Annotated in this window: 223 protein-coding genes, 6 tRNA genes and 1 pseudogene (2 of these 230 cut by a window edge); 116 read left to right on the forward strand and 114 right to left on the reverse strand. The window is 32.3% G+C overall.

Annotated elements, in window-relative coordinates:
- On the reverse strand, positions 1-3,366 hold the 5' portion of the coding sequence (gene mfd / locus Q0663_RS01050) for a transcription-repair coupling factor (protein WP_299004979.1). Its footprint begins 3 nt before the window's first position; the window shows 3,366 of its 3,369 coding nt (coding positions 1-3,366); it begins with the start codon at positions 3,364-3,366; its stop codon lies beyond the left edge, outside the window.
- Positions 3,367-3,688: 322 nt separating this feature from the next.
- Positions 3,689-4,006 carry a hypothetical protein gene (locus tag Q0663_RS01055; RefSeq protein WP_299004982.1) on the reverse strand — a complete coding sequence of 106 codons (318 nt, stop codon included), beginning with the start codon at positions 4,004-4,006 and terminating at the stop codon, positions 3,689-3,691.
- 351 nt (positions 4,007-4,357) lie between these two features.
- Between Q0663_RS01055 and Q0663_RS01060 the strand changes: the two genes are divergently transcribed.
- The gene (locus Q0663_RS01060; protein WP_299004984.1) at positions 4,358-4,792 is read left to right on the forward strand and encodes a TerB family tellurite resistance protein; all 435 of its coding nucleotides are present in this window, start codon (positions 4,358-4,360) and stop codon (positions 4,790-4,792) included.
- A gap of 57 nt (positions 4,793-4,849) precedes the next feature.
- Positions 4,850-5,440, forward strand: a complete 591-nt coding sequence (locus Q0663_RS01065) for a hypothetical protein (RefSeq protein ID WP_299004987.1) — start codon at positions 4,850-4,852, stop codon at positions 5,438-5,440.
- Positions 5,441-5,493: 53 nt separating this feature from the next.
- On the opposite strand, the gene gltX is transcribed toward Q0663_RS01065, so the two are convergent.
- Positions 5,494-7,011, reverse strand: a complete 1,518-nt coding sequence (gltX, locus tag Q0663_RS01070) for a glutamate--tRNA ligase (protein ID WP_299004990.1) — start codon at positions 7,009-7,011, stop codon at positions 5,494-5,496.
- A gap of 259 nt (positions 7,012-7,270) precedes the next feature.
- Between gltX and Q0663_RS01075 the strand changes: the two genes are divergently transcribed.
- The 4 genes from Q0663_RS01075 to Q0663_RS01090 all read left to right on the forward strand — a co-directional run bounded on the left by Q0663_RS01075 (position 7,271) and on the right by Q0663_RS01090 (position 13,933).
- Positions 7,271-10,564, forward strand: coding sequence for a DUF4175 family protein (locus Q0663_RS01075; protein ID WP_299004994.1), 3,294 nt, complete (start codon positions 7,271-7,273; stop codon positions 10,562-10,564).
- Positions 10,565-10,652: 88 nt separating this feature from the next.
- Positions 10,653-11,069 carry an rRNA maturation RNase YbeY gene (ybeY, locus tag Q0663_RS01080; protein WP_299004997.1) on the forward strand — a complete coding sequence of 139 codons (417 nt, stop codon included), beginning with the start codon at positions 10,653-10,655 and terminating at the stop codon, positions 11,067-11,069.
- 30 nt (positions 11,070-11,099) lie between these two features.
- Positions 11,100-12,977: a tRNA uridine-5-carboxymethylaminomethyl(34) synthesis enzyme MnmG gene (gene mnmG / locus Q0663_RS01085; RefSeq protein ID WP_299005000.1), complete on the forward strand. Its 1,878-nt coding sequence runs from the start codon at positions 11,100-11,102 to the stop codon at positions 12,975-12,977.
- A 62-nt stretch (positions 12,978-13,039) separates the two neighbouring features.
- The gene (locus tag Q0663_RS01090) at positions 13,040-13,933 is read left to right on the forward strand and encodes a class I SAM-dependent methyltransferase (protein ID WP_299005003.1); all 894 of its coding nucleotides are present in this window, start codon (positions 13,040-13,042) and stop codon (positions 13,931-13,933) included.
- Between the two features lie 148 nt (positions 13,934-14,081).
- Here the strand turns inward: Q0663_RS01090 and Q0663_RS01095 are convergent, their stop codons facing one another.
- Positions 14,082-14,669, reverse strand: a complete 588-nt coding sequence (locus tag Q0663_RS01095) for a porin family protein (protein ID WP_299005006.1) — start codon at positions 14,667-14,669, stop codon at positions 14,082-14,084.
- A gap of 76 nt (positions 14,670-14,745) precedes the next feature.
- Positions 14,746-15,141 carry a DoxX family membrane protein gene (locus Q0663_RS01100; RefSeq protein WP_299005009.1) on the reverse strand — a complete coding sequence of 132 codons (396 nt, stop codon included), beginning with the start codon at positions 15,139-15,141 and terminating at the stop codon, positions 14,746-14,748.
- 129 nt (positions 15,142-15,270) lie between these two features.
- On the opposite strand from Q0663_RS01100, the gene Q0663_RS01105 reads away from it, so the two are divergent.
- Positions 15,271-16,197 carry an SPFH domain-containing protein gene (locus tag Q0663_RS01105; RefSeq protein ID WP_299005012.1) on the forward strand — a complete coding sequence of 309 codons (927 nt, stop codon included), beginning with the start codon at positions 15,271-15,273 and terminating at the stop codon, positions 16,195-16,197.
- 2 nt (positions 16,198-16,199) lie between these two features.
- Positions 16,200-16,517: a heavy metal-binding domain-containing protein gene (locus Q0663_RS01110; RefSeq protein ID WP_299005014.1), complete on the forward strand. Its 318-nt coding sequence runs from the start codon at positions 16,200-16,202 to the stop codon at positions 16,515-16,517.
- Between the two features lie 55 nt (positions 16,518-16,572).
- Here the strand turns inward: Q0663_RS01110 and Q0663_RS01115 are convergent, their stop codons facing one another.
- The 3 genes from Q0663_RS01115 to rnr form a co-directional block, all read right to left on the reverse strand.
- A complete protein-coding gene (locus Q0663_RS01115) occupies positions 16,573-16,770 on the reverse strand; it encodes a twin-arginine translocase TatA/TatE family subunit (protein ID WP_299005017.1) in 198 nt (65 codons plus the stop codon).
- 33 nt (positions 16,771-16,803) lie between these two features.
- On the reverse strand, positions 16,804-17,481 hold the full coding sequence (locus tag Q0663_RS01120; protein WP_299005019.1) for a head GIN domain-containing protein: 678 nt from the start codon (positions 17,479-17,481) through the stop codon (positions 16,804-16,806).
- Positions 17,482-17,572: 91 nt separating this feature from the next.
- Positions 17,573-19,768: a ribonuclease R gene (gene rnr, locus Q0663_RS01125; RefSeq protein WP_299005022.1), complete on the reverse strand. Its 2,196-nt coding sequence runs from the start codon at positions 19,766-19,768 to the stop codon at positions 17,573-17,575.
- A gap of 393 nt (positions 19,769-20,161) precedes the next feature.
- On the opposite strand from rnr, the gene Q0663_RS01130 reads away from it, so the two are divergent.
- The 3 genes from Q0663_RS01130 to Q0663_RS01140 all read left to right on the forward strand — a co-directional run bounded on the left by Q0663_RS01130 (position 20,162) and on the right by Q0663_RS01140 (position 21,883).
- Entirely contained in the window at positions 20,162-20,326 is a 165-nt protein-coding gene (locus Q0663_RS01130) for a hypothetical protein (RefSeq protein ID WP_299005025.1), read from the forward strand.
- A gap of 685 nt (positions 20,327-21,011) precedes the next feature.
- Positions 21,012-21,443, forward strand: a complete 432-nt coding sequence (gene rpiB, locus Q0663_RS01135; RefSeq protein ID WP_299005028.1) for a ribose 5-phosphate isomerase B — start codon at positions 21,012-21,014, stop codon at positions 21,441-21,443.
- Entirely contained in the window at positions 21,443-21,883 is a 441-nt protein-coding gene (locus Q0663_RS01140; protein WP_299005030.1) for a GNAT family N-acetyltransferase, read from the forward strand. The genes rpiB and Q0663_RS01140 overlap by 1 nt, the downstream gene beginning before the upstream one ends.
- A gap of 164 nt (positions 21,884-22,047) precedes the next feature.
- Here Q0663_RS01140 and Q0663_RS01145 read toward each other — a convergent pair whose 3' ends face one another.
- Positions 22,048-22,623: a pseudouridine synthase gene (locus tag Q0663_RS01145; protein ID WP_299005033.1), complete on the reverse strand. Its 576-nt coding sequence runs from the start codon at positions 22,621-22,623 to the stop codon at positions 22,048-22,050.
- Between the two features lie 115 nt (positions 22,624-22,738).
- Between Q0663_RS01145 and recA the strand changes: the two genes are divergently transcribed.
- A complete protein-coding gene (recA, locus tag Q0663_RS01150; protein WP_299005035.1) occupies positions 22,739-23,746 on the forward strand; it encodes a recombinase RecA in 1,008 nt (335 codons plus the stop codon).
- Positions 23,747-23,844: 98 nt separating this feature from the next.
- Here recA and dut read toward each other — a convergent pair whose 3' ends face one another.
- The gene (gene dut / locus Q0663_RS01155) at positions 23,845-24,276 is read right to left on the reverse strand and encodes a dUTP diphosphatase (RefSeq protein ID WP_299005039.1); all 432 of its coding nucleotides are present in this window, start codon (positions 24,274-24,276) and stop codon (positions 23,845-23,847) included.
- 97 nt (positions 24,277-24,373) lie between these two features.
- On the opposite strand from dut, the gene Q0663_RS01160 reads away from it, so the two are divergent.
- From Q0663_RS01160 to Q0663_RS01170, 3 genes are all read left to right on the forward strand, one after another.
- Positions 24,374-25,369 (forward strand): NAD(P)H-dependent glycerol-3-phosphate dehydrogenase, encoded by a 996-nt coding sequence (locus Q0663_RS01160; protein WP_299005042.1) that lies wholly within the window; start codon positions 24,374-24,376, stop codon positions 25,367-25,369.
- A gap of 314 nt (positions 25,370-25,683) precedes the next feature.
- Complete coding sequence (locus Q0663_RS01165; RefSeq protein WP_299005044.1) at positions 25,684-26,343, forward strand: hypothetical protein; 660 nt, start codon at positions 25,684-25,686, stop codon at positions 26,341-26,343.
- Positions 26,344-26,346: 3 nt separating this feature from the next.
- Complete coding sequence (locus Q0663_RS01170) at positions 26,347-27,618, forward strand: MFS transporter (RefSeq protein WP_299005086.1); 1,272 nt, start codon at positions 26,347-26,349, stop codon at positions 27,616-27,618.
- Between the two features lie 77 nt (positions 27,619-27,695).
- Here Q0663_RS01170 and Q0663_RS01175 read toward each other — a convergent pair whose 3' ends face one another.
- The 3 genes from Q0663_RS01175 to Q0663_RS01185 form a co-directional block, all read right to left on the reverse strand.
- On the reverse strand, positions 27,696-28,187 hold the full coding sequence (locus tag Q0663_RS01175; RefSeq protein ID WP_299005089.1) for a hypothetical protein: 492 nt from the start codon (positions 28,185-28,187) through the stop codon (positions 27,696-27,698).
- Between the two features lie 89 nt (positions 28,188-28,276).
- Positions 28,277-29,923 carry a glycerol-3-phosphate dehydrogenase/oxidase gene (locus Q0663_RS01180; protein ID WP_299005092.1) on the reverse strand — a complete coding sequence of 549 codons (1,647 nt, stop codon included), beginning with the start codon at positions 29,921-29,923 and terminating at the stop codon, positions 28,277-28,279.
- Between the two features lie 129 nt (positions 29,924-30,052).
- Positions 30,053-31,027 carry an acyl transferase gene (locus Q0663_RS01185; protein ID WP_299005094.1) on the reverse strand — a complete coding sequence of 325 codons (975 nt, stop codon included), beginning with the start codon at positions 31,025-31,027 and terminating at the stop codon, positions 30,053-30,055.
- Positions 31,028-31,115: 88 nt separating this feature from the next.
- Between Q0663_RS01185 and Q0663_RS01190 the strand changes: the two genes are divergently transcribed.
- The 3 genes from Q0663_RS01190 to Q0663_RS01200 are packed head-to-tail and all read left to right on the forward strand — an operon-like array spanning position 31,116 to position 33,441.
- Positions 31,116-31,520 (forward strand): hypothetical protein, encoded by a 405-nt coding sequence (locus tag Q0663_RS01190; protein ID WP_299005096.1) that lies wholly within the window; start codon positions 31,116-31,118, stop codon positions 31,518-31,520.
- Positions 31,521-31,563: 43 nt separating this feature from the next.
- Positions 31,564-32,064 carry an RNA polymerase sigma factor gene (locus Q0663_RS01195; protein ID WP_367171427.1) on the forward strand — a complete coding sequence of 167 codons (501 nt, stop codon included), beginning with the start codon at positions 31,564-31,566 and terminating at the stop codon, positions 32,062-32,064.
- The gene (locus Q0663_RS01200) at positions 32,065-33,441 is read left to right on the forward strand and encodes an outer membrane beta-barrel protein (RefSeq protein WP_299005098.1); all 1,377 of its coding nucleotides are present in this window, start codon (positions 32,065-32,067) and stop codon (positions 33,439-33,441) included.
- Here the strand turns inward: Q0663_RS01200 and Q0663_RS01205 are convergent.
- A complete protein-coding gene (locus Q0663_RS01205; RefSeq protein ID WP_299005101.1) occupies positions 33,438-34,490 on the reverse strand; it encodes an isoaspartyl peptidase/L-asparaginase family protein in 1,053 nt (350 codons plus the stop codon). The two genes, Q0663_RS01200 and Q0663_RS01205, sit on opposite strands and share 4 nt — an antisense overlap.
- A gap of 111 nt (positions 34,491-34,601) precedes the next feature.
- Between Q0663_RS01205 and Q0663_RS01210 the strand changes: the two genes are divergently transcribed.
- Positions 34,602-36,143 carry an aldehyde dehydrogenase family protein gene (locus Q0663_RS01210; RefSeq protein WP_299005104.1) on the forward strand — a complete coding sequence of 514 codons (1,542 nt, stop codon included), beginning with the start codon at positions 34,602-34,604 and terminating at the stop codon, positions 36,141-36,143.
- Between the two features lie 76 nt (positions 36,144-36,219).
- On the opposite strand, the gene Q0663_RS01215 is transcribed toward Q0663_RS01210, so the two are convergent.
- A complete protein-coding gene (locus tag Q0663_RS01215) occupies positions 36,220-36,600 on the reverse strand; it encodes an ankyrin repeat domain-containing protein (protein WP_299005106.1) in 381 nt (126 codons plus the stop codon).
- 342 nt (positions 36,601-36,942) lie between these two features.
- Here Q0663_RS01215 and Q0663_RS01220 point away from each other — a divergent pair, with 342 nt between their 5' ends.
- From Q0663_RS01220 to Q0663_RS01230, 3 genes are all read left to right on the forward strand, one after another.
- Positions 36,943-37,455 (forward strand): hypothetical protein, encoded by a 513-nt coding sequence (locus Q0663_RS01220; RefSeq protein ID WP_299005108.1) that lies wholly within the window; start codon positions 36,943-36,945, stop codon positions 37,453-37,455.
- Positions 37,456-37,567: 112 nt separating this feature from the next.
- The gene (locus Q0663_RS01225) at positions 37,568-38,299 is read left to right on the forward strand and encodes a sulfite exporter TauE/SafE family protein (RefSeq protein WP_299005110.1); all 732 of its coding nucleotides are present in this window, start codon (positions 37,568-37,570) and stop codon (positions 38,297-38,299) included.
- Positions 38,300-38,338: 39 nt separating this feature from the next.
- On the forward strand, positions 38,339-39,049 hold the full coding sequence (locus Q0663_RS01230; RefSeq protein WP_274634109.1) for a PmeII family type II restriction endonuclease: 711 nt from the start codon (positions 38,339-38,341) through the stop codon (positions 39,047-39,049).
- Here Q0663_RS01230 and dcm read toward each other — a convergent pair.
- The 5 genes from dcm to Q0663_RS01255 all read right to left on the reverse strand — a co-directional run bounded on the left by dcm (position 38,995) and on the right by Q0663_RS01255 (position 44,050).
- A complete protein-coding gene (dcm, locus tag Q0663_RS01235) occupies positions 38,995-40,266 on the reverse strand; it encodes a DNA (cytosine-5-)-methyltransferase (RefSeq protein WP_299005113.1) in 1,272 nt (423 codons plus the stop codon). The genes Q0663_RS01230 and dcm overlap by 55 nt on opposite strands.
- Positions 40,267-40,348: 82 nt before the next feature.
- Entirely contained in the window at positions 40,349-41,488 is a 1,140-nt protein-coding gene (locus Q0663_RS01240) for an ATP-binding protein (RefSeq protein ID WP_299005116.1), read from the reverse strand.
- Positions 41,489-41,491: 3 nt separating this feature from the next.
- The gene (locus Q0663_RS01245) at positions 41,492-42,247 is read right to left on the reverse strand and encodes an SDR family NAD(P)-dependent oxidoreductase (protein WP_299005119.1); all 756 of its coding nucleotides are present in this window, start codon (positions 42,245-42,247) and stop codon (positions 41,492-41,494) included.
- 295 nt (positions 42,248-42,542) lie between these two features.
- Complete coding sequence (locus Q0663_RS01250) at positions 42,543-43,475, reverse strand: hypothetical protein (protein WP_299005122.1); 933 nt, start codon at positions 43,473-43,475, stop codon at positions 42,543-42,545.
- Between the two features lie 101 nt (positions 43,476-43,576).
- On the reverse strand, positions 43,577-44,050 hold the full coding sequence (locus tag Q0663_RS01255) for a hypothetical protein (RefSeq protein ID WP_299005124.1): 474 nt from the start codon (positions 44,048-44,050) through the stop codon (positions 43,577-43,579).
- Between the two features lie 169 nt (positions 44,051-44,219).
- Between Q0663_RS01255 and Q0663_RS01260 the strand changes: the two genes are divergently transcribed.
- Together Q0663_RS01260 and Q0663_RS01265 are read left to right on the forward strand one after the other, a co-directional pair.
- A complete protein-coding gene (locus Q0663_RS01260; RefSeq protein WP_299006307.1) occupies positions 44,220-45,329 on the forward strand; it encodes an FAD-binding oxidoreductase in 1,110 nt (369 codons plus the stop codon).
- Between the two features lie 25 nt (positions 45,330-45,354).
- Positions 45,355-45,804 (forward strand): 3-oxoacyl-ACP synthase, encoded by a 450-nt coding sequence (locus Q0663_RS01265; protein WP_299005127.1) that lies wholly within the window; start codon positions 45,355-45,357, stop codon positions 45,802-45,804.
- 188 nt (positions 45,805-45,992) lie between these two features.
- Here Q0663_RS01265 and Q0663_RS01270 read toward each other — a convergent pair whose 3' ends face one another.
- The 5 genes from Q0663_RS01270 to Q0663_RS01290 all read right to left on the reverse strand — a co-directional run bounded on the left by Q0663_RS01270 (position 45,993) and on the right by Q0663_RS01290 (position 52,871).
- On the reverse strand, positions 45,993-46,928 hold the full coding sequence (locus tag Q0663_RS01270) for an ABC transporter ATP-binding protein (protein ID WP_299005131.1): 936 nt from the start codon (positions 46,926-46,928) through the stop codon (positions 45,993-45,995).
- Between the two features lie 67 nt (positions 46,929-46,995).
- On the reverse strand, positions 46,996-47,868 hold the full coding sequence (rimK, locus tag Q0663_RS01275; RefSeq protein WP_299005134.1) for a 30S ribosomal protein S6--L-glutamate ligase: 873 nt from the start codon (positions 47,866-47,868) through the stop codon (positions 46,996-46,998).
- Positions 47,869-47,975: 107 nt separating this feature from the next.
- Entirely contained in the window at positions 47,976-48,389 is a 414-nt protein-coding gene (locus Q0663_RS01280) for a RimK/LysX family protein (protein ID WP_299005136.1), read from the reverse strand.
- Positions 48,390-48,520: 131 nt separating this feature from the next.
- Positions 48,521-50,599 (reverse strand): M13 family metallopeptidase, encoded by a 2,079-nt coding sequence (locus Q0663_RS01285; RefSeq protein ID WP_299005138.1) that lies wholly within the window; start codon positions 50,597-50,599, stop codon positions 48,521-48,523.
- A gap of 112 nt (positions 50,600-50,711) precedes the next feature.
- Complete coding sequence (locus tag Q0663_RS01290; protein ID WP_299005140.1) at positions 50,712-52,871, reverse strand: prolyl oligopeptidase family serine peptidase; 2,160 nt, start codon at positions 52,869-52,871, stop codon at positions 50,712-50,714.
- A 144-nt stretch (positions 52,872-53,015) separates the two neighbouring features.
- Here Q0663_RS01290 and trxA point away from each other — a divergent pair, with 144 nt between their 5' ends.
- The 4 genes from trxA (at position 53,016) to Q0663_RS01310 (ending at position 58,679) form a co-directional block, all read left to right on the forward strand.
- Positions 53,016-53,375 (forward strand): thioredoxin, encoded by a 360-nt coding sequence (gene trxA / locus Q0663_RS01295; RefSeq protein WP_299005142.1) that lies wholly within the window; start codon positions 53,016-53,018, stop codon positions 53,373-53,375.
- A 305-nt stretch (positions 53,376-53,680) separates the two neighbouring features.
- Positions 53,681-54,652: a ribonucleotide-diphosphate reductase subunit beta gene (locus tag Q0663_RS01300; RefSeq protein WP_299005144.1), complete on the forward strand. Its 972-nt coding sequence runs from the start codon at positions 53,681-53,683 to the stop codon at positions 54,650-54,652.
- 173 nt (positions 54,653-54,825) lie between these two features.
- Entirely contained in the window at positions 54,826-57,213 is a 2,388-nt protein-coding gene (locus Q0663_RS01305) for a ribonucleoside-diphosphate reductase subunit alpha (RefSeq protein ID WP_299006309.1), read from the forward strand.
- 128 nt (positions 57,214-57,341) lie between these two features.
- Positions 57,342-58,679, forward strand: coding sequence for a deoxyguanosinetriphosphate triphosphohydrolase (locus Q0663_RS01310; RefSeq protein ID WP_299006310.1), 1,338 nt, complete (start codon positions 57,342-57,344; stop codon positions 58,677-58,679).
- A gap of 55 nt (positions 58,680-58,734) precedes the next feature.
- Here Q0663_RS01310 and Q0663_RS01315 read toward each other — a convergent pair whose 3' ends face one another.
- Positions 58,735-59,307, reverse strand: a complete 573-nt coding sequence (locus Q0663_RS01315) for a DUF3109 family protein (protein ID WP_299005147.1) — start codon at positions 59,305-59,307, stop codon at positions 58,735-58,737.
- A 108-nt stretch (positions 59,308-59,415) separates the two neighbouring features.
- Between Q0663_RS01315 and Q0663_RS01320 the strand changes: the two genes are divergently transcribed.
- The 3 genes from Q0663_RS01320 to Q0663_RS01330 are packed head-to-tail and all read left to right on the forward strand — an operon-like array spanning position 59,416 to position 62,040.
- Positions 59,416-59,997, forward strand: a complete 582-nt coding sequence (locus Q0663_RS01320; RefSeq protein ID WP_299005151.1) for a MarC family protein — start codon at positions 59,416-59,418, stop codon at positions 59,995-59,997.
- Positions 59,998-60,615 carry an FAD-dependent oxidoreductase gene (locus Q0663_RS01325; protein ID WP_299005154.1) on the forward strand — a complete coding sequence of 206 codons (618 nt, stop codon included), beginning with the start codon at positions 59,998-60,000 and terminating at the stop codon, positions 60,613-60,615.
- A 12-nt stretch (positions 60,616-60,627) separates the two neighbouring features.
- On the forward strand, positions 60,628-62,040 hold the full coding sequence (locus Q0663_RS01330; RefSeq protein WP_299005156.1) for an endonuclease: 1,413 nt from the start codon (positions 60,628-60,630) through the stop codon (positions 62,038-62,040).
- A gap of 187 nt (positions 62,041-62,227) precedes the next feature.
- Here Q0663_RS01330 and Q0663_RS01335 read toward each other — a convergent pair whose 3' ends face one another.
- From Q0663_RS01335 to Q0663_RS01400, 14 genes are all read right to left on the reverse strand, one after another.
- Positions 62,228-62,983 carry a succinate dehydrogenase/fumarate reductase iron-sulfur subunit gene (locus Q0663_RS01335; RefSeq protein ID WP_047788102.1) on the reverse strand — a complete coding sequence of 252 codons (756 nt, stop codon included), beginning with the start codon at positions 62,981-62,983 and terminating at the stop codon, positions 62,228-62,230.
- An 11-nt stretch (positions 62,984-62,994) separates the two neighbouring features.
- The gene (locus Q0663_RS01340) at positions 62,995-65,010 is read right to left on the reverse strand and encodes a fumarate reductase/succinate dehydrogenase flavoprotein subunit (RefSeq protein ID WP_299005167.1); all 2,016 of its coding nucleotides are present in this window, start codon (positions 65,008-65,010) and stop codon (positions 62,995-62,997) included.
- Positions 65,011-65,025: 15 nt separating this feature from the next.
- Entirely contained in the window at positions 65,026-65,718 is a 693-nt protein-coding gene (locus Q0663_RS01345; protein WP_299005170.1) for a succinate dehydrogenase cytochrome b subunit, read from the reverse strand.
- 111 nt (positions 65,719-65,829) lie between these two features.
- Positions 65,830-66,711, reverse strand: a complete 882-nt coding sequence (locus tag Q0663_RS01350) for a restriction endonuclease (protein WP_299005173.1) — start codon at positions 66,709-66,711, stop codon at positions 65,830-65,832.
- A gap of 66 nt (positions 66,712-66,777) precedes the next feature.
- Positions 66,778-67,464 (reverse strand): alpha/beta hydrolase, encoded by a 687-nt coding sequence (locus tag Q0663_RS01355; RefSeq protein ID WP_299005175.1) that lies wholly within the window; start codon positions 67,462-67,464, stop codon positions 66,778-66,780.
- Positions 67,465-68,085 carry a hypothetical protein gene (locus tag Q0663_RS01360; protein WP_299005178.1) on the reverse strand — a complete coding sequence of 207 codons (621 nt, stop codon included), beginning with the start codon at positions 68,083-68,085 and terminating at the stop codon, positions 67,465-67,467.
- A gap of 234 nt (positions 68,086-68,319) precedes the next feature.
- On the reverse strand, positions 68,320-68,775 hold the full coding sequence (locus tag Q0663_RS01365; RefSeq protein WP_299005181.1) for a hypothetical protein: 456 nt from the start codon (positions 68,773-68,775) through the stop codon (positions 68,320-68,322).
- Positions 68,776-68,972: 197 nt separating this feature from the next.
- On the reverse strand, positions 68,973-69,188 hold the full coding sequence (locus Q0663_RS01370; RefSeq protein ID WP_299005184.1) for a PLD nuclease N-terminal domain-containing protein: 216 nt from the start codon (positions 69,186-69,188) through the stop codon (positions 68,973-68,975).
- A gap of 152 nt (positions 69,189-69,340) precedes the next feature.
- Positions 69,341-70,633: an aminopeptidase P family protein gene (locus Q0663_RS01375; protein ID WP_299005187.1), complete on the reverse strand. Its 1,293-nt coding sequence runs from the start codon at positions 70,631-70,633 to the stop codon at positions 69,341-69,343.
- Between the two features lie 73 nt (positions 70,634-70,706).
- Positions 70,707-71,291 carry a Crp/Fnr family transcriptional regulator gene (locus Q0663_RS01380; protein WP_299005190.1) on the reverse strand — a complete coding sequence of 195 codons (585 nt, stop codon included), beginning with the start codon at positions 71,289-71,291 and terminating at the stop codon, positions 70,707-70,709.
- 193 nt (positions 71,292-71,484) lie between these two features.
- On the reverse strand, positions 71,485-72,261 hold the full coding sequence (locus Q0663_RS01385) for a DUF4382 domain-containing protein (RefSeq protein WP_299005193.1): 777 nt from the start codon (positions 72,259-72,261) through the stop codon (positions 71,485-71,487).
- 109 nt (positions 72,262-72,370) lie between these two features.
- The gene (locus Q0663_RS01390) at positions 72,371-73,684 is read right to left on the reverse strand and encodes a DEAD/DEAH box helicase (RefSeq protein ID WP_299005196.1); all 1,314 of its coding nucleotides are present in this window, start codon (positions 73,682-73,684) and stop codon (positions 72,371-72,373) included.
- A gap of 466 nt (positions 73,685-74,150) precedes the next feature.
- Positions 74,151-75,116, reverse strand: coding sequence for a succinylglutamate desuccinylase/aspartoacylase family protein (locus tag Q0663_RS01395; protein ID WP_299005199.1), 966 nt, complete (start codon positions 75,114-75,116; stop codon positions 74,151-74,153).
- Positions 75,097-75,984, reverse strand: coding sequence for a RimK family alpha-L-glutamate ligase (locus Q0663_RS01400; protein ID WP_299005202.1), 888 nt, complete (start codon positions 75,982-75,984; stop codon positions 75,097-75,099). The genes Q0663_RS01395 and Q0663_RS01400 overlap by 20 nt, the downstream gene beginning before the upstream one ends.
- Before the next feature lie 142 nt (positions 75,985-76,126).
- Between Q0663_RS01400 and Q0663_RS01405 the strand changes: the two genes are divergently transcribed.
- The 28 genes from Q0663_RS01405 (at position 76,127) to atpG (ending at position 106,307) form a co-directional block, all read left to right on the forward strand.
- Positions 76,127-78,955 carry a glycosyl hydrolase gene (locus tag Q0663_RS01405; protein ID WP_299005205.1) on the forward strand — a complete coding sequence of 943 codons (2,829 nt, stop codon included), beginning with the start codon at positions 76,127-76,129 and terminating at the stop codon, positions 78,953-78,955.
- 101 nt (positions 78,956-79,056) lie between these two features.
- A complete protein-coding gene (gene folB / locus Q0663_RS01410) occupies positions 79,057-79,419 on the forward strand; it encodes a dihydroneopterin aldolase (RefSeq protein ID WP_299005207.1) in 363 nt (120 codons plus the stop codon).
- 55 nt (positions 79,420-79,474) lie between these two features.
- A tRNA-Cys gene (locus tag Q0663_RS01415) sits at positions 79,475-79,545 on the forward strand.
- A gap of 78 nt (positions 79,546-79,623) precedes the next feature.
- Positions 79,624-80,469 (forward strand): MBL fold metallo-hydrolase, encoded by an 846-nt coding sequence (locus Q0663_RS01420; RefSeq protein WP_299005209.1) that lies wholly within the window; start codon positions 79,624-79,626, stop codon positions 80,467-80,469.
- A gap of 10 nt (positions 80,470-80,479) precedes the next feature.
- Entirely contained in the window at positions 80,480-82,120 is a 1,641-nt protein-coding gene (locus Q0663_RS01425) for a S8 family serine peptidase (protein ID WP_299005211.1), read from the forward strand.
- 69 nt (positions 82,121-82,189) lie between these two features.
- The gene (locus tag Q0663_RS01430; protein WP_299005213.1) at positions 82,190-82,594 is read left to right on the forward strand and encodes a hypothetical protein; all 405 of its coding nucleotides are present in this window, start codon (positions 82,190-82,192) and stop codon (positions 82,592-82,594) included.
- A gap of 1 nt (position 82,595) precedes the next feature.
- Positions 82,596-84,446, forward strand: a complete 1,851-nt coding sequence (locus Q0663_RS01435; RefSeq protein ID WP_299005218.1) for a M1 family metallopeptidase — start codon at positions 82,596-82,598, stop codon at positions 84,444-84,446.
- Between the two features lie 212 nt (positions 84,447-84,658).
- The gene (locus Q0663_RS01440) at positions 84,659-86,350 is read left to right on the forward strand and encodes a glutamine--tRNA ligase/YqeY domain fusion protein (RefSeq protein WP_299005221.1); all 1,692 of its coding nucleotides are present in this window, start codon (positions 84,659-84,661) and stop codon (positions 86,348-86,350) included.
- A 230-nt stretch (positions 86,351-86,580) separates the two neighbouring features.
- The gene (gene ricT / locus Q0663_RS01445) at positions 86,581-88,017 is read left to right on the forward strand and encodes a regulatory iron-sulfur-containing complex subunit RicT (RefSeq protein WP_299005224.1); all 1,437 of its coding nucleotides are present in this window, start codon (positions 86,581-86,583) and stop codon (positions 88,015-88,017) included.
- A complete protein-coding gene (locus tag Q0663_RS01450) occupies positions 88,007-88,492 on the forward strand; it encodes a gliding motility lipoprotein GldH (RefSeq protein WP_299005226.1) in 486 nt (161 codons plus the stop codon). Before ricT ends, Q0663_RS01450 begins: the two co-directional genes overlap by 11 nt.
- The gene (locus tag Q0663_RS01455; protein ID WP_299005229.1) at positions 88,493-90,760 is read left to right on the forward strand and encodes a transglycosylase domain-containing protein; all 2,268 of its coding nucleotides are present in this window, start codon (positions 88,493-88,495) and stop codon (positions 90,758-90,760) included.
- 26 nt (positions 90,761-90,786) lie between these two features.
- The gene (locus Q0663_RS01460; protein ID WP_299005232.1) at positions 90,787-91,488 is read left to right on the forward strand and encodes a CoA transferase subunit A; all 702 of its coding nucleotides are present in this window, start codon (positions 90,787-90,789) and stop codon (positions 91,486-91,488) included.
- A 2-nt stretch (positions 91,489-91,490) separates the two neighbouring features.
- Positions 91,491-92,144 (forward strand): 3-oxoacid CoA-transferase subunit B, encoded by a 654-nt coding sequence (locus tag Q0663_RS01465; protein ID WP_125066419.1) that lies wholly within the window; start codon positions 91,491-91,493, stop codon positions 92,142-92,144.
- 66 nt (positions 92,145-92,210) lie between these two features.
- Positions 92,211-92,972 (forward strand): exodeoxyribonuclease III, encoded by a 762-nt coding sequence (locus Q0663_RS01470; RefSeq protein ID WP_047788142.1) that lies wholly within the window; start codon positions 92,211-92,213, stop codon positions 92,970-92,972.
- Between the two features lie 10 nt (positions 92,973-92,982).
- Complete coding sequence (locus Q0663_RS01475) at positions 92,983-94,488, forward strand: lytic transglycosylase domain-containing protein (RefSeq protein WP_299005251.1); 1,506 nt, start codon at positions 92,983-92,985, stop codon at positions 94,486-94,488.
- A 26-nt stretch (positions 94,489-94,514) separates the two neighbouring features.
- Positions 94,515-95,507 carry a DUF4837 family protein gene (locus Q0663_RS01480; protein ID WP_299005253.1) on the forward strand — a complete coding sequence of 331 codons (993 nt, stop codon included), beginning with the start codon at positions 94,515-94,517 and terminating at the stop codon, positions 95,505-95,507.
- 114 nt (positions 95,508-95,621) lie between these two features.
- Complete coding sequence (locus Q0663_RS01485) at positions 95,622-97,094, forward strand: DUF5687 family protein (RefSeq protein WP_299005255.1); 1,473 nt, start codon at positions 95,622-95,624, stop codon at positions 97,092-97,094.
- A 20-nt stretch (positions 97,095-97,114) separates the two neighbouring features.
- Complete coding sequence (locus tag Q0663_RS01490) at positions 97,115-97,810, forward strand: ABC transporter ATP-binding protein (RefSeq protein ID WP_299005258.1); 696 nt, start codon at positions 97,115-97,117, stop codon at positions 97,808-97,810.
- 94 nt (positions 97,811-97,904) lie between these two features.
- Positions 97,905-100,139, forward strand: a complete 2,235-nt coding sequence (locus tag Q0663_RS01495) for a tetratricopeptide repeat protein (RefSeq protein WP_299005261.1) — start codon at positions 97,905-97,907, stop codon at positions 100,137-100,139.
- A 20-nt stretch (positions 100,140-100,159) separates the two neighbouring features.
- Positions 100,160-100,567, forward strand: coding sequence for a polymer-forming cytoskeletal protein (locus tag Q0663_RS01500; protein ID WP_274634288.1), 408 nt, complete (start codon positions 100,160-100,162; stop codon positions 100,565-100,567).
- The gene (locus tag Q0663_RS01505; protein ID WP_299005263.1) at positions 100,536-100,766 is read left to right on the forward strand and encodes an AtpZ/AtpI family protein; all 231 of its coding nucleotides are present in this window, start codon (positions 100,536-100,538) and stop codon (positions 100,764-100,766) included. The genes Q0663_RS01500 and Q0663_RS01505 overlap by 32 nt, the downstream gene beginning before the upstream one ends.
- Positions 100,759-101,139, forward strand: a complete 381-nt coding sequence (locus Q0663_RS01510; RefSeq protein WP_299005267.1) for a DUF6168 family protein — start codon at positions 100,759-100,761, stop codon at positions 101,137-101,139. The genes Q0663_RS01505 and Q0663_RS01510 overlap by 8 nt, the downstream gene beginning before the upstream one ends.
- 124 nt (positions 101,140-101,263) lie before the next feature.
- On the forward strand, positions 101,264-102,385 hold the full coding sequence (gene atpB / locus Q0663_RS01515) for a F0F1 ATP synthase subunit A (protein WP_299006312.1): 1,122 nt from the start codon (positions 101,264-101,266) through the stop codon (positions 102,383-102,385).
- Between the two features lie 45 nt (positions 102,386-102,430).
- Positions 102,431-102,619 (forward strand): ATP synthase F0 subunit C, encoded by a 189-nt coding sequence (gene atpE, locus Q0663_RS01520; protein ID WP_028891526.1) that lies wholly within the window; start codon positions 102,431-102,433, stop codon positions 102,617-102,619.
- 88 nt (positions 102,620-102,707) lie between these two features.
- Positions 102,708-103,205, forward strand: a complete 498-nt coding sequence (locus Q0663_RS01525; protein WP_298997342.1) for a F0F1 ATP synthase subunit B — start codon at positions 102,708-102,710, stop codon at positions 103,203-103,205.
- Positions 103,206-103,212: 7 nt separating this feature from the next.
- On the forward strand, positions 103,213-103,770 hold the full coding sequence (gene atpH / locus Q0663_RS01530) for an ATP synthase F1 subunit delta (RefSeq protein WP_299005270.1): 558 nt from the start codon (positions 103,213-103,215) through the stop codon (positions 103,768-103,770).
- A 21-nt stretch (positions 103,771-103,791) separates the two neighbouring features.
- The gene (atpA, locus tag Q0663_RS01535; RefSeq protein ID WP_299005273.1) at positions 103,792-105,372 is read left to right on the forward strand and encodes a F0F1 ATP synthase subunit alpha; all 1,581 of its coding nucleotides are present in this window, start codon (positions 103,792-103,794) and stop codon (positions 105,370-105,372) included.
- A gap of 74 nt (positions 105,373-105,446) precedes the next feature.
- Positions 105,447-106,307, forward strand: a complete 861-nt coding sequence (gene atpG / locus Q0663_RS01540) for an ATP synthase F1 subunit gamma (protein WP_299005276.1) — start codon at positions 105,447-105,449, stop codon at positions 106,305-106,307.
- Between the two features lie 70 nt (positions 106,308-106,377).
- On the opposite strand, the gene dxs is transcribed toward atpG, so the two are convergent.
- Positions 106,378-108,147 (reverse strand): 1-deoxy-D-xylulose-5-phosphate synthase, encoded by a 1,770-nt coding sequence (gene dxs, locus Q0663_RS01545; RefSeq protein WP_299005277.1) that lies wholly within the window; start codon positions 108,145-108,147, stop codon positions 106,378-106,380.
- Between the two features lie 66 nt (positions 108,148-108,213).
- On the opposite strand from dxs, the gene rsmI reads away from it, so the two are divergent.
- On the forward strand, positions 108,214-108,885 hold the full coding sequence (gene rsmI / locus Q0663_RS01550) for a 16S rRNA (cytidine(1402)-2'-O)-methyltransferase (protein ID WP_274634282.1): 672 nt from the start codon (positions 108,214-108,216) through the stop codon (positions 108,883-108,885).
- Positions 108,886-108,926: 41 nt separating this feature from the next.
- On the opposite strand, the gene Q0663_RS01555 is transcribed toward rsmI, so the two are convergent.
- Genes Q0663_RS01555 through Q0663_RS01580 form a run of 6 tightly spaced genes read right to left on the reverse strand, consistent with a single transcriptional unit; the run spans position 108,927 to position 112,653 of the window.
- Positions 108,927-109,625 carry a hypothetical protein gene (locus tag Q0663_RS01555; RefSeq protein ID WP_299005280.1) on the reverse strand — a complete coding sequence of 233 codons (699 nt, stop codon included), beginning with the start codon at positions 109,623-109,625 and terminating at the stop codon, positions 108,927-108,929.
- Positions 109,626-109,629: 4 nt separating this feature from the next.
- Positions 109,630-110,325: a hypothetical protein gene (locus Q0663_RS01560; protein ID WP_299005283.1), complete on the reverse strand. Its 696-nt coding sequence runs from the start codon at positions 110,323-110,325 to the stop codon at positions 109,630-109,632.
- Positions 110,316-110,990 (reverse strand): hypothetical protein, encoded by a 675-nt coding sequence (locus Q0663_RS01565; RefSeq protein ID WP_299005286.1) that lies wholly within the window; start codon positions 110,988-110,990, stop codon positions 110,316-110,318. Before Q0663_RS01565 ends, Q0663_RS01560 begins: the two co-directional genes overlap by 10 nt.
- A 3-nt stretch (positions 110,991-110,993) precedes the next feature.
- Complete coding sequence (locus Q0663_RS01570; RefSeq protein ID WP_299005288.1) at positions 110,994-111,659, reverse strand: hypothetical protein; 666 nt, start codon at positions 111,657-111,659, stop codon at positions 110,994-110,996.
- Positions 111,650-112,303, reverse strand: coding sequence for a hypothetical protein (locus tag Q0663_RS01575; protein ID WP_299005291.1), 654 nt, complete (start codon positions 112,301-112,303; stop codon positions 111,650-111,652). Before Q0663_RS01575 ends, Q0663_RS01570 begins: the two co-directional genes overlap by 10 nt.
- A gap of 11 nt (positions 112,304-112,314) precedes the next feature.
- Positions 112,315-112,653 (reverse strand): PadR family transcriptional regulator, encoded by a 339-nt coding sequence (locus Q0663_RS01580; protein ID WP_299005294.1) that lies wholly within the window; start codon positions 112,651-112,653, stop codon positions 112,315-112,317.
- A gap of 164 nt (positions 112,654-112,817) precedes the next feature.
- Between Q0663_RS01580 and Q0663_RS01585 the strand changes: the two genes are divergently transcribed.
- Both Q0663_RS01585 and Q0663_RS01590 read left to right on the forward strand, forming a co-directional pair.
- Positions 112,818-113,861 carry a ferredoxin--NADP reductase gene (locus Q0663_RS01585; RefSeq protein WP_299005297.1) on the forward strand — a complete coding sequence of 348 codons (1,044 nt, stop codon included), beginning with the start codon at positions 112,818-112,820 and terminating at the stop codon, positions 113,859-113,861.
- A 22-nt stretch (positions 113,862-113,883) separates the two neighbouring features.
- Complete coding sequence (locus Q0663_RS01590; RefSeq protein ID WP_299005301.1) at positions 113,884-114,561, forward strand: LysE family transporter; 678 nt, start codon at positions 113,884-113,886, stop codon at positions 114,559-114,561.
- On the opposite strand, the gene mgtE is transcribed toward Q0663_RS01590, so the two are convergent.
- From mgtE to Q0663_RS01615, 5 genes are all read right to left on the reverse strand, one after another.
- Positions 114,558-115,907 carry a magnesium transporter gene (mgtE, locus tag Q0663_RS01595; RefSeq protein ID WP_299005304.1) on the reverse strand — a complete coding sequence of 450 codons (1,350 nt, stop codon included), beginning with the start codon at positions 115,905-115,907 and terminating at the stop codon, positions 114,558-114,560. The two genes, Q0663_RS01590 and mgtE, sit on opposite strands and share 4 nt — an antisense overlap.
- A gap of 87 nt (positions 115,908-115,994) precedes the next feature.
- Positions 115,995-116,798: a 16S rRNA (adenine(1518)-N(6)/adenine(1519)-N(6))-dimethyltransferase RsmA gene (gene rsmA, locus Q0663_RS01600; RefSeq protein WP_299005307.1), complete on the reverse strand. Its 804-nt coding sequence runs from the start codon at positions 116,796-116,798 to the stop codon at positions 115,995-115,997.
- Positions 116,799-116,810: 12 nt separating this feature from the next.
- The gene (locus tag Q0663_RS01605) at positions 116,811-116,999 is read right to left on the reverse strand and encodes a hypothetical protein (protein WP_299005310.1); all 189 of its coding nucleotides are present in this window, start codon (positions 116,997-116,999) and stop codon (positions 116,811-116,813) included.
- Between the two features lie 3 nt (positions 117,000-117,002).
- Entirely contained in the window at positions 117,003-117,332 is a 330-nt protein-coding gene (locus Q0663_RS01610; protein WP_299005313.1) for a DUF4286 family protein, read from the reverse strand.
- A gap of 92 nt (positions 117,333-117,424) precedes the next feature.
- Positions 117,425-119,203 carry a tetratricopeptide repeat protein gene (locus tag Q0663_RS01615; protein WP_299005316.1) on the reverse strand — a complete coding sequence of 593 codons (1,779 nt, stop codon included), beginning with the start codon at positions 119,201-119,203 and terminating at the stop codon, positions 117,425-117,427.
- A 121-nt stretch (positions 119,204-119,324) separates the two neighbouring features.
- On the opposite strand from Q0663_RS01615, the gene Q0663_RS01620 reads away from it, so the two are divergent.
- Complete coding sequence (locus tag Q0663_RS01620; protein ID WP_166627718.1) at positions 119,325-119,468, forward strand: hypothetical protein; 144 nt, start codon at positions 119,325-119,327, stop codon at positions 119,466-119,468.
- A gap of 92 nt (positions 119,469-119,560) precedes the next feature.
- Here Q0663_RS01620 and serS read toward each other — a convergent pair whose 3' ends face one another.
- Both serS and Q0663_RS01630 read right to left on the reverse strand, forming a co-directional pair.
- Positions 119,561-120,835, reverse strand: a complete 1,275-nt coding sequence (gene serS, locus Q0663_RS01625; RefSeq protein WP_299005319.1) for a serine--tRNA ligase — start codon at positions 120,833-120,835, stop codon at positions 119,561-119,563.
- A gap of 54 nt (positions 120,836-120,889) precedes the next feature.
- A complete protein-coding gene (locus Q0663_RS01630; protein ID WP_299006314.1) occupies positions 120,890-121,825 on the reverse strand; it encodes a bifunctional riboflavin kinase/FAD synthetase in 936 nt (311 codons plus the stop codon).
- Positions 121,826-122,017: 192 nt separating this feature from the next.
- On the opposite strand from Q0663_RS01630, the gene Q0663_RS01635 reads away from it, so the two are divergent.
- Both Q0663_RS01635 and Q0663_RS01640 read left to right on the forward strand, forming a co-directional pair.
- On the forward strand, positions 122,018-124,726 hold the full coding sequence (locus Q0663_RS01635; protein ID WP_299005322.1) for a TonB-dependent receptor: 2,709 nt from the start codon (positions 122,018-122,020) through the stop codon (positions 124,724-124,726).
- 10 nt (positions 124,727-124,736) lie between these two features.
- Positions 124,737-126,386 carry a G-D-S-L family lipolytic protein gene (locus tag Q0663_RS01640; protein WP_299005325.1) on the forward strand — a complete coding sequence of 550 codons (1,650 nt, stop codon included), beginning with the start codon at positions 124,737-124,739 and terminating at the stop codon, positions 126,384-126,386.
- 31 nt (positions 126,387-126,417) lie between these two features.
- Here the strand turns inward: Q0663_RS01640 and Q0663_RS01645 are convergent, their stop codons facing one another.
- The 5 genes from Q0663_RS01645 to Q0663_RS01665 all read right to left on the reverse strand — a co-directional run bounded on the left by Q0663_RS01645 (position 126,418) and on the right by Q0663_RS01665 (position 131,036).
- Positions 126,418-126,645, reverse strand: coding sequence for a hypothetical protein (locus tag Q0663_RS01645; protein WP_299005328.1), 228 nt, complete (start codon positions 126,643-126,645; stop codon positions 126,418-126,420).
- A gap of 146 nt (positions 126,646-126,791) precedes the next feature.
- Positions 126,792-128,339 carry a glycine--tRNA ligase gene (locus Q0663_RS01650; RefSeq protein ID WP_299005331.1) on the reverse strand — a complete coding sequence of 516 codons (1,548 nt, stop codon included), beginning with the start codon at positions 128,337-128,339 and terminating at the stop codon, positions 126,792-126,794.
- Between the two features lie 107 nt (positions 128,340-128,446).
- Entirely contained in the window at positions 128,447-129,325 is an 879-nt protein-coding gene (locus tag Q0663_RS01655; protein ID WP_299005334.1) for a hypothetical protein, read from the reverse strand.
- Between the two features lie 52 nt (positions 129,326-129,377).
- Positions 129,378-130,205 (reverse strand): hypothetical protein, encoded by an 828-nt coding sequence (locus tag Q0663_RS01660; protein WP_299005337.1) that lies wholly within the window; start codon positions 130,203-130,205, stop codon positions 129,378-129,380.
- A 120-nt stretch (positions 130,206-130,325) separates the two neighbouring features.
- On the reverse strand, positions 130,326-131,036 hold the full coding sequence (locus tag Q0663_RS01665; protein ID WP_299005340.1) for an rRNA adenine N-6-methyltransferase family protein: 711 nt from the start codon (positions 131,034-131,036) through the stop codon (positions 130,326-130,328).
- 56 nt (positions 131,037-131,092) lie between these two features.
- On the opposite strand from Q0663_RS01665, the gene Q0663_RS01670 reads away from it, so the two are divergent.
- Both Q0663_RS01670 and Q0663_RS01675 read left to right on the forward strand, forming a co-directional pair.
- Positions 131,093-131,632 carry a ComF family protein gene (locus Q0663_RS01670; protein ID WP_299005343.1) on the forward strand — a complete coding sequence of 180 codons (540 nt, stop codon included), beginning with the start codon at positions 131,093-131,095 and terminating at the stop codon, positions 131,630-131,632.
- A 55-nt stretch (positions 131,633-131,687) separates the two neighbouring features.
- Positions 131,688-133,283 (forward strand): Ig-like domain-containing protein, encoded by a 1,596-nt coding sequence (locus Q0663_RS01675; RefSeq protein ID WP_299005346.1) that lies wholly within the window; start codon positions 131,688-131,690, stop codon positions 133,281-133,283.
- A gap of 97 nt (positions 133,284-133,380) precedes the next feature.
- Here Q0663_RS01675 and polA read toward each other — a convergent pair whose 3' ends face one another.
- Complete coding sequence (gene polA, locus Q0663_RS01680) at positions 133,381-136,203, reverse strand: DNA polymerase I (protein ID WP_299005349.1); 2,823 nt, start codon at positions 136,201-136,203, stop codon at positions 133,381-133,383.
- 172 nt (positions 136,204-136,375) lie between these two features.
- Here polA and Q0663_RS01685 point away from each other — a divergent pair, with 172 nt between their 5' ends.
- The gene (locus Q0663_RS01685; RefSeq protein ID WP_299005352.1) at positions 136,376-137,599 is read left to right on the forward strand and encodes a metallophosphoesterase; all 1,224 of its coding nucleotides are present in this window, start codon (positions 136,376-136,378) and stop codon (positions 137,597-137,599) included.
- A gap of 88 nt (positions 137,600-137,687) precedes the next feature.
- Entirely contained in the window at positions 137,688-137,981 is a 294-nt protein-coding gene (locus Q0663_RS01690; RefSeq protein WP_299006316.1) for a co-chaperone YbbN, read from the forward strand.
- Here Q0663_RS01690 and Q0663_RS01695 read toward each other — a convergent pair.
- Entirely contained in the window at positions 137,978-138,607 is a 630-nt protein-coding gene (locus Q0663_RS01695) for a polysaccharide deacetylase family protein (protein WP_299005355.1), read from the reverse strand. The genes Q0663_RS01690 and Q0663_RS01695 overlap by 4 nt on opposite strands.
- A gap of 4 nt (positions 138,608-138,611) precedes the next feature.
- Positions 138,612-141,725: a DUF2723 domain-containing protein gene (locus Q0663_RS01700; RefSeq protein WP_299005358.1), complete on the reverse strand. Its 3,114-nt coding sequence runs from the start codon at positions 141,723-141,725 to the stop codon at positions 138,612-138,614.
- Between the two features lie 217 nt (positions 141,726-141,942).
- Between Q0663_RS01700 and Q0663_RS01705 the strand changes: the two genes are divergently transcribed.
- From Q0663_RS01705 to Q0663_RS01715, 3 genes are all read left to right on the forward strand, one after another.
- Positions 141,943-142,013: transfer RNA gene (locus Q0663_RS01705), tRNA-Gln, on the forward strand.
- Between the two features lie 95 nt (positions 142,014-142,108).
- Positions 142,109-142,179, forward strand: a tRNA-Gln gene (locus Q0663_RS01710).
- 255 nt (positions 142,180-142,434) lie between these two features.
- Positions 142,435-142,917: a DUF4252 domain-containing protein gene (locus tag Q0663_RS01715; protein ID WP_299005361.1), complete on the forward strand. Its 483-nt coding sequence runs from the start codon at positions 142,435-142,437 to the stop codon at positions 142,915-142,917.
- A gap of 94 nt (positions 142,918-143,011) precedes the next feature.
- On the opposite strand, the gene Q0663_RS01720 is transcribed toward Q0663_RS01715, so the two are convergent.
- Positions 143,012-143,359: an arsenate reductase family protein gene (locus Q0663_RS01720; RefSeq protein WP_159488909.1), complete on the reverse strand. Its 348-nt coding sequence runs from the start codon at positions 143,357-143,359 to the stop codon at positions 143,012-143,014.
- A gap of 118 nt (positions 143,360-143,477) precedes the next feature.
- Between Q0663_RS01720 and Q0663_RS01725 the strand changes: the two genes are divergently transcribed.
- Complete coding sequence (locus Q0663_RS01725) at positions 143,478-143,933, forward strand: DinB family protein (RefSeq protein WP_299005375.1); 456 nt, start codon at positions 143,478-143,480, stop codon at positions 143,931-143,933.
- A gap of 45 nt (positions 143,934-143,978) precedes the next feature.
- Positions 143,979-145,127, forward strand: coding sequence for a cystathionine gamma-synthase (locus Q0663_RS01730; RefSeq protein ID WP_299005377.1), 1,149 nt, complete (start codon positions 143,979-143,981; stop codon positions 145,125-145,127).
- Between the two features lie 52 nt (positions 145,128-145,179).
- On the opposite strand, the gene Q0663_RS01735 is transcribed toward Q0663_RS01730, so the two are convergent.
- Together Q0663_RS01735 and fbp are read right to left on the reverse strand one after the other, a co-directional pair.
- Entirely contained in the window at positions 145,180-145,788 is a 609-nt protein-coding gene (locus Q0663_RS01735; protein ID WP_299005380.1) for a superoxide dismutase, read from the reverse strand.
- A 311-nt stretch (positions 145,789-146,099) separates the two neighbouring features.
- A complete protein-coding gene (gene fbp, locus Q0663_RS01740; RefSeq protein ID WP_253055493.1) occupies positions 146,100-147,134 on the reverse strand; it encodes a class 1 fructose-bisphosphatase in 1,035 nt (344 codons plus the stop codon).
- Between the two features lie 146 nt (positions 147,135-147,280).
- Here fbp and Q0663_RS01745 point away from each other — a divergent pair, with 146 nt between their 5' ends.
- From Q0663_RS01745 to Q0663_RS01755, 3 genes are read left to right on the forward strand one after another with little or no spacing between them, the layout of a single operon-like run.
- On the forward strand, positions 147,281-147,763 hold the full coding sequence (locus tag Q0663_RS01745) for a GNAT family N-acetyltransferase (RefSeq protein ID WP_073182454.1): 483 nt from the start codon (positions 147,281-147,283) through the stop codon (positions 147,761-147,763).
- Complete coding sequence (locus tag Q0663_RS01750) at positions 147,750-149,003, forward strand: aspartate kinase (RefSeq protein WP_299005394.1); 1,254 nt, start codon at positions 147,750-147,752, stop codon at positions 149,001-149,003. The genes Q0663_RS01745 and Q0663_RS01750 overlap by 14 nt, the downstream gene beginning before the upstream one ends.
- A 51-nt stretch (positions 149,004-149,054) precedes the next feature.
- Positions 149,055-150,863 carry a lysophospholipid acyltransferase family protein gene (locus Q0663_RS01755; protein WP_299005398.1) on the forward strand — a complete coding sequence of 603 codons (1,809 nt, stop codon included), beginning with the start codon at positions 149,055-149,057 and terminating at the stop codon, positions 150,861-150,863.
- Between the two features lie 76 nt (positions 150,864-150,939).
- Here Q0663_RS01755 and rseP read toward each other — a convergent pair whose 3' ends face one another.
- On the reverse strand, positions 150,940-152,286 hold the full coding sequence (gene rseP / locus Q0663_RS01760) for an RIP metalloprotease RseP (RefSeq protein WP_299006318.1): 1,347 nt from the start codon (positions 152,284-152,286) through the stop codon (positions 150,940-150,942).
- Positions 152,287-152,445: 159 nt separating this feature from the next.
- On the opposite strand from rseP, the gene Q0663_RS01765 reads away from it, so the two are divergent.
- On the forward strand, positions 152,446-153,120 hold the full coding sequence (locus Q0663_RS01765; protein ID WP_299005401.1) for an SCO family protein: 675 nt from the start codon (positions 152,446-152,448) through the stop codon (positions 153,118-153,120).
- Between the two features lie 81 nt (positions 153,121-153,201).
- Here the strand turns inward: Q0663_RS01765 and Q0663_RS01770 are convergent, their stop codons facing one another.
- Both Q0663_RS01770 and Q0663_RS01775 read right to left on the reverse strand, forming a co-directional pair.
- Positions 153,202-153,543: an SdpI family protein gene (locus Q0663_RS01770; RefSeq protein ID WP_299005404.1), complete on the reverse strand. Its 342-nt coding sequence runs from the start codon at positions 153,541-153,543 to the stop codon at positions 153,202-153,204.
- Between the two features lie 3 nt (positions 153,544-153,546).
- Positions 153,547-154,872 carry a serine hydrolase gene (locus tag Q0663_RS01775; RefSeq protein WP_299005407.1) on the reverse strand — a complete coding sequence of 442 codons (1,326 nt, stop codon included), beginning with the start codon at positions 154,870-154,872 and terminating at the stop codon, positions 153,547-153,549.
- A gap of 92 nt (positions 154,873-154,964) precedes the next feature.
- Between Q0663_RS01775 and Q0663_RS01780 the strand changes: the two genes are divergently transcribed.
- Positions 154,965-156,176, forward strand: a complete 1,212-nt coding sequence (locus Q0663_RS01780; RefSeq protein ID WP_299005410.1) for an aminotransferase class V-fold PLP-dependent enzyme — start codon at positions 154,965-154,967, stop codon at positions 156,174-156,176.
- A 64-nt stretch (positions 156,177-156,240) separates the two neighbouring features.
- On the opposite strand, the gene Q0663_RS01785 is transcribed toward Q0663_RS01780, so the two are convergent.
- The gene (locus Q0663_RS01785; protein ID WP_299005413.1) at positions 156,241-156,942 is read right to left on the reverse strand and encodes a Bax inhibitor-1 family protein; all 702 of its coding nucleotides are present in this window, start codon (positions 156,940-156,942) and stop codon (positions 156,241-156,243) included.
- Between the two features lie 407 nt (positions 156,943-157,349).
- Between Q0663_RS01785 and Q0663_RS01790 the strand changes: the two genes are divergently transcribed.
- The 3 genes from Q0663_RS01790 (at position 157,350) to glpQ (ending at position 160,972) form a co-directional block, all read left to right on the forward strand.
- On the forward strand, positions 157,350-158,378 hold the full coding sequence (locus Q0663_RS01790) for a zinc metalloprotease (RefSeq protein ID WP_299005416.1): 1,029 nt from the start codon (positions 157,350-157,352) through the stop codon (positions 158,376-158,378).
- 119 nt (positions 158,379-158,497) lie between these two features.
- Positions 158,498-159,991, forward strand: coding sequence for a YfcC family protein (locus Q0663_RS01795; RefSeq protein ID WP_299005419.1), 1,494 nt, complete (start codon positions 158,498-158,500; stop codon positions 159,989-159,991).
- A gap of 3 nt (positions 159,992-159,994) precedes the next feature.
- On the forward strand, positions 159,995-160,972 hold the full coding sequence (gene glpQ / locus Q0663_RS01800; RefSeq protein WP_299005421.1) for a glycerophosphodiester phosphodiesterase: 978 nt from the start codon (positions 159,995-159,997) through the stop codon (positions 160,970-160,972).
- Here the strand turns inward: glpQ and Q0663_RS01805 are convergent.
- Together Q0663_RS01805 and aspS are read right to left on the reverse strand one after the other, a co-directional pair.
- A complete protein-coding gene (locus tag Q0663_RS01805) occupies positions 160,962-162,734 on the reverse strand; it encodes a chloride channel protein (RefSeq protein WP_299005424.1) in 1,773 nt (590 codons plus the stop codon). The genes glpQ and Q0663_RS01805 overlap by 11 nt on opposite strands.
- Before the next feature lie 192 nt (positions 162,735-162,926).
- Positions 162,927-164,681, reverse strand: coding sequence for an aspartate--tRNA ligase (gene aspS, locus Q0663_RS01810; RefSeq protein ID WP_299005426.1), 1,755 nt, complete (start codon positions 164,679-164,681; stop codon positions 162,927-162,929).
- A gap of 182 nt (positions 164,682-164,863) precedes the next feature.
- On the opposite strand from aspS, the gene Q0663_RS01815 reads away from it, so the two are divergent.
- Positions 164,864-165,208 (forward strand): HopJ type III effector protein, encoded by a 345-nt coding sequence (locus tag Q0663_RS01815; RefSeq protein WP_299005429.1) that lies wholly within the window; start codon positions 164,864-164,866, stop codon positions 165,206-165,208.
- On the opposite strand, the gene Q0663_RS01820 is transcribed toward Q0663_RS01815, so the two are convergent.
- From Q0663_RS01820 to pheS, 3 genes are all read right to left on the reverse strand, one after another.
- Entirely contained in the window at positions 165,198-166,559 is a 1,362-nt protein-coding gene (locus tag Q0663_RS01820) for a sodium:alanine symporter family protein (protein ID WP_299005432.1), read from the reverse strand. The genes Q0663_RS01815 and Q0663_RS01820 overlap by 11 nt on opposite strands.
- A 106-nt stretch (positions 166,560-166,665) precedes the next feature.
- Positions 166,666-167,061 (reverse strand): hypothetical protein, encoded by a 396-nt coding sequence (locus Q0663_RS01825; protein WP_299005435.1) that lies wholly within the window; start codon positions 167,059-167,061, stop codon positions 166,666-166,668.
- Positions 167,062-167,261: 200 nt separating this feature from the next.
- On the reverse strand, positions 167,262-168,281 hold the full coding sequence (gene pheS, locus Q0663_RS01830; RefSeq protein ID WP_299005438.1) for a phenylalanine--tRNA ligase subunit alpha: 1,020 nt from the start codon (positions 168,279-168,281) through the stop codon (positions 167,262-167,264).
- A gap of 172 nt (positions 168,282-168,453) precedes the next feature.
- Between pheS and gdhA the strand changes: the two genes are divergently transcribed.
- On the forward strand, positions 168,454-169,797 hold the full coding sequence (gene gdhA / locus Q0663_RS01835; protein ID WP_299005441.1) for an NADP-specific glutamate dehydrogenase: 1,344 nt from the start codon (positions 168,454-168,456) through the stop codon (positions 169,795-169,797).
- A gap of 87 nt (positions 169,798-169,884) precedes the next feature.
- On the opposite strand, the gene Q0663_RS01840 is transcribed toward gdhA, so the two are convergent.
- From Q0663_RS01840 to Q0663_RS01855, 4 genes are all read right to left on the reverse strand, one after another.
- On the reverse strand, positions 169,885-170,211 hold the full coding sequence (locus Q0663_RS01840; protein WP_299005444.1) for a hypothetical protein: 327 nt from the start codon (positions 170,209-170,211) through the stop codon (positions 169,885-169,887).
- A gap of 413 nt (positions 170,212-170,624) precedes the next feature.
- Positions 170,625-172,481, reverse strand: a complete 1,857-nt coding sequence (gene glmS, locus Q0663_RS01845) for a glutamine--fructose-6-phosphate transaminase (isomerizing) (RefSeq protein ID WP_299005447.1) — start codon at positions 172,479-172,481, stop codon at positions 170,625-170,627.
- Positions 172,482-172,490: 9 nt separating this feature from the next.
- Complete coding sequence (locus Q0663_RS01850; RefSeq protein WP_299005450.1) at positions 172,491-174,173, reverse strand: DUF4270 family protein; 1,683 nt, start codon at positions 174,171-174,173, stop codon at positions 172,491-172,493.
- Positions 174,173-174,988, reverse strand: a complete 816-nt coding sequence (locus Q0663_RS01855; protein WP_299005453.1) for a glycogen/starch synthase — start codon at positions 174,986-174,988, stop codon at positions 174,173-174,175. Before Q0663_RS01855 ends, Q0663_RS01850 begins: the two co-directional genes overlap by 1 nt.
- A 96-nt stretch (positions 174,989-175,084) precedes the next feature.
- Between Q0663_RS01855 and panC the strand changes: the two genes are divergently transcribed.
- The 4 genes from panC to radA all read left to right on the forward strand — a co-directional run bounded on the left by panC (position 175,085) and on the right by radA (position 178,721).
- Positions 175,085-175,933 carry a pantoate--beta-alanine ligase gene (panC, locus tag Q0663_RS01860; RefSeq protein ID WP_299005456.1) on the forward strand — a complete coding sequence of 283 codons (849 nt, stop codon included), beginning with the start codon at positions 175,085-175,087 and terminating at the stop codon, positions 175,931-175,933.
- Between the two features lie 88 nt (positions 175,934-176,021).
- Positions 176,022-176,372: an aspartate 1-decarboxylase gene (gene panD, locus Q0663_RS01865; RefSeq protein ID WP_028891458.1), complete on the forward strand. Its 351-nt coding sequence runs from the start codon at positions 176,022-176,024 to the stop codon at positions 176,370-176,372.
- 1 nt (position 176,373) lies between these two features.
- On the forward strand, positions 176,374-177,324 hold the full coding sequence (locus Q0663_RS01870) for a lysylphosphatidylglycerol synthase transmembrane domain-containing protein (RefSeq protein WP_299005462.1): 951 nt from the start codon (positions 176,374-176,376) through the stop codon (positions 177,322-177,324).
- Between the two features lie 35 nt (positions 177,325-177,359).
- On the forward strand, positions 177,360-178,721 hold the full coding sequence (gene radA, locus Q0663_RS01875; RefSeq protein ID WP_299005464.1) for a DNA repair protein RadA: 1,362 nt from the start codon (positions 177,360-177,362) through the stop codon (positions 178,719-178,721).
- Between the two features lie 146 nt (positions 178,722-178,867).
- Here radA and Q0663_RS01880 read toward each other — a convergent pair whose 3' ends face one another.
- The 10 genes from Q0663_RS01880 to Q0663_RS01925 form a co-directional block, all read right to left on the reverse strand.
- Positions 178,868-181,057 (reverse strand): transglycosylase domain-containing protein, encoded by a 2,190-nt coding sequence (locus tag Q0663_RS01880; protein ID WP_299005467.1) that lies wholly within the window; start codon positions 181,055-181,057, stop codon positions 178,868-178,870.
- Between the two features lie 88 nt (positions 181,058-181,145).
- Complete coding sequence (locus Q0663_RS01885) at positions 181,146-181,781, reverse strand: hypothetical protein (RefSeq protein ID WP_299005471.1); 636 nt, start codon at positions 181,779-181,781, stop codon at positions 181,146-181,148.
- 144 nt (positions 181,782-181,925) lie between these two features.
- Positions 181,926-182,894 (reverse strand): arsenosugar biosynthesis arsenite methyltransferase ArsM, encoded by a 969-nt coding sequence (arsM, locus tag Q0663_RS01890; RefSeq protein ID WP_299005473.1) that lies wholly within the window; start codon positions 182,892-182,894, stop codon positions 181,926-181,928.
- A gap of 91 nt (positions 182,895-182,985) precedes the next feature.
- The gene (locus tag Q0663_RS01895) at positions 182,986-183,831 is read right to left on the reverse strand and encodes a purine-nucleoside phosphorylase (RefSeq protein ID WP_299005476.1); all 846 of its coding nucleotides are present in this window, start codon (positions 183,829-183,831) and stop codon (positions 182,986-182,988) included.
- 128 nt (positions 183,832-183,959) lie between these two features.
- Positions 183,960-184,577 carry a TIGR04282 family arsenosugar biosynthesis glycosyltransferase gene (locus Q0663_RS01900; protein WP_299005480.1) on the reverse strand — a complete coding sequence of 206 codons (618 nt, stop codon included), beginning with the start codon at positions 184,575-184,577 and terminating at the stop codon, positions 183,960-183,962.
- A gap of 32 nt (positions 184,578-184,609) precedes the next feature.
- On the reverse strand, positions 184,610-185,662 hold the full coding sequence (arsS, locus tag Q0663_RS01905) for an arsenosugar biosynthesis radical SAM (seleno)protein ArsS (RefSeq protein ID WP_299005483.1): 1,053 nt from the start codon (positions 185,660-185,662) through the stop codon (positions 184,610-184,612).
- A 2-nt stretch (positions 185,663-185,664) separates the two neighbouring features.
- Entirely contained in the window at positions 185,665-186,000 is a 336-nt protein-coding gene (locus tag Q0663_RS01910; RefSeq protein ID WP_299005486.1) for an arsenosugar biosynthesis-associated peroxidase-like protein, read from the reverse strand.
- 106 nt (positions 186,001-186,106) lie between these two features.
- Positions 186,107-186,192: transfer RNA gene (locus tag Q0663_RS01915), tRNA-Leu, on the reverse strand.
- Between the two features lie 61 nt (positions 186,193-186,253).
- Positions 186,254-186,342 (reverse strand) — tRNA-Leu (locus tag Q0663_RS01920).
- A gap of 22 nt (positions 186,343-186,364) precedes the next feature.
- Positions 186,365-186,436: transfer RNA gene (locus tag Q0663_RS01925), tRNA-Gly, on the reverse strand.
- Between the two features lie 172 nt (positions 186,437-186,608).
- On the opposite strand from Q0663_RS01925, the gene cyoE reads away from it, so the two are divergent.
- The 10 genes from cyoE to tsaB all read left to right on the forward strand — a co-directional run bounded on the left by cyoE (position 186,609) and on the right by tsaB (position 193,928).
- Positions 186,609-187,511 (forward strand): heme o synthase, encoded by a 903-nt coding sequence (gene cyoE / locus Q0663_RS01930; protein WP_299006320.1) that lies wholly within the window; start codon positions 186,609-186,611, stop codon positions 187,509-187,511.
- On the forward strand, positions 187,511-188,095 hold the full coding sequence (locus Q0663_RS01935; protein WP_299005488.1) for a cytochrome c oxidase subunit 3: 585 nt from the start codon (positions 187,511-187,513) through the stop codon (positions 188,093-188,095). Before cyoE ends, Q0663_RS01935 begins: the two co-directional genes overlap by 1 nt.
- Before the next feature lie 56 nt (positions 188,096-188,151).
- Entirely contained in the window at positions 188,152-189,135 is a 984-nt protein-coding gene (locus tag Q0663_RS01940; RefSeq protein ID WP_299005491.1) for a cytochrome c oxidase subunit 3, read from the forward strand.
- A gap of 19 nt (positions 189,136-189,154) precedes the next feature.
- A complete protein-coding gene (locus Q0663_RS01945; RefSeq protein WP_299005494.1) occupies positions 189,155-189,493 on the forward strand; it encodes a cytochrome C oxidase subunit IV family protein in 339 nt (112 codons plus the stop codon).
- A gap of 63 nt (positions 189,494-189,556) precedes the next feature.
- Positions 189,557-190,204, forward strand: a complete 648-nt coding sequence (locus tag Q0663_RS01950; protein ID WP_299005497.1) for a hypothetical protein — start codon at positions 189,557-189,559, stop codon at positions 190,202-190,204.
- 13 nt (positions 190,205-190,217) lie between these two features.
- Entirely contained in the window at positions 190,218-190,865 is a 648-nt protein-coding gene (locus Q0663_RS01955) for an SCO family protein (protein ID WP_299005500.1), read from the forward strand.
- A gap of 1 nt (position 190,866) precedes the next feature.
- Positions 190,867-191,391: a DUF420 domain-containing protein gene (locus Q0663_RS01960; protein WP_299005503.1), complete on the forward strand. Its 525-nt coding sequence runs from the start codon at positions 190,867-190,869 to the stop codon at positions 191,389-191,391.
- Positions 191,392-191,434: 43 nt separating this feature from the next.
- Positions 191,435-191,599, forward strand: coding sequence for a hypothetical protein (locus tag Q0663_RS01965; RefSeq protein WP_367171423.1), 165 nt, complete (start codon positions 191,435-191,437; stop codon positions 191,597-191,599).
- Positions 191,600-191,788: 189 nt separating this feature from the next.
- Positions 191,789-193,156, forward strand: coding sequence for a TolC family protein (locus tag Q0663_RS01970; RefSeq protein ID WP_299005507.1), 1,368 nt, complete (start codon positions 191,789-191,791; stop codon positions 193,154-193,156).
- Positions 193,157-193,253: 97 nt separating this feature from the next.
- The gene (gene tsaB / locus Q0663_RS01975) at positions 193,254-193,928 is read left to right on the forward strand and encodes a tRNA (adenosine(37)-N6)-threonylcarbamoyltransferase complex dimerization subunit type 1 TsaB (RefSeq protein WP_299005510.1); all 675 of its coding nucleotides are present in this window, start codon (positions 193,254-193,256) and stop codon (positions 193,926-193,928) included.
- On the opposite strand, the gene Q0663_RS01980 is transcribed toward tsaB, so the two are convergent.
- From Q0663_RS01980 to Q0663_RS01985, 4 genes and pseudogenes are all read right to left on the reverse strand, one after another.
- The gene (locus Q0663_RS01980; RefSeq protein WP_299005512.1) at positions 193,925-194,731 is read right to left on the reverse strand and encodes a mechanosensitive ion channel domain-containing protein; all 807 of its coding nucleotides are present in this window, start codon (positions 194,729-194,731) and stop codon (positions 193,925-193,927) included. The two genes, tsaB and Q0663_RS01980, sit on opposite strands and share 4 nt — an antisense overlap.
- Positions 194,732-194,789: 58 nt before the next feature.
- A complete protein-coding gene (locus Q0663_RS12645) occupies positions 194,790-194,918 on the reverse strand; it encodes a DUF1304 family protein (protein ID WP_367171424.1) in 129 nt (42 codons plus the stop codon).
- Positions 194,872-195,074, reverse strand: a pseudogene (locus Q0663_RS12650) (DUF1304 domain-containing protein); the annotation flags it as partial. The gene Q0663_RS12645 and the pseudogene Q0663_RS12650, both read right to left, overlap by 47 nt.
- Positions 195,075-195,223: 149 nt before the next feature.
- A complete protein-coding gene (locus tag Q0663_RS01985; protein ID WP_274634773.1) occupies positions 195,224-195,424 on the reverse strand; it encodes a dodecin family protein in 201 nt (66 codons plus the stop codon).
- A gap of 172 nt (positions 195,425-195,596) precedes the next feature.
- Between Q0663_RS01985 and Q0663_RS01990 the strand changes: the two genes are divergently transcribed.
- Positions 195,597-195,944, forward strand: coding sequence for a nicotinic acid mononucleotide adenyltransferase (locus Q0663_RS01990; protein WP_299005515.1), 348 nt, complete (start codon positions 195,597-195,599; stop codon positions 195,942-195,944).
- 54 nt (positions 195,945-195,998) lie between these two features.
- Here the strand turns inward: Q0663_RS01990 and Q0663_RS01995 are convergent, their stop codons facing one another.
- Both Q0663_RS01995 and Q0663_RS02000 read right to left on the reverse strand, forming a co-directional pair.
- A complete protein-coding gene (locus Q0663_RS01995) occupies positions 195,999-196,637 on the reverse strand; it encodes a ribonuclease H family protein (RefSeq protein ID WP_274634775.1) in 639 nt (212 codons plus the stop codon).
- Entirely contained in the window at positions 196,630-197,199 is a 570-nt protein-coding gene (locus Q0663_RS02000) for a phosphoribosylglycinamide formyltransferase (protein ID WP_299005518.1), read from the reverse strand. Before Q0663_RS02000 ends, Q0663_RS01995 begins: the two co-directional genes overlap by 8 nt.
- 180 nt (positions 197,200-197,379) lie before the next feature.
- On the opposite strand from Q0663_RS02000, the gene Q0663_RS02005 reads away from it, so the two are divergent.
- The 11 genes from Q0663_RS02005 to Q0663_RS02055 all read left to right on the forward strand — a co-directional run bounded on the left by Q0663_RS02005 (position 197,380) and on the right by Q0663_RS02055 (position 205,280).
- On the forward strand, positions 197,380-197,616 hold the full coding sequence (locus Q0663_RS02005; RefSeq protein ID WP_028891431.1) for an acyl carrier protein: 237 nt from the start codon (positions 197,380-197,382) through the stop codon (positions 197,614-197,616).
- A gap of 6 nt (positions 197,617-197,622) precedes the next feature.
- Complete coding sequence (gene fabF, locus Q0663_RS02010; RefSeq protein WP_299005521.1) at positions 197,623-198,873, forward strand: beta-ketoacyl-ACP synthase II; 1,251 nt, start codon at positions 197,623-197,625, stop codon at positions 198,871-198,873.
- A gap of 6 nt (positions 198,874-198,879) precedes the next feature.
- Complete coding sequence (rnc, locus tag Q0663_RS02015; protein ID WP_299005526.1) at positions 198,880-199,617, forward strand: ribonuclease III; 738 nt, start codon at positions 198,880-198,882, stop codon at positions 199,615-199,617.
- An 84-nt stretch (positions 199,618-199,701) separates the two neighbouring features.
- Positions 199,702-200,172: an IPExxxVDY family protein gene (locus tag Q0663_RS02020; RefSeq protein WP_299005529.1), complete on the forward strand. Its 471-nt coding sequence runs from the start codon at positions 199,702-199,704 to the stop codon at positions 200,170-200,172.
- A 4-nt stretch (positions 200,173-200,176) separates the two neighbouring features.
- A complete protein-coding gene (gene pyk, locus Q0663_RS02025; protein ID WP_299005532.1) occupies positions 200,177-201,604 on the forward strand; it encodes a pyruvate kinase in 1,428 nt (475 codons plus the stop codon).
- Positions 201,605-201,921: 317 nt separating this feature from the next.
- Positions 201,922-203,532 (forward strand): hypothetical protein, encoded by a 1,611-nt coding sequence (locus Q0663_RS02030; RefSeq protein ID WP_299005535.1) that lies wholly within the window; start codon positions 201,922-201,924, stop codon positions 203,530-203,532.
- Positions 203,486-203,917 (forward strand): hypothetical protein, encoded by a 432-nt coding sequence (locus tag Q0663_RS02035; RefSeq protein ID WP_299005538.1) that lies wholly within the window; start codon positions 203,486-203,488, stop codon positions 203,915-203,917. Before Q0663_RS02030 ends, Q0663_RS02035 begins: the two co-directional genes overlap by 47 nt.
- A gap of 78 nt (positions 203,918-203,995) precedes the next feature.
- Positions 203,996-204,139, forward strand: a complete 144-nt coding sequence (locus Q0663_RS02040) for a hypothetical protein (RefSeq protein WP_299005541.1) — start codon at positions 203,996-203,998, stop codon at positions 204,137-204,139.
- A complete protein-coding gene (locus Q0663_RS02045) occupies positions 204,130-204,495 on the forward strand; it encodes a hypothetical protein (protein WP_299005544.1) in 366 nt (121 codons plus the stop codon). Before Q0663_RS02040 ends, Q0663_RS02045 begins: the two co-directional genes overlap by 10 nt.
- A gap of 161 nt (positions 204,496-204,656) precedes the next feature.
- Positions 204,657-205,061, forward strand: a complete 405-nt coding sequence (locus Q0663_RS02050) for a hypothetical protein (protein ID WP_299005547.1) — start codon at positions 204,657-204,659, stop codon at positions 205,059-205,061.
- Between the two features lie 75 nt (positions 205,062-205,136).
- A complete protein-coding gene (locus Q0663_RS02055) occupies positions 205,137-205,280 on the forward strand; it encodes a hypothetical protein (protein ID WP_299005549.1) in 144 nt (47 codons plus the stop codon).
- Positions 205,281-205,464: 184 nt separating this feature from the next.
- Here the strand turns inward: Q0663_RS02055 and Q0663_RS02060 are convergent, their stop codons facing one another.
- Positions 205,465-207,765 (reverse strand): M20/M25/M40 family metallo-hydrolase, encoded by a 2,301-nt coding sequence (locus Q0663_RS02060; RefSeq protein WP_299005552.1) that lies wholly within the window; start codon positions 207,763-207,765, stop codon positions 205,465-205,467.
- A gap of 105 nt (positions 207,766-207,870) precedes the next feature.
- Between Q0663_RS02060 and Q0663_RS02065 the strand changes: the two genes are divergently transcribed.
- A complete protein-coding gene (locus tag Q0663_RS02065; RefSeq protein WP_299005554.1) occupies positions 207,871-208,335 on the forward strand; it encodes a CBS domain-containing protein in 465 nt (154 codons plus the stop codon).
- On the opposite strand, the gene Q0663_RS02070 is transcribed toward Q0663_RS02065, so the two are convergent.
- Positions 208,336-208,686: a hypothetical protein gene (locus tag Q0663_RS02070; RefSeq protein ID WP_299005557.1), complete on the reverse strand. Its 351-nt coding sequence runs from the start codon at positions 208,684-208,686 to the stop codon at positions 208,336-208,338.
- On the reverse strand, positions 208,676-209,218 hold the full coding sequence (locus tag Q0663_RS02075; protein WP_299005560.1) for a GNAT family N-acetyltransferase: 543 nt from the start codon (positions 209,216-209,218) through the stop codon (positions 208,676-208,678). The genes Q0663_RS02070 and Q0663_RS02075 overlap by 11 nt, the downstream gene beginning before the upstream one ends.
- Positions 209,219-209,389: 171 nt before the next feature.
- On the opposite strand from Q0663_RS02075, the gene Q0663_RS02080 reads away from it, so the two are divergent.
- Complete coding sequence (locus Q0663_RS02080) at positions 209,390-209,725, forward strand: single-stranded DNA-binding protein (RefSeq protein ID WP_299005563.1); 336 nt, start codon at positions 209,390-209,392, stop codon at positions 209,723-209,725.
- Positions 209,726-209,787: 62 nt separating this feature from the next.
- Here the strand turns inward: Q0663_RS02080 and Q0663_RS02085 are convergent, their stop codons facing one another.
- On the reverse strand, positions 209,788-211,911 hold the full coding sequence (locus Q0663_RS02085) for a Tex family protein (protein WP_299005566.1): 2,124 nt from the start codon (positions 211,909-211,911) through the stop codon (positions 209,788-209,790).
- Between the two features lie 72 nt (positions 211,912-211,983).
- Positions 211,984-214,038 carry a methionine--tRNA ligase gene (gene metG, locus Q0663_RS02090; protein WP_299005569.1) on the reverse strand — a complete coding sequence of 685 codons (2,055 nt, stop codon included), beginning with the start codon at positions 214,036-214,038 and terminating at the stop codon, positions 211,984-211,986.
- A gap of 115 nt (positions 214,039-214,153) precedes the next feature.
- On the opposite strand from metG, the gene Q0663_RS02095 reads away from it, so the two are divergent.
- Positions 214,154-215,137, forward strand: coding sequence for an LD-carboxypeptidase (locus tag Q0663_RS02095; protein ID WP_299005572.1), 984 nt, complete (start codon positions 214,154-214,156; stop codon positions 215,135-215,137).
- 1 nt (position 215,138) lies between these two features.
- Here the strand turns inward: Q0663_RS02095 and Q0663_RS02100 are convergent, their stop codons facing one another.
- On the reverse strand, positions 215,139-215,345 hold the full coding sequence (locus tag Q0663_RS02100; protein WP_299005574.1) for a DUF2892 domain-containing protein: 207 nt from the start codon (positions 215,343-215,345) through the stop codon (positions 215,139-215,141).
- A 39-nt stretch (positions 215,346-215,384) separates the two neighbouring features.
- On the opposite strand from Q0663_RS02100, the gene Q0663_RS02105 reads away from it, so the two are divergent.
- A complete protein-coding gene (locus Q0663_RS02105; RefSeq protein WP_299005576.1) occupies positions 215,385-215,744 on the forward strand; it encodes a YraN family protein in 360 nt (119 codons plus the stop codon).
- Positions 215,745-215,806: 62 nt separating this feature from the next.
- Here the strand turns inward: Q0663_RS02105 and Q0663_RS02110 are convergent, their stop codons facing one another.
- Entirely contained in the window at positions 215,807-217,192 is a 1,386-nt protein-coding gene (locus Q0663_RS02110; protein WP_299005579.1) for a TlpA disulfide reductase family protein, read from the reverse strand.
- Positions 217,193-217,318: 126 nt separating this feature from the next.
- On the opposite strand from Q0663_RS02110, the gene Q0663_RS02115 reads away from it, so the two are divergent.
- Positions 217,319-218,113: an SDR family oxidoreductase gene (locus tag Q0663_RS02115; RefSeq protein WP_299005582.1), complete on the forward strand. Its 795-nt coding sequence runs from the start codon at positions 217,319-217,321 to the stop codon at positions 218,111-218,113.
- On the opposite strand, the gene Q0663_RS02120 is transcribed toward Q0663_RS02115, so the two are convergent.
- On the reverse strand, positions 218,110-218,466 hold the full coding sequence (locus Q0663_RS02120; RefSeq protein ID WP_274634457.1) for a hypothetical protein: 357 nt from the start codon (positions 218,464-218,466) through the stop codon (positions 218,110-218,112). The two genes, Q0663_RS02115 and Q0663_RS02120, sit on opposite strands and share 4 nt — an antisense overlap.
- 72 nt (positions 218,467-218,538) lie before the next feature.
- Between Q0663_RS02120 and Q0663_RS02125 the strand changes: the two genes are divergently transcribed.
- A complete protein-coding gene (locus tag Q0663_RS02125) occupies positions 218,539-219,072 on the forward strand; it encodes a CvpA family protein (RefSeq protein ID WP_299005584.1) in 534 nt (177 codons plus the stop codon).
- Between the two features lie 39 nt (positions 219,073-219,111).
- On the opposite strand, the gene Q0663_RS02130 is transcribed toward Q0663_RS02125, so the two are convergent.
- The 12 genes from Q0663_RS02130 to Q0663_RS02185 form a co-directional block, all read right to left on the reverse strand.
- Positions 219,112-219,738, reverse strand: a complete 627-nt coding sequence (locus Q0663_RS02130) for a carbonic anhydrase (protein ID WP_274634459.1) — start codon at positions 219,736-219,738, stop codon at positions 219,112-219,114.
- Positions 219,739-219,878: 140 nt separating this feature from the next.
- Positions 219,879-220,508, reverse strand: coding sequence for a carbonic anhydrase family protein (locus Q0663_RS02135; RefSeq protein WP_299005586.1), 630 nt, complete (start codon positions 220,506-220,508; stop codon positions 219,879-219,881).
- Between the two features lie 111 nt (positions 220,509-220,619).
- Positions 220,620-222,200, reverse strand: coding sequence for a SulP family inorganic anion transporter (locus tag Q0663_RS02140; RefSeq protein ID WP_299005588.1), 1,581 nt, complete (start codon positions 222,198-222,200; stop codon positions 220,620-220,622).
- Positions 222,201-222,386: 186 nt separating this feature from the next.
- The gene (locus Q0663_RS02145) at positions 222,387-222,686 is read right to left on the reverse strand and encodes a hypothetical protein (RefSeq protein WP_299005592.1); all 300 of its coding nucleotides are present in this window, start codon (positions 222,684-222,686) and stop codon (positions 222,387-222,389) included.
- A 56-nt stretch (positions 222,687-222,742) separates the two neighbouring features.
- A complete protein-coding gene (locus Q0663_RS02150; RefSeq protein WP_299005597.1) occupies positions 222,743-223,495 on the reverse strand; it encodes a tetratricopeptide repeat protein in 753 nt (250 codons plus the stop codon).
- Positions 223,495-225,249, reverse strand: a complete 1,755-nt coding sequence (locus Q0663_RS02155; RefSeq protein ID WP_299005600.1) for a BatD family protein — start codon at positions 225,247-225,249, stop codon at positions 223,495-223,497. Before Q0663_RS02155 ends, Q0663_RS02150 begins: the two co-directional genes overlap by 1 nt.
- 9 nt (positions 225,250-225,258) lie before the next feature.
- Positions 225,259-226,092 carry a BatD family protein gene (locus Q0663_RS02160; RefSeq protein WP_299005603.1) on the reverse strand — a complete coding sequence of 278 codons (834 nt, stop codon included), beginning with the start codon at positions 226,090-226,092 and terminating at the stop codon, positions 225,259-225,261.
- 52 nt (positions 226,093-226,144) lie between these two features.
- Complete coding sequence (locus Q0663_RS02165) at positions 226,145-226,969, reverse strand: tetratricopeptide repeat protein (protein ID WP_299005606.1); 825 nt, start codon at positions 226,967-226,969, stop codon at positions 226,145-226,147.
- Between the two features lie 8 nt (positions 226,970-226,977).
- The gene (locus Q0663_RS02170; protein WP_299005609.1) at positions 226,978-228,015 is read right to left on the reverse strand and encodes a VWA domain-containing protein; all 1,038 of its coding nucleotides are present in this window, start codon (positions 228,013-228,015) and stop codon (positions 226,978-226,980) included.
- A 5-nt stretch (positions 228,016-228,020) separates the two neighbouring features.
- A complete protein-coding gene (locus tag Q0663_RS02175; protein WP_299006322.1) occupies positions 228,021-229,028 on the reverse strand; it encodes a VWA domain-containing protein in 1,008 nt (335 codons plus the stop codon).
- On the reverse strand, positions 229,015-229,932 hold the full coding sequence (locus Q0663_RS02180; protein ID WP_299005612.1) for a hypothetical protein: 918 nt from the start codon (positions 229,930-229,932) through the stop codon (positions 229,015-229,017). The genes Q0663_RS02175 and Q0663_RS02180 overlap by 14 nt, the downstream gene beginning before the upstream one ends.
- Positions 229,933-229,941: 9 nt before the next feature.
- Positions 229,942-230,686, reverse strand: partial view of a DUF58 domain-containing protein gene (locus tag Q0663_RS02185; RefSeq protein WP_299005614.1) — the 3' portion only. It continues 122 nt past the right edge of the window; the window shows 745 of its 867 coding nt (coding positions 123-867); its start codon lies beyond the right edge, outside the window — the gene reads right to left on this strand; the stop codon is at positions 229,942-229,944.

Raw genomic sequence — 230,686 nt, forward strand, 5'->3', positions numbered from 1 at the left:
AACTTTCTGTAAAGTCTCTAACGCCTTGTGTACACTATCAATTTTAATAAAAGTGATGAGTAAACGCAATCCGTTTTTGGTTTTCTTTTCTTTCATTACACAACTCTTCGGATTTTGCTGTACATACCTCAACATTTTGGTAAACGCTTCGGTTTGATAAAAAGCACTTTGCTGATCGGCTACAAAATATCCAATTAATCGTTTTTGCTTTAAAATCACCTTTTCTAAACCTAACTCTTTTGCTAACCATTTAATACGAACGCTGTCTAATAAATCGGCTACTTGGGTTGGATATTCTCCAAAACGGTCGATAATTTCAGTCTCAAAGGTTTGTAATTCTTCTTCCGTAGTTAAGGTTCCTAATTTGTTGTATAAACTCAAACGCTCCGTTACTGAGTTGACATAATCATCTGGGAACAAAATTTCAAAATCGGTATCAATTTGCACCTCTTTCACATACTCTTTCGGTGCATTTTCATCCGTAGGATATAAATCTTTAAACTCATTTTCCTTGAGTTCTTCAATGGCTTCATGTAAGATTTTCTGATAGGTATCAAAACCAATATCGTTGATAAATCCGCTTTGTTCACCTCCTAACAAATCTCCAGCACCACGAATCTCTAAGTCTTTCATGGCAATGTTCAATCCGCTTCCTAAATCAGAAAACAACTCTAATGCCTGAATTCGTTTACGTGCATCATCGGTCATATGGTGATACGGTGGCGTAATGAAATAACAGAAGGCTTTTTTGTTCGAACGCCCTACGCGACCACGCATTTGGTGTAAATCCGACAATCCGAAATTATTCGCATTGTTGATGAAAATCGTATTCGCATTCGGTACATCCAATCCACTTTCAATAATTGTGGTAGAAACTAGTACATCAAACTCGTTGTTCATAAAACCAAGCATGAGTTCTTCTAACTTTTTTCCTTCCATTTGTCCGTGACCAATGGCAATTTTAGCACTTGGCACCAAACGTTGTAACAATCCTGCTACTTCTTTGATATTTTCAATACGGTTATGTATAAAAAATACCTGTCCACCACGAGAAATCTCGTACGAAATCGCATCGCGAATGGTTTCTTCACTAAAGCGAATCACGTTGGTTTCTATGGGGTGACGGTTGGGTGGTGGTGTTTTTATCACCGATAAATCTCGTGCCGCCATCAAACTAAACTGTAAAGTACGAGGAATTGGGGTTGCTGTTAAGGTCAATGTATCTACATTTTCCTTAATCGTTTTTAGCTTATCTTTTGCTGCTACTCCAAATTTTTGTTCCTCATCAATAACCAATAATCCCAAATCTTTAAACTGAACTGCTTTATTGGTTAACTGGTGCGTTCCTATTACAATATCTACACTTCCATCAGCAACCCCTTCTAACACACCTTTTCGCTGTTTTGTGGTTCTAAAACGGTTTAGGTAGTCAATCGTAACCGGAAAGTCTTTTAATCGCTTAGAAAAGGTTTTAAAGTGCTGAAATGCCAAAACCGTAGTTGGTACGAGCACCGCAACCTGTTTTCCGTTATCTACTGCTTTAAATGCCGCTCTAATGGCAATTTCTGTTTTTCCAAAACCAACATCACCACACACCAAACGATCCATGGGTTGTTCTTTTTCCATATCGGCTTTTACCTCTTGGGTAGAAGAGAACTGATCGGGTGTGTCTTCGTATAAGAAACTCGCTTCCAACTCGTGCTGCATGTGCGTATCGGGTCCGAAAGCAAATCCTTTTTGTAGTTTTCGTTTTGCGTATAACTGAATTAAGTTAAACGCGATTTCTTTAACGCGGGTTTTGGTTTTCTGCTTGACTTTCTTCCAAGCATTCGACCCTAGTTTATATACTTTTGGTGGTTTTCCGTCTTTTCCGTTGAATTTGGAAATTTTGTGTAGCGAGTGAATACTTACGTATAAAATATCGCGGTCGCCATAAATTAACTTGATGGCTTCTTGCTTTTTGCCTTCTACATCAATTTTTTGAAGTCCACCAAACTTTCCAATACCGTGGTCAATATGGGTTACATAATCACCTACGTCTAATTTAGTAAGTTCTTGTAGGGTGATGGATTGCTTTTTTGCGTATCCGTTTTTGAGTCGGAATTTGTAATAACGCTCAAATATTTGATGATCGGTATAACAAACAATTTTATTCTCAATATCCACAAACCCTTGATACAACGGAAACACAATGGTTTCATAAGAAACCTCTTCTTCGTGGTCATCAAAAATATCGTGGAAACGTTGTGCTTGCTGTTCGTTAGAACATAAGATATAATTGGTAAATCCTTTAGACGAAAACTCGTTGAAATTCTGAATTAACAGGTCGAATTTTTTGTTGAAAGACGGCTGTGGATGCGTATTAAAACTTATTTCAGTGAGATTTAGCTCCGCTGAACCTTGCGGTTTCTCTCTCTGTTCGGAATGACGGTTTTTACCGATGTCAACCGTTGTAAAATCTTGTAATTGATTACGAATCAGCTCTCCGTTGCAAAACAGTTCTTCGGGTTTTGCGTGGTTGATTTCGGTTGATAATTCGTTAAACGATAGTTCTGCTTTTCGGTAGAATTTATCCAGTGAATCACTTAACAAATCTACATTCTTCACAAAAACCGCGGTTTTTGCTGATATGTATTTTAAAAAGCTTTCTCGCGACTCCTGCAATGTTTTGTTTTCTACATTCGGCATAATGCTCACTTTCTTCAGTTTTTCTTTAGAAAGTTGCGTTTCTACATCAAACGTTCGGATGCTGTCTACCTCATCACCAAAAAACTCAATACGATACGGTTCGTCGTGCGAAAACGAAAACACATCGATAATTCCACCACGTACCGAAAACTCTCCTGGTTCGGTTACAAAATCGACACGTTTAAAATGGTATTCGAACAGTACTTCGTTAACAAAATCGAGCGATACTTGCTCGCCCACCACCACTTTTAGTGTGTTTTTTTCCAACTCTTTTTTGGTGACCACTTTTTCAAACAACGCAGTAGGGTAGGTAACAATAATCGCAGGTTTTTTACGAGAATTGATACGGTTTAATACCTCTGAACGCAGTAATACATTGGCATTGTCGGTTTCTTCAATCTGGTAAGGTCTGCGATACGAACCTGGATAAAACAACACGTTTTTATCGCCTAATAACTGCTCTAAATCGTTTAGATAATAAGCAGCTTCTTCCTTGTCGTTAAAAATTAACAAGTAGGGTTTATCGGCTTGTTTAAAAGTTTCGGAAATAACAAAAGACAACGAAGAACCGACCAAATTCGTTAGTTGAAAATGATGTGGATCTTGTTGAAGCTGATGAACAATCTGTTTTACATTCTCAGATTGTTGATAGTGATTTACAATTGCTTGCTTGCTCAACGTACAAAAATTTTACGCAAATGTACGAGGATTATTTTTTATTGAAAGGGTTGTTTTTTAACTGCTTCTATAAGGTTAATTGTGTTGTTTAAACAATGATGTCAACGAATTAGTTAACCTTTACAGAAATGACAACTCTTTTACTTTAAACAATTTCCTGTTTCAAAATCTTGTTTGGTAATTAATTTTTCGTTGATAGTATTGGTATCCCAATCTTGTGCAATCAACCTTTTATTGTTTATTTTTTTCAACACCACGTGGAACCTTCCATAAGAAATAGTCGGTTTTTTATCTTTTTCTGTAGAAATAATTCGGTAATAACCTACTTCATAACCTGTATCTTCCTTATAAATTCTTTGATCGAAACAAAAATCAATCTGTCGTTTCCTGTTAATTGGTTTCTGATAAGAGTCTTCAATAGATTTTTATATTCTGTTCCTATTCGAATACCGTGTTTGTTTGCTCTTAAAACATCATTAGTATGTAAACTGTTAAACGTTTTCCAATCTCGAGCTTCGAAACAAGTTTTAAATGGTTTCCAAACTTGTGCATTAATTTCTTTTTCTATGTCTTGTTGATTTTGTGAAAAACCAAACAAAATTGAAAATAGAAAAAAACAAAGAGTAGCTGCTAATTTCATTTTTTACCACAATTAAAATTTGCTCGACAACGAGTTAGTTGTTTTTTTATACTTTTTTACAAAACGATAAGAAATGCCTATTCAATCTTTAAGCTTTGGTTTTACAAAGCTAAAAACCTCATAAAACGATTTTAAACAACGATGACAACACGATATAGGTATTTGTATTACTATTTTTTAAAAACGCCTTAAACCACCAATTAAATAATCGTATTTTATTACTCGTTTTTATGTGAAGTAAAATAACTATAAAAAAAAATAATACTTTGTTTTTAAGGAGAATTGTTAACTTTCGGCGAAAGTTGACGGGCTTTAAACTTACCTGTTGATAGTATTTATAAAAATAAAATTATGTCAATATCAGATTTATATTCAAGCGGAAAACACAAACAAGAAATAGGGCATTTTGCCAGCATCGTAAAAATTGCTAAAGTTGATGGAATCATTTCTGAAGGTGAACAAGAATTATTAGATAGAGCTTCTAAAAAATTAAACATTAGTGAAGAAGAGTATACACTAATTTTAAAAACTCCTGAAAAATTTCCTGTAAACTCACCAGTAAGTTACGATGAGCGTATTGAACGTTTATATCTTTTAACTAAAATGATTTTTGCTGATGAAGAAGTAGCAAAAGGAGAAGTAGGTTTACTACGTAAAATAGCATTGGCTTTAAATTTTACTTCTGAAAATGTTGAAAAAGTTTGTGATGAAGCCATCCATTTAGTTTTAAACGATAATGACTTAGATGACTTTACTACGGCCATTAAAAATGTTAATATCAATTAATTCAATTATACTAAAATCCTTTAAAACCAGTTATTACTCATAAACAAATCCTCCCAAATGAAACATAAAATATTATTCATAACTATCTTTACCTGTTTAACAACGGCTGTTTTTTCTCAAAACTTAAACGATTCTTGGCAAATAGGTATAGGAGCAGGAATAACAAAATTTAGTGAAAGCGATGCCGCTTTTATTGGCGATCAATACTTATTTCAAGTACCAACCTTAAGTTTAACTATGCCTATTGGCGATCGTTTTTCTTTAGATGGTGCTGTATCTTTTAATACTATTGATGACGTTGGTTTTATCAAAAACTCTGCAAAGTATTTTTCTATGGATGCTTCTTTTCGTTATAATTTTAATGCTGTGTTAGAAAAATTTGCTCCGTATGTTTTTGTTGGAGGAAGTTTAGTAGATTCTGATCGTAAAATGACTCCAACATTGAATATTGGTGGTGGTGGAATTTACTGGTTGAGTGATAAAGTAGGTATCAATCCTCAATTATATTACAAACATTCTTTGGAAGCATACCAAAGTATGCGTTCGCACATTCAAGGAACTTTAGGTGTTGTATTCAAATTAAACTGGAATAATGGTGGTGATAATAGTCGTAATGCTGCCAAACATTTAGGAGGTTGTATGTTTTAAACCTCTAAATTTAATATATAAAAAAAGCCGCTTAAATAGCGGCTTTTTTATTTTTATAATAGTTTGTTTATAGCGTTTTGTATTCTGGTAATAGTAGCTTCTTTACCTATCATTGTCATAATATCAAACAAATCTGGGCCCGCTAGCTTTCCTACCAAACTTAAACGAAGTGGTTGCATTACTTTACCAAATCCTATTTCTTTAGAAGTAATCCATCCTTTGATTTCTTTTTGAGTATTTTCAATTGAAAAATCTTCTATTTTAGAAATTACTTCTACTAATTCTTGCATTAATTCACTCGTAGTATCTTTCCATTGTTTTTTAACTGCTTTAGCATCGTATTCTGAAGGATTTTCAAAGAAAAAGCTAGATAACTCCCAAAAATCAGCTACAAACGTCGCACGCTCTTTTATTAAAGAAACTACTTTTTCTACCTGATATTTATCTGTACTTATACCTTTTTCTTCAAGAATAGGTAAGAATAATGCTGTAAGCTTTTCGTTGGACTTTTGCTGTAAATACTGCTGATTAAACCATTTGGTTTTATCTGGACTAAACTTAGCTCCTGATTTACTTACGCGCGCTAAATCGAACGCTTCTGTTAATTCTTCTAAGCTAAAAATTTCTTGTTCTGTTCCTGGATTCCATCCTAAGAATGCTAACATATTTATAAATGCATCAGCAAAATAACCGTCTTCTTTGTATCCACGTGAAACATCTCCTGTTTGCTCATTAGTATATTCTAATGGGAATACTGGGAAACCTAATTTATCACCATCACGCTTACTTAATTTTCCTTTTCCTACTGGTTTTAAAATTAATGGTAAGTGTGCAAATTTTGGTGCTTTCCAATCAAATGCACGATATAATAACTCATGGAGTGGGAGAGAAGGTAACCATTCTTCACCACGAATTACATGTGAAATTTCCATTAAATGGTCATCTACAATATTTGCTAGGTGGTAAGTTGGCATACCATCAGATTTAAACAATACTTTGTCATCTAAGGTGTTTGTTTCCACTTTAATCGTACCACGAATTTCATCTTGTAAAATCAACGTTTCATCTTGTGGTGTTTTAAAACGAATCACAAATTTTTCTCCTGCACTAATCTTAGCTGCAACTTCATCAGCAGAAAGTGCTAACGAATTGTTTAACTTTAATCGATTGTGCCAGTTATAAATAAAGGTTTTTCCTTTTTCTTCATGGTCTTTACGGTGTGCATCTAGTTCTTCAGCTGTATCAAAAGCATAATATGCCCAACCGGTTTCAATTAATTGATCTGCGTATTTCTTATACAAATCTTTACGTTCTGACTGACGATATGGTCCGAATTTTTCGTTTTTACCAGGGCCTTCATCAAAAGGAATATTACACCACTCTAACGAATCGATGATATATTGTTCTGCATTGGCTACATAACGGGTTTGATCTGTATCTTCAATACGTAAAACAAAAGTTCCATTATGTTTTTTAGCAAATAAATAATTGAATAAAGCAGTTCTTACACCACCTATGTGTAAAGGTCCTGTCGGACTCGGAGCAAAGCGTACTCTTACGTTCTCAGTCATTTTTTTATTGATTTGAAAGCGCAAAGATAGTTTTATGTTTAGAAATAGAAAAGAGAATCAAGATCGCTTCGCTGAAGGAATAAAGAAATATAACTAAAATAAAAAATAGTATTACTAAAAACTAATCATCTAATTCTATTAATTTATGACTTCGTCCAACCGATTTTTAACGCTTTTATGCGTTTTTACCCTAAAATGATATGTTTACACAAATCTTAACTTAAAATTCCTTATAAAACACTTATTTTTATAATTACTTATGGGAGAGTTTAGTAAAATACAGCAAAAGCTACAGCAATTCAGTAGAAAATACTACACCAATGAATTGATAAAAGGAAGCATTTTATTTGTTTCGTTAGGGTTGATATATCTATTTTTCACCTTATTTATTGAATATTTTTTATGGCTAAAACCAACTGCTAGAACTATTTTATTTTGGTTATTTATTGCAGTAGAAGTATTCTTATTTTTCCGTTTTATTTGTTTTCCTATTTTTAAAATAGTGGGTTTGCAAAAAGGAATTTCTTTTGAAGAGGCTTCTAAAATTATCGGAAATCATTTTCCCGAGGTAAAAGACAAATTATTAAACGTTTTACAATTACAACAAAACAATCAGCAATCTGATTTATTAGCTGCAAGCATTGAGCAAAAATCGAAAGAATTACAGCCTGTTTCTTTTAATAAGGCTATTGACTTTAGTAGAAACAAAAAATATGTAAAATATGCTTTAATTCCTTTCTTAATTTGGGGAATTTCTATGCTTACAGGAACTTCTAGTAAACTTTCACAAAGTTTTAATCGTGTAGTAAATCATACGGTAGCATATAATCCTCCAGCTCCTTTTTATTTTAATTTAACAGCAAAAGATTTACGTGTTATTAAAGGAAAAGATATAACCGTATACGTACAAACAGAAGGGGAGGTAATACCTCAGGAAACCAAAATTCATTTTAATAATCAACAATACTTTATGGAAAGTGAAGGAAATGGTTTGTTTTCATATACGTTTTCTGAAGTTCAAAATCCTATTTTATTTTATGCAAGTGCCAACGGAATTGAATCTAATGAGTATAGTATAACAATTATTAAAACCCCATCGATTCAAAATATTTCATTAAACCTAACCTATCCATCATACATAGGAAAAGCTTCTGAAACAATTAACAACACCGGAAACTTAAATGTTCCACAAGGAACAATTATAAAATGGGACATTAAAACTTCTGAAACCGATACAGTTACCTTTATAGAAAAAGAAAAAAGAACAATTTTTAAACAAAAAGAAAATAACGAATTTGAGTTTTCTAAACGTGTACTGAATAATACTAATTATCAAATTACAACATCTAACAAAAATCTAACAGATTACGAACAGCTACAGTTTTCTATTAATGTTACTGAAGATGAATATCCAACTATCAATGTAAATTCAAATATTGATAGTATTTCTCGTGGAGATGCTCAGTTTGTGGGTCAGATTGCTGATGATTATGGTTTTAAAAAACTAGAAATAGTCTATTATAATAAAAACAATATTCAGACTATTGAGAGTAAATCAATAACTATTAATAAAGAAAATATTCAAACCTTTTATTTTGAGTTTCCTGGAAATTTAGATTTAAAAGAGGGAATAGACTATGAAATGTACTTTCAAGTCTACGATAATGATGTTGTAAATGGTAGTAAAAAAACCATGAGTAGAAAATTTAGTTATCGACAAAAAACAGAAGGTGAAATAGAAGAAGAGCTATTACAGGAGCAAAAAAACTACATAGAAAACATAACTAACTCACTAGATCAACAACAAAAAAGTAAGAAAGATTTAGAGAAAATTCAGTTTGATTTACAGAACAAAAAGAATATTAACTGGAATGATCAAAAGAAAATTCAGAATTTAATAAAGCGTCAAGAGCAATACAAGCAAATGATGCAACGCCAAACACAAAAATTACAAGAGAATTTTTCTGAAAAGAAAGAAGAAAATGAAACTCTTGAGCAGAAAAAAGAAAACCTTAAAAAACGTATTGAAGAACTTAAAAAGTTAGAAAAGCAACAAAAATTATTAGAGGAATTACACAAGCTAGCAGATAAACTTAAAAAAGAAGATTTAATTAAAAAGACAAAAGAACTAGCTGAACAAAACAAACAACAAGAACGTAGTTTGGAACGTATTTTAGAAATGACTAAGCGCTTTTATGTAGAACAAAAGATGAATCAATTAGCAACTAAACTCGATGATTTATCAAAAAAACAAGAAGAGTTAAGTAACAAAGAATCTAGTAAAGAAGAACAGCAACAAATTAATGAAGAATTTCAAAAGGCAAAGAAAGAGTTAGATGACTTAAAGAAAGATAATGAAGCATTAAAACAACCCATGGAAATGCCTTCTATGGAAAATTTAGAAAAGCAAACTCAAGAAGAACTGAATAAAGCTGAAGAAAATTTAGATAAAAATAACGCTTCTGAAACAAAGAAAAATCAAAAAAAAGCTGCTAAAAAGATGCAGGAAATGAGTCAGAAGATGCAACAATCAATGCAATCGATGAGTGCAGAAATGGAAGAAGAAAACATGGAAGGTTTACGTCAAATATTAGAAAACCTTATTACTTTTTCATTTGATCAGGAAGCTTTAATGAATGAGTTTTCTTCCTCAAATTCATCACATCCTAACTTTGGTAAAAACCTTCAGAAACAACACCAACTTAAAACCTATTTTGAACATATTGATGATAGCTTATTTGTGCTTTCAATGCGAGTTCCTAGTATATCTTCAAAAATTCAAGATCACTTAGCACAAGCACATTATAACTTAGATCAATCTTTAGAAAATTTTGCAGATAATTATTTTCAAAACGGAATCTCTAATCAACAGTATGTAATGACTTCAGCAAATACATTAGCGGATATGTTGAGTAATACTTTAGATGTTATGCAAAATCCTAAACCTGGAAATGGAAAAGGGAAGGGGAAAGGTAAATCATTTAGCTTGCCAGACATCATTCAAAAGCAAAGTGAATTAATGGAAAAGTTGAAACAAGGCATGCAAAAGAAAAATCAAGGAAACCCAAAGGATGGAAAAGACGGTAAAAATAAAGGTGAAAAAGAAGGGCAAAACGGTGAACAAAGTGATGATTTAGATGGTGAATTATATCAAATTTACAAAGAACAATCACAACTTAGAGAACAGTTAAAAAATGCTATTAACGAAGGAAATGCAGGGAATAAAGAAGCTAAAAAAGCTTTAAAAAAGATGGAGGAGTTAGAAAATCAAATTTTGGAAAAAGGTTTTACACAAGAGAGTATTAATAGAATGCAGCAATTAAACTACGAGCTACTTAAATTAGACAAAGCTACATTCGAACAAAACAGAGATAAAAAACGTAAATCAAACACCAATTTACAAGAGTTTGATAACAATACAACTAAGGAATTGAAGTTTAAAAAGTTGTTTTATAACCAAACTGAGATATTAAACAGACAATCACTACCTTTGCGCCAAAATTACAAAAAGAAGGTGCAAGAGTACTTTAGCCTTCCAAAGGATAGAAAATAACGTATTAAAAAGCCTTTAGATTATAAAAAATACTATTGCTTTTTAATTATGTTTTTAAATAATAACAATAGTATTTGATATAAAAAAAATGATCGCATTTAATTACGAAACCGAGTTTCAATTAAACAATGAAGAAAATACTTCTAAATGGATACAAGAATGTATCGAAAGAGAAGGTTTTGAATTGGGAGAAATCAACTATATTTTTTGTGATGACGCTTATTTACATAAAATAAATATAGAGTTTTTACAACACGATACATTAACTGATATTATTAGTTTTGATTACACGTTAGGTAAGTTAGTTGGAGGTGATATTTTTATTTCAGTAGAAAGAGTAGAAGAGAATGCAAAGGATTTTAATACTTCTTTTGAAAATGAATTACACCGCGTAATAATTCATGGTATTTTACATTACATGAAATACAAAGATAAGACGGATGAAGAGAAGCAAATTATGCGCTCTAAAGAAAATGAATGTTTAGAAATTTTAGATAAAAAATAAAAGAGTTCCACGTGGAACTGATTATAAAAAATGGGTTTATTTAATACAACATACGATGTAATTGTAGTAGGAGGTGGACATGCTGGTAGCGAAGCAGCTGCGGCAAGTGCAAACATGGGAGCACACACTTTGTTAATTACAATGAACTTACAAAACATTGCTCAAATGAGTTGTAATCCTGCTATGGGTGGAATTGCAAAAGGGCAAATAGTGCGAGAGATTGATGCACTTGGTGGTTACAGTGCTATTGTAACTGATAAGACAGCTATTCAATTTAAGATGCTAAATAAATCTAAAGGGCCAGCTATGTGGAGTCCGAGAGCTCAATCGGACAGAATGCAATTCGCAGAGTGCTGGAGAACCATGTTAGAACAAACTGAAAACCTAGATTTTTATCAAGATTCTGTTAATGGATTATTATTTGATGGCGATAAAATTACAGGAGTAAAAACTGCCTTAGGTTTAGAAATAAAAGCCAAAACAGTAATTGTTACAGCAGGTACTTTTTTAAACGGATTGATTCATATTGGTGAAAAAACGTTTGGTGGTGGTAGAGCAGGAGAAGGAGCTTCAACAGGTATTACTGAAGATTTAGTTGTAAAAGGATTTGAAGCTGGTAGAATGAAAACAGGAACGCCTCCTCGTGTAGATGGACGCTCTTTAGATTATTCTAAAATGACTGAACAACCAGGAGATGAAAACCCAGAAAAATTCTCGTATTTACCGGTTACAAAACCATTAACTAAACAACGTTCTTGTTATTTAACCTATACCAATCCTGAAGTACACGATTTACTTCGTGAAGGATTCGATCGTTCACCTATGTTTAATGGTAGAATTAAATCTACAGGACCACGTTATTGTCCATCTGTAGAAGATAAAATCAATCGTTTTGCAGAGAAAGAACGTCATCAAATTTTTGTTGAACCAGAAGGGTGGAACACTGTTGAAATTTATGTAAATGGATTCTCGACATCACTTCCTGAAGACATTCAAGACAAAGCCATTCGTTCTATTCCTGGATTTGAAAACGTAAAATTCTTTAGATACGGTTATGCAATTGAGTACGATTATTTTCCACCAACACAATTAAAACACAACTTAGAAACTAAGTTAATTGATAACTTATTTTTTGCTGGTCAAATTAATGGTACAACAGGTTATGAAGAAGCAGCTGCTCAAGGTTTAATGGCTGGTGTAAATGCTGCTTTAAAAGTTCAAGAAAAAGAACCTTTTATTTTAAAAAGAAGCGAAGCGTATATAGGTGTTTTAATTGATGATTTAATCACAAAAGGAACCGAAGAGCCTTATCGTATGTTTACTTCTCGTGCAGAATATAGAACTCTTTTACGACAAGATAATGCAGATTTACGCTTAACAGAAAAATCGTATAAATTAGGATTAGCTTCTCAAGAAAGAATGGATAGAGTAGAAGAGAAGAAAAATAAGACTCAAAATTTAATTGATTATATTAAAGGATTGAGTGTAACAAAAGAGGATATCAACCCTATTCTAGAAGAGAAAAATTTAGCAACAATTAATCAATCTATGAAATTGTATAAAATTGCTGCTAGACCTCAATTAACGTTTTCTGATTTTAGATCTATTGATAAGCTTGAAAATTATATTCAGGAAAACGAAATTGATAATGAAATTATAGAGCAAGTTGAAATCCACTTAAAATACTCTGGTTATATCGAAAAAGAAAAGAATAATGCAGACAAACTAAATAGATTAGAAAACGTGCCTATTCCCGCTACTTTTGATTATAGTAAAGTGAAATCTTTATCATATGAAGCTAGAGAAAAGTTATCTAAAATACAACCTACTTCAATATCACAAGCAAGTAGAATAAGTGGAGTATCACCAAGTGACATTTCTGTATTACTTGTATATATGGGTAGATAAAAATAAAACGTTCCATGTGGAACGTTTTATTTTTTTATGTATAATTGTTCGATTAACAACTAATGTTCCACAAGGAACACTCAATACATCATATTAATTTGATTACAGAAAAAAAGTTATATAAAGACTTAAAACCTTTTTTAAATTGTATCGATCATACAGTATCTAAAGAAAGTTATGAGGTAATGAAAAATGAAGAATACGATATGTTAGTAACTTCGCCTGTACCTAATAATTTAGATAAATATTATGCTAGTGAAGATTATATTTCACATACAGATAGTAAAACATCTCTTTTTGATAAAACATATCAGTTTGTAAAAAACTATACTTTAAAAAAGAAACTAAAATTAATTAACTCTTTTAACACAGAAGATAAATTAATTTTAGATGTAGGAGCGGGTACTGGTGATTTTTTAAAAGTATGTGAAAATGGTGGTTGGAAAATTACTGGTGTTGAACCATCAGATAAAGCTCGAGAATTTGCTGAAAGTAAACATATAATTTTACACGAAAATTTAACTCAAGTTGAGAATAACCAATTTGATGTAATTACGCTTTGGCATGTTTTAGAACATATTCCTAATTTAGTTGAATATATTGAACAGTTAAAAAAATTGTTAAAGCCTAACGGAGTATTAATTATTGCTGTTCCTAATCATAAAAGCTTTGATGCAAAACATTATAAAGAGTTTTGGGCTGCTTATGATGTTCCAAGACATTTGTGGCATTTTTCAAAAACAGCTATTTCAAAACTATTTTCTATAGTTGATATGAATGTTGAAAAAATACTTCCAATGAAATTCGATTCGTATTATGTTTCACTTCTATCAGAAAAATACAAAACAAAAAAATCACAACCTATTAAGGCATTTTTTGTTGGTTTACAATCAAATTTAAAAGCAAAAAGTAACGGAGAGTATTCTTCTTTGATTTATATCCTAAAAAACAAGTAAAAAATTATTTACAGCTTTTTTAAGCCATTTTTATTGTAAAAATGTACCAACAGTAGTAAAAAAATAAAAAACCTCTTAAATCAAATAATCTAAGAGGTTTACTATTATTATAATTTATATTAAAAATAAATTATATAAAAATATTTTATTATAATCCAAATAATACAGATACAGCAAAAACACTGTTCTTAGGATTGTGATCTCTTTCTTGTGAAGTGTTAAAAACACCATTAAGTCCAAAACCATATCTTGCATTTAAAGCTACGTTTTCAGCTAACTTAAATCCTAAACCTAAGTCAAAAGAATAATCAACAGTATTAAAAAGATCTTCGTTGTTTGAAAAATTAAGCGATCCTACTTGAATTTCATCATTAATTAAGAAACCAATTTGAGGTCCTGCTTCAACAAAGAAAGATTCTCCTAAATAAACTTTAGCTAATACTGGTATATTAATATAATCTAACTGGACTTTACCTTCAATACCATTTGCTTTGTTTTTTACCCCTTGTGATGAATATAAAATTTCTGGTTGAATACTAAATGCATCAGTAATTTTAAATTCATTATATAAACCAATATGAAAAGAAGTTCTAATACTTTCTGATTCTACTTCTTCTTCAAAAGACTTTTCAAAATTTGTAAGGTTTGATAAATTTAAACCTCCTTTAATACCAAAATTTTGAGCTTGTGAAGTTGCTGCAAATACCAATGCTACTAATAATAGTTTAATTTTCATAATTTATTAATTTGTAATTTAAGGTATAACGAATATAAGGGCTATTTTATTACTTAGTGTTAAATCTTTACATTATTTATGTTAACATAAAACAACCAATAATAGTAATAATAAAATATACCGCTAAACTCATGGCACCTGCGTAATCTTTTGCTAAACGTTGTCCTATTAATAAAAAAATTAGCGTTAAAGCTGATAATTGAACACCAAGCAAAGCATAATCATTATTACCTGTTGTAGCCAAATGAAATATACCAATAAACATTAATGCACCAGCTAATAATTCCATCACTAAAATTACAGCAAGTAAAAAAGGTACCGAATTTTTTAAAGGAGAATCTTTAAAGTGTCCTCTAATAAAAGATAAATTTCCTTTCCAATCTGTTACCTTATCTATTCCCGATTGTAAGAAAGTAACAATTAAAAAAAGTAGAATTAAAATTTCTGTTATGCTTTGTTGTATAAGTTCCATATAATTGATTTTTTACAAATATAAATTTTAAATAAGAATTGTAACAATTCAAATAAAATTCGTCTAATAATTATCTACTATTAAATAGTATCTTTATTAAAAATTACTAACATTTAAAAATTAAAAACTATGTCAATTTATATGTATCCGGTTATTGTTATCGGGATTCTAGTATTTTTATCATTATTCTTTATTGTTAAGCAACAAACAGCAGCTATTATTGAACGATTTGGTCGTTTTCAAAGTATTCGACATTCAGGTTTACAATTAAAAATTCCTATTGTTGATAGAATTGCTGGTAAATTAAGTTTAAAAATTCAACAATTAGATGTTATTGTAGAAACCAAAACAAAAGATGATGTATTTGTAAAATTGAAAGTATCTGTTCAATACAAAGTAATAAAAGATAAGGTATATGATGCTTTTTATAAGCTAGATTATCCACACGAACAAATTACTTCGTATGTTTTTGATGTTGTTCGTGCAGAAGTTCCTAAAATGCGCTTAGATGACGTATTTGTAAAGAAAGATGATATTGCTATTGCAGTAAAATCTGAATTAAACGATGCAATGTCTGATTACGGATATGACATCATTAAAACCTTAGTTACCGATATTGATCCTGACGCACAAGTAAAGGCTGCTATGAACCGTATTAATGCAGCTGATAGAGAAAAAACAGCAGCGCAGTATGAAGGAGATGCACAACGTATTTTAATTGTTGAAAAAGCAAAAGCTGAAGCAGAAAGTAAGCGTTTACAAGGGCAAGGTATTGCGGATCAACGCCGTGAAATTGCTCGAGGTTTAGAAGAATCTGTAGAGGTTTTAAACCGTGTAGGTATTAATAGTCAAGAAGCCTCTGCTTTAATTGTAGTAACACAACATTATGATACTTTACAATCATTAGGGGAAGAAACAAATAGTAACTTAATTTTATTACCTAATTCACCACAAGTAGGAAGTAATATGTTAAATGATATGGTGGCTAGTTTTACCGCTAGTAATCAAATAGGTGAGGCAATGAAAAAAGCACAAGAAAATAAAGACAAAGAATAATTATGATACTATCAACTACACCTTCAATAGAAAATAAGCCAGCTAAGGAATATCTAGGCATTGTTACTGGTGAAACAATTATAGGTGCAAACATTTTTAAGGACTTCTTTGCCGGTATTAGAGATATAGTAGGAGGCAGGTCTGGTTCTTATGAAAAAGTTCTAAGAGAAGCTAAAGAAATAGCTTTAAAAGAGATGGAAGAGAGAGCTCTAAGATTGGGAGCTGATGCAGTTATAGGAATCGACTTAGATTATGAAACCGTTGGCGCCAATGGAGGTATGCTAATGGTTACAGCTTCTGGGACAGCGGTAAAATTTTAATTAAAAATAAAACCGAAACAATATGTTTCGGTTTTTTTATTGATAAAATATATATTTATTTCTTGTCTTCTCCTTTATCGGTAGTATTTTCATCTTCATTTTTAGTAGCATCTTTAAATTCTTTGATACCTGTTCCTAAACCTCTCATTAATTCAGGAATTTTTCTACCTCCGAATAATAATAATACTAATGCAACGACGATAGCTATTTGCCATGGTCCGATCATTCCTAAAAATATAGTAAGTAAATTCATTTTTATTAAATTTTGCGCTACAAAGATACAAAATTAACCTCTGTGTTCAATTACACCACCAATTACTTTTTTATCTCTAAAAACTTCTGGTTTTCCTTTATAAAAAATAGAACCTCCAAATGATACTTTTGCATCTAAAGTTTCACCAGCTTGTACTTCTACTTTGGATCCTGAACCCGCTTTAACGATAGTCATTTCTTCTACAGCTAGTTTATATCCGTGATACATACCACCTAAATCTGCGTCAACGTTTTGGTTCTTTGTAGTTCCTGATAGCTTAATAACAGCCCCTGAAGAGGTTTTTACTTTTAAATGCTTAACCTTAATTACAAGGTTAATAAAAGCGCCTTCTTGAGCTTTAATTTCAATTTTTTGTTGATTAATATCTTTACCAGTAATGGTCGCACCTTCATTTGCATCAATTACATCAATATCTTCTTTATAATACAAGGTAGCTTTCACCTTACCATCTGCTGTAGTTTCAGGAAATTTTAATAGTACTTTTAACGTATATCCTTCTACTTTAATCTTTACTTTATCAGTTTTTTCACCAGTAACTACAATTTTAGATTCGTTAGATCTAACTAATTCTAAATCGATACCATTGTACACTTTTACTTGATAAAAGCTACCTAATTCTTTTGTCATGGTTGTTTGAGCCGACGCTGTAATAGTCATCAAAAACAAACTCATAAATACTAAATTCTTCATAATAAATTCCATTAGTTAATTGAGTATAACCAATAATTATACCAATACTATAAAGGTAAATCTTAATTTTTATTGTTTAAAACTGTACAAATTAGTGTGAAATCAAATTGAAATCAAGGTGTTTACGCTCTAAATCGGTATGCTTTACTTTTACAACAACTTCATCTCCTAATTGAATGATGTTCTTAGTCGACTGACCAACCACAGCATATTGTTTTTCGTCAAAGATATAATAATCATCCTTAATGTCTTTAATACGTACCATACCTTCACATTTATTGGATTTAATTTCAACATAAATTCCCCATTCAGTAACACCTGAAATCACTCCTTCAAATTCTTGATCTTTATGATCTTGCATGTATTTAACCTGCATATATTTAATGGAATCTCTTTCAGCTTTTGAAGCTAATTCTTCCATTTTTGAAGAATGTTTACACTTTTCTTCATAAATTTCGGCTTTTGGTGAGTTTCCGCCATCTAAATAGTGTTGTAATAAACGATGTGTCATCACATCAGGATAACGACGAATTGGTGAAGTAAAGTGGCTGTAATAATCAAAAGCTAAACCGTAGTGACCTATATTTTGTGTAGTGTATTCAGCTTTACTCATTGAACGAATAGCTAAGGTTTCTACCATATTAGCTTCTCCTTTACCATGAACGTCTGATAATAATTTATTTAAACTATCCGATGTTTTTTGGCGTGTTTCTGTATTGATTTTATATCCAAATTTGCTAACAATGTTCTGTAATGATGCTAGTTTTTCTACATCTGGTTCATCGTGTACACGATATACAAATGTTTTCTTACTTGGTCTCCCTGCAGAAAGCCCTATAAATTCAGCTACTTTTTTGTTTGCTAATAACATAAATTCTTCAATTAGTTTATTAGCGTCTTTAGCTTCTTTAAAGAAAACTCCTGTAGGGTTAGCATTTTCATCTAAATGAAATTTAACTTCAACTCTATCAAAAGAAATAGCTCCTGATTTCATACGCTTTTTACGCATTTTTTTAGCTAGTTCATCGAGTTTTAATGTAGCTTCAACAATAGTTTCATCAACTTCATATGCTTCTCCAGTTAAAGAAACATCAGCAGGAATTGTATTATTTTTATTCTCAATGATAGCTTGTGCTTCTTCATAAGCAAAGCGTTTATCAGAATAAGTAACAGTTCTTCCAAACCATTGGTTAATAACTTGTGCTTTCTCATTCATTTCAAAAACTGCTGAAAAAGTTAATTTTTCTTCATTTGGTCGTAATGAACAAACTCCGTTACTTAACATTTCAGGTAGCATTGGTACCACTCTATCAACTAAATATACTGATGTAGCACGATCATAAGCTTCATCATCTAAAACAGTTTTTGGTTGTAAATAATGAGAAACATCAGCAATATGAATACCTATTTCATAATTACCATTTTCAAGTTTTGTAAATGATAAAGCATCGTCAAAATCTTTAGCATCTTTAGGATCTATGGTAAATGTTAAATCTCCTCGCATATCTCTACGCTTAGCTATTTCCTCCTTAGTAATTTCAATAGGTAATTCAGATGCTTCTTTCTCTACTTCAGTAGGAAATTCATACGGTAAACCATATTCTAATAAAATAGAATGGATTTCTGTATCGTGATCTCCTGGTCTTCCTAAAACTTGAGTAATTTTTCCAAACGGATTTTTAGAATTCTCTGGCCAATCAGTCATTGTAGCAACAACCTTATCACCATCTTTTGCTCCATTTAATTTACTTTGAGAAATAAAAATGTCTGCATACATTTTAGTGCTATCTGGTATAACAAATCCGAAATTTTTATTCATTTGTAATACACCAACAAATTCGGTTTTTGCTCTCTCAATAATTTCTACAACATCGGCTTCTAGTTTATTACTTCTACGTTTTTTATACACATAGGCTTTTACAGTATCGTTATGTAAGCCTTTACCTAAGTTTACTGAAGGTACAAAAATATCGTGTTCAAAATCATCACAAATAAAATAAGCATTGCCATTAGAAGTAGCATCTAAAGTACCAACATGGTATTTACGGTCTTCATTTATTTGATATTTACCTCTATCAACTTCTTTAATTTTCTTGTTAGCTGTTAGTTCTGCTAATTTTTTAATAATTTGATTTTTGCCATCAGTATCAGAAACCTTTAATTTAGAGGCAATCTGTTTGTAATTGTAATATTTATTACTGTCTTCGTTAAGTATTTTGAAAATGTTACGGGTAAGATCTTTGATAACTTTACCCTTTTTTTTGTAGATTTTTTTCTTTCTAGTCATTAATCTTTCGTCTTATTAAATTTTCAACCAAAGTACGAATAATATTAATGCTAGTAATTTAAATAACTGTTATAAATTGATTTCATTTTTTTCTATCTTAGTTTTATTAATGTAGATAATTTTTCTTTTTGTCAAATAAATTATACAATGGAAAAATTCTTCAGCATAAAAAAGTAAAATTCATTTGGCTAACTCATTGTTAATAACTCCTAAAAAAATAATTAACTTCCTTATATTCAAATAAATGGTGGGTTAATAGGTAGAGGTGAGGTTAAAGCTAGTATTCTAAAAAGTGCTAATCAAATAGTTATTCCTTAAAAAGTTAAAAAAAACATAATAAAATTGTAACGTTTCTTAAATTCATACGTCTTTATAGTAAGAAAGTCGTTATAAATGAAAAACTTACGAAAAATAATAGCGCTGTTTATTTTCATATTCATTACAGGAATTATCGTTACTGTAGTGAGTATAAATACGACTTTAAACAAAAAAACTCCTTCAGAAGTAGTAACTAAAGATACTATTTACCTTATCAAAGCTTCTAAGAGAGCCGTATAAGCCTTTTTAACTCACTTATTATCACTTTTCAACAAACGTAGTATTTACGTCTTATTTTTTGCAATTTGCCCTAAAACAAGACAAAGAGGTTACACTAGTTTTTTAAACTCAGTAAATGATTAGTAGAAGAATTTATAAAACTCAAAACTTCAAAAAAACTGTTATTAACATATTATATAATTAATAAAAGAGATTTTAAAAATTTAAAAAAAGAAATGATTGTTATTATAGTGTGTTAATATGTAGCATAAAAAGTGGATTTTATTTTTGGTGAAGTGACTTATTAAAATAAATAAACAAGTTATTAGTTAAATAAAACTTTAAAAATCAACTATAAAATAGAGTTATAAACAAAAGTTATAAACAGTAATTCACTAAAAATATTGAATAGTTAATTTTCTTTTGAATGTAAAAAAAGGGTTAATTTAATGTTGATAAATGTTCATTAAAATCTTAAAAAAAAAGTTGCATAATTAATTCTTGTTCTTGTATTGTAAAAAATATCTAGAAAATCAAATTTTCTTTTTAGAATATTTTATTAGTTCTTAACAATTAGATAATATAGTTTAACTCTTTAATTTTAAAGAGGTTATTAAGAATGCTAAAAAAAGCATTGTTAATTACTGTTGATAACCGTGAATAACTGTATTTTTGTAATTCACAACTGAATTAAAATCAACAAATTATGACAATCGCTGTAGGAAATGACCATGCAGGTACAGAATATAAGTTTGAAATTGTTAAACTTTTAGAAGAATTAGGACACAAAGTAATCAACTTTGGTACAAATGAAACCGATAGTATGGATTACCCAGATACAATTCATCCAGCTGCTGAAGCTGTGGAGACAGGACAAGCTGAAATGGGAATTATTTTATGTGGAAGTGGTAATGGAGCACAAATGACTGCTAACAAGCACCAGGGAGTTCGTGCCGCTTTATGTTGGAATAATGAATTGGTAGAATTAACACGTCAGCACAACGATGCAAACATTTTAACGATTCCAGCTCGTTTTGTATCGTTACAACAGGCTTTAGGTTTTGTAAAAATATTTTTATCTACTGAATTTGAAGGTGGACGTCACGCTAATAGAGTAGAGAAAATAGCTTGCTGTTAATGATTATCACAGTAAAAAAATTTCAAGAATTAACAACTTCAGAACTGTATGAGCTTTTGCAATTACGTTCTGAAGTTTTTGTTGTTGAACAAGATTGTGTCTATCAAGATATTGATGGTAAAGATCAAAACGCTTTACACGTTATAGGAGTTAAAGAAGGAAAAATAGTTGGATATACACGATTATTTAACAATGGTGAATATTTTGATACGCCTAGTATTGGTAGGGTAGTAGTTAAGGAAAATGAACGTAAATATGGTTATGGTCATGATTTAATGAAAGCTTCTATAAAAGCTATTGTTGATAACTACAATGAAACTACCATTACCATTTCTGCACAAACCTATTTACAAAAATTCTACGAATCTCACGGATTTAAACAAGTAGGTGAAGGTTATTTAGAAGATGGAATTCCGCATATAAGAATGGTGAGGAAGTAAATTTAGTTATCTTTCTCTTTCTTATTCATTTTATAAAGTAGATATCCAAAACCTACTAAAAAATGCAGTATAATAATTCCTGCTATGATGTATATAAATGTGTTTGAATTATTGTTCATAGTGATAAAATTACAACAATAATATTTTTTAAAAAGTAACTTAAGTTACAGTAACTCTCCAACCTCTTTAACCTCACCAACTTGCATATTTCCTAATAAAATATCACCTACGCGAACACGCACTAAACGAAGTGTAGGAAAACCAACAGCTGAGGTCATTTTACGTACTTGTCTAAATTTTCCTTCTGTTAAGGTAACTGATATCCAAGGAGTAGGACCATGACGAGCATCACGTATTTTTTTAGAACGTTCTGGTAAATCTGGTGTGTCAATCAACCTAACTTCACAAGGTTTGGTTTGGTATTTTTTTCCATCAAAACCAATTTCAACACCATTTTTTAACTGTTCAACAGCATCAGAAGTAATTGCTCCATCTACTTGAGCATAGTATTCCTTTTCAACTCCACCTCTGGTAGTAATAAAATCACTTACTTTTCCATCTGTTGTTAATAACAATAAACCTTCCGACTTTACATCTAATCTACCAACAGCCATTGTTTTTTCGGGAAAATTATACAATTCACCCAATAATTTATGTTTTCCTCCCTTTTTTTGATTAGTAATAAATTGTGATAAAAAACCATAAGGTTTGTAAATCATGAAGTGACGATGGTTTGACATCTTTTCTTTTTTTAAGAAGCACAATATTACAAAATGTAACATAAAAAGATAGGATATTAAAGCTAGTTTTTCATAACTTAGCCGTTCTTATTATTTAAAATAATTAGCACGATTTATGGCAGCAGATAAAGAAAAAGAAGCGAAATTAAAAGCGCTTCAACTTACACTAGATAAGTTAGATAAAACTTACGGTAAAGGAACCGTAATGAAGTTAGGAGATAGCCAAGTAGAAGATGTAGATGCAATATCGTCAGGTTCTTTAGGATTAGATTTAGCCTTAGGAGTAGGAGGATACCCTCGTGGAAGAATTATAGAAATTTACGGACCAGAATCATCAGGTAAAACAACTTTAACAATACATGCAATTGCAGAAGCTCAAAAAGCAGGAGGTATTGCTGCTTTTATTGATGCAGAACATGCTTTTGATCGTTTTTATGCTGAAAGTTTAGGTGTAGATGTTGATAACTTAATTATTTCTCAACCGGACCATGGTGAGCAAGCTTTAGAGATTGCTGATAACTTAATTCGTTCTGGAGCCATTGATATTGTAGTAATTGATTCGGTTGCAGCATTAACACCAAAATCTGAGATTGAAGGTGAAATGGGTGACTCTAAAATGGGACTTCATGCACGTTTAATGTCACAAGCCTTGCGTAAATTAACAGGTACTATTAGTAAAACAAACTGTACAGTTATATTTATTAACCAGTTACGTGAAAAGATTGGAGTTATGTTTGGTAACCCAGAAACTACAACAGGAGGTAATGCTTTAAAATTCTATGCATCTGTTCGTTTAGATATTCGTCGTAGAACACAAATTAAAGATGGTGATAAAGTAATTGGTAACAGTACTAAAGTTAAGATTGTAAAGAATAAAGTAGCTCCACCATTCCAACAAGCAGAATTTGATATTATGTATGGAGCAGGAATATCTAAAGTTGGTGAAGTTTTAGATATTGGTGTAGAATACGGAATTATAAAGAAAAGTGGTTCTTGGTTTAGTTACGGAGACACAAAATTAGGTCAGGGTAGAGATGCTGTTAAAGGTGTTATTAAAGACAATCCTGAATTAATGGAAGAGCTAGAAAATAAAATTAAAGATGCTATTGAAAATCAGGAATAAGTAATTTAAATTCAAAGTTCAAACTATTACTATTTAAAAAGCTGTTCTTGTTAAAGAACAGCTTTTTATTTCAAAAATTTTAAATAGCAAAAAATATTTTAAACTCCTGTACTACCAAAACCACCAGCACCACGTTCAGTTTCGTTTAAAACTTCTACTTCTTGCCAGTTTACACGTTCGTGTTTTGCAATAACTAATTGCGCAATTCGCTCACCATCGTTTACTACAAAATCTTCGTTAGATAAGTTTACTAAAATCACTCCAATTTCACCACGATAATCAGCATCAACTGTACCAGGAGAATTTAATACGGTAATCCCTTTTTTGGCTGCGAGTCCACTACGTGGACGAACTTGAGCTTCATACCCAACAGGAAGCGCAATAAATAAACCTGTTTTAATAATCGCTCTCTCTAAAGGTTTTAAAATAATAGCAGCATCTATATTTGCACGTAAATCCATTCCTGCAGATCCCTCGGTTTCATAAGCTGGTGTTTGATGTTTGGATTTGTTTATGATTTGTACGTTCATATGTTTCATATAGTTTTTAAAATTCAAATATATAACCTTTAAGTTTAGAGAGTCGATTATAGATTTCTTAATTTTGTACTACAAACAAATACTACTTATGAACAATCAAACTAAAATAGCCGTTTTAGGAGGTGGAAGTTGGGCAACAGCTATTGTTAAAATGTTATCTGAAAACTTAGAAACTATTGGTTGGTATATGCGCAGCATATATGCTATTGAACATATTAAACGTAACAAACATAATCCTAGTTATTTAAGTTCTGCAGAGTTACATCCTGAACAGTTAGATTTGTCTGAAAATATAAATTACATTGTAGAAAATTATGATGTGTTAATTTTTGCCGTTCCTTCTGCTTTTTTAAACGGAGAATTGGAAAAACTTACTGCTTCTTTAGAGAATAAAGTTATTTTTTCAGCCATTAAAGGAATTGTACCAGAATCAGGATTAATTGTTGGTGAACATTTTCATGAAAAATACAATATACCATATGAAAATATTGGGGTAATATCTGGACCATGTCATGCAGAAGAAGTAGCAATGGAACGCTTATCGTATTTAACACTTGCTTGTCAAGATGAAGAAAAAGCAAAAAAACTTAGTGAAGCTATTTCAGGACGTTATATTAAAACTAAAATTTCTGATGATATTATTGGTACTGAATATGCAGCGATGTTAAAAAATATTTATGCTATAGCTGCAGGAATTGCTCATGGTTTAGGCTATGGAGATAATTTTCAAGCGGTATTAATGAGTAATGGTATTAGAGAAATGAAACGCTTTATTAAAAAGATTCATAAAATGAAGCGTAATATTAATAATTCAGCATACCTAGGTGATTTATTAGTTACTGGATATTCTACATTTAGTAGAAATAGAATGTTTGGAAATATGATAGGTAAAGGCTATACGGTAAAATCTGCGATGTTAGAAATGAGTATGGTTGCAGAAGGATATTATGCCACTAAAAGTGCTTACGAAATTAATCAAAATAACGGTGCAAAAACTCCAATTATAAACGCTGTATATAATGTCTTGTATGACAAAAAAGAAGCGAAAGATGAGTTTTTAAAGTTAACAAATAGATTAGATTAGTTGTTTGCATTTGTACAAATAATCCTTCTTAAAATGAATTAAGAAGCCCCATCAATCACTTCTATAATTGAGTTGTTTGTAGGTTTTGTATAGAAAAATAATAACAAATTTAATTTAAAAATCTGATTAGTAAATATTTTTGTTAATTTTTTGATGAAAAATAAGTAATAGTATAAAATTACTGATTATTATATTTTATTACTTTTAGTTTAAAAACAAACAATTATGAAATGAGCTATAACAAATCTTAATAACCATTGAGATAGTTATTAGCGAATTACATCTGACCCTAAGGAATAATTAAAATTAAACAGATGAAAACAATTCAAGAAGCTGTTGAAATTACCATCAGAAAAACGCCTTTTATAGAAGAGGCTTTAAATGAAAAGTTAATTAACGTATCTTCATTGGCAAGAGAAATCTTACCTGAAGTATCAAAGCTTTTAAAAAAAGAAGTAAAAGTAGGTGCAGTTATGATGGCAATAAATAGGCTATCTCCAGCAAATGAATTGAGAATTCGTAAAAATATTAAACGACTAGCCTTAAATTTAGGTGATGTAATTGTTCGTTCTGATCTTTGCGATTTTACATTTAAAAATACTCCCTCATTATTGAAAGAAATTGCTAAAATTTTAAGTAAATCAGCAGATAGTAACGATTACTTTTTAACAGTTTCTCAAGGAATTTTTGAAACAAACATTGTTACCAGTAAAAATTTACAACCTTATGTTGAAGAAATTTTTAAGAAGGAAACATTAATTAACAATGTAAACGATTTAGCATCTATAACTATTAAATTACCAAAAAATAATTTAGATCAATCAGGAATTTATTACTTTATTTTAAAGCAATTTGCTTGGGCAAATATTGCTGTACAAGAGGTAATATCTACTACTCATGAAATGACCATCGTGGTAAAAGAACGCGATGTAAATGAAACATTTGCCATTTTAATGGATTTGAAATTGAATTAATCCATGCAGAAAAAAGATCCCTACGCCTCTCTTAGAATCAAGGAGTTTAATATTTTTCTTTTAGTCCGTTTTGCTTTAGTATTTGCTTGGTCTATGCAATTTATCATTATCGAGTGGCAAGTGTATAGTATCACAAAAAACCCGTTATCATTAGGTATTATTGGGCTAATGGAAGTAATTCCTGCTGTATCTATGGCTCTTTTTGCAGGGCATATTGTTGATCAAAAAGAGAAACGAAACTTACTTGCTTTATGTATCGGGTTGTTTTCTCTCATAAGTTTAGGCTTATTCTTTTTAACACTACCAAGTTTTATTGAAGGATGGGAGCAAAACACTATTCTTTATGCTATCTATGCGTTAGTGTTTTTTGGCGGATTGTTACGCTCGTTTTTCGGACCAACGATTTTTTCACTAATCGCCTTAATCGTTCCTAAAAAATTATACCCAAATGCAGCAACATGGAGTAGTTCTACGTGGCAAATAGCTTCGGTATTAGGTCCCGCTTTTGCAGGTTTAACCATTTCTTGGATTGGGGTACATTGGTCGTTATGCATTGTTTTCGGACTGGTTTCTGTATCATTTTTAACAGTGTTCTTTATCAAAAAGAAACCAATTTTAAACCCGAAGATTGGCGAACCTGTCATGAAAAGTTTAAAAGAAGGAGTGCGTTTTGTGTATAAAACAAAGGCGATTTTAGGAGCCATTACGTTAGATATGATTTCGGTATTATTTGGTGGAGCTGTAGCCTTGTTACCTGTATACGCACAAGATATTTTAAAAGTAGGTCCTGAAGGGTTTGGGCTTTTACGTGCTGCACCTGCTGTAGGAGCGTTTTTAACGATGTTAGTAACTGCTTATATACCTATCAGTAGAAACGCTGGAATGAAGCTCTTAGCAGCTATTTTTGGTTTTGGAGTTTGTATTATAGTTTTTGGATTATCTTCTATTTTCTGGATTTCAATCGTAGCACTGTTTTTTAGTGGAGTTACCGATGGAGTTTCAATGGTTATTCGTCAAACCATTTTACAATTAAAAACACCTGATCACATGCGTGGTAGAGTAGCCTCGGTAAACTCTATGTTTGTTGGGTCTTCTAACGAATTAGGTGCTTTTGAAAGTGGTGTAACAGCAAAGTTAATGGGAACGGTAACTGCGGTTGTTTTCGGTGGAACCATGACTTTAATTACGGTTGTAACAACGGGAATTTTAAATCCAACACTTCGAAAATTAGACCTGACTAAAGATTTGGAAGCGCATGAAAAAATAGAGGAGTAATCATATATAATTAAAAACCCCTGAAACTTAATTCCAGGGGTTTTTTAGTATGATTGTTTCAACTATCAATAAATTAATTAAGACATATCAAAATAGTTGATTTTTGTAATCTTTTTTGTTGTTTGATCAAAGTCGATGTTGATAAAAACATCACAACTATCACATTCGGCGTATAAAACACTTTTATCACCATTTCTACCAGTACTTAGGTCAACACTACCTAATTTACTAATAGGGTCTCCAACTGTTACTGTAACGCCTTTTATTGTAAAATTAGCTTCGTTACTTAAAACATCAAACGATTCTATGAAAGGTTTTCTTCCAGAAGTAGAAAAATCAATTTTTAACCCATTGAATTTATAGTAATAGTAAAACCCATTATCTTCATAAGAATTAGAAGCACCAAGTAGCGATTCTATCTTGGCTTGTTTTCCAAGGGTTTTTTTTAAATCACCTAAAGTGATATTATTGATTTTAATATTGTTAAAATCAGAACTAGAAATAACATTGGTTTGGCTTTTTACTATAAAACTGGTTAATAAAAAGAATACGACTACAACTTGTTTCATGCTATTTAAAATAATTGTACTAACCTTTTTTTGGTAGGGGTTATGGAGCGCCAAATATATAATTCTAAGATAATTTATAAGGCAAGAAACTAGTTAAATTTTACTGTTAAGTTTATCTTTTCTTCCAACTCTTTTTCGTACAATAAAGTTGTATCATTATCCCAATTAAAACGTTTGGCAAACTCTTGTACTACAAAGTTTTTATGGATATCAACACTAGGTTTATCAAAAAACAAGCGACCTGTTCTTCTCATAAAAAAGTCGGTAGGTGTACAAGTCATTTCGTGTTTTGTAGTAAACCAAATTTCAGCTTGTAATAAGCGTCTTTCAAGGTTTTTTTCCTCTAACTCATCAAATTTATCTAAAATAAGTTCGGTTTGTTTTCCGTAGTTATGCACTAAATAATTAGCATCTTTTTCAGTAAAACCAAACGGTTTTATACGTTTATAAATTTGATTGCTATATAATTTAACCGATTTGTAGTTTTGAAATGGTCCACCAGCTAATACAATTTCTTCAGTTTGAATAGGGTCGAAATCTACCTCAAAACGGCGTTTTATTTTTTTAGCAACGATATCTACAATACGTTCTGACATTTTTCGATATCCAGTTAATTTACCTCCTGCAATAGAGATTAACTTGGTGTCAGACACAAAAATTTCATCCTTACGAGATAATTCTGAAGCTGATTTTCCTTCTTCATGAATTAAGGGGCGTAATCCTGCCCATGAAGATTGAATATCATCTATTGTTAAATGAATATCAGGAAACATATTGTTAACCGCTTCAATTAAATACAAAGCATCTACCATTGAGGTTTCTACTGAATCTTTGTCTTGTTGATAATTGGTATCGGTAGTTCCGAAATAGGTTACTTTTCCACGAGGAATAGCAAACATCATACGACCATCAGGAATATCAAAATAAACGGATTGCTTTACAGGTAATTTTTCATGCGGAACCACCAAATGCACTCCTTTTGTTAAGTGTAAACGTTTTCCAATTTTGGAGTTATTTATTTGACGCAATTCATCTACCCAAGGTCCTGCAGCATTTACTACATATTTCGCCTTGATATCGTAGCTTTCTTTGGTAAAAACATCAGTTACTTTAGCGCCTACTACACGATTCTTTTCATAAATAAATTCATCTGCATGCGTATAATTTAATATTTGAGCATCGTATTGACTGGCTGTTTTTAACACTTCTATAGTTAAGCGCGCATCATCGGTACGATATTCAGCATAAAAACCTGCTCCGTTTAAAATACTTTCTGGCAACAAAGGCTCTTTTTCTAACGCTTCATTTTTGGTAAGCATTTTACGTTTATCATCGCCTTCAACAGAAGCCAACACATCGTAAACTTTTAATCCGATAGAGGTTAACCACGAACCGTAGGTTCCGCCTTCAATAAGTGGTAAAATCATCTTTTCAGGAATTACCAAATGAGGTGCCAATTTATGAACAATGGCACGCTCGGTACCTACTTCTTTTACCAACCAAAAATCGAATTGTTTAAGGTATCGCAATCCACCATGGATAAGTTTGGTTGATTTACTAGAAGTACCAGAAGCGAAATCATTTTTTTCAATAAGGGCAACTTTCATACCGCGTGAAGCTGCATCTAAAGCAATACCCGCTCCAGTTATTCCGCCACCAATTACTAAAATATCGAACTCAGTTGTTTGTAATTCTTGCTGAATATTAGCTCGGTTAAAAAAAGAAAAATTGTTCATAGATGTTTTTTTATCTACCAAAAGTAAGAATAAAATGAACTGAAAGAGAATAAAAAAAGGGTTGATTTTTTTAATTTTTGATATAAATTTTACTCATTTTAATCGTGAAATCAGTAGAATTGACAAAAATTATAAAACCATTAGATTACAACCTCTAATATCAGAATTATCAAAACGTCCGATAATTTCAAAACTATTGTCTTGGTATACTTTTCCTAAATCTTGTGTAGCAATAAAAGAACAAGAATTGTAGTTTGCTAAATCGATTACATTAATTCCGCCAGATTTTCCCTTTGGCAAAATAGTCAAAGCATCTTCAGTATCACGAGTTAAAATTTGCATCCAAGGCGGACAGTTAAAAATACCATTTCCTTTTGAATATCCTTGACTTAACAATTCTGTCATTCCATATTCAGAATGAATATTTTGTACTCCAAATCCGTTACTTAAAATTGTGTGTAACTCGCTGCGAATAAGCTCTTTTCTTCTTCCTTTCATACCACCAGTTTCCATAATAATAGTATTAGAAAGGTTGAATTCATATTGCTCAATTAAATCTAACAAAGCAAATGAAACACCAATTAAAAGTACTTTTTTTCCTTGAGTATCCAGAAACTTAAGCTTTTGAGCTAACTCATCAAGATTGTTGAGGTAGAATCCGCTTTCAGTATGTTGAGAACGCTTGATTAAATCATCAACCATATAAATTAAAGAAGAACCCTTTCGTTCTAAATAATTCGGCAACAAAGCTAGTACCACATAATCTTCGATATTTCCGTAAAAATGTTCAAAACCTTTTAGATAGCTGGTTTCGTACCATGATAAATCGGTAACTAAATGTTTACTAGTTGTACTTCCTGTTGTTCCCGAACTGGTAAAAGTTTCTTGAATTTCATCAGCAGATGAAAGTACTTCTCGAGTTTTAAAAAACTGAATAGGTAAAAACGGAATTTGCTCTACAGTATGTACATCAGAAGGATGAACATAGATTAAATCACAAAAAGAGCGATATACTTTGTTATTAGCAAATTGATGCTTAAAAACCTGTAGTGCTGTATTCGTGAAATCTTCAGTAGATTGTATGTTAAAAACGGTACTTTTCATAAACTTTCACAAAAATACAAGTATTCCACGCAACCTTTTTAATTTTTTTTCATCTAGTAGGTAAATCAATAAATTTAAAATATAGATAATGAAAAAAATTTTGATTCTTTTTTTGAGTGTGTTTACGTTTTATTCTTGTTTGGATGATGACGGACCGAATTTTAGATATGAGTTTTTAAAGGTTGATAGTGCAGAGACTCCAGAGAGTTTTACCTTCGGGGAGGTAGATACCATAAAAATTAAGTATACACTACCTAATAGTTGTTATGCTTTTAATGGATTGTATTATCAAAAAGTGGATACAACTAGAATTGTAGCTGGTACAGCAATAGTAGCTCTTGATGTTGCTTGTACTCAAGAAACAAGACAAGAAGAATATGCTTTTCCTGTTGAGGCAACACAAGAGGAAGATTATGTTTTTAAGTTTTGGAAAGGTAAAAATGAAGAAGGAGAAGATGTATATGAAGAAGTGGTAATTCCAGTAAATTTGTAACATCAATTTAGAGAAACTCATACAAGAATGCTGTCGTCAAAATATAACAGCTCAAGCTCAAGTTTATCAGTTATTTTCTGGTAAACTTTTTGCGCTTTGTTTAAAGTATTCTCGAAATTATCAAGATGCAGAAGATACACTGCAAGACAGTTTCTTAACCATTTTTAAAAAGATACCTCAATATAATAATGAAGGTTCTTTTGAAGGATGGATGAAGCGAATAACCATAAATACAGCTTTACAAAAGTATAGAGAGAAATCACCTTTACAATTAGTGTCGGAAGGAATTAATGAGGAATTAGAAGAAGAAGTTGTGTTAGAAGCAGAAAGTGTAAATGTTGATGTATTGTTAAGTTTAATTCAAAATTTACCAGATAGGTATCGTTTGGTTTTTAACTTGTATGTTTTAGACAATTATTCGCATAAAGAAATAGCGTCGTTACTGAATATTACAGAAGGAACGTCCAAATCTAATTTATCAAGAGCACGACAATTATTAAAAAAAGAGTTAGAAGTGTATCAAGCAACAGCGCAAAAGGCATAAATGATGGAAGATAAAAACATCGATAGACTTTTTCAAGAAGGACTTAAAGATTTGGAGGTAACTCCGAACGATAGTGTGTGGAACGGAATTGAAAGTAAGTTAAAAAAGAAGAAAAAGAATCGTTTGCTTCCTATTTGGTGGTTTTCTGGCGGAGTTGCAGCCATATTAGTTTTAGGACTTTTATTGTATCCTTATATTGATAAACAAGAGAATTTAGAAAAAATAAACCCAGTAATTGTTGAATCAGAATCATCAACACCTGAAGAAAATAAAAAAGAAGAACTAAAAGATATTTTATTAACTGAACCAATAAAAGAAAATTTAGAAGAAACACGTATAGTAAAAGAAGAAACGAAAAAGAAAAAAGTATTGAAAGAAAAACTTCATACGAATGAAGTTTTAGTCGCTAATCATGTTGTGAAGATTAGTAAAAATGAGCTACAAGAAAAAGATAGCAACATAGAGAATGGAGTTGTTGAAGGGTCTTTATTCTCTAAAAACCATGTTGTGAAAGAAGAAAATACTGGCAAGCTTGAAAATAGCTTGCCAGTTATTACTGAAAATGCTCAAGAAGAATCAAACAAAAAAAATGATAGTGTAAAACAAAAAATTCCTCCTAAAAAAGATTTTTTAGCCTTTGTTGATGAGAAATCAGCAGAAGAAACCAAAGAAAAGTCCAAAACGAAGTCTTGGTCTGTTTCACCTACAGTAGCAGTTTTAAACTCTAATTCATTTTCTGAATCATCTCCAATAGATGCAAGTTTATCAAATTCAACAAAAGGAAATACAAGCTATTCTTATGGGGTTCAAGTAGCATATCAATTAAATAAAAAATGGACACTTCAATCGGGAATTCATTTACAAGAAATGGGGTATTCTAACACCAATGTAGCTGTTAATCCTGTAACATCAAGTAGTGCAAATGTAGTTTTCAGCTCAGGTGAAAATTATGCGTTAAATGATGTATCTCAAGAAAGTTTTAGTTCTAATTCCATTTCCATAAGTAGAGGAAGCCTTGATGGAGAGTTAAATCAAAAATATGGATATGTTGAGGTTCCAATACAAATAAAATACAATTTCTTAGAAGGGAAAAAGCTTAAAACAGAATTAGTAGTTGGTTTTAGTTCATTGTTTTTAAATAAAAATGATGTAACTCTTAATACCACGAATTTTTCTACTTCTGGCGAGGCCAATAACTTAAACTCAATTAATTTTAGTGGAAACTTAGGAATTGATTTAAATTATCAACTAGGTAATAAATGGTCTTTAAATATTAATCCAATGTTAAAAACCCAATTAAATACATTTAAAAATGATTCAAATGGGTTTCAACCTTATTTTATAGGAGTTTATACAGGTTTAAGTTATCAGTTTTAATCTGCATAAATTTTAACAACCAAATCACCTTTATCATTCATTGAAGCTCTGTACATTCCAGCAGTGTTAAATTCAAAAGACATGTTTCCGTTTTTATCAAGAGCTACGACACCACCTGTACCACCAAGTTTGGTTAATTTATTTTGAATAACATCTTTGGTAGCCTCTTTCAATGTTTTTTGTTGATATTCCATTTGTGCAGAAATATCATAGGCTACTTGAGTACGTATAAAATATTCGCCCCAACCAGTTGAAGAAACACCACAAGTTTTATTATTTGCATAGGTACCCGAACCAATAATAGGAGAATCTCCAATTCGTCCCCAACGTTTATTAGTCATACCACCAGTAGAAGTTCCTGCAGTAATATTTCCATCTTTATCTAAAGCAACACAACCAACTGTACCATATTTACTGTTTTTAATATCAGCATCGTAAAAAGCAGCTTTTTTATCGTCATGGTCTAATTCCGTTTTTTGTTTGTCTTTAATTCGTTGTAAAGATTTGAAACGATTTTCGGTATAAAAATAACTTGGATCTACAATTTCTAATCCTTGTTCTTTCGCAAATTGAGAAGCACCAGCACCAGAAAGCATCACATGATCAGAGTTAGTTATTACAGTTCTTGCCGCTTCAATAGGGCTTTTTATATCTTTTACCCCTGCAACAGCACCAGCATTCAAGGTTTTTCCATCCATAAAAGAAGCATCTAATTCGTTAGTTTCTTCATGGGTAAAAACAGCTCCTTTTCCAGCATTAAATAAGGGAGATTCTTCCATTACCTGAATAGTTTTTACAACAGCATCTCCACTAGAGCCTCCATTTTTTAAAATTTCATACCCAGTTCTTACAGCTTCTTCTAGTTTGGCTTTATAAGCAGCTTCTTTTTCAGGAGTCATGTTTTTTTTCAGAATTGTACCAGCACCACCATGAATAATAATAGCAAACTCGTTTGTAGGAGTATCATTTTGTTTTTTGGAAGTTGTTCTAGTTTTATTACAAGAAAACAGTAGAAAGATTAAAGTAAGGCAGTAGAAAATATTTTTCATGATTTTGTTAATTTTTAAACAAACAGAGTTGTTTTTGTTTAATTTATTAATTGTAAAATTATTCGTAGTTTTGAGCTTTAAATTTAAAAAACTAAAATTACAATATAAAACATGGCAGATTTTGGTATTAAAGAAGCTTTAGTTCAATTAGGCTTAAAAGATATAAACAACGGAACTTCAACAGGTTCAGTAAACTTTTCAAACGGAGAAATTATTGAATCATATTCACCTGTGGATGGTAAGTTAATTGGTAAGGTAGTAGCAAGTACTCGTGAAGATTATGATAAGGTGATGGATGCTGCTACTTCAGCATTTAAAGAGTGGAGAGCAATGCCTGCACCTCAACGTGGAGAAATTGTTCGTCAATTTGGAAACAAATTAAGAGAATTAAAAGAACCGTTAGGTAAATTAGTTTCTTACGAAATGGGTAAATCTTACCAAGAAGGTTTAGGTGAGGTTCAAGAAATGATTGATATCTGTGATTTTGCTGTAGGTTTATCTCGTCAGTTAAACGGACAAGTAATTCCATCAGAAAGACCAGGACATGTAATGAGAGAGCAATGGCATCCATTAGGAGTAGTTGGTATTATCTCTGCATTTAACTTCCCAGTTGCTGTTTGGTCTTGGAACACAGCTTTAGCTTGGATTTGTGGTAACGTATGTGTATGGAAAGGTTCAGAAAAAGCTCCTTTATGTTCAGTAGCTTGCCAAAATATTATAGCTGAGGTTTTAAAAGCTAACGATTTACCAGAAGGAATTTCTTGTATTGTTAATGGAGATTATAAAGTTGGTGAATACATTACTGAAGATGCACGTATTCCTTTAGTATCTGCTACTGGTTCTACAAGAATGGGTCGTATTGTTGGTGCTAAAGTTGCTGAGCGTTTCGGTAAATCTTTATTAGAATTAGGAGGAAACAATGCTATTATCATTACTCCAACTGCTGATTTAAAAGTAGTAGTTCCTGGTGCTGTATTTGGTGCTGTAGGTACTTGTGGTCAACGTTGTACTTCAACACGTCGTTTAATCATCCACGAATCTGTATACGATAAAGTAAGAGATGCGATTGTTGGAGCTTACGGTCAAATTAAGATTGGAAATCCATTAGATGAAAATAATCATGTTGGACCATTAATTGATACTGATGCTGTAAATACGTATTTAGCTGCTATTGAAAAAGCAAAAGCTGAAGGAGGTAACGTATTAGTAGAAGGAGGCGTTTTAGAAGGAGAAGGTTACGAAAGTGGTTGTTACGTTAAACCAGCAATTATTGAAGCAGAAAACCATTATGAAATTGTTCAACACGAAACATTTGCTCCAATTTTATACTTAATGAAGTATTCAGGAGATGTTGAAAACGCTATTGAATTACAAAACGGAGTAGCGCAAGGATTATCTTCTTCAATTATGACAAGTGAAATGAAAGAAGCTGAGAAATTCTTATCATTCGCAGGGTCTGATTGTGGTATTGCGAATGTAAACATTGGTACTTCAGGTGCTGAAATTGGTGGAGCATTCGGTGGTGAAAAAGAAACAGGTGGTGGACGTGAGTCTGGATCTGATGCTTGGAAAGTGTACATGCGTCGTCAAACAAACACGGTAAACTATTCTGATGAATTGCCTTTAGCACAAGGAATTAAATTCGATTTATAAGAAAACACAGTTTTCAAAACATAAAAAAGTCTCATCAATTTGATGAGACTTTTTGCTTTATACTAAGTTGGTCATCTTATTTTTCTAAAGCAGCGGCAATAGCCTTATAAGCTTCGTGTGCTTTCGACATTTTTGCATACTCTAAAGCGGTATATCCTCTTTCAGATTTAGTTTTTAATTTAGCTCCGTTATCAATTAATAATTGAACAATATCTGCTTTGTTATATCTAGCAGCAAACATTAAAGGAGTTAATCCTACAGATTTTCTGTTAATATCAGTTCCATTATCAACCATTGCTTTTACAGCTTCAAAATTTCCAGCTCTAATTAATTTACAAAAAGTACTTACGTTAGGGTTTTCAATAATCGTTTTTACAGGAGCTTCATAAGAAGTTGAAGCAGTAATAGTTCCAAAAGATAAGGCGATTGCTAAAGCAGTTAATACAAATTTTTTCATGATGTTACGTTTTTATTTTAAGATTAGGTTACAGCTAAAAGACGCCTATTAAAACATAACGTTTCACCAAAAAGACACACTTAACAATAATTTAAGATAAGCTCTTAAAAATCTCTTTATAGATTTAAATTATTTTTAATAAATTAACAATCAATAAATTAAAGGGATTAATGAGTAAGCGGTCAACATATTTATTTGGTGTTTTTTAACTATTACAATAGGTACTTTGTTGTGTTGGTATTTATGTTGTAAGAAGCAGTACAATACAAATGGAAAGGTGCAAGAAGAAATATTTTATGAAAAAAAATAATAACTAACTAAAATAAACTTAAACCAGAAACTATGAATTTGTGTATATTAATTCCATTAATAGTAGGACTTATTACTGCTTTTTTAGGCTATTTAATTGGAAAGCTATCCAGCAAAAACATAAAAAACGACGAGATTGTTCTTTTGAAAAATAAGATTGCTAAACTAGAAGCTAGTTTACGAACTTGTAGAGAAAACAACTCAAATCTTGAAACAGATTTAAAACTAGCAAGAACAGGTATAGAAACTTCTTTTGACAGCGCACTAGTCAAGAAAATTTTTGGTAAAAAGATAAAAGAAAACGACTTGAAAATAGTTGAAGGTATTGGACCAAAAATAGAAAGTCTTTTTCACAATTTTGGAATTGACACTTGGAAAATATTAGGAGAAACCTCTGTAGAAAAATGCCAAGAGGTATTAAATAGTGGAGGAAATCGTTATAAAATTCATAAACCAGATTCATGGCCAAAACAAGCTCAGCTAGCTTCAGAAGGAAAATGGCAAGAGCTTAAAGATTGGCAAGAGACATTAAATGGAGGAAAGTAAAAAAACGCAATAAAATTCTAACCCTTGATAATTTCAAGGGTTATTTTTTACCTCAAAACATAGATTGATTCTTAATATAAAACCAAGTACCTTCGTTACTTAAAAGGTACAAATGAAAGATATTAACTTTATCTTTTTATTATTGGCTTTAGTAGCTGAAGTTATTGGAACAATAGGTGGTTTCGGATCATCTGTTTTCTTTGTTCCGTTAGGAAATTTTTATTTCGATTTTTATTCTGTGTTAGGTTTAACTGCTATTTTTCACTTATCGAGTAATGTGAGTAAAATCTTTTTATTCAAAAAAGGATTAGATAAGAAGCTTTTAATAAACATAGGAGTTCCTTCTGTGATTTTTGTAATCTTAGGAGGTGTATTATCAAAATATTTAAACAGTACGTATTTAGAAATATTTTTAGGTATTTTTTTAGTAGCGTTTAGTGCTTTTTTCCTGATTAGAAGTAAATTTTCTTTTTCTCCTAACAGAAAAAATGCCATTGTAGGTGGTACTCTTTCAGGATTTTCAGCAGGATTATTAGGTACAGGAGGAGCTATAAGAGGGTTAACTATGGCAGCTTTTAATTTAGAAAAGAGTGTGTTTATAGCAACTTCTGCTTTTATCGATTTTATGATCGATTTTTCAAGAACTTTTGTGTATTACCAAAACGGCTATATTCATGATCACGACTTAAAATATGTGCCTTTTTTATTTGTCATTGGTATAGTAGGTACATTCATCGGAAAGAAAATATTAGCCTATATACCACAGTCTAAATTTAGAACCTTGTCGTTGTCTTTTATTTTATTGATTGGCATAGTAACGATTGTGCAATTGGTGTTGAGGTAGTATGTTTTAAAACTCATAGAAATTAAAGTATATTTGAAAATGAATGAAAAAGAACTTTTAGAAGTTATTACAGCGTATTTTGAAGAGAAAATATTTGAAAATCATAAAATTAGCTCTTTAAAAACACACTCTAAACTTAAATCATACAAGATAAACCCTATTGTAGTTAAGTATTTATCAAAAATACTTGAGAATGATTTTACTGCAATAGGAATTGCTAAAGCATTGTACTATCCTAGAGTTTTGGGAACTTCTATTAATACCTCATTTGGAACAAGAATTCAAAACATGTTTGTTGAGTTAAATTTGGCAGAAGGTTCTTTAATCAAAGGAATGGATATTGAGTTTACAGATAAAGTTGATGGACGACGAAAATGGTGTCAGCTTAAATCAGGGCCAAACACAATTAATTCTGAAGATGTGAGTCCTTTGCTTAAAAAATTCACTACTGTAACTAATTTGGCAAGAACTAATTCAATGGATTTAAATAATTCAGATTTAATACTAGGTGTTCTTTATGGAGAAGAAGATCAATTAAGTCAACATTATCGAAAAATAGATGAATTGTTTCCTGTAATTATTGGTGAAGAGTTTTGGCATAGACTTACAGGCTTTCCAAACTTTTACAATAAGTTAGTTTCAAACTTAGATTTGATGACTTTAAATTTAGATACAGAAGGTTTTTTCAAACAAGGTTATATGGCGTTAGCTAAAGAAATTGAAGCATCTGATTTGTTCGATTTTGAATAGTATTTATTTAAAAACTTAATTATAGAATAGCCTATTTCTTTACCCAAATTGCAAGGTACAGCATTTCCAATTTGTTTGTATTGTTGAGAAACAGAACCTGCAAACTCCCAACTGTCAGGAAAAGTTTGTATACGAGCATATTCTCTAACTGTAAATGGACGCGTTTCTTCTGGGTGGCAACGTTCGGTTTGTTTTTGTGCGGGGCTACAAGTAAGGGTTAAGCAAGGTTCATCCCAACCAATTCTTCTTGCCATTCCGGTTTTTCCTCCTCCTAAATAAAAGCTTTTACCCATATATTCTTTTTGAATATCTATAGGTAAATCTCTCCAATAACCTTTTTGAGGAACTAAATCTAATACTTCTTTTTTATGTTCAGGATATTTTGAACCAGGAGACTTAGGTACGTCTTTATCATATAATCGTCCTTTTTTTAGGGCGTCTGATAAATTGTAAATGGTATTGTAGGGAGTAGGGTATTCGTAATTAATATTTATATCTTTTCTTACACCAACCAAAATTAATCGTTCTCTTTTTTGCGGAACGTTATAATTAATTGCTTTTAAAACTTGAACAGGCACTACATTATATCCAATTTCATCTAAGATAGAAATCATTCCTTGTAGTGTTTTTCCTTTATCATGAGAAAGTAATCCTTTTACATTTTCACCAATACAAATTAAAGGATTAACTTCTTGAACAACTCTTGCAAATTCGTAAAACAAAGTTCCTCTAGCATCTTCTAACCCTAATTTTTTTCCGGCATAGCTAAAAGCTTGACAAGGAAATCCTCCTGTAACAATTTCAACTTCATTTTTATAGTTTTCAAAATTGAAAGATTTAATATCACCTTCTAAAACATTCCAGTGAGGTCTATTTTTTCTTAAGGTTTCACAGGCCCATTTATCAATTTCATTAAGAGCTACACATTTTATTCCTGATTGTTCTAAACCGATTGCTAAACCACCAGCTCCAGCAAATAACTCTAGTACTTTATATTCTTTAAGAGGTTCTTCAGTATTATCAATACTTTCATCTATTTCAGTAATCAGCGGTTCTATAAGAGCGTTAATCTCTTCTTTTTTATAAACACGATAGTTACTCATAGGTTCTCGAACAGCATTTAATTTTCCTTCTCTATCCCATCTTCGTAAAGTTTCTTTACTTTTACCCAATACATCTGCTGCTTCTGAAATTGAATAATAACCCTTTATAACCATATTATATAACCTTATACATTGGTTACAAATTTAAGATAAATATCTACATAAAAAAAACAGTGAGAAATAATCTTTTACATTCTTAACTATACTTCACTTTCCTCAACACACGCATCGCTTCTTTATATTTGATATAGGTGGTTTTGTCGTCTAGATTTTTAATGTAGTTTTTAGCTTTTTTAAGTTGTAACGGAGCGTTTAAAAATCCGTTTAAATAGCAAATTAAGTAGGAGGTAGGAAGCCTGAATACATCTTCATGTTCAGTAACCGAAAGCGGTTTGTTTTTTATAATTTTTGCAACAATGCAGTTGTTATTATTGTAAATATGCTGTAAAATATTTTTATCGTATTGGGGAGCTTCAAATAAGAATTCAGTGACAATATCGTGCTTTCCGTTGTCTTTAAAATTGATGATGGTTTTTTCTAAAGGATAACGTTTTTCGGTTTTATCAATACCCAATACAATGTATTCGGTAATAATAAATGATTGCTCGTTATAACTGATTTGAACATCATCTAACGAAGAAAAAAATAAACGAACTTGTTCATTAACTAATTCAATATCTACTCGTGTAAAAAACTCTTCGTTGTTGATTAGTTTTCTTTTTCCTGCCCAACACAATACGAATTGCTCATTAAATACTTTATATCTCGGATTGTATTCTGGTTTATGCCTTTCAATAAAATCGAAAACACCATCAAGGGTAAGTTGAATATTGTTGCTTGCGTTTTTTTCAATAGCTTCAACAATTGCTTTATTGTTGTTTCTAAGTTCAAAACTACCTTCTACAGGTATTGAGTTACTTCCTCTACGGTAAAACACTGCTCCTTTACGATATTTCCAAGCATTTTTTGCTAAAGATGTAATAGAGTTGTTAGGATATATAGTTACTAACCCTATTACTTTATGACGCTGTAAACGAGGAAAAGGAACGTTTTCATATTCTATTTTTGGTGGATTATTCAGGTAAGCATTTACCAGATTTTGAATTTTACTATCATCGTAAAAATCTACACCAATAATGGTGTTTTCTTCATCTTCAATACCAATAACAATGTAAGAATTGTTGTTTGGATTGGAGTTTGAAAGGGCACAAATGTGTTTTATAAACTTAGCTTTTCCTTCTTTAGAGCCTAAGGATAACTTTTGTTTTTTATCATAAAAACTATTCTCATCATTATGAGATAGTAAGTTTTTAATTAAAAGACGTTTGTTAATCACAGCTTAAGTATTTTTATTCACAATAGTTGCGCTAGCTTGTGCTGTAGGGTATACGATTAAATCTTCAATATTAACGTGATATGGGCGTGTAACAACAAAATGAATAATATCTGCTATATCTTCAGGTTGTAGTGCTTTGTAACCTTGGTATACGGTTTTGGCTCTTTCAGTGTCTCCTTTAAAACGAACATCAGAAAATTCAGTTTCTACCAAACCTGGATGAATGGCACAGACACGAATGTTATGTTGGTTTAAATCGATGCGCATTCCTTTATTTAAAGCGTTTACAGCGAACTTTGAAGCACAATACACATTTCCGTTAGGATATACATCTTTTCCTGCAATAGAACCGATATTTAAGATAAATCCGTTGTTGCGTTCAACCATTTGGGGAATCACAGCTTTTGAAACATATAAAAGCCCTTTTACGTTTCCGTCAATCATAGCATCCCAATCATCTATATTTCCGTTTTGAAAGCTGTCTAGTCCGTGTGCATTACCGGCATTATTAATAAGAATGTCTATATGTTTAAATTCACTAGGTAAACTGTTGATTGCTTTTTGTACTTCATCGTTGTAGCGAACATCGAATTGAAGTATATGTATCTTGGTAAACTGTGATAGTTCTTGTTGAAGTTGTTGAAGCTTTTCAATACGTCGACCACAAATAATTAAATTGATGTTATTTTTAGCAAAAAGTTTAGCGGTTGCTTTACCAATACCTGAGGTTGCTCCTGTAATTAAAGCAGTTTGTTGCATGGTTTTTTGTTTTGTATAAAGGTAACCTTTTTTATGTTAAGCAACTATTAATACCACTTCTCCATTAAAATTATACGATAAAAAATTATTCTTTTCCGTTTATACTTCAAAATAAAATAAAACCGTAGCTAAGGCTATGCCTTGATTTTCTTTCCCGTCTAAACAAAAATACCTGCTTTTTATTTAGCGTAATTTCAATTAAGAACTGGTATAAAATGAAAAACCGCCCCATGCGGAGCGGTCCCTTTTAGTTGGCTATTACACCAACCAAAAATCAACTAACCAAACTTTATTTTTACTTCCTTTTCGGAACTGTTTCTCTTTCTATCTTAGTACGTTTTCTACCGCTATTCCTTACAGCTGGTTTAGTACTAGTGGTACTTTCACCTTTTTTGTATTGTATAAATCCTCTACCAGAAAAAACATAGGTTCTTTGAGAATTTACATGATACAGTTCTATCTCACCATCATTAATAACGGTTAAGTCAAATTCTTCAGTATCTCCGTTATCATAATTAAGTGTTAAATATTTTAAGTTCTGTTCGCCTTGAACATTACGGACGATATAACTTCCCTTAAAACTCCAATTAATATTAGCAACATTTGTGCCAAAAGGATCGTGAGATGAATAGAATGTCACATCATTTTCTGGAGTAAACTGTAAGTAATTTTCATAATCAAAAGGGTTATCATTTCCTCCATATTTATTAATCTTTTCCCAAGCTACATACTCTTGTAAAAAGTATTCAATATTATCATAGAACAACATGTCGTAATCAAAATTATTTATTTGGTAACCAACCAAATAGTAACTTACATTTTGCGATAAATCATCAATTCGAATTCTATTATCTGAAAGTTGTACTACCTCAAATTCAAAATATCCATCTATATCGTGTCGAGTTTCTAATACAGTTCCGTATGTTCCGTAGCTTCCAACTGCAATTCCTAAACCGTTTCCTGTACGACCAATATCAACAATATTATTATTTGCATACATGGTTCCGTTTAAAAAAGAAATAGTAAAAGCTCTTGATAAAAAAGGAACATCTCCTGTACCTGTTGTTTTGTGATAATCTACATACCATAAATCATAACTCGAAATATATTCACGTAATGAAAAACCATCATTTCCAAATCCATCATGTACAATTTCATTTCTTACAACACATGAAGTAAGTGTTACGCTACCAACAAGTAGTAATAAAAGTAATTTTATACGTTTCATAAGCTTTCGTTTTATGGTTATGCTTATGAGTTTTCAAATTACGTGCCAAAAATAAAAAACACCTCTTTTGGAGGTGTTTTTTATAGTTACGTTTAACAGATTTACTGCATAAAAATCTTTTTTTTCTTTTCGATATTTTCCACTTTTGCATAGTGAATTTTATCACCAATTGTATACGAAACCATAGCTTCATTTTCTTTCAATTCAAAAGGAAATTTTTCTGTAGGATTATTCGGTGTATTACCAAATTCCTCTTTAGGATCTGCATGTAAAATCAAGTCTTTTCTATCTTCATCTGATGAGGTTTTGTAACGTGCAGCAATATATTGTTTATCGTTATGTTGCTCTATTACTGCATTAGTTATTCTGTTTTGAAAGTACACATTTTTAAAATCAACAGGCTCTTTAGCAGTAAAATTGATAATTAAATTAGTAGAATTATAGCTGCCTTTTACACCTCCTGTAACGTGAGCATAACTTGCTGATTCTATTTTAAAAGGATGATTGTTTTCCATTTTTACACTTGCGCATTGTGTTAGACTAAAAGCTAAAATTAAGATTCCGATTAGTTTCATCTGTTTAAATTTTTTATTGTTTTTAATTGGTCAGATGTAATTCGCCATTAAACAGTTCTATTAGTAAAAAGAATTGCGATGGCTCATTTCATAGAGTTGTTTTTTAATGTTTAAATTTAGACATTCAAGGAATGTGCCAAGTCACAAATATAATCAGTTTTATATGATGTTGAATTTCAGTTATTGGGAGCTAAAAGAGTGGTTTACAACTGTAGATTTTACTGTAGTTGGTAGTGGAATTGTAGGGTTAAACTGTGCATTACAATTGCGAAAAATGCATCCGAAAGCAAAAATTATAATTCTTGAAAAAGGCATGTTACCACAAGGAGCAAGTACTAAAAATGCGGGTTTTGCTTGCTTCGGAAGTTTATCCGAACTCATAGATGATTTGAACACACATACTGAAGAAGAAGTTGTTAGTTTGGTAAAAAAACGTTGGGAAGGATTACAGTTGTTACGAACAACTTTAGGTGATAAAAACATCGATTTTCAGCAAAATAAAGGATACGAATTATTTTTAACCACAGAACTATACGAATCGTGTTTAGCACAGAAATCGAAGATAAATGAATTGTTGAAACCTTTATTTTCTTCGGAAGTTTTTACGGTTGATAACAATAAGTTTGGTTTTCAAAATATTCATCAACAGTACATAACTAATCAGTTTGAAGGACAGCTAGATACTGGAAAAATGGCAGCAAAATTGTTAGAAAAAGTAGTGTCTTCAGGAATTAAAATCGTAAACAATATTCAGGTTAAAAATTTTATTGAAAACAACGAACAAGTTGAGGTTGAAACCAACCAAATTACATTTAACACAAAAAAATTATTTGTTGCAACTAACGGATTTGCCAATCAACTGTTGAATGAAAACGTGCAACCCGCTAGAGCACAGGTACTAATTACAAAGCCGATTAAAAATTTACACATCAAAGGAACTTTTCATTTAGATAAAGGTTATTATTATTTTAGAAATATTGATGATAGAATTTTGTTTGGAGGTGGTAGAAATCTTGATTTTAAAGGTGAAGAAACTACTGATTTTGGACAAACCGAACTTATTCAAAACAAATTAGAAGAAATTTTAAAAACAACTATTTTACCAAATACAGAAGTTGAAATAGACCACAGATGGAGTGGAATAATGGGAGTTGGAAATCAGAAAAAAGCGATTGTAAAACAACTTTCTAACAATGTGTTTTGTGGTGTTCGTTTAGGAGGAATGGGAGTTGCTATAGGTAGTTTAGTAGGGAAGGAGCTTGCGGAACTTTTATATTAATATTTTTCCAACTGAAATAAAAAGAATGAGTATAAAAGAAGAATTATACAAACAATGTGAGTTGTATGTAAATAAGCGTTTACAAACGGTGGAAGAAACAATATCTTCTCATCAAAAAGCATTACAATCTGAAACAAAAAGTTCTGCTGGAGATAAACATGAAACAGGACGGGCAATGCTTCAGTTAGAAATGGAAAAAGCAAGTCAACAACTTAGTGGAATTGCTCAAATGAAAGAGGTTTTAACAAAATTGAAAATAGACTCCACTTCAGAAGCAGCTTGTTTGGGAAGCGTGGTGGAAACTTCTACTACAAATTATTTTATCAGTATAAGTGTAGGTTTACTAATTGTTGATAATAAAAAATACTTCGCTATCTCGCCTTCTTCACCTATTGGAAAGCTAATTTTAGGAAAAAAAGTAGGAGAAAGCTTCGATTTTAATGGAGCGAAAAACACGATTAAAAAAATTTTCTAAAAAAAGTAGGGTAAATTAAAACCTAATTGTTTTAGATGTAGGAAAGGTTGTTATAACCAAGAATAGAAAGAGAAAACTACAATACACTTTTATCTTTTGGTGTTTAATACGGTAAGAGTGTATTTTTTTTAAGAAACAAATTTATTTTAAGATAGTTGAGTAATAATTATGAGATAGTTATTATTGGTTTAAACAGCCTTTTTTAATTTAAAAAAGGCTGTTGTTTTTTCCTCAATATTTTCTTGATGATTTATAAAAATTGATTGGTTATCGTAAACTACTTCTATCAACCAATATCCTCCTTTAAAATAAGATTTTACCACAGTTCCTTTTAAATTTGAAGGCTCATCAACAATTTGTAGTTGATTTGGGTATAACAACATGGTTTGATTGTTAATTGAAATTTCATTTACATCATCAAATAACGAAGCCACATATTTTTTTTTAGGATGTTGGTATAAGTTAGAAGGACTGCCATATGCAAGTACTTGATGATTTCGGATTACCATCATGTTGTCGGCAAAAGATAAAGCATCGTTTCCGTCGTGGGTAGCTACTATACAAGCGATGTTTTTCTTTTTTAGGTAAGCGAATAATCGTCTACGTAACGAGTTTTTTTTGAAATTATCTATCTGACTAAAAGGTTCATCTAACAATAATAACTCAGGTTCTTTGGCTAATGCTCTAGCAATAGATACTCGTTGTTGCTGACCACCACTTAAATTTTTTACCTTTTCGTTGGCAAGCTCTGTCATTTCAATAACTTCTAAAAGTTCTTGAGTTCTTTCTTCTGCTTCTTTAGGATAAAATCGTGATAAGAATTTTTTAATATTCTCACTTACCGAGGTAAACGGCATTAAATCAAAATCTTGTGCTACGTACTTGAAAAATTCCATTCCAGGAACCAAGTGATGTTCTGGGCCTAAAATTTGAGTATCATTCCAAAATAAATCTCCCTTATCAAGATCCAATAAACCATAAATAATTTTTAAAAGAGTCGATTTTCCGCAACCACTTTCACCCATAACACACAAGTGTTCTCCTTTTTGTAAGGTAAACTGGATGTTTTCTAAGGTTTTTTCTTTTGAAGGGTAGGTAAATGAAATATTGTTTACTTGTAGCATAAATGCAAAAGTAACGGATTAGCAGGAAACAAAAAACCGATACAATAGAGTGAGTATCGGTTTTGTTTTAAGCGCTTCTTTCTACGTAACGTATAATGCTTTTTGCTATATCTTTTCCAGTAGCTTTTTCTATGCCTTCTAAACCAGGAGAAGAATTAACTTCTAAAATCAAAGGACCTCTATCAGACTGTAACATGTCTACACCAGCGATACCCAATTTCATTGCTTTTACAGCTTTTAAAGCAGCGTTTTCTTCTTCATCAGTTAATTCTATAATTTCTGAAGTTCCACCTCTGTGTAAGTTCGATCTAAACTCTCCCTCTTTACCCTGGCGTTTCATAGCTCCTACAACTACACCATCAACCACAAAAGCACGAATATCCGCGCCTTTAGCTTCTTTAATATACTCTTGAACAATTACACGAGCTTGTAAACCGTTAAAAGCTTCTATAACAGATTCAGCAGCTTTTTTTGTTTCTGCTAAAACAACACCTAAACCTTGTGTTCCTTCTAAAAGTTTAACTATTAAAGGGGCTCCACCTACTTTTTTTATAATTTCTGAAGTATCTTTTGAATAATTAGTAAAAACAGTTTTTGGAAGCCCTAAATTTGCTCTCGAAAGCACCTGTAAGCTACTCAGTTTATCTCTAGAACGTACTAAAGCTTGAGATTCTACAGCAGAAAATACTTTCATCATTTCGAACTGACGTACAACAGCAGTACCATAAAAAGTAACGGAAGCACCAATACGAGGTATAATGGCATCGACGTCTGTTACAAGCTCATGGTTGTATACTATTGCAGGCTTTCTTTTTTCAATAATAAGATCACATTTTGTATGATCTAATACCAGCATTTCATGACCTCTTTTTTCTCCTGCTTCTACTAAACGTTTTGTTGAATATAATTTTGAGTTTCTAGAAAGAACAACAATTTTCATGTGTTTGTTTTTACTGTTTTTTAATAATCATAATATAACCTTTGATAATCAAAATAAGCAAGCAAATATTATTATTTAATGATTATTTAAATTACAGAGGTTTTATTTTATTTTTCTTTTGATGCGATGTTTTTTTGAGAAACATCAACGATAAATTTTTTATTTAAAAATTTTCTACCAATTAAAACTGGATAGGTCATTTTACCTCTATCAGATAAAGATAGCTTTATTTTATATTTTTTATCGAAAAAAACAACAGATGTTGATACCACGTATCTTTTTTGTTTTTTACCGTTTGAGCTTCGTATACTTTTAACTTGATACTTGTTGGTTTGTAGCAATTTATTATTGTATTTCTCTGTTTTCGGACACAATAAAATAAACTCTAGCATACCATCTTTTTCTTTAATGTGCTTACAATGTATCGCAGAAGTATAGGCACCTGTATCTATTTTAGCAGGCAAATCTTCAATTTCCCAATTTAAAAAGGATATTTTTTCAGCTCTTCCTATTAGTTTCATTAAGATAAAAGTTAAGGAGGGCGAATTACTTACTATTTTTTGAAATACGCAATACCCAATTAGCTATTTATTAAAAATAAAAAAACCAGTGTTTAAACACTGGTTTAAAGGTACTTATTTTTTTGTTAAATTTACCAAATTCTAACGCGATCTTCTGGTTTTAAGTACATATTATCTCCTTCTTTAACATCAAATGCTTCATAGAAAGCATCAACATTTTTAAGAGGCATATATGCTCTGTACTTTCCTGGAGCGTGTGGATCTGTCATAATTTGATTTTTTAAAGCTTCATCGCGTACTTTAGTTCTCCAAATTGTTGCCCAAGAAAGGAAGAAACGTTGCTCAGGGGTATAACCGTCAATATTTTCAGGGCGACCATTCTTTTCTAAGAAAATTTGTAATCCTTCATAAGCGGCTTGTACACCACCTAAATCACCAATATTTTCACCTAACGTAAATTCACCGTTTAAGTTCATGCTATCAATAGCAACAATGTCACTAAATTGTTTGATTAATTTAGAACCAGCTTCTTTAAATTTTTCTGAATCTTCTTCTGTCCACCAGTTTTTTAAGTTTCCATCACCGTCGAAACGAGCACCAGAATCATCAAAACTGTGTGAAATTTCGTGACCAATAACTGCTCCAATTCCTCCGTAGTTTACAGCTTCATCAGCTTTGTAGTTATAGAAAGGAGGTTGTAAAATTGCTGCTGGGAAAACGATTTCATTGTTTACCGGGTTAAAGTAAGCATTTACTGTTTGAGGAGACATTCCCCATTCAGTTCTATCTACTTCTTTACCTAATTTAGCCATATCTTTTTCAAAGTTCCATTTACGAACGTTTACAGCGTTATCAAAGTATGTACCGCCATCTTCTAACCCTTTTACTTGTAAAGTAGTGTAATCTTTCCACTTATCAGGATAGGCAATTTTAACAGTTAATTTGTGTAATTTTTCTAAAGCTTTTTCTTTAGTTTCAGCACTCATCCAAGGTAATTGCGCGATACGTTTTTCAAAACCTAACATTACGTTATCAATCATTTCCTTAGCTTTTTGCTTTGCTTCTGGCGGGAATTTCTCGTCAACATATAATTTACCTAAAGCTTCACCTATTGCACCGTTTAAATTAGCTAAAGCACGCTCATTTCTTGGTTTTTGTTGTTTAGCTCCACGCATTTCTTTGCTATAAAACTCCCAATTAGCTTTTTCTAAATCGGTAGATAATAAACCTAATGAGTTGTTAATTGCATTCCAACGTAATACTAATTTAACATCTTCAATAGGAGCATTTTTTAATACTTCGTTCATAGCTTTGAAGTATTTAGGATCGGTAACGATAACTTTTTCAATGCTTTCAACACCAATTCCTTCTAAATGTGCTTGCCAATCAATTGCCGGAGCTAATTCAGATAACTCAGCAACGGTCATAGGGTTGTACATTTTACGAGTATCTCTACGCTCTTCTTTAGTCATCATTGGCTCAGCTAAACTTTTTTCAAAAGCGACAATAGTTGCTGCATTTTTCTTAGCTGTTGCTTCATCATCACCAAATTCTTGTAACATATTTGCTACAAATACTTCGTACTTTTCAAGTTTGTCTTTTACTTTTTCGTCTACATAGTAGTCTCTAGATAAACCAAGTCCACCAGCACCCATATAACCAGCATTCATACTACTGTTTTTAAGGTCGTTAAATACCCCAAAACCATAGAAACCAGCACCACCGTAAGGAGCCATGTTGGTAATATATGTTTGTACGTCGTTTAAGTTTTTAATTTCTTCAATTTTTTGAAGGAAAGGTTGTACAGGTGCTTTACCAGCTTTGTTTCTAGCTACGGTATCCATAATGGTTTCGTAGTAGTTTACCGCTTTTTCTTGGTCAGAATCTATTTCGTTTCCTTCGGCATCTTTTATTTTTTCGAAATTTCCTTCTTTAATTGCTTTGTTTAAGATAGTTAAGACATCTTTGGTAGTGGTTTTTCTTAATTGATTGAATCCTCCCCAAGAAGTTTCATCAGCTGGAATTTCAGTTTTATCAACCCAAGAACCGTTTACATATCTAAAGAAATCGTCCGTTGGTTGTACCGAAGTATCCATGTTTTCTAAAACAATTGCCTGTACTTTTTCTTCAGGCTTTTTGTCTGTTTTACAAGCCACAACTCCTAAAGAAGCAACAGCAGTTGTAAACAACATTTTGTGAATGGTTTTCATTTTTTGTGATTTTTGATTGAATCTTATATTTAACAAACTACCTCGAGGTTTTTGCCTCGAGGTAGTAAATTTACTCTAATAAGAGTGTGTTTTTATAAAAGTGTTACAGTTTTTAACTCTTTATTTCTGATTTTTGAGCATTTGGTAACGATTCAAACCCCATATTGAATAAAGTGAACCCGAAAATATCAGCATATTGCTCAATAGTTTTAGCTACTGGAGTTCCTGCTCCGTGACCCGCATTTGTTTCAATTCTGATTAATACAGGGTTACTTCCTTGTTGCTTGTCTTGTAATTCAGCAGCAAATTTAAAACTATGTGCAGGCACTACACGATCGTCATGATCACCAGTAGTTACCATTGTTGCAGGATATTGAACACCTTCTTTTACGTTGTGTACTGGTGAATATCCTTTTAAGTAGTTAAACATTTCTTCACTTTGTTCAGAAGTTCCGTAGTCGTAAGCCCAACCTGCTCCAGCTGTAAAGGTGTGGTAACGTAACATATCTAATACTCCAACTGCAGGTAACGCTACTTTCATTAAATCAGGACGTTGTGTCATCGTAGCTCCTACTAATAATCCTCCGTTTGAACCACCTCTAATTGCTAAATAATCAGAAGAAGTATAGTTTTCTTTAATTAGGTATTCAGCAGCAGCAATAAAATCATCAAATACATTTTGCTTTTTTAATTGCGTACCTGCATCGTGCCATTTTTTACCATACTCTCCACCACCACGTAAGTTAGGTACAGCGTATACACCACCTTGTTCCATCCAAACAGCGTTAGCAATACTAAAACTTGGAGTTAAAGAAACGTTGAATCCACCATAACCATATAAAATAGTTGGGTTTTTACCGTTTAACTCTAATCCTTTTTTATAGGTAATAATCATAGGAACTTTTGTTCCGTCTTTTGAAGTGTAGAATACTTGCTTGCTTTCATAGTCCTCTGCGTTGAAAGAAATAGCAGGTTTCCAGTATAATTCATACGTTCCGTCTTCTGGATTAAATTTGTAAGAAGAACTTGGTGTGTTGTAGTTTGTGAAAGAGAAATATAACTCTTTAGCCTCAGTTTTTCCACCGAAACCACCAGCAGTTCCTACCCCTGGTAACTTTACTTCACGGATTAATTTTCCGTCAAAATCGTATTGTACTACTTTAGAAACAGCATCTACCATATATTTAGCAAAGAAATATCCACCTCCAGTTGAAGGAGATAATACATTTTCTGTTTCAGGAATAAAGTCTACCCAGTTTTCAGGTGTTGGGTTTGCAGCATCAACAGTAACAATCTTTTTGTTAGGAGCGTTTAAGTTAGTAACTAAGTATAATTTACTTCCTCTACTGTCTATTACACCAGTATCGCTATCAAAATTATCAATGATAGGGGTTAACTTGCTATTTGGATCCGTTAAATCTTTGATGAATAACTTGTTTCCAGAAGTTGAAGTTGAAGCAGAAATTAATAAGTATTTATTGTCTTCAGTTAAGTAACCACCTACATAACGGTGCTTTTGTTCTGGAGTCGCTCCAAAAATAACTTCATCAGAACTTTGAGGAGTTCCTAATTTGTGATAGTATAATTTATGTTGATCAGTTTTTGCTGATAACTCACTTCCTTTTGGTTTATCGTAGCTAGAATAGTAGAAGCCTTCGTTTCCTTTCCAAGCAATTCCAGAGAATTTTACGTCAACTAAAGTATCTCCTTTAATTTCTTTAGTTTCAGCATCCATCACAATTACCTTTCTCCAGTCACTTCCTCCTTCAGAAATAGCGTAAGCTACTGTTTTTCCATCTTTAGTAAAACTGATAGACCCTAATGAAGTAGTTCCGTCTTCAGCAAAAGTATTAGGATCTAAGAAAACTTCTTCTTTCCCATTTTTATCTTTTCTGTAAAGAACGTATTGGTTTTGTAATCCGTCGTTTTTATAGAAATAAGTATAGTCTCCTTCTTTGAATGGTGTTCCTACTTTTTCGTAGTTCCATAATTCAGATAAACGTTCTTTTAATTGTTCGCGATATGGAATTTTACTTAAATAATCGAAGGTAACTTCATTTTCAGCTTTTACCCAAGCTTCAGTTTCAGCACTTCTATCATCTTCTAACCAACGGTAGTTGTCAGTTACTTTGGTACCAAAGTATTCATCTACCACAGGTTTTTTAGCTGTTTCAGGGTAATTCACACTAATATTGTTTTTAGATTGTTTTTCTTCTTTACAAGAAACTAAAATAGCTCCTGCGCAAATAATGGGAAGAAGGATTCTTTTCATGATTTAAAAATTGGTTAATTGGATCAAATTTAGAAGAAAAACGATCATAACAATTCATTTTAAGACGAATTTAACAAAAATACCACTGAAAGCTATTGAAATAAAAACGACTACCTTTACATAATTATAATACGATAGATAAACATGACAGAGAATTTGAATAAGGAAACATTCTTTAAGAAGGTTTTTAATTATGAAGAGAATAAAGAGTGGAAGTTTGAAGGAGAAATTCCAGCAATTATTGATTTTTATGCCGATTGGTGCGGGCCATGTAAAGCTTTGGCTCCTGTTTTAGAAGAGTTGAGTAATGAGTACGAAGGAAAAATCAATATTTATAAAATAGATACAGAAGCTGAACAAGAATTATCAGCTGCTTTTGGTATTAGAAGCATTCCATCAATGTTATTTTGTCCAGTAGGAGAAGACCCACAAATGGCTCACGGAGCGTTACCGAAAAAACAGATAGAACAAATTATTTCAGATGTTTTAAAGGTTACAAAATAACCTCAAAAAACAAAAAAATAAAGGTTTGAAAAGTGGCACATTTTGTGTCACTTTTTTTATGTGCAAACATCAAACAAGAAACTCAGTGAGTATCACTGTTTAAGCGATTTTTTGGTTTTTAAGTAGTTGTTTTTAAGTTTTTTATAAAAGGAGTTAGTTTTGTTGAAATCAGAGAAAAAATCCATTTTGTTAAAAACTTCAAGGGATTTGTGAATAAGTAAAGCTTTCAATTTTTAGCAATTTTTTCAATCTTTGTTTCTCCCACAGGCGGTAAAAAAATAACACACTAAAAGAGCTAAAAAAGCATGGCATCTATTGAACCAATTTTACAAGAAAATAAAGACAGATTTGTAATTTTTCCAATCCAACATAACGATTTATGGGAGTGGTATAAAAAACAACAAGCTTGTTTTTGGACTGCAGAAGAAATTGATTTACATTCAGACTTAAATGATTGGAATACCAAGTTAACAGATGATGAGCGTTACTTTATTAAGCACGTTTTAGCATTTTTTGCAGCATCTGACGGAATTGTAAATGAAAATTTAGCAGAAAACTTTGTAAACGAAGTTCAATATTCAGAAGCAAAATTCTTTTATGGTTTCCAAATCATGATGGAAAATATTCATTCAGAAACGTATTCATTATTAATTGATACATATATAAAGGATGAAGAAGAGAAAGATAGGTTATTCAAGGCAATTGAAGTTTTTCCAGCAATTAAAAAGAAAGCAGATTGGGCTTTAAAATGGATTGAATCTGATTCGTTTGCTGAGCGTTTAATCGCTTTTGCCGCAGTTGAAGGAATTTTCTTTTCAGGTTCTTTCTGTTCAATTTTCTGGTTAAAGAAACGTGGGTTATTACCTGGGTTAACCTTCTCTAACGAGTTAATCTCTCGTGATGAGGGTATGCATTGTGATTTTGCTGTACACTTACACAACAATCACTTAGTAAACAAAGTTCCAAAAGAAAGAATAAGAGATATTATTATCTCAGCTTTAGATATTGAAAGAGAATTTATAACGGAATCTTTACCTGTGAGTTTAATAGGTATGGATGCAACGTTAATGACTCAGTATTTAGAATATGTTACCGATAGACTACTTTTAGAATTCGGATGCGAAAAAGAGTACGAGTCTACTAACCCATTTGATTTCATGGAAATGATTTCATTAGAAGGAAAAACTAATTTCTTCGAAAAAAGAGTATCAGAGTACCAAAAAGCCGGAGTAAAATCTGGAGGTACAGGAAGCATCAGCTTTGATGCAGATTTTTAGGAACCAATAAGCTGCTATTCCCCTACATGCAGTATTACTCAGCTAAAGCACTGTAAACGTGCTTTAGCTTATATATCGTTTCAACAAGAAACAAATTAAAATTAACATTTTACAAGTTGCCTAACGAAGGATGTTTTGGCGACGCTATTAACCAACTAAAAACCAATATCAATATGTATGTAGTAAAAAGAGACGGCAGAAAAGAGCCTGTGATGTTCGACAAAATCACAGCAAGGGTTAGAAAAATGTGTTATGGATTAAACAATATAGTTGATCCAGTAAAAGTAGCAATGCGTGTTATTGAAGGACTGTATGATGGGGTAACTACTTCTGAATTAGATAACTTAGCAGCAGAAATTGCTGCAACAATGACAACAGCACATCCTGATTATGCGAAATTAGCAGCGAGAATTGCCGTATCTAACTTACATAAAAATACCAAGAAATCGTTTTCGGAAACAATGACCGATTTGTACGAATACATCAATCCACGTACTGGAAATAAAGCTCCTTTATTAGCAGATGATGTATATAAAATTATTATGGATAATGCTGATAAGTTAGATTCAACAATTATCTATAGCCGTGATTTTAACTACGATTATTTTGGTTTTAAAACATTAGAGCGTTCTTACTTATTAAAATTAAACGGAAACATTGTTGAGCGTCCGCAACAAATGTTAATGCGTGTTGCTATAGGTATCCATAAAGAAGATATTGACGAGGCAATTGCTACATACGAATTGATGAGTAAAAAATATTTTACACATGCAACACCAACGTTATTTAACTCAGGTACGCCAAAACCACAAATGTCATCTTGTTTCTTATTGCAAATGCAAGACGATAGTATTGATGGAATCTACGATACGTTAAAGCAAACTGCTAAGATTTCTCAATCTGCAGGAGGTATAGGTCTATCTATTCACAATATTCGTGCAACAGGATCATACATTGCAGGTACTAACGGAACATCAAATGGTATTGTACCAATGTTACGTGTTTTTAACGATACTGCTCGTTATGTAGATCAAGGAGGAGGAAAGCGTAAAGGGTCATTTGCAATGTATTTAGAACCATGGCATGCCGATATTTATGACTTTTTAGACTTGAAGAAAAACCATGGTAAAGAAGAAATGCGAGCGCGTGATTTATTCTATGCTATGTGGATTTCAGATTTATTCATGAAGCGTGTACAAGAAGATGCTGATTGGACCTTAATGTGTCCACATGAGTGTCCACATTTATATGATACGTATGGTGAAGAGTTTGAGCGTTTATATACAAGTTATGAAGCTGCTGGAAAAGGAAGAAAAACTATTAAAGCGCGTGATTTATGGGAGAAAATCTTAGAATCACAAATAGAAACAGGTACTCCGTACATGTTGTATAAAGATGCAGCAAACCGTAAGTCTAATCAAAAGAATTTAGGAACCATTCGTTCTTCAAATTTATGTACTGAGATTATGGAATATACTGCAGAAGATGAAGTTGCAGTATGTAACTTAGCGTCGATTGCAATTCCAATGTTTGTTGCCGAAGATGAAAATGGAAACAAGTTCTTCGATCACCAAAAATTATTTGAAGTAACTAAAAAAGTTACACGTAATTTAGATACAGTAATTGATCGTAACTACTACCCAGTAAAAGAAGCTGAAAACTCAAACTTCCGTCACCGTCCGGTAGGATTAGGAATTCAAGGGTTGGCAGATGCTTTTATCATGTTACGTTTACCATTTACTTCAGAAGAAGCTAAGAAATTAAACCAAGAAATTTTTGAAACCTTATATTTTGCAGCAGTTACTTCATCTATGGAAGTTGCCAAAGCAAAAGGAGCCTATTCAACATTTGAAGGATCACCAATATCACAAGGAGAGTTCCAACACAATATGTGGGGAATTAACGATGATGAATTAAGTGGTCGTTGGGATTGGGCAAAGTTGCGTAAAGAAGTGAAAAAACACGGAGTTCGTAACTCGTTATTAGTAGCACCAATGCCTACAGCATCTACTTCTCAAATTTTAGGAAACAACGAAGCATTCGAACCATATACTTCTAACATTTATACTCGTAGAGTATTATCAGGTGAGTTTATCGTAGTAAATAAGCATTTATTAGAAGATTTAGTAGAGTTAGATTTATGGGACAACAATATGAAAGAGGATATCATGCGTGCAAACGGATCTATCCAACATATTGATGAAATTCCTCAAGACTTAAAAGATTTATACAAAACAGTTTGGGAAATGAGTATGAAAGATATTATCGATATGGCACGTCATAGAGGATATTTTATCGATCAATCTCAATCGTTAAACTTATTTATGCAAGATCCTGATTATGCGAAGTTAACTTCTATGCACTTCTATGCTTGGAAATCTGGATTAAAAACAGGAATGTACTACCTACGTACCAAGTCTGCTGTAAATGCGAAGCAGTTTACGTTAAATGTAGAAAAGAAAGAAGAAGACAAGCCAATGAGTACAGATGAATTTAAAGCGATGGTAGAAGCTTCTAAAAATGCAGAAGGACCAGACGATTGTTTAATGTGTGGATCTTAAAAAATATCATTGAAAACAAAATAAGTTAGTTTTGTCAACAATGAAAATTACTAATTAAATTAAAAGTGATAAAGAGAGGTCGATAGGCTTCTCTTTTTTAGTATTTTCGAAAAAAAATTATTCTAATGATGAACTGGGAACAACTCCTATCTCTAAAACGTTTTGGTGATACTCAAAAACGTGAACGTGCAAAACAAGATGAAACTCGTTTAGGTTTTGAGGTAGATTTTGATAGAATTATATTTTCATCGGCTTTTCGTAGTTTACAAGATAAAACACAGGTAATTCCATTATCAAAAACCGATTTTGTCCATACACGTTTAACGCATAGTTTAGAAGTATCAGTTGTAGGGCGTACGTTGGGACGAAGAGTAGGTAAAGAATTACTAGAGCGCCACCCAAAATTAAAAGAACTAGGATACACTTTTAATGATTTTGGAGCGATTGTAGCCGCGGCATCAGTAATGCACGATATTGGGAATCCACCATTCGGTCATTCAGGAGAAAAAGCCATTGGAGAATATTTTAAAACGGGAAAAGGTCTTCAGTATAAAAATCAATTAACTGATTCGGAATATCAAGATTTAATAGATTTTGAAGGAAATGCCAACGGGTTTAAAATCCTAACAGAAAATAGAGAAGGAATTCAAGGAGGTTTACGTTTGTCATATGCAACACTAGGAGCTTTTTTAAAGTACCCTAAAGAGAGTTTGCCAAAGAAACCAACAAATCATATTGTAGATAAGAAATACGGCTTTTTTCAGTCAGAAAAAGATGCTTTTTTAGATGTAGCTGAAGATTTAGGGTTATTGAAAAAGGAATCCGAAAGAATTTCTTACTACCGACATCCATTAGCGTATTTGGTAGAAGCCGCTGATGATATTTGCTACACAATTATTGATTTTGAAGATGGAATTAATCTTGGTCTCATCGAAGAAGATTATGCCTTAGAGTATATGATTATGCTGGTAAAAGGTGCTATTGATAGTAAAAAATATCATTCATTACAACATCGAAAAGATCGTGTAAGTTATTTACGAGCTTTAGCCATAGGAGTATTAATTAATGAAGCAGTAACTATCTTTTTAGATAATGAGGAAGCTATTTTAAATGGAACTTTTGATAAAGGATTATTAGATAAGTGTAAATACGAAGCACAGATTAACGATATCATCAAAATAAGTGTTGATAAAATTTACCGAAGTAAAGAAGTGGTTGAAAAAGAAGTAGCTGGCTATAAAATCATTGCTGATTTACTAGATGTTTTTGTAACTGCACTTAATAATAAGTTTGAGAACAAACAGTCAAACTACGATAAGTTGGTGTTGAACTTACTTCCAGAGGAATATCAACAAGGGAGAGAAGGTTTATATGACAGAATTATGCAAGTGTGTAGTTACATTGCAGGCTTGTCTGACGGATATGCTATTCGATTGCATAGAAAATTAATGGGATATATTAGTTAATCTATAAAATACAGAATAAAAAAACGACGCTGAATAGCGTCGTTTTTTATTGAACTTATTTATTTAAATACTTTTCTGCAACTTTTTCAAGTTCATCATACCAGTTTTGTCCAAATTTTCTAATTAAGGCTTGTTTTACAAATTTGTATACAGGTACTTGCAGTTCTTTCCCTAAAGAGCAAGCATCATCACAAATTTCCCATTTGTGGTAGTTTACTGCAGCAAACTCACTATAATCTTTTACACGAACAGGGTATAGGTGACAAGAAACAGGTTTTTTCCAGTCTACAATTCCTTGGTTATAGGCTTCTTCAATAGCACACAAGGCAGTTCCTTTATCATCAAAAATAACATAAGCACAATCGGCATCATTGATTAAAGGAGTTTCTAATTCTCCAAAATCGCTAGTTATCCAAGTTCCTTGTTTTTCAATTGCCTCAATACCTTCTTTGCGTAAAAAAGGTTTAATCTTAGGATAGATTTCTTCTAATATTTTGGTTTCTTCTTTTTCTAATGGCGCACCTGCATCTCCATCAATACAACAAGCACCTTTACAAGCAGACAAATTGCATACAAACTCTTTTTCTATAAGGTCTTCTGAAATGATGGTTTTTCCTAATTGAAACATAAAATAATTTTAAAATTGGAAGTTTAAAAGAACTTCTTGTAAATTTAAACGCAAAAATACTAGATTGTAACATTACTTATATAATTTTGCACACGAAAAACATCAACTATGGACTTTAACTTTAAAGAAATTTTTACAGCCTTTATGGTATTGTTTGCGGTAATTGATATTGTTGGAAATATTCCTATCATTATCGATTTACGTAAAAAAGTAGGACACATTCAGTCGGAAAAAGCAGCAGTTATTGCTGGTTTTATTATGATTTTGTTCTTATTTGTTGGACAACGACTATTAAACTTAATTGGTATCGATGTACATTCTTTTGCTGTCGCAGGGTCATTTATTCTATTTTTTCTTGCTTTAGAAATGATTCTAGGTATTACCCTGTATAAAGACGATGAAGAAGAGGCAATTAGTGCAACTGTTTTTCCTTTGGCATTTCCACTAATAGCGGGCCCTGGAAGTTTAACAACACTTCTTTCATTAAGGGCAGAGTTTAAATTAGAAAATATAATTGTAGCTGTTTTACTAAATGTAGTTGTAATTTATTTTGTATTAAAAACATCAACTAAAATTGAAAAAGTCATCGGGCCTAACGGGATTCAAATTATTAGAAAAATATTTGGTGTTGTCCTGTTAGCAATTGCAGTTAAGCTATTTGCAACTAATATTAAAATGCTACTATCATAAATGGTTTTTGATGTACTTATTGTTGGAGGCGGAGTTTCAGGTATGCAATGTGCTTTGGTTTTAGGCTCTGCATTAACCAAAGAATACGCAAAAGGAAAAAAGGTAGGAGTTATCATGCATCAACGAGCGTCTCATTTGCAAGACGCTTTATTTAATAACGTTTTAGGCATGGCTCCTGGAACTTTAGGAGAAGATATTTTAGAGAAGGGAAAAAAGCAGTTAGCAGAAATATACCCTGAAGTTATTCAGATAGAAAATGAAAAAGTAGTTGCTGTTTTAGATGAAGGAGAAGGGTATAAAATAATCACTAACAAAGATGAATATATTAGTAAAATGGTAGTGATTGCATTAAATTATTCAAAACCTTTTGATATTGCTGGTTTAGAGCAGTATGTAGAGCGTCATATTCGCGCAAACGCTATGAAAGATAGAATTCAACTACGTAACTTTAATCACTTAATTAAAGAAGGATTATACGTTTGTGGAACTTTAGCAGGTTGGAGAAGTCAATTTGCTATTGCTGCGGGAAGTGGAGCAAGTGTAGCCACAGATATTTTAACAATATGGAATGAGAATGTACCAACTAAAGTACATGATAAGAAAAAAAAGAATAATTAATAGTACTATATTATGAGAAAAATAATTGGGCTAACAGCGATGTTAGCATTATTTATAAACTGCGGAGGCAGTGAAAGTGAAGTTATCACACCAAAAGAAGATAAGGTCATTGCTGTAGATGATTCTTTTCAAGTAACTGAAGATACAGTTTTTGAGTTAAACTTCTTATCAAATGACACCTATACACAAGGAAGCCTAGAAGTTAATTTACCAACGACTTCTGATGCCGATGGTATTTTAACTCAAAGCAATAACAAATTCAGCTATACACCAATTAAAGGATTTGTAGGAGTAGATTCTTTTACATACACCATTTGTAGTACTAAAGAAGAGGATAAGTGCTCAACAGCAACAGTAAGTTTAACTGTTGTAGATCAAGGGAGTCCTGATGCAAAAAATGACGCTTATACTACACAAAAGAATATAGAAATTACTATTAGTGATTTCTTAGAAAATGATAATTTAATTGACGATGCAGAATTTGAATCTATTGATAATTCTAGCACAAATGGATCGGTTACCTTAAATAGCAATGGAACAATAACATATGTGCCACAAGCTGATTTTGTAGGTAATGACACATTTACATATACAATTTGTGATGATGATACTACAAAAAGTTGTTCTACAGCCACTATAACTATTAAGGTAGAAGAGCCTTCTAATAATGTAGGGAGTTTTAATATACCTTCTGAATTAGCTGAATATTATAAAAATACCGATTTTAATTTGACGGGTAATGACCTAAAAGAAGAATTAGCTACAACGATAATAGGTACACATACTACCAACTTATCATATACTCCTGGTGTATGGGATGTATTAAAACAATCTGATTTAGATCGTACAGATAATAGCAAAGTAGTCTTAATTTACGGGTATGATGATAATGACGGAAATTATGTAACAGATAGAACTCGTAGTAAAGATGCAAATGGAGGCGCACAAGGAACTGATTGGAATAGAGAACATGTATACCCTAAGTCTTTAGGAAACCCGAATTTAGGAACATCTGGACCTGGTGCAGATGCGCATCACTTAAGACCTTCTGATGTTACATTTAATTCTCAACGAGGTAATAAATTATTTGCAGCTGGTTCAGGTAATGCTGGTGATGTATCAGGAAATTGGTACCCTGGTGATGAATGGAAAGGCGATGTTGCTCGTATGATGATGTATATGTATTTACGATATGGGGACAGATGTTTGCCTAAAAATGTAACCGTAGGTTCTACAGTAGCTTCTGACAGTAATATGGTTGCTTTGTTGTTAGAATGGAATGCTGATGACCCTGTGTCTGATTTAGAAATACAACGTAATAATGTTGTAGCTAATAATCAAGGAAATAGAAATCCATTTATTGATAATCCGTATTTAGCTACTCTAATATGGGATGGTAGTGAAGCGGATAACACCTGGAAGTAACGATTTATTTTTACTATAATTGAAAAGCCTGAGCATCTGCTCAGGCTTTTTTGATTTTGTAATAGATAGTCCCCCACAGATTATCATACTGTAATGAATTGAAGAATAAGTGAAATTCGATATAATTGAGCATAAAAAAACCGAAGCATTTAGCTTCGGTTTTTTTATATATAAGTAAGGTTGTATGTTACCCTTTAAAACTAGCTTTTAAGAACTCAGAGTTCATACGAGCAATATTTTCTAAAGAAATTCCTTTAGGACACTCAATTTCACAAGCTCCGGTGTTTGTACAGTTACCAAAACCTTCTAAATCCATTTGAGCAACCATGTTTTTAACACGCTCAGTAGCCTCTACTTGACCTTGAGGTAGTAAAGCATACTGAGATACTTTAGCTCCCACAAATAGCATTGCAGATGAGTTTTTACAAGTAGCTACACAAGCACCACAACCGATACAAGTTGCAGCATCCATTGCTTTATCAGCATTTTCTTTAGGAACTAAGATAGCATTTGCATCTGTGGTGTTTCCTGATGTGTTTACAGAAATGTAACCACCTGCTTGTTGAATTCTTTCAAAAGAACCTCTATCAACTACTAAATCTTTAATTACTGGGAAAGCAGCAGCTCTAAATGGCTCAATTGTAATAGTGTCGCCATCGTTAAACATACGCATGTGTAACTGACAAGTAGTTACTCCACGATCTGGTCCGTGTGCTTCACCATTGATATACATTGAACACATACCGCAAATTCCTTCACGACAGTCGTGGTCAAATGCTACAGGCTCTTCACCAGCATTAACTAATTGTTCGTTTAATACGTCCATCATTTCTAAGAAAGACATATGCTCAGAAATATCGGTCACCTTATATTCGACCATTTTCCCTTTATCGTTCGCTCCTTTTTGTCTCCAAATTTTTAGCGTAAGATTCATGTTACTCATATCTCTGTTTCTTATTTATATGAACGTTGTTTTAGTTCAATATCGTTAAACTCTAATTCTTCTTTGTGTAAAACAGCATCCGCTGGTTCACCTTTGTATTCCCAAGCAGCAACGTAAGCAAAGTTAGCATCATCACGTTTAGCTTCTCCTTTTTGAGGTCCGTCTAATTCAACAGACTCTTCTCTAAAGTGTCCTCCACAAGACTCAGTTCTGTTTAAGGCATCTTTAGCAAATAACTCTCCTAACTCTAAGAAATCAGCAACTCTTCCTGCTTTTTCTAACTCAGGGTTCATTTCATTTGCACCTCCGGGAACTGTTACATTCTTCCAGAAATCTTCACGTAACGCTTTAATTTCAGCCATTGCTTCTTTTAAACCTTGCTCGTTACGTGCCATTCCACATTTTTCCCACATGATTTTTCCTAATTTCTTGTGGTAGTAATCTACAGAATGCTCTCCTTTATTGTTAATGAAGAAATCAATACGATCTTTAACCGCTTTTTCAGCTTCTTCAAATTCTTTAGTTTCGGTTGAAATTTTACCTGTACGGATATCGTTAGATAAATAATCACCAATTGTGTAAGGTAACACAAAGTATCCGTCAGCCAAACCTTGCATTAATGCAGAAGCTCCTAAACGATTAGCACCGTGATCAGAGAAGTTTGCTTCACCAATAGCATAACAACCATCAATGGTAGTCATTAAGTTATAATCTACCCAAATTCCACCCATGGTGTAGTGAGTTGCAGGATAAATCATCATTGGTGTTTTGTATGGATTGTCATCAACAATCTTCTCATACATTTGGAATAAGTTTCCGTATTTAGCTTCTACTACTTTTTCACCTTCCTCAATAATTTTTTCTTGAGTAGGATTTTTAACTCCGTGTAATTTACACTGCTCTTTACCGTAACGCTCAATAGCTGATTTAAAATCTAAGTAAACAGCTTCACCTGTAGCATTTACACCATAACCAGCATCACAACGCTCTTTTGCAGCACGAGAAGCCACATCACGAGGTACTAAGTTACCAAAAGCAGGATATCTTCTTTCTAAGTAGTAATCTCTATCTTCTTCAGCAATTTGAGTTGGTTTTAACTTTCCTTCTCTAATAGCTAATACATCTTCCATTTTCTTAGGAACCCAAATACGACCATCGTTACGTAATGATTCAGACATTAGGGTTAGTTTAGACTGATAGTCTCCCGAACGAGGAATACATGTTGGGTGAATTTGCGTGTAACAAGGGTTTGCAAAGAAAGCTCCTTTTTTGTGAACTTTCCAAGCAGCTGTAGCGTTAGATCCCATTGCGTTAGTTGATAAGAAATATACATTTCCGTATCCACCAGAAGCAATTACTACTGCATGTGCAGAGTGACGCTCAATTTCACCAGTAACTAAGTTACGAGCAATAATACCACGAGCTTTTCCATCAACAATAACTAAGTCTAACATTTCATGGCGATTGAACATTTCAATCTTACCACGAGCAATTTGACGGTTCATTGCTGAATAAGCTCCTAATAATAACTGCTGACCAGTTTGACCTTTCGCATAGAACGTACGAGATACTAATACCCCACCAAACGAACGGTTATCTAATTGTCCACCATAATCACGAGCAAAAGGAACTCCTTGCGCCACACATTGATCGATGATGTTTGCAGAAACCTCAGCTAAACGAAAAACGTTAGCCTCACGAGAACGGTAATCTCCACCTTTTACAGTATCGTAAAATAAACGGTAAAAAGAATCACCATCTCCTTGATAGTTTTTTGCTGCGTTAATACCTCCTTGTGCTGCAATAGAGTGTGCACGACGAGGAGAATCTTGGTAAGCAAAAGCTTTAACGTTGTATCCTAATTCTGCTAAAGTTGCAGAAGCAGAACCACCCGCTAAACCAGTACCTACTACAATAACGTCAATTAAACGCTTGTTAGCAGGGTTTACCAAGTCGATTTTATCTTTATAAGTTGTCCACTTATCTTTTAATGGACCTTTTGGTATTTTTGAATCTAAAATTGCCATATTTAAGTGGTTTTATTAATGATTGAAAAAGTGGAATAACGCAATGATGATAAATCCTGCTGGAATACCAATAGCATATATTTTACCAAATGTTTTCAACCCTCTGGTATATTTGTTATTTGCTCCAACTGATTGGAATGCAGAGCTAAATCCGTGTAATAAGTGTAATGCTAAGAAAATAAAAGCAATTACATAAGCACCTACTCTAAGTGGATTTACAAATTTGTGTTGTAATTCTTCAAAATATCTTAACCCACTTTCTGCGTTGTTTGGGTCTATTAAACCAGACATATCACCTTGAATAAATTTGGTGTTGATTTCTGGAAACCAAAAATCGATAAAGTGTAAAACAATAAACGCTAAAATAGCGGCTCCACTATAAATCATGTTTCTACTCATCCAAGTAGAGTTCGCAGCTCCGTTATTTTTAGCATAACTTACTTTACGTGCACTGTTGTTTTTCATTTCTAAGATGAATCCCATTACAAAGTGAAAAACAACACCAAAAATTAAGATTGGTTGCATTACATACTGTACCAAACCGTTAGTTCCCATAAAGTGCGACAATTTGTTAAATGTTGCTCCATTATCTGGAAAAATTGAGGTGATGTTAATTGCAAAATGTTGTAATAAGAAAAACATCAGGAAGAATGCCGAAAGTGCCATGGCAAACTTTCTTCCGATAGAAGATTTTAGTAATCCGCTCATTATTTTGTTGATTGATTAAATAATAAGACAAATTTAAGCGGAACGCATTACTTGAACAAACTTTACGAATTGTTTTCTTAAATATTTAGAATGGGTTTAAATAGAGGGTTGTTACTCGTTTTCAAAAAAGTCAATATCAAGTTCTTTTACCTCGTAAACAGACTTAATTTGTATACCAACATTGTATTCATGCATTAAATCAGAAAGTTTATTTCCATCTATAAGCACTATTGTATGGTGTGCATCGCTTGCTTTTTTTACCGCTTTATCATCAAATGTTGATGTTGTTACAAAAACGCCTTTCTGAGTGTCTCCACTCATAGCACCAATAAAGTTGCGAATATCTTTTTCTCTTACTTTGTTATCACCATATCTTTTTGCTTGTATATAAATTTTATCAAGTCCTAATTTATCCTCGTTAATTATTCCGTCAATTCCACCATCACCAGTTTTAGAAGTTTCAATAAAATCACCATATCCCATTTTTTTCAGAAGAATTAATATAATTTTTTCAAAATAAAAAGGGTCTATAGACTTTAGTTTATCTAAAAGTTCTTCTTTAACCTCTGTTTCAATTTGTAAAAAACCTTCGTCAATTAAGTCTTGAGGAGAAGCATTTTCAATTTTGTGAGGAGTAGTTTCTTTGGAAGGTTTTTCTTCAGTATAAAAATCTAAAAAACTCGAAGAATTCTCAACATCTTTTAGGGTAAGTGATTTATTTACAGAGTTTATTCCTTTTTGAGTAATTTTAACCATACCTCTTTTAGGGAATTCAATAAATCCACCTTTTTTCAGATAAGATTTTCCCCATGCAATCCTATTAAGAATTAATGTATCTCCACTTTTAGTTTTCTTTTCTAATTGTTCTTTGGTTAAATCAGAATAAAATTGATTAATAATTTTTTTACTCATTTCACGATGATGAATCGTTTCACCATTTGAAAGAATTTTTAGGATAGGTATAAAGGTTTCGTGAAACTTAGGAATCTCCATAACTTTAAATATAAAATTGCAATTTCAGCTAAAGTAATACTTATAAATTTATATTTTTTTAAAAGTTTAATTAACAGTCAGGTTTAGTATAGAAGCTAACTCCACAGGTTTTTCTAACGGAATCATGTGTCCGCAATTTTTAATAGTAATATTTTTTCCGTTTTTAGTTGTTTGTGCAAACTCTTTTACCTTTTTTGGATTGATAAGTGCATCATTTTCCGCAGTAATAAAAAGTAAGGGAATGTTTAATTTTAAAACTTTTTGTGAAATATTTATTCTAGATGAAGTAGCTTTTAACTGACGCAATAATACTTCTTTTCCTAAATCTACATCCATTTTTTTGATGATGGAAACAATCTTGGAATTACTGTGATTATCAGGTTGTAAAAATTGTTGAATTCTTGCTTGTGAGATTCCTTTATAGTTGTGTTTTTCTAAAAAATCAATGGTGCTTTTTCGCAGTTGAATTTCTGAATCACTCAATCCGTCTGTGTTGGCGGCAACTATAATTAGTTTTTTTACCTTTTCAGGATGATGAATTGCAAAGTTCATAGCAGAAAATCCACCTAAAGAAAATCCTACAATTGTAGCTGGAACTTCAATATGATTTGTAATAATTGTATTGATTTCTTCAAAAGAGTTTGCAGGAGTAATATCAATATGGATAGGTAATATGTTTTCTAACTTCGGAAACACAAATTGCCATAAATCTACCGTACACATCGTACCTGAAATAAAGTATACCTTTTGCATTTATTGTTTGTAATTAGAATTGACTAAGCATTTATTGTTTTTCCATTTTCCTTTGAGAGATTCATCAGAAATAATTTTATCATCACAAGTTAAAAAATTTCCTTTTGGGTCTTTTTTGATGATTTTTAGCTTTCCTTGATGAATGGCATTAATAACTCTGTAAATTAATCCATTTTTAGGGAGTTTTCCATTTTCTTCAGAAAGAGACAATCCGATTTCGTTATTAAATAAATCCATTTCCGAAGAAATTTCATCAGGAACAACACCGTCTTCTAATTGTTGTTTTTTAAAAGTTTGATAGTTTTCTTTTTCGTGAGCCCTTCCAAGAGATCGAGCCGCATTTTTTCCAATTTCTTGTTGTAACAAAGCCATCCAAAAAGCATGACGAAACGCATCTACTTTTCCACCAGAATAATCACCATCTAACAAGGGAGAAACTCTTATAGAGTCACTTACTCTTAATGCTTCACGTGAAACAATTAAGGCTAGTTTAGCCTTGAAAGGGTGGAGTAGTACCCACTTTTTTTTAGGGGAAGATAATTTTTTAAATTCTTGCCAGTTGGATTGAGAAAACAAAGAAATATTTAAAAAAAGAAAAGTTGTGAGTAGTATTTTTTGCATTAACAATATTTTAGAGCAAAGATATAGGGTTTTGTTTGTTCTTGTTTTGTGTAAGAAAATAATGAACAAAAAAAACCACGCAACGCGTGGTCAACTACACAACTAATACGTTTGTTACACTAATACAAACAACCTTTTTTGACATGGTAAAACTACAGCTAACAAGATGAATAGATATTATTTAAGTTTTAACAAAAGGTCAAATTAATGTGCTCTTTATGTTTTTAATGTTATCTAAAAACAACAGATATTATTGTTTTTAAAATAGCGAAAAGAGGGGTTGTGGTCTCCCCAAGAAATTCCTTTTCCAGTTTTAAAAGCCTCTTCAACTTTTGGTTCGTCATGGTATACTGAAGAAACTGCATAAAAACCTCCTGTCATAAAAACAGGACTTTTATTATTACCGAAAACCGCAGTTTGCTCAGGAGTCATATAAAAATTATTATTATTAGTAGCATCGTACTCTACATATCCAGAAGCAGCTTGTGCAGCTAACCATTCTCTTACATATCTTTCTGAAGTATTTGTTTTATCTGCCAATTCACTAGAAGATAAAGCATCAGGTTCTGAAAGAGATTTGTACAATCCTAGTTTGTCACCAATAGTAACAAGAGGTCCATTAGCAGCAGCCCCCATTTTGGTAACCACTTTTCCTAATAACTCGTGTAGTTTTGTTTCGTTTAGTTCCATAATTAAATAGTTTAGTTGTTAGTAGAAAAACTAATGAGAAACAACTCGTTAATTATGCACTAGATAAAGTAGAAAGCTTGCAAACTCATTAGTAACATGAGGAGCGAGCCGAATTTAAAAATAAAATAGATAGATAACAAAGTAAATCCCTGCTAATTAGTAGGGATTTTTTACTGTTTTTTATGATAAACTTTTGTTTACTCTTTTATTTTTTGTTCTCTTCCAATTAAGAAATATAAGACAGCACCAAAAAAGTTGGCAAATAAAACTACTAAAACCCAAACAATTTTATTGTTTCCTTTAAACTCACTTTTTAAAATATCAACGAGAGCAACAATGGTTGGTATAATTCCAAGTAAAACAATTAAGATTAAAAGAATTTGCCAAGGGCCAATCATTCCTAAATAAGTCATAATGATAACAATTTTTGAAGCTAAAATAATAAAAATAAACAGTAATTAAGTAAAGGGGTTTTCTTCCTTGCTTTAGCTTAGAATAAAAAAGAAAAACGTCATTACTTTTCTACAGAAAATGTAATGACGTTTTAAATGTATGTAAAATGATACTATTTATTCATAATATCTTCTATCTCGTCTGCTTCAATAGGTATGTTGCGCATTAAGTTAAAAGGCTCTCCAGTTTCTTGGATTACAACATCATCTTCTAAACGAATACCAAAACCTTCCTCAGGAATATAAATACCAGGTTCTACCGTAAATACTTGATTTGCTTGCATTGGCTCATGTAATAATCCGTAGTCATGCGTGTCTAAGCCCATGTGGTGAGAAGTACCGTGCATAAAGTATTTTTTGTATGCTGGCCAGTTTGGATCTTCGTTTTGAACATCTGCTTTGTCTAATAAGCCTAAACCTAATAATTCCGAAGTCATTAATTTACCAACCTCTACATGGTAATCAGCCCAAAGAGTTCCTGGAACTAACATTTTTGTAGCATCATTTTTTACACGATTTACAGCATTGTATACTGCTTTTTGTCTGTCAGTAAAACGACCAGAAACAGGAATGGTACGAGTCATATCCGAAGAATAATTTGCGTATTCAGCTCCTACATCCATCAATAATAAATCTCCTGCTTTACATTGTTGGTTGTTTTCAATATAATGTAATACGTTTGCGTTGTTACCTGATGCAATAATTGGTGTATATGCAAACTTCTTAGAACGATTTCTGATGAATTCATGAATAAACTCAGCTTCTACTTCATATTCCCAAACACCAGGTTTTACGAAATCTAATACGCGTCTGAATCCTTTTTCAGTAATATCACAAGCCTTTTGAATTAAATCGATTTCGATTTGATCTTTTAGTGAACGTAAACGTTGTAAAATAGGGTTACTTTTTGCTACTGAATGTGCAGGGTATTTGTTTAATAACCACTTAGTAAAACGAGCTTCACGAGTTTCAGTCTCAACAGTAGCACGATAGTGCTCGTTGGTGTTAATATAAACGGTATCGGCTAAAGCCATCATTTCAGCTAATACTTTTTCTAAGTCTTGTAACCAGTGTACGTTTTTAATTCCGCTAGTTTCTAAGGCTTTTTCTTTGGTTAGTTTTTCACCTTCCCAAACAGCAATATGTTCATTGGTTTCACGTAAAAATAATACCTCACGTAAGTTTTCTTTCGGACAATCTGGAAATAAAACCAATACACTTTCTTCTTGATCTACACCACTTAAAAAGAAAATATCTCGGTGTTGTTCAAAAGGTAAAGTGCTATCTGCACTTACAGGATATATATCGTTTGAGTTAAAAACAGCTAAACTATTTGGCTTCATTTGCGCCATAAAGTTTTTACGATTTTTTATAAATAATTGACTGTTTATTGCGTCGTATTTCATAATGATTCAATTAAATTTGATAAAGTCCTTCAAAAATACGGAAAGAAACTGTGCAAATATTAGCCATTTGGCGCTAATTTATGTTTTTTCGAATCCTACTCATGTGTCGGGTAGAAATTCCTAAAAAGGAAGCTAAATAGTGTAGCGGAACTTCTTGAAGCAATTTAGGTTCGTTTACGAGTAGTTTTTTGTAACGCTCTTCAGGTGTTAGTGTTAATAAATCAATACGGTAATCGTCAATTAAAAAAATTTGATGTTCAACTAAATTGTAATAAAACTGATGAAAAGCCTTGTTGTGTTTCATTAAATATTTAAAATCATTTATCGTAATAACCCAAAGTTTGCAAGTACTTAATGCTTTGATGTTTTTAGGGGAAGGAGTTTGTTGTAAAAAACTTTTTAATGATGAGGTAAAACTATTTTTTAAACCTAAATAAGTGGTTTTTTCCTCTCCAGCAACAGCAACAGCATGCTGTAAAATACCACTTTCTATAAAACAGAAATAAGAGCAAATTTCTCCTTTTTCAACAAAATATTGGTTTTTTAACAAAGAAAACTCTTTAAAATACTCGACAATCTCAGGAATGAGATTGTTTAAAGCGTCGTCATTTATAATTTCTTGAAGGTGTTGTGCTACTATTTTTTTTGAAGCTTCCATTTATGGAAATAAATTTTAGCTTAAAAATATAAAAAAAGAAGCTATTTCAAAACATTTAATACCATGTCATTTTGAATGAATTTGAGAATTCTATTACAAAAAATATCCCTTAACTTGTAATAGTTAAAATTTCTCTACACGCGAAAATGACGTTTTGAAATAACCTCTTTTTGAGAGTTTATGTTTATAAGAATTATTCTAGCTCAACAGTTCCCATATCGGTGTTTTCACCTAGAACAGAATTAACTCCTTCAACAGTTTTTGGTGTTAAACCAGAAGCTTCATCTGGAGTAAAGGTTACGCTATAGGTACCAGCTGGAACTCCGTATAACATAAATTTACCTTCTTCATTTGTTAAAGTGGTAATTGTTTCTTCTCCAACAACAGTGCTAACTTCTACTTGATAGTCAAAAGGATTAACCATTCCAGAAATAGCACCTGAAGCAGCTTCAGTAATTACTCTAATGGTTGGTTTTAAACTATAAGCTCCGTTACCTTCAACTACGATTGATTTATCAACCATAAAATCTAAAATAAACGTGTACTTTACACCACCTACTAAATCTTGGTGTACGTTTAATTTTAATCCTGATTGTTGAGCGCTAGGGGTTGCTAAAGGATGTGTTTGTCCATCTACCACAATCGAGTTGTTTTCACCTAAAACCAAACGGATTTGGCTAATTTTTCCAGCTGGAATTTCGGTATCAACTAATAAAGCCTCAACTCCTCCGGTTAACTCCAATAAGTCATATACTTGCGGGGTTACGTTTCCTAAGCTCTTCCAGCCGTTTTCTCCATCGCTAGCATTAATCATCACGTCTTGTACGTCGATGTTTACTGCATCATAATCTCCAGGAGCATCAACTAAGCGAACCTCTACTTGAGATGTTTTTGGATCATCGTTAGAACAGCTAATAAAAGCGGTAAAAAAAGTTGCTAAAGCAACTAGTAAAAAAACATGTTTTTTCATAATTATATTGGTTTTGTAATACAAAATATATAACTAGATTTCTACCAAAATATTGCTTTATGTAAAGATTAAAATATCAAAACCCCAGATACCTAATGAGCTAATTTTGTTATTGAGAAGCTTTATTATTATTTCTTCTATTATGGTTGTTTCGTTTTCTTGGGGTGTGTTTTTTAGTACCTTCAGAAGTAGTTGTAGGCTTCTTTTTTTTAGATTTTAAAGGTTTCTTAGAAGTCTTTTTTTCAGTACGCTTTGGTTTTGAACGTTCCGTAGTTACTTCATTTTTTATAGTGGATAAATCAAAACCGTCTAATTCAGAAATAATAATTTTTTGACCTAATAATTTTTCGATACTTTTTAAGTAAGTTTCCTCTTCTTGAGACACTAAAGAAATAGCTTCTCCACTAGCGCCTGCTCTTCCTGTTCTACCAATTCGGTGTACATAATCTTCAGGAACATTAGGGAGTTCAAAATTAATAACGTGTGGTAATAATGGAATATCCAATCCACGAGCTGCAATATCAGTAGCTACCAATACTCTAATAGAATTGTCTTTAAAACCTTTTAAAGCTTTGGTTCTTGCTCCTTGACTTTTATTACCGTGAATAGCTGCGGCAGAAATTCCTCTTTTAATTAGTTTTTCAGTCAATCTATTAGCACCGTGTTTAGTTCGAGTAAAAATTAAAACTTGACTCCAATTTCCTTTTGAGATCAATTGACCAACTAATTCGGTTTTCTTGCTTTTCGGAACTTTATATAGTTTTTGATTTACTTTTTCAGCAGTTGTGTTTTCAGGAGCTGCTTCAACCAATACAGGATTGTGTAAAATACCTTGCGCTAATTTTTTTATTTCTTTTGAAAAAGTTGCCGAAAACAATAAATTTTGACGTTTTTGAGGTAAAAAAGAGATGATTTTTTTAATATCTCGTAAAAACCCCATGTCGAGCATTCTGTCGGCTTCATCTAAAACCAAAACGTCAACACGTTTTAAAGAAAGTTGATTTTGTTCGTGTAAATCTATTAATCTACCAGGAGTAGCCACCAAAACATCAATTCCGTTTTTAAGTGTTGCTATTTGAGCGCTTGGTTTTACGCCACCAAAAATAGCGGTAGATTTAATATTTAAATGGGTGCTGTATTCGCGAACATTATCATAAACCTGAGCAGCTAATTCTCTTGTAGGAGTTAGCACTAATGCTTTGATTGGACGATATTTTGGATTCTTTTTTTCTGATATGTTTTGTAAAATAGGCAAGGTGAACCCTGCTGTTTTTCCTGTTCCGGTTTGTGCAGAAGCTAATACGTCTTTGCCTTCTAAAATAACTGGAATTGCTTTTTCTTGAATAGGAGAGGGGGTTTCATACCCTTTTTCGGTTACAGCTTTCACTAAAGCTTTTGATAAACCTAACGATGTAAATGTCATATATAATTCTTCAGCAGTATCTAAAGAAAATACTACTATGAGCCAACAAAGGTACTGCTATTTTTATTGGGCTTCGGCTATAAATAAAAAAGACGCCTTATTTAGGGCGTCTTTTCTTTAGCTTTAATATGTGTTTAACTTTTAGCCATGGTACCTTTAATAATACCAACAATAACCAGTAAAACAGCTCCACCAACACCACTGGCTGCAATGTTACCGATAATACCAGAAATATCAATATTTAACATTCCTAATAATTGAGCTCCTAGACCCCCACCTAAAATCCCTACAACAGAGTTCCAAAGGGTGCCTAAAGAAAACTTTTTTTACAATGCACCAGCAAGATTACCACCTACTGCTCCACTTAATAAGCTAATAAGAAATTCCATAATTTATAATTTTTTGATTAGTTAATTGGAATTAAAGTAAGTGAAAATTAACAGATAAAACAAATAAAAACAGAATGTTATGTTTTTCCCAAATGAAATAAAGCATCGCCCATATTAATAATAGGGAAGTTGTTTTTAGCAATAATATAACCGTCATAAGGAGACTTTACTGAAAAATTTGTTTCTCCATAGGTATCCATAATATGCCCTAAAATTTGTCCTTTTTTTATTTTTTCACCATTATGAACGGTCGGATTAAACAAACCAGCAACTTTTGCGCGAATCCAACTGCGTTTGTTAATGTGAATAGAAGAAGGGTTTTCAGGAACTTGAACTCTTTCGTGTATCATTTTAAAATGCTTTAAAACACGAAGTGTTCCATTAATACCTTGTTGAATTGCTTTTTCTTCTAAACGCAATGATTCTCCTCCTTCATAAACAATTACAGGAATATTGTTTTTATAACATTGATTTCTAAAGGACTTAGGAATAAGGCTAGAACCGAACATAAACGGAGCGCTAAAAATACTGGCTAGTTTACGTCCTATTTCATCTTGAGGTGTATATCGTATTTGTGGAAAGTTGTTACGTTGTTCACCACCTGTATGGAAATCAATAGCGAAATCTACATTATTTGTAATTTCTTTCATTAAATAATATGCCATTCTGCTAGCTAAAGAACCAGTTTTTGAACCTGGAAAACTTCTATTTACATCTTTGCCATGCATATCGCGAGACATGTTTAAAAAACCAAAAATGTTTAATAATGGAACTACAATAACACAACCACGATGAATTTTATACGATTTATCAATTAACATTCTACGTACTAATTCAACACTATTTACTTCGTCACCATGTAAACCTCCTTGTAGTAGAATAGTTGGTCCTAATTGGTCACCGTTAAAAATATACACAGGAATTTCTATGAGGGTTCCTGTAGGTAATCGATCAATTGGGATTCTGATGAGTTTAGATTCACCCAGTCCTATTTTTTGCCCTCTTATTTCTATGGTTTCGTTTTTAAAGTTTTGGTTGAACATTTTCTTCTAAAAATTTAATAATAGTTTTAGCGATATTGTCTTTTGTGTATGTTTCAATTCCTTGCAAGCCAGGAGTTGAGTTAACTTCAATTAATAAGGGACCTCTTTTTGATCGAATCATATCAACGCCAGCAATAGGAAGTTCTAAGTGTTGAGCTGCTTTAATAGCTATTTCTTCCTCTTCTGGAGTTAAAGTAACCTTATGTCCACTACCACCTTTATGAATGTTAGAACGAAAATCACCCTCTAGTCCTTTACGTTTCATAGAAGATACCACCTTGCCATTTACAATAAAAGCACGAATATCTTCACTGTTACTTTCCTGAATAAATTCTTGTAGTAAAATACTGGTATTTGTTCCGTGCATAGTATCAATAATAGACATAGCTGACTTTTTGCTTTCAGCTAAAATTACTCCAGAGCCGTGTGTTCCTTCTTGTAATTTAATAATTACAGGAGAGCCACCCAATAAATCTATTTGCTCACCAATATTTTCAGCGTCAACAGAAAAAACAGTCTGCGGAATAGGAAGTCCATTTCTACTCATTATTTGTAAAGTACGAGCTTTGTTCTGTGCATCAACAATACCTAAATAACTAGCAGTACTATATACTCCGTTCGTTTCAAACTCTTTTACAACTGTTGTTCCATGTTTCATGGCTGAAACACCTATTCGAGGAATAATAACATCAGGAATATCAATAATATTTTTACCGTTGTATAGAATAGCAGGTTTACCATCGCCAAGTTTTATAGAACATTTTAAATGATTTATAATTTCAACTTTATGTCCACGACGAAGAGCTTCTTTGTATATTCTTTGTGTTGAATAAATATGTTCGTTAACAGAAAGAATAAAAATGGTCATAACCTAAAAATTTTGAGGTTAAACAAAGCTACTAATTTTTTTGTTTGACAAGAACTTCAAAAAGAAGTCTCTCAATATTCTGTTAATTTTTTTGAAATAGTTTTTGCTTACAGTATTTTCACTTCTTCTAAACCAAATTATAATGAGAACCTTAGCCAAAGCTTTAATAGCTTTATTTCCGTTTACAGTAGCTGCACAGCAACCTACATCTGCAGAGAAAATACAACAAGCTTTACAACAAAAAGAAGCATTAACTTTAACTTCTACAGTAAAAAATATTCCCTTTAAAAATATAGGACCTACAGTGATGAGTGGGCGTGTAGTGGATATTGATGTAAATCCAGTAAATACTACAGAGTTTTATGTAGGTTATGCTTCAGGAGGAGTATGGCATACTGATAATAACGGAACAACTTTTACTCCAATTCTAGACAACTCTCCTACACAAAACGTAGGCGATATTGCTGTAGATTGGAAAAATGGAACAATTTGGGTTGGTACAGGAGAAAACAATTCTTCTCGTTCGTCGTATGCAGGAATCGGAATTTTAAAATCTACCGATAAAGGTAAAACTTGGGCAAACGTTGGGTTACTCGATTCACATCATATTGGTCGTATATTAATCAATCCGAAAAACCCAGATGAGGTAATCGTTGGTTCTATAGGTCATTTATACTCATCAAACAATGAAAGAGGGGTTTTTAAAACTTCTGATGGAGGTAAAACATGGACAAAAACCTTGTTTATTGATGAAAATACAGGAATTATCGACATTCAACCAGTACCGAGCAACTTCAATATTTTATATGCTGCTGCTTGGGAACGCGAGCGTAAAGCATGGAATTTTGATGGAGACGGAAAAAATTCTGCAATTTATAAATCAACAGATGCTGGGAGTACATGGACTAAAATTTCTGATAATAATGGTTTCCCTAATGGAGATGGAGTAGGAAGAATTGGTTTAGCAGTATATGATGAAAACACGGTATATGCTTTTCACGATAGTCAATTCCGAAGAAAAAAAGATGCTGCTAAGAAAGAGAAAGGAGCAGGAGCCTTAACAAAAGAGGAGCTTGCATCAATTTCGGCAGATGAACTTTTGAATATGAAAGACAAAAAATTGAATTCATATATCAAAATGAATGGTCTTCAAGAGAAGTATCGTGCAAAAAATATTAAACAAATCATTCGCTCAAGTCCGGGAGAAATGAAACCAAGTGATTTAATTGGTTATTTAAAAGATGCAAATGCAGCTTTGTTTGATACTCCAGTGATAGGAGCGGAGGTTTTTAAAACTATTAACGGAGGAAAAACGTGGAAGAAAACACACGAAGGATATTTAGATGATTTGTACTATTCTTATGGGTATTATTTTGGAGAAATTCGTGTAGATCCGCAAAATGAAAATGGAATTTATGTATTAGGAGTTCCAATTTTAAAATCGAAAGATGGTGGAAAAACATTTACTTCTATTAGTAAAGAAAATGTACATGCCGATCATCAAGCATTATGGGTGAACCCTAAAAAACAAGGGCACTTAATTGATGGAAACGATGGTGGATTAAATATTTCATACGATGATGGTGAAAGCTGGATTAAATTAAATCAACCAGCAGTTGGGCAGTTTTATACCGTGTATGCGGATAATCAAGAAGTGTACAAGGTATATGGAGGATTACAAGACAACGGAGTTTGGGTAGGAAACCACAATGCAAAAATTGACAAAAGCTGGCATCAAACAGGACAAAATCCTTACGAAAGTTTAATGGGAGGTGACGGTATGCAAGTTGCAGTTGATGACAGAAATCCGAATATTGTGTATACAGGGTATCAATTTGGAAACTATTATCGAATTGATAGAGCTTCAGGAAAACAAACTTATATTCAACCGAAACCTAAAAAAGATAAACCAGCATATCGATTCAATTGGCAAACTCCTATTCAGCTATCAAAACACAATCAAGATATTTTATATTTAGGAGGAAATAAGTTACACCGTTCTTTAAACAAAGGTGATGATTGGGAAGAAATCTCAGGAGATTTAACCAAAGGAGAAAAGGAAGGAAATGTAGCTTACGGAACATTAACTACTATTTCTGAAAGCCCATTCCAATTTGGTTTAATCTACGTAGGTTCTGATGATGGATTGGTACAAGTGACTAAAAACGGAGGAGGAAGTTGGGAGAAAATTTCCAATTCTTTACCACAAAATTTATGGGTAAGTCGTGTAATAGCTTCAAAATACAAGAAAGAGCGTGTATATGTTACGTTAAACGGATACCGTTTTGATGATTTTACACCTTATGTATACATGTCTGATGACTACGGAAAAACATGGAAAAACATCAGTAGTAACATACCAACTTCCGCAGTAAATGTGATTAAGGAAGATCCAGAAAAGGAAAACATTTTATACCTAGGAACTGACAACGGATTGTATGTTTCTTTCAATCAAGGTTCAACATGGGAAGCTTTTAGCAATGGATTGCCAAATGTAGCTGTACACGATTTAGTAATTCAACCAAAAGCAAAACATTTATTAGTAGGAACACATGGACGTAGTTTGTACAAAGCAGATATTACTTCGTTACAAGAGTTTAACAGTAAAGAAGCTATTTTTAGTATCAAGAATATTAAAAAAAGAAATTCTTGGGGAAGCTCTTGGAGTAAGTGGTTAGAGCCTTATACGCCAAGTGTTAACATTCCATTTTATATAAATTCTGATAAAGAAGTTGTGTTAGAAGTATATTCTTCAGATGATATTTTGGTAAATACGTTAACAACGAAAGCTTCAAAAGGATTTAACGAGGCTGTGTATGATGTTTCTTTTTCAGAAAAAGGAAGAAAGAAATACCTGAAAAAGCACAAAGATGCTGAAATTAAAGAAGCAAAGAATGGTGACTATTATTTGCCTAAAGGAAAATATAAAGTAACCATAGGCGAATTAAGTCAAACATTTGAAATTCTTTAAAAAGAATAATTTATAAAAGAGAAAAGCAAGATTGTTGTTTTTCTCTTTTTTTGAAATAAAATTTACACGACTTAATAAAGAAACATTACTATTTTTGCGGCATGGGAATTATACGTGTAAACGACATCCGATTATTTACGAATCATGGATGTTTAGATGAAGAAGCAAGAATCGGTTCGGAATATAGAGTTGATATTGAAGTAAAAGCTGATTTACAAACATCTGCAAAAACAGATAATTTGGTTGATACGGTAGATTATGTGCATTTAAATAAAATTGTAAAAGAAGAGATGGCAATTCGTTCTAAATTACTAGAGCATGTTGCCCAACGAATTTTAGATAGAATTTTTAAAGAGATACAATTAGTTGATGAAGCGGAAGTTAGCGTAGCTAAAATTAATCCACCAATTGGCGGAAATGTTGCCGAGGTAGCAATTGTTTTATCGGAAGTGCGTAAAAAGTAAAAAAAGCTTGCAAAAAAAGATAAAAGCTGTAAATTTGCAGTCCTTATCAATATTAGGTGTCGTGGCCGAGTGGCTAGGCAGTGGTCTGCAACACCATCTACAGCGGTTCGAATCCGCTCGACACCTCAAAAAGCACATCTAAACGATGTGCTTTTTTGTTTTTATTAACAAATTAATTCGCTAAAATTCTGCATCTTTGTCGTTATGCGAATTTATCCGATAGAAACAGGTAACTTTAAATTAGACGGAGGCGCTATGTTTGGCGTGGTTCCAAAATCGATTTGGCAGAAGACAAATCCAGCCGATAAAAACAATATGATCTCAATGGGCATGCGTTGTATGTTGATTGAAGATGGAGATCGATTAACCTTAATCGATACAGGAATTGGAAACAAACAGTCCGATAAATTTTTTGGTTATTATTATTTATACGGAGATTTTTCGTTGGATACTTCCTTAGCAAAATATGGTTTTCATAGAGATGATATTACCGATGTGTTTTTAACACACTTACATTTTGATCACTGTGGAGGAGCAATTCAATGGAATAAAGAAAGAACAGGATACGAACCAGCCTTTAAAAATGCACGTTTTTGGAGTAACCAACGTCATTGGGATTGGGCTGTTCACCCGAATGCACGTGAAAAAGCTTCCTTCTTAAAAGAAAACATTTTACCTATTGAAGAAAGTGGACAATTAAACTTTTTGCATTTAAATGCAAGGGATTATGTTGGTTTTGATGTCTTATTCAAAGATGGACATACAGAAAAGCAAATGTTACCAAAAATAGAATATCAAGGAAAAACCTTAGTATTCATGGCAGACTTATTACCAACGGCAGGTCATGTTCCGTTACCGTATGTAATGGGTTATGATACACGTCCGTTGCTTACCTTAAAAGAAAAAGAGGCTTTCTTAAAAGAAGCTGCCGATAAAGAGTTTTACCTGTTTTTAGAGCACGATGCTTACAATGAGGTAATAACTGTTAAGCACACTGAAAAAGGAGTTCGTTTAAAGGATACATTTAAATTTACAGATATTTTTAATTAAGATAGAGATTATGAGAGTTTTAAAGCCCGTATTTTACTCGGCAATTGCAGTAGCTACTTTAGCTAGTTGTAACACAGTAAGCAAAATCCCTGTGCCAGCAGGAAGCAATACAGTAGTTAACCTTCCAGCAAAAAAAGCGGAGTTAACAGATTACGAACAAGAAAATTGGCAGCACTTAGATTTAGCAACTGATACAATTCCTGGAATGAGCGTTAACAAAGCGTATGAATTCTTGAAAGGAAGGAAAAATGTTGAGGTTGTTGTTGGTGTAGTTGATTCGGGTACCGATTTAAAACATGAAGATTTAGTTGACGTAGCTTGGGTAAATACCAAAGAAGTTGCAGGAGACGGAATTGATAACGATAAAAACGGTTATGTTGATGATATCAACGGGTGGAACTTCTTAGGAGATTCATACAAAGAGCACTTAGAGTACGAGCGTATTTTAATGAAACCAGAAGTTGCAGATGCAGAAACCTTAGCAGAAGTTAAAGCTTATCAAGCTAAAAAAGTGGAAGAAGCTAAAAAAACAGTTAGCCGTTATGAGAACTTAAAGACTGGTGCGATAGAATCTGACAAGGTGTTCACTAAATACTTCGGGAAATCAACTTATACAAAAGAAGAAGTAGCAGCTATCAATACAAATGATCCTGCGTTAGGTAATGCAAAAGATTTTGCAACTCGAATGTTTGGTTTTTTTGATACGTTAACTGAAGCAAAAGAATACTTTGAAAAAGGTATTAAAAACGCTGAAAAGACAATAAATGGAGATAACTTAAAAACAGATTACCGTACTGTTGTTGGTGATAATGCGTATGATATTAACGATAAACCAGGGTACGGAAATGGTAATACAGGACACTCTGAAAAAGGAGAAGCTCATGGTTCTCACGTGTCAGGAATTGTTGGTGCAACTCGTGAAAATGGTAAAGGTATGGACGGTGTTGCTAATAATGTGAAAATTATGGCAGTACGTTCAGTTTCTGACGGAGATGAGTACGATAAAGATGTTGCTTTAGGTATTCGTTATGCAGTTGATAACGGAGCAAAAGTAATCAACACAAGTTTTGGTAAAGCTTTTTCACCAAACAAAGAATGGGTTTACGATGCAATTAAGTATGCAGCTTCTAAAGATGTATTAATTGTAAATGCAGCAGGAAACGATGGTAAAAACATCGATGTTGAAAAAACATTCCCTAACGATGCTCCAGATTTATTAAACGAAGTTGCAGATAACTTCTTAACAATTGGTGCAATGAGTGCTAATTATGATGAGAACTTACCAGCAACATTCTCTAACTACGGTAAAAAGAATGTAGATGTATTTGCTCCAGGAGTACAAGTATATTCAACTACTCCTGATAATGAGTACAAGAAATTCAACGGAACTTCTATGGCTTCTCCAGCAGCAGCAGGGGTTGCAGCATTAGTACGTTCTTACTATCCTGAATTAACAGCAAGTCAAGTAAAACACATCTTAATGAATTCAGGAACTAAAATTGATTTTAAAGTTATAAAACCAGGTACAGGAGCCAGATATGGTAACGAGCCAGTAAAAGTTCCTTTCTCAGAATTATCGGTTTCAGGACGTGTTGTAAACGCTTACAATGCAGTTAGAATGGCTGATAGAATGGTTAACGGAAGAAAATAAGACTACTATAAATTAGCTAAAAAAGAGCATTGTTTTTGATGCTCTTTTTTTTGTTATAATGAAAATGCTATGCAATTAGAGTTCAATAAAAAAACAGAAGAACTAACTATAAAAGATGAAGTTCCTAAGCATTCTTGGTTAATTATAATTTTAATGTTTGTTAACGGAGTTAATATGGGAGTTCAACTATATTTAATGAGTTATAAAAACAATGAAACTCTTTTCGTTTTTATGTTTTTATTAGCTTTAGTTTCGGTAGCTGTGATATTGTATTACGTTGTAAAAAGATCATGGAAGTCTAAATATTCACTAAATGAAATAGCAGGACTGGAAACAAAAGTAGCTTACGGAAGAGAACGGCTTTTTCTAAAATTACGTAATGGAAAAAGACGTAGTTTTCCAGTATTAAAAAATGAAAAAGAACTAAGTGATTTTAAGAGAACACTAACCTCAATGGGGATTAAATCAGTTTAATATGAAGAAAATAATTTTAAGCCTTTTATTGTTACCGGTTATTTCTTGTGCTACTGTAAATAGTGCAAAAAATAAAACTGTAACAAAAACAAAAGTACACAAGCAATCTAACCAAGGGTATTGGCAACAACATGTTGATTATACTATGGATATTGATATGGATGTTAAAACATATCAATATAAAGGAACACAAAAATTGGTGTACACAAACAATTCGCCTGATGCATTAAATAAAGTATTCTATCATTTATATTTCAATGCATTTCAACCAAACTCACAAATGGATGTTCGTTCAAGAAATATTCAAGATCCAGATAGAAGAGTAGGAGATCGTATTAGTAAATTATCACCTTCAGAAATAGGATACATTAAAGTAAATTCTTTAAAACAAAACGGTTCGGTAGTAAAACACGAAACTGTTGGAACTATTTTAGAAGTTACATTAAACAAACCAATTCAACCAGGGGAAAGTGTAACGTTCGATATGATTTTTGATGCGCAAGTACCAAAACAAATCCGTCGTTCGGGTCGTAATAGTGCTGAAGGAGTTGCTTTGTCAATGACACAATGGTATCCTAAAATGGCTGAATATGATTTTGAAGGTTGGCATACACCACCATACTTAGGAAGAGAATTTCACGGAGTTTGGGGTAATTTTGATGTTACACTTCATATTGATAAAAATTATGTAGTTGGAGGAACAGGATATGTACAAAACCCACAAGAAGTAGGTCATGGTTATGAAGACAAAACAAAACCATTAAATATACCTTCAGGAGATAAATTAACATGGAAATTCACTGCGCCAAACGTACATGATTTTACTTGGGGAGCAGATCCTGAGTTTATTCATGATACCTATAAAATGGATAATGGAATCGACTTGCATTTCCTTTACAAGAAAACATTAGATGCTGAATATTTAGAAAACTGGAAAAAATTACAACCTAAAACAGCTGAACTAATGAAATATTTTAGTGAGCACATAGGTCAGTATCCATATAAGCAATACTCAGTTATTCAAGGGGGAGATGGAGGTATGGAGTATGCAATGTGTACCTTAATTACAGGACAACGTAAATGGGGAAGCTTATTTGGAGTAACAGCACACGAATTAGCACATACTTGGTTCCAATTCTTGTTAGCAACGAATGAAAGTAAACACCCTTGGATGGATGAAGGATTTACTACCTATATTTCAAACAAAGCAGAAAATGAAATTTTAGGAGAAGGAAAAGAAAATCCACATGCAGGATCTTACAGAGGATATAATTACGTGGTAAAAAATAATATTGAAGAACCTTTAACAACACATGCTGATAGGTATCATACAAATACAGCGTATGGAGTAGCGAGTTATTCAAAAGGAAATATTTTCTTATCACAATTAGAATATATTATTGGAGAAGAAAACGTAGCAAAAACACTAAAGAAGTATTTTGAAGATTTTGCGTTTAAACACCCAACACCAAATGATATTAAGCGTACAGCAGAAAAAGTTTCTGGTATTCAGTTAGACTGGTATTTAAATGAATGGACGCAGACAACACATACTATTGATTACGGAATCAAATCTGTTAACGGTAAAGAAATTACCTTAGAGCGTATTGGTCAAATGCCAATGCCTATTGATGTTGAAGTAACGTATACAGACGGTTCAAAAGAATCATTTAATATTCCGTTACGTATGATGCGTGGAGAGAAACCAACCAATGCTACAGTTATTGCCGATTGGACTTTTGCACATCCAACATACACTTTTACAACAAAAAAAGAAGTGAAATCAGTTGAAATTGATCCGTCTAAACTAATGGCAGACGTAAATCAAGAAAACAACTCGTTCGGAAAGTAAGTTCAAACCAAATAAAATTATTAAAACGGAAAATCTATACAGGTTTTCCGTTTTTTTTATTAAAAAAAATAATCCATAATTTTCTTTGTGTAATTATCTCATAGATTCTATGTAATTTTGTTGCTTAAACCTTTTAAGTAGCTCTTAATTAATTATGTTTTAAAATAGAATTACATAAGGTTATAAATAGAACACGTACATAATTTATAAAGATGTCAGAAGAAAAGAAATCATTGAATTTTTTAGAGCAAATTGTTGAAGAAGATTTGGCAAATGGAATGCCAAAAGAAAATTTGCGTTTTCGTTTTCCGCCAGAACCAAACGGATACCTACATATAGGACATACAAAAGCTATTGGTATTAGTTTTGGTTTAGGAGAAAAATACAATGCTCCAGTAAACCTTCGTTTTGATGATACAAACCCAGCAAAAGAAGAGCAAGAATATGTAGACGCTATTAAGCGAGATGTAGCTTGGTTAGGATATCAATGGGAAAAAGAATGCTATTCTTCTGATTATTTTCAACAACTATATGATTGGGCAGTTCAATTGATTAAAGACGGAAAAGCATATGTAGACAACCAATCTTCTGAAGCAATGGCTGAACAAAAAGGAACGCCAACGCAACCAGGAGTAGCAGGTCCGAATAGAGATAAAAGTGTTGAAGAAAATTTAGATTTATTCACACGTATGAAAAATGGTGAATTTGAAGAAGGTTCTCATGTGTTGCGTGCTAAAATAGATATGGCTTCACCAAATATGTTAATGCGTGATCCTATCATGTATCGTATTTTAAAGAAAGAACATCACCGTACAGGAAGTGACTGGGTAATTTATCCGATGTACGACTGGACACATGGAGAAAGCGATTATATAGAACAAGTCTCTCATTCACTATGTTCATTAGAGTTTAAACCTCACCGTGAACTATACAATTGGTTTAGAGATAATGTGTATGAATATAGTCAATCAGAATACCCATTACCACCAAAACAAAGAGAATTCTCACGTTTGAACTTAAGTTATACGGTAATGAGTAAGCGTAAGTTGATGAAATTGGTAGAAGAAGGAATCGTTTCGGGATGGGATGATCCACGTATGCCAACCATTTCAGGATTACGACGTCGTGGTTATACACCTGCTTCTATTCGTAGTTTTGTAGAAACAGTAGGAGTTTCTAAACGTGAAAACGTAATTGATGTAGCATTACTAGAGTTTAAAATTAGAGAAGATTTAAACAAAACAGCTAATCGTGTGATGGGAGTTTTAGACCCAGTAAAAGTGGTAATAGATAATTATCCAGAAGATCAAGAAGAGATTTTAATTGCTGAAAACAATCCAGAAGATGAAAACTCAGGAACAAGAGAAGTTCCATTTTCAAGAGAAATTTATATAGAACGTGAAGACTTTAGAGAAGAAGCAAATAAAAAATTCTTCCGTTTAAAATTAGGAAAAGAAGTCCGTTTAAAGAATGCATACTTTATCACGGCTAATAGCGTAGAAAAAGATGAAAATGGAAACATTACGGTAATTCATTGCACATACGATCCATTAACGAAATCAGGAAGTGGAACGGAAGAAAGCAAGCGCAAGGTAAAAGGAACCTTACACTGGGTATCTATAAAACACGCAGTAAAGGCTGAGGTAAGAGCGTATGATAGATTGTTTTCAGATGAAGCACCAGATAGTCATAAAGACAAAGATTTTATGGAATTTCTAAACCCGAATTCGTTAGAAAAAATTACGGCTTACGTTGAACCAAGCTTACAAACAGCAAAAATTGGTGACCGTTTTCAGTTCCAACGTTTAGGATATTTTAATGTAGATGATGATTCAACACCTGAAAATTTAGTATTTAACAAAACAGTTGGATTACGAGATAATTGGGCAAAAAAGAACAAATAGTCCCTAAAGACATAAAAACAAATAAAAAATGCTGCTTTTTAACTTAAAAGCAGCATTTTTTTTAACAAAAAAATCAATTTTCACTTTTAATCAGAATATGTATCTTTACAGATTAAGGATAGTTGTTGTAAAGTAAATTTTATACGACTGAAAATCAAATAATAAAAATATTTTTTGATACTGTAAATACCACAGGTTTAAAAAATATTTCAAAAAAAATATACTATTGTATGAGTTGTAGCAGTTGCTCAACTAACAAAAGCGGTGTGCCAAATGGCTGTAAAAGTAACGGAAATTGTGCTACGGGCACATGTGGAAGTGGAAATAAACTCGCTGTTTTTGATTGGTTATCAAACATGACTTTACCTACGGGTGAAGCTCCATTTAATATTTTTGAAGTCCGTTTTAAAAACGGTCGAAAACACTTTTTTAGCAATCCTGAAAACCTTACCATTTCCATGGGAGATGTGGTTGCAGTAGAAGGATCTTCAGGTCATGATGTAGGTATTGTATCGTTAGCAGGAGAACTGGTAAAAGTTCAAATGAAAAAGCGAAAAATTACTGCAGATAGTGATGATGTAAAGAAAATTTACAGAAAAGCCTCTCAAAAAGATATTGATGTTTGGCAAGAAGCCAGAGGAAGAGAGTTAGAAACACAACGAAAAGGAAGAGAAATTATTAGCCGTTTAGGGTTAAAAATGAAACTCTCTGATGTTGAATATCAAGGAGACGGAACCAAAGCTACTTTTTATTACACAGCAGATGAACGTGTAGATTTTCGTCAGTTAATTCGCGACTTGGCAAGCACTTTTTCTATTAGGGTAGAAATGCGTCAGGTAGGTATGCGTCAAGAAGCTGCTCGTTTAGGAGGAATCGGTTCTTGTGGTAGAGAACTATGTTGCTCTACTTGGTTAACCGATTTTAGAAAGGTAAATACCGCAGCAGCTCGTTATCAGCAACTATCATTAAATCCATTAAAATTAGCAGGACAATGTGGTAAGCTAAAGTGTTGTTTAAACTATGAATTAGATACGTATTTAGATGCACTACAAAGCTTTCCTAAACAAGATAAAGTACTAAAAACAGAAAAAGGAGATGCTGTTTTCGTTAAAATGGACATCTTCAAAAAATTACTTTGGTACACCTACAAGGAGGAAAGTTTTAAATGGTATAAACTATCGTTAGATCAAGTTCAAGAGATTATAGAATTAAACAAAAATAATGAACTTGCTTTACCGTTAGAAGAATATGAGTTGGAGATAACTGAAGAGGTTTCTGTTGATTTTGAGAATGTTGTAGGTCAAGATAGTTTAACACGTTTTGATGCACCTAAAAAAAGTCGTAAAACCAGTAGACATAGAAAAAGAAAACCAGCAAGTAAAGTAGAAGTAGATAAAAAACCGCAAATAAATAAAAGGCAAAAGAAAAAACCACAAGGAAAATCAGCAAAAACTGAAGGAGGGCAAAAAGCAGAAAAGAAGAGGGTTGATAATAGGAAACCAAGACCTAAAAATAATCCAAAAGCAAGAAAACCTAAACCAGAAAGTAGTACAACTGATAAACCACAAGGACAACAAAAAAAGCCTAGAAACCCTAGAAGAAAAAATAACAATCAACGTAGAAAAAACAATAGCGATAATAAAAACAACACCAATAATGAAAAGTAAAATTGGCATCTTTTTTTTAGTAGCTATGCTATTAGCTTCATGCGACTCAAATGGGGAGTTTGATAATTATGTGGCACTTCCAAAAAGCTCATGGAATAAAAAAAATGCAATACAGTTTACATTTCCTATTAACGATTCTATCGGTAAAAAAAATCTTTTTATAAACCTTAGAAATAATAAAGATTATGCGTACAGTAATCTTTTCTTAATAACGCAAATGAACTTTCCGGATGGACAAATAATCATAGATACATTGGAGTATGATATGACAGATGTTACAGGGAAGTTTTTAGGGCAAGGTTTTACAGATATTAAAGAAAATAAACTTTTTTATAAAGAAAATATAATATTTCCAAATACAGGAGATTATACCTTTAAAGTTCGTCAAGCTATGCGAAAAAATGGAGAAATACAAGGCATAGAAGAATTAAAAGGAATAACTCATGTAGGATTCAGAATTGAAAAAACACAATAAATGACAAAGAAAAAAACAGCAAATTTTAGTAAGTATATTAAATGGTTTTGGGGTGTTATTATAGGGGGCTTTCTTGCATTAGGTCTTCTTTTTTTGTTGGCCTCTTGGGGCGTATTTGGTGCGTTACCTACCTTTGAAGAGTTAGAAAACCCAGAAAATAACTTAGCGACCGAAATTATTTCATTAGACGGTGAAACATTAGGTAAGTATGCTGCAGAAAACAGAACACCTATAAAATACAAAGACATTCCTGAAAACATGGTAAAAGCATTAGTAGCAACAGAAGATGAACGCTTTTATGAACATTCAGGAATTGACTTTAGAGGAACAGCAAGAGCTATTTTAAAGCCTGGAAGTGGAGGTGCGAGTACGATAACCCAACAGTTAGCAAAAATGCTATTTACAAAAAAAGCTTCCAGAAATATTTTTAAAAGGATACTTCAAAAGGTAAAAGAGTGGGTCGTAGCTGTTAAGTTAGAACGCCAATACACCAAAGAAGAAATTATAACAATGTATTTAAACAAATATGATTTCATAAATCAAGCAGTAGGTGTGCGTTCAGCAGCTCGAATTTATTTTGGAAAAGAACCAAAAGAACTAGATGTAGAAGAATCTGCTATGCTAGTAGGGATGCTTAAGAATGCTTCTCTTTTTAATCCTTTAAGGAGAAAAGAGATGGTAAAGCAACGAAGAAATGTTGTTTTAAAACAAATGAATAGAAATGAGTTTATCACTCAGCAACAAAAAGACTCATTACAAAAGTTAGGTCTAGGGCTTAATATAAATAGAGAGGGGCATAGTGATGGTTTAGCAACATACTTTAGGGAACATTTGAGAAGTATCTTGAAAGAATGGGTTAAAGAAAATCCAAAACCAAATGGAGAAGAGTATAATATTTATAGGGATGGATTAAAAATTTATACAACGATAGACTCTCGTATGCAAAAATATGCTGAAGAAGCTGTGTATGAACACATGGCGAATCTTCAAACATATTTTGATAAAGAACAAAAAAGAAATAAAAACGCTCCTTTTTATGATATAGGGAAAAAGGACATAGAAAAAATAATAAGAAGAGCAAAGCAAAATTCAGACCGTTATAAGCGAATGAAAGCTGCTGGTAAGTCTGAAAAAGAAATAGATAAGGTATTTAATACAGCTACTGATATGCGTATTTTCACATGGAAAGGCGAGCGTGATACAGTTATGACACCTTACGATTCAATACGATACTATAAATACTTTTTACGTTCAGGTTTGGTTTCAATAGAGCCGCAAACTGGTCATATTAAAGCTTGGGTTGGTGGAATAAACCATAAATATTTTAAGTATGATGCAGTAGAGCAACAAAAACGTCAAGTAGGTTCAACATTTAAACCTTTTGTATACGCTACGGCAATTAACCAGTTAAAAATGTCACCTTGTGATAAGTTGCCTAATACTCCTTATACTATTCCAAAGGAAAAATATGGAATGCCAAAGGACTGGACACCTAAGAATGCAGGAGGTAAGTATGGAGAGGAGCTTACACTAAAAGATGCGTTAGCAAAATCAGTAAATGTGATTACTGCACAATTAATAGACAAAGTCTCACCAATAAATGTTGTTCGATTAGCAGAGTCCTCAGGAATAAAATCTAAATTAGAGGCGAATCCGTCTATTGCGTTAGGAGCAATCGATTTATCTTTATTAGAAATGGTTAGTGCATATTCAACTTTTGCGAACAAAGGGTTACGTGTTAGTCCACTAATGGTTACTCGAATTGAAGATAAAAACGGAACAGTTTTAGAAGAGTTTGTTCCAGAAACAAAAGAGGTGTTAAGTGAAGAGTCAGCTTATGTGATTTTAGATTTAATGAAAGGAGTAACTCAAGTAGGTTCCGGAGCTCGTTTAAGATCACCATGGACATCAGGAGGAGATGCAGTAACAGGTTTTCCTTATAAGTTTACCAATCCAATAGCGGGTAAAACAGGAACTACTCAAAATCAATCAGATGGTTGGTTTATGGGAATGGTGCCAAATTTAGTAACAGGAGTTTGGACTGGAGGAGAAGATAGAGCTACGCATTTTGCAGGATTAAGATATGGTCAAGGAGCAACTATGGCATTACCAACTTGGGGAATATTCATGAGAAAGTGTTACGCTGATGAAACATTAGAGGTTAGTAAAGGGAGTTTTGAAAAACCTAAGAAAATAAGTATAAATCTAGATTGTTCAAAAACTGAGTCTTCTGAAGAAGAAGAAAACCTTGACGATACAGATTTTTAGTAACGAAGCTTTAAAACAACAACTATATGATAAATAAAAAAGTAAATAACGTACAAGAAGCATTACAAGGTGTAAAAGACGGAATGACTTTTATGTTGGGAGGATTTGGTTTATGCGGTATTCCTGAAAATGCTATTGAAGAGTTAGTTAAAATAGGAGTAAAAGATGTTACTTGTATTTCTAACAATGCAGGAGTTGATGATTTTGGCTTAGGGTTATTATTACAAAATCGTCAAATAAAGAAAATGATTTCTTCTTACGTAGGAGAAAATGATGAATTTGAGCGTCAAATGTTGTCTGGAGAATTAGAAGTAGAACTAACACCTCAAGGAACTTTAGCCGAAAAATGTAGAGCAGCACAAGCAGGATTTCCAGCATTTTATACTCCAGCAGGTTATGGAACAGAAGTAGCAGAAGGAAAAGAAACTCGTGAGTTTGATGGAAAAATGTATGTACTGGAACCAGCATTTAAAGCAGACTTTGCTTTTGTAAAAGCATGGAAAGGAGACGCTGCTGGAAACTTAATTTTTAAAGGAACTTCAAGGAATTTTAACCCAAATATGTGTGGAGCAGCTACAATTACAGTTGCTGAGGTTGAAGAGTTAGTTCCAGTAGGAGAATTAGATCCAAATCAAATTCATATTCCAGGAATTTTTGTACAACGCATTTTCCAAGGAGAAAAATATGAGAAGAGAATTGAACAAAGAACAGTAAGACAAAGAAGCTAGTTATGTTAGATAAAAACGGAATAGCGAAGAGAATCGCAAAAGAAGTAAAAAACGGATATTATGTAAATCTTGGTATCGGAATTCCAACATTAGTAGCCAACTTTGTTCGTGATGATATTGAGGTAGAATTTCAATCAGAAAATGGCGTATTAGGTATGGGACCTTTTCCTTTTGAAGGAGAAGAAGATGCTGATATCATCAATGCAGGAAAACAAACCATTACTACTATGCCAGGAGCTAGTTTTTTTGATTCTGCTACTAGCTTTTCTATGATTCGTGGAAAACATGTTCACTTAACTATTTTAGGAGCTATGGAAGTAGCTGAAAATGGAGATATAGCAAACTGGAAAATACCAGGAAAAATGGTGAAAGGTATGGGAGGAGCAATGGATTTAGTTGCTTCTGCCGACAACATTATTGTAGCAATGATGCATACTAATAAAAGAGGAGAATCGAAGTTACTTAAAAAATGTTCCTTACCATTAACAGGTGTAGGTTGTGTAACAAAAATTGTGACAAACCTAGCAGTATTGGAAATTAAAGATAATAAATTTCACTTATTAGAAAGAGCACCAGGAGTATCTGTAGAAGAAATTCAAGCAGCTACAGAAGGTACTTTAGTAGTCGAAGGTGATATTCCAGAAATGGATATTTAACAAAATTATAGGATTAAAAAAAGACGTAAAGCACTGTGCTTTACGTTTTTGTATTTTAAAAAGTAGATGAAAATAATCTCATACAACGTAAACGGAATACGTGCGGCATTAAAAAAAGGATTTATCGATTGGTTACAAGCAGCAAATCCTGATGTAATTTGTATTCAAGAAACAAAAGCTCATAAAGAACAATTAGATGTAACCGAGTTTGAAAATGCAGGATATCCATATCATTATTGGTTTTCAGCAGAGAAAAAAGGGTATTCATCAGTAGCAATTTTTTGTAAAGAAGAACCAAATCATGTAGAGTACGGAACTGGAATCGAATCAATGGATTTTGAAGGAAGAAACCTTCGTGTAGATTTTGATGAGGTCTCTGTAATGAGTATGTATTTACCTTCAGGAACTAACAGTGCTCGACTAGACTATAAATTCAACTACATGGATGAAATCTTAACCTACGCTACTGAGTTAAGAAAAGAAATTCCTAACTTAGTTATTTGTGGAGATTACAATATCTGTCATGAAGAAATAGATATTCACAACCCAAAAATGAAAGGAGTATCTGGTTTTTTACCAGAAGAACGTGAGTGGCTAGGTAAGTTTATTAATAGCGGGTTTATTGATAGTTTCCGCCATTTACATCCAGAAAAACAAGAATACTCTTGGTGGAGCTACCGAGCAAATGCAAGAGCAAATAACAAAGGTTGGCGTATTGATTACAACATGGTAACCGAACCATTAAAAGATAAAATTTCAAGAGCGTATATTTTACCAGAAGCAAAACATTCAGACCATTGCCCTATTGCTGTTGAATTAGATTTATAAAAAAACCAATATGAAAAAATTACTATTAATACTACTTATTACAACTTCAGTAATTGCACAGCAACCAAACGATAGCCTTTTGGTAGCTAAAGACAGTATTGATGTTGAACTTATAGTGAAAGATTCAGTAAATTATCAAGAACTACTCTCTACAAAGGATTTAAAAATGATAGATAGCTTATTGATAGAAGAAAAGTTTAACTCATCGCTGTTTGATAGTCTTCAATACGTAATTAATGATAAAGATATTTTAGGTAACACAACCACAATTCTTACAACTGATTTATTAAAGAAAAGATTACACGACTTAAATGTAAGAACTCCTTTTCATTTGGAATATAACCCTGCGTTAGAAAAAGTAATTAATAGTTATTTAAAATATCGAAAAAGATACTATCCAGCATTAATGGCGCGTGCTCAGTATTACTTTCCAATGTTTGAGCAATACTTAGATCAGTACGACATTCCGTTAGAAATGAAGTATTTGGCAATTGTTGAATCTGCGCTTCGTCCAGATGCCCGTTCTTGGGTAGGAGCTACCGGTTTATGGCAGTTTATGTACGGTACTGGAGTTCAGTTTGATTTAAAAGTAAATTCGTATGTAGATGAACGCCAAGACCCTGTAAAATCTACCATTGCAGCATGTCAATACTTAAGTCAATTATATAAAATTTTTGGAGATTGGGATTTAGCCTTAGCAGCATATAACTCAGGACCAGGAAATGTGTCAAAGGCAATAAAACGCTCAGGAGGATATAAAAATTACTGGAATATTCGTCCATTTTTACCTCGTGAAACAGCAGGGTATGTACCAGCATTTTATGCAACGATGTACATTTTTGAATATGCAGAAAAACACCACATTTATCCTGAAGCACCAAAAATATTCAATTTTGAAACAGACACGATTCGTATAAAAAGAACCATTAGTTTTGATCAAATTTCTGAGAAAACTGGTATTAACTCAGACTTGTTAGCATTCTTAAATCCGTCTTATAAATTAGATATTATTCCGTATGTAAAAGAAAAAAACTATGCAGTTCGATTACCCAGAAGGGATATGATTGAGTTTTTAGAAAAGGAAGAAGAAATTTATGCGTTGGCTAACGAAGATGATGCAAAAAGAGAAAAGCCTTTGCCAAAGTACTTCGAAATGGATAAACGTATTCGCTACAGAGTTCGAAGTGGAGACTATTTAGGGAAAATAGCTAATAAATTTGGTGTAAGAGTTAGCGATATTAAAAGATGGAATGGCTTACGAACACATCATTTAAAAATAGGACAACGATTAAGTATTTACCCTAAGAGAATGGCTGTTCCAAAAAAGATTTCAAAAAAGAAAATAGAAACACCAAAAGGAAAGCATGAAGTATATGTTGTTAAAGCTGGAGACTCTTTATGGACTATATCTAAAAAATATCCTGCAGTTTCTATTGAAGAAATAAAAAAATGGAACAATATTTGGAGTGCTAAAAGTTTAAAGCCAGGAATGAAGCTTAAAATTTTTAAAAGTTAAACTCAATTATTTAAATGCTACTAACTATGAATAAACTATTAACCTTTTTTATATTGATTTTTATATTGGTATCCTGTAAAACAGAAGGAGGAAAAGACAATTATGTTTTACCTACATCAACAGGTAACACCAATAAAATTTTGGTGGTCATAAAAGGAGCTGATTGGGAAGGAAAAATTGGAGATGAAATCCGTACTGTTTTTGGAGAACACCAAGTTGGTTTACCCCAACCAGAAACATTACTATCGGTTAGCCAAATAGACCCTGTAGGTTATAAAGGTTTTATAAGGAATGCAAAGGCTGTTTTAATAGTTAGGGAAGGAGAAAAAGAAAAAATATCAGTTGAAAGAAATAAATATGCTCAACCTCAAATATTAATTTATGCCACTGCTAAAGGTAAAGAAGGTATTGTGAATTTAATTCGCAATAGAGGAGACGAAATTATAGAGTTATTTAAAGATGAAGATGTTAAATTTATTCAGAGAATCTTTAAAAAAGAAAAACTAGATGAAAGTAAATTTAAAACAATCAAAGATTTAGGAGTTACAATTACTATTCCTGAAAGGTATAATTTAGTTGAAGATACAGGTGAATTTTTATGGTTACGTCAACATTTAAAAAGTGGAATTGCTAGAGGAGACGGATCGAATAATATATTAGTATACAGTTATCCGCTGGAAGACGAAGCTAAAGTTGCAGATAATATCACCAATATGAGAGACGTTATTGGTGAAAAATATATACCAGGAAGTAAAGAAGGAATGTATATGATTACCGAACAAGCATATACACCGTTTACGTACGATGCAGAAATAGATGGGAAAAAAGCCTATGAAACTAGAGGTAAGTGGGAAGTGAAAAATGATTTTATGGCAGGGCCTTTTATTAACTACACCATAGTAGATAAAGAACACAATCGAGTAGTTGTTTTTGAAGGATTTACTTACGCGCCTTCTGTAAATAAAAGAGACTTTATTTTTGAACTAGAAGCAATCGGAAAGTCGTTAAAAATAAAATAATTTTTTACGGTATAACAAATAAAAAAAAGCATCAATTTTAAATTGATGCTTTTTTTATGTAACAAAATTAAGTAGAGATAGACTTATAAAACAATCAACCAAATTAGTAACCAAATGATTACACATTTTTTAAAACTTGAGTGGAAACAATTTTTTCGCTCCTCTTATTTTGGGAAAAGTATTGCACTAAAAATTATCATGGGTTTTTTTGCCTTGTACATGTTAGCGTCTTTTTTAATGATAGGCTTGGGAGGTTATTTCTTTATTAAAAAAGAATACCCAAATACAGATCCTTTGTTTTTTGTAAATGGAATTATCATTTTCTTGTTAGTTGCCGATTTAATTTTTCGCTATTTAATGCAAAAACTTCCTGTGTTGAATATTAAACCATTTCTTGGGTTACCCATAAGAAAGGAAAAGTTAGTACATTTTGTATTAGGCAAATCAGCCTTTTCGTTTTTCAACTTCATGCCGTTGTTTTTCTATGTTCCTTTTTCAATAGTATTAATAGGGCAAGGATATGACCCTATAGGAGTTTTAGGATGGTTGTTTTTAATGATTTCACTAGTATTAAGCGCTAACTACCTTAATTTTTTAATTAACAAAAATAACTATGCACTAGGAATAATGGTTGCTGTTTTAGCACTATTGTTTTTGGTAAACAAATATGAAATATTCAACATTACTGAGTTTTTTGCACCAGTTTTTCAATCAGTATATAATAATCCAATAGTTGCTCTTTTAGGAATGCTTTTGCTTGCAGGATTGTATTATTTGAATTTTAAATTCTTACGAAGTAAAGTATATTTAGATGACGCGATTAAAAGTAAAGAAGAAGTAGCTAGTACTACAGACCTATCTTTTATTGATAGGTTAGGAGATGTAGCGCCATTTATAAAAAACGACATCCGACAAATCTGGAGAAACAAACGTACTAAAACAGTATTTTTTATGTCTTTTTTGTTTCTTTTTTACGGAACTATTTTCTTTGGACAAGACGCCTATCGAGAAAAAATGCCTGCTTTTTTAGTCTTTGCAGCAATATTTATTACCGGAGGTTTTACACTTAATTATGGTCAATTTATTCCTGCTTGGGATAGTGAATACTATAAGATGCTTATGAGTCAAAATATTCGTTATCGAAAGTTTTTAGAAAGTAAATGGTACTTAATGGTTGTAGTATCGGCAGGGTTATATCTTTTAAGCATTCCATATTTATATTTTTATGGATTAGACATCTTTTTAATGATTACTGCTGGAGCTATTTTTAATATTGGATTTAACTCATTGTTTTTACTATTTGCAGGCGCGTTCAATAAAAAACGAATCGACTTAAATAAAAGTGGATTTTCAAACTACCAAGGAACTAGTGCAACACAGTTTTTAATTATCATTCCTATTATGGGGGTTCCAATGTTCTTATTTTGGATTTTTAACAAGTTTGTAGGATTCAATTCTGGTGTTTTAGCAATTGCTATAACAGGAGCAATTGCCTTAGTGTTTAAAAATTACTTTATGAATAGGATAGAAAAGAGATACATTAAAAATAAATATGCTGCAATACACGCATTTAGCCAAAAATCATAACCAACCTTAAAAGAACTAAAATGATTTCAATACAAAATATTTCAAAAACCTACGGAACAGCACAAGTTTTAAACCTTGAAAATATAGAAATTCCTAGCGGACAATCTTTCGGATTGGTAGGAAATAACGGAGCAGGAAAAACTACGTTGTTTAACTTGTTGTTAGATTTGATTCGACCTACGACTGGAGAAATTGTAAATAATCAAGTAGTCGTGAATAAAAGTGAAGATTGGAAAACCTTTACAGGATCATTTATTGATGAATCTTTTTTAATAGGTTATTTAACTCCTGAAGAATATTTTGATTTTGTAGGAAATTTACGCGGAATGAACAAAGCCGATATACAAGATTTCTTAACTCAGTTTGAAGAATTTTTTAATGGTGAAATCTTAGGGAAGAAAAAATACTTACGAAGCTTAAGCAAAGGAAACCAGAAAAAAGTAGGGATTGTTGCTGCAATGATGGGGAATCCTCAAGTGGTAATTTTAGATGAACCTTTTGCAAATTTAGATCCAACCACTCAAATCAGGTTAAAAAAGCTAATTAAAAAGTTAACTGAAAACAACGAAGTAACCGTGTTAATTTCTAGCCACGATTTAAGTCATGTTACCGAAGTTTGCGAGCGTATAGTAGTTTTAGATAAAGGAAACTTAGTAAAAGACATTCACACATCACAAGAAACATTACAAGAGTTAGAAAGCTATTTTTCTATTTAAAATAGGGTTAAAATCACCTTATAATTATTATTTTTACCTTTTTACGTACAAAAAAGACAATTATAACGTTGTTGTACAGTAAAAGCTTTATTTTATGAAAAAAGGGGGCAAGATAATAGTATTCAATGTTTTAGTAGCTATCGTGTATTCGTGTAGTGTTAAAAAGGATGCTTTTTTAAATAGAAGTTACCATGCTGTTACCACCAAATACAATGTGCTTTTTAATGGAGAACAAGCGTATTTAAAAGGTCTTGAAGAAATTCAAGAAAAACATGAAGATAACTTTTGGAAACGTTTACAAATTGAACCTATTACGTTTGATGAGAGTACAATAGATGCTAAAGTACTAACTCCAGGTACAGGCTTTAATACTGGACAAGAAGACGAAGAGAATAAAAACCTTACTCCTTTTGAAAAAGCAGAAGAAAAAGCTGTAAAAGCAATTCAAACCCATTCGATGAATATTAATGGGTACGAAAAAAATAGTCAAATAGATGATGCTTATCTTCTTTTAGGAAAGTCAAGATACTACACACAACGATTTATTCCAGCGTTAGAGGCGTTTAACTACGTTATAGTTAACTACCCTAAAGCAAACTTAAACTACGAAACCAGAATTTGGAGAGCTAAGGCAAACATTCGTTTAGGTAATGAAAAAAGAGCGATACAAACATTACGATTATTATTAGATGTTTTAGATGAAACGGAAAAGATAGGTAAATCGACTAAAGAGCAAGCCTATACAGCTATGGCAATGGCGTATGAGCAAACAGATACGATTCAAAAAGTAGTAGATTATTTAAAATTAGCCACTGCTACAAATTACAACAAAGAGCAAACAGCTCGAAATATGTTTGTTTTAGGTCAAGTGTATAGTGAATTAGATAGAAAAGATTCCGCTCGAATGGTGTTTAAAAAACTAGCAGAAAGTAGAAAAGCACCAGATAGGTTTCGTATTAGAGCAGAAATAGAATATGCTAAAAACACTCCAAACGATTCAGCTTCTATTGTAGTGTTGGCAAGAATGAAAAAACTCATAAAGAATACAGATAATCGTAAGTTTTTAAACGCTCTGTATTATCAAGCAGGAGTTTTAGAAGAAGGAAGAAATAACTCTGAAAAAGCAGTTGAGTACTATAAAAAATCACTACAAGCAAAGCATAATAATAACTATCAAAAAACCTATGCCTACGAACGTTTGGCAGATATGGCTTTTGAAAAAGAAGATTATCTACTAGCAGGTTCGTATTACGATAGTGTAATGCAGGTGGTTTCTAAAGAATTTGATCAAGAAAAAAGGATTCGAAAAATCCGAAGAAAAAATAAAGGACTTACTACTTTAAGAAAGTACGAAGAGACAGTGAAGAACAACGATAGTATTCTTCAATTAGTAGCTATGACTTCTGATGAAAGAACTTCTTTTTTTGAAAGCTATATTGAAAAAATTAAAAAAGAAGACGAAGAAAAACAACAACAGTTGCTAAATGCACAAAACTTCGGAAATAGTTTTGGAGGTGGGGCTTCAATAAATAGTGCAACAAATAAAGGAAAATGGTATTTTTATAACACACAAGCTCTTAACTTTGGAAGAGCAGAGTTTCAAAAAGTATGGGGAACACGTCCTTTGGAAGATGACTGGAGATTGTCAGATAAGTCAATAAATACTGTCGAGAACACATCAGCAAATGCAGAAGGAACAAAAGTTAATCCAAGATATGAGCTTTCAACCTATCTAGATGCGATTCCAACCGACGAACAAGTAATTACAAATTTAGTTTTGGAGCGTAATGATGCATTGTATCAATTAGGGTTGATTTACAAAGAGCAGTTTATAAACCATACGCTGGCTATTAAGAATTTAGAACGATTAAGAGAAGTAAGTACAGATGATAAGTTAGAATTACCAATAAGCTATCATTTATTTCAAGTTTATAAAGAAAAAGGAGATATAGCAAAATCTAATGAGTATAAAAATGTCATTTTACAAAAGTATCCTGAAACAACGTTTGCTCAAATAATTAAAAACCCTGACGTAAAGTTAGTAGCGGAGAAAAAAGAAGATGAAATTTTAAACAAGTATAAAGAAGTTTACTATTTGTATAAAGAAAATAAATTTGAAGAAGCTGTTAATGAGATAGATAATTTTTCTCCTTCACTACAAAATTCAAATTTAATTCCTAAATTCGCACTCTTAAAAGCCCTAGCGATAGGTAAATATCAAGATAAAGAAACCTATAAAAAAGAGTTAGAGTTTGTTGCGGTTAGTTATGCAACTACCGAAGAAGGTAAAAAAGCAAAAGAAATCATAGAACAATTAAATAAAACATAAATCCCTTAAATTCCCCTAATATGTTTGGTAAAGAGAATAAAAAATCCGGAGAAAACAAAGTTGCAGAAAGAAATATCATAGGACAAAACACTAAAATTACTGGAGAAATCATTTCAGAAGGAGATTTTAGAATTGACGGTACTTTAGAAGGAACCATAGTTACCAATGGTAGAGTAATTATTGGAGGTTCAGGTCTTATTAAAGGAAAAGTAGAATGTACTGATGCTGATATTGAAGGAAAATTTTCAGGTGAATTATTAGTTTCAAACGTGCTTACCGTAAAATCAACAGCAAACATTAATGGAGATGTTGTTATAGGAAAGCTTTCTGTAGAGCCAGGAGCAGAGTTTAACGCAACATGTGCCATGAAAGGAGCGGTAAAAGAATTGAACAAAAATGAGCAAGGACTCAAAGAAAAATCCGCTTAATAAATACATACGATTTACAGGAATCGCGATTCAAATGGGCTTAACCATTTACTTAGGAAGTTTGCTGGGTGAATGGTTAGACCAAAAATATCCGAACGATAGTGAACTTTACACGAAAATTTGTACACTTGCAGCGGTTTTTGGTGCCATATATTCTGTAATACGCCAAGTAATTAAGATAACCGGTAATAATGGGTAAACGAATTTTAGTATTTTCTTCTATCATACTAACTTTAGGGATAGGAGGCTTTTTTTTAAACAGCTTTTTACTTTCTAATGCAGGGGTAACACTTTCTTTTTCGGTGTTACAAGTGTATTGTTTTAATGTAATAGCAACCATTTTAATTTATGCTTTAATAGAATGGGTGTTAGGATATTTACCCAATGAAACAGGTTATTTGTATCTAGGGATGCTAATGGTAAAATTCGGAGTCTTTATTCTTTTATTTCAAAAAAGTATTTTTTCAGAGGTAGGGTTAACAAACCCAGAAAAAGCAACCTTATTAGTTCCTATTATGGTATTTTTAGCTATTGAAACAGCAGCGCTTTCAAAAATACTTAACGCTAAATAACTGAGCTGTTTAAGGTACGACGTAGGCTTCTTTAAAACTAAGCAAAAAAAGGGTTTGTAGTTTTAATTAAATGTGTACCTTTGCAGCGAAATTTACAGACCCAAAATCTATATTTAGTAAAGGTATGATGGTAGCAAACAAAACTATCAAGTTTTTAACACTTTTGACACTTGTGTTTTCATCGTTAACTGCATTTGCAGGAGGAGGCGATACAACTTCTAATGATGATGGAAGAATTAACACTAAAGAATCAATAGATGCTTACATTAAGCATCACTTAGCAGACTCTCACGATTTTAGCTTGTTTTCATATACTAATGATGCAGGAGAGCGTAAACACATTGGGTTTCCGTTACCAGTAATTGTTTGGACAACCGAAGGATTAAGAGTTTTTATGTCTTCAGAATTTCATCACAATGATGACGGTGCTGTTATCGTAGAAAAAGATGGAGTTAAGTTAACGAAAATTCACAGTAAAATATATGAGTTAAATGCAGGTGAAGAAGCAGTTGCTTTTGATGAAGAACATCACGCTACAAATGCACAAAAAGTGTTAGATTTATCTATTACTAAAAGTGTTTTTGGTATGTTATTCGCAGGGTTGTTAATGTTCTTCGGATTTAGAAGTTTAGCTTCAGGGTACAAGAAAGGACCAATCCCAACAGGTGCAGCACGTATATTAGAGCCTTTAGTATTATATGTAAGAGACGAAATTGCACGTCCAAATATCGGAGAGAAACATTACCGTAGATTTATGGGGTTCTTATTAACCGTATTCTTCTTTATTTGGTTCTTAAACTTATTAGGATTAACTCCGTTAGGGTTTAACGTAACAGGTCAAATAGCAGTAACAGTTTGTTTAGCTTTATTCACATTCTTTATTGTACAATTTAGCGGAAATAAAGATTATTGGAAACATATTTTCTGGATGCCAGGTGTGCCAGTATTAATGAAAATAGTATTAGCGCCAATCGAGGTGTTAGGTATGTTAACTAAACCATTCTCTTTATTTGTGCGTTTATTTGCGAACATCACCGCAGGTCACTCTGTAGTAATGGGTATCGCAGCATTGATGATTTTATTAAAAGCAAAGTTTGGAACAGCAGGAGCTACAGGAATCTCTTTCTTCCTAACTTTATTCTTAACTATTATAGAATTATTAGTAGCCTTTTTACAAGCTTATATCTTTACTATGTTATCATCGTTATTCATTGGTATGGCTGTAGAAGAGCATGATCATCATTAAGAACTAGAATCAAAAATTTGTTTAATTATATATAAATCAATTATTATGACACTTAATTTAGTTGGAGCAGGATTAATCGTAATCGGAGCAGGATTAGGATTAGGAAAAATCGGTAGTAGTGCAATGGAAGCTATTGCTCGTCAACCAGAAGCAGCTGGTAAAATCCAAACTGCAATGATTATTATTGGAGCATTATTAGAAGGTTTAGCATTCGGTGCTTTACTTTTAGGATAAGCAACAAAACAAAAAAACAAATTCCTGTAACGGTTGGTTGCAGGAATTGTTTACACAATTAAACAAAAACACGAAAAAATAAATAATAATGGGAATATTTAATGACTTTTCAATAGGGTTGTTTCTTATGCAACTTGTAATCTTATGTTTGTTAATCTTTATAATGGCAAAGTTTGCATGGAAGCCTATTTTGAATGCGTTAAATGAGCGTGAAGAAGGAATTCAAGGAGCTTTAGATGCTGCAGAAAACGCTCGTAAGGAAATGCAAAATTTACAAGCTGATAATGAGCGTTTATTAAAAGAAGCAAGAGCAGAGAGAGATGCAATGATGAAAGAAGCTCGTGAGATTAAAGATAAAATTATAGCAGATGCTAAACAAGAAGCAGAAGAGCAAACTACTGCAATGATTGATAATGCAAAAGCTACAATAAAACAAGAACAACAAGCAGCTATTGCTGAGTTAAAGAAAACAGTAGGTAACTTATCTATTGAAATCGCTCAAAAAGTAGTAAGAAAAGAATTAGCTTCACAAGACGATCAGTTAAAGCTTGTTGAAGGAATGTTAGAAGAGGTTACTTTAAACTAATCAGTAGATGAAAGAATCAAGAGCAGCATTACGTTACGCAAAAGCAATTTTAAACTTAGCTAAAGAATCAGGAAATGAAACTTTAGTAAACGGTAACATGAAGTTAATCGTTGATACAATTGCTGAAAGCGCTGATTTAGATGTTATGCTTAAAAGTCCTGTAATCAAAGCTGCAGATAAAAGTAAAGTTTTAAATGCACTTTTTGGTGATAAAGTAGATAACATCGTAAAAGGGTTATTTAACTTATTAGAGGAAAATAAGCGTATGGTGATGTTAGAACCTATTGCTAAGCAATATGGCGTTATATATGATCACTACAAAAACATGAAAGTTGCTAGAGTTACTACAGCAGTAGCTTTAACAAAAGAGTTAGAAGATAAAATACAAGCTAAAATTGTAGCCCTTACAGGAAACAATGCAAGTATTGAGAATATAGTAAATCCTGATATTTTAGGAGGATTTATCTTAAGAGTTGGAGATGTGCAGTACGATGCAAGCATCTCTAGCCAATTCAATGAGTTAAGGAGAGAGTTTGACAACGGTCATTACATTCCAAAAATTTAATTATACATCAAAAGAAATAAGATGGCAGCAATTAAACCAGCTGAAGTATCAGCAATTTTAAAGGAACAATTAACAAATTTTGAGTCTAAGGCTTCATTAAACGAAGTAGGGACAGTATTACAAGTAGGTGATGGTATTGCACGTGTTTATGGATTATCTAACGTACAATACGGAGAATTAGTAGAATTCGATAACGGATTAGAAGGTATCGTATTAAACTTAGAAGAAGATAATGCAGGTGTTGTATTATTAGGAGCTTCTACTTCAGTAAGAGAAGGATCTACTGTAAAACGTACAGAAAGAATTGCTTCTTTAAAAGCTGGAGAAGGAATTGTAGGACGTGTTGTTAACACTTTAGGGCAACCAATCGATGGTAAAGGACCAATCGAAGGTGAAACTTTCGAAATGCCTTTAGAGCGTAAAGCACCAGGGGTTATTTTCCGTGAGCCTGTAACTGAGCCAATGCAAACAGGTATCAAATCTATCGATGCAATGATTCCAGTAGGTCGTGGTCAACGTGAGTTAATCATTGGAGACCGTCAAACAGGTAAATCAACTGTTGCTATTGACACTATCTTAAATCAAAAAGAATTTTATGATGCAGGACAACCAGTGTACTGTATCTACGTAGCTATCGGTCAAAAAGCTTCAACAGTAGCAGCTATTGCTAACATGTTAGAAGAAAAAGGAGCGTTAGCATATACAACTATCGTTGCTGCAAATGCATCTGATCCTGCACCAATGCAGGTATATGCACCATTCGCAGGAGCTGCAATTGGAGAATATTTCCGTGATACTGGTAGACCAGCTTTAATTGTTTATGATGATTTATCTAAACAAGCAGTAGCTTACCGTGAGGTATCTTTATTATTAAGAAGACCACCAGGACGTGAGGCTTACCCAGGGGATGTATTCTACTTACACTCAAGATTATTAGAGCGTGCTGCAAAAGTTATTAATGACGATGCTATTGCTGCTGAAATGAACGACTTACCAGAATCATTAAAAGGTAAAGTAAAAGGTGGAGGATCTTTAACAGCATTACCAATTATTGAAACTCAAGCTGGAGACGTTTCTGCATATATTCCTACAAACGTAATTTCGATTACTGATGGTCAGATATTCTTAGAGTCTGATTTATTCAACTCAGGGGTTCGTCCAGCAATTAACGTAGGTATCTCTGTATCACGTGTAGGAGGTTCTGCTCAGATCAAATCAATGAAAAAGGTATCTGGTACATTAAAGTTAGATCAAGCTCAGTACCGTGAATTAGAAGCATTCGCTAAGTTTGGTTCTGATTTAGATGCAGCAACTTTAAATGTAATTGAAAAGGGTAAGCGTAACGTAGAGATCTTAAAGCAAGCTCAAAACGATCCTTATACTGTAGAAGATCAGGTAGCTATTATTTATGCAGGTTCTAAGAACTTGTTAAAAGATGTGCCTGTAAACAAGGTAAAAGAATTTGAAAAAGATTATTTAGAGTACTTAAATGCGAAGCATAGAGATACTTTAGATACTTTAAAAGCAGGGAAATTAACTGATGAAGTAATTGATACTTTAAGAGACGCTGCAAAAGAAATTTCAGCTAAATTTTCAGCTTAATAAAAAGACTTTAGTATTGAGTATTGAGATGAAACTTCTCAATACTCAGTGCTCAATACTAAATACTACAAAGTATGGCAAACTTAAAAGAAATACGTAACAGAATTACTTCGATTAAATCAACAATGCAGATTACCTCTGCCATGAAAATGGTATCGGCTGCAAAGTTGAAAAAGGCTCAAGATGCAATTACAGCAATGCGTCCGTATTCATCTAAGCTTACCGAATTATTACAAAGCTTAAGCGCTACATTAGATAGCAATGCAGGTGGAGTATATTCAACAGAAAGAGAAGTAAATAAGGTATTGTTAGTTACTGTAACTTCTAACAGAGGTTTATGTGGTGGTTTTAACTCATCTATAATCAAAGAAACAGTTAAAACAATCAACGAAAAATATAATAATGCTGCTGTTGATTTATTAACTATTGGTAAAAAAGGAAATGATATTTTATCAAAAGAGTATACAGTTATTGAAAATAGAAATGATATTTTTGATGAATTAACTTTTGATAATGTTGCTGAAGTTGCTGAACAGTTAATGAATTTATTTGTAGATGGTTCTTATGATAAAATAGAGATTATTTACAACAGATTTAAAAACGCAGCGACTCAAATACCACAGGTAGAGCAATTCTTACCAATTCAACCTGTAGAAGGAGAATCAAATGCTAATTCAGACTACATTTTTGAACCTTCAAAAGAAGAAATTATTTTAGAGTTAATTCCTAAGTCATTAAAAACGCAATTATACAAAGCAATTCGTGATTCATTTGCTGCCGAACACGGTGCTCGTATGACTGCAATGCACAAAGCAACTGATAATGCTACGGAATTACGTGATGAGTTATTATTAACATACAACAAAGCACGTCAAGCTGCAATTACAAACGAGATCTTAGAGATTGTTGGTGGAGCAGAAGCTTTAAATAACTAAGAAAAGAGAATTCCTCAAAATATTTTGAGAGTTATCATAAAAAAGCGAACCAATTTGGTTCGCTTTTCTTTTATATTAGATTTTGAATTGTTTTTTTGATGGATTCTGGATCTATCTCACAAATTTCTTGTAATTGCTGAACAGTACCGTGATGGATAAACGCATCAGGAACTCCTAGCAGTTTAATATTTCCTTGATAATTTACTTCCGAAGCATAATCTAATACAGTACTTCCAAATCCGCCTTTAACGGTGCCATCTTCAATAGTAATAATCGTATCAAATTTATTGAAAACTTCATCTAAAAGTTCGATGTCTAATGGTTTCACAAAACGAAGGTCGTAATGTGCAATAGCTTCTTTGTTTTCGAGCTGATTTATCGCTTCTGAGACATTATCAGCTATTGTTCCAATAGACAACACCGCTATTTGATTTCCTTCTTTTAAACAAACTCCTTTTCCAATTTCAATATTTTCAAAAGGAAGTTGCCATTGTTCTAATTTTCCTTTTCCTCTCGGGTAACGAATTGCAATCGGATGTTTCAATCCTTGTTGAGCGGTAAACATCATATTACGTAACTCAATTTCGTTTCGAGGAGCAAAAACAATCAAATTCGGAATGCAACGTAAGTAGGCTAAATCAAAAACTCCGTGATGTGTTGCTCCATCTTCACCAACCAATCCAGCTCTGTCCAAGCAGAAAATTACAGGTAAGTTTTGTAAAGCTACATCATGAATTACTTGGTCGTAAGCACGTTGTAAAAAAGTAGAATAAATGTTACAAAAAGGAATTAACCCTTGAGTAGCCATACCAGCAGCTAAGGTTACTGCATGTTGTTCAGCAATACCAACATCAAAAGTTCGGTCAGGAAAAGCTTCTAACATAAATTTTAAGGAGCTTCCTGTTAACATAGCAGGAGTAATTCCTACAATTTTTTCGTTTTGCTGTGCTAATTCAACAATGGTTTTACCAAAAACATCTTGAAACTTGGTGTATTTACTTGCTTCTTTAGGTAAAACGTCTCCAGAAATTTTATCAAACTTTCCAGGAGCATGGTATTTTACTTGATCTTGTTCTGCTTGTCGTAATCCTTTTCCTTTAGTAGTAATTACATGCAAAAACTTCGGACCTTGAATATTTTTTAGACGTTCTAATTCAGAGAGTAATTCTTCAAAATTATGTCCGTCAATAGGACCTGAATAGTCAAAATTTAAGGCTTCAAAAATATTGTGTTGCTCAACTTCTAATCGAGGTGATTTAATCTTAGTTAAATAATCCTTTAATGCACCGACAGATGGATCAATACCAATAGCGTTATCATTCAGAATAACTAACAAATTAGCATTGGTGTCTCCTGCATGATTCAACGCTTCAAAAGCCATTCCGCTTGCGATAGAAGCATCACCAATTACCGCAATGTGATGTTTGTGAATCCCTTGCAGTTTTGAAGCAATTGCCATTCCTAAAGCTGCTGAAATAGCGGTAGAAGAGTGCCCAACACCAAAGGTGTCGTATTCACTTTCAGAACGTTTTGGGAAACCAGAAATTCCATCAAGCTGACGATTGGTATGAAAAACGTCTTTTCTTCCTGTTAAAATTTTATGTCCGTAAGCCTGATGCCCAACATCCCAAACCAATAAATCGTTAGGAGTATCAAACAAATAATGAAGCGCAATGGTTAACTCTACCACACCTAAACTTGCACCTAAATGTCCTTCTTTAGTAGCGATTACATCAATAATAAACTCGCGCAATTCTTTGGCAAGTTGTGGTAATTCGTCTGATGTTAGCTTACGTAAATCAGCAGGAATTTGAATGTTTTTCAAAAGGTCGTTCGACATATAGCAAAAGTACAAAAAGGTATAGATTCCTAACTTTTTAGACTAAAAACTTTGTAGTTTTGTTGTATGAGCAAATTGTACTTGGTGCCTACACCGATTGGGAATTTAGAAGATATTACGCTGAGAGCGTTAAAAGTCTTAAAAGAAGTAGATTATATTTTAGCAGAAGATACGCGTACGAGTGGAAAACTGTTAAAGCATTTTGATATTGCTACGCCCATGCAATCGCACCACATGCACAATGAACATAAAACGGTTGAAACCATTGTAAAACGTTTGCAAAGTGGTGAAACTTTTGCTTTGATTTCAGATGCAGGAACTCCTGCAATTTCTGATCCTGGTTTTTTACTGACTAGAGCTTGTGTACAAAACAATATAGAGGTGGAATGTTTACCTGGAGCGACTGCTTTTGTGCCTGCGTTAGTAAATTCTGGTTTACCAAATGATAAATTTGTTTTTGAAGGTTTTTTGCCTGTAAAAAAAGGACGTCAAACACGTTTACAGTTCTTAGCTGAAGAAACACGTACCATGATTTTTTATGAGAGTCCGCATAAATTATTAAAAACCTTAGCAAATTTTGCTGAGTATTTTGGTGAAGACAGACAGTTATCTGTTTCTAGAGAATTGACAAAATTGTTTGAAGAAACCAAGCGAGGAAGTGTAAAAGAAGTGTTAGCATATTATACTGAAAAACCTGCCAAAGGCGAGATTGTTATTGTGGTTGAAGGGAAAAAGTAGTTTAGATTGTTGGACTATTAGATAATTGGATTTTTAGAGTTTTAATTGTTCGCAAATTTATATTCAGGATACTGTGCTTCGAGAAGTTCTTCAGCTTTTTTTGGGATGATTATTAAACTTATGTAGCCAATAATAATTGTTAGTGTAGCAGCAAACGCTATAATTACAGAAGTAAATATACTTAGATTTTCATATGAACTAGGAGTTAGAAATTGGAAAAGATAAAATAATAGAAACACAACATTTCCATGACTTTGAGTTTCTATAATATCCTCTAACATCCATTTTTTTCCAGTTTTCTTGAACTTTCTATCTAACTTTTCCCTTTTTTTGAAAAGTACAAAAAACTCAATTATAATAACTGTAAAGAAAAATCCGTTAAATAAATTTTGAGCAAAAGAAAATTGTAATAAAAAGTAAAAACAGTAAAATAAAGCAAAAGTTAATATTATTTTAGGAATAGAAAACCACTGTTTTACAAAACCTAAAATAATCATAAAGTACTTTTTATTCATTTGCTTTTGTTTTTCTTCAACAACATTCATAAATCCAAAAACACCAAATTTTTTGAACGATTTATCGCGAGCTTGCTCAAATGTGAGCGTTGGATTTTCTTCCCAAATTTGTTCAATATCGTTAGCTAGATGATCTACTAACTCTGTTTGCACATCATAATGCTCAACAAAATGTTGACGTGTAAACTTGTACAATTGTTCTATATGTTGGTCGGTTAGTTGCATAGTATTAGCTTGCTAATTTATATTCTGGGTAATATTCTTCGAGTAATTCTTCGGACTTTTTAGGGATAACAACAATTGTTACATACGAGTAAATTATTGTAATAGTTATAACAGCAGCTATAAATACAGCTAAAAGAGCCGAAGGTATTTCACGAACGGTGTTGGTTAAGAAATTAGGAATATTTGAAGTTACGATTATTCCACCAAAGCTAGCCACATTGTAGATAAAATCTTCTAACAACCACTTTTTCCCATTTTCTTTTAAGCGTTTATTAAACTCTTTTTTAAGTCTTGTAATTTTATATAAATCTACAATTGCTAAACATATTACAGAGGCTCCTAATAGGTAGATTCCGAGTTTAAACTGTAAGCAGTAGTAATAAAACAAGAAAATACTAACAGTAAGTATAATCTTGGGAAGTCTGAACCATTCTTTTACATATTTCCACAAAACCTTTCGGTATTTTTTACCAAGTTGTTTTTGTTTTTCTTCAACGACATTCATAAATCCAAAAACACCAAATTTTTTGAACGATTTATCGCGAGCTTGCTCAAATGTGAGTGTTGGATTTTCTTCCCAAATTTGTTCGATATCATTGGCTAGGTGATCTACTAACTCAGTTTGCACATCATAATGCTCAACAAAATGTTGACGTGTAAACTTGTACAATTGTTCTATATGTTGGTCGGTTAGTTGCATGAAGAAATTAACTTTTGATAGGTAGTATTTATTTTTTGGTATTCTTTTATAAAGAATTTTAAACCTAAAAGAGATATTGGGATAATTAAAAATAAGACTAAGAATAAATATTCTGACCCAAAAACATCATATTTAAATAGTACTTTAGGGAAAAAGATTATAAAATTAAATATAGAAATAGAAAAAGTACTTAATTGTAAAACAAAGTTTAGTTGTACAGATCTCAACATTTGATATTTATAAAAATAAAATAGAATGAGAATTAAATTTGAAGCTATAAATGTGAATAAAGTGTATTTTAACACTATTTCATTTTCTTTGAATATAAATAGAAATAAAAATAGTAACACAAATAACAAGATACTCTTAGGTTTCATCATTGTTTTTTTTAAATCGTCCCAAAAAATGTTTCTGTACTTTTTAGCTATATCTTTAGTTCTTTGTTGAATAATACCTTCAAAATTACTTCCATTAAAATTTTCTTTCCAGCCTAATTTTACCATAGCATTTTGTACTGATTCTTTAAAAGGAGTATCGTTATTTAATGTGTTTTCTACATCAGAAATAATATGGTCTAACATTTCAATACGGATATCCCAGTATTTTACACCGTCTTTAATTAATCGGTTTTCGATGTGTTGTATTTGTTCTTTTGTTAATTCCATTAGCTATTGAATTAAATATTGATATTTTTTTTCAATAAAATCTCTTTTCTCTAGAAAACTTTGACAGAGTAAGTAATTAAAAACAAAAGCAGTTAGATAAATGTAGATAGCATTTTTTTGATAATTACCATTATAAAAAATATCTAAAAAATTAGGAAAGTTTAAAGCAATAATAATAACAAATGAGCTTACAAAAGAGTAAGTTTTTACAATTTTAAGAAGCTTATGTTTCTTTGTAAAATTATAGGAAACATATGAAGTATATACAAGATTTAACATTAATGAACTAAAAATGAAAATAGAAGTTTCTTTAACATATTTAGGACCAAAAAAGAAGCATATAAAAGAAAAGAAAAGTATAACGAGTACATTTTTAGGATATATGACTTTTTTTAAAATGTCTTTTAAGATAGCTTTAGTATAGTGCCAATGTAATTTTTTTGTCTGTTTTTCATATCGGTTTTTTAGAGCTTGTTTTCTACTCAACATATACTTTATAAAAGGTACTTGAAAACCTTTACCTTCAAAAAAAGCATTTGTATCTTCAACTGTATTTTCAATTTCAGTAGCAATATGATCTACCATTTCAAAACGGATATCGATATATTCAATTCCTATTCCTTCTAAAAAAAGGTCTATTTTTTTAATTTGTTCTTTTGTTAGTTCCATTTGCAAGCATATTTTTTTATTGCTAAAAAGTGGTTTTTATAAAGCTTGATACCAAGTTGTATAATAAAAGCAACGAATACTAGCATTGTCATTTTAACGAGGTCTAAGTTACCTTCTTTAGTAAGAAAATCACCAAAAAGCATTATTGGAAAAAGTACATAAGGCAGTACTTGTGTTTTATACAAGAAACGATAAGATGTTTTTTGTTTAGATTGCCATATTAAAATGTAGCCTAAACCAATAATAAAAGATACAGTATAGATAAAAAACTTTGCGAAAAAGTTTATAGTTTGTGCATATGAAGTAGTTACTTCTAGCTTTAAACTGATTAACAATATCATTAAAAGAAAGGCGAATAATAGTTTAATAATATTCGGTTTCCCGTACTTTTTCATTTTATCAATTACAATTTTTGGTTTTACAAAGGCATAACCTATATAAACACTAGAAGAGTCTTTTAAAATAGTATTCCACTTTTTGGTAGTGTTCTTAAATGCTTCTTCAAAAGATGTATTTTCACATATATTGTTTTCTAATTCTGAAACAATATGATCTAATACTTCAACTCTAACATCTATATAGTATACCTTTTTTACATCAAGGTATTTTTCTACTCTTTGTATTTGTTCTTTTGTTAATTCCATAGCTAAAAAAATTACTCCAAACTAAACTTAGGGTTTACCAATTGTTGCATGGTACTTAAAAACTCCTGCATTTCTGAAAGGCGATTAGCGGTTTCTTTCGTACCACTTTCGGTGAGTTTATAATATTTACGTAAGCGATTACCAACTTTTGCAACTTCAACATCTAACAAGCCTTCTGCTTCAAGTTTGTGTAGGGCAGGATACAAAGCACCTTCAGTAATTTTTAGTTCACCTTTGGTAAGTTCTTTTACTTTTTGCGTGATTTCATACCCGTACATTTTATCATTTTGAGCTAATAACTTCAAAATAATAGTTTGTAAAGAACCTTTATATAATTTCTGATTTCCCATTGTGTCAATATTGAATGGTTTGTTTTTAGTTGCTTTTTGTGTTTGCGACTCGCAACAAATATACATAATTTTCTTATGTATAAAATTCTTAGGTATACATTTTACAAAAACCCTAACTTTTGTTCGTGTTGAGTTTGTTATTTTTGCTGTTCAAATTAGACTACATGAGTACTTTTTATAAATTAACAATAGAAGAAATAATAAAAGAAACAAAAGATGCTGTTTCAATACTTTTTAATGTTCCTGCAGATTTAAAAAGCAAGTTTCAATTTATAGCAGGACAATACATTACTTTAAAAACAATAATTAAAGGAGAAGAAGTTCGTAGAGCTTATTCTATATGTGCTGCACCGAAAAGTAATCAACTAAAAGTAGCAGTAAAAGCTGTTGAAAACGGGAAATTTTCAACATTTGCAACTACTCAATTAAAAAAAGGAGATGAATTAGAAGTAGCAGTTCCTGAAGGAAAATTTATATTAACTCCTGAAAACAATAAAAATTATATTGCTTTTGCAGCAGGTAGTGGTATTACCCCTGTATTATCGATGATTAAAAGCGTTTTAGAAGATTCATCATCAACCTTTACGCTAGTTTATGGTAACAAAAGTATTAATGATACTATTTTTTATAATGATTTAAATTTATTACAACAAGAGTATCCTGATCGATTTAATTTACATTACGTGTATAGTAGAGAGCGTAAAGAGAACACATTGTTTGGAAGAATTGACAAAGGACACATAAACTACTTTGTAAAGAATCTTTATAAAGAAGTAGTATTTGATGAAGCTTTTTTATGTGGACCAGAAGAAATGATTAAGATAGCTTCTGAAACACTTAAAGAAAATGGTTTATCAAAAAGCGCCATTCACTTTGAATTATTTACAGCTTCTACAGCTGAGGAAAATACAGATTTAATAAAAGAAGGAGAAACAGAAATTAAAGTAGTGTTAGATGATGAAGAAACTAGCTTTACAATGAAGCAAAAAGATACTATTTTAGCTGCAAGTTTACGAAATAAATTAGATGCTCCTTATTCTTGCCAAGGAGGTGTTTGTAGTAGTTGTATTGCAAAAGTTACAGAAGGTAAAGCTGTTATGACCAAAAACTCTATTTTAACTGATGATGAGTTAGAAGAAGGTTTAATACTTACTTGTCAAGCGCATCCTACGACGCAGAAAGTTGTAGTAGACTTTGATGATGTATAAGTAAAACCGTAACTTTATAACTATGGATTTCTACGACTTTAAAAACGCCTTCTTTGTTGGTGTTTTCATGGCTTTTATGATAGGGCCGGTATTTTTTATGCTCATTAAAACAAGCATTTTAAAAGGTGCTCGTGCAGCAATAGCCTTTGATATAGGTGTAATTTTTGGGGATATTTCTTTTATGTTAATAGCTTATTTTGGAAGTAGAAGTCTGTTGGAAAAAATAAAAGATGATCCACGCTTGTTTCTTATTGGAGGATTGGTGCTTATTATTTATGGGTTAATTACTTATTTAGATAAAAATAATAAGAAAGAAGCAGAAGCTCCTGATGTTGTTTTACCAGAAAGCAATAATTATTTAAAGCTTCTTTTTAAAGGTTTTTTCCTAAATTTTATAAATATAGGTGTATTAGCCTTTTGGCTTGGTTTAATCGTGGTTATAGGACCAACATACGATATGAATCCTAAGTACTTAGTTTGGTATTTTGGTACTGTAATAGCAGGCTACGCAATTACAGATTTAGGAAAAATATTACTTGCTAAACAATTAAAAAGTAGGCTAACTCCATTAGTTATTTATCGAATAAAACGAGGAATGGGAGTATTGTTAATTGTTTTTGGTGCTGTATTAATGCTAAAAGGATTTATTCCTGAAAGTAAGATTGATAACCTGATAGAAAAAGTAGAATCAATAGATTAAAAACCAATAATTATTTTGGCTATTGAAAAGTAGATTAAGATTCCAAAAATATCATTACTTGTTGTAATAAAAGGTCCTGTAGCAATAGCTGGATCTATGCCTCTTTTATCTAAAAATAAAGGAATAAAAGTACCCACTAAACCAGCTACAATAATTACTGCAAATAAAGAAGATGAAATAGCAGAGGCAATTGTTATATCTCCTTTCCAAACCCAAATAAAGAAAAACAAAATAATAGCTAAAACAAGTCCGTTTACAGCAGCTAAAGACATTTCTTTTAATAACCTATTAGTAACACTTCCTTTTACATCATCATTAGCTAAGCCTTGAACAATAATGGCAGAAGATTGTACGCCTACATTACCAGCCATAGCAGCAATAAGAGGTGTAAACATAAAGAGAACAGCATTATCTTCTAAAGCACCTTCAAAAAAACCCATAATTCTTGCTGCTCCAATACCTCCAATTAAACCTAAGAATAACCATGGTAATCGAGCTCGCGTTAATTGTAAAATGCTATCTTCGGAGTCAACATCTTGAGTAATACCTGCGGCTAATTGATAATCTTTTTCAGCTTCTTCTTTAATTACATCAACAATATCATCAATAGTAATTCTACCTACCAAAACACCTAATTCATCCACAACAGGAATAGCTTCTAGGTCATATTTACGCATAATATTAGCTACCTCTTCTGCTTTGTCATGAACATGAACAAAATCTACTTTTGGAATGTAGACATCTGAAATTTTAGAACGAGTAGACGCCATTAACAAGTCTTTCAAAGACAAACGTCCTTTTAGCTTACCTTCATCATCAACTACATAAATAGAATGAACTCTAGTAACCTCTTCTGCCTGCAGTCGCATTTTTTTAACACAAGTAAGCACATTCCAATTCTCATTAACTTTTACAAGCTCTTTTGCCATTAAACCTCCAGCAGAGTCTTCATCATAACGAAGTAGCTCTACAATTTCTTTAGCGTGCTCTCTGTCTTCAATTTTTTGAATAACAGCTTGTTTTCGCTCTTCAGGAAGTTCGGCAATAACATCGGCAGCATCATCGGTATCAAGTTCATTAACCTCTTCGGCAATTTCTTTGGCAGAAAGTTGTTCAAAAACTTTTTCACGAACCTCTTCATCAACTTCCATTAATACATCTGAAGTTGTTTCGCTATCTAATAAACGTATAATGTAAACTGCTTCTTCAAAAGTGAGTTCATCTAAAACTTCAGCAATATCAGCATAGTGAATATCTGAAAAAACTTCAGAAAGAGCTGTGTCTTTTTGTTGCTGAATCAGTTCTTTTACGTTTTCTAATAAGTCTTTTGTGATTTCTAGTGCCATTACTTGCAATTTTGCTCGATTATCGAGGTTTTGAATATGTTGAAATCTAATTCAAAAAGAAGACTTGTTCTTGTCTAAAAAGGACTCTTAACTATTATTTTGAGCTATTTTTTGTGTCAACTCAATGAATTTTTGTACCGATAATTGTTCGGGACGCATCGCAAATATAGGGTCTTCTTTTAAGCTATCCGAAAGATTGAAAGATTTTAAGCTTGAACGTAACATTTTTCTTCGTTGATTGAAAGCAGTTTTTACGACTCTAAAGAATAATTTTTCATCTACAGGAAGTGTGTAATTTTCTTTTCTGATAAGACGAATAACTCCAGAATCTACTTTTGGAGGAGGATTAAAAACAGAAGGAGGTACGGTAAATAAGTATTCAGCATTGTAAAAAGCTTGTGTTAATACCGAGAGTATTCCGTAGGTTTTGCTTCCTTCTTTTTCTGCAATTCGTTGAGCAACTTCCTTTTGAAACATTCCTGAAAACTCAGGAACAAATTCGCGGTTTTCAATCGCTTTAAAAACGATTTGAGAAGAAATGTTATAAGGAAAGTTACCAATAATGGCTACTTGTTGCTTATCAAATATTTTGGTAAAGTCTTTTTTTAAAAAATCACCTTCAATAATGGTAAACTTCTCTTTTGAAGTGTCTAACTTAATATGTTCAACAGGAAAGGTGTCTTGTAAATAGGCTACCGATTCTGAATCTAGTTCCATTACGGTAACCTTAGTTTTTTTTTCTAATAAATACTTTGTTAAAACCCCCATTCCAGGACCAATTTCTAATACATTATCGTATCCGTTTTCGGTTAAAGTATCAGCTATTTTTTTTGCAATGTTTTCATCGTTTAAAAAATGCTGTCCTAAATGTTTTTTAGCTCTTACGGTCATTCTTTATTGTATCTATTTGGTTGGTGGTTTTATTGTTAAGGCTATAAAAGTTAGTCCAAAACCTATCCCGCTAATTACTCCACTAATGGTTTCCCAAGGGTTATTATCATAAGTGTAATATCCCATAACACCACCTAAAGTTGCTATGAGTATTCCTACGATTATGAGTAGTTTTTTCTTTTGATAGATTTTTTCTTTCATCTTTTAGTTGCTATTCACTGTAGGATAAAACTCATTAACCACTTTCAGTTCTGTACGGAATGCTAGCATTTTATCTGCAAACTTTTTTAATCCATCGTTACGTAATTTCTCTGCACTGTGTTTGTAGTAGTTGTCCAAATCTTCACGAGTTCTTGCTGTATATTGAATAGAATAGGTAATTCCTCCCATTTCTTCTTCTACTAGGACTTGCGTCATTTTTGCGCTGATAAAATGTCCTGTTGCTAACACTTCAGGAATATGGCTTTCTATCCAAGTTAACCATTCAGCATGGATACTTTCGTCTATATTTACGGTCACGTTGTATATGTACATCTTTTTTAATAATTTAAATGAGTAGATAAATTAATGTATTAAATAAGGCTTTGGTTAAGTATACTTAATTGATAAACAATAAAATATTTACGTTAATTAATATCGTCTCCTCTTAGTTTTCTAAACTTTTTACGAGCTTCTACTAAATAGATGCTCGAAGGGTGGTCAAAAATAATCTTTTGATAGTATTCTTTCGCCTTTTCAAGGTTATTTAATTCGTTGTTGTATAATTCTGCCATGTAGTAATATACATCATCAACATAAATTCCTTTTTTATCTAAGGCTATGATTTTAGCATAATTTAAAATAGCTTCATCAAATAGCTTCTTTTTAATAAATAACTGAGCTTGTTTAAATAAGGCTTCGTCTTCAATAGCTTGTCCTCTATAAGTTGTAATAATTTCACTTAAAACAACAATAGCTTCGTCGTTTTTATTCTGAAAAGCTAACAAATCGGCTTTAGCATATTCTTTCAATCCAGAAGATATACTGTCTTTAGGTTCGTTGTCTGAAATAGTTAAAAACAGGTTTGCTGCATCGTTGGCAATAAGTTGAGATGCTGACCCTTTTAAAACTTTTAGTTGTGCTTTAGCCCATTTAAAGTCGTTTTTAAAGTAAGATGCTTGGGCTACCTTAAAACGAGCTTCTTGCCCAATATTATGATTTTTAAATAATGTTTGTACTTGTGAATAATAAATGAGAGCTTTATTGAATTTACCCATGTACACTAAAACATCTCCCAACTTTAATTTTATAGAAGCTTTTATAAACCTTGAGTTAGAAAAATCTAAAGATTTTTGTAGAATAACTTCAGCTTCTTCAGGGGTGTTTTTGGTAAAGGTTAAATAATCGGCATAAGCTATTTGAGTGAATAATGTTTTTGAATTTATACCGTATTCTTTAAAAATAGCATCAAAACGTTGTTCTATGTCTGGTTGATTTGTGTCTATAGCTATTCTCAGATTGTTGTTTATTGCAGTAAATTTATCTCTTGGATAATTGGTGTTTTCTATGATAAGATCAAAACATTCTTTCGCGGTTTCGTAGTCTTTATTTTCCAAAGCTAATTTACCAACTTCATTAATTTTATTTAAATTATCAGGATCTCTAGCAAATAATGCTTTGCTTTGAATAAGTGCTTTGCTGTATTGTTTTTGTCTAATAAATAACCAAGAAAGTAAATCGTTCCATATGTCTTTGGGGTTGCTTATAGATCTTTTTAATAAAGCTTTTTTGAACAGAATGTTATTTTCATCCTCGCTATCATCAGTTAAGTATTTGCCAGCATAACGTTTAACATTGTTGAGGTAGCCTTCGTTCTTATCAACCAAATCGATGTATGATTCGAACATTTGTTTAAAATCGCCTTTCTCACCATAAATTTGAGCCATTTGAAAACCATAATTAGCTTTCGGATTTATATCCATTATTTTTTGAAAGGTTTCAATAGCCAAATCTAGTTTGCTATAATTTTTAAACATACCTGCAATTAAAGCCCCGTAATTAGCCTTGTTATTAATGGACTGTATTGCTAGTTGATAGTGTTTGTTTGCAGTGTCTATTTTTTCTTGACGTTCAAAATTATGACCAAGAACAACATGCAAATAAGCTAAATTTGGTTTTTCTTTTAACTTTTGAAAAAGAAGATCTTCAGCTACTGTAAATTGTTCAGTTTCTTGGTAGCAAGTAATTAATCTTTCTAAATAAGTAGTATTATAAGGACTTTGGTTGTATAACTCTTTATATAACTGAATTGCTTTTTCATATTCATTATTTCTAAAATAATTTTCAGCAATGATAAATTCGTTTTGCTGTGCGTGACAAAACAAACTAAATATCAGTAAATTAAATAGAATAACGGCTCTTTTCATTTATCAAAAATACTGAACATAATTGTTAAAATACTATTAAAAGAGGTGCTTTTTTGAAAAGGATTGTAACATTTTGGCACGAACTTTGTCTTATTGGTAAAACAACTAAACAATGTAAATTATGAAAAACTTTACTACACAATACGAGATAGCAAAGCAGAATGCAAATGAGTTTATGAGAAAAGGTCAAATAACTCAATATTTTGAAGCATTGCTTGAAATGAACAAATACAAGAGATTAATGGTAGCGGTAGTTGCCAACTAAACATATTTTTTTTCAATGGGGATTGATTAATTAAAAATCCCAAGCATCGTAATTGAGGCTTGGGATTTTTTCATTTTTATAGCGAAGATTGACTAATCAATCATATCAAAACCACAGTAAGGAACTAATACTTCAGGAATTTTAATTCCGTTTTCAGTTTGGTAATTCTCTAAAATACCAGCCAACACACGAGGTAAGGCTAAAGAGCTTCCGTTTAAAGTGTGTACTAATTGACTCTTTCCTTCTTTATTTTTGAAACGTAACTTTAAACGATTTGCTTGAAAAGTCTCAAAATTTGAAGCAGAACTAATTTCTAACCAACGTTCTTGAGCAGTTGAGTATAATTCAAAATCAAAAGTTAAGGCAGAAGTAAATCCTGTATCACCACCACATAAACGTAAAATACGATACGGTAATTTTAATTCACGTAAAATTTCCTTGATATGTTCTACCATTCCGTTTAAGGCATTGTAAGAATTATCAGGGTGCTCAACACGAACAATTTCTACTTTATCAAATTGATGTAAACGATTTAATCCACGAACATGTGCTCCGTAGCTTCCCGCTTCACGACGAAAACAAGGGGTGTAACCAGTTACAGTAATTGGTAAATCATTTTCTTGTACGATTTCATCTCTAAACATATTGGTTACTGGAACTTCAGCTGTAGGAATTAAGTATAAGTTATCTCCAGTTACATGATACATTTGTCCTTCTTTGTCAGGTAACTGACCCGTACCAAAACCAGAAGCTTCATTTACCAAATGAGGAACTTGTACTTCATTATAACCAGCCGCTGTATTCTTGTCTAAGAAATAGTTGATTAAAGCACGTTGTAAACGAGCTCCTTTTCCTTTATATACAGGAAAACCAGCACCTGTAATTTTTACACCTAATTCAAAATCGATGATATCGTATTTCTTAGCTAATTCCCAGTGAGGTAACGCATTTTCTCCTAAATCAGGAATAATTCCTTCTTTAAAAACTTCTTCATTATCTTCTTCATTCTTTCCTGCTTTTACAGAAGCATGCGGAATGTTAGGAATTTGATATAATAACTCGTTTAATTTATCAGCAGCAGCGTTTAACTCTTCAGTTAATTGTTTAGATTCCTCTTTTAATTCACCTGTTTTTGCTTTTAGTTGATTCGCTTCTTCAACTTTACCAGATTTAAAAAGACCACCAATTTCCTTGGATATTTTGTTAGATTCAGCCAATATATTGTCTAACGAAACTTGTGTAGCTCTACGTGTTTCATCAGTAGTTAATACTTCTTCAATAATTGCTTTGGCATCAGCAAAATTACGTTTTGCTAATCCGTCTAAAACAGTTTGTTTGTTTTCTCTAATAAACTGAACCTGTAACATCTTTTTAATTTTTAAGAAAAGCAAAGATAAAAGAAGCAACAGACTTAAGCAATGCTAGAGGCTAATTGTTTTGAGGTAGTTTAAAGAAGTTTCTTTGTCTTTTTTAAGTTGTGATATTAAATCGGGAACAGAATCGAACTTTTGTTCATCTCTTAAAAAGTATAACAGTTCAATGGTTAACTCTTTATCATATAGGTTTTGGTTGAAATCAAAAAAGTGGACTTCAATGGTTTGGTATTCGCCATCAACAGTAGGACGATTTCCAATATTCATCATTCCGTAAACAGAAGCATTGTGTATAGTTGATTTGACAACGTAAACTCCAGTTTTAGGAATCAATTTATACTCTTCAAAAACATCAATATTAGCAGTAGGAAATCCTATTTTGCCGCCTAATTGTTTGCCGTTTACAACTTTTCCTGTGAGAGAAAAGTTATATCCTAAATAGTTGTTAGCGGTTTTTAACTGACCGTTAGCAAGTGCTTTTCTAATTTTGGTAGAGCTTACAGAAACTTCATCAATATCTTGAGCAGGAATTTCTTCCACCGTAAAATCGTATAAATGAGAATATTCGGTTAGTTGTTCAATGTTTCCTTCTCTATTTTTTCCGAAGTGATGATCGTATCCAATGATTAATTTAGAAATGTTTAGTCGATTCACTAGAACATCTCGAACAAAGTCTAAAGCAGTAAGTCTTGAAAACTCTTTACTAAACGGATGAATGATTAAATAATCTAATCCCAATTTTTCAAGATGTTGTGCACGTTCATCAATTGTATTAATCAATTTGATAGAAACGTCTTTTTGTAACACCATTCTAGGATGTGGAAAAAAGGTAAGTAATACTGATTTTTTTTCGCTAGATTTTGCTTCATGCACCAGTTTCTCAATAATTTTTTGATGCCCAATGTGCACGCCATCGAAAGTACCAATGGTAACTATTGTTTTTTGAGTAGGGGTGAAGTCAAAAATAGAATGTGTAATTTCCAAGGTTACAATAAATTTAAGCAAAAATACAATTTGTATAAGAGGATAAATAATATTTCAAGAATAAAATCTAAAATTCAGATTTAGTAAAAAAAATATCTAATTAATTAATAAAATAGTAAAAAAGAACACAGTATATTTCGTAAATGAAAAAAAATTGTATTTTGCAAAGCAGTTAACAAATTATTTTACATTATGATGAAAAAACTATTACTTGTTGCATTTGTGCTTTTTGGCACAGCAATAATGGTTGCTCAAACTACTATTACAGGTACAGTTAAAGATGTTTCTTTAGGTGAGCCTGTTCCAGGAGCAAACATTAAGGTTTCAAGAAAAGCAGTAGGTACTTCTACTGATTTTGACGGTAAGTTTACAATGACAGTAACAGATAACCCGCCGTTTACTATTGAAATTTCTTCCTTAGGGTATCAAACACAAACAGTTGAAATAACTAAAAACAACCAAGTTGTTGAGGTTAGTTTAACCGAAAATGCTACTTCGTTAGATGAAGTTGTTATCTCAGCTTCTAGAACTCCAGAACGTGTTATGGAATCACCTGTAACAATTGAACGTTTTGATTCAAGAGCGATTAAAAATACCGCTTCTGCATCGTATTATGATGGATTAGAAAATTTAAAAGGAGTAGATATTAACTCAGGAGGTTTAACATTTAAAACAGTTAACACTCGTGGTTTTGCTACTTTTGGGAATGAGCGTTTTGTTCAGTTGGTTGATGGAATGGATAATGCATCTCCAGCATTAAACTTTGCTATTGGAAACTTATTAGGAATTTCTGAAGTAGATGTGAAAAGTGTTGAAATTTTACCGGGAGCAGCTTCGGCTTTGTATGGAGCTAATGCATTTAATGGTATTATGTTAATGCGTAGTGAAAATCCATTTAATGAGCAAGGTATTAGTGTTGGTTTAAAAACAGGCTTAACAAGTCAAGAAGCAGCAGGAGACAATGGTTATTATGATGCTACTATCAAAATGGCACATGCTTTTGATGATTATTTTGCAGTTAAAGCTAGTTTCTCTTATTTGAAAGGAGAAGAATGGCATGCTACTGATTATAGAAACACAACAGGTATCGGTGGTACATATATTCCAGGTATGAGTCATAATGATGATCCAAATTATGATGGGGCAAATGTATATGGAGATGAAGTTTCTGTTGATTTAGGAGGAGCTATTGGAAAAGTTAGTAGAACAGGATATAGAGAGGTAGATTTAATGTCTAACGAAGCAAAAAGTGTAAAGTTCAATGGAGCCATTCACTATCGTCCATTAGGAAATGATCGAGTAGAAATAATATGGAACTCTAAATATGGTACAGGTAATACTATTTACCAAGGGCAAAACCGTTACAACTTAGCCAACTTCTTTATGGAGCAACACAAATTAGAAGTAAGAGGTAAAAACTTCTTCATAAGAGGATATTATGCAGGTGAAGATGCGGGAGATTCTTATGATACTCGTTTTGCTGCAATTAACATTAATAGCAAATGGAAATCTAATACAGACTGGTTTGGAGATTATGCAAAAGCTTATTTAGGTGCAGTTTCTGATGTTGAAGCTTCAAATCATGCAGCAGCGAGAATTTATGCTGATAAGGGTCGTGCTGTACCAGGTACGCCTGAATTTACAAGACTGTTTAATGAAGTAACCGCAGATCCAGACTTATTGACTGGTTCAAAGTTTAGAGATAATACAAGCTATTATCATGCAGATGCAAACTTAAACTTACGTGATTATATTGATTGGGCAGAAGTACAAGTTGGAGGTTCTTACAGACAATATAGGTTAAATTCTTTTGGAACTATTTATACCGATAGTGACGGGCCAATTAAATATGGAGAATATGGTGTATATACACAAATCCAAAAGAAAATGATGGATGATCGTTTAAAGTTTACAGCTTCTGCACGTTATGATAAGTCAGACAACTTTGATGGTAACTTCACTCCAAGAGTTTCATTAGCTTATGCGGCTGGAGAAAATAAGAATCACAACTTTAGAGCTTCTTTTCAAACAGGTTTCCGTAACCCAACAACACAAGACCAATATATTGGTTTAGCAACAGGAGCAGGATTTATTTTAGGAACAGCTCCAGATAATATTGGGCGTTTTTCTGCAACAGCAAATACAACAACAGGAAGTTTTATTTTAACAGGACAAGACGTGTTTAATAGAGGTTATTCAGCTAACTCTATAGCAAACGGAAATCCTACTCTGGCAACTACAGACTTAGTAGAGCCAGAAAAAGTAAAATCTTTTGAAGTTGGTTATCGTGCGGCAGTTCCTTTAGGAGAAAATAAACTGTCTGTTGATTTTAGTACATATTATAATATGTATTCTGACTTTATTTCTAATAAAGATGTAGTTGTATTAGTAGACCCAAATACACCAGTTACTGTGAATAATTTAACTAATAGAGATTTAGTAAGAACATTTAGTGTAAAAACTAACTCAACAGTTGATGTAGATTCTTATGGAGTAGGTTTAGGATTAAACACGAAGGTATTTAACGGGTTTGATGTTGGATTAAACTATACATGGTCTAAGTTTGATTTTGATCAAGCTGCTGACCCTGATTTTGAAGCTGGGTTTAATACACCAGAGCACAAAGTGAAAATGCAATTTGGACACACAAATTTATTTGAAAACTTTGGATTTAACATAAGTGCTCGTTGGCAAGATGAGTTCTACTGGCAGTCTACCTTCTTAGAAGGAACTGTAGAAGAAAGAACAGTTCTTGATGCTCAAATTAACTATTCTGTTCCTTCAATTAAATCAGTGTTTAAAGTAGGAGGGTCTAATTTAACAGGAGAAGAGTACTTAAGTGCACCAGGAGTAGGAGCTGTTGGTTCTCAATACTACATTTCTTGGACTATCAATAACTAAAAAAGAAACAATGAAAAATACAATTAAATATACTTTTTTATCTGCGTTATTTTTAGGGTTAGCCGCCTGTGACGTAGACAATACATTACCTGAGATTAAAGGAGAAGCGGAAAACAATGTAACACTAGAAGCTGGTAGTGTAGATTTTTCTAAATATGTAGCAGTAGGAGCCTCTTTTACAGCAGGATTTTCAGATGGGGCTTTATTTAAATCTTCTCAAGAAAACTCTTTTCCAAATATCTTAGCTAGTAAATTTGCTATGGTTGGCGGAGGCGATTTTACACAACCTTTAATGAATGATAACATAGGTGGTTTTTTAATATCCGGGGTAGAAAAAGCTGAACCAAGGTTTTATTTTAATGGAACTGGACCTACAAGGTTATCAGCAACTCCAACTACTGAAATAGGAAATATACAGGCAGGACCTTATAGTAATATGGGTGTGCCAGGATTAAAAAGTTTTCATCTAGGAGTAGAAGGTTATGGAGCATTAGCAGCGTTACCAAATGCGAACCCTTATTATGTAAGAATGGCATCTAACCCTATGGCTAGTGTTATACAAGATGTGTTAATGCAACAACCAACATTTTTTACACTATCTGAAATAGGAGGAAATGATGTTTTAGGCTACTCTATTGCCGGTGGTGTAGGTGAAGATCATAATGAAACAGGAAATTTAGATCCAACAACTTATGGGATGAATGATATTACAAACTCTAATGTCTTTGCTTCAGTTTTTTCAAGTACTGTTGACGCTTTAGCTGCAGGAGATAGAAAAGGAGTTGTGGCTAATTTACCGTATATAACATCGTTACCTTACTTTACAACAGTTCCTTATGCGCCATTAGATCCTAGTAACCCTGATTTTGGAGCACAAATTCCGACATTAAATAATGTTTTTGGAGCTATTAATGGAGTTTTTGAAGCAATTGGTGTTCCAGAAAGGTCAATTGTTTTTACCACAGATGCTGCTAGTGCAGTTGTAATTAAAGATGAGTCTTTAGAAGATAAAACAGCTCAAATCGTTGGTGCTTTATTAGCAAGTACTACTTTCCCTTCTTTTGTAGCAAATTTTGGATTACCAACTGATGCAGCTACATTACAAAAAGTAGCAGGCTTATTAGGTACTTATTACGGTCAAGCAAGACAAGCAACAGAAGAAGACTTATTAGTATTACCAAGTAGTGCCATCATAGGTGAAATTAATACTGATTCAGTTGGGTTTCTAATGTCACAAGGTTTACCACAACAGTTAGCAGGAATGTTTTCTGTAGAAGGAGTTTCTTTACCTTTGGAAGATAAATGGGTGTTAACTCAAGACGAGATAAGCAGAGTTAAGAGTGCTACGGATTCTTATAATGCAACTATTAAAGCGGTAGCTGATGCTAAAGGTTTAGCTTTTGTAGATTTTAAGGCTATTTTACAAGAAGCCTCTACTACTGGATTAGAGTTTGGAAATTATAATATGAATACTAGTTTAGTAACTGGTGGTTTAGTTGGTTTAGATGGAATTCATTTAACAGCTAGAGGATATGCGTTAATGGCTAATAAAATGTTAGCTGCTATTGATGCTACATACGGGTCTAACTTTACCGTAGGTAAAGACGGTTTAGCTAAACCAGATGATTACCCAACAAATTATTCACCTACTTTACAGTAGTGATTTTTATACAAATTAAAAAAGCTGAAGATTAATCTTCAGCTTTTTTTTTGTCTTTGTCAGAATTCATAACATACTTTTTATACTTACCGTCTTTATATCTATGGTATATAAATAAAGGCATTAATACAAAAGACATATATAAAACACCTAGACCCATCACTACTTGTGCTTTAGGGTGAGCTGTGTTTAAAAGATAAGCTCCTGCTATCATCCAAAGTAAAAAGATGATGAATAATATTTTAAGTACAGTTTTCATCTGTTTTCTATTTTATTGGTTTGTAATCTAATATTAAAACCCTTACTTGATATTAAGATTTGTATGTAAAGTTATTTACTATTGCAAAAATAAAAATCCTAAACAGTTACGTTTAGGATTCTTGTTTTATTTTGTTGTTTTAAGATTTATACTTCCATTTTTTGTAGCCAAGAACGTACATTTACCTCTTGATTAATAATGTTGCTTAAATCTTCTATTTTAACACGTTTTTGTTCCATAGTGTCTCTATGACGAATGGTAACAGTATTGTCTTCTAAAGTATCATGGTCTACTGTAATACAGAAAGGTGTACCAACAGCGTCTTGACGACGATACCTTCTTCCAACGGCATCTTTTTCATCATATACAACATTGAAATCCCATTTTAAATCATCAACAATTTTACGAGCGATTTCTGGTAAACCGTCTTTTTTAACCAATGGTAAAATAGCTGCTTTGGTAGGTGCTAAAACTGCAGGTAGTTTTAAAACTGTTCTTGTTGAACCATTTTCTAGCTCTTCTTCTTGTAAAGAGTTAGAGAAAACAGCTAAGAACATTCTGTCTAAACCAATAGAAGTTTCAATTACGTATGGTACGTAACTAGTATTGTCTTCATGATCGAAATACTGTAGTTTTTTACCAGAGAATTTTTCATGCTGACTTAAGTCAAAATCAGTACGAGAATGAATTCCTTCTAATTCTTTAAATCCAAAAGGAAACTTAAATTCAATATCAGCAGCTGCATCAGCATAATGAGCTAACTTATCATGGTCGTGGAAACGATAATTTTCCTCCCCCATTCCTAACGACATATGCCACTTTAAACGAGTCTCTTTCCACTCTTCATACCACTCTTTTTGAGTTCCTGGTTTTACAAAAAATTGCATTTCCATTTGCTCAAACTCTCGTTGTCTAAAAATAAACTGACGGGCAACTATTTCGTTACGAAAAGCTTTACCAGTTTGTGCAATTCCAAAAGGAATTTTCATACGTCCAGTTTTTTGTACGTTTAAGAAGTTCACAAAAATACCTTGTGCTGTTTCAGGACGTAAATATACTTCTGTTGAACTATCCGCTGAAGCTCCCAGTTGCGTCCCAAACATTAGGTTAAACTGCTTAACTTCTGTCCAGTTTTTAGAACCAGAAACAGGACATGTTATACCTAAGTCTATAATTAAATTTCTAAACCCTTCTAAATCGTTTTCTTCTTGAACTCTGGTTAGTTCAACTGTTATTTCGTCAATTTGTTTCTGACGTCTTAAAACGTTAGGATTTGTACTTCTAAATTCATCTTCATTAAAAGCTTCACCAAAACGTTTTTTTGCTTTGGTTATATCTTTTTGAATTTTTTCGTTGATTTTTTCTCTAAAATCTTCAACTAAAACATCAGCTCTATAACGTTTTTTAGAGTCTTTGTTATCAATTAAAGGATCGTTGAAAGCATCAACGTGGCCTGAGGCTTTCCAAGTAGTTGGGTGCATTAGTATTGCTGCATCAATACCTACAATGTTTTCGTGCATTTGCACCATTGCTTTCCACCAATAATCACGAATATTCTTCTTTAATTCTACTCCGTTTTGAGCATAATCATACACCGCACTTAAACCATCGTAAATTTCAGATGATTGGAATACATAACCGTATTCTTTAGCGTGCGATAAAACTTTTTTAAATTGATCTTCTTGTTTTGCCATACTGCAAAAATAAAATAAGGATTTAAACTTAGGGTATTGAAAAAGAAAAAAGTGAAGAATTTAGTAAACTCTTCACTTTTGTTAAAATATTTTGGATGATTACTGTTTTACCTGAGCTTAATTTTAGTGTTCCCAGAGTATATACCATCAATAAAAGTACTGATGGTATAAGTGCCTTTTTTAATGTCGTCACGATTAACAAGTACTAAAGAAACTAAGCTTAATCGATTGTTATCGTAATTTACTTCTAACGAATCTGTATATTGAATTTTAACACCAGATTTTAGGTTGAGTTTTCCTTTAGGGGCAATTACATTTTTGTTTTCATCAGTAATTTGAATGTATACTCTTTTTTCACCAGAAGAAGTGATTGGGTTTTCTAATAAATCAAAATTTATTCGAAATGCATCAGTTCTGTTAGATCTAGAGGTTGTAGTAAGTTTTCCGCTACTACGCTCTTTCATTGCAATTGCTTTAACAGGACTTGTTTTAATAATACCTCCAATAGCTACTTTAGCTTCTAACTCTTTGTTTTTTTCTACTAAATTTTCGTTTACACTGTCTTTTTGTTGTAAAATTTCGTTAGCAATAACATTTTCTTGCGTTAAGGCTTCGTTAGCACTGTTTAAAGAATCTATTTGAATAAACAACTTTTTGTTTTCACGCTCTAGAGTAGCAATTCTTCTTCGATATTTTCTAATTAAATTGAAATTATCAGACTTTAAATCTTTAATAGAGTCTCTTAAACTCTTCATTTTTGTTAGCTCTATTTCAAGTCTATCAGCCAAACGTTTTTTACCAACAACAACATTGGTATAATCTTTAATCATTTCGTCAAGATCTTGTTGTAAGTCAGCTTTCTCTTCTAAAAAAATATTATTAAGTATTTTATTCTCATTTGATTTTTTTTGAGAATAGAAAATTAGAAAAAGGGTTAAAATAGCTAATATGATAATTAGCGTATTCTTCATTTTTTGTTGATTCATGATTTTAGGGGAATTGAATTTATATTATGTCTTTTCTATCTATTAAGGAGGTTTATTTTAAATCTAATGAATTTTTGCCGACGTTAATACCATTTACAAAGGTACTAATGTGATAAACACCTGCAGTTATTTTATTATTAATATTTACGACTGAAACCATAGACAATTGTCTGTTGTTATAATCGGCGATTAAAACATCACTACATGGTATCTTTTTTTTATTATGAGTACAATCATCTTTTATAGGCGCCACAACATTGTTGTTGTTATCGGTTATTTGAATGTGTACTTCTTTAGGCCCTGGTGCAGCTACTTTATTTTCTAATAAATCAAACTCTATTTTAAAAGCATTTACCTTTTCTGATCTCATTGTAGAAGTATATTTTCCGTTCTTCCTTTTTTTAAGCGCTTCAGCTTTAATTGTTGATATTTCAATAACTTCTGCAATGGCAACTTTTTCTTTTAAAACTTGACGCTCTTTACTTAACTGGTTGTTTATGCTAGATAATTTTGTGTTTTGATGTTCTTTAAAGAGCAGCGCCTGATTAACACTGTCGTTTTTTGAAACAAGCTCGTTATTAATAGAATTAAGCTGATTTATTTTTTCAAAAAGCTTTTTGTTTTCTACACTAAGAATTTTAGTTCGTTTTCTATAATAACTGATAAAACGATAGTCAGCTTCTTTTAAGTTTTTAACAGAATCTCTTAGTTGAACAACCTTTTCGAGTTCATCTTTTAATTGTAAAGAATACTCATTTTTCTTATTGCTAACCTCATTATAGTCTTTAATGATGGTAGTGAGTTCTTGTTCTAACTCATCTTTGTCTAACTTTAACACAGCTTTTAATTCAGAGTAGTCTCTTGCGTTTTCGTAAGACAAAAAACCTATGATAAGGATTAACAGAATTAGAAAGGCTACAAAGCCATTATTTTTTATTTTTGAAGGGATCATCATTTTAGGGGGTATGATGCATTATTGTGTTTTGGGCTAATATACTATTTATTTTTTAACACATTTGTAAATAAATGCGGGAGGAAGATTCAAAGGTTCAAAACTTAAGTCAATATTATTACCGAAAACATCTTTTAGTTTCTTGTAATAAGTTAAACTATATTGGTATTGAATAAAAGCTCCATTTGTAGCAAGAAAATTATAGTTTTTAACTAAAATTTCATGTGTAATTTCTTTAGGGATAATTGTTAAAGGCAAGCTAGATATAATATAATTTGCTTCAGTGTAGCCTAATTTTTCAAGCTCAGTTTTAATTTTTTCAGCAGATGCTTTTAGAACAATTAACTGTGGATGTTTTATCTTTTGTAATTCTTGGTAAAAAACATCATTAATTTCAAAACAAATCAGTACAGAATTCGGTTTGATTTTGTTGAGAATATGATGTGTAATTGCTCCATTACCAGGACCTAGTTCTACAATTACTTCCGCCGTAGTAAAATCAATTTCATTTAGCATTTTATTAGCCAAATACCTTGAACTAGGAATAATTGTTCCTGATGTTTTATAGTTTTTTACTGCTTCTTTAAAAAAGTTAAATTTAGTGCTCAAAATATCGTTTTCTGTTACTTTTTGTATCTTTCTGTTAAAAAAGGCTTGTAAAGATGCAATTTTTAAAAGATATATTTTATGTATTCTACCCCAATTTATGTATAAATTGTGAAACAACATTACTTCAAAATGAAAAATTTCTGTGTACATTTTGCAAAAATGATCTTCCAATTATAGACGATAATGAGCATATAAATGTTACATTAATGTCAACTTTTTATGGTAGAGTTCCTGTAGAAAAAGTACGTTCGTTTTTGTATTATCAAAAAGATGGAATTACTCAAAAACTCATTCATCAATTAAAATATAAAAACCAACCAGAAATAGGAGTTTTTATTGGCGAGTGGTTTGGAAGTAATTTAGTAGATATGAATGTTTTTGAGGACATAGATTATGTTGTTCCCGTTCCATTACATCCAAAAAAACAAAGAAAAAGAGGTTATAATCAAGTAACGTTATTTGGAGAAACATTAAGTAAGATACTCGATGTTGAATATAAACCAAACGTACTTATTAGGTCTTCAACAACTAAAACGCAAACATTAAAGCAGCGATTCGAACGTTTTTCTGATAGTAACACCAAATTCAAATTAGCAAATACCACAATTTTTGAAAACAAACATGTTTTACTAATTGATGATGTGATTACAACTGGAGCAACGATAGAAGCTTGTGCAAACGAACTTTTAAAAACCAAAAATATAACCATTAGTGTTGCTACTATGGCGTACACGCAAAAAGCATAGTAACTTTCCATCTTAATTTACTACTTTTGAAATTGGATTTAAAAACCATCATTTTGTGAAAAATAAACATCTTACTTTAATAACACTTTTTGCTTTTATCATTGCTAGTTGTGCACGTAAAGGAAGACCAGAAGGAGGACCAAAAGATGAAACAGCACCCATTATGGTTACTGCAAATCCACCATACGAAACCATTCATTTTAAAGAAGATAATATTCGTATTTATTTCGATGAGTATATTGTTTTAAAAGATTTACAAAAGCAATTAGTGGTTTCACCTCCAATGAAAAACCCACCACTAATTACTCCGCAAGGAATTCCAAGTAAGTATATCAATATAAAAATATTAGACACCCTACAATCGAATACAACGTATACATTTAACTTCGGAAATGCGGTTCAAGACAACAATGAAAACAATAAATTAGAGAGTTTCAAGTACGTGTTTTCTACAGGGAGTTATATCGATTCGTTAACAATAAAGGGTTCTGTTTCTGATGCTTTTGATAAAAAGGAAGTAAAAGAAGTAAGTGTGTTGTTGTATAAGTTAGATAGTGTTTATAACGACTCAATTATATACAAACAAAAACCTAATTACGTAACTAGTACGTTAGATTCTACAAACTTTGAGTTTAGTAATTTACGAGAAGGAAAATATTTAATGCTAGCTTTAAAAGAGCAAGCAAACGACTACATTTTTAGTAGTAGAAATGATAAAATAGGTTTTGTAGCTGATACGATTACATTGCCAGCTGATAGTATTATAAGTAACCCGATTCGTTTTTTCAAAGAAATTCAACCGTATGAATTTAAAAGAGGGAAAGAAGTAACTAAAGGAAAAATTCAGTTTGGGTTTGAAGGAAAACAAGAAGATATAAATATTGAAATACTGTCGGAAGTTCCGCAAGATTTCAAATCATTTACACAGTTAGAAAAAGACAAGGACACATTAAACTATTGGCATACTCCGATTGAAAGAGACTCGTTAAACTTTATTGTAAACAACCTAAATTTTAAAGATACGGTTACCGTCTTTTTAAGAAAAAAACAGATTGATTCTTTATCAGTGTCATCAAATGTGGGAGGTGTTTTACATTTAAAAGATACGATGTTTATTCAAACGAACAACCCGATTGTTTCTATTGATAAATCTAAGTTTTCTTTAATAGATAAAGATACTGTTGAGGTAGCTTTTGAATTGAAAAAACAATCGATTAACAAACTAACCGTCTTATTTGAGAAGAAACCTAAGTTTGGCTATATTTTTAAAGGATTACCACAGGGAATTACGGATGTTTACGAAACCACCAATGATACTTTAAATTACAAGTTTACAACTCGTGCAGTAGATGATTACGGAAGTATAGTGTTGGATGTTAAAAAAGAAACACCACATCCAGTAATTATTCAATTATTGGTTAAAGATGAGGTGAAAGAAACAGTGTATCTTTCAGAGTCTAAAAAAACAGAGTTTACTTTGTTAGAACCCAAAGAATACAATGTAAGAGCTATTATTGATGAAAATAATAACCGTGTGTGGGATACGGGTAATTTCTTAGAGCGTAAACAACCAGAGCAAATTATTTACTTAGAAACAGAGTTTAAATTAAGAGCTAACTGGGTACAAAATGAAACGTTTGTGATTAAGTAATACAAATGTCATTTCGAAGGAGTCTGTGACCGAGAAATATCACTCTAGAGACCTAATACTTCAAAATGACACTTGTAAAAAAGCTTAGAAGTATATATTAATGCGCCTCTAACCAGTTTGCTCCTGTATCAATTTCAACATCTAACGGAACACTCATTTTAAAGGCGTTTTCCATTTCCTGTTTAATAATCGGTTTAATAATATCTAATTCATCTTTATGTGCATCAAATACCAATTCATCATGTACTTGTAGTAACATTTTCGACTTGAAGTTTTCTTGTTCAAATCGCTTGTAAATATTAATCATAGCAAGTTTAATGATGTCGGCAGCAGAACCTTGAATAGGAGCGTTCACAGCATTTCTTTCTGCAGCACCACGAACAATAGCATTACGAGAATTGATGTCTTTTAAATAACGACGACGATGTAAAACGGTTTCAACGTATCCGTGTTCACGAGCAAAATCTACCTGCTTAGAAATATAATTTCGTAGTTTCGGATAGGTTGCATAATAGGTGTCAATCAACTCTTTTGCCTCTTTACGAGATAAATCGGTTTGATTGCTCAATCCGAAGGCAGAAACTCCATAAATAATTCCGAAGTTTACAGTTTTAGCATTGCTACGTTGCTCGCGGGTTACTTCCTCAATAGGAACATTAAATACTTTTGCAGCAGTAGAAGCGTGAATATCTTCACCATCTTTAAATGCCTTAATCATGGTTTCTTCCTCACTTAAAGCAGCGATAATTCGTAATTCAATTTGACTGTAATCAGCCGCTAGCAATACATAGTCTTCATTTCTCGGAATAAAAGCTTTACGTACTTCTTGCCCACGTTTTGTACGGATAGGAATATTCTGTAAGTTTGGATTGTTAGAACTTAAGCGTCCTGTAGCTGCTACAGCCTGAGCGTATACAGTGTGTACTCTCCCAGTTTTAGGGTTAATTTCATTAGGAAGTGCATCAACATAGGTGCTTTGTAGTTTTTTATACTGACGATATTCTAAAATATCAGCAACTATTTGATGATCTTTCGCTAAATAAGAAAGTACATCTTCTGCTGTAGAATACTGCCCTGTTTTAGTTTTTTTAGGTTTATCAACTAGTTTTAACTTGTCAAATAAGATAGGACCTAATTGTTTAGGTGATGCAATGTTAAATTCTTCACCGGCTTGTTCGTATATGTTTTGCTCAAGTTGTGAGATGTCTTTAGATAAGGCTTTCGAAAGTGTTTTTAAGAAATTAGTATCTAAATTAATACCTTCAATTTCCATAGCTGTTAGTACAGAAACTAATGGTGTTTCTACTTCGTTGAATAACTTGGTAACATTACCACTTTCCAACTCTTTAGAAAAGTGCTCTTTTAATTGATAGGTGATGTCTGCATCTTCAACTGCATATTCGGTTTGTTTTGGTAACTCAACTTGTCGCATTGAAAGTTGATTTTTACCTTTCTTACCAATCAATTCTGTAATAGAAAAAGGTTGGTAATTTAAGTAGGTTTCTGCAAGCACATCCATGTTATGACGCATATCAGGATTGATAAGGTAATGCGCAATCATGGTGTCAAACAACTTCCCTTGTACAGGCATGTTGTAATTTGATAATACTTTGATATCGTATTTTAAATTATGGCCAATTTTTTCAATGGTTTCGGCTTCAAAAAATGTGCGAAATTCTTCTAGAGTAGTTTTTGTTTCTTCTTGGTTTTCAGGGAAAGGAACATAATAGCCTTTACCAGCTTCCCATGAAAAAGCAATTCCAACCAACTCAACTTCTAAGGCTTTTAATCCAGTTGTTTCAGTATCAAAACACACAGAATTTTGTTGCATTAATTTCTCTAACAATAATTTTCTTGAAAGAGGTGTATTTATTAATTGATAGAAATGATTCGTGTTTTCAATGGTTTTAAAGCCATTAATATTTGTGTCTTTAGTAGCGCTTCCACCACCAGGAGCTGCAAATAAATCGAATTGACCTGCGGCACTAGTCTTTGTTGTTTTAGGTTTTTCAGTCGTGGTAGTAGTTTCTTCAGAAGGAGCAAATGTTTTTAAGAAATTTTCGGTTAAACGACGAAATTCTAATTCAGTAAAAATTTCTTTGGTAGCTTCAACATTGGGTTGCTCAAAAACCAATTTATCCAATTCTAACTCAACAGGAACATCTAGCATAATGGTTGCTAGTTTTTTAGAAAGCAAGCCTAATTCTTGATTAGCTTCTACTTTTTCTCTCATTTTTCCTTTTAACTCATGGATGTTTTCAAACAAACCTTCCATACTACCATAAGCAGCAATGAATTTTTTAGCTGTTTTTTCACCAACACCAGGTAATCCAGGGATATTATCAACAGAATCACCCATCATTCCTAAAAAGTCAATTACTTGTAACGGGTTTTCCACACCAAACTTAGTTTTCACTTCTTCAACACCCCACTTTTCATATCCATTTCCCATACGAGGTGGGCGGTACATAAAAATATTATCAGAAACTAGTTGAGCAAAATCTTTATCAGGCGTTACCATGTAGGTGTGTAGCCCTTGTTTCTCAGCTTTTTTAGCCAGCGTACCAATAATATCATCGGCTTCGTACCCTTCTTTTACAATGGCAGGTATGTTCATGGCTCCTAATATTTTTTCAATGTAAGGAACGGCTAAACGAATGGCTTCAGGTGTTTCTTGTCGGTTTGCTTTATAATCTTCAAAAGCTTCAACGCGGTCAGTACTTCCTCCTTTGTCGAAACAAACGGCTAAATAATCTGGCTTTTCACGCTTTATTACATCTAGTAAAGAGTTGGTAAACCCCATAATAGCTGAGGTGTCTAATCCTTTAGAGTTGATACGTGGGTTTTTAATAAAGGCATAATATCCTCTAAAAATTAAAGCATACGCGTCGAGTAAAAAAAGTCGTTTTTGATTTGCCATGTTAAGTCTTAAGCCTATTGAAATAAAATGTTGATATCGATTTGTTTACAGAAAAAGTAGAAAAACTATCGTTTCTATGAACTTTGGAGGTAAAGCTACAAAACTTTAACAAGATGTTAAAAATCAATTTTAAGAATCGCAGTATCTTTGTTTCTCCTTAAAAATGAAATAGATGTCACGTTGGTTAGTAACAGTTATTATAATATCCGCAATAATTATTGTATTTGAAGCATATGCTTTTCAAGCAATAAAAACACTTACAAGAAGTAAAATTATTCGTTATGGATGGTTGTTAATAGGGGTATTAGCTTACATACACTTTTTTTATGTAATTTTTGGTTACGATAGAAGTTCTGGGCAAACAAGAGAGTTTCAATGGGCAATGGGAATGCTTTTACTTGTTTTAGTTCCTAAGGTGGTGATTTTTTTATTAATGTTTGGAGAAGATGTGGTTAGATGGTCTCAAAAAGGAATCTCATTTTTGTTTAAAGAAGAAACCAAAAACTTGGTTGGTAGAAGAGCTTTCATATCAAAACTAGCTTTAGGACTGGCAGCACTACCGTTTGCAAGTATGTTGTATGGTGTTTTTAAAGGAAAATACAATTACAAAGTGCTTAAATACCAGTTAAGTTTTAAAGATTTACCAGAAGCTTTTGATGGTTTTACCATATCTCACATTACCGATATTCACTCAGGAAGTTTTGATAATAAAGAAAAAATTAAATATGGAGTAGATTTAATTAACGAGCAAAAATCTGACATGATTTTATTTACGGGAGATATTGTAAATAATTTTGCACACGAAATGGATGATTGGATTTCTGTTTTTTCAAAGTTAGAGGCACCTGTTGGAAAATACTCAGTATTAGGTAATCATGATTATGGAGATTATTCTGATTGGAAAACTCCAGAAGATAAAAAAGCAAATTTTAAAGCAGTAAAAGATATTCATCCAAAAATAGGATTTGAATTATTATTAAATGAGCATAAATACATTGAAAAAGACGGACAAAAAATAGCATTGATTGGAGTAGAGAACTGGGGAAAGGGCTTTAATAAAGCAGGAGATCTTAAAAAAGCATCAGAAGGGGTAAGTAAAAATGATTTTAAAATTTTACTGTCCCACGACCCAAGTCATTGGGAATATAAAATAAAACAAGACGATTTTAATTATCATTTAACTTTAAGCGGACATACGCATGGTTTACAATTTGGGATTGAAATTCCAGGTTGGATAAAATGGAGCCCATCAAAATATGTTTATAAACAATGGGCAGGGTTATATAAAGAGTTTAATAGGTACATTAATGTGAATAGAGGGTTTGGTTACCATGCCTTTCCTGGTAGAGTGGGGATTTGGCCTGAAATTACCGTAATTGAGCTAAAAAAAGCTTGATTTTTCAGTATTTTTAAGATTATCATAATAATTACCTAACAAAAAATTACTAATTTTAGGCACTTTACTGATAAAACTTATGCAAAAGATGACAAAGTTTGGTGAAATTATAAGCATTAACAAACCTGTGTTAATCGATTTTTATGCAGATTGGAGTGAACTAGAACCTAGTTTAGATACACTTCGTGATGTAGCTGCTGCATTAGGAGACAAAGCCAAGGTGATTAAAATAGATATTAACAAGAATGAAATTCTTGCAGAAGCCTTACGTGTTAAAGGAAATCCAACTTTTATGATTTATAAAAATGGAGAGATGAAATGGCGTCAAACTGGAGAGCAAGACGCTAATACGTTAATAGGCTTAGTTCAGCAGTTTGTTTAAGAAATTGCCTTAAACTTATAACCTTGTAACGAAAATTCCTCTAGAACTTTTGGAAGCGCATAATATAACTTGTCGTTAGCTTTTATACTATCGTGAAAAACGATAATACTTCCATTTTCTACATTTCTGAGTACATTTTGTAAACATTTTTCTTTAGTAATAGTCGGGTCAAAATCTGCTGACAATACATCCCACATAATAATTTTATAACCATTAGCAAGAAGTTGTTTGGCTTGTTTTCTTTTTATTTTTCCGTAAGGAGGGCGAAATAGTTTTGTTTTTTGATGCGATAATAAGTTTTCGCATTTGTTTATGTTGTTAATATAAGTTGTATTGCTGTTTTTCCAGCCGTTTAAATGATTAAAAGTGTGGTTTCCTACCGAATGTCCTTCATTAATAATTCTTGAAAAAACAGTGGGGTGTTTTCGGATATTATCACCAATACAAAAAAAAGTAGCTTTTGCATTGAATTGTTGAAGTTGGTCAAGTACAAATTCTGTTACTTCTGAAATAGGTCCATCATCAAAGGTTAGAAAGATTTCTTTTTGAGTAGAAAAAAAAGACCACGTATATTTAGCGAATAAACGTTTAAGTATACGTGGTGTCTTTATAAAATAGAACCTCATTAAATTAAGGTTTAATAGTATCGAGTTCTTGCGGAAGTTCAGGCTCTTCTTCAGGCATTAAATGACTAAATAGACGAGCATGTGTTATATAATCTTCAAAAAACTTTTTACCATAATCTTCATCTTTGTCATATCGAGTAATTTGCTGAACTAAGTTTTGATACATATACAGAGTTGTTTCTAAATTATCGATGATTAAATCAATGTCCTGAGTATTAAATGTGCTATAATACTTTAACTTCTGTTGGAAAATATCAGCTAAGGTTTCAGCAGTTTCTCTAGCTTTATTAATATCACCAATACGATAATACAATTCTGGATAGCCTAAAGAGAAGTTGTAATGACCAAAGTCTTTAATAGGCATTTTGTGTAACGATAAATCTAACACGTCTTTTGCATTTACTGAATCTCCTTTCTGTAAAAATTCTTCTGATAAACGAATTAAGTTATTACGTAATGAAATTGCGTTACGCTTACTTTGCTCATCTAGGTAAATTTCTCCGTTATTGATTGTTTTCCAATCCCATTTTTTAACATTGTTATACATTTTTTCAGGATCTATGCGTCCCATATCAAAAATTGTTCGTCCTTTATTAGATGTTTTTATAGGTACTAATTTGTACGCCATTCCATCTAATTGTAAGTAGTCTTTAAGCCAAATGTATTCTTCATCAGCATTTGCACCACCAGTAAAGTAAATAGGTCGCTTCCAGTCGAAATTATTTAAAATGTCTAGCATTAAAAGTCTTGCTTTAGATAAACCTCTATCATCAACAGTAATGTCAATATAATTTACCATTTTATCAGCATCTTTTTGTGCTACTAATCCAGTTTTTAAAGCATTTTCTTTGTTAACAGGAATACGAATTCTGTTGGTTGGATAAAATTTTTCCTTAGCGCCATCTCCTGCGTCTAAATAAGTAGCATCATTATCACTAGCTATCCAACGCATAAAATCTTTTATATTAAGTAAAGAATCTTTTAACTGTGGAAGTGGGTAGTAGTATGCCATATCTAAGGTTCCATACTTGTACTGATCGTGTGTTAACTGTGACGGAATAGGATCTGCCGTATATGTTTTCTTTTTCATTTGATCGATATACCAATCTGTTTGAAAAAGGCTAGTGTTTACAACTTTAATATCTCTACGTACTCCTTCAACTTGTTGCATATACCATAGTGGGAATGTATCATTATCACCTATGGTAAAAATAATCGCATTCGGGTCACAACTTTCTAAATAGGTTTGCGCATTTAATTGAGCCAAATAGCGGTCTGATCTATCATGGTCATCCCAGTTTTGGAAGCCCATTAATGCAGGAACAGCAACTAATGAAACTGCAGAAGTGGCAATGGCAACCACACGTTTGTTGGCGTACTTTTTAAAATAATCATATAAAGCAAGTACCCCGAAACCAATCCAAATAGCAAATACATAAAACGAACCAACTACAGCATAATCACGTTCACGTGGTTCAAATGGTTTAGGGTTGGTGTAAAATATAATAGCTAGCCCTGTAAATAAGAAGAACAAGGTTAGTACATAAAAATTCTTTTTATCTCTGTTAAGTTGATATAACAGTCCGAAAATTCCTAAAAGGAAAGGCAAAAAGAAGTAGGTGTTACGTCCTTTGTTATTTTTTACATCATCTGGTAAATTTTGTTGAGAGCCTAAGCGAGCTTCATCAATAAAATTAATACCGCTTAACCAGTTTCCATTTTCAATGTCTAAATGTCCTTGAATATCGTTTTGACGACCTACAAAGTTCCACATAAAATAACGCCCGTACATATATCCAAATTGAAAATCAACCATGAATTTTATGTTTTCTAAAAACGTTGGACGTCTTTTACTTCGAGCAGGAATTCCAGCAATGCTTTTGTATTGTTGCTCAGAAGCAGGATTAACCATACGTGGAATAAATCCTTTGTGTTTGCTAGAATAATTAGGAAGTACGTTTTTATACCTGTTTACAATAACATACTTTCCATCTATTTTTTCATATTTAGGTTTGTCGTCTTTATATGGATTTTCGGCATCTTGTTCTCTATCATAAGCTACAGAATAGTAATTATCATAAAAAACATTTGCATCACCATATTGTTCACGATTGTAGTATGCTAGTAGTTCACGCGCACTTGATGGGTTGTTCTCGTTAATAATGGTATCAGCATTCGCACGTATTGGTAACATTAACCAAGACGAGAAACCAATCATTATGAATAATACTGAAAGTACTAAAGTGTTTGCAGTAACCATATTCTTTTTACGCGTGTATTTTAATCCGTAAAAGAATAAAGCTATTAAAACAATTCCTGCTATAATAGTTCCTGAGTTATAAGGTAGTCCTACTTGGTTGATAAAGAATAATTCAGCAGCACTAAAGAACTTTAAAGTAAAAGGGAATAAAAACTTAAACACAAACGCTAAAACTAATATTGCAACTAGCGTAGCAATTGCCGTTGTTTTTATGTTGATGTCTTTATATGTTTTGAAAAAGTATACTAAAACAATTGATGGAATTACTAATAAGGATAGTATATGAACTCCAAAAGATAGTCCAACTACAAAGCTAATTAATACCAACCATTTATTTCCTCTAGGAGTATTTAATTCACTTTCCCATCGTAACCCTAACCAAAATAGTAGCGCCATTAAGAAAGAAGACATGGCATATACCTCTCCTTCTACAGCACTAAACCAAAAGCTATCTGAAAAAGTATACGCTAAAGCACCTACTAATCCGCTTCCTAATACAGCAATAGCTTCATTATTACCTAACCTTCCATTTTTTATAGCCATTCTTTTAGCTAAATTGGTAATTGTCCAAAACATGAAAAGGATAGTAAAAGCACTTGCTAACCCAGACATAAAGTTGACCATTTTAGCCAACTGACTAGGATCACTAGTAAACATAGCGAAAAAAGCACCTAACATTTGAAATAAAGGAGCACCAGGAGGGTGTCCAACCTCTAAATTTACAGCAGTTGCGATGTATTCTCCACAATCCCATGAACTCACTGTGGGCTCAAGAGTTAAGGTATAAGTGATTAACGCTACTGCAAACGAAACCCATCCTAAAATGATGTTCCACTTTTTATAGTTAAACTCAGTCATAGTTTTTTATCTAGATATAAAGTACGAATGTATTAATTACTAATGGTTTTTTTCGTTGAAAACAAAAATATAATTTTAACAGTTTCCCTAAAATAGTCACTCATATAAAGTTCTGTTAAATGAAATTTTAGAGGTTAAAAAAGAAGTAAACGAAAAAAAGTGTAAAAAATTTGCTGAAACATAATTTTGTTTTATATTTGCATCCGCAATAAGCAATTGGCCTATGGTGTAATGGTAACACACCGGTTTTTGGTACCGATATTCAAGGTTCGAGTCCTTGTAGGCCAACAAAATCCTTACGAATTTCGTGAGGATTTTTTTATAAAAAGTGTTTAATGATTTCTAAATATAAAACTTTGTTTTTATATTTGCACTGTAAACATTGGCCCATGGTGTAATGGTAACACACCGGTTTTTGGTACCGATATTCAAGGTTCGAGTCCTTGTGGGCCAACTAAAAAGTCTTAACTGTATAAGTTAAGGCTTTTTTGTTTGTAGTTAGTAACGAGTATTAGTAAGCTATAGTTATACATTAAAGTATTTGGTAAAGCTACCTTACAATAATAATAACAAACGTCATAGCGAGGAGTGATAACGACGTGGCTATCTGTTAATAGATAATAGATTACTTCACTGCGTTCGCAATGACGATAGTTTTTATTTGTAACAAATTCATAAAGCTATCGTCTTCAATTAAAACACTCTTATTATGAAACGAATTGCAACCATCTTTTGCTGCCTTTTTGTGTTAAGTTCTTTTGCGCAAAAAGAAAACTTTAAAACATTTTACCAATCTAATAAAGATAGAGCAGAGGTATCTTTAAATATTCCTAGTTTTTTTGCCAATATATTCATCTCTGATGAAGATACTGATAAGTTTGGGGTCTTCTTAAAGAAATCTAAAAACTATAAAATTATGGTGTTCAATAACAACATGGCTTCAGTACAAAAAGATTTTAAAAAATATACTCGAAGAAATAATTTAAAAACTTTAGTAAGAGTAAAGGATGGTAAGGAAAGGGTAACGTTGTATTTTAGAGAAACAAAAGATCGTATTAAAGAAATTATCGTCAATGTTCATGATAAAAGTGATGAAATGGTATTATTAGGAATTAAAACCAACCTTACCATGGATGAGTTATCAGCTATGGTAGAAGCATCTACAAAAAACAAAAGTATAGCTTCAAATTAAAAGACATTTATGTTCCCAAAGCGAAGTCGAAGGGAAGTATATAAAGTAGCATTATAGAAAACTCCGACTTTTTACAGTCGGAGTTTTTTGTTATTTAACCCACAAGTTCTTTCAAACTTTCTACTACCTTCTTACTGTTTCCAATAAAAATTTGGTTGTCAACAATAAAAACTGGGCGTTTTAAAAATGTATATTCATCTAAAATATACTGTTTGTAATCAGCTTCCGTTAAATTTTGATTCTTTAAATCCATTTCTCGATACAGTTTAGCACGTTTATTAAATAAACTTTCGTAGCTGTCTGTTAACTCGCGCATTGATTCCAGCTGAGCAACTGTAATTGGGTTGGTTTTTATTTCTTGCTTTTCAAATCCGTCAATATTTACTTCTTTTAAAATTCTTCGACAAGTATCACAAGTTTGTAAAAAATAAACTTTTTTCATCTGTTTACGTTTTTATTGTATTAGCTATAGTTTGGTTTTAACCATTAAATAACAAACACTCATTGCAGGTTTTCATGGCTAAATAGGTATCTTTGAAATAGCTAAAATAAGTAGAAAAATGAACAAACAGTTTGAAGTTTTAAAAAGATCAAGAGACTTAGTTTTAAAAAGAATAGAAGGTTTATCATTAGAACAATTACATATAATTCCAGAAGGATTTAATAACAACATTGCTTGGAATGTAGCACACTTGGTGGTTACACAGCAACTACTACACTATAAACTATCAGGATTGGATTGCTTAGCACCTGATGAGTTAATTGAAGGATACAGAAAAGGAACATTTCCAACCAAAGATTTTACTGAAGAAGAATTTGATGAAGTAAAAGAATTGCTAATAGGGTTACCAGATACTTTACAAGAAGATTTTGAAGCAGAAATTTTTAAAACGTATGAAGAATACGAAACCAGTACAGGTTTTGTGATAGATTCTTTTGAAAGCGCTATGGCTTTTAATAATTTACACGAAGGTATGCATTTAGGTATTATTATGAATTTGACCAAATTGGTGTAAACCTCATGAATCTGGTATGCATTCAGGTGAAAAAAATGTCAACGGATGAAATTCAATACGAAAACAATACATGGAGGTCAAAAACCTGAAAAAGCTACAGGTGCAGTAATGCCTCCTATATTTCAAACATCAACCTACGCACAGTCGAGTCCAGGTGTGAACAAAGGGTATGCGTATTCACGTTCAGCAAATCCAACCCGAACTGCTTTAGAAAATGCATTTGCTGCTCTTGAAAATGGAACACACGGATTTGCTTTTTCTTCCGGTTTATCAGCGATAGATTGTGTGTTGAGAACTTTAAATCCGGGTGATGAGGTAATTGCAGGAGATGATATTTACGGTGGAACATATCGAATGTTTACCAATATGTTTGAAAAATACGGATTGCAATTTCGGTATGTTGATATGAATGAAGTAGCGAATGTAACCAATGCTATTTCTGAAAAAACAAAACTCATTTGGATTGAAACACCAACCAATCCGCTAATGAAAATTGCGGATATTGAGGAAATCACTAAAGCAGTAAAAGCAAAGAATAAAGATATTCTAGTAGCTGTTGATAACACGTTTGCAACCCCTTATTTACAGCGTCCGTTAGATTTGGGAGTTGATATAGTGATGCATTCAGCAACAAAATATTTAGGAGGGCATTCTGATTTGGTGATGGGAGCTTTAATGGTAAAGGATGCTAAACTTGCAGAACAATTACATTTTATTCAGTTTGCAGCAGGAGCTATTGCAGGACCTATGGATTCGTTTTTAGCACTACGTGGAGTAAAAACCTTACACTTACGTATGCAGCGTCACTGTGAAAATGGAAAAGCAGTAGCACAATATTTATCTGAACACCCAAAAGTAAGCGAAGTATTTTATCCAGGGTTAGAGAATCATTCAAATCATGAAATAGCAAAAAAACAAATGGATGATTTTGGAGGCATGGTTTCTTTCCGTTTGAAAGATGAGAGTAAACAAGCAGCCTTATCTTTCTTAGAAAATACTAAAATTTTCACCTTGGCAGAATCACTAGGAGGAGTAGAGAGCTTGGTAAGTCACCCAGTAACGATGACGCATGCATCAATTCCTGAAGCTGATCGTTTAAAAATAGGAATTACCGATTCTTTAATACGATTGAGTGTTGGAGTAGAAGATATAGACGATTTATTGACCGATTTAGAGCAGGCACTTTCTAAATAAAAAAAACCGAAATACATTGTACTTCGGTTTTTCTATACTGCAAGAGCTAAAATTATTTAGCTTCTGCATATCTTCTTTCTACTTCGTTCCAGTTGATTACTTTAAAGAAAGCTTCAATGTAATCAGGACGACGGTTTTGGTAGTTTAAGTAATAAGCGTGTTCCCAAACGTCTAATCCTAAGATAGGAGTTCCACCACAAGTAACACCAGGCATTAATGGGTTGTCTTGGTTAGGAGTAGAGCAAACTTCTACTTTACCTCCTTTGTGTACACATAACCAAGCCCATCCTGAACCAAATTGTGTAGCAGCTGCTTTAGAAAAAGCATCGATAAACGCTTCTTTTGAACCAAACTCAGCTTCGATAGCATCTTTTAATTCTCCAGATAAATAACCTCTATCTTCTGGGTTCATTACTGTCCAGAATAAAGAGTGATTGTAAAAACCACCACCATTGTTACGAACACCAGCGTTGTTCATGTCTAAGTTAGTTAAAATATCTTCGATAGATTTTCCTTCTAAATCAGTACCTTCAATAGCAGCATTTAATTTAGTAGTATATCCGTTGTGGTGCTTGCTATGGTGAATTTCCATAGTTCTAGCATCTATATGTGGTTCTAAAGTGTCGTAAGCGTATCCTAATTCTGGTAAGTTAAAAGCCATAATTATTTGTTTTTTAATAGATTAATTTTTTCGTTTTTCCGAATGTAAATTTAACCCAAAAAAATAAGGCAAACAACTGTTTGCCTTATGGATAATTTATTTGAGTATAAATAATAACTATTATTTAATTTTTGACTTGATGAATAGTAGTAAGGTAATAACTCCTATTATTTTTGAAATAATAATAGCTAAATGCCAATAACTCATAACAAAATACGTGTCATGTATGTTAATAGCTAGGTTTTTATCTTTTAAAAAAGAACCTATTGCTAATATTAAACAGATTAATATTACAAGCCATTTTACCACGATTAATAGTTTGGTTTATCATCAGATGAAAATTTAGTCATAAACTCTTCCGCTTTTTCAACCATTTGTATACTACCACAATAAAAAGGTACGCGTTGGTGTAACTCGGTAGGTTTAATATCTAAAATACGAGTAAAACCATCAGAAGCTTTACCACCTGCTTGCTCACAAATAAACGCCATAGGATTACATTCGTATAATAAACGTAACTTTCCTTTTGGTGTTATAGCAGTAGCAGGATAAATATATACACCACCTTTTATCATATTTCTATGAAAATCTGAAACTAACGAGCCAATATAACGCGCTGTGTACGGACGGTTATCTGCTTCGTTTAATTCTTTACAGTGAATTAAGAAACGTTTCATTCCTTCTTGGAAATGTGTGAAATACCCTTCACTTACTGAGTAAATTCTACCAATTTCAGGATAACTCATGTTTGGGTGCGATAAGTAAAAAGTACCAATGGCAGGATTTAAGGTAAATCCATTCACTCCATTACCAGTAGTAAACACTAACATGGTTGAGGTACCGTAAGCTACATACCCAGCAGCTACTTGTTCACTACCTTTTTGTAAAAAGTCTTCTTTAGTTACAGGAGTTCCAACAGGAGAAATTCTTCTGTAAATAGAAAAAATAGTTCCTACAGAAACATTTACATCAATGTTAGATGATCCGTCTAAAGGATCCATTAACAACACATATTTATTTTCGTTGGCTTTGTTTTGACCTTCAACCACAACAAAGTCGTCTTCTTCTTCACTAGCAATGCCACAAACAATTTCACGATTAATCAATGTTTGTTTAAATAAATCGTTGGCTAAAACATCTAGTTTTTGTTGTGCTTCACCTTGTACATTAATATCACCCGCAGCTCCAGTAATATCAACCAATCCAGCTTTTCTAATTTCGTGGTTTACAACTTTAGCAGCTAAACGGATAGAATTTATTAAGCGAGATAATTCACCAGAAGAATATTTAAAGTCTTTTTGTTTGCTGATGATAAACTCACCCAGCGTCATATGCTTGTTACTCATGTCAAATTTTTGTGTTGTGCGTACAAAGATGCCAACTTTTATTTAGTATTTTAAAATTTTCAACAAAAAAATATGATGTGTTTTAATTTTTCATTTGTTTTATCAGAAAGTTTTAAGAGAAGTATCTTTACCAAAAAAAGTAAGAAATGAGTTTTATTATCAGACCTGGAGAGCAAAAAGATGCTCAAGCTATATTAGATTTAATCGTCGAATTAGCTGTTTTTGAGAAGGAACCCAACGCGGTTAAAATTACGGTAGAAGATATTATTAAAGATGGTTTTTCTGAAAAACCGAAGTTTAAAACCTTTGTAGCTGAAGAAGATAATAAGATTATAGGTATGGCGTTGTTTTATGAACGCTATTCTACATGGAAAGGAAAAGCAATTCATTTAGAAGATCTCATGGTAACGCAATCTAAAAGAGGTATTGGGGCAGGAAAAGCATTGTATAGTGCTGTTATGAATTATGCACATAAAAACAATTGCAAAAGAGTGGCGTGGGAAGTATTAGATTGGAATACAGGGGCTGTTGATTTTTATAAAAGTACAGGAGCAACGGTATATGATGAGTGGAGAGTATGCCATATGAATGAACAAAGCTTAGAACAATTTTGTAATGAGAATATTTAAGTTTGGAGGAGCATCGGTAAAAGATGCGAATGGAGTAAAAAATGTTGCAAAAGTATTGCAACATGAAGGTACAGAAAATACGTTGGTTGTAATTTCTGCCATGGGAAAAATGACCAATGCTTTTGAGCAAGTGGTTAATGATTATTTCTATAAAAAAGAAAGTCTTAAAGATTCTTTGAAGTTTGTAGAAAACTTTCATCAAAATATGTTGAACGATTTGTTCAGTCCAAATCATGAAGTATACAATAAAGTAAATCATTTATTTGGTGAATTAAGCGGGTTTATGGCTCGAAACACTTCTAAAGATTATAACTACGTGTACGATCAAATGGTTGGTTTTGGAGAGTTTTTATCTACTACTATTGTAAGTGCTTATTTGTCTGAAATAGGAGTAGAGAACCAATGGTTAGATGTAAGAGAGTACATAAAAACAGATGGAACTTACCGTGATGCTAAAATTGATTGGGAGCAAACCGAGCAACAAATCAAAGAAAAAGTTGATGTATCTAAACTAAATATTACACAAGGATTTTTAGGAGGATTTGGTGCAGAAACAACAACGTTAGGAAGAGAAGGTTCCGATTATACCGCAGGTATTTTTGCGTATTGTTTGGATGCTGATAGTGTTACTATTTGGAAAGATGTTCAAGGAGTATTAAATGCTGATCCTAGAGTGTTTTCAGAAACAGCTTTATTACAAGAAATTTCGTATACAGAAGCTATTGAAATGGCATTTTACGGAGCCTCAGTAATTCACCCAAAAACAATTCAGCCATTAGAACAAAAAAATATTCCGTTATATGTACGTTCGTTTGAAGATGTTACAAAATTAGGTACATGTGTTGGAAGAGGTAAAAAAATAACACCAGAAGTTCCGTGTTTTATCGTAAAGAAAAATCAAATTTTAGTAGCAATTTCAGCAAAAGATTTTTCTTTTATGGTAGAAGATAATATTAGTGATGTCTTTAAAAAGCTACACGACTATAATTTAAAAGTAAACCTAATTCAGAATTCAGCGATTAGTTTTTCTGTTTGTATAGAAGATAAGTACAATAATTTTGAGAATTTTTACAATGATTTAAAAGGCGCTTACAAAATTAGAGCTTATAAAGACACTACTTTATACACAATTCGTCACTTTAATGATGAAGCGATAAAAACAATAAGAAAACGAGGAAAATCAATCATTCGTCAAATAAATACTGAAACTGCACAGTTAGTGATTCAAGAAAACATGTAAAGCTTGTAAAAAATCGATTATATTTGCAGTTATGTCAATTGATAACTATGTATGGGATTAGTAACACCTAAAGAAGTTGCAAAAGCAATAGGAGCCGACAAGTTCGGCGTTTTCGGAACGTTTTCAGGTTGGTTGCTGATGAAAGTTTTGCGAATTTCTACCGCCAATGAAATTTATAACAAGCACAAGCACAAAAAAGATTTACCTTTTTTAAACGGTTTGCTTGATGAGTTTCAAATAGAGTTTGAAATTCCTGAAGAAGACTTAAAACGTATTCCTAAAGAAGGACCTTTTATAACAATTTCTAACCATCCGCTTGGAGGGATAGATGGTATTTTATTATTAAAACTCTTATTAGAGCATAGAACTGATTACAAGATTATAGCAAATTTTTTACTGCATAGAATAGAGCCTTTAAAGCCTTATGTAATGCCAGTAAATCCTTTTGAGAATCATAAGGATGCCAAATCGAGTGTAGCAGGAATTAAAAATGCCTTATTACATTTAAGAGAAGGAAAGCCTTTAGGGCTTTTTCCAGCGGGAGAAGTATCTACGTATCGTGATGGAAAATTAATGGTAGATAAAGAATGGGAACAAGGAGCAGTACGCTTAATTAAAAAAGCGAAAGTACCTGTAATTCCTATTTATTTTCACGCTAAAAATAGTCAGCTGTTTTATACATTATCTAAAATTAGTGATACGCTAAGAACAGCAAAGCTTCCGTCAGAATTATTATCTCAGAAAAATAGAGTTATCAAAGTAAGAATTGGTAAACCAATTTCAGTAAAAGACCAAGATTCATTTACTGAAATACCTGATTTTTACCAGTTTTTACGTAGAAAAACGTATATGTTGGCGAATCCGTATGAGAAAGCATCTCCAAAGATATTGTCAACACACAATTTAAAAATTCCGAAGAAAGCTAAAAAAATCACTTCTCAAAAATCATCAGAGTTATTTGTAAAAGAAGTTGATGCTTTACGAGAAAAAGGAAGTAGACTATTGCAAAGTAAAAATTATGAAGTGTTTTTTGCTAGCGCAAAAGAAATACCAAATATTTTACATGAAATAGGTCGTTTACGTGAAATTACGTTTAGAGAAGTAGGAGAAGGGACAAATAAGCCTATCGATTTAGATAGATTTGATAAATATTATCACCACTTATTTTTATGGGATGACCAACAAAACAGATTGGTTGGAGCCTACAGAATGGGCTTAGGAAAAGATATTTTTAAGAAACACGGAATAAATGGTTTTTATATTCAAACATTATTTAGAATAGAGCCAGAATTATACCCAATGATGGAAAAAACCATTGAAATGGGACGTGCCTTTATTATTAAAGAATATCAACAAAAACCAATGCCGCTGTTCTTATTGTGGAAAGGAATTGTACATGTTACACTACGTTACCCAGAACATAAATATTTAATGGGAGGAGTAAGTATAAGTAATCAGTTTTCTGAATTCTCAAAATCGTTAATGATTGAGTTTATGAAATCGCATTATTACGATCCATATGTAGCGCAATATATTCGTCCGAAGAAAGAGTTTAAGGTGAAGCTGAAAGATGCTGATAAAGACTTTGTATTTGATGCTACTGAGGCAGACATGCAAAAGTTTGATAAAATTATTGACGAGCTTGAACCAGGAGAGTTACGTATTCCGGTATTGATTAAAAAGTATGTAAAACAGAATGCTCGTTTAGTAGCGTTTAACGTAGACCCGAAGTTTAATAACGCTATTGATGGGTTAATGTATATAAAGGTAGCAGATATACCAGAAAGCACAGTAAAGCCTGTTATGGAAGAATTTCAAGAAGAATTAGAACGTCGTGCAGCAGAAAACTTAAATAAGTAAAGAAACTAAGTTTAAAACACAGCATAAAAAAAGCATCGTACTCAGTACGATGCTTTTTTATTTATAGTTTACAAGGCTATTTGAATAGCCTAAATATATCGTTTCCGTTTGCGAATAGTAGTAATGCTATTAATAAGATAAATCCTGTAATTTGAGCATACTCTAAGAACTTATCACCTGGTTTTTTACCCGTAATCATTTCCCATAAGGTAAATACAACGTGACCACCATCTAACGCAGGAATTGGTAATAAATTCATAAAACCTAACATGATTGATAAGAATGCTGTAATGTTCCAGAATGTTTCCCAGCTAAATTCAGAAGGAAATATACTTCCAATAGAAATAAATCCTCCTAAACCTTTGTAAGCACCTGTACTCGGATTTAAAATCTTTTTCATTTGCTTAATATAGTTAGTTAGGGTTGTCCAAGCTTTGTTTGCTCCTGCAGGAATAGCTTCTCCAAAAGAATAACTTCTTTCAGCTAAGGTGTAATATCCTAACTTTTCTAAATCTGGTAAAGATAAAATAGCAATAACAACACCTAATTTTCCTTCTTCAGTAACTTTTACAGGAAGGCTCACATTTTGGTTATCTCTTTTAACGGTAATAGTTACATCTTGACCTTTATTTTTATCTAGTTCAACTTGAGCTTGATCAAAATAGGTTATTGGTGTTCCATTAATAGAAGTTATAATATCTGTCTTTTGTAATCCACTTTTGTTATTTGGAGAATCTTCAGGAACTTGTCCTATTACAAAAGGTGTTCTGTAGCTTAGAAAAGCACCAGCATCTTTACTTCTATCAACTAATTTAGAAATAAAGTCTGTAGGAATTTCTTTTTCTAGAACGGTTCCATTTCTTTCTATAGTATAATTATGCCCGTTGATAAATTCTAAGGGAAGCTCTCTAAATTTTTCAATTTTTTGACCGTCAATAGTTAAAATTTTATCTCCTGTTTCTAAACCTAAGTCTTTTCCTAATTGGTCTTGAACCCAAACGCCATCTTTTAAACTTTCATTTGGTAGGTATTTCTCACCATAAGCCCACATCAAACAGATGTATATTAAAATACCTAAGACAAAATTTACAAAAACACCACCTAACATAATAATTAAACGTTGCCATGCTGGTTTAGAACGGAACTCCCATGGTTCAGCAGGCTTTTGCATTTGCTCAGTGTCCATGCTTTCATCAATCATTCCAGCAATCTTAACATACCCCCCTAACGGAATCCAACCAATACCATAAACAGTTTCTCCTACTTTCTTTTTAAATAAAGAGAATTTATAATCGAAAAACAGATAGAATTTTTCTACTCGGGTTTTGAATAATTTGGCAGGAATAAAGTGTCCTAATTCGTGCAAAACGATTAAGAGCGATAAGCTTAAAATAAACTGTGATGCTTTTATTAAAATCTCCATAAATGGTGTTCGTCTAAATTTAAAATCTGACAAATGTACGTTTTTAACAACAGTTGTAAAAGTTTGCACGTAAGTTAGCCTTTGGTTTTAACAAAGTTTTTAGGATAGTGGTTTATAAACGCTGTTTTTAGTCGTATTTTTGTAGAAAATTTTAGTACTGTGGATATTAAATTCTTTAAAAAATCAAAAAGCACCTTAATTTTTATTTTAGTTTTTTGTGCTATTGGAGTTCCTGTTTTTTATCATTTGGTAAAAGTTGATAACAAATTACCTATTTATAACCCTGCTGATATTAACCCTAAATTGGTGGATGCTTCTGTAAGAAACAGAACAAAAAACCATAGAGTAGGTGAGTTTTCCTTAATTAACCAGAATGGAGATACGATTACGAATGCTGATTATAAAGGAAAGATTTATATAGCCGATTTCTTTTTTACCCGTTGTCAAACTATTTGTATTGCGATGGCGTATAATATGAGTGAGTTGCAAGAGCATTATAAAAATGATGACGACATCATGTTTTTATCACACTCCGTGACTCCAGTAATGGATAGCGTTCCACAATTACGAAAGTACGCTACTGAAAAAGGGGTGATTGATGGAAAATGGAATGTAACTACAGGAAAGAAGAAACATATTTACAACTTAGCACGTAAACACTATTTTGCTGTATTGGATGAAGGTGATGGCGGAGAAAGTGATTGGGTTCACACAGAGAATTTTGTGTTAATTGATAAAGAAGGACGCATAAGAGGTTCGTATGATGGAACTAAAAAAGAAAATATGCAGAAAATTATTGATGATATTACTCTTTTAAAAGAAGAGTACAAATAGGAGATTACAAAAAACTCACAAGTAAAAGACCTTGATGTTAAGCTTAACATCAAGGTCTTTTAGTTTATAGTAGAATTTAGTTTATTTTTTATTTCCGTCTTCATCAAAATTCTTGTTAATTTCTTGTTCTGTTTTAACTACAGATACAGCTAATGATAATAACATAATTGCCATTGGTTGCCATGTTAATTCTTTTGATAAGTAAGCTAAAACCAAAGCTGCAACTAACGAAATTGCTGAATATTTCATAAACTCCTTAGTAAAAAAAGAATTAGCGAATTGCCAAACAGTATCATTCTTCATGGTTTTATTAGTACGGTAACCGTAAATCGCATTGATTTCTTTTGGTGGGAAAAAATGAAAAATAATACTGAATAAAAAAAGCACTCCGTTTATAGAAAGCACATAATAAATAGGGTTCATGTTTTAATGTTTAATAGAATTTACAATCCCTTTTAACAAGGAGTTTACATCGGCATTTTTGGTAAGTCCGGTACGAACTACCACTAAATCTTGATCAGGCAAAATAAATACATTTTGACCTTTATAACCGTTAAAAGAATACATATTTTTAGGAGCATCAGGAAATTTTCCACCAGCGTTTAACCAAATTTGTGCTCCGTAAGAACCATCAGAAGTTGGTGTAGGTTTTGTAGCATAATCAAACCAATCTTTATCAAAAAGGTGCTCACCATTCCACTCACCGTTGTGTAGGTATAATAATCCAAGCTTAGCCCAGTCTCTTGTAGTAGCCCAAGCATATGATGAACCTACATAATGATTACTCATATCGGTTTCAACTATCATAGAATTCATGCCAATTTTATCAATTAAACCACTATACCAAAAATCGAGATATTCTTGTTGTGTGTTGAATTTTGTTCGTAAAATACCAGAGAGTAAATTAGTAGTTCCAGAAGAATAATTCCAAGTTTCGTTTGGTTTTCCTACCAATGGTTTATTAATTTGAACTTTGGTCATGTCTTTTTCTAAAAACAACATTTTAGTAGCGTCTGAAATAGTGTTATAGTCTTCATTCCATTCCAAACCAGAATTCATTTGTAGTAAATTATGAATCGTAATGTTTTTACGATCGTCGTTTTTCCATTCAGAAAACAAGTTATTTTCTTGAACATCAACTTTCCCTTGACATTTTAAAATTCCAAACAAAGTACCTGTAATACTTTTGGTCATAGACCAACCTAACTGTTTCGATTCTTTGGTAAAACCAGTATCATATTTTTCAAAAATAATCTTGTCTTTATATACCACTACTATCGAGCGTGTTTGATTTCTATCATTAAAAATAGTATCAATAGTTTCGTTTAGTTTTGTATAATCAATGTTAGTGAAAATAGTGTCCTTATGATCTGCATTTCCATAAGGAAAAGGAGTGATATTATCAGGTTCAGAACGTTTTGGAGTAAGTTGAGGTTTGGTAATATCAAAATCATTAGTAACCAAAACAGCTCCAAGGCCTTCTCTATAAATAGCTTTTCTTTTTAGCAATCCATACACAGAGCCAGTAGCTGATTTTTCTTCTGTATTAATTTTATCAGAAGTAATATTTATAGGAGAAAAGTTATTATCATTAGCATCGGTAAACTCTAAACTTCTTCCTGCTAGAAATACAGAAGAAGCTGTGTTTTTAGCGGAGTATCCTGCAAGAATATTTAGCTTTGGATAGTTATAAAAAATAGTAATTACAAGGGCAATTAAAATAAGAAAAAGGATTCTTTTAAAATTTTTCATGTGAGAGGTTTCTAGCAAATGTAAGAATTTAATTGTTTGATGTTTGTATTTGAAACGCAAGCCCTACCTTTGTGCTAAATTTGATATTTTACATGTTTAGTATAGATAAAATTCGAGCTGATTTTCCTATTTTAAATAGAGAAGTACATGGGAAAAAATTAGTGTATTTAGATAACGGAGCAACCTCGCAAACACCACAGGTAGTAATTGACGCTATTGTAGATTATTACTCTAATTATAATGCAAATATTCATAGAGGTGTACATACATTAAGTCAGGAAGCAACTGATAAGTATGAGGAAGCCAGAATTAAGATTCAAAAACATTTCAATGCGAAGCACTCGTATGAAATTATTTTAACTTCAGGAACAACACATGGAGTTAATATTGTAGCATCTGGTTTCGCATCAATTTTACAAGAAGGAGATGAAATAATTGTTTCTGCCTTAGAGCATCATTCTAATATCGTGCCTTGGCAAATGTTATGTGAAAAAACAGGAGCTATTTTAAAGGTAATTCCAATGAATGAAGATGGTTCTTTACGCATGGATTTATACCATGAATTATTGAATCCAAAAACAAAATTAGTTTTTTGTAATCATGTATCTAATGCATTAGGAACAATTAATCCAATAAAAGAAATTATTCATGCTGCACACAAATTTGGTGCTTATGTGTTGATTGATGGTGCACAAGCAGTACCGCACATAAAACCAGATGTACAAGCATTAGATGCCGATTTTTATGTGGCTTCGGCTCATAAAATGTGTGGGCCAACAGGTGTTGGAATGCTATATGGTAAAGAAGAATTGTTGCAATTATTACCACCATACCAAGGGGGTGGAGAAATGATTGAAACTGTAACTTTTGAAAAAACTACGTATGCAGGATTGCCTCACAAGTTTGAAGCGGGTACACCTAATATTTGCGGAGGAATTGCTTTTGGAGTCGCTGTAGATTATATGAATTCAGTTGGTTTTGACAACATAGAAAAGCAAGAAAACGAATTGTTATCGTACGCAACGCAAGAATTAGAAAAAATAGATGGATTAAAAATCTATGGAACAACTAACAAAACATCTGTTATCTCTTTTAATTTAGAAGGAATACACCCGTATGATGTTGGAGCTATTTTAGATAAGTTAGGTGTTGCTGTTCGTACAGGTCACCATTGTGCACAACCTATTATGGATTTTTATTGTATTCCAGGAACAGTGAGAGCTTCTTTTTCTTTTTATAATACCAAAGAAGAAGTTGATGTATTGGTAAATGCTGTTAAGAAAGCGCAAATGATGTTAAGTTAGTATAATAACTAAGACATAAAAAAAGCCTCCAAATGGAGGCTTTTTTGTTTATGATAGTTTCTTGTTAATCTCTCGACATAAATATCTGTAGTACATACCAGAACAACAACATTAAAGAAGCAAATAACCCTAATGCTGCTGGAATATAATCATCTGTAGAGAATTTGTGAACTAAGTTAGATGTCTGATATAAAATAGAACCAGCAGCTAACACACACATTCCAACAGAAAACCATAATCCTAAGTTAAACCCGAATAAAGCTCCGGCTATAATCAATCCGATAGCGATAAAAAATCCAACAGATAATCCAGCTCTTATAAAAGAAAAGTCTTTTTTGGTAATAAAAACGATGGATGAAATTCCAACAAATAAAGCAAGTGTTACAATTCCTACCTGTTTTATAATATCAAAGTTGTTGGTATAAGAAATGGCAATATAAATTAGAGGGATAAAAATAAAAGCTTCAGCAAAGATATACCCTGAATAGGCTAAGTATTGTAAGTTTTTGTCAGAAGTTTTTAAGGCAGTACTTTCTGCATAGTTTGTAATTAACATAAAACCACCTAGTAACAATAACCATTTATAACCTTGGGTCATTGATAAAGCAAATTCAACAACCGTAGCACTTTGTAAAAATAAATATTCAAACAAAACGAATAATAATACACCACCAGCAACGTGTGTGTAGGTCTTTTTGTAAAAAGCTATTCTGTCAGCTTCTGAAACTTGTGCAACAAGCACTTTTGGTTCAAATGAGTTTTGCATAAATTATTTTTTTAACTAGATGTAAATATATGTTTTTTAGGTGATTTTAAATTTATCTTTCCATGTTGTAGAAAATACAATTTAAATGTGTTAAAAATGTCGTATTTAAAATTTTTATTGTTTAAAATTGACGTTTTTTTATTGTTTTTGTTAAGTTTTAACATTTTTATATTGTTAATAAATGCAGGCTCCCAAGTGATAAAACCTAATAAATTAACTTTTTTTTAACTTTTATCTAGCGTTTAAAAAAAATCATATATTGCATATTGTAAAAAAAACCTTCAAATAACTATCAAATTTACAGGTATTTAACAATATAATTGATGATATCTTTTTTTGAGTTTTTTAACAAATTTATTGCCTTATGGGCAGTTTTATCAATAACTAATTTTTTAATTATTCACAACATGAAAAGAATTTTTTTAACACTAGCTGTAGTAGCCTCATTTTTAGTAGGATGTCAGGAAAACTCTAAAGACGAAGCTTTAGCCCCTCAAGAATCAATTGATATGAGTGACTTTTATGTAGAAACAGAAGAAGTTTCTCATAGAGGAGGGTCAGAACAATGCCACTCAATGAGAGTTTTAAACAGGCAAGTAAAAGAAAACCCAGGGTTATACAAAAAAATGTATGATATTGAGTATGCTACAAGAAAAATAACAACAAAGAAAGGTAAACCAAGGGGAGGAAGTACTGGAGGAGATGTAGATGTAGCTCCAATAGAAGATGGTTTAGGAACTATTAATATTCCTGTATATGTACATATTGTTTTACCAAACTCTAATAGTGTTACAAATTCTCAAATTCAAGCACAAATGAATGTATTGAATGACGACTTTAGTAATCCAAATACAAATCAACTTCCTTCTGGGGCATCGGATTTTATCAACGATGCAACTGATACAGGAATCCAGTTTACATTAGCAGGTACTTTTAGGCATGATGACTCTAGGTCATCTTGGGGAACGAACGATGCTGTTAAGGCTGCTTATCCTCCAATTACACCAGAAACACACTTAAATGTTTGGGTATGTGAAATAGGAGGAGGTATCTTAGGATATGCTCAATTTCCAGGAGGTTCTTTATCTACAGATGGTGTAGTGTTATTAGCAGGAACTTTACCAGGAGGTTCTTCTGCTCCATATAATATGGGAAGAACTGCAACCCATGAAGTTGGTCATTACTTAAATTTACGTCACATTTGGGGAGACGGAAGATGTCGTCAAGACGATTTCGTAGCTGATACTCCATCTTCTGATGCTTCAAACTACGGGTGTCCAACGTATCCAGACGTTAGCTGTAAATCTGCTGATATGACAATGAACTATATGGATTATACAAACGATGCTTGTATGTATATGTTTACAGATGGTCAACGTAACAGAATGAGAGCTTTATTTGCTTCAGGTGGTGCAAGAGCTTCTATGTTAAACTAGAAAAAACCAAAGTCTTTTAAAAAGACGTTCTCAATAATTATTTTTAATTATTATAAAGCCAAGAGGTATTAAGCTCTTGGCTTTTTTATATTTTTAACAACTCAAATAAAACGTGCACATTGAAAAATATAAAATTCCCAACACCGCATACCATTTTATTATTAATAGCAGGGTTTGTTGCTATCTTAACGTGGTTTATACCCGCAGGTAAATTCGATACGTTGCAGTATCAAGAAGCTGATAGTTCTTTTGTTTATAAACATTTAGAAGAAGAAAAAACAATGCCTGTGAATCAAGAAACATTAGAAGCTTTAGGAATTAAAATTCCGTTGGAAAAATTCACGAGTGGAGATATTGCAAAACCGATTAGTGTACCAGGAACCTATACCCAACTAGACCCAAAACCTCAAGGGTTTTTAGACTTTTTTAAATCACCTATAAAAGGAATTATTCAATCTTCGGATATAATTTTATTTGTTCTAATTTTAGGTGGAATTATAGGAATAATGAACTTCACAGGTGCTTTTGATGCTGGAATAGCTTGGTTAGCAAAAACACTAAAAGGAAAAGAGTATTGGCTCATATTTGTAGTAACAACTTTAATAGCTGTAGGAGGAACTACCTTTGGGTTAGCAGAAGAAACCATTGCTTTTTATCCTATACTAATTCCCATATTTTTAGCAGCAAAATATGACGCAATTGTAGCTTTAGCTTGTGTATATATTGGGTCGTCTATTGGTACTATGTGCTCAACGGTAAATCCGTTTAGTGTGATTATAGCTTCAGATGCTGCAGGGATCAACTGGACAACTGGTTTTACAGGGAGATTGTTAATGCTAATTGGAGGAGTTGTTATTTGTGTTATTTACATTTTACGTTATGCAAACAAAGTTCAAAAAGACCCAACAAAATCTATTATTTACGACCAAAAAGAGATGATTGAAAATCTTTTTGGTAGTTCAACTTCAAATACGCACAGTTTAACAGGTAGGTTAAGAGTAATACTAACCATTTTTGCGATGTGCTTCGTAATTATGATTTACGGGGTTTCTCGCTTAGGTTGGTGGTTTGAAGAAATGACTGTAGTGTTTTTAATAGGAGCAATTTTAATTGGTTTTTTAGCCAAAATGAAAGAAGAAAACTTTGTAAATACGTTTATTAAAGGAGCAGGTGATTTATTAGGAGTTGCTTTTATTATCGGTATTGCACGAGGAGTTTCCGTATTAATGGAACAAGGCTTAATAAGCGATACTATTTTACAACACGCAAGTGAGTTTACTACAGGGATGTCTAAGGGAGTTTTTACCAATGTAATGTTATTCATTTATTCAGGGCTATCATTTTTTATTCCAAGTTCTTCAGGTATGGCAGTTTTAACTATGCCTATTATGTCGCCGTTGGCAGATACGGTTGGAGTAGGTAGAGAGGTGATTGTAAATACATATCAATATGGAATGGGGTTATTTGCTTTTATCAATCCAACAGGCTTAATTTTAGCATCCTTAGCTATTGTAAAAGTTGGTTATGATAAATGGTTGAAGTTTGTAATTCCGTTAGTAATTATCTTAACAGTTTTTACAATGCTGGTTTTAACCGCTCAAGTATATCTGTAAATAATGAAACAATTTTATATACTATTTTTCTTGTCTCTTTTCTTTGGATGTAATCCAAAAATAAAACCAACGAATATGCAAAAGAAAATTGTAATTGCTCATCGTGGAGCCTCAGGATATTTACCAGAACACACTATGGAAGCCAAAGCGATGGCGTATGCGATGAATCCTGATTATATAGAACAAGATTTAGTATTGAGTAAAGATGATGTTCCTGTTGTTATTCATGATATTTATTTGGATGATGTCACTGATGTTGCTGAAAAATTTCCAGAAAGAAAACGAGAAGACGAACGTTTTTATGTAATTGATTTTACATTTGATGAGTTACAACAATTGAGTGTAACTGAGCGATTTAACCCAAAAACAGGAGTACAAGTGTATCCGAATCGATTCCCAAAAGGAAAAGGAAACTTTAAATTACACTCTTTACAAGAGGAAATAGAGCTAATTCAAGGACTAAATGCTTCCACAGGAAAAAATATCGGAATTTATCCCGAAATTAAAAACCCTGAATTTCACCACCAAAACGGAAAAGACATTGCCAAAATTACGTTGAACATTCTTTCAGAATACGGATATAAAACCAAGAAAGATAAATGTATGTTTCAGTGTTTTGATGCCAAAGAATTAGGGCGAGTGCGTACTGAATTACAATCGGAATTGTTTTTAGTGCAGTTAATTGAATTTCCAGAGGAAGCCAAACAACTCAAACACTTTGCAGTCTATGCTGATGGACTAGGACCTTGGTACAAGCAAATTTTAGATAAGAAAGAAGGAACTCAGTGGAAGTTTACAACATTGGTTGAAGAAGCTCATAAACTAGGATTACAAGTGCATCCGTACACTTTTAGAGTTGATCAATTAGATGAGTTTTCTTCTTTTGAAGAAATGATGCAAGTATTGTTTTTTGAAGCAAATGTTGACGGCGGTTTTACCGATTTTCCAGATAAAATGGTTCAGTTTTTAGCTACACAGTAACTTCTATTAACTTATTTCGATACACTGATAGTAGTTTTGATTTAGAGATAAAACCAACATACACACCGTTTTTAACTACAGGCAAGTTCCAAGCACCACTTTCTTTAAATTTTTGCATCACCTTTTCAGTGTCGTCATCATAAAAAATGATGGCGGGAGCTATTCTCATAATATCTTTAACAGTAGTTGTATCGTACAGCTCTTGATTAAACATCATAGGGCGGATATCATCTAGCAAAACAATTCCCATAAACTTATTTTCATTATCAACAACAGGAAAAATATTTCGTTTCGATTTAGAAACAGCTTGTTTAAGCATCTCTCCTAGGGTCATGTCAGGGTAAATTTTAATAAAGTTCTTTTCAATAATCTTACTAATCTTCATCATCATCATTACATTTTTATCTTTATTGTGTGTAATAAGTTCACCACGTTTAGCTAGCTCAATAGTGTAAATTGAATTAGAGACAAAGTATTTGGTAATGGCATAAGAAACGGCTGAAACGAGCATCAATGGAACAAATAAATCATAACCTCCAGTTATTTCAGCAATTAAGAAAATAGCCGTTAAAGGTGCGTGTAAAACCCCTGCCATGAGCCCTGTCATACCAATCAGCGTGAAGTTAGTTTCCGAGACATCAAATCCGAATTGATTGATAATTTTAGCAGTAACATTCCCCAAAGCACTTCCCATAACAAGTGTTGGAATAAAAATCCCACCAACTCCACCCGCAGCAAAAGTAGTAGTCATGGCAATTACTTTAAAAACACCAATAATTAATAGAAAAATTATAACCATCCACACATTGTCAAAATCAATATTATAATGGATGCTTTTGAGAGCAGCACTAGCATTTTCAGACAATAAATTATTGATAATTCCGTACCCTTCACCAAATAAAGGAGGAATTAAAAACAGCATTATACCAATAGCAATTCCACCAAATACTAGTCGTTTAAAAGGGTTGTGTTTTTTGAAGAAATTAATAATTTTAAAGTAAATTTTAGAAAAATATACAGATGAAAACCCTGTAAAAATAGCCAAAGCAATATAAAAGACGAGGTCGTTAATTTCAAAAGCATCTTGTAGTTGTACACTAAATAGTACATCCTTTCCTAAAAAGAAATAAGAAGTAATTACAGCAGAAACAGATGCTAATAATAACGGAACTAACGATGCAAAAGCAAGGTCTAAACTAAAAATTTCTACTGCAAAAATAATAGCAGCAATAGGGGCTTTGAACATTGAAGACATTGCTCCTGCAGTAGCACAACCAATTAGCAACATACGAGTTCTCATATTCATATGAAAAAGCTGAGCAACACCAGAGCCTAAGGCAGCACCAGTACTTACAGCAGGTCCCTGTAATCCAACAGAACCTCCAAAACCTACAGTTATGGGGGCTGTAATTAACGAAGCATAAATTTTATAACGCTCAATAATCCCATTCTTTTTAGATATGGACTGTAAAGTGGTAGAAATACCGTGACCAATATCTTTTTTGATGAAATATTTCTTTATGTAAAACACTAAAAATAACCCGATGATAGGAAAAATAAAGTATAATGAATGATGATAATCTTTAATAAGTCCATCTTCTAAAATACGGTGAAAGTAAAAAGTAAGGTTCTTAAGAATTAAGGTACCAATACCGGCTAAAAACCCGACTAAAACGCTTAAAACATATACAAACTGTCGTTCAGAGATATGTTTGTATCTCCAAATTAATATTTTTTTATAAGCTTCTTTAGATGTAGGCATTGTGTTCTAGATGCTTAGTTAATTTTTGAAAAGCTAAATATGAATAATTAAAGATATAATTTATTAAGAAATGTTGTAGGTTTTTATAAAAAAGAAAAATCCCATTCTAATTCTAGAACGGGATTTTTTATTGGTTATTACGAAGTAAATTGTATTCGATGTGGTAACCCTCTTGTTTTGTAACAAGGTAGACTACCCTTTAATATCTAGTTTAATGCTCAATTCTTGTAATTGCTCATCGTCTATAGTTGCAGGAGCATCAATCATTACATCGCGTCCTGAATTGTTTTTAGGGAAAGCAATAAAATCACGAATGGTTTCTTGACCTCCTAAAATAGCTACCAAGCGATCTAACCCGAAAGCTAAACCTCCGTGTGGTGGTGCTCCGTATTCAAAAGCATCCATTAAGAAACCGAACTGAGCTTTTGCCTCTTCTTCGGTAAATCCTAAATGCTTAAACATGATAGCCTGAGTTTCTTTATCGTGAATTCTAATAGAACCTCCACCAATTTCGTTTCCGTTTAACACTAAATCGTAAGCATTTGCTTTTACAGCTCCTGGATCAGTATCTAATAATGCTAATTGACCTGGTTTCGGAGAAGTAAAAGGATGGTGCATTGCGTGGTAATGACCTGTTTCTTCGTCTAATTCTAATAATGGGAAGTCAATTACCCATAACGGAGCAAATTCGTTTGGTTTACGTAAACCTAAACGTTCTGCCATTTCCATACGTAAAGCACTTAATTGTGCGCGAACTTTGTTAGTATTTCCTGAAAGTACACAAATTAAATCCCCAGCCTTCGCTCCGGTAGCTTCTGCCCATTTTGCTAAATCTTCTTGGTCATAAAACTTGTCTACTGATGATTTAAAGCTTCCATCTTCGTTACATTTCACATACACCATTCCTAAAGCTCCTATTTGCGGACGCTTTACCCAATCGATTAATTTATCAATTTCTTTACGAGTGTATGAAGCTCCTCCTGGTACAGCAATTCCTACTACTAATTCTGCTGAATTAAATACTTTGAAATCTTTGTGTTGCGCTACTTCGTTTAACTCGCCAAATTCCATTCCGAAACGGATGTCTGGTTTATCATTTCCGTATTTACGCATAGCTTCATCAAAAGTAATTCTTGGGAATTTGTCTACTTCAACTCCGTTAATTTCTTTTAATAAATGACGTGTCATTCCTTCAAAAATTTCTAACACATCTTCTTGCTCAACAAACGCCATTTCACAGTCTATTTGTGTAAATTCTGGTTGACGGTCGGCACGTAAGTCTTCATCTCTAAAACACTTTACAATCTGGAAGTATTTATCCATACCACCTACCATTAACAACTGTTTAAAGGTTTGAGGAGATTGTGGTAAGGCGTAAAATTGTCCCACGTTCATTCGAGAAGGTACTAAGAAATCTCGTGCTCCTTCTGGAGTGGATTTGATTAAATATGGAGTTTCCACATCAATAAATCCTTTGTCAGATAAATATTTACGAACTTCCATCGATACTTTATGACGGAAAACTAAGCTGTTTTTTACCGGATTACGACGAATATCTAAATAACGATATTTCATACGTAAATCTTCACCACCATCCGTTTCATCTTCAATAGTAAAAGGTGGTAATTTAGCTTCGTTTAAAATTTCTAAGTTCGATACTAAAACTTCTACATCACCTGTTGGAATATTTGCGTTTTTAGATTGACGCTCAATAACTTTTCCAGTTACTTGTACAACAAACTCACGTCCTAAAGTTTTTGCTTTCTCCATTAAGTCTTTAGAAGTGCGTTCCTCGTCGAAAATCAACTGTGTAATTCCGTAACGATCACGTAAATCTACCCAAATCATAAAACCTTTATCACGTGATTTTTGTACCCATCCAGAAAGGGTAACTTCAGTATTAATGTGCGATGCTCTTAATTCACCACAAGTATGCGTTCTGTACATTTTTAAAAATTTTATTCTCGCATAGCGAGATTTCTTACAAATTTGACATTCCGAACTTGTTTCGGAATCTAGAAATTTTTGCTGTGCAAATTTAACTATAAATGTTAGTTTGTAAAAAATTACCACGACTTAGTTTTTATGACTTTAAATCATTTGTTTTGCAGTATAAAAACCTTTTTCAAATGACATTAGACGTATTTAAACAAACCATACAAAACACACCAAAAAAAGTTGAGTTTTCTGACACTATTTCGGTAATTGAAAGTCTGTATAGTTTCACTCCTACTGCCTTTAAAAATGGAAGTTTATACAACGAAGCTGAAAAAAATCAAGGTTCGTGTAAAATATTTTCGTTTGCTATACAGCAGGGATTTAGTAAAGAAGAAACCTTAGCGTGTTTTGGAAAGTATTATTTTGAAGATGTGTTATATAATCCAGAAGGAACAGATCATCAAAATATTAGAAACTTTATAAAAATAGGTTTTGAAGGCTTGCTTTTTGAAGGAGAGCCCTTGGCTAAACATTAAAAACTCCTCTTTTTAACTTCTGAAAATACTTAGCAGCTTCTCTTTTTACTTTTGGCGCTAAAATTAGCGTTGAAAGCACAGTAGGAATTGCCATTAAAGCATAAGCACTATCAATTAGGTTGATAACAAAGTCTAATTTTATGATAGAAGCAATTACAATAGTGATGATGTAAATGTAATTGTATGATTTTCCAATCTTGGTATTGGTTAAAAAGCTTAAACAACTAAATCCGTAAAAAGAGTAGGTGAAGAGTGTTGAAAAAGCAAAAATCAATACACAAATGGTTAAAATTACACTACCTATGTTGTGAGGAAGCACAGCGTCAAAAGCAGCTAAGGTCATCGAAATTCCGTTACCGTCAAAACCTTTCCAAACACCCGAAGCTAAAATAGCCAAGGCAGTTAAAGAACAAACTAATAAAGTATCAATAGCAGGCCCTAGCATAGCAACTAATCCTTCACGGATAGGTTCTTTGGTTTTTGCCGTTCCATGCATCATAGGTGCAGTTCCTAAACCAGCTTCGTTAGAAAAAGCAGCTCGTTTTACTCCAGTAATTATTAAAACTCCTAAAGCACCACCAAGAACAGATTTTCCTGAAAAAGCATCTTCAAAAATTAAAGAAAAAATAGCAGGAACTTGTTCTATTCTTAAAAACAGGATTGTTAACACTGTAACAAGATATACGACAACCATTACAGGAACTAATTTCCCTGCAACACTACCAATTCGTTTAATTCCCCCAAAAATTACCATGGCAACAACAATGGCAATAGAAATACCTAATAATAATTTAGCGGTAAAATGATTGGTTTCATGTACTTGAAAAACATCAATCAATGTTTGTGTTAACTGGTTTGCTTGAAAAGCAGGTAGCGTTCCTATCAATCCAGCAGAAGCAAAAAACACAGCTAAAGGTTTCCATTTTTTTCCTAATCCTTCAGTAATTACATACATTGGGCCACCTTTTACATTTCCATCTTCATCAGTTCCGCGATACATTACTGATAGGCTACAGGTAAAAAATTTGGTAGCCATACCTACAAAGGCACTTGCCCACATCCAAAAAATAGCACCAGGACCTCCCGTTGCGATAGCAATGGCAACACCGCTTATATTTCCCATTCCTACGGTGGCTGCAATAGCAGAAGATAAAGCTTCATAATGCGATAAATCTCCAGGAGAATCAGCTTTGTCATATTTTCCTCTTAAAATAGCAATGGCATGTCCCATATATCTAAAAGGAACCAACCCTGAATAAATAAATAGGTATAAACCACCACCAATTAATAAGGGGATTCCCCATACCCAAGAAGAAAATTGAGCAACTAAGTCTTGAATGTTTGCAAACATAAAGTGATATTTTAAGCGAAAGTACTAAAAGTGAGTATAAACAAAAGAACGATAGCTGTGAATTAACAACTATCGTTCTTTTGTGAATTTTATATGTGCTGTGTTTTTATTTACAAACGATTCCCTTTTTCCCTAAGAATTCAATATCTCTTAAAAAACCTTCTTGAATAGTTTCTGCTTGAAAAATAAAGGTTTTATCGTATAGCCTATTGTTTTCAAAAAACGTTACCTGAAAACGATTGTCTAAATTAAACAATTCAGGTTGCATCAATTCAAATTTTTGATAGCTGTTAGCAGGAAGTTTGTCTATTTTTCTACGGAAAACAGAAGTGGTTTTAGTGTCTGAGAATCCTTGAGAAACAATAACTACCATTTCTAAATCGACATCTTTCTTGTTAAGAATGTATACATTCCAATCCTCTTTACCGTCAATTTCATTGGTTTCTAATACTACAGCGATTTCTATACCTGTTACTATAGGGATTTCAATATCTTTTTTCATTTTGAAACTATTGTTTTAAATCGTTGTTAGTTTTTTTAATTAAAAAAATAAAATTAATTATTGAGAATATTAGTATAGTAAAATGATTAACTTTTTGATTTTCAAAAGGAATGAATTCAAAGAAAGCATTAAGTCCAAAAACAATTAATCCGATACTTGAGACAAGTAAAATAGGAGTGTTCTTTATCAAATTAAAAAAATTAAATTACCGATTTAAATTGTTCTAAGAAACGTTTGTCATTTTCGTAGAACATACGGATATCTGGAATTTGGTATAATAACATTGCAATACGCTCAATACCCATTCCGAAAGCATAACCGCTATATTTTGTAGGATCGATATTACAGTTCTTTAATACATTAGGATCTACCATACCACATCCCATAATTTCTAACCAACCAGTTCCTTTGGTAATTCTATAGTCGGTTTCAGTTTCTAATCCCCAATAAATATCTACTTCAGCACTTGGCTCAGTAAATGGGAAATATGACGGACGTAAACGTATTTTAGATTTACCAAACATTTCTTTGGTAAAGTATAATAAGGTTTGCTTTAAATCGGCAAAAGAAACATCAGTATCAATGTATAAACCTTCTACTTGGTGGAAAATACAGTGAGCACGTGCCGAAATATCTTCGTTTCTAAATACACGACCTGGAGAAATTGTACGAATTGGAGGTTCGTTGTTTTCCATATAACGTACTTGTACCGATGAGGTATGTGTTCTTAACAATGTATCAGGATTTTTTTCAATAAAGAAAGTATCCTGCATATCACGTGCTGGGTGATATTCTGGTAAGTTTAAAGCTGTAAAGTTGTGCCAATCATCTTCAATTTCTGGACCTTCAGAAACGGTGAAGCCAATGCGGTTAAAAACCTCTATGATTTGATTTTTAACTAAAGAAATTGGGTGACGTGAACCTAAGTTAATTGGCTCAGACGGACGTGTTAAGTCACCATAAACACCTTTGTCTTCAATAGTATTCTCAATAGCTTCCTTTAACGTGTTTACTTTTTCTTCAGCTGAATTTTTAAGTAAATTGATGGTTTGACCAAATTCTTTCTTTTGGTCGTTAGGTACATTTTTAAATTCAGCAAATAAATCTTTTAAAATTCCTTTACTTCCTAAATATTTAATTCTAAACGCTTCAATTTCCTCTTTTGAAGTAGTATTAAAAGTATTTACCTCTCCAATCAATTCTTTTACCTTGTCTAACATAATCTGTCCAAAACTTAAGTGGCAAATTTACGTTTTTTTGTGAAAAAAAAAGGGGTTTTAAGAGTCTTTGCTTGTAATACTAGTGAAACAATGAAATTAACCAGTAAAATGGAAATTAAAAAATAGTAAATTAAGTATATTTGTATAGTAAAAATACAGAACAACTAAATTTATGGAGTCTAAAATAAATGCATTTATGGATTACGTTAAAGAGCGTAATGCATACGAACCAGAGTTTTTGCAAGCTGTACATGAAGTAGCAGAAACTGTAATTCCGTTTATAGAAAACAATCCAAAGTATCAAGGTAAAAAATTATTAGAACGCATGGTTGAACCTGAGCGTACGATTATGTTTAGAGTGCCTTGGGTTGATGATAACGGAGAAACTCAAGTAAACAGAGGGTATAGAGTTGAGTTTAACTCAGCTATTGGTCCTTACAAAGGAGGCTTACGTTTTCATCCATCAGTAAACTTATCAATTTTAAAGTTCTTAGGATTTGAACAAGTATTCAAAAACTCATTAACTACTCTACCAATGGGTGGAGGTAAAGGAGGGTCTGATTTTAACCCTAAAGGAAAATCTGATCGTGAAGTTATGGCGTTTTGTCAATCATTCATGACAGAATTAGCACGTCATATTGGTCCTGATACTGATGTCCCTGCTGGAGATATTGGTGTTGGTGGTCGTGAAATTGGTTACATGTTTGGTCAATACAAACGTTTACGTAACGAATTTACTGGAGTGTTAACTGGTAAAGGAGCTTCTTGGGGAGGTTCATTAATCCGTCCTGAAGCTACAGGTTATGGTGATGTTTACTTTGCAGAAAACATGTTAAAAACAAAAGGAGATTCTTTTGAAGGTAAAACTGTAGTTGTGTCTGGTTCTGGTAACGTAGCACAATATGCCACTGAAAAAGCAACTCAATTAGGAGCTAAAGTTGTTACTTTATCTGATTCATCGGGTTATATCTATGATGAAAATGGTATTGATGCTGAAAAATTAGCTTTTGTACAGGAGTTAAAGAATGTAAAGCGTGGACGTATTAGTGAATATGTAGATCAATATCCATCAGCAAAATTCTTTAAAGGAGAAAGACCTTGGGGAACTAAGTGTGATGTGGCCTTACCATGTGCAACTCAAAATGAGTTAAACGGTGAAGAGGCTACAACTTTAGTTGCTAACGGATGTATTTGTGTGGCTGAAGGAGCAAACATGCCTTCTACTCCAGAAGCTATTGAGGTATTCCAAAATGCAAAAATATTGTTTGCACCAGGAAAAGCATCTAACGCAGGTGGAGTTGCTACTTCAGGGTTAGAAATGTCTCAAAACTCATTGCGTTTGTCTTGGACTCGTGAAGAAGTCGATGCTAAATTACATTCAATTATGAACAATATTCACGAAGCTTGTGTAAAGTATGGTACACAAGAAGGTGGGTATGTTGATTATGTTAAGGGAGCAAATGTTGCAGGTTTCGTTAAAGTTGCTGATGCAATGTTAGATCAAGGAGCTGTGTAATAAATACCGCATATAAAAAGTAAAAACCTCATAGACATCTATGAGGTTTTGTTTTTTATTAGGAGAATAAAATAATTATATAAGGTGTTATTTACTATTATTAATAGTTAAAGGCATTTTATAAATATGGTTCTTAACTGTTAATTCTTTATTTATTAGTTTGTAATTTAATCTGCTTTTTACATAGTGACAAACTTGTTCAGTATCACAATTAACATTCAAAATAACTATTTCTCCGTTTTTGTTTATTAAAAACTCAACGGTAGTCTTTACTTCTTTTTCGAGAACAAAATTGGGATTGCCCAATAGTTCAACGATTCTTGTTCTAATTTGTTCCTTAGCAGGGTTTTCGTTTGCAGAAAATGCCGAAGTGCTCATTAAGCTTACGAATACTAATACAAATAACTTTTTCATTTTTTAGAGATTTAGAGTTTGTTAAAATTTGTTGCTGTAAAAGTACTGTTAATGAGTTGTTTGAGTATTGTATTGTTGGTTAATAAAAGATTGTTTTAAGGTAAAAGAATGAGTAACGATTGGTTAGTTAACATAGAGTTAATATTGATAATATTTATCTTTTTTATTGATTTTATTTCTTGTTTTTCAATCAATAATTTGTTTTTTATTTAAGATGCTAATTTTATTTAGAAAAATTAAGAAAAATTAAGAAAAATTAAGAAAAATTAATATTTCTAAGAGTTAGTTTTAGGTTATAACTTTCTTGAAAACTCCTTTTTACTCGATGTTTTTTATGATAATTCTTTGCGAAAAGACATAAAAAAATCCTGATAAAACTCTCAGGATTTGTATTTTGAATAAAAATCGATTTATTATTCTACAGTAACCGATTTTGCTAAATTTCTAGGTTGATCTACGTTTTTACCTAACATTACAGCTATATGATATGATAATAACTGTAACGGAATCGTAGTTAATAAAGGAGTAAAAGCTTCTTCAGTATCAGGAATTTCAATTACGTGATCTGCAATTTCTTTAACCGTTTCATCACCTTCAGTAACAATCGCTACAATTTTACCACTTCTCGATTTAATTTCTTGAATGTTACTTACTACCTTTTCATAATGACCTCTACTAGTAGCGATTACAAAAACAGGCATGTTTTCATCAATTAAAGCGATAGGTCCATGTTTCATTTCTGCAGCAGGATATCCTTCAGCATGGATATAAGAAATCTCTTTTAGTTTTAAAGCTCCTTCTAAAGCAACAGGGAAGTTAAAACCTCTACCTAAATATAAACAGTTTTTAGCGTCTTTATAAACAGAAGCTATTTCTTTTACTTGAGCATCAATTTTCAATAAATTTTCTACTTGAGCAGGAATTTGTTGCATCGTTTGCAAGTAGTTGTTTACAGCTGATGTAGATAAAGTTCCTTTAGCTTGCGCTAACTTTAAAGCTATTAAAGAAAGCACTGTTATTTGTGTTGTAAATGCTTTTGTAGAAGCTACTCCAATTTCTGGCCCAGCATGCGTATAAGCTCCAGCATGTGTTTCTCTGGCAATAGACGAACCTACTACGTTACATACTCCAAATACAAAAGCTCCTTTAGATTTTGCTAATTTAATAGCAGCTAAAGTATCAGCAGTTTCTCCTGATTGTGAAATAGCAATTACCACATCATTTGGAGTTATAATTGGGTTACGATATCTAAATTCAGAAGCATATTCTACTTCAACAGGAATACGAGCCATATCTTCAAAAAGATATTCTCCAACCAATCCTGCATGCCAAGAGGTACCACAAGCTACGATAATAATTCTGTCTGCATTTAAAAATTTAGACATGTTATCATCAACACCAGCCATTCGAATAATTCCCTCATTAGCTAGCATTCTACCTCTATACGTGTCGATAATTGCTTTAGGTTGTTCGTAAATTTCTTTCAACATAAAATGGTCGTAGCCACCTTTTTCAATCTGCTCTAAACTTAATTGAAGCTCTTGAATATTAACATCAATCTCTTTATCGTTTTCAATCTTACGAACTTTAATGCCCTTATCTTTTTTAATAATAGCTAACTCACCATCTTCAAGGTAAATAGCATCTTTGGTATATTCAATAAAAGGAGAAGCATCAGAAGCTACAAAAAACTCTTCGTTGTTTTTTCCAACACCTATAGCAATAGGGCTGCCCAAACGGGCTACGACTAACTCGTTCGGTTTAGTTTTGTCAAAAACAGCAATAGCATAAGCTCCAATAACATTCGTCAGGGCTATTTGAACAGCTTTACCTAGTTTGCAACCTTCACTTTTTTTAACTTCTTCAATAAGGTTTACTAAAACCTCTGTATCTGTATCACTTTCAAACTCATAACCTCTAGAGATTAATTCTTTTTTAATAGTATCGTAGTTCTCAATAATACCATTATGCACAATAACTAAATCTCCTGATTGAGAAAAATGAGGGTGTGAATTTACGTCATTAGGTACACCATGAGTTGCCCAACGCGTGTGTCCTATTCCTATTTTTCCAAATTTTCGTTCCTCTTCTCTGTTGGTAATAACCTCTAGGTCAGAAACTTTTCCTTTGGTTTTAGATAAGTGCATCGTTTCTCCGTCATACATCATGATACCAGCACTGTCATAACCTCTATACTCTAAACGCTTTAATCCATTGATAACGATAGGGTAAGCATCTCTATGTCCTATATAACCTGCGATTCCACACATAGCAATTTCTTATTTTTCTTTTGAATATGATATTTTTAAAACAGCTCTTTTGGTTCCGTTAGCAGCTTCGTCGCCATTTAATAATGTCACGGCTCTAGGGTTCCAATTGTATGTTTTAACGTTTGTGTTAACTTCTCCTGTACTATTTGCAGTAGGAAAATCTGTAGGATTGTAAACTTTCAACACTAATGGTTCGGCTGTGAAATTATCTTCACCAGCTAATAAATTAGTAATATAGTTAGTAATTCTAAAAGTATATTTTTCAGGAGTATCATCGTTTATTAAGGTCAAACTTCCTCCAAACGTACCTGTTTCAGTATAAGTATCTGAAATATGGGTAGGAGAAATTTCTCCTGCACCGTTGTCTTTATTCTGATACAAGAATAATTGCTGAGGTGTGGTGCTTTTATTGTTGTTAATGCTTTGGTTAACATAAAATGTTAGTGAGGCATCATTAATTAATAAGTAAGAGTTACTTTTTAAAATGTTCATTCTATAGTTAGATAATTTTTTAAGTTCGTCTAGGCTTAAAAAATTATTGTTATCAACATCGTAATCGTTTAAGTTATCATCAAAGTCCCCATTAAATTGTTGAGTCAGCTCAGGCTTACTTAGGTCTAAACCTAATATTTTAACTTCTGCCATACTACCTGCTGTTCCTTGAATTAAAAAATTGTTTGCAGGAGCAGCTGAAGTAGCGTCCGTCATTTTATAAACACTGTTTCTTACTCCAGAAAGAGGGAAACTAAACACTTCTTTAGCAGTATTCTTTATTGTTGTGCCATCAACGTCAGACCTAGTGTATAAGAAATCTACAGATGGAACTGGATTTGCAGAGGTCAAATTAAGCGGAACTATAGATCCGTCATTTCCTGTAGCAATTATTTTAATCCCTCTAAAGTAATTGTCAAAAGCCTCTTTAGAAGCGAACTTTCCACTTTGAAATTCATCCCAAAATAAGGTTTTCATTGTAGTTAGATCTAAAGGAATAGCTAAAAACGGAACATTCAAATCTTGTGAGTTTGTAGCCCTGATTGTATCTTTATACGTTGTTGTATTTGTTAACGAGATAGATCTATCAATTCTATCAAAAATAAATACCGTATCTGTGGCTTTAGGCTTTAACTCATATATGCCACCATCTTCGTTTAACACTACGTTTCCTGCGTATTCATCATCAGAGAAGTACGTGTTCTTTTTAGACGGATCGTTAGGGTTTAACGTGTTTAGGTATGTTTCGTTTTGTAATACTTGAATAGAAGTAGCTACGTTAGGGGCTCCTAAAATAGAGTCTAGCCTAAAAGTTGTTACATTATCAGTAGTACCTGTAGAAGTTGCTTGATAAGGAATTTTTAAGATAACCTTTTCAAGGTTAAAAACAGTTGTGTCTGTATTCTTATTGTTTGGATTTTCAATAAAACCTAGCTGAGAAACGATAGAAGCTTCAATCTTTTTTGCATTAGGGTTGTTGTAAACTCCAAGCCAATAATTACTAATAGTAGCGTTAATATTATCAGCTTGAACTTTTTGAATATCTAAAGGAGTGATTTCAACATCTAATAAAATTTCTCCTGTTTCAAATTTATCATTTGTAACGACATTTGTTCCTACTTCGCTAAAATCTTTCTCACACGATGTAAAAGCTGCAAAACATAACAGACTAATACCTAGTACACCAATTTTTCTAATCATTATTCGCTTAATTCTAAAACGTTTTCTTTGTAAAATTCTAAATATGCTTCGGTTAAAGTTTCTTCTGATTGGAAATCTAGCACTTTAGTATTGCTGTTTTCAATAAAAGCTTCAATTTCGTCTGGTAAAACTTCACTACCTTTTATAACAGCATCTGAGTTTTCAATAGCGCTTTTTAAAATATTTAAATGACTTGGCGTTTGGATGGTTGCTACTTTTGATTCTTCAATCTTATCAAAACGAACCTTGTTTGCCATCTCTTTATTTAAATCTTCAATGTCACTATTGTAAAGCGAAGTTACAATCTTACTTTCTGCAAACAAAGGTTCTTCTTTATAATATTCTCTTAAATATAGAGGTAATAAAGATGCCATCCATCCATGAACATGAATAATATCAGGAGCCCAGTTTAGTTTTTTAACGGTTTCAACTACACCTTTAGCGAAGAAAATCATACGCTCATCGTTATCTTCAAAAAGCTTATCGTCTTCGTCAGAATAAACTGCTTTACGCTTAAAATATTCATCATTGTCAATAAAGTATACTTGCATTCTTTCTTTAGGAATGGATGCAACCTTAATTATTAAAGGCATATCCATGTCGTTAATAATTAGGTTCATACCTGATAGACGAATAACTTCGTGTAATTGATGCCTTCGCTCATTAATCACCCCAAATCGAGGCATGAAAATACGGGTTTGAATTCCTTTAGAATGTGCATTTTTAGCAACGTTAAATGCGGTAGACGATAATTCTGTTTCTGGTAAATATGGTGTTACCTCTGATGAAACATATAAAATTCTCTTATCCTTCATTAAATCGGTCTCTTTTATTGAAGGTGCAAAAATACGAAAATTAATGCAAAAATCGTGTTAAATTGCTAATTTTGCATGCATTTCAATTAAATAACAATGAAAATTTTCACAAGAAAATCTGAAATAAAAGAGTTTTTATCATCTCAAAAAAAGGATAAAAAATCAATCGGGTTTGTTCCAACTATGGGGGCTCTTCATCAAGGGCATTTATCGCTTATTAGAAGAGCAAAAAAGAAGAATGATATTGCAGTAGTTAGTGTTTTTGTAAATCCTACACAGTTTGATAATAAAGAAGACTTAGATAAATATCCCAAGACTTATGAAAGTGATGTAGAGTTGTTAACGTCTGCTAATTGTGATGTGTTATTCTTTCCTTCAGTAGAAGAAATATATGCCGAAAATATTACATCAGAAAAGTTTGATTTTGATGGGCTAGAACATCAAATGGAGGGGAGGTTTAGAGATGGTCATTTTGATGGTGTTGGAACAATAGTAAAAACATTGTTTGAAATTGTAGAACCAGACACTGCTTATTTTGGTGAAAAAGATTTTCAGCAATTGCAAATTATTAAAAAGTTAGTAGAAAAATATAACTTACCAGTAAAAATTAAAGGAAGACCAATTTTTAGAGAAGATGATGGGTTGGCTATGAGTTCTCGAAATACGAGATTAACAAAAGAATACCGTGAAGCTGCACCATTTATTTATAAAACATTAAAAAAAGCAAAAAAGAAATTTGGAGTAAAAGATCCAAAAAAGTTAACAAAATGGGTGAAAAAACAATTTAAAAATCATCCGTTACTTGAATTAGAATATTTTACCATTGCAGATGAAAAAACATTGCAAACGGTAACAGAGATTAAAGAAAATATGAAGTATCGTGCATTTATAGCTGTTTACGCTGGAGACATTCGCTTGATAGATAATATTGGTTTAAAGAGTTAACGTTTGAGCTTAAGGATGAGCTTTGTAATAATGTTAAAATCATCAAAAAACAATCTAGTATTCATTAAAAAACAATTATTTTTGCAGTATGTTAGTACAAGTAGTAAAATCTAAAATACACCGTGTTAAAGTAACCAACGCGGATTTAAATTATATAGGAAGTATCACCATTGATGAAGATTTAATGGATGCTGCTGGAATTATTGAAGGTGAGCGTGTTCAAATTGTAAACAACAATAATGGTGAGCGTTTAGAAACGTACGCAATTCCAGGACCAAGAAAGAGTGGTGAAATTACTTTGAATGGAGCAGCAGCGCGTAGAGTTCAAAAAGGAGATGTACTTATCTTAATTGTATATGCTTTTATGGAGTTAGAAGAAGCCAAAAAGTTTAAACCACAATTAGTATTTCCTAACGAAGAAAACAACTTGCTAGAATAGTTTGAGTATATCAGTAAAGAAAATCACAAAAATACTATTACCTCTCATTTTGGGAGGTTTTTTAGTTTGGTATTCATTGTCAAAAATTTCAATTGAAACCTTAGTACAATATTTTAAAGATGCTAATTACGGATGGATAGCTTTAGGGCTGTTTTTTGGGGTTTTAAGTCACTTGTCCCGAGCATACCGCTGGAAGTTTTTACTAGAACCTATGGGGTATAAACCAGATTTTGGTAATAGTACTATGGCTGTGTTAGTAGCGTATTTGGTAAATTATGCAGTTCCTAGGGCAGGAGAGGTGTCACGTGCAGCGGTAATGACAAATTACGAGGATATTCCGTTTGAAAAAGGTTTTGGTACCATCGTTGCCGAAAGAATGGCAGATTTGCTAATGATGCTTAGTATAATAGCCATTACATTATTTGTTCAGTTTGATTTTATTTACCAATTACTGACTAAAAATTTCGACCCAACTAAAATAATACTCCTTTTAGCACTCTTAGTTGTAGTTTTTGTTGTATTTACTCGTTCAGTAAAAAAAGCAGAATCGGGTATTGGTTTGAAAATTAAAAATTTTGCAGTAGGACTGGTAGAAGGTGTTACTAGTATTTTTAAGATGAAAAACAAGTGGGCGTTCATTTTTCATACCGTGTTTATTTGGGTAATGTATATACTAATGTTTTGGGCAACTATACCAGCAATTGAAGGGTTACAAGTTCCATTAGGTGGTGTTTTAATCGGGTTTATCGCTGGTGGATTTGCGATTGCGGCGACTAATGGAGGGATAGGATTGTATCCTGTTGCCGTAGCTGGAGCTTTGGCTTTATTTGGAATTGCAGAAGAACCTGCAACAGCCTTTGGTTGGATTATGTGGACAGCTCAAACACTTATGATTATTGTCTTTGGAGGGTTGGCATTTTTGTTCTTACCTATCTACAATAAAAACAAATAGTTTTCTTTTCTTTGTAAGTAAATCTTACAAATCGAATGGCAAAAACCAAAACAACTTTTTTCTGTCAAAACTGTGGAGCGAAACACGCGCAATGGGTTGGGCAATGCGGCTCTTGTAAACAATGGAATACTATTGTTGAAGAAGTCATTCAAAAAGAAGAAAAAAGAAATTGGAAATCGCCATCAAACTCACAAAAAAGAATAGCGAAACCTTTACGAGTTGAAGATATTCAACTGAATCCAGAAGAGCGTTTTGGTACTAAAAATCAAGAACTAGACACTGTTTTAGGTGGTGGATTGGTGAAAGGAGCGGTAGTGTTATTAGGTGGAGAACCAGGTATTGGTAAATCTACCCTGTTGTTACAAATTGCCTTACAAATTCCACAAAAAGTACTCTATGTTTCTGGGGAAGAAAGTCAGTCACAGATAAAAATGCGTGCTGAACGTATCGAAGGAAAAAATCCTAACTGTTTAATTCTTACGGAAACCAATACACAACAGATTTTTAAAAATATAGAAGAGGTACAACCTGACGTATTGGTGATAGATTCTATCCAAACTTTACATACGGATACAATTGAAGCGTCACCAGGAAGTATTTCCCAAATACGAGAAACTTCCGCAGAATTGATAAAATTTGCAAAAGAAACGGCAACTCCAGTTTTGTTGATTGGACATATTAATAAAGAAGGACATATTGCGGGGCCTAAGATTTTAGAACACATGGTGGATGTAGTGTTGCAATTTGAAGGAGATCGAAATCATACCTACCGTATTTTACGCTCACAAAAAAACCGTTTTGGTTCTACGGCTGAACTAGGGATTTATGAAATGTTATCAGACGGATTACGAGAAGTATCGAACCCTTCAGAAATCTTAATCTCTAAAAAAGATGCTGATTTAAGTGGAACTGCGATTGCTTCCACGTTAGAAGGAATTCGTCCGTTAATGATAGAAATTCAAGCCTTAGTTTCAACAGCGGTTTATGGAACTCCACAACGAACTACCACGGGGTACAATCTAAAACGCTTGCACATGATTTTAGCGGTGTTAGAAAAACGTGCGGGATTCAAATTAGGAGCGAAAGATGTGTTTTTAAATGTAACAGGTGGGATTCATGTAGACGATCCAGCAATAGATTTAGCGGTGGTAGCAGCAATTTTATCATCAAATCAAGATTTAGCCATCAATCCAGATGTGTGTTTTGCTGCTGAGGTTGGTTTAGCAGGCGAGATTCGCCCTGTTTCTAAAATAGATCAACGAATTACCGAAGCTGAAAAATTAGGCTATAAAACCTTTGTAACTTCAAAATACAATAAGATTACCAGTAAAAATTATTCTATAAAGCTTATTTTAGTTAGTAAGATTGAAGAAGCTTTTGCTACCTTGTTTGCTTAAATTAATGTAAATGTGAGTTAGCTTGTTAAAATGTCACGTCGAGTGATTCCGATATTGTATCGGAATTTTATCGAGACGTCATTAGTTGGTTCTCGATACATCTTCCTTCGGTCGATACTCGAACTGACAGCGTTTTTTACATGAAATTAATCTTCCTTTTTCTTTCCAAAAAGTCTGTTGAAAAACCCTTTAATTCCTTTTTCTCTGTATGGAGGACAGTCGATTGAGGAAGATATTTCTTCTGGTATATCAAAAGAGGTTAAGTATTTTTCCTTTAGTTCAGGATTGTTTTCAATTTCTTTTAAAATGTTCGCAACAATTGGTAGGGCTAAAGAAGATCCAGAACCATTTCCGCTAGTAAAATGTACATCGTTTTTAGAGGTCCCAACCCAGGTTCCGAGAACAATATTCGGTGTATACGCCATAAACCAAGCGTTGGTATAGTTTTGAGCGGTACCTGTTTTACTTGCTAACGGACTTTTAATTTTATACCTATTTCTTATGCTAGCACCTGTTCCTTGTTCTACAGCTTGCTGTAAAATGGTGGTTAGGGTTTGTGTACTTTCTTCTGTAAATACTCTTTCGGGTTTTTGCACTTCGCTTTCATAAATGATATTTCCTTCTTTATCGGTAATTTTATGAATCATGTACAAATCATTCATTTCACCATTATTGGCAAAGGCACCGTAAGCTCTTGTAGTTTCAAAAAGTGATAAATCTAAAGTTCCTAAAGCGATGGAAGGTGCATCTTCAGTAACTTCTGGGAACAATAATTTTTCACAAGTGTCAATCAACCATTCTTTTTCTAGTTTAAAATATAGATTTACACTAGGGATATTCATAGATTTTATCAACGCATACCACATGGCAACTTTTTTATCAGGAGTTGAGCTATGGTCGGCATTTTTTGGTTCCCAATTATCGTATTCAGGGTAGGTTTTTTCTTCGTTTTCAAAGTAATCACACGGAGAAATTCCATTTTCCAACGCTGTAGCATATAAAAACGGTTTAAAGGCTGAGGCTATTTGACGGTGCGATAACACCATATCAAAAGGAAGTGTGTTAAAATTATTTCCGCCTACCCAACTAATCACTGCTCCGTTTTTCGGATTCGTAACCAAAACAGAAGCATTTAGCATTTTATCATAATACCAAAGACTATCAATTTTATTACCAGTAATGGTTTTTGTACTGTCCCAATCAAATAGTTGAATAGTTCTCTTTTGTTTATCCTTTTCTGTGAATTGTTGCTTCTTTAGCCATCTATTTTTTAGCCTGTTTGAAGCTAATTCTTTGTCTAACTGTTGTTGTTTAATGATTAGTTGTTCCTTCGCAGATTTCTCCGCAATTTTTTGAATCTCATAATTCAGCGTTGTATGAATTTTTAAACCGTCTGTTTCTAAATCATAGTCGCTGTTAGAAGTCTCATTAATGGTTTTTATAAGCTCCGAAGCTTTTTTCTTTACTTGATAGGTAAAATAACCAGCTGTTGTGTTTATATCGAGGTTATGATAGTTGAGCGTAATAGGTAGTTTTTGTAAACTGTCCGTAACTTTATTGCTTAAATAGGCTTCGCTATTCATTAACTGTAGCACCGTATTACGACGTTTTTTAGCATTTTCTGGATTCAATCTTGGATTGTAATACGTGTTAGCTTTTAACATCCCTACAAGTACCGCTGATTCTTCGATGTTTAATTTGTTGACTGATTTGTTAAAAAATCGATTAGCAGCCGATTCTACACCGAAATTATTTTCGGCAAACGGAACAGAGTTTAAATACAATAACAAGATTTCATCTTTGCTGTATAATTTCTCCATACGACTAGCAATGATGAGTTCTTTAATTTTATTGATAGGCATGCTCAAAAAACCGTGATACTGCCTTCCGTAGAGGTTTTTAATTAGTTGTTGGGTAATGGTGCTTCCACCACCTCCAGAGGCATCTTGTAGTAAAATACTTCTAAAGAAAACACGTGCATAGCTTTGACCGTCGTAGCCATTATGTGAGTAAAATCGTTTATCTTCTGTAGCTATTAAAGCTTCTTTTAAATGATTTGGAATTTGTTCTAGTTGAACATTAGTTCTATTCTCAGCAAATACTTTACCTATTATCACCTCGTCTGATGAATAAATTAAAGAAGCTTCTTCGTTGATGATGGATGTTAATTCTTCTTTGTTAGGGAGTTTACCAAAGACCTCAAAATACACTAAGGAGAATAATGCCACAACAGAAATAACACCAAAAAGAATGAGTCCTGTTATGGATTTTAATAAAAGGGTTAATTTCTTATTTCCTTTAAGTTGAAGTTGTATTTCTTTGAGTGTTTTCATCATACTAAAAACGAATGCTAGTTATTAAAATTGTGAAGTTAAAAAACGAGATCTGTTAATTTTTTAGGAGTTATAATTTTTGGTACACAGATTAAAGATTACTTTTTTGAGCTAAATCTTTATAAAAAGCAAAACTTTTAACGATTCTCTTAATTTCCCAGTCCAGCGTAATTTCTAATCGTGTATCGCAATCATACAGTTTTCTGTTTAATTCGTTATAACATTTAGAGGATAGATTTACTAATGATTCTAATTCACTCCAATAAACATCTTTTGCATTATTATTTGGGTCGTAATGAGCGTATAAATTATCTCTTAAACTTACAATTTTTTCTATTGTTTTTGCTTCATTTCTTATTTGTTGTTCCAAATAATTAATTGTTTCGATAATGTCAGTTTTACTGTTTAAACTGCTTCCAGAATTAGTTTTTTTTTGAAGTTGATTTTGAAGTTGATCGTCATAACCTTCATTTCTCAATTTATTAAATAATTTGTGAACGTTTCTTTTTTGGTTTGCTCTAATATCAAAAATTTTACAAAGTTGAATAATTACTATAAACTTTAGTTGGTAGGTATGGTGATTGAAAAAACCTTGGTTTTTTATGTTTTTTTCAGAATCAGAGCCTTCTTCTTTTATGAGGTATTTGGCATTGTTAAGTGAAATATTTAAGTCAACTATTATTTTAAGTAAATCTTCTAGCCAAATATTTAATTCTTGTAGTTTCATCTTTCTTTTCTTTCCATAACGATTAAAACATTCTTCGTTTTAATGATGTGTATCCATATTACAGCGAAGTTATCAAAAAGAAAATAAGAGCCAAATAAAAAAGCAACCTCATTTGAGATTGCTTTACTAGTTTTTTGCTTGTTTCTAACAACATCCACCACCATCGTAATGATAGGTAGATTCTGATAAAAATATATCGTCTCTTCCCAACGCTTTTAAATCCGCGGCTGTTTTATCACAGATAGCTAACGGTTGGTTTTTTAATAAGGTGTGTCCTGCTCCGTCATCAAAATAATCTTCATCACCAAAGTAAATGGCAGCTTTACCTGTAAATACACATGGACCATCAGCAGGCATAGGATCTTTAATCGCTGCTACTTCAATCGATTCGATATAAATCAATTCATCCGTCGGATAATTCTTAGGATCTAAAATTCTGTACGGTTTACGCGCTCTAATTTCAATGGTTCCAAAACCAGCGTCGGTTAACATTTTAACATATTCAGCAATAGGTAAACTTCCGCTTAAACACAAGGCGCGCAAGCGCTGATCGTTACGTAAGGTTTCGTTCATTGGTTGCTCACAGGTAGGATCACTCATTACCAAACGTCCGTGAGGTTTCAATACGCGATACATTTCAGCAATGGCTTTTTTCAGTTCTTCAGCTTTAAAAATGTTGAATAAACAGTTTTGAGCAGCTACATCAATCGAATTATCTTCTACAGGTAAATGTAACGCATCACCTTTGCGTAAATCGACAAACTCACTTTTAAACCAATCGTTTTGTGCTTCTGCTTCAACGAAATTCTTTTTTGAAGCTTCTAACATTTCATCTACCACATCAATTCCAATCACGCCGTTTTTCTGACGTGAGAAATACGCAAATTGCAGCAATTCCATTCCGCCACCCACACCTACATATAATATTTTAGGATTGTTGGTTAAATCGCGTGCATGTACTGTGGAACCACATCCGTAGTTCATTTCTTGCATAATTTTCGGAATTTTTAATCCTGGCAACTCCCAAATAGGGTTTGTTGTACAGCACAAACCAACATCTGGAGTTAAGGCTGCTTCTTTATATACATTTTTGGTGGTTTCTAAGTAACTCATGTATTGTTGGGTTCTTGGAGTTTTCGATTTTTAGATAATTAGAATTTGAGAACTTGAAATCCGTTATCTAAAAATCTAACTATCTAGTAATCTAACTATCTAAATTTATAATTAATTCTTTAAAAAGCGTAATCATTTTTGGTTCTGCTTTTCCAGCAACTTCAATGATTTCGGTAATATTTACAGGTTGTAAATTTTTAGGGTCGCACTCATCGGTTAATACCGAAACAGCTGCACACGGAATGTTGAGTTGTTTTGCTACGATTACTTCAGGTACGGTACTCATTCCTACCGCATCTACTTCTAAAATTTGTAACATTCTGTACTCTGCTCTGGTTTCCAATTGCGGACCTACAACACTTGCATATACTCCTTCTTTCAGGTCTATGTCGTTAGCTTTAGCGATTGCTTTCATTTTTGTATTCAATTTTTTAGAATACGGTTCTAGCATATCGGCAAAAATATTTCCGAAGGCATTAGCTCCTTTAAAGGCTAGGGGAGAACCTCCTTGTAAATTCAAGTGATCTTCCAATAGCATTAAGTCTCCTTTTTTGTAAGAAAGGTTGATAGCGCCTGCAGCATTAGAAACCAACAACGTTTGAATACCTAACGCATGCATGGTTCTGATACCATAAGTAACTTCCCATAAATTATACCCTTCATACATATGAAAACGCCCAGACATAACAACTACTTTTTTACCTGATAAAGTTCCGTAAATTAACTTTCCAGAGTGAAATTCTACCGTTGCTTGTGGAAAGTGGGGAATGTCTGCATAGGAAACTTCTTGCTCAATAGTTATTTCATTGATTAATTTTCCTAACCCTGTTCCTAAAACAATTCCTATTTCTGGGTTGGTAATTCCTTTATGTTGAAGAAACTCTTGTGTTTCTTGTAGTTGTTGTTGTTGTTGTTGTTGTTGTTGTTGTTGTTGCATTTTAATATCGTGTTTGTCATTGCGAGCCTTTCGACTGTCGCTCAAGACAGGCTAAAGCAAAGCAATCTTTAAGTTATGACTTCGAGATAGGCAGATTACTTCGTTCGTATACTCCCTCGTAATGACGGTTAGTTTAAAAATTGATTGAATACTGGGTTGTTTTTGATGTCGTCAAAAACATCTACATCATTTAAGGTTTCCAACAAATGTACTGATTCGTTTTGTAAATCGTTCAACGTATCTTTTCTAACAGTTGAGGTTCCCCAGTCTTTATTTTGAAAAATGTTTGCATGAAGTTTTTTCATGCCTAATAGGTAATAACCGCCATCTTCAGCAGGACCCATAACGACATCGTTTGCGTTGAGTTTTTCAAAAGCTTTATTGATGTGTTCGGAAGTTAAATCAGGTAAATCGCTACCAATAATTACAACTTTTTCATATCCAGTAGAAAAAGCTTGTTGAAAAGCATTGTGCATTCGTATACCTAAGTCGTTTCCATCTTGCAGGTGCTTTTGATATGTGGTGGCATTCCAAATATCATTTTCACGAACTTTTACGGAATAATAAACGGCTTTGTCACAAGATAAATTTTGAGTGACTTGTTTTGTGTGTTCTAATAAGAATTTATAAATATCTAACGCAGCTTCGTTTCCAATTGTTTTAGCTAAACGCGTTTTTACTTTACCTAACTCAGGGTTTCTGGTGAAAATTAAAAGAAGATTTTTTGACTTAGGCAGTAAAGACATATTGTTTGTAAAGGTGTTTCGAAATTAATGTGTTATGCTACAGTTCCTTGGCAGCTACTTCCTGCACCAGCAGTACAGCCATAACAGTGTTGATTGATAATAATATCTCTATTTTGTAACAATGCTTCGTTGTATTCAGAAATGTGTTGGGATTTACTGGCTACTTTTAGGTTTAGCATCTGGTTGAAATCACAATCGTATAAATACCCATCCCAACTTACAGATAAGGTATTAGTACACATTACATTTTCTACCGCCATAGGATTGTAGGCTTCTACTAACGAATACATATAGTCTTCATAGTTTTCAGAAGCAATTAAATAGTCTAAAAATCGGCTAATAGGCAAGTTGGTAATGGCAAATAAACTGTTGAATGAGATTCCGAAATCTTCATATAATACTTTCTTGAAATCAGCTTCTAAAGCTGCTTGATCTCCTGGTAAGAAAGCTCCTGACGGATTGTAGACTAAATCTAGTTGTAAACTAGTTCCTTCAATACCATAACCCACAGCATTTAGCATTTTTAAAGCTTCAATAGATTTATCGAAAACACCATCACCACGTTGTTTGTCGGTTTTTCCACGTGTCCAATGTGGCATAGAAGAGACAACATGTATATTATGTTTCTTGAAGAACTCAGGTAAGTCGTAATATTTTTTATTCGCTCTAATGATGGTTAGGTTAGAGCGAACAATAAAATCTTTAATTCCTGCTTTGGAAGCTTCTTCTACAAACCATCGAAAATTAGGATTCATTTCAGGAGCACCTCCTGTTAAGTCTAAGGTGTGTGCTTCCGTTTTTCGAATAACCTCTAAACATTGCTCCATGGTTTCTATAGTCATAATTTCTTTTCGATCAGGACCTGCATCTACATGACAATGTGCACAAACTTGATTACACATGTACCCTAAATTAATTTGAAGAATTTCTAATTTTTTAGGACGTAATGGAAACTGATAGGTTTCTTTTATTTTTTTTGCAAACGTAGGTAATTCGCCATCAGCAAAAATTCCGTTTGATAAGATTTCAAGCTGACGTTGCGTGTTTGCTAAATCGTTATTTCTTGCTAAAAGTGATTTCTTCATACTTACATTTCTAGTTTGTTCACTTTGTTCATCATTTGAACACCGTGTACTAAAGTAGCACCACTTTTAATAGCAGCTCCTACATGAATGGCTTCCATCATTTCTTCTTTAGTGATACCGCGTTGCAATCCGTCTTTTGTATACGCATCAATACAATAAGGGCATTGCTCAGTATGTGCAACAGCCAAGGCGATTAAGCTCTTTTCGCGTGCGGTTAAGGCGCCTTCTTCAAAGACTTTTCCGTAGTATTCGAAAAACTTGTTTCCTAATTCTTCACTCCAATTAGTAATTTTACCAAACTTGCGTAAGTCGGCAGGATCGTAATATGTTTTTGACATGTATTTTATTTTCGAGGTTAGACGAGACGTTTATTGATACTTTACAAGCAATATTATGAAAAGTATAGATACAAAAAAAGCCTTAACAAATTTGTTAAGGCTTTTGTACTGAAGGCGGGACTTGAACCCGCACGGGCATTACGGCCCATTGGATTTTAAGTCCAACGTGTCTACCAATTCCACCACTTCAGCGTATGTGCTTTGTTAATGACTACTTTTAAAATGAAACCTCACTCATACAAGTGAGGTTTCTTGGTACTGAAGGCGGGACTTGAACCCGCACGAGCATTACGGCTCATTGGATTTTAAGTCCAACGTGTCTACCAATTCCACCACTTCAGCATACTCTTTGTAAAAAGGATTGAGCGAAAGACGGGATTTGAACCCGCGACCCTCACCTTGGCAAGGTGATGCTCTACCCCTGAGCTACTTTCGCGTAGTCATTTATTATTTTAATGAACGTGCATTGCTTTGAATGCGGGTGCAAATATAAAACCTTTTTTTTAATTACAAAGCAGTTTTTAATTTTTTTCAATTTTAATTCCAATAAAAATTTATGGTGGTTCAATAAGAATGGAATATCTTTGCAAAAATTTTTAAAATTAGAAGTGAATTCTGTTTCATCTGTACATACTAAACCCTCTGTAAAATCAATAGTTAAAGACTTTAAACAATTAACTAAAGTTGGATTATCTATAAGTGTAGTTTTTACATCGGTTACAGGATATTTATTAGGAGCAGAAACAATTGATTTTACTACTATAATATTATTAGCCTTAGGAGGCTACTTAATGGTAGGGGCATCTAATGCTTTTAATCAGGTGATAGAAAAGGATATTGATGCGGTAATGCAGCGTACAAAGAATCGTCCGTTACCTTCTGGAAGAATGTCTTCAACCATAGCATTAATTATAGCGACTCTTTTTACGATAGCAGGTATAGCAATTTTATATATCATTGATCCGAAATGTGCTTTATTTGGGGCGATTTCTATCTTTTTATATACAAGTGCTTACACACCATTAAAAGCAGTAACACCTTTAGCAGTATTTGTAGGGGCAATTCCTGGAGCAATTCCTTTTATGCTAGGGTGGGTAGCAGCAACGGGTAAATTTGGTGTTGAAGCTGGGTTCTTATTTATGATTCAGTTTTTTTGGCAGTTTCCTCATTTTTGGGCTATTGGTTGGTTACAGTTTGAAGAATATAACAAGGCAGGCTTGCACATGTTGCCAATGGATAAAAAAGACAAAGGCGCTGTGGTGCAAATTATTTTTTATACCTGCATAATGATTTTAATGTCAATTGCACCTGTGTTAAAAGTAACAGGAGATTTATATATACATCCGTTAACAGCAGTAATTATTCTATTATTAGGATTGTTAATGTTGTATTACGCAATACAATTATATAAAACAGAAAAAAACACAGATGCACGTAAATTGATGTTGGCAAGTGTTTTTTATATTACAATAGTACCCATTATATATGTGGTAGATAAATTTTTACACTAATGAGTGAACAATCGTTACAAGAAGAATTAAAAGTAGCTAAACGTAAATCGGCTAAACCAATGCTATGGATTTCCATGGTAAGTATGGTAATGTTTTTTGCAGGATTAACCAGTGCTTACGTAGTAAGTATGAATCGTGAAGATTGGGTTACCTTCGATTTACCACAGGCATTTTACATTAGTACCGTGTTAATTGTACTAAGTAGTATTGCATTATATTTTTCTCAAAACTTATTGAAAAAAGACAATATTAAAGGTTCTTTCATTTTATTATTAGTTACATTAACACTAGGCTTAGGTTTTGTATGGTATCAATGGATAGGGTTCAATGAATTAAAAAATACAGGTCTGTACTTTACAGGACCTGAAAGTACAGTATCAACATCGTTTATAATAGGAATAACATTTATGCACGTTTTGCACCTGTTAGCAGGGGTTCTCGTGTTATTGGTTGTTATTTATAATCATTTTAAAAAGAAGTATACATCAAGCAATATGCTTGGATTTGAACTAGGTGCAATCTTTTGGCATTTTGTAGATGTATTGTGGATTTACCTATTTTTCTTTTTCTATTTTATTAGATGATGAAAAATGCGTAATTTTGGCGCACTGATTAAACAAAAATTAACAAAAAGAGATTTATGGGAGCAAATATTGCTGTAAATTCTGACAACAAAGAGACCTGGAGCGGAGGTGGAGTAAAACCATTTGGCGCTAGTTATGGGAAAATGATGATGTGGTTTTTCATCGTATCTGATGCATTAACTTTTTCGGGCTTTTTAGCAGCGTATGGTTTAACACGTTTTAAGTTTATTGACTCTTGGCCTATTGCTGATGAGGTATTTACACACTTTCCTGGTTTACACGGTGTTCATGCGCCGATGTATTACGTAGCATTAATGACGTTTATTTTAATTGTATCATCGGTAACAATGGTGTTAGCGGTAGATGCAGGTCATAAAATGCAAAAGAAAAAAGTAGCTTGGTATATGTTTGCTACCATCGTTTTTGGTATTATTTTCGTAGGCTCTCAGGCTTGGGAATGGAAAAACTTCATTAACGGTTCTTACGGAGCTGTTAAAACTGCCGATAACCATATTTTACAATTTGTAAAAGACGGACATCAAATAGCATTGGCTGATTTTGTTCATAATGATAGAAAAGACGGAAGAGTTCAACACCAAAGAGAAAATGGATTGTGGTTTGTAGACGAAGCAACAATTTCTCAATATTCAGTAGCTCAAGTTCAAGAAGCTTTTAAAGCAGATCCTTCTTTATTAATTAGAATCGAAAGAATTAATCCAGAAACGAAACAAAAAATTGTTTTATCAAGAGAAGAAAGTATCGCTAAGTTAGCTACAGCAACAAAAGTTGTTGAAGGAGCAAACTTAATAGAGAACGAATACGGTAACCCTATTTTTGCTGATTTCTTCTTCTTTATTACTGGTTTCCACGGATTCCACGTATTTTCAGGAATTATCTTAAATATCATTATCTTCTTTAACGTTGTATTAGGTACGTACGAGCGTAGAAGAAGTTACGAAATGGTTGAAAAAGTAGGTTTATATTGGCACTTTGTAGATTTAGTTTGGGTATTCGTATTTACTTTCTTCTACTTAGTATAATCAAAAAACAATAGTAAAAATGGGTCACGCACACGAATCAAATACAAAAAGAATCTGGATTGTTTTAGCAATCTTAACCATAGTAACAACAGTAGAGGTAGTTTTAGGTATTATTAAACCTGCTTCATTACACTTACACGGTTGGGGTACTAGTTGGTTAAACTGGATATTTATAATCTTAACAATAGTAAAAGCATATTATATTGCTTGGGCATTTATGCACTTAGAAGGAGAAAAACCTTGGTTAAGAAGAGCTATTGTTTGGACAGGTGTTTTCTTAATATGTTATTTAGTAACACTAGTGTTAATAGAAGGTGATTACTTATACGATACATTAGCACCATTAGTAAAGTGGTAATCAAAATAAAATGAGAAAAGAGGTGGTGTTAACCGCCTCTTTTTGTATATAAGATTTAGTAAAATGAATAAAACAAAAAGATACATAGTACTATTTGCGCTTTTTATAGTGCCGCTATTGTTTTATATTTTTTTATCACTAGGGATCAACAATTTTGCAAAGCTACCTGTGCTTACAGAAAATGTAATTGATATATCATCAGTAAGTAAACAACATCAATTTGATAAAAAAATATCAATTGTTACTTTTTTAGGAAAGAAGGTAGATGAAGTAAAAGGGGAATTATTCAATCTTAACGAGAAAATATACAAACCATTTTACGGATTTAAAGACTTTCAACTAATTGTAATAGCTTCTCCTGAAGTTAAAGACGATGTTGAAAAACTTGAAAAAGAAATTGGCGCTTATACCAATATGACTAGCTGGAAGTTTGTTTATGCGTCTGATACCGAAATTGAAGTGTTGTACGATAGCTTTAAAACAAACCAATCATTAGATGATAAACTGCACTCATCTAAAGCTTTTATTATTGATAAGGAAGGAAATCTAAGAGGAAGAGTTGACGATGAAGATAGTGTGGGTGGAAAGTTGTTTGGGTACAATATGACATCGGTAGCAGAGTTGAATAATAAAATGAAAGACGATGTTAAGGTTGTATTGGCAGAATATCGTTTAGCATTAAAAAAGAACAACGCAGACAGACAGATTTAATTAGACTTGAGTCATGAAAAAACAGAATTATTCTTACGTAGGTATTTCATTAATCGTTTTACTTTTCGGAATTTATGCTATTCCTAAAATTATAGCACACTTTCAAACAGCGAACTTGCACAAGTTTAACAAGGTGCCAGATTTTGAGTTTATCAATCAAGATGAGAAAGTAATTACCAATAAAGATTACGAAGGAAAAGTATATGTAGTTGAATTTTTTTTCGCTACATGTCCAACAATTTGTCCGTTAATGAATCAAAAAATGGTGGAAATTCAAAACGAATTTATGGGGAATCCTAATTTTGGAATCGCTTCGTTTTCAATTACTCCTGATATAGACACTCCACACCAATTAAAAGAATACGCTAAGAATAATGGTATAAACCATAAGAACTGGCATTTGTTAACTGGCAAAGGAGATGATGTAGTGTATGAGTTATCTAACGAAGGGTTTAAGTTGTATGCAGGTAAAGGAGAAGTTAGTCATGGCGGATTCGAACATTCAGGATTATTTGCTTTAGTAGATAAAGATGGATATATAAGATCACGATACGATGAAAACGGAAATCCGATAATGTATTACAGAGCATTAGACGAGCATGGTTTTGGTGATCAAATAACAGAGTTAAAAGAAGATATTAAGTTATTATTAAAAGAATAACATGAGTAGTACAGAAGAAAAAAAATATAAAAAATTCATTACAATAGTATCTATTGTAATTCCTATTGCAGTAGCAGCGTTGTTTGGTATTAAAATACCTAATGTAGAACCGTTGTCTTTTTTACCGCCTATTTATGCTAGTATTAACGGGTTTACAGCCGTATTATTAGTTGCTTCTGTTGTGGCTATAAAAAAAGGTAAAAGAAAATTACATGAGCAGTTAAATACAACAGCAATAATTTGTTCTGCGTTATTTTTAGTAATGTATGTAGCTTACCACATGACTTCTAATTCAACGCCATTTGGGGGAGAAGGAACAATAAGGTATGTGTATTTCTTTATTTTAATAACTCATATTTTATTATCTATCGTAATTATACCTTTTGTGTTAATTACCTTTATGAGAGCGCGTTTAGGGAATTTTCCTGAACATAAAAAAATAGCAAAAATCACATTTCCATTATGGTTGTATGTTGCAGTGACAGGAGTAGTAGTATATTTAATGATATCACCTTATTATGTATAAAAAAGTTATAGTATTAGCACTGTTTTTTTTATTTTCATTAAACATGTCTGCACAGTGTGCCATGTGTAAAGCTGTTATTGAAGGAGGTAATGAAACGGTTGCTGAAGGAGTAAATAACGGAATTACATATTTAATGGTTTTTCCTTATTTATTAGTGGGAATCCTTTTTTATTTTATCTACCGTCATAAAAAGAAAGGTAAAGCCTAACTCAATTTTAGTAATATTTTTTGTAACAAATAATGTTTTTAATCGTCATATAGTGGCAATTAAAAATAATTAATTGTTTTTGTTGTTGATTTTAAGGCTTTTAAAGGTTTTTTATTTGACAATAAAATGATATATTTCTGTTTTTGAAATATAAACTAGTTAATAATTTAAACAAAACATATTTATCTTTTGAAAACTAAAATTGCAATATTCACAGCTATATTTACTTCTCTAGCTGTTTTTTCTCAAAAACAATGGAACTTAAAAGAGTGTGTAGACTACGCTTTAGAAAATAACATAACAGTTAAACAAAACCGATTAAGCGTTCAATTAGCTAAAAAGGATGTTGAAATATCTAAAGGAAATTTTTTGCCTGATTTAGGATTTAGTAATTCTCATAGAGGATCTTTTGGGTTGTCTTCTGGGGTTAGTGGAGTTAATACCAGTGAAGATAGGTATTCAACAAACTTTGCTTTAGGAACTCAAGGTACTATTTTTAATGGTTTTAGAAACTTAAATTCTAAAAAACAAGCTTTACTCAGTGTTAAAGGGAGTGAGTTAGACTTAGCGAAAATAGAAAATGATATTTCTTTAAACGTAGTAAATGAATACCTAAATGTACTGTTTGCAAAAGAAAACCTTGCAGTAGCTAAAGTTCAAGCAGAAATAAGCAAAAAGCAGATTGAAAGAGCGAAAGCTCAATATGAAGGAGGGGCAATACCTAAAGGAGATTTATTAAATGTAGAGTCTACAGCAGCTAATGACGTCCAAAATGTAGTAATACAAGAAAACACATTAAGTATTGCTTTACTTAGATTAAGTCAGTTGTTACAAATTTCTTCAGAAGATTTTACTGTCGCAGATATTGAGGTAGGTTCACCATCAGCGGCTTTATTGTATGACAATTCCAGTGTGGTATACGAAAAAGCATTAACACAATGGCCAGATATAGAAAGGGCAGAATTAAACCTTGAAAACGCAGATTTAGGAATAGAATTAGCTAAAGGAGCTTATCTACCAACCCTAACTTATTCAGCAAATGCTAGCACATCTTATTTTACCGTTTTTGGTGAGCCTGATAGAAGAGTTGTTGGAGTTGATCCAGTGACACAATTACCTGTTTATGAGTCTTATGGTTTTTTTAAGCAATTAGATAATAATTTAAGTTACGGAGTAGGGGTTTCGTTAAATATTCCAATATTTAATCGTTTTCAAACAAAAAACAGAGTAGCTAAATCTACTATTGATAAAGAAGTTTCAGAGTTGGCTCTTGAAAATCAAAAATTGCAGTTGCAACAAGAAATTGAAAGTGCCTTTTTAGATGCTAAAGCAGCAGCAAAAACTTACGAAGCAGCACAAGCTTCTTTAGATGCTCAAAAAGAAGCCTTTAAAAACGCACAGGTAAGTTATGATTATGGGTCAATGACTCAGTTTGATTTCGATCAAGTGCGTAATAGATTAGTGAATGCAGAAGGAGCAATGATTAGAGCTAAATACGATTATGTATTTAAAACGAAAGTATTGAAATTTTACTACGGAGAGTCAATCGTTGACTAACTAAGAAAGATATATTTATTGCTGGAAGAGCCTTGTTAGAATTTTACTAATGAGGTTTTTCTTTATAATGTATCTTTGCCAAAAATAAATTTCAGATTTGGCAACAATCTTAAACATAGAAACAGCAACTAAAAATTGCTCGGTAAGTATAGCAAAAGATGGAGTAACCCTTGCTTTACAAGAGTTGAATGATGGTAATTATTCTCATGCTGAAAAACTACATCCATTTATTCAACAAGTGGTAGAGGAAGCTAAAATATCTTTCAATGATATTGATGCCGTAGCAGTTAGTAAAGGCCCTGGTTCTTACACGGGTTTACGTATCGGAGTTTCTGCTGCTAAAGGATTGTGTTTTGCGTTTGATAAACCTTTAATTTCTATAGAAACATTGTATTCTTTAGCTCATAAAGCTACTGTAGATAATGGAGTAATTGTGTCTATGTTAGATGCACGTCGTATGGAAGTTTATGCGGCTGTTTACGATAGTAATTATAAGCGGTTAAGAGAAATTAAAGCTGAAGTTATTGATGAAAACTCTTTTCAAGAATATTTGTCAGAAGGAAAAGTGTATTTTTTAGGAGATGGGGCAGAGAAGTGTAAAGAAGTTATTACACATGAAAATGCTGTTTTTATTGATGGTAAACATCCTTCAGCAAAAGAAATGGCACAATTAGGTTACGATAAGTACAAAAAAAACGACATCGAAGATGTCGCTTATTTTGAACCTTTTTATTTAAAAGATTTTGTGGTTACGCCTGAAAAAAAACGTTAACTCTCTTTGTGAATTTCCACAGAGTGAGGGTAAGGTATTTCTATTCCGGCTTTATCTAAGGCAATTTTAGTATTTTCTGTTATGTCGAAGTAAACAGCCCAATAATCTTCTGTTTTAGACCAAGGTCTAACAGCAAAATTTACAGAACTATCTGCCAATTCAGATACATTTACTGTAGGAGCAGGGTCTTTTAATACTTTTGGGTGAGATGTAATAACATTCATTAATATTTCTTTAGTTTGCTTAATATCTGCATCGTAAGAAACACCAAAGGTTAAATCTACTCTACGTGTACCTTCGGCAGAGTAATTAACAATGTTTCCATTAGATAAAGAACCATTAGGTATAATTATTTCTTTGTTAGATAAGCCCGTAAGCTTGGTAGTAAATATTTCTATTTCTTTTACAACACCAATTTCACCTTGAGCCTCTATTAAATCTCCAATCTTAAAAGGTTTAAAAAGCATAATTAAAACACCGCCAGCAAAATTACCTAAAGAACCTTGTAAAGCTAAACCAACAGCTAAACCTGCAGATGCTAATATTGCTGCAAAAGAAGTCGTTTCTACTCCAAGTTTTGCTATAACTGTAATAATTAAAAGAATTTTTAACGTCCAATGCAGTAAGTTAACTAAGAATTTTTGCAGAGTAATATCTACATCTCTTTTAGTCATTATTTTTTTGGTGGCTCTAAGCAATAGGCCAATAATATAAGAACCTACAATGTAAATAATAATAGCCATAATCGCTTTTGGAGCGTAGGTGATTATTAAATCTTGAAATTTTTCTAAATACTTTTCCATTAGTTAAGGTAAATTTTAGTAATTAATAAATGAATTTTAGTAGTGGTTATTTTTTTATCTATAGAATTAAACTAGCTAATGCTAATAAAGCTAGGATAGATTGAATGGCAAAAATACGAGGTTTTTTTGTAGAAAAAGAACCATAAAGACCTGCAATAAACACACAGATTAGAAAAAAATATAGCAATATCGTATTTTTGTGAAATCATAGACCAGATTAAACCAACTGCTAAAAAGCCATTATACAAACCTTGATTGGAAGCTAATACTTTGGTTTCTTTAGCAAACTGTTTTGATTTTAATCCGAAGGTTTTATGCCTTTGGGTTGCGTCCATAAAAACATTTCAAGTATTACGATGTAAATATGAATTAATGAAACAAAAGCTATTAAAGTGTATTATAAACCATTCATAAATATTTGAAAATTAAACAAGCGGTTTCGAAAATAATTAATCAAAACCGCAAATGCTAGTAGTTAGTATATAGTTTTGGTTATTTTACTTCAAAAGTAACCTTAAGATTTACTCTAAACTCTGTGACTTCGTCATTATTTACAACCACACTTTGTGATTGCACAAAGGCAGACTTAATACCTTTTACCGATTTTGAAGCTTGTTTAATCGCTTTTTTTGTAGCATCTTCCCAACTCTTTTCAGAGTTTGCTAAGATTTCAATAACTTTCATTACAGCCATAATTTCTCGTTTTTTATAATTGTTATGTAAATATAAGGATTTTGATTTTTTATTTTGCTGAAAATTAATCAATTATATTTTTAATGTTAATTTAATGTTATGTAAATGTTTCGAATATGTAAAATTTTTGTATATTTGTGTTATCTGGTATTAACTTTAAAAGATTTAGATTATGAAAAAATTAGTATTAGCAGTATGCATGTTGTCGGTAGGATTGTTACAAGCTCAAGAAGTAGAGCCAAAATATGAAGTAACAGGAGAGTTAGTGAAAGTCACGTATTATTACGAAAATGGTGCTATTAAAGAACAAGGTTTTTTCAAAGATAAAAAGTTAGAAGGTACTTGGACGTCTTTTGATACAAAAGGGAACAAAGTGGCAATTGGTCATTATGAAGCAGGAAAAAAAGTAGGTAAGTGGTTTATGTGGAAAGAAGATGGGTTGAAAGAAATCGATTTTAAAGATAATGCCATAGCAAGCGTACAAACTTGGAAAGAAGAAACCAAAATGGCAGTGAAATAAGTTAATATTTTGCAGAATAAGAGAATTGACCGAGTATTTTATATACTCGGTTTTTTATTTTCTACCAAAATCAGCAGGAATTTCGCCCCATGCCTTAGTTTCCCATTTTAACAATGGATTTTTATAAGAATTTTCTTGTAGCCATTTTTCGGCACGTTTTATTAAATCTAATATCTCTTTGTTAGAGCTGTCAAAAACAATATTTGTTCTGCATTGTTTCTTTTTAACCCAACTCATAGCAATTTTTGAATCGGAATAAATAGGATAAGTATCCATTTTTTTACTTTTTAGTAAAGCAATTCCGTGAACTAAAGCTAAAAACTCACCAATATTGTTGGTTCCATTCTTAAAAGGCCCCATTCTAAAAATTTCTTTTTTACTGTGGGTAAGTACACCTCGGTATTCCATTATTCCAGGATTACCAGCACAAGCAGCATCAACCGAGATGCTTTCTAGAATAGGAGTTCCATATTTAGCTTTCTCTGTAGCTGATAAAGTAGGCTTTTTAGTGTCTTTTCCTTTGTATTCGTTATAACTTTTACTCAACGCAAGTTCTGCCTCTTTTTTATCGGCAAAAGCCTTGTATTGAGCTCCTGTAAAACCATCAATTTGTTTTTTACAAGCATCCCAAGATGAAAAAACACCCGTTTTTTTCCCTTTCCAAACGACGTAGTATTTTTTCTTTTTACTCATTTTGTAAAATTACCTCTTCAATCACCTTCGGAAAATGCTCATATTCTAACTCGTGAACTTTTTGAGCAATCGTTTCTGGTGTGTCTTCAGAAGAAACAGCCGTTTTAGCTTGAAAAATAATAGCTCCTTCATCATAATTTTCATTCACATAATGGATGGTAATACCTGTTTCAGGCTCATTATTTTCTTTTACAGCCTTATGAACATACATTCCATACATGCCTTTCCCACCATATTTTGGTAATAATGCAGGATGAATATTGATGATTTTATTAGGGAAAGCTTCAACAATTTTAGCAGGAATACGCCATAAAAAGCCAGCCAACACGATAAAATCGGCTTCTACATGCAAGAAATTTAAAACAGTGTCATCTTTTGTAAAACTTTCTCTATCAAAGAGCGATGCGTCTATTCCAAGTCTTTCGCAACGGTCAAAAACTTTGGCATGTTCATTGTTAGAGAGCACGTGAGTAACAATTGCAGTTTGAGTTGAGTTGAAGTATTTTATGATATTTTCGGCGTTAGAACCCGATCCTGAAGCAAAAATTACAATGCGTTTCATGTTAAAATTCAGTTGTTTTGTTACTACAAAAAAAAGAATAATTATTAACAATGGTGGTATTTGTAGCAAAATATTCAGGTATTTTTTTTAATTTAGACATCACATTTTTGTGCAAAAGTTAGAATTAATAACTAAGATTTGTATTTTTGCCACGATTTTAAATTTTAAAACAAACAAATTATGTCAGACATTGCATCAAGAGTAAAAGCAATTATCGTAGACAAATTAGGAGTAGACGATAACGAAGTAACTAACGAAGCAAGCTTCACAAACGATTTAGGAGCAGATTCTTTAGATACAGTTGAGTTAATCATGGAATTCGAGAAAGAATTTGATATTCAAATTCCAGATGATCAAGCAGAAAACATTGGTACTGTAGGTCAAGCGATTAGCTATATTGAAGACGCAAAAAAATAAGATTATATGCAATTAAAACGAGTTGTAGTAACTGGACTTGGCGCATTAACGCCAATAGGAAACAATAAAGAAGAGTATTGGAATAGCTTGGTTAACGGAGTTAGCGGAGCAGCACCTATAACGTATTTTGATGCTGCCAAGTTCAAAACTCGTTTCGCATGTGAGCTGAAAGATTTTAATGCGACCGATTTTATTAATAGAAAAGAGGCGCGTAAAATGGATAGGTTTACGCAGTATGCGATGGTTGCTTCAGATGAAGCAATTGCTGATGCGAAATTAAACCTTGATGACGTTAATAAATTAAGAGTTGGCGTTATTTGGGGAGCTGGTATTGGAGGGCTAGAAACATTCCAGAATGAAGTATTGAATTATGCTGAAGGTGATGGAACACCTAAGTTTAATCCATTCTTTATCCCAAAAATGATTGCAGATATTGCACCAGGAAACATTTCTATTAAAAATGGATTTATGGGGCCAAATTATACTACGGTATCTGCTTGTGCATCATCGGCTAATGCCATGATTGATGCTTTAAACTATATAAGACTTGGTCATTGTGATGTAGTTGTAACAGGTGGTAGTGAAGCTGCTGTTACAATTGCTGGTATGGGAGGTTTTAATGCGATGCATGCTTTATCTACTAGAAATGAGAGTCCAGAAACAGCTTCAAGACCATTTGATGCTGAGCGTGACGGATTTGTGCTAGGTGAAGGAGCAGGAGCTATTATCTTAGAAGAATACGAACATGCCAAAGCTCGTGGAGCAAAAATTTATGCTGAAGTTATAGGTGGAGGGTTGTCTTCGGATGCTTACCATATGACGGCACCACATCCTGATGGAATAGGTGTAATTGCAGTAATGAAAAACTGTCTTGAAAATGCTGGAATAAAACCAGAAGACGTAGATCATATCAACACTCACGGTACTTCAACCCCCCTAGGAGATGTTGCAGAATTAAAAGCGATCTCTGAAGTTTTTGGAGATCATGCTAAAAACATTAATATCAACTCAACAAAGTCTATGACAGGACATTTGTTAGGTGCTGCTGGTGCAGTTGAAGCTATCGCTTCATTATTAGCCATGGAGCACGGTGTTGTTCCCCCAACAATTAATCATAGTAACGTTGATGAAAATATCAACCCTGAGTTAAATTTAACGTTAAACAAAGCTCAAAAAAGAGAGATTAAGGTTGCAATGAGCAATACATTTGGTTTTGGTGGTCATAATGCTTGTGTAGCCTTTAGAAAACTAGATTAATTTTTTATGAATTTTCTTCGTAGAATTGTCAAACCCCAAAATAAGGAGGACGAAAACTTCTACTACGAATTAAAAGAGTTACTTAATTTTAAGCCGATTAAGTTATCGCTTTATAAAAAAGCATTTACACACAGATCTCTAAAGTTAGTTGACAGTAAGGGAAACCCAGTTAACTATGAACGCTTAGAGTTTTTGGGAGATGCTATTTTAGGTACAGTAATCGCTTCTTACCTATTTAAGAAAGTGCCCGATGGAGACGAAGGGTACTTAACACAAATGCGATCTAAAGTTGTAAGTAGACAGCATTTGAATGATTTAGGTAAAGATTTGGACTTAATTAAATTTGTAAAAAGTAATATTTCCAAAGAACATGTTAGTAATAATATTCATGGAAATATTTTTGAAGCCCTCGTAGGAGCTATTTATTTAGATAGAGGGTATAACTACTGTCATCAGTTTATTTATGAACAAGTAATAATGCCTTATGTAGATATTGAAAGACTTGAAGGTAAAATATCGAGCTACAAAGGTTTTGTTATAGAATGGTGTCAAAAACAGAAAAAGAAATATAAATTTGAGTCTTATGAAGATTCAGGTAACCAGAATAAGAAGCATTTTAGCGTACGTGTAAGTATAGATGGTAACATCATAGCAAAAGGTAGAGCTACTTCTAAGAAAAAAGCAGAAGAAATAGCCGCTAAAAGAGTGTACTACGCTATGCAAAGTCAAATGTTAAATAGTTAACATTTATGTAAAAACGTTTTCGAAAAATTTACACACTATTTTAGATACATTCATTAATTTAGCAAAAAGCAAATAGTTGTTTTTATGCCAATTTATGAGGTAAATATTAATGATTTTTCTAACGACGATTACACGTTAATAGGCATCCATACTACTTTGAATGACTATAGATTAGCTTATTTGTTAAATAAACACTTACAAGTTAATTTTCGTAAAGCAAATTATAATTTAGATTTTTTTCAAAAGAATATAGAGTCTTCATATGCTGTATATGAGTATGCAAATGTAGAATTAGATCAAGATTGGTTTTTAATATCCAATGTATTTAAATATACTCTAGAAGCAGAATCAATAAGTCTTTTTGGTCAGAGTGATTCAACTAGTTACTTGATTCCAGAAAAGAAAAAAGTTGATTTTTTCTTAAAAATAGAAGGAGAATTTGATGGTGATTTTATGTTAAAACTGACAGAAAAGATAAATCAAATTCCACAAATAATAACCTCTTACGAAATAGAGATAAACTCATTAAAGTCGAAAGACTTTTTAATTTTTTAATAATATGCCACACAACAAGAAAACAAAAATTGTAGCAACATTAGGTCCAGCAACAAACACTAAAGAGATTTTAGCTGATATGGCTGCGGCTGGTGTAAATGTTTTTAGAATTAATTTTTCACATGCTGACTATGAAGTAGTAAAAGAACGTGTACGTCAAATACGTGAAATAAATGAAGAAAGAGGCTATAATGTAGCAATATTAGCTGATTTACAAGGTCCTAAGCTTAGAGTTGGTGTAATGCAAGAGGGAGTAGAATTAAAAGCGGGAGATACTTTTACTTTTACTACAGAAAAGTGTGAAGGAACACAAGAAAAAGCATACATGACTTACCAACGCTTTCCAAAAGACGTAAAGGTAGGAGAGAAGATTTTAGTTGATGACGGTAAGTTGTTGTTTGAAGTAACTGCAACAGATAAAGAAAGTGAAGTTGTAACTAAAGTAGTTGTAGGTGGAGCCCTAAAATCGAAAAAAGGAGTTAACCTGCCAAATACAAAAATTTCATTACCAGCTTTAACAGAAAAAGATAAAAAAGATGTAGTTTTTGCTCTGGAACAAGAGGTAGACTGGATTGCACTTTCGTTTGTAAGAACACCAGAAGATTTACGTATTCTTCGCGATTTAATTAAGCAGAAATCTCGTTATAGAGTTCCAGTAATAGCAAAAATAGAAAAGCCTGAAGCTGTTGAGAATATTGATGCTTTAATTCCTTATTGTGACGGATTAATGGTTGCTCGTGGTGATTTAGGAGTTGAAGTACCAATGCAAGATGTACCTTTAATTCAAAAAAGCTTGGTTCGTAGAGCTAAACAAGCAAGAATTCCTGTAATTATTGCAACACAAATGATGGAAACCATGATTGAAAACTCTGTACCAACAAGAGCAGAGGTAAATGATGTAGCAAACTCTATTATGGATGGTGCTGATGCAGTTATGCTATCAGGAGAAACATCGGTTGGTAAACATCCGGTACGAGTTATTCAAAAGATGACAGAGATTATTGGAAGCGTAGAGTTTTCAGATTTGATTGAAGTTCCGCAAGAACCGCCACATATTCGCACAAAAAGATTCATTACAAAATCGGTTTGTCATCATGCAGCACTAATGGCAGATGATATTAATGCATCTGCAATCTCTACTTTAACGAATAGCGGGTATACAGCTTTTCAAATTTCAGCTTGGAGACCAAAATCGCATGTGTTGGCGTTTTCATCTGAGAAAAGAATTTTAGGAAAATTAAACCTTCTATGGGGCGTTAGAGCTTATTTTTACGATAGAGAATTAAGTACTGATGATACTATTGAAGATATTAACGAGATAGCTAAAGAAAAAGGCTATGTAAAAACAGGAGATTTTATGATAAACTTATCTTCAATGCCTGTAAAAGCAAAGGGAATGGTAAACACCTTACGTATTTCTCATATTGACTAAATAAAGATAATAGAATATAAAAAAGCTCAACTTTAAAAGTTGAGCTTTTTTGTTTTAAAATACTGACACCCTTATAATTGACTTAGCTGTTTCTAAATTTTTTATGTTTTAATTTGGGATTAAGTAGCAGTAAGTTAGGTTTTTACGCTAAAAATGTTAAAGAAAACTCAGGGTTATCCCTGAGAAGAAGTTAAAACAATTAGGGATATCCCTAATTGTGTATTGAATTTAAAGAGTTTACTTTTAGCAAAAATTGTAAACATTTAAATTTTAGATATATAAAAAACAAAAGAAACACAATTGCTAATCTTTTAAAAATGGGTGTTTTCCTGTTTGGGGTTTCATTGTTGTTATGGAACTGTGAAGACGATAAAACAGAAGGTTTAACAGAGGTAGAATTATATAAGCAAACCTTATTGGTAAATACAAAACTTGTAAGTCAAAAACTAGGTTTAGGAGAGAATAATATCTTTATAAGATGGGATAAACCAACAATTTTGGTTCTAGATAAAAAAAATCAAGGAGGGGTTTATCAATACGATATAGAGCAAAAGGAGCCTGTATCTAATAATTCAAATTTATTTGTAGATAAACTTACGTTTAAACTAATTGTAAGAGAAAAAGAAGGAGCTATAGAAGATGTTCAGATATATAGGTACGAGCCGTTTAAGGAATCTTTAAATACAGCGCCTAGCGAGATAGCTAAAGAAGGATTTAGTGGAATGAAGTTTATTTTTAATGAATTGGCTGAATTAGAGGATATTTATACCTATAAATTAGGGAAAAAGATAAGCACTTTTAATGAGACAAAATCAGAGAGAATAGATAAGCACAAAAATATTCTTTATCCAAAAATGGACGATTCAGAATTTGATAGCTGTTTAGATTTGAATGGAAAGCCATTAGAAGGATGTAACAATGGGGGAGGCTCAGGTTCTGGTTCAGGAGGAGGCTATGTTACAGAAACCACTCGTCATTATACAAATTGGTATAATAGGTGTGATTCATGTACCAGTAATGATGGAAAAATATATAATTATGGAGGTATAAATTATATTTATGTGCATACTAAGTATAATGGTTCAACTACGCGTTGGGTATGGGTTTCAAGTGGAGGCGATCGTTATATAGATGTTTATAATTCTAATAGTCCTTCAGGAGGAGGACCTGCATATGATGGTGAAGATAGGGAATATTCAAGTGGAGGTGGAAATAACGGTTATGAACTACCATGCCCTATTGGTTTTGAAAAAGTAGGAGATAATTGCGTTAAAATTGTTGAAAGTTATGAAGACGACATTATAGACGAAACCAACAACCCTTGTGTAGGCGATATTATAAAAGAACTACAGAAAAAAGACACGTATGGTGCTTTGGTGCCCGATTTAAAAGGGAAAGGGCATCTCTCAGAAATGGTGTTAGATTTGTTTGGTAAATGTAAAAATTACGATTTAACTATTAATGTAGCACAACTGGGTACAAACCCTGAAGGACATCCTATAAATGCTCAAACCAACGGAATTGAAAGTATTACTTTAGATACCGACTTGGTAAAAGATGCTACCCAACTCTCTATAGCCAAAACTTTAATACATGAAAGTTTACATGCTTTTATTAATCTTAACATAGATAAATACAATAGAAATAATACTTTTATACAAGCTATAGGACTTTATTATACAAAGTATAAAAATGACTCAAATTTATCACAGCATAATTTTATGAGTCAGTTTGTAGAAGCAGTGGCGTATTCATTATCGGCTTATGACAATCACCAGCAAAGCATGGACTATTATATAGCCATGAGCTGGGGAGGATTAGAATCGTCGGATGCTTATAAAAAGCTACCAAATAAAACAGCAATTCAAAAAATAATTAACAATGAACGATATGCAAAAAGTGATGCGAAAAGTACTAAATGCCCGTAATTTTATCTATCTATCTATCTATCTATTTATAACTGGTTGTGCTACTACTAGAAGTAATAGAGATTCTTCTACTTTATATTATCAAGAAAAACATAGTTCTAAAAGTGGATTTTCAAGCATCATTATCAATTCTTTTTATGATGATAAATATAAAGACAAAATTTTAGCTTTAGTAACGGTTAATGGGGTTTGTATTCTTGGTAAATATGAAAATGAAAATATACTTCCCATAGAAATAAAAACAATTCCTAATAATAAATATAAAATAGAAATATCTTCTCCAGGGTTACTACCACTTAAAATTAAAAAACTTAGAATAAAAAAAGGAGATTCAATAGTTATTAACGCTTATTTAAAAGAAGATACAAGACCAATAGTTGATTAAACATAAATAAGGAGTAGAAAACCTACTCCTTTTTTAACCTATTCTTTTTATTCCGCTTGCGACAATTATCAACAGCCTATGGAGTATTATACTGCTATGAGTTGGGGAGGATTAGAATCGTCAGATGCTTATAAAAAACTACCGAATAAAACAGCAATAGAAAAAATTATAAAAAATGAAAGATATGCAAGAAGCGATGCCAAGAGTACTAAGTGTCCGTAATTTTATTTATTTATTTATTTATCACGGGGTGTTACACTAGCAAAAAAACAGTTAGTGATACTACTAGTTCTAGTTATGAGATAAAAAAATTCAAATCATCAGATAACTGGATTACCATAAATGCATATGATAATGAAATTTCATATGGTAAGCTTATACCTATTATAAAAATTAATAAATTATATTTTTTTGATGATGGTATTGAAACATTTAACGTGGAAGGGTCTAAGCATAATATAAGGATTTCTCATATTGGTAAAATACCAATAACTATAAAAGACTTAGTTGTAAAAAAAGGAGACTCTATAGTAATTAATGCTTATTTAAAAGATGACCCTACACCCATAGTTGATTAAGTACAAAAGGAGTGGGTTTTTCACTCCTTTTTTGTTGTTTTCTTACGATAATCATCAGCAAGATATGAGTTATTATACTGCGATGTCTTGGGGAGGCTTAGAAAGTTCAAGTACTTATCAAGCACTATCAAATAAAACACAAATTGAAAAAATCATAAAAAATGAAAGATATGCAAGAAGCGATGCTAAAAGTACTAAATGTAAATAAATTGATATGCGTATATATATGTTTATTAATATTTGGATGCAGTAGTTCAAAAGAAAGTTTCAATAAAAACTTTTCTAATTATACTGTAAATAAATTCAAATCTGATCGTAGATCTATTAAAATAAATGCTTTGGATAAAGGGTTTCCTTATGACACAATACCAAGCCCTCTTATAATTATAAATAACCTTTATTTTGGTGAAACGAGTTTTTTTAGACCAAAAGTTGGTAAGCATAATATAGAAATAGCGTCACCAGGGAAAGTCAGTGTTATAATAAAAGATTTAGTTGTAAAAAAAGGAGATTCTATAGTGATTAATGCCTACTTAAAAGAAGATACAAGACCAATAGTTGATTAAGCATAAATAAGGAGTAGAAACCTACTCCTTATTTAAATCTATTCATTATCATCTTACAGCAATCATCAACAGTCTATGGAGTATTATAAAGCTATGTCGTGGGAAGGGTTAGAGAGCTCAAGTATTTATCAAGCATTACCTAATAAACCAGATATTCAAAAAATAATTAACAACGAAAGATATGCTAAAAGCGATGCAAAAGGTACTAAGTGGAATTAATTTTACTCTAATTATATTAATTTTTTCTTCTTGTGGTTCTGCTTCTATTAGCAGAATTCCACAAGAATTATACAAAGAAGAGTATAAAATAATAAATATCTTTTTTACTAAGGATATTAAAGATAATATTTACCTACACAAAAAACAATGCTTTTTTATTTAGCGTAAGAAAATTTTTATTGGTTTATAATTTAAGTTTCCGAGTACAAATAATAGCATCGTTAACCACAAAAGGCATGGGCATCATTACTTCACTTCTTGGTTTGATAGTAAACTTAGGGTGTGATAGTAAATCGTTAGATATTTCGTGTAATGTAATGTCGGGTTCTATATTTTTATCAATAGAAAAAGAAATAGTTAAATCACTATCAGTATTTGCCATTTGGTAAATAAGTAACGTGCCTTTATCAGCAGTAAAAGCTTTTCCAGAGTCATATAAAGTACCATTAATGGTTAGGTCAGTTAAGGTAATTTTAGAAGCTGTAAATAATTCATATTTAGCGATAGTTCTAGTAGGTGTAATAGTAAGAGAGATGTTTCTCTTCCCATTACTAATAGTGTCTTTATTGATATTGATGTTAGAAACAGCAATGTCTTTATTATCTGTTTTTTTATAATAATTAAAAGAAGTATTGTACTTGCTATTTCCAGCAAGCAAATCTTTTCCTCCTTGAGGGGAATCTTCATCAAAAAATTGTTTAGTATATCCGTCTAGGGTTTTATTATGACTAACCCAATATGAAGTATTAGTATCAGAATTTTGGATGAATACTAAGCTGTTAGGTTTTTTCTTTTCTATTGAAAATCCACTATTAAAAGTAGCTAAAATAAAAAAAAGTAGTGCTATAAAACCTGTAAGAGCTTGCCACCCATTTTTTAGTTTTTCTTGCTGAAAAACAGGAAGCATAAATCCGAAAAGAAGGACTAAAAGTACAGCAGAAATTAATAGCATTTTTAAGCCTAAAGCAACAGGAAATAGTTGAACCATTGGGGCAACCATATAAATAGTTGGAATTGATAAAACAGCAAACAAAGTACCTCTAGATTCCTTTTTAATGTTCATAAAAAGGAGAATTGCTAAAATAAATAATGAAGCATATACAGGAATAATTAAAAAACCAGCACCTGGAAGGTTTGTATATATAAGGTAATTTACAACCAATCCAAAGGTAATAGGAGCAACCAATAAATCTGTTGTTTTGTGTTCTTTAAAGAACGAGTATGTTTTAAAAATTATCCAAAGGTTTAAGAACACAAAAGCGATGATGTATTGATGTCCGTTATAAGTAAACCCGTGTAACATATCGGTATACTGCGGATGAATAATTAATAGCAATTGCCATAAACCATACGATATTCCTATACAGATTACTAAGGAAATGATATAAGGGATAAATCCTTTTAACATTCCAACAGTGGTGATTTTTTTTCTTGAAATTCCTACAAAAACCAACGCAATAAAAATAACTAGGGAAATAATAAACATAGGCAAAACCCAAGAAAAAGGATAGGTTAAAAGCTTTGTAAAAGGAAAGTTGATATAAATATAGTCGGTGTCACTGTTTAAATTACTTAAGTCAGCATCTGCAAAATAGTTTAATGTACTAGTTAAGTAATCTGCTTGATGCAATAAGGTTTCTCTGTTTAATCGTTCGTAAGAGTCTTGTTCGGTATGATAATCAAAATGATCGTCAATAAAAGCAAAATTAAATCCGTTGATATTCCCTTTTTCTCTAAAAACCGTTAAATCGGTATCGTTAGGTAGCTTTTTGTATACTCCATACATCAAAGAGTTGGCGGCAGGATAATTTGGATTTGCTTTCAGAAATTCAGTAAGTAATGTTTTATTTTTTCCGTTAGTTTCCATCAGCATATAACTAGATCCACCACTACCACGTGCTTCAAAATTTAAAACTAAACCAACATCTTTTGCCCAAGGGTGCTTTTCAACAAAGGCTTGCGCTCCTAGTAAACCTAATTCTTCTGCATCTGAAAAGAGAATGATAATATCGTTTTTGGGCGTTTTATTTGCTGCTAAGTAAGCTCTAACACCTTCTAAAATAATTACGACACCAGAACCCGCGTCACTAGCTCCAAGTGAAGAATGTGGATTGGAATCGTAATGTGATAATAGTAGCAAAGCTTTGCTACTGTCACTTCCCTTAATTCTGGCAAGAATATTTTCTGTGGTTGTAGCAGCTCTCCATTTTTTATTGATAGCTGTTTGATATTGAACTTCGGGTGTTAATCCTATTTTTTTTAATTCTTGTACAAGATATTCTTGTACAATTTTGTGCTCCTCTGTACCGGTATGATGTGGTTTTTGAGAAATGTTTTTTAGATGATATAACGCGTTGTCTACAGAAAAATCAGCGGTTTTTATTTCTTTTTTACTAGATGATACACTAGGTATCATATCACTAAAGCTCCAATAAACTGTTAAAATGATAATGATTACAGCTAGGTAATTTCTTGATGTTTTCATAGTTTAATTTTATCCCTTATAAAAATAGGGAATTTATTTTTTAACATTCGTGATTTTAATTAGTTAAAAATCAGTATATTTAAGTCTAACCTAAAACTAATTATTATGGGAATTATCAATTTTCAAGGTAAACGAAATAATCCACCAGAAAAAGAGAAGGAGCCAATTTTAGTGTCAGATTATATGACGAAAAAGCTTATTACGTTTAAAGAAGAACAATCTATTGAAGAGGCCATTAATATTTTAATCAATAATAAAATATCAGGAGGCCCTGTTGTAAATGATAATAATGAATTGGTAGGTATTATTTCAGAAGGTGATTGTATAAAGCAAATTTCAGATAGCAGATATTATAATTTACCGATAGAGAATAGTACTGTTGGAAGAGCGATGGTGAAAGAGGTTGAAACGATAGATGGTACTACGAACATATTAGATGCAGCCAATAAATTTTTACAATCTCGTAGAAGACGTTTTCCTATCGTTCAAAACGGTAAGCTAGTCGGTCAAATTAGCCAAAAAGATGTGTTAATTGCAGCGATGAAGCTTAAAGGAAATACTTGGAAGTAGTTATTCTTGTTTAACTAATAAATAGAATTCATTTTCCAGTTCTAAATATCCTTGGTCGTACACATAATAATAGGTGTTTCCTGTTTTTGTGGTGTATAAAGATGTGATAAATTTAAAGTCGAAACCCCTATCAAATAACTTGCGACGTGTTACTTTGGTTTTGCCAGAACCATTTAACTCCGAAAGAATTTTATAGTTTTTTCGTAAGCGGTTATTGGTGTTTCTGATAAGGTTTTTACTATCCTTGTTCACCTTGTTATTGTAGGTATTTCTACAGTAATCGGAACAGAATTTTTTATCAATCCTTCCTATTACTTTTTCACCACACTCTAAACACTTTTTATTTTCCATAATGTGATTTTTTAAGTTCATACCAGTTTACATCCACACCCTTAAAGCCAAATTCATTCACAAATTGTAAACCTATTTTTTGTAGAATTTTGTTAGAACCAATATTTTCTACATCAGCAGCACCGTAAATAATATCATAATTCATTTCCTTAAAGCCGAAATCTAAACAAGCAAAAGCAGATTCAGAAGCATACCCTTTACCCCAAAAACGCGGAATAAAACGATAACCGATATCAATAAAATCAGTAAATCCATTTAATTCTTCTTTTTCTCCTGTATTGAGTTTCAATCCTGACCATCCAATGAATTCTCCTGATTCTTTTTCAAAAGCAGCAAACCTGCCAATACCTCTTTCTTTGTATTGTTCTTCAAAAAATGTGATGATATCTTCTGCTTGCTTGTAAGTGGTAATTGGATTGTTTCCTAAATATTTATGCACTTCAGCGTTTGAGTCTAACTCAAAAATTCCTTCTGTTTCACTTTCTCTAAATTCTCTTAAAATTAAGCGCTCGGTTTCTAAATAAAATCTCATGCTCTAACTGTTTGATTTCAAATATATTAAAAATATTTAAACGATTACATTCAATTACAAACGAAAACAAATGATTACTAACCGTTTTTAATTTGTACGGTGTTTCATCTTTGCAGTGTCAATTCGTTTGAATGACAGAGTCTTAACTGTTTAACATTAAAAACAAATATTATGAACGCACTAAAAAACAGAGTACAGTTAATTGGAAATTTAGGAACTACACCAGAAATCATCACATTAGAAAGTGGTAAGAAGCTAGCAAAATTTGCTATTGCAACCAACGAAACATATAAAAACGCACGTGGTGAAAAGGTTACCGATACACAATGGCACAATGTGGTTGCTTGGAACAAAACAGCTGAAATTATTGAGAAGTACTTAGAAAAAGGAAAAGAGGTAATGATTGAAGGTAAATTAACCTCTCGTTCTTTTGAAGATAAAGATGGTAACAAACGTTACATTACAGAAGTAGTTTGTAATGAGCTATTGATGTTAGGAAATAAATAAGTGGGAAAACTACTATGATGAAAGAAAAAGTAAAAGAGCGGTTATTAAGCGCTCTTTTTATATTATAAATTCATACTTAACTGAATACGTTTTCTAGCAATATCAACTTCTAACACTTTTACCTGAACATGTTGATGCAAACTCACATGTTCATTTACATCTTTAACAAATGTATCAGATAGATTAGATACATGTACCAAGCCACTTTCTTTAATACCTATATCAACAAAGCAACCAAAATTGGTAATATTATTTACAATTCCGGGTAGTATCATACCTGTTCGTACATCATCTATTGTTTTAATATGCTCGTTAAAACTAAAAGCTTTGGCTGTTGAACGAGGATCTAATCCTGGTTTTTCCAGCTCTTTTATAATATCTTGTAGCGTTGGTAATCCGTAAGAATCGGTTACATATTGCTGGAGTTTAATTTGTTTTAAAACAGAAGAGTTACCAATCAAGTCATCTACTTTTTTACCAGCATCTTTGGCGATTTGTTTTACTAAAGTATAACGTTCTGGATGTACAGCAGAATCATCTAGCGGGTTGTCACCATTTTTAATTCGTAAGAAACCGGCAGATTGCTCAAAGGCTTTTCCTCCTAAACGAGGTACTTTCTTTATTGCTGTTCTATTTGGAAAAGCTCCGTTTTCGTTTCTATAATTCACAATATTTTCAGCTAATTTAGAACCTATACCAGAAACATAGCTTAATAAGGAAGCGCTAGCTGTATTAATGTTTACACCAACTCTGTTTACGCAGTGTTCTACTACAGTATCTAATGATTTTTTTAATTGTGTTTGATCTACATCGTGCTGATATTGCCCTACGCCAATCGATTTTGCTTCAATTTTTACCAATTCAGCTAAAGGATCAGCTAATCTACGACCGATAGAAACAGCTCCACGAACAGTTACATCATAATTAGGGAACTCATCTCGTGCAATTTTTGACGCTGAATAAATAGAAGCTCCCGCTTCACTTACAACAAACACTTCTACGGGATTTTTAAAATAGACACTTTTTAGCAAACGTTCAGTTTCTCTTGAAGCAGTTCCGTTACCTATAGCAATAGCTTCAATTTTATAAGCGTTGGCTAAAGAACTAAGTTTATTCATAGCTTCTTTTGATTGGTTCTGAGGTGCATGCGGAAAAATAGTTTCGTTATGTAACAAATCTCCTTGTTCGTTTAAACAAACCACTTTACAACCCGTTCTAAATCCAGGATCAATAGCTAAAATTCGTTTTTCACCTAACGGAGAACCTAATAGTAATTGTTGTAGGTTTTTAGTAAATACTTTGATGGCACTTTCATCTGCTCTTTCTTTAGCAATTGTTAAAGCTTCGTTTGATAGTGCAGGGAACAACAAACGTTTGTATGCATCGGCAATAGCTAGTTTAATTTGTTCTGCACATTCGTTATGTGAACGAATAATTCTGTCTTCTATTTTTTGAAGTGCTCGTTCGTCGTCAATACTAATTTTTACACGAATGAAACCTTCTTTTTCTGCACGTAAAATAGCTAACAATCTGTGAGAAGGAATTCGACTTAGGTTTTCTTCCCAATCAAAATAATCTTTAAATTTTTGAGCAGCTTCGTCCTCTTTTTTAGTTTTGACAACCTTGGTTGCAATGGTTGCAAAACGCTCTAATTGATAACGAATATTATTACGGACATCCGTTCGTTCGTTAATCCATTCAGAAATAATATGACGGGCACCTTCTAAAGCTTCGTCTATTTGTTCTACTTCGTTCGAAATGTATTTTGAAGCAGTAAATTCCAAATCGTTTACTCGCTGACTCATAATTATCTTCGCCAACGGTTCTAACCCGTTTTTACGAGCTGTTTCTGCTTTAGTTTTTCGTTTCTTCTTATAAGGAAGGTAAATATCCTCTAAGGAGGTTAAGTCTTCTGTCTTTTCAATTTTTGTTTTTAACTCATCAGTTAAAGCATCTTGTTCTTCAATGGCTTTTAAAATTGCTGATTTTCGTTTTTCTAAGACTTCAAACTGTTCTTTTAGTTGTACAATTTGACCGATTTCAACTTCATCTATATTTCCGGTTTTCTCTTTTCGGTAACGAGCAATAAAGGGAACGGTACAATCTTCATTTAACAGTTCAATAGTATTTTGAATTGATTTTTGAGAGATTTGAGTACGAGAGGTTATATAGGAGATAAGTTGCATTGAAAATTATTTTAGAATAAAAAACCTCGCAAATTTTGCGAGGTTTCAAATATAGTAAATACAGTTTTTTGTTTAAGCTATAAACTCCCCATTATTCACCTTTTCAGAAGGTTGAACAAATGCTAATTTACCATCAGGAGTATCAGTCATTAAAATCATTCCTTGACTCTCTACACCACGTAGTTTTCTTGGAGCTAAATTGCACAGTACAGATACTTGTTGTCCAATGATATCTTCTGGTTTAAAGCTTTCAGCAATTCCAGAAACAATAGTACGTGTGTCAATACCAACATCTACGGTAAGTTTTAATAATTTTTTGGTTTTTGCTACTTTTTCAGCAGCAACAATAGTTCCTACTCGAATATCCATTTTGGTGAAATCATCAAACTGAATAGTTTCTTTTTGAGGCTCAACTACTTTGTTAGCAGCTTCATTTGCTTTCTTAGTAGCTTCTAACTTGTCTAGCTGTGTTTGAATTGTAGTATCTTCAATTTTAGAAAATAATAATTCAGCTTTATTAATTTGATGATCTGCTGGTAGTAAAATGTCTTTTTCAGCTACATCATTCCAAGAAAGCGTAGTATCAATATTTAAAATTGACTTTAATTTACTTGAAGTAAACGGTAAAAAAGGTTCTGATAGCACTGCTAAACCTGCTGCGATTTGCAAGGCAACATTCATAATAGTTTTGGTGCGCTCTTCGTCAACTTTAATTACTTTCCATGGTTCTTCGTCAGCTAAGTATTTATTACCTAAACGCGCTAAATTCATCATTTCTTGAGATGCTTCTCTAAAACGATAACGTTCTATAGACTTTGCAATAATATTTGGAAACTGTTGTAATTGCTCTAAAGTGTCTTTGTCAATTTCTGATAACTCCCCCGCAGGTGGTACCTGCCCGTTGTAGTATTTGTTTGTTAATACTACCACACGATTGATGAAATTTCCAAAAATAGCAACTAACTCGTTGTTGTTTTTTGCTTGAAAATCTTTCCAAGTAAAATCATTATCTTTATTTTCAGGAGCGTTAGCTGTTAAGGTATAACGCAATACATCTTGTTGGTCAGGAAACTCCTCTAAGTACTCATGTAACCAAACTGCCCAATTTTTAGAAGTTGATAGTTTATTTCCTTCTAAGTTTAAAAACTCGTTAGCTGGTACATTTTCTGGTAAAATAAAATCACCATGAGCTTTTAACATAGCAGGGAAAATAATACAGTGAAATACAATATTATCTTTACCAATAAAGTGAACTAATTTAGTATCGTCTTTTTTCCAATAATCTTCCCAGTTTTTACCTTCTCGTTCTGCCCATTCTTTAGTAGAAGAGATGTAACCAATAGGAGCATCGAACCATACATATAATACTTTTCCATCAGCACCTTCAACTGGCACAGGAATTCCCCAATCTAAATCACGGGTTACGGCTCGCGGACGTAAACTGTCATCAATCCAAGATTTACATTGTCCTAATACGTTAGGTTTCCAATCATTTTTATGGCTTTCTAAAATCCACTCACGTAAAAAAGCTTCGTGTTTATCTAAAGGTAAAAACCAATGTTTAGTTTCTTTTAAGGTAGGAACATTTCCAGTAATAGCTGATTTAGGATTAATTAAATCTGTAGCATTATGACTTGTACCACATTTTTCACATTGGTCTCCATAACTTTCTTCGTTTCCACATTTAGGGCATGTACCAATTACAAAACGATCTGCTAAAAACTGATTTGCCTCTTCGTCATATAGTTGTTGAGTAACTTCTTCAGTAAATTCACCATCGTTGTATAATTTTGTGAAGAAATCAGAAGCTGTTTTATGATGAACGTCTGCTGAGGTACGAGAATAGTTATCGAAAGAAATACCAAAATCTTCAAATGACTTTTTGATAATCCCGTTGTACTTATCAATAATATCTTGTGGAGTAACACCTTCTTTTTTAGCACGCATAGGTATTGCAACTCCGTGTTCGTCAGAACCACAAATATAGGCTACGTCTTTTCCTTTTTGACGCAGATAACGTGCATAAATATCTCCAGGAACATACACACCTGCTAAATGCCCAATATGGATTGGTCCATTTGTATAAGGTAATGCTGCTGTAATTGTATATCTTTTAGGTGTACTCATGTTTTTCTACTAAAATTAAAGCGCAAAAGTACGAAAAAGCAATTTTTTATACTGTTATAAATTAGGTACATTTGATGGATTTTAAACTTTTAAGATCAAGAAAAGAGACTTGTTTATGGAAAAAAGAATTTTCATCTTATTTTTTTTACTGATAATTACATCAGTCTATGCGCAAAATGAAACCATGAAGTTAACTACACCACCCTATTTGCAAAAGGGAGATACTATTGCAATTGTTGCACCTGCTGGAATTTTAAAGAACCGTAAGCATACTATTGATAAGGCAAAAAGCTTAGCAGAAAGCTGGGGGTTGAAAGTGGTATATGGTAAACATATGTTTAATCAGAATGATCATTTTGCTGGTACCGATGAAGAACGATGTCAAGATTTTCAAGATGCGTTAGATAATCCTAGCATTAAGGCAATTTGGAGTGCACGTGGAGGGTATGGTTCAGTTAGGATTATTGATAAATTAGATTTTACGAAGTTTAAACAGCATCCTAAATGGATTGTTGGTTATTCTGATATTACAGCTTTTCATAATCATATTCATAATTTAGGAATAGAAACGCTACATGCTATGATGTGTACAAGTATGGAAGAAAAACCAGAAGAACTTGTAGAAACAATTGCTACTTTTAAGAAAGCATTATTTGGAGAAAAGTTACGCTATGAAGTTCCTTCTTCAAAAGAGAATAGAGAAGGAAATGTGTCAGGAGAATTGGTAGGAGGTAACATTGCCATTTTAGCTTCGATGTTGGGATCGGATAGTCAAATTTCTACTGATGGTAAAATTTTATTTATTGAAGAAATAGGAGAATATAAATATTCGATTGATCGAATGTTACAGAGTTTAAAAAGAGCAGGGTATTTTACAAAAGTTAATGCTATTATTGTAGGGGATATGACCAAGATAAAAAGAAATACCACTCCATGGGGGAGTTCAATTGAACAACTAATTTTAGAGGTTGTTCCAAAAGATATTCCCATTCTTTTTAATTTTCCTGCAGGGCATGAGCCAGATAATAGAGCATTAATTTTAGGAAGAGAAGTTTCTTTAAGTGTTCAAAAAGAAACTTCTACAGTACTATTTAAGTAAATTATTTTTTATCTTTTCGAGTGTTTATCCCAAATAAACGATATAATGGGCAAAAATTAATAAAACTAGTAATTAACAAAATAATTGCCAGTATAAGTAAAGCATTACCTAAAATTCCTGAGATAATTTCAAAGTAAGAAAGTGCCGCAATTAGTAAAGCAATTAGTGTTCTAATAGCTTTGTCGGTGTTTCCCATATTTTTTTTCATGGTAGATAGTTTTAAGGTTATTCAAATATAAGTTTTTATATGGCACAACACAATGAGCTTGGTAAGAAAGGAGAGCAGTTAGCAGTTGATTATCTATTGAAAAATGGGTATGAAATTGTTGAAAAGAATTATCGTTTTCAAAAAGCAGAAGTAGATATTATCGCTAAAAAAGACAATGTGTTAATAGCTGTTGAAGTGAAAACAAGATCATCTATCGATTTTGGTAATCCCCAAGATTTTGTGAATCCGAAGAAAATAAAATTACTAGTAAGTTCTATTGATAATTATGTAAATGACCGAGATCTAGATGTTGAAGTTCGATTTGATATAATTGCTATTTTACGAGAACAAGGAGCGTTTAAAATAGAGCATATTAAAGATGCCTTTCTATATTTTTAAAGAATAAAAAAGCTCAACAAATAATTTTGTTGAGCTTTTTTGTGAGGTTTTAATTGAGTGGATTAATTGTTTTTACCACCATTAAAATATTTTTCTACATCTTCTTCGTGATCAGGCATTGCAATAATTTTTTTGTCTTTGTCTAAAACGAAGTATGAAGGTGTACCCAATAAGTTATATTTTCTTACTGTTTCATTATCAAATTTGTATTCAGGGTGTGTTCCTATAGCATTGTGCCACTCAGGTAAACTTTTAACAAATTCCGTCCATTCAGTTGCATCATGTTCTATACCGAAAGAAATAACAGAAATTTCTTTATGCGTTTGCATGAATTTATATAATTCAGGTATTTCTTTTACACAGTGTGGGCAACCCGTACTCCAAAATACTAACAAGTACTTTTCTGCGTCGTTTAAGGTAGATAACTTGAACTCTTGTCCGTTTTCTTCCCATGAAAAATCAGGAGCAACTCTACCTACGGTTGCAAGTAATATATCTAACTTTTCTTTTTTAAATTCAGCATCTTGGTCTTCATCAGGTAGCTCATCAAAATATTCTTCGAACATCCAATCTACAGCAGGACCATTACGTTTATCTGTAAGTGCACTAATTAAGTAGTAAGTAACAGCTTTTTCTAATTTGTCAGAAGAAATTTTCTTCATAACATTTTTGATTGACTCTTTAATTAATTCTTGCTGTACTTCTTTATCTTCAGAATAATTTAAATAAAATACATAATCACTGATTTTATCAATTAAGAAAGAAGAATTAAATAAGTCTTCATTTTTAAAGTCTACATACTCAAAGAAGTTTTCACTAGTGGCAGATAAATAATCTTGAATATTATCGTGAGGATTGCTAGAGTTATATCGGCGAGATGCTTTAATAAAGCTATTTACTAACATTCCTTCAGACTTGTTTTCATACGTTTTTTGTACATCCTCAAGTTCTTTAACTTCTTTCTTATAGGCTTTTTTTGTGCTTTTATCTTCAGTTTCTATATAAGAAGCTTGATATGAATCTATCTTTTTTTGTACAGCATTATACGCTTGTAGGTATTCACTATACAGTTTATTTTCTCTAGAGCTTGTAAAAACTACAGCAGATTGATCTGAAAATTTAGGGTTGAAAACGAATTCAACATTTTCTTTGTTAAAGAAGAAATCAACAAACCCTGCTCCAGTATTTCTATAAGTAGCTCTATATGCACCAGGAGCTGCTGTGCCTGGGAGCTCAAAGCTAAATTTACCTAGTATTTGCTTTTCTCCACTAATAATTACAGTGTCGAGTTTAATTGTAGTATTTGCTACAAAGTTTTGTTTAGCTCCTTCTATTTTGTACAAAATTACCCAATCACCTTTATCTGGAGGAGTCATAGTACCTTTAACAGTATATTGAGCATTAACAAGTGATGTGGTAAATATTAATAGAGCGAGTAATTTTTTCATTATAATATTTTAAAGAGTTACTTATAAGGTTTTAAAACTAGGTATTTACAAACTTCTATCCAAGAAGTATACCACATTTATTTTTTCTTATGTATTTTAGAAATGTTTTTTTAATTGTTTGATAACATGAAATTTAAAGATCAGGTGTTTTGGATTACTGGTGCTTCATCAGGTATAGGAAAATCTTTAACTATTGAATTGGCTAATCTAGGAGCAAAATTAATTATCTCTTCAAGAAACGAGAGTGCTTTAATTGAAGTAAAGAATCAATGTAAGTTTCCTGAAAAGGTTGCTATTCTTACGTTAGATTTAGAGGTTTATGAAAGTTTAGCTAGTAAAGTAGCCAAAGCTATTTCATTTTTTGGTAGAATAGATGTTTTAGTAAATAATGGAGGAATTAGCCAACGATCATTGGTAAAAGATACTTCAATTCAGGTTGACAAACGATTGATGGATGTTAATTATTTAGGAACGGTTGCTTTAACCAAAGCATTATTACCACATTTTATTGAAAATAAATCGGGGCATTTTGTGGTTACTACTAGTATCGTTGGTAAAATAGGAACTCCATTACGTTCTACTTATGCCGCTACCAAACATGCTTTACATGGTTTTTTTGATAGTTTACGAGCAGAACATTTTAAAGATAACATTCATGTAACTTTAATTTGCCCTGGTTTTGTAACTACCAACGTTTCAAAAAATGCGTTGACAGGTGATGGAACGCCACAAAATACGATGGATACAGCCACGGCAAACGGTATTCATCCTGATGAGTTTGCTAAGCAAATGTTGAAAGCTATTCGTAATAAACGAGAAGAGGTATATATTGCCGGAGTTAAGGAAAAACTTGGAGTTTATACCAAACGTTTCTTTCCGAAGTTACTATCTAAAATGATTCGAAAATTAAGTGTTACTTAATTAAAAAAGTCAATTACTTCAAAATAGTTAATAATAGCTTCTTTCATTAAAACCGACTGCTCTCCTGGTTTTAAAGTAGGAAGCTCAGTTAAGGTTTTATAGTGAGGCCAACCATCATTATCAAAAAAATCGAATTCATAGTATCCGTAAGGCTCTAACAACTTACAAATTGCTATGTGCATTAGGTTAACTTTCTCATCTTTTTTAAATTTTCTATGACCTTGTCCGAGTTCTTGAACACCAATTAAATAAATAATTCCATCTATATTTAGTTCATCACCGTCAGCAAATTGTTGTGATAATTGAGTTACCACGAAGTCCCATTTTTCTTTTAAGTTGGTTTCTTTAGTCATTTGTGTTTTTTAGAAAAAGCAAAGATACAAATGAGTTATGTATATTTGAGCATGTAATTTGTTTTCACACTTATGAATACTTTTGATATTATTATCACAGCTTTGTTGCTCTTCGGTTTTGTAAGAGGTATTATGAAAGGGCTTTTTGTTGAAATAGCTTCGTTGGTAGCCTTGGTTGCTGGAGTTTATGGAGCGATTCACTTTTCGTATTTTATTGGAGATTGGTTAAAAAATAGTGTTACTTGGGATGAAAAGTATATTTCTCTAGCGGCTTTTGCAGGAACTTTTGTAGTGATAATTATTGTAATTGCTTTACTCGGTAAAATACTAACTAAAATAGCTGATTTTGCTTCACTTGGAATTTTAAATAAGATTTTAGGTGGTGTTTTTGGAGCTTTAAAAATTGGATTAATTTTAAGTGTAGTTTTTATTTTCTTTGGAAAAATGAATGACACCATTCCGTTTGTAAAACAAGAAAGTTTAGAAGAGTCTATTTTATACAAACCCGTAAAAAAAATAGCACCAACCATTTTTCCATCAATTATTAAAGATGAAGAAAAGGAGGAGGGAGAAAAGAATACTTTAGAGTTAGATCTCAATATATAAAAACAAAAACGGATGAAAAGTTTCATCCGTTTTTATTTTTTAGTCTAAATGGTAAATTTCCATAATACCCTCTAAGATGCGTTCAAAATCGATGTTTAAATCGATGAGGTTTCCTGTTTTAATATCAAAAACCCAACCATGTACTTTTAAGCCTCTATCTCTGTAAGCCTTTTGTACAGCAGCGGTTTTAATAAGATTAACGCATTGTTCTTGTACGTTTAAATCAACCAAGCGGTCGTAACGCTCATTTTCATCTTCAATTTTATTCAGCTCATCTTTGTGTAAGCGATACACATCTCTGATGTAACGTAACCAAGGATTTAATAACCCTAAATCGGCAGATTGCATTGCGGCTTTAACCCCACCACAAGAATAATGACCACAAACCACAATATGATTTACTTTTAAATGCTCTACAGCATATTCAATTACAGAAGCAGAATTTAAGTCAATTGCAGGTACCATGTTGGCAATATTTCTGTGTACAAAAACATCACCAGGATCAAGTCCCATTAAGTCTTCGGCAGAAACCCTACTATCTGAACATCCTATGTATAGTAATTCAGGATTTTGTCCTTCGTTTAATTTTTTAAAATAGTCTTTATCGGTAGATAGCTTGTTTTTTACCCACTCTTTATTGTTATCAAAAATTTTAGATAGATTCATAGTTGTAAATATTACTCGTTAGAAGAGTTTTCACCACCTTTCTATTTTTGGAGGGAAAGAATTTTCGAAGTTAATAAAAAAAGAGAACCTAAAATTAAATTTAGATTCTCTTTGTGGTGTAAAATTAAGAGGGATAATTCTTATTCAAAAAAAGTAACAGCACCGTCTTCAATGTTATACATAGCTCCAACAATCATAATTTCACCGTTTTTGTGCATATCAGCTAGTACTTCACTTTCGTTTAAAATTCTATCAATAGTTAACTGTACGTTCTTTTCAGCGACGTTATTTACAAACTCGATGTTAGATGAGTTTCTTAAGCTTTCATCTTTTGGCTCAGTTACAGCTTCTACAGCTGGCTTAATTTTACTTAGCATGGTAGTTAAGTTACCTAACTCAGCGTTGTCACAAGCACCTTTAACGGCTCCACAACTTGTGTGACCTAATACTACTATTAACTTAGTACCAGCTAACTTACAAGCAAACTCCATACTACCTAAAATATCTTCGTTTACAAAGTTACCAGCAATTCTTGCGCTAAAAATATCTCCTAAACCTTGGTCGAAAACTAATTCAGCAGAAACTCTTGAATCGATACAGCTTAAAATAGTAGCAAAAGGAAATTGTCCTTCTCTAGTATCGTTAACTTGCTCTAATAAGTTACGGTTCGCTTTTAAGTTGTTTTGAAATCTTAAGTTTCCTTCTTTTAAATATTGTAATGACTTTTCAGGAGTCATAGTAGCTTGAGTTTCTTTAGTATGTGCTTTCATGATTTATATTTTTTTAAAATTATTTATGTCTTTTTATTGAATACTAACAATCCTTTAATAGCGTATTGTAGTAAAAAGTGTTTTTATTTTGTTATAACCTTTAAAAGGGTGTTATGCTGCTTTATGTCTTAGTTTAAAGAATTTAATGAAACTATCTGGGTTTTCAACTTCACCACGTTCAGAAATAAGCTTGATATTAATATTTCTTTCTTTGGCTTTAAAGGCGAAATCTTCTAATATTTCGATAATATCGTTATCTAAATATCTTGTCTTACGTACATCTAATTCTAAATACGTATCTCTAGGTAAACTATCTAATTCTTTTAAGATAGCACCTTTGTTAAAGAAAGTTACTTCTTCAGCAAGTGTCATTTTTATTTTATGCGCTCCGTTACTTTTGTCTTCAATATGTAGGAAGTGTGAGTTTTGGTAGCTCTTAATTAAAATAACTACTACTCCTACTGCTAAACCTAATGAAATACCTGTTAATAAATCGGTGAAAACAATACCTAAAACAGTTACCATAAATGGTACAAACTGTTTCCAACCTAAGGCAAACATTTGCTTAAATAAGCTAGGCTTTGCTAGTTTATAACCAACAACTAATAAAATTGCAGCTAAAACAGATAAAGGAATTTTATTTAATAAGGTAGGAATTAAAATAACAGACAGTAATAAAAATAATCCGTGAATAATTGTTGACATTTTAGATTTTCCTCCTGATTGAATGTTAGCAGAACTTCTTACGATTACCTGAGTAATTGGTAAACCTCCAATTAAACCAGATAATATATTTCCTGTTCCTTGTGCAACTAATTCTCTATTGGTTGGAGTTACATTTTTTTCAGGGTCTAATTTATCAGTAGCTTCAACACAAAGTAAAGTTTCTAAACTAGCTACTAAAGCAATGGTAAAGGCAGTTACCCATACTTCATAGTTAGTAATGGCGCTAAAGTTAGGTAAAGTAAATTGACCTAAGAAAGAATCAAAACTTTCAGGAATTGGTACACTTACCAAGTGAGAAGCTTGTATAGCTAATGTTTCATTTCCTTGTGTTAATGTAAAAAAGACAATTCCCAACACTACAGCTACTAAAGGCCCTTGAATTAGTTGAAATATTTTCCCTTTTTTACTTAGAACTTTATCCCAAAGAATTAAAATAGCTAATCCAATAAAACCAATAACCATTGACCCGATAGTAATATTATCAGCTATATTTATAATAGCTGAAAAAGTGTTTTCACCAGAAGGTTCAATAAAGCTATCAGCTCCTTCAGGTTCTGCATCATAACCAAAGAAGTGAGGGATTTGTTTTAGAATAATAATAATACCTATACCAGTAAGCATTCCTTTAATTACTGATGAAGGAAAGTAATAACCGATAACTCCTGCTTTAAGAACTCCAAAAAGAATTTGAATAATTCCTCCTAAAACAACAGCTACTAAAAAATTTTCATAGCCACCTAGAGCACCAATAGCAGTTAATACAATAGCTGCTAAACCAGCAGCAGGTCCACTAACTCCAATTTTAGAGCCACTAATAGCTCCGACAACAACACCTCCAACAATTCCTGCAATTACTCCTGAAAAAAGAGGGGCTCCACTAGCTAATGCAATACCTAAACATAAAGGTAAAGCTACAAAGAACACGACTATACTAGCAGGTAAGTCGCTTTTAATATTTTTAAACATAATGTATGTGTATATTTTGATACTCCAAATGAAAATTTAGAGCGTATTTTAAAATGTAAATGAATTATTTATTACTTATTAGGTTGAGCCAAGGAAACATGTAACAAGCCTTATCTCAAAATAACGTTGTTTTTATTCACTAAGCATCACACGGAGTTTTATTCCATGAAATAATTAGCCAAAAAATTAAGCAGTAAAAAATTCGGGAGGTGGGGTAAGAATTTTTGGATATTGAGAAACGTAGTTTTTAGATTGAAAACGAACGTTTTTCTTTTTTTGAATAGTCTTGTATAAAAAAGAGATGTAATCCTTGTTAGGGTGCGCTTTTAATTCAGCTACCTTAACATGTTTTGTGTTTTCTTCTTCTTCACTTAAACTTAAGAAAATTGTTATATCTTGGTTCTTGTCTACCAAAGTAATTACCGTAGGAGCAACAATAATTCCTGCGAATAAAACAACGAAAAATATGGCAACTTTAGACTTCAATATACTTTTTAAATAAGTTCAACTGCAAAAGTAATTATTTTTTTAGAGCTAAAATGTTATAATTCTTTTAAATTTTCAGATTGCGTCCAACCTATTTTGCCATCGGCTAGTTTTATTTTCTTCCAATTATCCACAGAATCTAAGACATTAACTTTGGTTCCTTCGTGTAATGTGAAAATTTCATTAGAGTTATCAGTAGGCTCATTAGTAACAGATACTTCTTCAGTATAAATAATAGCTTCAATGTTATTTTTAGCTTGATTGTATTGAGTGTACGTAATAACTAAAGATGTAATTAAAAGTAAAAATGCTAAAATACTAGTAGTAAAGTAAGTTCTTTTTTTACTTGGTGTGTAGGCAAAATAAAATAATAAAAATAAAACAGAGGCTACAAAAGAAAGTATAATAGTAATTACAGCCCAAGTGTTATAGGTAAACTTTTGTAGATAATTTTCATTAAATTTTTGAAAAATTGATTTTGGTAATGCTTCAATTCTATCAAGAGTTAAACGCTTTGCTATAATTAAGTTGTTTTTAGCATCTTCATTTAAAGGGTCTAATTGTAGTGCTTTTTCGTAATTATAAATAGTAGGAGCTACTTTATTAAGCTTGTAGTAACAATTACCCAAGTTGTAATAGACTTCGGATGATGCTAGGTTTTCATCTTCTATTTGCTCGTATAGTTTAATAGCTTCTTCGTAATTACCTTCTTTGTACAAAGAATTAGCGTTTGAAAATAAATCGTTGGCATTTTGTGCTAACGTAACTGTTGACACAAATAAGAATAAATATATAACTAGCTTTCTCATTATAACTGTCGATCTAATTGTGTTATTACTTGTTTTGCTTTTTCATACTCCTCTTTCATTTGTACATTGGTAATTGGAGTATATCTGGCAAAATCACAATCGTTAAATACGTCAATAAAATTATTAATAGTTTCCATATTAACTTTTCTATTCGCTAATAAATCAGTAATTTTTTCACGACTTATATCAGATGTTTCTACACCTAGTTTTGCCTTTAGGTAATTGTGTAGAGCTCTTTCTAAGGCTTCATAAAAAGCCTCTTTATTACCTAATTGTTTTTGTGCTTCCGACAAGTATTTCTTGGCAAGTTTATCTGCTTTTCGCAATTTGTTACCTAATACATCACTATCACGTTCTTCTTTCTTTTTCTGAATAATAATTCCAATTGGAATAGCTAAAACAGGAAGTAACAAAAGAATGTAAAACAAGGTAGATTTAAAGAAATCATCTGTTTTTATAGGCTGTAAATTAGTAGCTGTTTGAATGTATCTAAAATCGCTACCTGTAACTTTTACATCTTGTTTAGCAACTGTATTAGCATCGGAGTTTGTCGGAACTTCCTTCCCTTCTAAAACATCAACATATAAATCATCTGTAGAGATGGTTTGGTATACCTTTTCTTTAGGGTTAAAGTAAGAAAAGCTAGTTTTTGGAATTCTATATTTTCCTTTAAACTCAGGAACAATAGTATAGTTGTCAGTAACTGAACCTGATAATCCAGTTCCAGTAATGCGAACATTTTCTTTTCTCTCAGGTTGATAAACTTCTAGTTCTTTAGGGGTTTCAACTTTTGGAAGTTCAAACAATTTTAAATTTCCTTTACCATTTACTGAAACCTTAATTTGTGATGATTCATTAGCTTTTAAGGTGTTTTTGCTTAAAGAAACATCAAAAGAAAATTCACCAACCGCACCAGTAAAATCCTCTGGTTTGTTTTTGAGAGGTAAGGCTTGAGCGTTAACAATTTTCTTAGCAGAAGAAAACTCTTTACGAACTTGACGTGTAATTACGTTTCCGAAAAAGTCAGCTCTTCCAGTAGGGACTGCAACAACAATATCCATTTTCATAGGGTCTATTGTTAATTTACCAGAGGTTGTTGGAATTAACAAAGCTTTGTGTAAAACAGCATAACGATAATTTTCTCCGTTATAGGTACCTGTTTTAACAGGCATTCCGTTACGTTTAATTTCTTGATTCCAGAAACCGTTATATTGTGGAGCTTCAGTTATTGCATTGTCATAGATACCAACATTATCACTAAAGTATAAGCGGTATTCTACATAAATTCCCTCACCAACATAAGGTTTAGATTTGGAAATCTCAGCAACTAAATGAATGTTTTGTTCTGCAATATAATTAGGATCGTTTGGATTTTTAGGGATGTCAACAGCATCTAAAACAATAACTTTTATAGGGTTTGACTTTATTGTTTTTCCATCAATTTCAATACTCGCAGAGGGAATATTAAATTCTCCTTTTCTTTTGGGTTGTAGTATGTAGGTGTATGATTGATTGAAAGAAACCTTACCGTTAATCCAAGATTGACTTACTGATTGACTCGGACCACCAACAATTTTAAAATTAGTGAAGTTTGGTGGTTTAAAATTATCGGCTCCTTGTTTGTTGATAGAAAACTCAATACGTAGTCGCTGGTTTACACCTAATTTATTTTTACTAACAGTAGTTGTTAATGCAACATCTTGCGCACTAATAGAATGTGAAATAAAAATTAATATTAAAATTAATAAACGCATTACTTTAGTTTAATTTTTTGAAACTAATTTTAACTCAAGAGTGTCTTTAGTTATAGAAATAAAATCGTCTATTGAGTTATTAATTTTGACTTTTAAATTAAGAATCATAGGAGATTCTTCTTCTTGATTTTTATTGGTTGTTAATAAAAATTTTTTAAATAAAATTTTGTTATAATTTATTCCTTTGTGTTTGACAACTTCTTTTTTAATATTAGTTATTTTAACTTCTTTTGAGTGAAAGCCTTTAAACCTAGGCTCTGATATTACAAGGTAGGAGTCAGGTACTCCTTCTTCCAAGTAATAGAGGTAGTAATTTACAGATTGGGGATTATTATTTCTTTTTGAGAATAGGAATGTGTTTTTCGAAACTTTACATTTGATATCAGCTAAACATTTTGCTTCATTTGAATAACTATCAATTACTTTAATAGTTAGTTTTTGTGCTTTTAATTTTGTGTTGTTTAAGAGAAAGGAAGGTGGCGATATTGTGTATGTGCCTTTTTTTTTGGGCTTTATCAAGTAATACCATGATAAAGAACATTTGTTTATGGTGTTACCATTTTTATCTTTAAATAAAAAGCGGTTAAAATTCTTTGAAATTTTGTCAGAAACTATATTAAAGTCATTTAAATCTGGTGGAGTAAATAAAGAATCTATGGGGAGTTTAGTTAAAAAAGAACTATCAATCTGATCAGAGGTAGTTGTTAACTTGAATTTTAATTTAAACTCCTGATTTGAACTAACCTTTTCATGATTAACAGACATTAAAAAGTTGACATCTTGCGCGCTAAGAGCAATTGTAATAAAACTAATTAATAACGTTATGTATACTTTCAACTTCATACTTATTTTTCAAAAATGCCTAAAAGTAATTAAGATTTTAACAACTGAAAAATTACCAGTCTTTTTCTTGTTTTACTTTTCTTCCTTTTGATTTTTGTGCATTCATTTTCTTTTGCGTCTTGTTTTCTTCATTATTTAAACTCTCAAGTAGCTGTTTCATTTGCTCAGGAGTCATGTTACCTTGTTGAGGTTTAGGTTGTTGATTTTGTTTGTCTTTTTGGTCTTGATTAGGTTTTTGCTGATTGTTTTGATCATCGTTTTTCTGATCTTGGTTATCATCCTTTTTGTCCTTATCGTCGCCTTTTTGATCTTTATCGTTTTGTTTGTCTTTGTCGTCTTGATCTTGCTGATCTTTATTCTGTTGATTCTGATCTTGTTGGTCTTTGTTTTTATCTTTGTCGTCCTTTTGATCTTGTTGCTGTTTTTTAGCTTCTTTTTGAGCAACGGCTAAATTATAACGTGTTTCATCATCATTAGGATTTCTACGTAAGGAATTTTTAAAGGCTTCAACAGCTTGTTCATATTGCTTTTGCTCCATCATGGCATTACCTATGTTGTGATAAGCTTCAGCCTGAGCCATTTTGTCTTTTGAAGTCTCAGTAGTTACTTTAAACTGTTCTACAGCTTCTTTGTATTTCTTTTCTTGGTATAAAGTATTACCAAAATTATAACTTGCTTTTTCATACTTGCTGTTCTTACCTAAGGCTTTTCGGTAGGTAATAGCAGCATCACTAAACTTTTGTTTATTGTATAGTTTGTTTCCTTCTCGTAACAAAGCACGTGCTTCACGTTGTAGTTTAAGTGTGTCTTGTTGCGCATTTGCTATTGCAGAAACTGCAAAAACTAGAATGAATATTAAATTTTGTAAACTTTTCATACTACATTTTAAGATTCTTCGTTAAACAAATCTACTTTCTTCAACCATTTGGTTTTCTTATCAAATAAAAACATATCTAAAATTAAAAACAACAGTCCAATTCCTACAAACCATTGAAATTGATCTTTGTAATCAGAAAATTGTTTTGTTTCAAATTCGTTTTTTTGTGCGTTTCCAATAATCTTTTCAATGGCTTCTACTGGATTTTCAGTTTTATTACCATCAAAATATTGTCCGTCAGAAGCATCAGCAACTCCTTGTAAAACATCGGGTTTACGTTGGGTAATTACTGTTTCCCCCATTCTATCTTTTTTATAACCAATAAGTGCGCCATTTAATTTAATAGGAATTGGACCTCCTTTTTCAGTACCTACACCTACGGTGTATACTTTTACACCTTCGTTGGCGATGTTTTGAGCAACTTGTTTAGTTTCTTCTTGATGATCTTCACCATCTGAAATAATTATTAAAAAACGATTCGTTTGCTCGTCGTTATCATAATAAGTATTCGCTAGGTTTAAAGCTTCATTGATAGCAGTACCTTGACTTGAAACCATATCAGGATTTGCATTTTGCAAAAACATTTTTGCTGCGGCGTGATCGGTAGTAATAGGAAGTAGAGGGTAAGCATTACCTGCATAGATAATAATACCAACTCTATCACTTCCTAGCTTATCAATAGTTTTAGATATAATTTGTTTTGCTTTTTCTAATCTATTAGGTGCAATATCTTCTGCTAACATACTTTTAGAAACATCTAAAGCAAACACCACATCAACACCTTCTCTTTTCACGGTTTTTAGTTTTGTTCCCATTTTAGGGTTAACTAATGATAAAATTAAAAACGATAACCCTACCAAAAAGAAAACAAGTTTTAGTACAGATTTAAAGGTTGATGTATTTGGTGCTATTTTAGATAAAAGCAACGGGTTAGCAAACTTTTTTTGAGTTCGTTTTTTCCACCATAAAACTAATAGGAAAACCACAATTATTACAGGAATAATTGCAAAAAGATAAAAATATATTGGTTCTTCTAGTTTGTACATCTTGCTTAAATAAAACTTTTAAATAACGTGTTTTTTAGGGTGAATTCTAAAAGTAAAAATATCCCTGCTAGGAAAACTAAAAAACGATATTTTTCAGAGTAATTATAATACTTGAACTCTTCGATTTTAGTTTTTTCTAACTTGTCAATCTCGTCATAAATTTCTTTTAACTTGGTGTTATTAGTTGCTCTAAAATATTTACCACTAGTTTCGATGGCAATGTGCTTTAGCAAATCTTCGTCAATTTCAACAGGTTGATTTTTAAATGAAATTTTTCCTGTTCTTGGGTCTTTAGCCCATGGAAAAGGAGCCATCCCGTTAGTTCCAATTCCGATAGTATAAACCTTAATTCCGTTTCCTTTTGCTAAATCAGTAGCTGTTTTAGGATCAACAAAACCAGCATTGTTTACACCGTCTGTCAATAAGATAATAACTTTACTTTTGGCTTTACTATCTTTTAGTCTATTAACAGCAGAACCTAGACCCATTCCAATAGCAGTTCCACCTTCTAACTGTCCCCATTTAATTTCTGAAATGGTTCTTTTCACAATAGATTTATCACTGGTAATTGGAGTTTGTGTAAAACTTTCTCCTGCATATACTACGATACCAATACGATCATTAGGGCGTCGGTTTATAAAATCGGTAGCTACTCTTTTTAAGGCCTCTAATCGGTTTGGTTTAAGGTCTTTTGCTAGCATACTAGCCGAAACATCAACAGCCATTACGATATCAATACCTCTATTTGTTTTTGTTTTCTTACTAACAGCTACATTTCTAGGGCGTGCTAAAGCAACTATTAAGCAGGTTAATGCCAGTAGTCTTAAGAGTGGCAGTATGGGTTTGAGTTTGGGTAAAATAGAACCTTGTATTTTAAAACCTTTAGTACTTGGCATTCTAAGTTGAGCACCATCTTTTTTTCGAGTATAAAAACTCCAAAAAGCTAACAGAGGAATTAATACTAGCAACCATAAAAACTCGGGACTATGAAACTCGAAATTATTCCACTTCATCATCATCTTCTTGTTTTTTGGGTTTTAAATTATCTATAATAAGCTTTGCGTCTTTTCGGTCTTCCTCTATTTCGTGAGATAAAGGTTTTGATTTCGCAAATTTTACTAGGTCAGATTCTTGTAAAAGACCTTTTAATTTATCAATAATTTCTCTCGAAGTTTCTATTGACTTTGTGTCATTGAAGTCTTTTAAAACGTCAATTAATTCATCAGTAGTGCTTTCCAGGGCTGGAACATGTAGCTCTCGTTCAATATAACCTCTTACAATGTCTGTTAATTCACTATAATATTTTTTAACCTGATTATTTTGCCATAATAGTTTTTTGTCCAGTTCCTCCAGTTTTTGCATAGCTTCTTCATAAGGAGGTAATAAAGGGATAATAACTTTTTCTTCTTGTTCTTTTTTCTTTTTGAAAACAAAGAAATAAAGTAATAACACTATGACAAGAATAGCTATTATGATCCACCAAATGTATTGTTTGAAATCGTCAAATTGGTACGGTTCTCCTTTAATTCCTTTAATTGGAAATTTTTTAACCTTCGTAGTGTCGATAGGAACAGTAGCTACATTAACTAATAAACTATCCGTTAAATAAGCTTGATTTCTAATAAATATTTGTTGTTGAGGAATGTAAAATGCACCGCTATCAAACCCTGTTAAAATGTATTTTCGAATGAGCTTGTTTTCAATAGTGTCGATTTTGAGTGTATCTATTACCTCTAACCCTTTTAGATTTTCTAACTTAGGAATGATAACATTCTCAGTTTCGTCAACAGATATTTTATATTGAAACTGTTCACCAATTCTAATATTTGTGGTGTCAATTTCTGCTTTTACCTGAGGTTGTTGTGCAAAGGCAAAAGAAGTTAAAAACAAGCATATGTAAAGTAGTTTGTGTTTCATTGTTTGTTCTTATCCTTTTCGTTTAAAATAACCTAACAGTTTTCGTACATAACTTTCGTCAACTCTTGTACTGATAGTTCCAGCACCACTCTTAGTAAAAGAGGATTCAAAGTAATTTGTTAAACGTAAAGCGTTAGCTTTGTAGTGAGTTCTAACTGATTTTGAACTCGTATTAACCAATTGAGTTTTTCCTGTTTCAGCATCCACCATAGGAACCATGCCCAAATTAGGGATTTCCTCATCATGTTTGTCATATACACGTATACCGGTTACATCATGTTTATTACCAACAATTTTCAACGTGCGTTCGTAATCATCGTCCATAAAATCAGAAAGCATAAAAACAATTGCTTTCTTTTTCATGATGTTGGATAAAAATTTGAGAGCTTCACTAATATTGGTTTGTCTACTTTTTGGTTGAAATTCAATAAGCTCACGAATAATTCGTAATACGTGACTTTTTCCTTTTATAGGCGGAATATATAACTCAACCTGATCCGAAAATAGAATTAACCCGACTTTATCGTTATTTTGAATAGCAGAAAATGCCAATGTTGCGGCAATTTCTGTTACAGTATCTTTTTTAAATTGTTCAGAAGTACCAAAAAACTCAGAACCAGAAATGTCTACTACCAACATCATGGTAAGTTCGCGTTCTTCTTCAAAAACTTTTACATATGGTTCGTTGTAGCGAGCAGTAACGTTCCAATCAATAGCTCTGATATCGTCTCCATATTGATATTGACGTACTTCA

It is taken from the genome of uncultured Tenacibaculum sp., from assembly GCF_947504135.1.
Lineage (GTDB): Bacteria > Bacteroidota > Bacteroidia > Flavobacteriales > Flavobacteriaceae > Polaribacter.

Coding starts and splice junctions, on each gene's coding strand:
- fabF (WP_299005521.1), top strand. CDS start 197,623: ATGCAATTAAAACGAGTTGTAGTAACTGGACTTGGCGCATTAACGCCA.
- Q0663_RS01315 (WP_299005147.1), bottom strand. CDS start 59,307: ATGTTTCAATTAGGAAAAACCATCATTTCAGAAGACCTTATAGAAAAA.
- Q0663_RS02110 (WP_299005579.1), bottom strand. CDS start 217,192: ATGAAAAAATTACTCGCTCTATTAATATTTACCACATCACTTGTTAAT.
- Q0663_RS02075 (WP_299005560.1), bottom strand. CDS start 209,218: ATGAGATTTTATTTAGAAACCGAGCGCTTAATTTTAAGAGAATTTAGA.
- gltX (WP_299004990.1), bottom strand. CDS start 7,011: ATGACTGAGAACGTAAGAGTACGCTTTGCTCCGAGTCCGACAGGACCT.
- Q0663_RS02100 (WP_299005574.1), bottom strand. CDS start 215,345: ATGAAAAAAAATATGGGAAACACCGACAAAGCTATTAGAACACTAATT.
- panC (WP_299005456.1), top strand. CDS start 175,085: ATGAAAATTTTCACAAGAAAATCTGAAATAAAAGAGTTTTTATCATCT.
- mnmG (WP_299005000.1), top strand. CDS start 11,100: ATGGGTTTATTTAATACAACATACGATGTAATTGTAGTAGGAGGTGGA.
- Q0663_RS01750 (WP_299005394.1), top strand. CDS start 147,750: ATGAGAATATTTAAGTTTGGAGGAGCATCGGTAAAAGATGCGAATGGA.
- Q0663_RS01105 (WP_299005012.1), top strand. CDS start 15,271: ATGTCAATTTATATGTATCCGGTTATTGTTATCGGGATTCTAGTATTT.
- Q0663_RS01615 (WP_299005316.1), bottom strand. CDS start 119,203: ATGAAAAGAGCCGTTATTCTATTTAATTTACTGATATTTAGTTTGTTT.
- Q0663_RS01430 (WP_299005213.1), top strand. CDS start 82,190: ATGCAATTAGAGTTCAATAAAAAAACAGAAGAACTAACTATAAAAGAT.
- Q0663_RS01505 (WP_299005263.1), top strand. CDS start 100,536: ATGAGCAAGGACTCAAAGAAAAATCCGCTTAATAAATACATACGATTT.
- Q0663_RS01170 (WP_299005086.1), top strand. CDS start 26,347: ATGCAGAAAAAAGATCCCTACGCCTCTCTTAGAATCAAGGAGTTTAAT.
- atpE (WP_028891526.1), top strand. CDS start 102,431: ATGACACTTAATTTAGTTGGAGCAGGATTAATCGTAATCGGAGCAGGA.
- Q0663_RS01995 (WP_274634775.1), bottom strand. CDS start 196,637: ATGAGTAAAAAGAAAAAATACTACGTCGTTTGGAAAGGGAAAAAAACG.
- Q0663_RS01380 (WP_299005190.1), bottom strand. CDS start 71,291: ATGGAAGCTTCAAAAAAAATAGTAGCACAACACCTTCAAGAAATTATA.
- Q0663_RS01670 (WP_299005343.1), top strand. CDS start 131,093: ATGTCAACTTTTTATGGTAGAGTTCCTGTAGAAAAAGTACGTTCGTTT.
- rpiB (WP_299005028.1), top strand. CDS start 21,012: ATGACAATCGCTGTAGGAAATGACCATGCAGGTACAGAATATAAGTTT.
- Q0663_RS02175 (WP_299006322.1), bottom strand. CDS start 229,028: ATGAAGTGGAATAATTTCGAGTTTCATAGTCCCGAGTTTTTATGGTTG.
- metG (WP_299005569.1), bottom strand. CDS start 214,038: ATGAGTACACCTAAAAGATATACAATTACAGCAGCATTACCTTATACA.
- Q0663_RS01785 (WP_299005413.1), bottom strand. CDS start 156,942: ATGCAAAACTCATTTGAACCAAAAGTGCTTGTTGCACAAGTTTCAGAA.
- Q0663_RS02020 (WP_299005529.1), top strand. CDS start 199,702: ATGCCAATTTATGAGGTAAATATTAATGATTTTTCTAACGACGATTAC.
- pheS (WP_299005438.1), bottom strand. CDS start 168,281: ATGTTAGACAAGGTAAAAGAATTGATTGGAGAGGTAAATACTTTTAAT.
- Q0663_RS01620 (WP_166627718.1), top strand. CDS start 119,325: ATGAAAAACTTTACTACACAATACGAGATAGCAAAGCAGAATGCAAAT.
- rnr (WP_299005022.1), bottom strand. CDS start 19,768: ATGACTAGAAAGAAAAAAATCTACAAAAAAAAGGGTAAAGTTATCAAA.
- Q0663_RS01130 (WP_299005025.1), top strand. CDS start 20,162: ATGAAAAACTTACGAAAAATAATAGCGCTGTTTATTTTCATATTCATT.
- Q0663_RS02180 (WP_299005612.1), bottom strand. CDS start 229,932: ATGAAACACAAACTACTTTACATATGCTTGTTTTTAACTTCTTTTGCC.
- Q0663_RS01685 (WP_299005352.1), top strand. CDS start 136,376: ATGTCACGTTGGTTAGTAACAGTTATTATAATATCCGCAATAATTATT.
- Q0663_RS01065 (WP_299004987.1), top strand. CDS start 4,850: ATGAAACATAAAATATTATTCATAACTATCTTTACCTGTTTAACAACG.
- Q0663_RS01590 (WP_299005301.1), top strand. CDS start 113,884: ATGGATTTCTACGACTTTAAAAACGCCTTCTTTGTTGGTGTTTTCATG.
- Q0663_RS01250 (WP_299005122.1), bottom strand. CDS start 43,475: ATGAAACGTATAAAATTACTTTTATTACTACTTGTTGGTAGCGTAACA.
- Q0663_RS01855 (WP_299005453.1), bottom strand. CDS start 174,988: ATGAAGGATAAGAGAATTTTATATGTTTCATCAGAGGTAACACCATAT.
- Q0663_RS01470 (WP_047788142.1), top strand. CDS start 92,211: ATGAAAATAATCTCATACAACGTAAACGGAATACGTGCGGCATTAAAA.
- Q0663_RS01100 (WP_299005009.1), bottom strand. CDS start 15,141: ATGGAACTTATACAACAAAGCATAACAGAAATTTTAATTCTACTTTTT.
- Q0663_RS01770 (WP_299005404.1), bottom strand. CDS start 153,543: ATGAACCCTATTTATTATGTGCTTTCTATAAACGGAGTGCTTTTTTTA.
- Q0663_RS02080 (WP_299005563.1), top strand. CDS start 209,390: ATGAACGCACTAAAAAACAGAGTACAGTTAATTGGAAATTTAGGAACT.
- Q0663_RS02055 (WP_299005549.1), top strand. CDS start 205,137: ATGGAGTATTATAAAGCTATGTCGTGGGAAGGGTTAGAGAGCTCAAGT.
- Q0663_RS01635 (WP_299005322.1), top strand. CDS start 122,018: ATGATGAAAAAACTATTACTTGTTGCATTTGTGCTTTTTGGCACAGCA.
- gdhA (WP_299005441.1), top strand. CDS start 168,454: ATGGAGTCTAAAATAAATGCATTTATGGATTACGTTAAAGAGCGTAAT.
- Q0663_RS02085 (WP_299005566.1), bottom strand. CDS start 211,911: ATGCAACTTATCTCCTATATAACCTCTCGTACTCAAATCTCTCAAAAA.
- rnc (WP_299005526.1), top strand. CDS start 198,880: ATGAATTTTCTTCGTAGAATTGTCAAACCCCAAAATAAGGAGGACGAA.
- Q0663_RS01910 (WP_299005486.1), bottom strand. CDS start 186,000: ATGTCAAAAACATATTACGATCCTGCCGACTTACGCAAGTTTGGTAAA.
- Q0663_RS01120 (WP_299005019.1), bottom strand. CDS start 17,481: ATGAAGAATTTAGTATTTATGAGTTTGTTTTTGATGACTATTACAGCG.
- Q0663_RS01645 (WP_299005328.1), bottom strand. CDS start 126,645: ATGAAAACTGTACTTAAAATATTATTCATCATCTTTTTACTTTGGATG.
- Q0663_RS01745 (WP_073182454.1), top strand. CDS start 147,281: ATGAGTTTTATTATCAGACCTGGAGAGCAAAAAGATGCTCAAGCTATA.
- Q0663_RS01310 (WP_299006310.1), top strand. CDS start 57,342: ATGAACTGGGAACAACTCCTATCTCTAAAACGTTTTGGTGATACTCAA.
- rimK (WP_299005134.1), bottom strand. CDS start 47,868: ATGAAAATTGTTGTTCTTTCTAGAAACTCAAAATTATATTCAACAAAA.
- Q0663_RS02005 (WP_028891431.1), top strand. CDS start 197,380: ATGTCAGACATTGCATCAAGAGTAAAAGCAATTATCGTAGACAAATTA.
- atpG (WP_299005276.1), top strand. CDS start 105,447: ATGGCAAACTTAAAAGAAATACGTAACAGAATTACTTCGATTAAATCA.
- ybeY (WP_299004997.1), top strand. CDS start 10,653: ATGATCGCATTTAATTACGAAACCGAGTTTCAATTAAACAATGAAGAA.
- Q0663_RS01305 (WP_299006309.1), top strand. CDS start 54,826: ATGTATGTAGTAAAAAGAGACGGCAGAAAAGAGCCTGTGATGTTCGAC.
- Q0663_RS01280 (WP_299005136.1), bottom strand. CDS start 48,389: ATGAAACTAATAGGAAGAGCTGAAAAAATATCCTTTTTAAATTGGGAA.
- panD (WP_028891458.1), top strand. CDS start 176,022: ATGTTAGTACAAGTAGTAAAATCTAAAATACACCGTGTTAAAGTAACC.
- Q0663_RS01775 (WP_299005407.1), bottom strand. CDS start 154,872: ATGAAAAATTTTAAAAGAATCCTTTTTCTTATTTTAATTGCCCTTGTA.
- Q0663_RS02095 (WP_299005572.1), top strand. CDS start 214,154: ATGGAAAAAAGAATTTTCATCTTATTTTTTTTACTGATAATTACATCA.
- Q0663_RS01160 (WP_299005042.1), top strand. CDS start 24,374: ATGAACAATCAAACTAAAATAGCCGTTTTAGGAGGTGGAAGTTGGGCA.
- Q0663_RS01695 (WP_299005355.1), bottom strand. CDS start 138,607: ATGAGGTTCTATTTTATAAAGACACCACGTATACTTAAACGTTTATTC.
- Q0663_RS01560 (WP_299005283.1), bottom strand. CDS start 110,325: ATGCAACTAACCGACCAACATATAGAACAATTGTACAAGTTTACACGT.
- Q0663_RS01290 (WP_299005140.1), bottom strand. CDS start 52,871: ATGAAAAGAATCCTTCTTCCCATTATTTGCGCAGGAGCTATTTTAGTT.
- atpH (WP_299005270.1), top strand. CDS start 103,213: ATGAAAGAATCAAGAGCAGCATTACGTTACGCAAAAGCAATTTTAAAC.
- Q0663_RS01220 (WP_299005108.1), top strand. CDS start 36,943: ATGAATTTGTGTATATTAATTCCATTAATAGTAGGACTTATTACTGCT.
- mgtE (WP_299005304.1), bottom strand. CDS start 115,907: ATGGCACTAGAAATCACAAAAGACTTATTAGAAAACGTAAAAGAACTG.
- Q0663_RS01225 (WP_299005110.1), top strand. CDS start 37,568: ATGAAAGATATTAACTTTATCTTTTTATTATTGGCTTTAGTAGCTGAA.
- Q0663_RS01090 (WP_299005003.1), top strand. CDS start 13,040: ATGTTCCACAAGGAACACTCAATACATCATATTAATTTGATTACAGAA.
- Q0663_RS01655 (WP_299005334.1), bottom strand. CDS start 129,325: ATGAATCAACAAAAAATGAAGAATACGCTAATTATCATATTAGCTATT.
- Q0663_RS01495 (WP_299005261.1), top strand. CDS start 97,905: ATGAAAAAAGGGGGCAAGATAATAGTATTCAATGTTTTAGTAGCTATC.
- Q0663_RS01605 (WP_299005310.1), bottom strand. CDS start 116,999: ATGAAAGAAAAAATCTATCAAAAGAAAAAACTACTCATAATCGTAGGA.
- Q0663_RS01180 (WP_299005092.1), bottom strand. CDS start 29,923: ATGAACAATTTTTCTTTTTTTAACCGAGCTAATATTCAGCAAGAATTA.
- Q0663_RS01895 (WP_299005476.1), bottom strand. CDS start 183,831: ATGCAACAACAACAACAACAACAACAACAACAACAACAACTACAAGAA.
- Q0663_RS01385 (WP_299005193.1), bottom strand. CDS start 72,261: ATGAAAAAACATGTTTTTTTACTAGTTGCTTTAGCAACTTTTTTTACC.
- Q0663_RS01435 (WP_299005218.1), top strand. CDS start 82,596: ATGAAGAAAATAATTTTAAGCCTTTTATTGTTACCGGTTATTTCTTGT.
- Q0663_RS01375 (WP_299005187.1), bottom strand. CDS start 70,633: ATGAAATACGACGCAATAAACAGTCAATTATTTATAAAAAATCGTAAA.
- Q0663_RS01055 (WP_299004982.1), bottom strand. CDS start 4,006: ATGAAATTAGCAGCTACTCTTTGTTTTTTTCTATTTTCAATTTTGTTT.
- rsmI (WP_274634282.1), top strand. CDS start 108,214: ATGAGCAAATTGTACTTGGTGCCTACACCGATTGGGAATTTAGAAGAT.
- Q0663_RS01640 (WP_299005325.1), top strand. CDS start 124,737: ATGAAAAATACAATTAAATATACTTTTTTATCTGCGTTATTTTTAGGG.
- radA (WP_299005464.1), top strand. CDS start 177,360: ATGGCAAAAACCAAAACAACTTTTTTCTGTCAAAACTGTGGAGCGAAA.
- Q0663_RS01345 (WP_299005170.1), bottom strand. CDS start 65,718: ATGAGCGGATTACTAAAATCTTCTATCGGAAGAAAGTTTGCCATGGCA.
- Q0663_RS01525 (WP_298997342.1), top strand. CDS start 102,708: ATGGGAATATTTAATGACTTTTCAATAGGGTTGTTTCTTATGCAACTT.
- Q0663_RS01420 (WP_299005209.1), top strand. CDS start 79,624: ATGCGAATTTATCCGATAGAAACAGGTAACTTTAAATTAGACGGAGGC.
- Q0663_RS02050 (WP_299005547.1), top strand. CDS start 204,657: ATGAAAGATATGCAAGAAGCGATGCTAAAAGTACTAAATGTAAATAAA.
- Q0663_RS01060 (WP_299004984.1), top strand. CDS start 4,358: ATGTCAATATCAGATTTATATTCAAGCGGAAAACACAAACAAGAAATA.
- Q0663_RS01355 (WP_299005175.1), bottom strand. CDS start 67,464: ATGCAAAAGGTATACTTTATTTCAGGTACGATGTGTACGGTAGATTTA.
- Q0663_RS01140 (WP_299005030.1), top strand. CDS start 21,443: ATGATTATCACAGTAAAAAAATTTCAAGAATTAACAACTTCAGAACTG.
- aspS (WP_299005426.1), bottom strand. CDS start 164,681: ATGTACAGAACGCATACTTGTGGTGAATTAAGAGCATCGCACATTAAT.
- Q0663_RS02105 (WP_299005576.1), top strand. CDS start 215,385: ATGGCACAACACAATGAGCTTGGTAAGAAAGGAGAGCAGTTAGCAGTT.
- rsmA (WP_299005307.1), bottom strand. CDS start 116,798: ATGACCGTAAGAGCTAAAAAACATTTAGGACAGCATTTTTTAAACGAT.
- atpB (WP_299006312.1), top strand. CDS start 101,264: ATGATGGTAGCAAACAAAACTATCAAGTTTTTAACACTTTTGACACTT.
- dut (WP_299005039.1), bottom strand. CDS start 24,276: ATGAACGTACAAATCATAAACAAATCCAAACATCAAACACCAGCTTAT.
- Q0663_RS01245 (WP_299005119.1), bottom strand. CDS start 42,247: ATGCAACAAACTGCTTTAATTACAGGAGCAACCTCAGGTATTGGTAAA.
- Q0663_RS01650 (WP_299005331.1), bottom strand. CDS start 128,339: ATGGCAAAACAAGAAGATCAATTTAAAAAAGTTTTATCGCACGCTAAA.
- Q0663_RS01350 (WP_299005173.1), bottom strand. CDS start 66,711: ATGGAGATTCCTAAGTTTCACGAAACCTTTATACCTATCCTAAAAATT.
- Q0663_RS01980 (WP_299005512.1), bottom strand. CDS start 194,731: ATGGAAAAGTATTTAGAAAAATTTCAAGATTTAATAATCACCTACGCT.
- Q0663_RS01725 (WP_299005375.1), top strand. CDS start 143,478: ATGAACAAACAGTTTGAAGTTTTAAAAAGATCAAGAGACTTAGTTTTA.
- Q0663_RS01255 (WP_299005124.1), bottom strand. CDS start 44,050: ATGAAACTAATCGGAATCTTAATTTTAGCTTTTAGTCTAACACAATGC.
- Q0663_RS01825 (WP_299005435.1), bottom strand. CDS start 167,061: ATGAAAAAAGATATTGAAATCCCTATAGTAACAGGTATAGAAATCGCT.
- Q0663_RS01510 (WP_299005267.1), top strand. CDS start 100,759: ATGGGTAAACGAATTTTAGTATTTTCTTCTATCATACTAACTTTAGGG.
- Q0663_RS02120 (WP_274634457.1), bottom strand. CDS start 218,466: ATGACTAAAGAAACCAACTTAAAAGAAAAATGGGACTTCGTGGTAACT.
- Q0663_RS01165 (WP_299005044.1), top strand. CDS start 25,684: ATGAAAACAATTCAAGAAGCTGTTGAAATTACCATCAGAAAAACGCCT.
- Q0663_RS02000 (WP_299005518.1), bottom strand. CDS start 197,199: ATGAAACGCATTGTAATTTTTGCTTCAGGATCGGGTTCTAACGCCGAA.
- Q0663_RS01450 (WP_299005226.1), top strand. CDS start 88,007: ATGAAAAGTAAAATTGGCATCTTTTTTTTAGTAGCTATGCTATTAGCT.
- Q0663_RS01500 (WP_274634288.1), top strand. CDS start 100,160: ATGTTTGGTAAAGAGAATAAAAAATCCGGAGAAAACAAAGTTGCAGAA.
- Q0663_RS02060 (WP_299005552.1), bottom strand. CDS start 207,765: ATGAAAACATCAAGAAATTACCTAGCTGTAATCATTATCATTTTAACA.
- Q0663_RS01990 (WP_299005515.1), top strand. CDS start 195,597: ATGAAAAAATTAGTATTAGCAGTATGCATGTTGTCGGTAGGATTGTTA.
- Q0663_RS01815 (WP_299005429.1), top strand. CDS start 164,864: ATGACATTAGACGTATTTAAACAAACCATACAAAACACACCAAAAAAA.
- Q0663_RS01440 (WP_299005221.1), top strand. CDS start 84,659: ATGTCAGAAGAAAAGAAATCATTGAATTTTTTAGAGCAAATTGTTGAA.
- Q0663_RS01145 (WP_299005033.1), bottom strand. CDS start 22,623: ATGTCAAACCATCGTCACTTCATGATTTACAAACCTTATGGTTTTTTA.
- Q0663_RS01940 (WP_299005491.1), top strand. CDS start 188,152: ATGGGAGCAAATATTGCTGTAAATTCTGACAACAAAGAGACCTGGAGC.
- serS (WP_299005319.1), bottom strand. CDS start 120,835: ATGTTACAGGTTCAGTTTATTAGAGAAAACAAACAAACTGTTTTAGAC.
- Q0663_RS02040 (WP_299005541.1), top strand. CDS start 203,996: ATGGAGTATTATACTGCTATGAGTTGGGGAGGATTAGAATCGTCAGAT.
- Q0663_RS02135 (WP_299005586.1), bottom strand. CDS start 220,508: ATGAAAGCACATACTAAAGAAACTCAAGCTACTATGACTCCTGAAAAG.
- Q0663_RS02170 (WP_299005609.1), bottom strand. CDS start 228,015: ATGTACAAACTAGAAGAACCAATATATTTTTATCTTTTTGCAATTATT.
- Q0663_RS01950 (WP_299005497.1), top strand. CDS start 189,557: ATGAATAAAACAAAAAGATACATAGTACTATTTGCGCTTTTTATAGTG.
- Q0663_RS01460 (WP_299005232.1), top strand. CDS start 90,787: ATGATAAATAAAAAAGTAAATAACGTACAAGAAGCATTACAAGGTGTA.
- Q0663_RS01475 (WP_299005251.1), top strand. CDS start 92,983: ATGAAAAAATTACTATTAATACTACTTATTACAACTTCAGTAATTGCA.
- Q0663_RS01110 (WP_299005014.1), top strand. CDS start 16,200: ATGATACTATCAACTACACCTTCAATAGAAAATAAGCCAGCTAAGGAA.
- Q0663_RS02165 (WP_299005606.1), bottom strand. CDS start 226,969: ATGAAAAGTTTACAAAATTTAATATTCATTCTAGTTTTTGCAGTTTCT.
- Q0663_RS01190 (WP_299005096.1), top strand. CDS start 31,116: ATGAAAAAAATTTTGATTCTTTTTTTGAGTGTGTTTACGTTTTATTCT.
- glmS (WP_299005447.1), bottom strand. CDS start 172,481: ATGTGTGGAATCGCAGGTTATATAGGACATAGAGATGCTTACCCTATC.
- Q0663_RS01365 (WP_299005181.1), bottom strand. CDS start 68,775: ATGGAACTAAACGAAACAAAACTACACGAGTTATTAGGAAAAGTGGTT.
- Q0663_RS01965 (WP_367171423.1), top strand. CDS start 191,435: ATGTCTGCACAGTGTGCCATGTGTAAAGCTGTTATTGAAGGAGGTAAT.
- Q0663_RS01395 (WP_299005199.1), bottom strand. CDS start 75,116: ATGTTCAACCAAAACTTTAAAAACGAAACCATAGAAATAAGAGGGCAA.
- Q0663_RS01320 (WP_299005151.1), top strand. CDS start 59,416: ATGGACTTTAACTTTAAAGAAATTTTTACAGCCTTTATGGTATTGTTT.
- Q0663_RS01555 (WP_299005280.1), bottom strand. CDS start 109,625: ATGCAACTAACCGACCAACATATAGAACAATTGTACAAGTTTACACGT.
- Q0663_RS01935 (WP_299005488.1), top strand. CDS start 187,511: ATGAGTGAACAATCGTTACAAGAAGAATTAAAAGTAGCTAAACGTAAA.
- Q0663_RS01735 (WP_299005380.1), bottom strand. CDS start 145,788: ATGGCTTTTAACTTACCAGAATTAGGATACGCTTACGACACTTTAGAA.
- Q0663_RS01340 (WP_299005167.1), bottom strand. CDS start 65,010: ATGGCAATTTTAGATTCAAAAATACCAAAAGGTCCATTAAAAGATAAG.
- Q0663_RS01575 (WP_299005291.1), bottom strand. CDS start 112,303: ATGGAATTAACAAAAGAACAAATACAAAGAGTAGAAAAATACCTTGAT.
- Q0663_RS01850 (WP_299005450.1), bottom strand. CDS start 174,173: ATGATTAGAAAAATTGGTGTACTAGGTATTAGTCTGTTATGTTTTGCA.
- Q0663_RS01780 (WP_299005410.1), top strand. CDS start 154,965: ATGTTTAGTATAGATAAAATTCGAGCTGATTTTCCTATTTTAAATAGA.
- Q0663_RS01840 (WP_299005444.1), bottom strand. CDS start 170,211: ATGAAAAAGTTATTTGTATTAGTATTCGTAAGCTTAATGAGCACTTCG.
- Q0663_RS01175 (WP_299005089.1), bottom strand. CDS start 28,187: ATGAAACAAGTTGTAGTCGTATTCTTTTTATTAACCAGTTTTATAGTA.
- Q0663_RS01265 (WP_299005127.1), top strand. CDS start 45,355: ATGAGTATAAAAGAAGAATTATACAAACAATGTGAGTTGTATGTAAAT.
- Q0663_RS01960 (WP_299005503.1), top strand. CDS start 190,867: ATGAGTAGTACAGAAGAAAAAAAATATAAAAAATTCATTACAATAGTA.
- Q0663_RS01075 (WP_299004994.1), top strand. CDS start 7,271: ATGGGAGAGTTTAGTAAAATACAGCAAAAGCTACAGCAATTCAGTAGA.
- arsS (WP_299005483.1), bottom strand. CDS start 185,662: ATGAAGAAATCACTTTTAGCAAGAAATAACGATTTAGCAAACACGCAA.
- Q0663_RS01755 (WP_299005398.1), top strand. CDS start 149,055: ATGGGATTAGTAACACCTAAAGAAGTTGCAAAAGCAATAGGAGCCGAC.
- Q0663_RS02150 (WP_299005597.1), bottom strand. CDS start 223,495: ATGAGAAAGCTAGTTATATATTTATTCTTATTTGTGTCAACAGTTACG.
- Q0663_RS01610 (WP_299005313.1), bottom strand. CDS start 117,332: ATGTACATATACAACGTGACCGTAAATATAGACGAAAGTATCCATGCT.
- Q0663_RS02140 (WP_299005588.1), bottom strand. CDS start 222,200: ATGTTTAAAAATATTAAAAGCGACTTACCTGCTAGTATAGTCGTGTTC.
- Q0663_RS01205 (WP_299005101.1), bottom strand. CDS start 34,490: ATGAAAAATATTTTCTACTGCCTTACTTTAATCTTTCTACTGTTTTCT.
- Q0663_RS01480 (WP_299005253.1), top strand. CDS start 94,515: ATGAATAAACTATTAACCTTTTTTATATTGATTTTTATATTGGTATCC.
- Q0663_RS01985 (WP_274634773.1), bottom strand. CDS start 195,424: ATGGCTGTAATGAAAGTTATTGAAATCTTAGCAAACTCTGAAAAGAGT.
- Q0663_RS01200 (WP_299005098.1), top strand. CDS start 32,065: ATGATGGAAGATAAAAACATCGATAGACTTTTTCAAGAAGGACTTAAA.
- Q0663_RS01485 (WP_299005255.1), top strand. CDS start 95,622: ATGATTACACATTTTTTAAAACTTGAGTGGAAACAATTTTTTCGCTCC.
- Q0663_RS01885 (WP_299005471.1), bottom strand. CDS start 181,781: ATGAAACTACAAGAATTAAATATTTGGCTAGAAGATTTACTTAAAATA.
- rseP (WP_299006318.1), bottom strand. CDS start 152,286: ATGGAGATTTTAATAAAAGCATCACAGTTTATTTTAAGCTTATCGCTC.
- Q0663_RS01335 (WP_047788102.1), bottom strand. CDS start 62,983: ATGAGTAACATGAATCTTACGCTAAAAATTTGGAGACAAAAAGGAGCG.
- Q0663_RS01570 (WP_299005288.1), bottom strand. CDS start 111,659: ATGGAACTAACAAAAGAACAAATTAAAAAAATAGACCTTTTTTTAGAA.
- Q0663_RS01390 (WP_299005196.1), bottom strand. CDS start 73,684: ATGACATTTACATCGTTAGGTTTATCAAAAGCTTTAGTGAAAGCTGTA.
- Q0663_RS01400 (WP_299005202.1), bottom strand. CDS start 75,984: ATGACCATTTTTATTCTTTCTGTTAACGAACATATTTATTCAACACAA.
- Q0663_RS01665 (WP_299005340.1), bottom strand. CDS start 131,036: ATGTACACAGAAATTTTTCATTTTGAAGTAATGTTGTTTCACAATTTA.
- recA (WP_299005035.1), top strand. CDS start 22,739: ATGGCAGCAGATAAAGAAAAAGAAGCGAAATTAAAAGCGCTTCAACTT.
- Q0663_RS01210 (WP_299005104.1), top strand. CDS start 34,602: ATGGCAGATTTTGGTATTAAAGAAGCTTTAGTTCAATTAGGCTTAAAA.
- Q0663_RS01215 (WP_299005106.1), bottom strand. CDS start 36,600: ATGAAAAAATTTGTATTAACTGCTTTAGCAATCGCCTTATCTTTTGGA.
- Q0663_RS02160 (WP_299005603.1), bottom strand. CDS start 226,092: ATGAAGTTGAAAGTATACATAACGTTATTAATTAGTTTTATTACAATT.
- Q0663_RS01715 (WP_299005361.1), top strand. CDS start 142,435: ATGAAACGAATTGCAACCATCTTTTGCTGCCTTTTTGTGTTAAGTTCT.
- glpQ (WP_299005421.1), top strand. CDS start 159,995: ATGAAACAATTTTATATACTATTTTTCTTGTCTCTTTTCTTTGGATGT.
- polA (WP_299005349.1), bottom strand. CDS start 136,203: ATGGCAAATCAAAAACGACTTTTTTTACTCGACGCGTATGCTTTAATT.
- Q0663_RS01370 (WP_299005184.1), bottom strand. CDS start 69,188: ATGACTTATTTAGGAATGATTGGCCCTTGGCAAATTCTTTTAATCTTA.
- Q0663_RS01730 (WP_299005377.1), top strand. CDS start 143,979: ATGAAATTCAATACGAAAACAATACATGGAGGTCAAAAACCTGAAAAA.
- Q0663_RS01490 (WP_299005258.1), top strand. CDS start 97,115: ATGATTTCAATACAAAATATTTCAAAAACCTACGGAACAGCACAAGTT.
- Q0663_RS02115 (WP_299005582.1), top strand. CDS start 217,319: ATGAAATTTAAAGATCAGGTGTTTTGGATTACTGGTGCTTCATCAGGT.
- Q0663_RS02130 (WP_274634459.1), bottom strand. CDS start 219,738: ATGAATCTATCTAAAATTTTTGATAACAATAAAGAGTGGGTAAAAAAC.
- Q0663_RS01690 (WP_299006316.1), top strand. CDS start 137,688: ATGACAAAGTTTGGTGAAATTATAAGCATTAACAAACCTGTGTTAATC.
- Q0663_RS01095 (WP_299005006.1), bottom strand. CDS start 14,669: ATGAAAATTAAACTATTATTAGTAGCATTGGTATTTGCAGCAACTTCA.
- Q0663_RS01820 (WP_299005432.1), bottom strand. CDS start 166,559: ATGTTTGCAAACATTCAAGACTTAGTTGCTCAATTTTCTTCTTGGGTA.
- Q0663_RS01405 (WP_299005205.1), top strand. CDS start 76,127: ATGAGAACCTTAGCCAAAGCTTTAATAGCTTTATTTCCGTTTACAGTA.
- dcm (WP_299005113.1), bottom strand. CDS start 40,266: ATGGTTATAAAGGGTTATTATTCAATTTCAGAAGCAGCAGATGTATTG.
- Q0663_RS01465 (WP_125066419.1), top strand. CDS start 91,491: ATGTTAGATAAAAACGGAATAGCGAAGAGAATCGCAAAAGAAGTAAAA.
- Q0663_RS02125 (WP_299005584.1), top strand. CDS start 218,539: ATGAATACTTTTGATATTATTATCACAGCTTTGTTGCTCTTCGGTTTT.
- pyk (WP_299005532.1), top strand. CDS start 200,177: ATGCCACACAACAAGAAAACAAAAATTGTAGCAACATTAGGTCCAGCA.
- Q0663_RS01900 (WP_299005480.1), bottom strand. CDS start 184,577: ATGTCTTTACTGCCTAAGTCAAAAAATCTTCTTTTAATTTTCACCAGA.
- Q0663_RS01455 (WP_299005229.1), top strand. CDS start 88,493: ATGACAAAGAAAAAAACAGCAAATTTTAGTAAGTATATTAAATGGTTT.
- Q0663_RS01945 (WP_299005494.1), top strand. CDS start 189,155: ATGGGTCACGCACACGAATCAAATACAAAAAGAATCTGGATTGTTTTA.
- Q0663_RS02030 (WP_299005535.1), top strand. CDS start 201,922: ATGGGTGTTTTCCTGTTTGGGGTTTCATTGTTGTTATGGAACTGTGAA.
- Q0663_RS02155 (WP_299005600.1), bottom strand. CDS start 225,249: ATGCGTTTATTAATTTTAATATTAATTTTTATTTCACATTCTATTAGT.
- trxA (WP_299005142.1), top strand. CDS start 53,016: ATGACAGAGAATTTGAATAAGGAAACATTCTTTAAGAAGGTTTTTAAT.
- Q0663_RS01330 (WP_299005156.1), top strand. CDS start 60,628: ATGAGAAAAATAATTGGGCTAACAGCGATGTTAGCATTATTTATAAAC.
- Q0663_RS01425 (WP_299005211.1), top strand. CDS start 80,480: ATGAGAGTTTTAAAGCCCGTATTTTACTCGGCAATTGCAGTAGCTACT.
- Q0663_RS01360 (WP_299005178.1), bottom strand. CDS start 68,085: ATGCAAAAAATACTACTCACAACTTTTCTTTTTTTAAATATTTCTTTG.
- Q0663_RS01230 (WP_274634109.1), top strand. CDS start 38,339: ATGAATGAAAAAGAACTTTTAGAAGTTATTACAGCGTATTTTGAAGAG.
- Q0663_RS01185 (WP_299005094.1), bottom strand. CDS start 31,027: ATGAAAAGTACCGTTTTTAACATACAATCTACTGAAGATTTCACGAAT.
- Q0663_RS01285 (WP_299005138.1), bottom strand. CDS start 50,599: ATGAAAACCATTCACAAAATGTTGTTTACAACTGCTGTTGCTTCTTTA.
- Q0663_RS01270 (WP_299005131.1), bottom strand. CDS start 46,928: ATGCTACAAGTAAACAATATTTCATTTACCTACCCTTCAAAAGAAAAA.
- Q0663_RS01300 (WP_299005144.1), top strand. CDS start 53,681: ATGGCATCTATTGAACCAATTTTACAAGAAAATAAAGACAGATTTGTA.
- Q0663_RS01720 (WP_159488909.1), bottom strand. CDS start 143,359: ATGAAAAAAGTTTATTTTTTACAAACTTGTGATACTTGTCGAAGAATT.
- arsM (WP_299005473.1), bottom strand. CDS start 182,894: ATGAGTTACTTAGAAACCACCAAAAATGTATATAAAGAAGCAGCCTTA.
- dxs (WP_299005277.1), bottom strand. CDS start 108,147: ATGTCGAACGACCTTTTGAAAAACATTCAAATTCCTGCTGATTTACGT.
- ricT (WP_299005224.1), top strand. CDS start 86,581: ATGAGTTGTAGCAGTTGCTCAACTAACAAAAGCGGTGTGCCAAATGGC.
- folB (WP_299005207.1), top strand. CDS start 79,057: ATGGGAATTATACGTGTAAACGACATCCGATTATTTACGAATCATGGA.
- Q0663_RS01565 (WP_299005286.1), bottom strand. CDS start 110,990: ATGGAATTAACAAAAGAACAAATACAACACATCGAAAACCGATTAATT.
- Q0663_RS01580 (WP_299005294.1), bottom strand. CDS start 112,653: ATGGGAAATCAGAAATTATATAAAGGTTCTTTACAAACTATTATTTTG.
- Q0663_RS01790 (WP_299005416.1), top strand. CDS start 157,350: ATGAAAAGAATTTTTTTAACACTAGCTGTAGTAGCCTCATTTTTAGTA.
- Q0663_RS02065 (WP_299005554.1), top strand. CDS start 207,871: ATGGGAATTATCAATTTTCAAGGTAAACGAAATAATCCACCAGAAAAA.
- Q0663_RS01115 (WP_299005017.1), bottom strand. CDS start 16,770: ATGAATTTACTTACTATATTTTTAGGAATGATCGGACCATGGCAAATA.
- Q0663_RS02070 (WP_299005557.1), bottom strand. CDS start 208,686: ATGGAAAATAAAAAGTGTTTAGAGTGTGGTGAAAAAGTAATAGGAAGG.
- Q0663_RS01700 (WP_299005358.1), bottom strand. CDS start 141,725: ATGACTGAGTTTAACTATAAAAAGTGGAACATCATTTTAGGATGGGTT.
- fbp (WP_253055493.1), bottom strand. CDS start 147,134: ATGAGTAACAAGCATATGACGCTGGGTGAGTTTATCATCAGCAAACAA.
- Q0663_RS01585 (WP_299005297.1), top strand. CDS start 112,818: ATGAGTACTTTTTATAAATTAACAATAGAAGAAATAATAAAAGAAACA.
- Q0663_RS01325 (WP_299005154.1), top strand. CDS start 59,998: ATGGTTTTTGATGTACTTATTGTTGGAGGCGGAGTTTCAGGTATGCAA.
- Q0663_RS01805 (WP_299005424.1), bottom strand. CDS start 162,734: ATGCCTACATCTAAAGAAGCTTATAAAAAAATATTAATTTGGAGATAC.
- Q0663_RS01955 (WP_299005500.1), top strand. CDS start 190,218: ATGAAAAAACAGAATTATTCTTACGTAGGTATTTCATTAATCGTTTTA.
- Q0663_RS02035 (WP_299005538.1), top strand. CDS start 203,486: ATGAACGATATGCAAAAAGTGATGCGAAAAGTACTAAATGCCCGTAAT.
- atpA (WP_299005273.1), top strand. CDS start 103,792: ATGGCAGCAATTAAACCAGCTGAAGTATCAGCAATTTTAAAGGAACAA.
- Q0663_RS01880 (WP_299005467.1), bottom strand. CDS start 181,057: ATGATGAAAACACTCAAAGAAATACAACTTCAACTTAAAGGAAATAAG.